Annotated in this window: 202 protein-coding genes, 3 tRNA genes, 4 pseudogenes and 1 riboswitch (2 of these 210 cut by a window edge); of the genes and pseudogenes, 81 read left to right on the top strand and 128 right to left on the bottom strand. The window is 72.6% G+C overall.

Going from position 1 to position 226,101, the window contains the following annotated elements; genetic code table 11:
* A protein-coding gene (locus tag KBY32_RS02165; protein WP_210978608.1) for a fumarate reductase/succinate dehydrogenase flavoprotein subunit crosses the window boundary here: on the bottom strand, window positions 1-144 show its 5' portion. It extends 1,803 nt beyond the left edge of the window; 144 of the gene's 1,947 nt are visible here — the first part of the coding sequence; the start codon lies at window positions 142-144; its stop codon lies beyond the left edge, outside the window.
* A 2-nt stretch (window positions 145-146) separates the two neighbouring features.
* Entirely contained in the window at window positions 147-854 is a 708-nt protein-coding gene (locus KBY32_RS02160; protein ID WP_210978607.1) for a succinate dehydrogenase, read from the bottom strand.
* 83 nt (window positions 855-937) lie between these two features.
* Here KBY32_RS02160 and KBY32_RS02155 point away from each other — a divergent pair, with 83 nt between their 5' ends.
* Entirely contained in the window at window positions 938-1,825 is an 888-nt protein-coding gene (locus KBY32_RS02155; RefSeq protein WP_210978606.1) for a LysR family transcriptional regulator, read from the top strand.
* 22 nt (window positions 1,826-1,847) lie between these two features.
* On the opposite strand, the gene KBY32_RS02150 is transcribed toward KBY32_RS02155, so the two are convergent.
* The 9 genes from KBY32_RS02150 to KBY32_RS02110 all read right to left on the bottom strand — a co-directional run bounded on the left by KBY32_RS02150 (window position 1,848) and on the right by KBY32_RS02110 (window position 13,769).
* Complete coding sequence (locus KBY32_RS02150) at window positions 1,848-2,627, bottom strand: SDR family NAD(P)-dependent oxidoreductase (RefSeq protein ID WP_210978605.1); 780 nt, start codon at window positions 2,625-2,627, stop codon at window positions 1,848-1,850.
* Window positions 2,628-2,712: 85 nt separating this feature from the next.
* On the bottom strand, window positions 2,713-3,537 hold the full coding sequence (locus KBY32_RS02145) for an alpha/beta hydrolase (RefSeq protein WP_210978604.1): 825 nt from the start codon (window positions 3,535-3,537) through the stop codon (window positions 2,713-2,715).
* A 124-nt stretch (window positions 3,538-3,661) separates the two neighbouring features.
* Window positions 3,662-6,349 (bottom strand): AAA family ATPase, encoded by a 2,688-nt coding sequence (locus tag KBY32_RS02140; protein ID WP_210978603.1) that lies wholly within the window; start codon window positions 6,347-6,349, stop codon window positions 3,662-3,664.
* A 65-nt stretch (window positions 6,350-6,414) separates the two neighbouring features.
* A complete protein-coding gene (locus tag KBY32_RS02135) occupies window positions 6,415-7,293 on the bottom strand; it encodes an SDR family oxidoreductase (RefSeq protein WP_055618966.1) in 879 nt (292 codons plus the stop codon).
* A 27-nt stretch (window positions 7,294-7,320) separates the two neighbouring features.
* Complete coding sequence (locus KBY32_RS02130; protein WP_055618967.1) at window positions 7,321-8,328, bottom strand: alcohol dehydrogenase catalytic domain-containing protein; 1,008 nt, start codon at window positions 8,326-8,328, stop codon at window positions 7,321-7,323.
* 218 nt (window positions 8,329-8,546) lie between these two features.
* Window positions 8,547-9,449 (bottom strand): LysR family transcriptional regulator, encoded by a 903-nt coding sequence (locus KBY32_RS02125; RefSeq protein ID WP_247688876.1) that lies wholly within the window; start codon window positions 9,447-9,449, stop codon window positions 8,547-8,549.
* A gap of 146 nt (window positions 9,450-9,595) precedes the next feature.
* A complete protein-coding gene (locus tag KBY32_RS02120) occupies window positions 9,596-11,731 on the bottom strand; it encodes a bifunctional diguanylate cyclase/phosphodiesterase (protein WP_055619521.1) in 2,136 nt (711 codons plus the stop codon).
* Window positions 11,728-12,540 (bottom strand): SAM-dependent methyltransferase, encoded by an 813-nt coding sequence (locus KBY32_RS02115; protein ID WP_210978602.1) that lies wholly within the window; start codon window positions 12,538-12,540, stop codon window positions 11,728-11,730. Before KBY32_RS02115 ends, KBY32_RS02120 begins: the two co-directional genes overlap by 4 nt.
* A 248-nt stretch (window positions 12,541-12,788) precedes the next feature.
* Window positions 12,789-13,769, bottom strand: a complete 981-nt coding sequence (locus tag KBY32_RS02110; RefSeq protein WP_210978601.1) for an SCO0930 family lipoprotein — start codon at window positions 13,767-13,769, stop codon at window positions 12,789-12,791.
* Window positions 13,770-14,030: 261 nt separating this feature from the next.
* Between KBY32_RS02110 and KBY32_RS02105 the strand changes: the two genes are divergently transcribed.
* The 3 genes from KBY32_RS02105 to KBY32_RS02095 all read left to right on the top strand — a co-directional run bounded on the left by KBY32_RS02105 (window position 14,031) and on the right by KBY32_RS02095 (window position 16,085).
* The gene (locus tag KBY32_RS02105; protein WP_308293646.1) at window positions 14,031-14,576 is read left to right on the top strand and encodes a hypothetical protein; all 546 of its coding nucleotides are present in this window, start codon (window positions 14,031-14,033) and stop codon (window positions 14,574-14,576) included.
* A gap of 16 nt (window positions 14,577-14,592) precedes the next feature.
* The gene (locus tag KBY32_RS02100) at window positions 14,593-15,357 is read left to right on the top strand and encodes a DUF4239 domain-containing protein (protein ID WP_108709760.1); all 765 of its coding nucleotides are present in this window, start codon (window positions 14,593-14,595) and stop codon (window positions 15,355-15,357) included.
* A gap of 197 nt (window positions 15,358-15,554) precedes the next feature.
* The gene (locus KBY32_RS02095; protein WP_210978599.1) at window positions 15,555-16,085 is read left to right on the top strand and encodes a hypothetical protein; all 531 of its coding nucleotides are present in this window, start codon (window positions 15,555-15,557) and stop codon (window positions 16,083-16,085) included.
* A 98-nt stretch (window positions 16,086-16,183) separates the two neighbouring features.
* Here the strand turns inward: KBY32_RS02095 and KBY32_RS02090 are convergent, their stop codons facing one another.
* Window positions 16,184-16,672 (bottom strand): hypothetical protein, encoded by a 489-nt coding sequence (locus KBY32_RS02090; protein WP_055618973.1) that lies wholly within the window; start codon window positions 16,670-16,672, stop codon window positions 16,184-16,186.
* Window positions 16,673-17,004: 332 nt separating this feature from the next.
* Between KBY32_RS02090 and KBY32_RS02085 the strand changes: the two genes are divergently transcribed.
* A complete protein-coding gene (locus KBY32_RS02085; protein WP_210978598.1) occupies window positions 17,005-17,664 on the top strand; it encodes a class F sortase in 660 nt (219 codons plus the stop codon).
* Window positions 17,665-17,701: 37 nt separating this feature from the next.
* On the opposite strand, the gene KBY32_RS02080 is transcribed toward KBY32_RS02085, so the two are convergent.
* Together KBY32_RS02080 and lysX are read right to left on the bottom strand one after the other, a co-directional pair.
* Window positions 17,702-18,553, bottom strand: a complete 852-nt coding sequence (locus KBY32_RS02080; protein ID WP_210978597.1) for a polysaccharide deacetylase family protein — start codon at window positions 18,551-18,553, stop codon at window positions 17,702-17,704.
* Window positions 18,554-18,662: 109 nt separating this feature from the next.
* The gene (gene lysX / locus KBY32_RS02075) at window positions 18,663-21,944 is read right to left on the bottom strand and encodes a bifunctional lysylphosphatidylglycerol synthetase/lysine--tRNA ligase LysX (RefSeq protein ID WP_210978596.1); all 3,282 of its coding nucleotides are present in this window, start codon (window positions 21,942-21,944) and stop codon (window positions 18,663-18,665) included.
* An 88-nt stretch (window positions 21,945-22,032) separates the two neighbouring features.
* Here lysX and KBY32_RS02070 point away from each other — a divergent pair, with 88 nt between their 5' ends.
* Complete coding sequence (locus KBY32_RS02070; RefSeq protein ID WP_055618977.1) at window positions 22,033-22,494, top strand: universal stress protein; 462 nt, start codon at window positions 22,033-22,035, stop codon at window positions 22,492-22,494.
* Window positions 22,495-22,539: 45 nt separating this feature from the next.
* Here KBY32_RS02070 and KBY32_RS02065 read toward each other — a convergent pair whose 3' ends face one another.
* Window positions 22,540-23,355 (bottom strand): alpha/beta fold hydrolase, encoded by an 816-nt coding sequence (locus tag KBY32_RS02065; protein ID WP_210978595.1) that lies wholly within the window; start codon window positions 23,353-23,355, stop codon window positions 22,540-22,542.
* Window positions 23,356-23,412: 57 nt separating this feature from the next.
* Here KBY32_RS02065 and KBY32_RS02060 point away from each other — a divergent pair, with 57 nt between their 5' ends.
* Entirely contained in the window at window positions 23,413-23,886 is a 474-nt protein-coding gene (locus KBY32_RS02060) for a MarR family winged helix-turn-helix transcriptional regulator (RefSeq protein WP_210978594.1), read from the top strand.
* Window positions 23,887-23,971: 85 nt separating this feature from the next.
* Here KBY32_RS02060 and KBY32_RS02055 read toward each other — a convergent pair whose 3' ends face one another.
* Window positions 23,972-25,117: a CapA family protein gene (locus tag KBY32_RS02055; protein ID WP_055618980.1), complete on the bottom strand. Its 1,146-nt coding sequence runs from the start codon at window positions 25,115-25,117 to the stop codon at window positions 23,972-23,974.
* A gap of 212 nt (window positions 25,118-25,329) precedes the next feature.
* Here KBY32_RS02055 and KBY32_RS02050 point away from each other — a divergent pair, with 212 nt between their 5' ends.
* From KBY32_RS02050 to KBY32_RS02030, 5 genes are all read left to right on the top strand, one after another.
* Window positions 25,330-25,875 (top strand): sigma-70 family RNA polymerase sigma factor, encoded by a 546-nt coding sequence (locus KBY32_RS02050; protein WP_210978593.1) that lies wholly within the window; start codon window positions 25,330-25,332, stop codon window positions 25,873-25,875.
* Between the two features lie 146 nt (window positions 25,876-26,021).
* Window positions 26,022-26,537, top strand: a complete 516-nt coding sequence (locus tag KBY32_RS02045; RefSeq protein WP_210978592.1) for a hypothetical protein — start codon at window positions 26,022-26,024, stop codon at window positions 26,535-26,537.
* 151 nt (window positions 26,538-26,688) lie between these two features.
* Complete coding sequence (locus KBY32_RS02040) at window positions 26,689-27,342, top strand: zf-HC2 domain-containing protein (RefSeq protein WP_055618983.1); 654 nt, start codon at window positions 26,689-26,691, stop codon at window positions 27,340-27,342.
* A gap of 133 nt (window positions 27,343-27,475) precedes the next feature.
* Entirely contained in the window at window positions 27,476-27,886 is a 411-nt protein-coding gene (locus tag KBY32_RS02035) for a hypothetical protein (RefSeq protein ID WP_210978591.1), read from the top strand.
* The gene (locus KBY32_RS02030) at window positions 27,883-30,039 is read left to right on the top strand and encodes a caspase family protein (protein ID WP_210978590.1); all 2,157 of its coding nucleotides are present in this window, start codon (window positions 27,883-27,885) and stop codon (window positions 30,037-30,039) included. The genes KBY32_RS02035 and KBY32_RS02030 overlap by 4 nt, the downstream gene beginning before the upstream one ends.
* 8 nt (window positions 30,040-30,047) lie before the next feature.
* Here KBY32_RS02030 and KBY32_RS02025 read toward each other — a convergent pair whose 3' ends face one another.
* Window positions 30,048-30,911 carry an Fpg/Nei family DNA glycosylase gene (locus tag KBY32_RS02025; protein WP_210978589.1) on the bottom strand — a complete coding sequence of 288 codons (864 nt, stop codon included), beginning with the start codon at window positions 30,909-30,911 and terminating at the stop codon, window positions 30,048-30,050.
* A 34-nt stretch (window positions 30,912-30,945) separates the two neighbouring features.
* Window positions 30,946-33,036 carry a SpoIIE family protein phosphatase gene (locus KBY32_RS02020; protein ID WP_210978588.1) on the bottom strand — a complete coding sequence of 697 codons (2,091 nt, stop codon included), beginning with the start codon at window positions 33,034-33,036 and terminating at the stop codon, window positions 30,946-30,948.
* Between the two features lie 167 nt (window positions 33,037-33,203).
* Between KBY32_RS02020 and KBY32_RS02015 the strand changes: the two genes are divergently transcribed.
* Complete coding sequence (locus KBY32_RS02015) at window positions 33,204-34,625, top strand: lipase maturation factor family protein (RefSeq protein ID WP_210978587.1); 1,422 nt, start codon at window positions 33,204-33,206, stop codon at window positions 34,623-34,625.
* Here the strand turns inward: KBY32_RS02015 and KBY32_RS02010 are convergent.
* From KBY32_RS02010 to KBY32_RS01975, 8 genes are read right to left on the bottom strand one after another with little or no spacing between them, the layout of a single operon-like run.
* Complete coding sequence (locus tag KBY32_RS02010; protein WP_210978586.1) at window positions 34,613-35,446, bottom strand: amidohydrolase; 834 nt, start codon at window positions 35,444-35,446, stop codon at window positions 34,613-34,615. The genes KBY32_RS02015 and KBY32_RS02010 overlap by 13 nt on opposite strands.
* The gene (locus KBY32_RS02005; protein ID WP_210978585.1) at window positions 35,443-35,757 is read right to left on the bottom strand and encodes an L-rhamnose mutarotase; all 315 of its coding nucleotides are present in this window, start codon (window positions 35,755-35,757) and stop codon (window positions 35,443-35,445) included. Before KBY32_RS02005 ends, KBY32_RS02010 begins: the two co-directional genes overlap by 4 nt.
* A complete protein-coding gene (locus tag KBY32_RS02000) occupies window positions 35,754-36,725 on the bottom strand; it encodes an aldo/keto reductase (protein WP_210978584.1) in 972 nt (323 codons plus the stop codon). Before KBY32_RS02000 ends, KBY32_RS02005 begins: the two co-directional genes overlap by 4 nt.
* Window positions 36,722-37,477 carry an SDR family NAD(P)-dependent oxidoreductase gene (locus KBY32_RS01995; protein WP_210978583.1) on the bottom strand — a complete coding sequence of 252 codons (756 nt, stop codon included), beginning with the start codon at window positions 37,475-37,477 and terminating at the stop codon, window positions 36,722-36,724. The genes KBY32_RS02000 and KBY32_RS01995 overlap by 4 nt, the downstream gene beginning before the upstream one ends.
* Entirely contained in the window at window positions 37,474-38,826 is a 1,353-nt protein-coding gene (locus KBY32_RS01990) for an L-fuconate dehydratase (protein WP_210978582.1), read from the bottom strand. The genes KBY32_RS01995 and KBY32_RS01990 overlap by 4 nt, the downstream gene beginning before the upstream one ends.
* A 40-nt stretch (window positions 38,827-38,866) precedes the next feature.
* Entirely contained in the window at window positions 38,867-39,892 is a 1,026-nt protein-coding gene (locus KBY32_RS01985; protein WP_210978581.1) for an ABC transporter permease, read from the bottom strand.
* Entirely contained in the window at window positions 39,885-41,387 is a 1,503-nt protein-coding gene (locus KBY32_RS01980) for a sugar ABC transporter ATP-binding protein (protein WP_210978580.1), read from the bottom strand. The genes KBY32_RS01985 and KBY32_RS01980 overlap by 8 nt, the downstream gene beginning before the upstream one ends.
* Complete coding sequence (locus KBY32_RS01975; RefSeq protein ID WP_210978579.1) at window positions 41,384-42,454, bottom strand: sugar ABC transporter substrate-binding protein; 1,071 nt, start codon at window positions 42,452-42,454, stop codon at window positions 41,384-41,386. The genes KBY32_RS01980 and KBY32_RS01975 overlap by 4 nt, the downstream gene beginning before the upstream one ends.
* A gap of 198 nt (window positions 42,455-42,652) precedes the next feature.
* Between KBY32_RS01975 and KBY32_RS01970 the strand changes: the two genes are divergently transcribed.
* Together KBY32_RS01970 and KBY32_RS35210 are read left to right on the top strand one after the other, a co-directional pair.
* Entirely contained in the window at window positions 42,653-43,369 is a 717-nt protein-coding gene (locus KBY32_RS01970) for a FadR/GntR family transcriptional regulator (RefSeq protein ID WP_210978578.1), read from the top strand.
* A gap of 86 nt (window positions 43,370-43,455) precedes the next feature.
* Window positions 43,456-43,705: pseudogene (locus tag KBY32_RS35210) on the top strand (5,10-methylene tetrahydromethanopterin reductase); the annotation flags it as partial.
* Between the two features lie 21 nt (window positions 43,706-43,726).
* Here KBY32_RS35210 and KBY32_RS01965 read toward each other — a convergent pair.
* From KBY32_RS01965 to KBY32_RS01940, 6 genes are read right to left on the bottom strand one after another with little or no spacing between them, the layout of a single operon-like run.
* On the bottom strand, window positions 43,727-46,735 hold the full coding sequence (locus KBY32_RS01965) for a glycoside hydrolase family 38 C-terminal domain-containing protein (protein WP_210978577.1): 3,009 nt from the start codon (window positions 46,733-46,735) through the stop codon (window positions 43,727-43,729).
* Between the two features lie 36 nt (window positions 46,736-46,771).
* Window positions 46,772-48,772: an endo-beta-N-acetylglucosaminidase gene (locus tag KBY32_RS01960; RefSeq protein WP_210978576.1), complete on the bottom strand. Its 2,001-nt coding sequence runs from the start codon at window positions 48,770-48,772 to the stop codon at window positions 46,772-46,774.
* Window positions 48,769-50,025 (bottom strand): cellulase family glycosylhydrolase, encoded by a 1,257-nt coding sequence (locus tag KBY32_RS01955; protein WP_210978575.1) that lies wholly within the window; start codon window positions 50,023-50,025, stop codon window positions 48,769-48,771. Before KBY32_RS01955 ends, KBY32_RS01960 begins: the two co-directional genes overlap by 4 nt.
* A 37-nt stretch (window positions 50,026-50,062) precedes the next feature.
* On the bottom strand, window positions 50,063-50,971 hold the full coding sequence (locus KBY32_RS01950) for a carbohydrate ABC transporter permease (RefSeq protein WP_210978574.1): 909 nt from the start codon (window positions 50,969-50,971) through the stop codon (window positions 50,063-50,065).
* Window positions 50,968-51,861 carry a carbohydrate ABC transporter permease gene (locus tag KBY32_RS01945; RefSeq protein ID WP_210978573.1) on the bottom strand — a complete coding sequence of 298 codons (894 nt, stop codon included), beginning with the start codon at window positions 51,859-51,861 and terminating at the stop codon, window positions 50,968-50,970. Before KBY32_RS01945 ends, KBY32_RS01950 begins: the two co-directional genes overlap by 4 nt.
* 6 nt (window positions 51,862-51,867) lie before the next feature.
* Window positions 51,868-53,160, bottom strand: a complete 1,293-nt coding sequence (locus tag KBY32_RS01940) for an ABC transporter substrate-binding protein (protein WP_210978572.1) — start codon at window positions 53,158-53,160, stop codon at window positions 51,868-51,870.
* 223 nt (window positions 53,161-53,383) lie between these two features.
* On the opposite strand from KBY32_RS01940, the gene KBY32_RS01935 reads away from it, so the two are divergent.
* Window positions 53,384-54,439, top strand: a complete 1,056-nt coding sequence (locus tag KBY32_RS01935) for a LacI family DNA-binding transcriptional regulator (protein ID WP_366899089.1) — start codon at window positions 53,384-53,386, stop codon at window positions 54,437-54,439.
* A 1-nt stretch (window position 54,440) separates the two neighbouring features.
* On the opposite strand, the gene KBY32_RS01930 is transcribed toward KBY32_RS01935, so the two are convergent.
* Complete coding sequence (locus KBY32_RS01930) at window positions 54,441-55,547, bottom strand: serine hydrolase (protein WP_210978571.1); 1,107 nt, start codon at window positions 55,545-55,547, stop codon at window positions 54,441-54,443.
* 60 nt (window positions 55,548-55,607) lie between these two features.
* Window positions 55,608-56,285 (bottom strand): metalloregulator ArsR/SmtB family transcription factor, encoded by a 678-nt coding sequence (locus tag KBY32_RS01925; protein ID WP_210978570.1) that lies wholly within the window; start codon window positions 56,283-56,285, stop codon window positions 55,608-55,610.
* 83 nt (window positions 56,286-56,368) lie between these two features.
* On the opposite strand from KBY32_RS01925, the gene KBY32_RS01920 reads away from it, so the two are divergent.
* Window positions 56,369-56,821: a DoxX family membrane protein gene (locus KBY32_RS01920; RefSeq protein ID WP_210978569.1), complete on the top strand. Its 453-nt coding sequence runs from the start codon at window positions 56,369-56,371 to the stop codon at window positions 56,819-56,821.
* A gap of 60 nt (window positions 56,822-56,881) precedes the next feature.
* On the opposite strand, the gene KBY32_RS01915 is transcribed toward KBY32_RS01920, so the two are convergent.
* Window positions 56,882-57,505, bottom strand: coding sequence for a TetR/AcrR family transcriptional regulator (locus tag KBY32_RS01915; protein ID WP_210978568.1), 624 nt, complete (start codon window positions 57,503-57,505; stop codon window positions 56,882-56,884).
* 96 nt (window positions 57,506-57,601) lie between these two features.
* Between KBY32_RS01915 and KBY32_RS01910 the strand changes: the two genes are divergently transcribed.
* Window positions 57,602-58,339: an SDR family NAD(P)-dependent oxidoreductase gene (locus KBY32_RS01910; protein WP_210978567.1), complete on the top strand. Its 738-nt coding sequence runs from the start codon at window positions 57,602-57,604 to the stop codon at window positions 58,337-58,339.
* A gap of 7 nt (window positions 58,340-58,346) precedes the next feature.
* Here the strand turns inward: KBY32_RS01910 and KBY32_RS01905 are convergent, their stop codons facing one another.
* Window positions 58,347-59,864 (bottom strand): alpha-L-fucosidase, encoded by a 1,518-nt coding sequence (locus tag KBY32_RS01905; RefSeq protein WP_210978566.1) that lies wholly within the window; start codon window positions 59,862-59,864, stop codon window positions 58,347-58,349.
* A gap of 99 nt (window positions 59,865-59,963) precedes the next feature.
* The gene (locus tag KBY32_RS35205; RefSeq protein WP_247688874.1) at window positions 59,964-60,065 is read right to left on the bottom strand and encodes a glycoside hydrolase family 20 zincin-like fold domain-containing protein; all 102 of its coding nucleotides are present in this window, start codon (window positions 60,063-60,065) and stop codon (window positions 59,964-59,966) included.
* Window positions 60,066-60,314: 249 nt separating this feature from the next.
* Here KBY32_RS35205 and KBY32_RS01900 point away from each other — a divergent pair, with 249 nt between their 5' ends.
* Window positions 60,315-61,673: an amidase gene (locus tag KBY32_RS01900; RefSeq protein ID WP_210978565.1), complete on the top strand. Its 1,359-nt coding sequence runs from the start codon at window positions 60,315-60,317 to the stop codon at window positions 61,671-61,673.
* Window positions 61,674-61,679: 6 nt separating this feature from the next.
* Here the strand turns inward: KBY32_RS01900 and KBY32_RS01895 are convergent, their stop codons facing one another.
* The 8 genes from KBY32_RS01895 to KBY32_RS01860 form a co-directional block, all read right to left on the bottom strand.
* The gene (locus tag KBY32_RS01895; RefSeq protein ID WP_210978564.1) at window positions 61,680-62,861 is read right to left on the bottom strand and encodes a GDSL-type esterase/lipase family protein; all 1,182 of its coding nucleotides are present in this window, start codon (window positions 62,859-62,861) and stop codon (window positions 61,680-61,682) included.
* Window positions 62,862-62,877: 16 nt separating this feature from the next.
* A complete protein-coding gene (locus KBY32_RS01890) occupies window positions 62,878-63,456 on the bottom strand; it encodes a TetR/AcrR family transcriptional regulator (protein ID WP_055619014.1) in 579 nt (192 codons plus the stop codon).
* Window positions 63,457-63,624: 168 nt separating this feature from the next.
* Window positions 63,625-63,798 carry a hypothetical protein gene (locus tag KBY32_RS01885; RefSeq protein WP_181890361.1) on the bottom strand — a complete coding sequence of 58 codons (174 nt, stop codon included), beginning with the start codon at window positions 63,796-63,798 and terminating at the stop codon, window positions 63,625-63,627.
* Between the two features lie 449 nt (window positions 63,799-64,247).
* Window positions 64,248-65,768, bottom strand: coding sequence for an SDR family NAD(P)-dependent oxidoreductase (locus tag KBY32_RS01880; RefSeq protein ID WP_210978563.1), 1,521 nt, complete (start codon window positions 65,766-65,768; stop codon window positions 64,248-64,250).
* A 140-nt stretch (window positions 65,769-65,908) separates the two neighbouring features.
* Entirely contained in the window at window positions 65,909-67,249 is a 1,341-nt protein-coding gene (locus KBY32_RS01875) for a wax ester/triacylglycerol synthase family O-acyltransferase (protein ID WP_210978562.1), read from the bottom strand.
* 408 nt (window positions 67,250-67,657) lie between these two features.
* A complete protein-coding gene (gene glgC / locus KBY32_RS01870) occupies window positions 67,658-68,878 on the bottom strand; it encodes a glucose-1-phosphate adenylyltransferase (protein ID WP_055619017.1) in 1,221 nt (406 codons plus the stop codon).
* A 51-nt stretch (window positions 68,879-68,929) separates the two neighbouring features.
* Window positions 68,930-70,081: a glycogen synthase gene (glgA, locus tag KBY32_RS01865; RefSeq protein WP_055619018.1), complete on the bottom strand. Its 1,152-nt coding sequence runs from the start codon at window positions 70,079-70,081 to the stop codon at window positions 68,930-68,932.
* Window positions 70,082-70,119: 38 nt separating this feature from the next.
* Entirely contained in the window at window positions 70,120-70,857 is a 738-nt protein-coding gene (locus KBY32_RS01860; protein WP_247688873.1) for a (2Fe-2S)-binding protein, read from the bottom strand.
* Between the two features lie 221 nt (window positions 70,858-71,078).
* Here KBY32_RS01860 and KBY32_RS01855 point away from each other — a divergent pair, with 221 nt between their 5' ends.
* Window positions 71,079-72,107 carry a DMT family transporter gene (locus KBY32_RS01855; protein WP_210978561.1) on the top strand — a complete coding sequence of 343 codons (1,029 nt, stop codon included), beginning with the start codon at window positions 71,079-71,081 and terminating at the stop codon, window positions 72,105-72,107.
* Here the strand turns inward: KBY32_RS01855 and KBY32_RS01850 are convergent.
* Window positions 72,097-73,290: a peptidoglycan DD-metalloendopeptidase family protein gene (locus tag KBY32_RS01850; protein WP_210978560.1), complete on the bottom strand. Its 1,194-nt coding sequence runs from the start codon at window positions 73,288-73,290 to the stop codon at window positions 72,097-72,099. The genes KBY32_RS01855 and KBY32_RS01850 overlap by 11 nt on opposite strands.
* A 290-nt stretch (window positions 73,291-73,580) precedes the next feature.
* Here KBY32_RS01850 and gndA point away from each other — a divergent pair, with 290 nt between their 5' ends.
* The 3 genes from gndA to KBY32_RS01835 all read left to right on the top strand — a co-directional run bounded on the left by gndA (window position 73,581) and on the right by KBY32_RS01835 (window position 78,589).
* Complete coding sequence (gene gndA, locus KBY32_RS01845) at window positions 73,581-75,020, top strand: NADP-dependent phosphogluconate dehydrogenase (protein WP_210978559.1); 1,440 nt, start codon at window positions 73,581-73,583, stop codon at window positions 75,018-75,020.
* Between the two features lie 408 nt (window positions 75,021-75,428).
* Window positions 75,429-77,021 carry an alpha/beta fold hydrolase gene (locus tag KBY32_RS01840; RefSeq protein ID WP_210978558.1) on the top strand — a complete coding sequence of 531 codons (1,593 nt, stop codon included), beginning with the start codon at window positions 75,429-75,431 and terminating at the stop codon, window positions 77,019-77,021.
* Window positions 77,018-78,589: an alpha/beta fold hydrolase gene (locus KBY32_RS01835; RefSeq protein ID WP_210978557.1), complete on the top strand. Its 1,572-nt coding sequence runs from the start codon at window positions 77,018-77,020 to the stop codon at window positions 78,587-78,589. Before KBY32_RS01840 ends, KBY32_RS01835 begins: the two co-directional genes overlap by 4 nt.
* Window positions 78,590-79,022: 433 nt before the next feature.
* Here KBY32_RS01835 and KBY32_RS01830 read toward each other — a convergent pair.
* The 4 genes and pseudogenes from KBY32_RS01830 to KBY32_RS01815 form a co-directional block, all read right to left on the bottom strand.
* Window positions 79,023-79,373 (bottom strand): annotated as a pseudogene (locus KBY32_RS01830) (GNAT family N-acetyltransferase); the annotation flags it as partial.
* Window positions 79,374-79,383: 10 nt separating this feature from the next.
* Entirely contained in the window at window positions 79,384-79,806 is a 423-nt protein-coding gene (gene panD, locus KBY32_RS01825) for an aspartate 1-decarboxylase (RefSeq protein WP_055619025.1), read from the bottom strand.
* A 143-nt stretch (window positions 79,807-79,949) separates the two neighbouring features.
* Window positions 79,950-80,386: pseudogene (locus KBY32_RS01820) on the bottom strand (thioredoxin family protein); the annotation flags it as partial.
* A gap of 445 nt (window positions 80,387-80,831) precedes the next feature.
* Window positions 80,832-81,398, bottom strand: a complete 567-nt coding sequence (locus KBY32_RS01815) for a type 1 glutamine amidotransferase domain-containing protein (RefSeq protein WP_210978556.1) — start codon at window positions 81,396-81,398, stop codon at window positions 80,832-80,834.
* Between the two features lie 597 nt (window positions 81,399-81,995).
* Here KBY32_RS01815 and KBY32_RS01810 point away from each other — a divergent pair.
* Window positions 81,996-82,376 (top strand): DUF2267 domain-containing protein, encoded by a 381-nt coding sequence (locus KBY32_RS01810; RefSeq protein WP_210978555.1) that lies wholly within the window; start codon window positions 81,996-81,998, stop codon window positions 82,374-82,376.
* A 405-nt stretch (window positions 82,377-82,781) separates the two neighbouring features.
* Here the strand turns inward: KBY32_RS01810 and KBY32_RS01805 are convergent, their stop codons facing one another.
* The gene (locus tag KBY32_RS01805) at window positions 82,782-83,627 is read right to left on the bottom strand and encodes an aldo/keto reductase (RefSeq protein ID WP_210978554.1); all 846 of its coding nucleotides are present in this window, start codon (window positions 83,625-83,627) and stop codon (window positions 82,782-82,784) included.
* Between the two features lie 308 nt (window positions 83,628-83,935).
* The gene (locus KBY32_RS01800) at window positions 83,936-84,316 is read right to left on the bottom strand and encodes a DUF2267 domain-containing protein (protein WP_210978553.1); all 381 of its coding nucleotides are present in this window, start codon (window positions 84,314-84,316) and stop codon (window positions 83,936-83,938) included.
* Between the two features lie 193 nt (window positions 84,317-84,509).
* Between KBY32_RS01800 and KBY32_RS01795 the strand changes: the two genes are divergently transcribed.
* Entirely contained in the window at window positions 84,510-85,934 is a 1,425-nt protein-coding gene (locus KBY32_RS01795; protein WP_210978552.1) for an NAD-dependent succinate-semialdehyde dehydrogenase, read from the top strand.
* A 161-nt stretch (window positions 85,935-86,095) separates the two neighbouring features.
* On the opposite strand, the gene uvrA is transcribed toward KBY32_RS01795, so the two are convergent.
* Entirely contained in the window at window positions 86,096-88,564 is a 2,469-nt protein-coding gene (uvrA, locus tag KBY32_RS01790) for an excinuclease ABC subunit UvrA (RefSeq protein WP_210978551.1), read from the bottom strand.
* 216 nt (window positions 88,565-88,780) lie between these two features.
* Between uvrA and KBY32_RS01785 the strand changes: the two genes are divergently transcribed.
* Together KBY32_RS01785 and KBY32_RS01780 are read left to right on the top strand one after the other, a co-directional pair.
* Entirely contained in the window at window positions 88,781-89,902 is a 1,122-nt protein-coding gene (locus KBY32_RS01785) for a hypothetical protein (RefSeq protein WP_210978550.1), read from the top strand.
* A 228-nt stretch (window positions 89,903-90,130) separates the two neighbouring features.
* Entirely contained in the window at window positions 90,131-92,308 is a 2,178-nt protein-coding gene (locus KBY32_RS01780; protein WP_210978870.1) for an FUSC family protein, read from the top strand.
* 113 nt (window positions 92,309-92,421) lie between these two features.
* Here KBY32_RS01780 and KBY32_RS01775 read toward each other — a convergent pair whose 3' ends face one another.
* A complete protein-coding gene (locus KBY32_RS01775; RefSeq protein ID WP_055619031.1) occupies window positions 92,422-93,852 on the bottom strand; it encodes an endo-1,4-beta-xylanase in 1,431 nt (476 codons plus the stop codon).
* Window positions 93,853-94,496: 644 nt separating this feature from the next.
* Between KBY32_RS01775 and KBY32_RS01770 the strand changes: the two genes are divergently transcribed.
* Window positions 94,497-95,984: a non-reducing end alpha-L-arabinofuranosidase family hydrolase gene (locus tag KBY32_RS01770; RefSeq protein ID WP_210978549.1), complete on the top strand. Its 1,488-nt coding sequence runs from the start codon at window positions 94,497-94,499 to the stop codon at window positions 95,982-95,984.
* 184 nt (window positions 95,985-96,168) lie between these two features.
* Here KBY32_RS01770 and KBY32_RS01765 read toward each other — a convergent pair whose 3' ends face one another.
* Window positions 96,169-96,456, bottom strand: a complete 288-nt coding sequence (locus tag KBY32_RS01765; RefSeq protein WP_210978548.1) for a hypothetical protein — start codon at window positions 96,454-96,456, stop codon at window positions 96,169-96,171.
* Here KBY32_RS01765 and KBY32_RS01760 point away from each other — a divergent pair.
* Complete coding sequence (locus tag KBY32_RS01760) at window positions 96,455-97,267, top strand: SAM-dependent methyltransferase (protein ID WP_210978547.1); 813 nt, start codon at window positions 96,455-96,457, stop codon at window positions 97,265-97,267. The genes KBY32_RS01765 and KBY32_RS01760 overlap by 2 nt on opposite strands.
* An 81-nt stretch (window positions 97,268-97,348) precedes the next feature.
* Here the strand turns inward: KBY32_RS01760 and KBY32_RS01755 are convergent, their stop codons facing one another.
* Entirely contained in the window at window positions 97,349-97,591 is a 243-nt protein-coding gene (locus KBY32_RS01755) for a DUF5302 domain-containing protein (protein WP_210978546.1), read from the bottom strand.
* A gap of 38 nt (window positions 97,592-97,629) precedes the next feature.
* Here KBY32_RS01755 and KBY32_RS35625 point away from each other — a divergent pair, with 38 nt between their 5' ends.
* Window positions 97,630-98,322 carry an SDR family oxidoreductase gene (locus tag KBY32_RS35625; protein WP_282107968.1) on the top strand — a complete coding sequence of 231 codons (693 nt, stop codon included), beginning with the start codon at window positions 97,630-97,632 and terminating at the stop codon, window positions 98,320-98,322.
* A gap of 28 nt (window positions 98,323-98,350) precedes the next feature.
* Here the strand turns inward: KBY32_RS35625 and KBY32_RS01745 are convergent, their stop codons facing one another.
* On the bottom strand, window positions 98,351-98,695 hold the full coding sequence (locus KBY32_RS01745) for a hypothetical protein (protein WP_055619036.1): 345 nt from the start codon (window positions 98,693-98,695) through the stop codon (window positions 98,351-98,353).
* 441 nt (window positions 98,696-99,136) lie between these two features.
* Here KBY32_RS01745 and KBY32_RS01740 point away from each other — a divergent pair, with 441 nt between their 5' ends.
* Window positions 99,137-102,115 (top strand): carbohydrate binding domain-containing protein, encoded by a 2,979-nt coding sequence (locus KBY32_RS01740; protein ID WP_210978545.1) that lies wholly within the window; start codon window positions 99,137-99,139, stop codon window positions 102,113-102,115.
* A gap of 42 nt (window positions 102,116-102,157) precedes the next feature.
* On the opposite strand, the gene KBY32_RS01735 is transcribed toward KBY32_RS01740, so the two are convergent.
* Together KBY32_RS01735 and KBY32_RS01730 are read right to left on the bottom strand one after the other, a co-directional pair.
* Window positions 102,158-106,072, bottom strand: coding sequence for a glycoside hydrolase family 2 TIM barrel-domain containing protein (locus tag KBY32_RS01735; protein ID WP_210978544.1), 3,915 nt, complete (start codon window positions 106,070-106,072; stop codon window positions 102,158-102,160).
* A 94-nt stretch (window positions 106,073-106,166) separates the two neighbouring features.
* Window positions 106,167-108,104: an ABC transporter ATP-binding protein gene (locus KBY32_RS01730; protein WP_247688944.1), complete on the bottom strand. Its 1,938-nt coding sequence runs from the start codon at window positions 108,102-108,104 to the stop codon at window positions 106,167-106,169.
* Window positions 108,105-108,253: 149 nt separating this feature from the next.
* On the opposite strand from KBY32_RS01730, the gene KBY32_RS01725 reads away from it, so the two are divergent.
* Together KBY32_RS01725 and KBY32_RS01720 are read left to right on the top strand one after the other, a co-directional pair.
* Window positions 108,254-109,018, top strand: a complete 765-nt coding sequence (locus KBY32_RS01725) for a crotonase/enoyl-CoA hydratase family protein (RefSeq protein ID WP_210978543.1) — start codon at window positions 108,254-108,256, stop codon at window positions 109,016-109,018.
* Window positions 109,019-109,308: 290 nt separating this feature from the next.
* The gene (locus KBY32_RS01720) at window positions 109,309-110,403 is read left to right on the top strand and encodes a mechanosensitive ion channel family protein (RefSeq protein ID WP_055619041.1); all 1,095 of its coding nucleotides are present in this window, start codon (window positions 109,309-109,311) and stop codon (window positions 110,401-110,403) included.
* A gap of 11 nt (window positions 110,404-110,414) precedes the next feature.
* Here KBY32_RS01720 and KBY32_RS01715 read toward each other — a convergent pair whose 3' ends face one another.
* Window positions 110,415-111,980: a M1 family metallopeptidase gene (locus KBY32_RS01715; RefSeq protein WP_055619042.1), complete on the bottom strand. Its 1,566-nt coding sequence runs from the start codon at window positions 111,978-111,980 to the stop codon at window positions 110,415-110,417.
* Between the two features lie 245 nt (window positions 111,981-112,225).
* Between KBY32_RS01715 and KBY32_RS01710 the strand changes: the two genes are divergently transcribed.
* Complete coding sequence (locus KBY32_RS01710) at window positions 112,226-114,445, top strand: NADP-dependent isocitrate dehydrogenase (RefSeq protein WP_210978542.1); 2,220 nt, start codon at window positions 112,226-112,228, stop codon at window positions 114,443-114,445.
* 171 nt (window positions 114,446-114,616) lie between these two features.
* Window positions 114,617-115,414 carry an N-formylglutamate amidohydrolase gene (locus KBY32_RS01705; protein WP_210978541.1) on the top strand — a complete coding sequence of 266 codons (798 nt, stop codon included), beginning with the start codon at window positions 114,617-114,619 and terminating at the stop codon, window positions 115,412-115,414.
* Between the two features lie 9 nt (window positions 115,415-115,423).
* Here the strand turns inward: KBY32_RS01705 and KBY32_RS01700 are convergent, their stop codons facing one another.
* From KBY32_RS01700 to KBY32_RS01690, 3 genes are read right to left on the bottom strand one after another with little or no spacing between them, the layout of a single operon-like run.
* Window positions 115,424-115,927: a hypothetical protein gene (locus KBY32_RS01700; RefSeq protein WP_055619045.1), complete on the bottom strand. Its 504-nt coding sequence runs from the start codon at window positions 115,925-115,927 to the stop codon at window positions 115,424-115,426.
* The gene (locus KBY32_RS01695; RefSeq protein WP_115507231.1) at window positions 115,924-116,562 is read right to left on the bottom strand and encodes an RNA polymerase sigma factor; all 639 of its coding nucleotides are present in this window, start codon (window positions 116,560-116,562) and stop codon (window positions 115,924-115,926) included. Before KBY32_RS01695 ends, KBY32_RS01700 begins: the two co-directional genes overlap by 4 nt.
* Window positions 116,559-117,989: a S8/S53 family peptidase gene (locus tag KBY32_RS01690; protein ID WP_210978540.1), complete on the bottom strand. Its 1,431-nt coding sequence runs from the start codon at window positions 117,987-117,989 to the stop codon at window positions 116,559-116,561. Before KBY32_RS01690 ends, KBY32_RS01695 begins: the two co-directional genes overlap by 4 nt.
* Before the next feature lie 145 nt (window positions 117,990-118,134).
* On the opposite strand from KBY32_RS01690, the gene KBY32_RS01685 reads away from it, so the two are divergent.
* A complete protein-coding gene (locus KBY32_RS01685; RefSeq protein ID WP_055619048.1) occupies window positions 118,135-120,702 on the top strand; it encodes a CHAT domain-containing protein in 2,568 nt (855 codons plus the stop codon).
* Between the two features lie 13 nt (window positions 120,703-120,715).
* On the opposite strand, the pseudogene KBY32_RS01680 reads toward KBY32_RS01685, so the two are convergent.
* Window positions 120,716-122,523, bottom strand: a pseudogene (locus KBY32_RS01680) (LuxR C-terminal-related transcriptional regulator).
* A 96-nt stretch (window positions 122,524-122,619) separates the two neighbouring features.
* Between KBY32_RS01680 and KBY32_RS01675 the strand changes: the two are divergent.
* On the top strand, window positions 122,620-123,705 hold the full coding sequence (locus tag KBY32_RS01675) for a M12 family metallopeptidase (protein ID WP_210978539.1): 1,086 nt from the start codon (window positions 122,620-122,622) through the stop codon (window positions 123,703-123,705).
* Between the two features lie 97 nt (window positions 123,706-123,802).
* Here KBY32_RS01675 and KBY32_RS01670 read toward each other — a convergent pair whose 3' ends face one another.
* The 8 genes from KBY32_RS01670 to KBY32_RS35920 form a co-directional block, all read right to left on the bottom strand.
* Entirely contained in the window at window positions 123,803-125,203 is a 1,401-nt protein-coding gene (locus KBY32_RS01670; RefSeq protein WP_210978538.1) for an NtaA/DmoA family FMN-dependent monooxygenase, read from the bottom strand.
* 17 nt (window positions 125,204-125,220) lie between these two features.
* On the bottom strand, window positions 125,221-126,408 hold the full coding sequence (locus KBY32_RS01665; RefSeq protein ID WP_210978537.1) for an LLM class flavin-dependent oxidoreductase: 1,188 nt from the start codon (window positions 126,406-126,408) through the stop codon (window positions 125,221-125,223).
* 87 nt (window positions 126,409-126,495) lie between these two features.
* Window positions 126,496-127,518 carry an ABC transporter substrate-binding protein gene (locus KBY32_RS01660; RefSeq protein WP_210978536.1) on the bottom strand — a complete coding sequence of 341 codons (1,023 nt, stop codon included), beginning with the start codon at window positions 127,516-127,518 and terminating at the stop codon, window positions 126,496-126,498.
* Window positions 127,519-127,555: 37 nt separating this feature from the next.
* Window positions 127,556-128,341 carry an amino acid ABC transporter ATP-binding protein gene (locus tag KBY32_RS01655; RefSeq protein WP_055619054.1) on the bottom strand — a complete coding sequence of 262 codons (786 nt, stop codon included), beginning with the start codon at window positions 128,339-128,341 and terminating at the stop codon, window positions 127,556-127,558.
* A complete protein-coding gene (locus KBY32_RS01650; protein ID WP_055619524.1) occupies window positions 128,338-129,321 on the bottom strand; it encodes an amino acid ABC transporter permease in 984 nt (327 codons plus the stop codon). Before KBY32_RS01650 ends, KBY32_RS01655 begins: the two co-directional genes overlap by 4 nt.
* 174 nt (window positions 129,322-129,495) lie before the next feature.
* Window positions 129,496-129,645: a hypothetical protein gene (locus KBY32_RS01645; RefSeq protein WP_159039029.1), complete on the bottom strand. Its 150-nt coding sequence runs from the start codon at window positions 129,643-129,645 to the stop codon at window positions 129,496-129,498.
* Window positions 129,646-129,675: 30 nt separating this feature from the next.
* Window positions 129,676-129,783, bottom strand: a riboswitch (SAM riboswitch).
* 38 nt (window positions 129,784-129,821) lie between these two features.
* On the bottom strand, window positions 129,822-130,721 hold the full coding sequence (locus KBY32_RS01640) for a glutathione S-transferase C-terminal domain-containing protein (protein ID WP_055619055.1): 900 nt from the start codon (window positions 130,719-130,721) through the stop codon (window positions 129,822-129,824).
* Between the two features lie 169 nt (window positions 130,722-130,890).
* Window positions 130,891-130,989, bottom strand: a complete 99-nt coding sequence (locus KBY32_RS35920) for a putative leader peptide (protein ID WP_333755522.1) — start codon at window positions 130,987-130,989, stop codon at window positions 130,891-130,893.
* Between the two features lie 152 nt (window positions 130,990-131,141).
* Between KBY32_RS35920 and KBY32_RS01635 the strand changes: the two genes are divergently transcribed.
* The gene (locus tag KBY32_RS01635) at window positions 131,142-131,882 is read left to right on the top strand and encodes a class I SAM-dependent methyltransferase (protein WP_055619525.1); all 741 of its coding nucleotides are present in this window, start codon (window positions 131,142-131,144) and stop codon (window positions 131,880-131,882) included.
* Between the two features lies 1 nt (window position 131,883).
* Here KBY32_RS01635 and KBY32_RS01630 read toward each other — a convergent pair whose 3' ends face one another.
* The 9 genes from KBY32_RS01630 to KBY32_RS01590 all read right to left on the bottom strand — a co-directional run bounded on the left by KBY32_RS01630 (window position 131,884) and on the right by KBY32_RS01590 (window position 140,422).
* Window positions 131,884-132,342: an Rrf2 family transcriptional regulator gene (locus KBY32_RS01630; RefSeq protein ID WP_055619056.1), complete on the bottom strand. Its 459-nt coding sequence runs from the start codon at window positions 132,340-132,342 to the stop codon at window positions 131,884-131,886.
* 72 nt (window positions 132,343-132,414) lie between these two features.
* A complete protein-coding gene (locus tag KBY32_RS01625; RefSeq protein ID WP_210978535.1) occupies window positions 132,415-133,671 on the bottom strand; it encodes an acyl-CoA dehydrogenase family protein in 1,257 nt (418 codons plus the stop codon).
* A gap of 113 nt (window positions 133,672-133,784) precedes the next feature.
* Window positions 133,785-134,951: an LLM class flavin-dependent oxidoreductase gene (locus KBY32_RS01620; protein WP_247688870.1), complete on the bottom strand. Its 1,167-nt coding sequence runs from the start codon at window positions 134,949-134,951 to the stop codon at window positions 133,785-133,787.
* A 118-nt stretch (window positions 134,952-135,069) separates the two neighbouring features.
* Window positions 135,070-135,627 carry an NADPH-dependent FMN reductase gene (gene ssuE, locus KBY32_RS01615; RefSeq protein WP_210978534.1) on the bottom strand — a complete coding sequence of 186 codons (558 nt, stop codon included), beginning with the start codon at window positions 135,625-135,627 and terminating at the stop codon, window positions 135,070-135,072.
* A gap of 73 nt (window positions 135,628-135,700) precedes the next feature.
* Window positions 135,701-136,984: a sulfite oxidase gene (locus KBY32_RS01610; RefSeq protein ID WP_210978533.1), complete on the bottom strand. Its 1,284-nt coding sequence runs from the start codon at window positions 136,982-136,984 to the stop codon at window positions 135,701-135,703.
* A 35-nt stretch (window positions 136,985-137,019) separates the two neighbouring features.
* Window positions 137,020-137,784 (bottom strand): amino acid ABC transporter ATP-binding protein, encoded by a 765-nt coding sequence (locus KBY32_RS01605; RefSeq protein WP_282107967.1) that lies wholly within the window; start codon window positions 137,782-137,784, stop codon window positions 137,020-137,022.
* A gap of 27 nt (window positions 137,785-137,811) precedes the next feature.
* Window positions 137,812-138,762 (bottom strand): ABC transporter substrate-binding protein, encoded by a 951-nt coding sequence (locus tag KBY32_RS01600; protein ID WP_308293645.1) that lies wholly within the window; start codon window positions 138,760-138,762, stop codon window positions 137,812-137,814.
* Window positions 138,759-139,298, bottom strand: coding sequence for a GNAT family N-acetyltransferase (locus tag KBY32_RS01595; RefSeq protein WP_210978532.1), 540 nt, complete (start codon window positions 139,296-139,298; stop codon window positions 138,759-138,761). The genes KBY32_RS01600 and KBY32_RS01595 overlap by 4 nt, the downstream gene beginning before the upstream one ends.
* Window positions 139,295-140,422 (bottom strand): LLM class flavin-dependent oxidoreductase, encoded by a 1,128-nt coding sequence (locus tag KBY32_RS01590; RefSeq protein WP_115507245.1) that lies wholly within the window; start codon window positions 140,420-140,422, stop codon window positions 139,295-139,297. The genes KBY32_RS01595 and KBY32_RS01590 overlap by 4 nt, the downstream gene beginning before the upstream one ends.
* 560 nt (window positions 140,423-140,982) lie before the next feature.
* Here KBY32_RS01590 and KBY32_RS01585 point away from each other — a divergent pair.
* The 6 genes from KBY32_RS01585 to KBY32_RS01565 all read left to right on the top strand — a co-directional run bounded on the left by KBY32_RS01585 (window position 140,983) and on the right by KBY32_RS01565 (window position 147,139).
* Complete coding sequence (locus KBY32_RS01585) at window positions 140,983-141,987, top strand: amino acid ABC transporter permease (RefSeq protein WP_055619064.1); 1,005 nt, start codon at window positions 140,983-140,985, stop codon at window positions 141,985-141,987.
* Complete coding sequence (locus KBY32_RS01580) at window positions 141,984-143,972, top strand: FAD/NAD(P)-binding domain-containing protein (protein WP_210978531.1); 1,989 nt, start codon at window positions 141,984-141,986, stop codon at window positions 143,970-143,972. The genes KBY32_RS01585 and KBY32_RS01580 overlap by 4 nt, the downstream gene beginning before the upstream one ends.
* A gap of 85 nt (window positions 143,973-144,057) precedes the next feature.
* On the top strand, window positions 144,058-144,159 hold the full coding sequence (locus tag KBY32_RS35915; RefSeq protein WP_309544710.1) for a putative leader peptide: 102 nt from the start codon (window positions 144,058-144,060) through the stop codon (window positions 144,157-144,159).
* Window positions 144,160-144,291: 132 nt separating this feature from the next.
* The gene (locus KBY32_RS01575) at window positions 144,292-145,401 is read left to right on the top strand and encodes an ABC transporter substrate-binding protein (protein WP_210978530.1); all 1,110 of its coding nucleotides are present in this window, start codon (window positions 144,292-144,294) and stop codon (window positions 145,399-145,401) included.
* A gap of 42 nt (window positions 145,402-145,443) precedes the next feature.
* Window positions 145,444-146,241 (top strand): ABC transporter ATP-binding protein, encoded by a 798-nt coding sequence (locus KBY32_RS01570; protein WP_210978529.1) that lies wholly within the window; start codon window positions 145,444-145,446, stop codon window positions 146,239-146,241.
* The gene (locus KBY32_RS01565) at window positions 146,228-147,139 is read left to right on the top strand and encodes an ABC transporter permease (protein ID WP_210978528.1); all 912 of its coding nucleotides are present in this window, start codon (window positions 146,228-146,230) and stop codon (window positions 147,137-147,139) included. The genes KBY32_RS01570 and KBY32_RS01565 overlap by 14 nt, the downstream gene beginning before the upstream one ends.
* Here the strand turns inward: KBY32_RS01565 and glpK are convergent.
* Window positions 147,129-148,670: a glycerol kinase GlpK gene (gene glpK / locus KBY32_RS01560; protein WP_055619069.1), complete on the bottom strand. Its 1,542-nt coding sequence runs from the start codon at window positions 148,668-148,670 to the stop codon at window positions 147,129-147,131. The genes KBY32_RS01565 and glpK overlap by 11 nt on opposite strands.
* A gap of 38 nt (window positions 148,671-148,708) precedes the next feature.
* Complete coding sequence (locus KBY32_RS01555; protein ID WP_055619070.1) at window positions 148,709-149,476, bottom strand: IclR family transcriptional regulator; 768 nt, start codon at window positions 149,474-149,476, stop codon at window positions 148,709-148,711.
* A 145-nt stretch (window positions 149,477-149,621) separates the two neighbouring features.
* On the opposite strand from KBY32_RS01555, the gene KBY32_RS01550 reads away from it, so the two are divergent.
* Window positions 149,622-150,044, top strand: coding sequence for an ATP-binding protein (locus KBY32_RS01550; protein ID WP_055619071.1), 423 nt, complete (start codon window positions 149,622-149,624; stop codon window positions 150,042-150,044).
* Window positions 150,045-150,105: 61 nt separating this feature from the next.
* On the opposite strand, the gene KBY32_RS01545 is transcribed toward KBY32_RS01550, so the two are convergent.
* The 7 genes from KBY32_RS01545 to KBY32_RS01515 all read right to left on the bottom strand — a co-directional run bounded on the left by KBY32_RS01545 (window position 150,106) and on the right by KBY32_RS01515 (window position 154,812).
* Window positions 150,106-150,179 (bottom strand) — tRNA-Pro (locus tag KBY32_RS01545).
* Window positions 150,180-150,221: 42 nt separating this feature from the next.
* The gene (locus KBY32_RS01540; RefSeq protein ID WP_055619072.1) at window positions 150,222-150,473 is read right to left on the bottom strand and encodes a hypothetical protein; all 252 of its coding nucleotides are present in this window, start codon (window positions 150,471-150,473) and stop codon (window positions 150,222-150,224) included.
* Window positions 150,474-150,613: 140 nt separating this feature from the next.
* The gene (locus tag KBY32_RS01535; protein ID WP_210978527.1) at window positions 150,614-151,564 is read right to left on the bottom strand and encodes a catechol 2,3-dioxygenase; all 951 of its coding nucleotides are present in this window, start codon (window positions 151,562-151,564) and stop codon (window positions 150,614-150,616) included.
* Window positions 151,561-152,616 (bottom strand): 4-oxalomesaconate tautomerase, encoded by a 1,056-nt coding sequence (locus tag KBY32_RS01530; protein ID WP_210978866.1) that lies wholly within the window; start codon window positions 152,614-152,616, stop codon window positions 151,561-151,563. Before KBY32_RS01530 ends, KBY32_RS01535 begins: the two co-directional genes overlap by 4 nt.
* A 23-nt stretch (window positions 152,617-152,639) precedes the next feature.
* A complete protein-coding gene (locus KBY32_RS01525; protein ID WP_210978526.1) occupies window positions 152,640-153,344 on the bottom strand; it encodes a 4-carboxy-4-hydroxy-2-oxoadipate aldolase/oxaloacetate decarboxylase in 705 nt (234 codons plus the stop codon).
* The gene (locus KBY32_RS01520; protein ID WP_210978525.1) at window positions 153,341-154,090 is read right to left on the bottom strand and encodes a PIG-L deacetylase family protein; all 750 of its coding nucleotides are present in this window, start codon (window positions 154,088-154,090) and stop codon (window positions 153,341-153,343) included. Before KBY32_RS01520 ends, KBY32_RS01525 begins: the two co-directional genes overlap by 4 nt.
* A 71-nt stretch (window positions 154,091-154,161) precedes the next feature.
* A complete protein-coding gene (locus tag KBY32_RS01515) occupies window positions 154,162-154,812 on the bottom strand; it encodes a GntR family transcriptional regulator (RefSeq protein ID WP_115507256.1) in 651 nt (216 codons plus the stop codon).
* Window positions 154,813-155,002: 190 nt separating this feature from the next.
* Here KBY32_RS01515 and KBY32_RS01510 point away from each other — a divergent pair, with 190 nt between their 5' ends.
* Window positions 155,003-155,347: a cupin domain-containing protein gene (locus KBY32_RS01510; RefSeq protein ID WP_210978524.1), complete on the top strand. Its 345-nt coding sequence runs from the start codon at window positions 155,003-155,005 to the stop codon at window positions 155,345-155,347.
* Here KBY32_RS01510 and KBY32_RS01505 read toward each other — a convergent pair.
* Window positions 155,337-156,341, bottom strand: coding sequence for a LacI family DNA-binding transcriptional regulator (locus tag KBY32_RS01505; RefSeq protein ID WP_210978523.1), 1,005 nt, complete (start codon window positions 156,339-156,341; stop codon window positions 155,337-155,339). The two genes, KBY32_RS01510 and KBY32_RS01505, sit on opposite strands and share 11 nt — an antisense overlap.
* 133 nt (window positions 156,342-156,474) lie before the next feature.
* Between KBY32_RS01505 and KBY32_RS01500 the strand changes: the two genes are divergently transcribed.
* Entirely contained in the window at window positions 156,475-157,635 is a 1,161-nt protein-coding gene (locus KBY32_RS01500) for a Gfo/Idh/MocA family protein (RefSeq protein WP_210978522.1), read from the top strand.
* A 10-nt stretch (window positions 157,636-157,645) separates the two neighbouring features.
* Here the strand turns inward: KBY32_RS01500 and KBY32_RS01495 are convergent, their stop codons facing one another.
* Together KBY32_RS01495 and KBY32_RS01490 are read right to left on the bottom strand one after the other, a co-directional pair.
* A complete protein-coding gene (locus tag KBY32_RS01495) occupies window positions 157,646-158,257 on the bottom strand; it encodes a TMEM175 family protein (protein WP_210978521.1) in 612 nt (203 codons plus the stop codon).
* A gap of 231 nt (window positions 158,258-158,488) precedes the next feature.
* Window positions 158,489-159,517: a LacI family DNA-binding transcriptional regulator gene (locus KBY32_RS01490; protein ID WP_055619079.1), complete on the bottom strand. Its 1,029-nt coding sequence runs from the start codon at window positions 159,515-159,517 to the stop codon at window positions 158,489-158,491.
* Window positions 159,518-159,623: 106 nt separating this feature from the next.
* Here KBY32_RS01490 and KBY32_RS01485 point away from each other — a divergent pair, with 106 nt between their 5' ends.
* Genes KBY32_RS01485 through KBY32_RS01470 form a run of 4 tightly spaced genes read left to right on the top strand, consistent with a single transcriptional unit; the run spans window position 159,624 to window position 163,635 of the window.
* Window positions 159,624-160,790 carry a phytanoyl-CoA dioxygenase family protein gene (locus KBY32_RS01485; RefSeq protein WP_210978520.1) on the top strand — a complete coding sequence of 389 codons (1,167 nt, stop codon included), beginning with the start codon at window positions 159,624-159,626 and terminating at the stop codon, window positions 160,788-160,790.
* 25 nt (window positions 160,791-160,815) lie between these two features.
* Entirely contained in the window at window positions 160,816-161,592 is a 777-nt protein-coding gene (locus KBY32_RS01480; protein WP_210978519.1) for an SDR family oxidoreductase, read from the top strand.
* A gap of 58 nt (window positions 161,593-161,650) precedes the next feature.
* Window positions 161,651-162,655 carry a Gfo/Idh/MocA family oxidoreductase gene (locus tag KBY32_RS01475; protein ID WP_210978518.1) on the top strand — a complete coding sequence of 335 codons (1,005 nt, stop codon included), beginning with the start codon at window positions 161,651-161,653 and terminating at the stop codon, window positions 162,653-162,655.
* Window positions 162,652-163,635 carry a Gfo/Idh/MocA family oxidoreductase gene (locus KBY32_RS01470; RefSeq protein WP_308293643.1) on the top strand — a complete coding sequence of 328 codons (984 nt, stop codon included), beginning with the start codon at window positions 162,652-162,654 and terminating at the stop codon, window positions 163,633-163,635. Before KBY32_RS01475 ends, KBY32_RS01470 begins: the two co-directional genes overlap by 4 nt.
* 32 nt (window positions 163,636-163,667) lie before the next feature.
* Here KBY32_RS01470 and KBY32_RS01465 read toward each other — a convergent pair whose 3' ends face one another.
* Genes KBY32_RS01465 through KBY32_RS01445 form a run of 5 tightly spaced genes read right to left on the bottom strand, consistent with a single transcriptional unit; the run spans window position 163,668 to window position 168,629 of the window.
* On the bottom strand, window positions 163,668-164,693 hold the full coding sequence (locus KBY32_RS01465) for a Gfo/Idh/MocA family protein (protein WP_210978517.1): 1,026 nt from the start codon (window positions 164,691-164,693) through the stop codon (window positions 163,668-163,670).
* A gap of 25 nt (window positions 164,694-164,718) precedes the next feature.
* Window positions 164,719-165,621 (bottom strand): sugar phosphate isomerase/epimerase, encoded by a 903-nt coding sequence (locus KBY32_RS01460; protein ID WP_210978516.1) that lies wholly within the window; start codon window positions 165,619-165,621, stop codon window positions 164,719-164,721.
* Window position 165,622: 1 nt separating this feature from the next.
* The gene (locus KBY32_RS01455) at window positions 165,623-166,528 is read right to left on the bottom strand and encodes an ATP-binding cassette domain-containing protein (RefSeq protein ID WP_055619085.1); all 906 of its coding nucleotides are present in this window, start codon (window positions 166,526-166,528) and stop codon (window positions 165,623-165,625) included.
* A 5-nt stretch (window positions 166,529-166,533) separates the two neighbouring features.
* On the bottom strand, window positions 166,534-167,613 hold the full coding sequence (locus KBY32_RS01450; protein ID WP_210978515.1) for an ABC transporter permease: 1,080 nt from the start codon (window positions 167,611-167,613) through the stop codon (window positions 166,534-166,536).
* Window positions 167,613-168,629 (bottom strand): sugar ABC transporter substrate-binding protein, encoded by a 1,017-nt coding sequence (locus KBY32_RS01445; protein WP_055619087.1) that lies wholly within the window; start codon window positions 168,627-168,629, stop codon window positions 167,613-167,615. Before KBY32_RS01445 ends, KBY32_RS01450 begins: the two co-directional genes overlap by 1 nt.
* A gap of 296 nt (window positions 168,630-168,925) precedes the next feature.
* Between KBY32_RS01445 and iolC the strand changes: the two genes are divergently transcribed.
* The 11 genes from iolC to KBY32_RS01390 all read left to right on the top strand — a co-directional run bounded on the left by iolC (window position 168,926) and on the right by KBY32_RS01390 (window position 181,422).
* Complete coding sequence (iolC, locus tag KBY32_RS01440; protein ID WP_210978514.1) at window positions 168,926-169,885, top strand: 5-dehydro-2-deoxygluconokinase; 960 nt, start codon at window positions 168,926-168,928, stop codon at window positions 169,883-169,885.
* A gap of 34 nt (window positions 169,886-169,919) precedes the next feature.
* Window positions 169,920-170,798 (top strand): hypothetical protein, encoded by an 879-nt coding sequence (locus KBY32_RS01435; RefSeq protein WP_055619089.1) that lies wholly within the window; start codon window positions 169,920-169,922, stop codon window positions 170,796-170,798.
* 27 nt (window positions 170,799-170,825) lie between these two features.
* A complete protein-coding gene (iolB, locus tag KBY32_RS01430) occupies window positions 170,826-171,731 on the top strand; it encodes a 5-deoxy-glucuronate isomerase (RefSeq protein WP_210978513.1) in 906 nt (301 codons plus the stop codon).
* Window positions 171,732-171,739: 8 nt separating this feature from the next.
* Window positions 171,740-173,617, top strand: a complete 1,878-nt coding sequence (gene iolD, locus KBY32_RS01425) for a 3D-(3,5/4)-trihydroxycyclohexane-1,2-dione acylhydrolase (decyclizing) (RefSeq protein WP_210978512.1) — start codon at window positions 171,740-171,742, stop codon at window positions 173,615-173,617.
* Window positions 173,618-173,657: 40 nt separating this feature from the next.
* Complete coding sequence (locus tag KBY32_RS01420) at window positions 173,658-175,196, top strand: CoA-acylating methylmalonate-semialdehyde dehydrogenase (RefSeq protein ID WP_210978511.1); 1,539 nt, start codon at window positions 173,658-173,660, stop codon at window positions 175,194-175,196.
* A gap of 36 nt (window positions 175,197-175,232) precedes the next feature.
* Complete coding sequence (locus KBY32_RS01415; RefSeq protein WP_210978510.1) at window positions 175,233-176,018, top strand: GntR family transcriptional regulator; 786 nt, start codon at window positions 175,233-175,235, stop codon at window positions 176,016-176,018.
* A gap of 198 nt (window positions 176,019-176,216) precedes the next feature.
* A complete protein-coding gene (locus KBY32_RS01410; protein ID WP_210978509.1) occupies window positions 176,217-177,017 on the top strand; it encodes a glycosyltransferase family 2 protein in 801 nt (266 codons plus the stop codon).
* Window positions 177,014-178,300 carry a glycosyltransferase family 2 protein gene (locus KBY32_RS01405; RefSeq protein WP_210978508.1) on the top strand — a complete coding sequence of 429 codons (1,287 nt, stop codon included), beginning with the start codon at window positions 177,014-177,016 and terminating at the stop codon, window positions 178,298-178,300. Before KBY32_RS01410 ends, KBY32_RS01405 begins: the two co-directional genes overlap by 4 nt.
* 9 nt (window positions 178,301-178,309) lie before the next feature.
* The gene (locus tag KBY32_RS35780) at window positions 178,310-179,674 is read left to right on the top strand and encodes a lipopolysaccharide biosynthesis protein (protein WP_055619095.1); all 1,365 of its coding nucleotides are present in this window, start codon (window positions 178,310-178,312) and stop codon (window positions 179,672-179,674) included.
* Window positions 179,671-180,597 (top strand): glycosyltransferase family 2 protein, encoded by a 927-nt coding sequence (locus KBY32_RS01395; RefSeq protein WP_210978507.1) that lies wholly within the window; start codon window positions 179,671-179,673, stop codon window positions 180,595-180,597. The genes KBY32_RS35780 and KBY32_RS01395 overlap by 4 nt, the downstream gene beginning before the upstream one ends.
* 6 nt (window positions 180,598-180,603) lie before the next feature.
* Window positions 180,604-181,422: a polysaccharide deacetylase family protein gene (locus KBY32_RS01390; protein WP_055619097.1), complete on the top strand. Its 819-nt coding sequence runs from the start codon at window positions 180,604-180,606 to the stop codon at window positions 181,420-181,422.
* A gap of 10 nt (window positions 181,423-181,432) precedes the next feature.
* Here KBY32_RS01390 and KBY32_RS01385 read toward each other — a convergent pair whose 3' ends face one another.
* Genes KBY32_RS01385 through KBY32_RS01375 form a run of 3 tightly spaced genes read right to left on the bottom strand, consistent with a single transcriptional unit; the run spans window position 181,433 to window position 184,458 of the window.
* Window positions 181,433-182,245, bottom strand: a complete 813-nt coding sequence (locus tag KBY32_RS01385; RefSeq protein WP_210978506.1) for a family 16 glycosylhydrolase — start codon at window positions 182,243-182,245, stop codon at window positions 181,433-181,435.
* Window positions 182,246-182,248: 3 nt separating this feature from the next.
* Entirely contained in the window at window positions 182,249-182,632 is a 384-nt protein-coding gene (locus KBY32_RS01380) for a hypothetical protein (protein ID WP_055619099.1), read from the bottom strand.
* A complete protein-coding gene (locus KBY32_RS01375; RefSeq protein ID WP_210978505.1) occupies window positions 182,629-184,458 on the bottom strand; it encodes a glycosyltransferase in 1,830 nt (609 codons plus the stop codon). Before KBY32_RS01375 ends, KBY32_RS01380 begins: the two co-directional genes overlap by 4 nt.
* A 165-nt stretch (window positions 184,459-184,623) precedes the next feature.
* On the opposite strand from KBY32_RS01375, the gene KBY32_RS01370 reads away from it, so the two are divergent.
* Window positions 184,624-185,508, top strand: coding sequence for an alkaline phosphatase family protein (locus tag KBY32_RS01370; protein ID WP_308293642.1), 885 nt, complete (start codon window positions 184,624-184,626; stop codon window positions 185,506-185,508).
* 26 nt (window positions 185,509-185,534) lie between these two features.
* On the opposite strand, the gene KBY32_RS35195 is transcribed toward KBY32_RS01370, so the two are convergent.
* The 5 genes from KBY32_RS35195 to KBY32_RS01345 all read right to left on the bottom strand — a co-directional run bounded on the left by KBY32_RS35195 (window position 185,535) and on the right by KBY32_RS01345 (window position 189,469).
* Window positions 185,535-186,602: a GNAT family N-acetyltransferase gene (locus tag KBY32_RS35195; RefSeq protein ID WP_210978504.1), complete on the bottom strand. Its 1,068-nt coding sequence runs from the start codon at window positions 186,600-186,602 to the stop codon at window positions 185,535-185,537.
* 23 nt (window positions 186,603-186,625) lie between these two features.
* Window positions 186,626-187,657: a phosphotransferase family protein gene (locus tag KBY32_RS01360; RefSeq protein ID WP_210978503.1), complete on the bottom strand. Its 1,032-nt coding sequence runs from the start codon at window positions 187,655-187,657 to the stop codon at window positions 186,626-186,628.
* A gap of 34 nt (window positions 187,658-187,691) precedes the next feature.
* Window positions 187,692-188,507 carry a DUF427 domain-containing protein gene (locus KBY32_RS01355; protein WP_210978502.1) on the bottom strand — a complete coding sequence of 272 codons (816 nt, stop codon included), beginning with the start codon at window positions 188,505-188,507 and terminating at the stop codon, window positions 187,692-187,694.
* Between the two features lie 83 nt (window positions 188,508-188,590).
* A complete protein-coding gene (locus KBY32_RS01350; protein ID WP_115507282.1) occupies window positions 188,591-189,253 on the bottom strand; it encodes an NUDIX domain-containing protein in 663 nt (220 codons plus the stop codon).
* Window positions 189,254-189,395: 142 nt separating this feature from the next.
* A tRNA-Pro gene (locus tag KBY32_RS01345) sits at window positions 189,396-189,469 on the bottom strand.
* A gap of 112 nt (window positions 189,470-189,581) precedes the next feature.
* On the opposite strand from KBY32_RS01345, the gene KBY32_RS01340 reads away from it, so the two are divergent.
* The 3 genes from KBY32_RS01340 to KBY32_RS01330 all read left to right on the top strand — a co-directional run bounded on the left by KBY32_RS01340 (window position 189,582) and on the right by KBY32_RS01330 (window position 191,425).
* The gene (locus KBY32_RS01340) at window positions 189,582-190,106 is read left to right on the top strand and encodes a DUF309 domain-containing protein (RefSeq protein ID WP_210978501.1); all 525 of its coding nucleotides are present in this window, start codon (window positions 189,582-189,584) and stop codon (window positions 190,104-190,106) included.
* A gap of 75 nt (window positions 190,107-190,181) precedes the next feature.
* Entirely contained in the window at window positions 190,182-190,955 is a 774-nt protein-coding gene (gene cobF / locus KBY32_RS01335) for a precorrin-6A synthase (deacetylating) (protein ID WP_055619107.1), read from the top strand.
* A 47-nt stretch (window positions 190,956-191,002) separates the two neighbouring features.
* Window positions 191,003-191,425, top strand: a complete 423-nt coding sequence (locus KBY32_RS01330) for a hypothetical protein (RefSeq protein ID WP_210978500.1) — start codon at window positions 191,003-191,005, stop codon at window positions 191,423-191,425.
* Window positions 191,426-191,428: 3 nt separating this feature from the next.
* On the opposite strand, the gene KBY32_RS01325 is transcribed toward KBY32_RS01330, so the two are convergent.
* Window positions 191,429-192,184 (bottom strand): cobalt-precorrin-6A reductase, encoded by a 756-nt coding sequence (locus tag KBY32_RS01325; protein WP_210978499.1) that lies wholly within the window; start codon window positions 192,182-192,184, stop codon window positions 191,429-191,431.
* Between the two features lie 211 nt (window positions 192,185-192,395).
* On the opposite strand from KBY32_RS01325, the gene KBY32_RS01320 reads away from it, so the two are divergent.
* Window positions 192,396-193,844: a hypothetical protein gene (locus KBY32_RS01320; protein ID WP_210978863.1), complete on the top strand. Its 1,449-nt coding sequence runs from the start codon at window positions 192,396-192,398 to the stop codon at window positions 193,842-193,844.
* 34 nt (window positions 193,845-193,878) lie between these two features.
* Here the strand turns inward: KBY32_RS01320 and KBY32_RS01315 are convergent, their stop codons facing one another.
* Together KBY32_RS01315 and KBY32_RS01310 are read right to left on the bottom strand one after the other, a co-directional pair.
* Complete coding sequence (locus tag KBY32_RS01315) at window positions 193,879-194,652, bottom strand: sulfite exporter TauE/SafE family protein (RefSeq protein ID WP_210978498.1); 774 nt, start codon at window positions 194,650-194,652, stop codon at window positions 193,879-193,881.
* Between the two features lie 102 nt (window positions 194,653-194,754).
* Window positions 194,755-195,942: a thiolase family protein gene (locus KBY32_RS01310; RefSeq protein ID WP_055619112.1), complete on the bottom strand. Its 1,188-nt coding sequence runs from the start codon at window positions 195,940-195,942 to the stop codon at window positions 194,755-194,757.
* A 298-nt stretch (window positions 195,943-196,240) separates the two neighbouring features.
* On the opposite strand from KBY32_RS01310, the gene KBY32_RS01305 reads away from it, so the two are divergent.
* From KBY32_RS01305 to galE, 9 genes are all read left to right on the top strand, one after another.
* Window positions 196,241-196,723 carry a Dps family protein gene (locus KBY32_RS01305; RefSeq protein ID WP_055619531.1) on the top strand — a complete coding sequence of 161 codons (483 nt, stop codon included), beginning with the start codon at window positions 196,241-196,243 and terminating at the stop codon, window positions 196,721-196,723.
* Window positions 196,724-196,771: 48 nt separating this feature from the next.
* Window positions 196,772-197,104, top strand: a complete 333-nt coding sequence (locus KBY32_RS01300; protein ID WP_210978497.1) for a DUF3140 domain-containing protein — start codon at window positions 196,772-196,774, stop codon at window positions 197,102-197,104.
* 153 nt (window positions 197,105-197,257) lie between these two features.
* A complete protein-coding gene (locus tag KBY32_RS01295; RefSeq protein ID WP_308293641.1) occupies window positions 197,258-197,893 on the top strand; it encodes a hypothetical protein in 636 nt (211 codons plus the stop codon).
* Window positions 197,820-198,119: a hypothetical protein gene (locus KBY32_RS35775; RefSeq protein ID WP_308293640.1), complete on the top strand. Its 300-nt coding sequence runs from the start codon at window positions 197,820-197,822 to the stop codon at window positions 198,117-198,119. The genes KBY32_RS01295 and KBY32_RS35775 overlap by 74 nt, the downstream gene beginning before the upstream one ends.
* A 132-nt stretch (window positions 198,120-198,251) precedes the next feature.
* A complete protein-coding gene (locus KBY32_RS01290; RefSeq protein WP_108709629.1) occupies window positions 198,252-199,061 on the top strand; it encodes an SAM-dependent methyltransferase in 810 nt (269 codons plus the stop codon).
* A gap of 52 nt (window positions 199,062-199,113) precedes the next feature.
* Window positions 199,114-200,517, top strand: coding sequence for a glutamine synthetase family protein (locus tag KBY32_RS01285; RefSeq protein ID WP_210978496.1), 1,404 nt, complete (start codon window positions 199,114-199,116; stop codon window positions 200,515-200,517).
* Window positions 200,518-200,557: 40 nt separating this feature from the next.
* A complete protein-coding gene (locus KBY32_RS01280; RefSeq protein ID WP_210978862.1) occupies window positions 200,558-201,703 on the top strand; it encodes an amidohydrolase family protein in 1,146 nt (381 codons plus the stop codon).
* Window positions 201,704-201,719: 16 nt separating this feature from the next.
* Entirely contained in the window at window positions 201,720-202,247 is a 528-nt protein-coding gene (locus KBY32_RS01275; protein WP_055619117.1) for an NUDIX hydrolase family protein, read from the top strand.
* A 123-nt stretch (window positions 202,248-202,370) separates the two neighbouring features.
* Window positions 202,371-203,453 carry a UDP-glucose 4-epimerase GalE gene (gene galE, locus KBY32_RS01270; protein ID WP_210978495.1) on the top strand — a complete coding sequence of 361 codons (1,083 nt, stop codon included), beginning with the start codon at window positions 202,371-202,373 and terminating at the stop codon, window positions 203,451-203,453.
* Here the strand turns inward: galE and KBY32_RS01265 are convergent.
* Window positions 203,392-205,182 (bottom strand): glycoside hydrolase family 15 protein, encoded by a 1,791-nt coding sequence (locus KBY32_RS01265; RefSeq protein ID WP_210978494.1) that lies wholly within the window; start codon window positions 205,180-205,182, stop codon window positions 203,392-203,394. The two genes, galE and KBY32_RS01265, sit on opposite strands and share 62 nt — an antisense overlap.
* A gap of 158 nt (window positions 205,183-205,340) precedes the next feature.
* On the opposite strand from KBY32_RS01265, the gene KBY32_RS01260 reads away from it, so the two are divergent.
* The 3 genes from KBY32_RS01260 to KBY32_RS01250 all read left to right on the top strand — a co-directional run bounded on the left by KBY32_RS01260 (window position 205,341) and on the right by KBY32_RS01250 (window position 209,777).
* Window positions 205,341-206,048, top strand: coding sequence for a TetR/AcrR family transcriptional regulator (locus tag KBY32_RS01260; RefSeq protein WP_055619119.1), 708 nt, complete (start codon window positions 205,341-205,343; stop codon window positions 206,046-206,048).
* A 322-nt stretch (window positions 206,049-206,370) separates the two neighbouring features.
* Window positions 206,371-208,575, top strand: coding sequence for an RICIN domain-containing protein (locus KBY32_RS01255; RefSeq protein WP_210978861.1), 2,205 nt, complete (start codon window positions 206,371-206,373; stop codon window positions 208,573-208,575).
* A gap of 80 nt (window positions 208,576-208,655) precedes the next feature.
* Window positions 208,656-209,777, top strand: coding sequence for a chitinase (locus KBY32_RS01250; RefSeq protein ID WP_210978493.1), 1,122 nt, complete (start codon window positions 208,656-208,658; stop codon window positions 209,775-209,777).
* Between the two features lie 58 nt (window positions 209,778-209,835).
* Here the strand turns inward: KBY32_RS01250 and KBY32_RS01245 are convergent.
* The 11 genes from KBY32_RS01245 to KBY32_RS01195 form a co-directional block, all read right to left on the bottom strand.
* Window positions 209,836-209,909, bottom strand: a tRNA-Pro gene (locus KBY32_RS01245).
* A gap of 81 nt (window positions 209,910-209,990) precedes the next feature.
* The gene (locus tag KBY32_RS01240; RefSeq protein WP_210978492.1) at window positions 209,991-211,322 is read right to left on the bottom strand and encodes an MFS transporter; all 1,332 of its coding nucleotides are present in this window, start codon (window positions 211,320-211,322) and stop codon (window positions 209,991-209,993) included.
* 81 nt (window positions 211,323-211,403) lie between these two features.
* Window positions 211,404-211,763, bottom strand: coding sequence for an MmcQ/YjbR family DNA-binding protein (locus tag KBY32_RS01235; RefSeq protein WP_181890276.1), 360 nt, complete (start codon window positions 211,761-211,763; stop codon window positions 211,404-211,406).
* Window positions 211,764-211,793: 30 nt separating this feature from the next.
* Window positions 211,794-212,327 carry a GNAT family N-acetyltransferase gene (locus tag KBY32_RS01230; RefSeq protein WP_210978491.1) on the bottom strand — a complete coding sequence of 178 codons (534 nt, stop codon included), beginning with the start codon at window positions 212,325-212,327 and terminating at the stop codon, window positions 211,794-211,796.
* Window positions 212,324-212,902 (bottom strand): helix-turn-helix domain-containing protein, encoded by a 579-nt coding sequence (locus tag KBY32_RS01225; RefSeq protein WP_210978490.1) that lies wholly within the window; start codon window positions 212,900-212,902, stop codon window positions 212,324-212,326. The genes KBY32_RS01230 and KBY32_RS01225 overlap by 4 nt, the downstream gene beginning before the upstream one ends.
* 46 nt (window positions 212,903-212,948) lie before the next feature.
* Window positions 212,949-213,848: a LysR family transcriptional regulator gene (locus KBY32_RS01220; protein ID WP_210978489.1), complete on the bottom strand. Its 900-nt coding sequence runs from the start codon at window positions 213,846-213,848 to the stop codon at window positions 212,949-212,951.
* A gap of 71 nt (window positions 213,849-213,919) precedes the next feature.
* The gene (locus tag KBY32_RS01215; protein WP_210978488.1) at window positions 213,920-215,113 is read right to left on the bottom strand and encodes a glycine C-acetyltransferase; all 1,194 of its coding nucleotides are present in this window, start codon (window positions 215,111-215,113) and stop codon (window positions 213,920-213,922) included.
* 20 nt (window positions 215,114-215,133) lie between these two features.
* Window positions 215,134-216,162, bottom strand: coding sequence for an L-threonine 3-dehydrogenase (gene tdh / locus KBY32_RS01210; RefSeq protein ID WP_055619124.1), 1,029 nt, complete (start codon window positions 216,160-216,162; stop codon window positions 215,134-215,136).
* A gap of 170 nt (window positions 216,163-216,332) precedes the next feature.
* Window positions 216,333-216,707 (bottom strand): SgcJ/EcaC family oxidoreductase, encoded by a 375-nt coding sequence (locus KBY32_RS01205; RefSeq protein WP_210978487.1) that lies wholly within the window; start codon window positions 216,705-216,707, stop codon window positions 216,333-216,335.
* 33 nt (window positions 216,708-216,740) lie between these two features.
* Complete coding sequence (locus KBY32_RS01200) at window positions 216,741-217,454, bottom strand: SDR family NAD(P)-dependent oxidoreductase (protein ID WP_210978486.1); 714 nt, start codon at window positions 217,452-217,454, stop codon at window positions 216,741-216,743.
* Window positions 217,455-217,596: 142 nt separating this feature from the next.
* The gene (locus KBY32_RS01195) at window positions 217,597-218,544 is read right to left on the bottom strand and encodes a LysR family transcriptional regulator (protein ID WP_210978485.1); all 948 of its coding nucleotides are present in this window, start codon (window positions 218,542-218,544) and stop codon (window positions 217,597-217,599) included.
* Window positions 218,545-218,775: 231 nt separating this feature from the next.
* Between KBY32_RS01195 and KBY32_RS01190 the strand changes: the two genes are divergently transcribed.
* A complete protein-coding gene (locus KBY32_RS01190; RefSeq protein WP_210978484.1) occupies window positions 218,776-219,405 on the top strand; it encodes a GPP34 family phosphoprotein in 630 nt (209 codons plus the stop codon).
* Window positions 219,406-219,596: 191 nt separating this feature from the next.
* Here KBY32_RS01190 and KBY32_RS01185 read toward each other — a convergent pair whose 3' ends face one another.
* The 6 genes from KBY32_RS01185 to KBY32_RS01160 all read right to left on the bottom strand — a co-directional run bounded on the left by KBY32_RS01185 (window position 219,597) and on the right by KBY32_RS01160 (window position 224,654).
* Window positions 219,597-220,196 carry a TetR/AcrR family transcriptional regulator gene (locus tag KBY32_RS01185; RefSeq protein ID WP_210978483.1) on the bottom strand — a complete coding sequence of 200 codons (600 nt, stop codon included), beginning with the start codon at window positions 220,194-220,196 and terminating at the stop codon, window positions 219,597-219,599.
* 57 nt (window positions 220,197-220,253) lie between these two features.
* Window positions 220,254-220,832, bottom strand: a complete 579-nt coding sequence (locus KBY32_RS01180) for a GAF domain-containing protein (RefSeq protein ID WP_210978482.1) — start codon at window positions 220,830-220,832, stop codon at window positions 220,254-220,256.
* Window positions 220,833-220,893: 61 nt separating this feature from the next.
* Window positions 220,894-221,493 carry an ATP/GTP-binding protein gene (locus tag KBY32_RS01175; protein WP_210978481.1) on the bottom strand — a complete coding sequence of 200 codons (600 nt, stop codon included), beginning with the start codon at window positions 221,491-221,493 and terminating at the stop codon, window positions 220,894-220,896.
* Complete coding sequence (locus tag KBY32_RS01170; protein WP_055619132.1) at window positions 221,471-221,842, bottom strand: DUF742 domain-containing protein; 372 nt, start codon at window positions 221,840-221,842, stop codon at window positions 221,471-221,473. The genes KBY32_RS01175 and KBY32_RS01170 overlap by 23 nt, the downstream gene beginning before the upstream one ends.
* Before the next feature lie 2 nt (window positions 221,843-221,844).
* A complete protein-coding gene (locus tag KBY32_RS01165) occupies window positions 221,845-222,279 on the bottom strand; it encodes a roadblock/LC7 domain-containing protein (RefSeq protein ID WP_055619133.1) in 435 nt (144 codons plus the stop codon).
* A 92-nt stretch (window positions 222,280-222,371) separates the two neighbouring features.
* Entirely contained in the window at window positions 222,372-224,654 is a 2,283-nt protein-coding gene (locus KBY32_RS01160) for an ATP-binding protein (protein ID WP_210978480.1), read from the bottom strand.
* 602 nt (window positions 224,655-225,256) lie between these two features.
* On the opposite strand from KBY32_RS01160, the gene KBY32_RS01155 reads away from it, so the two are divergent.
* Window positions 225,257-225,946: a DUF1275 family protein gene (locus KBY32_RS01155; protein WP_308293638.1), complete on the top strand. Its 690-nt coding sequence runs from the start codon at window positions 225,257-225,259 to the stop codon at window positions 225,944-225,946.
* Between the two features lie 47 nt (window positions 225,947-225,993).
* Here KBY32_RS01155 and KBY32_RS01150 read toward each other — a convergent pair whose 3' ends face one another.
* On the bottom strand, window positions 225,994-226,101 hold the end of the coding sequence (locus tag KBY32_RS01150; protein WP_210978479.1) for an MBL fold metallo-hydrolase. 1,086 nt of this gene lie beyond the right edge of the window; the window shows 108 of its 1,194 coding nt (coding positions 1,087-1,194); its start codon lies off the right edge, out of view; the stop codon is at window positions 225,994-225,996.

Here is a 226,101-nt window from a genome sequence, read left to right as displayed (position 1 = left end):
GACGATGACGGTGTGCTTGCGCCGGTTGGCGGGGTTGACCAGCCTGGCCTCGAAACGGCGCTTGTCCCAGCGCTCGTTGACCGGACCGGCCGGGGCCTTGGTGTCGGCGACGGGCTCGCCGGTCGCGTAGTCGGTGTAGGTCATTCTCAGCTCACCACTCCGGTCATGACGCCCACGGGTACGGCGATGAAGCCGGCCGTGAGCAGCAGCGCGAGGACGTTGGCCGTGGCCTTCAGGGCGCGGTCGCGGGTGCGGCTGCCGGCGCCGAGGGTCTGGGCGGCGCTCCAGAAGCCGTGCCGGACGTGCAGTCCGACGGCGAGCATCGCCACGATGTAGATGACGTTGCCGTACCAGGTGGAGAAGGTGTCCACGACGTTCTGGTACGGGCGGCCCTCCTGGAAACCGCCGGAGTGCACGGAGCCGGTCGTCAGGTCCAGGAGGTGCCAGACGATGAACAGCGCGAGGATGACGCCGCCCCAGCGCATGGTGCGGGTGGCGTAGGAGGCGCGCGGCTTCCTGTGCACATAGCGGGTGGGGCGGGCCTTGATGTCGCGGCGGCTGAGCTGGTACGCCGAGACCGCGTGGGCGACGACGGCGACGACCAGGACCACGCGGACGAGCCAGAGCGTCCACTCGTAGTGCATGAACGGCTCGCCGACGGTGCGCAGCCAGTGCGCGTAGTGGTTGAAGTCGCCGGCGCCGAAGAAGATCTTCAGATTGCCGATCATATGGACGACCAGGTAGAGCAGCATGATCAGTCCGCTGACCGCCATCACGGTCTTCTTGCCGACGGTCGAGTCCCACACCGTGCGCGCGAAGGACGGCCGTCGGTCCGTCCGCGTTGCCAGAGCCATGCCTAGGACGCTAGGGCCGAACGGCCCGATCGGTCCAAGACATGGTGCGCCTCGTTTCGATAGCCGTCACCTATGATGACTGGATGCAGTTCCAGCAGCTCCAGTACTTCGTGGCGGTCGCCGAGACCCGGCACTTCACCCGCGCCGCCGATCTCGTGCACGTGGCGCAGCCCTCGCTGTCGCAGCAGATCAAGGCGCTGGAGCGGGAGCTGGGCGCGGACCTGTTCCTGCGGGCGCGGGGCAACATCACGCTGACGGACGCCGGGGAGGCCCTGCTGCCGCTGGCCCGGCGCATCCTGGCCGACGCCGACACCGCCCGGCACGAGGTGCAGGAGCTGGTGCAGCTGCGCGGCGGCCGGGTCAGGCTCGGGGCCACGCCGAGCCTGTGCACGGGTCTGCTCCCGGACGTGCTGCGCGCCTTCCACGACCGCTACCCCGGCATCCGGCTGCTGATCGAGGAGGGCGGTTCGCACGACCTGGTGCGCGAGCTGGCGCGCGGCACCCTCGACCTCGCCCTCGTCGTGCTGCCCCTGCCGACCCCCTCCCCCGCGCTGACGACGGTGGAGCTGCTCCGCGAGGACCTGGTGGTGGTGTCCTCACCGGAGGCGCCCGCCCCCGGCGGCCCCGGCCGGCGCACGGTACGCATCGCCGACCTGGAGGGCGAACGGCTCGTGATGTTCCGGCACGGCTACGACCTGCGCGAGCTGACGGTGGCCGCGTGCCGCGCCGAGGGCTTCGAACCGGACTTCGCGGTCGAGGGCGGCGAGATGGACGCCGTCCTGGGCTTCGTCCGGGCGGGGCTGGGCCTCGCCGTCGTCCCGCGCATGGTGGCGGCGCGCTCGGGCCGGGGCCTACGGGTCACCCCACTGGCCCGGCCCGGCCTGCACCGCACGATCGCCCTGGCCCACCGCAGCGACGTGGCCCCGCCCCGGGCCGCACGCGAACTGCAGCGGATGCTGCTGGAGCGCTGAGCGACCCGCACCCGCCCGCCCCTCACCACGTGGGGATGTAGCCTCCGTCGATGATCAGATCGCTGCCGGTGATGTTGCGGGAGCGGTCGCCGGCGAGGAAGACCACGAGGTCGGCGATCTCCGCGGGCTGGGAGAAGCGGCCGGTGACCGTGGACTTCGAGGCCTGGGCGACCACGTCGTCCGGGGTGATGCCCGCGGCGTCCGAGACCGTCTGCGCCACTCCCCCGCCGCCCAGCCACAGCTCCGTCTCGACCGGGCCCGGGCTGACGGTGTTGACGCGGACGCCCTTCGGGCCGACCTCCTTCGACAGCGCCTTGGAGAACGCCACCAGGGCGGCCTTGCCCGCGCTGTAGTCGATGACCAGCGGCTCCGGGAGAGTGGCGTTGACGGAGCCGACCGTGATCACCGAGCCGTCGCCGGCGTCCAGCATCACGGGCAGCGCGGCCCGGGTGACCCGTACGGCCGCCAGCAGGTTGAGGTCGATCGTGCGCCGCCACTCCTCGTCGCCGACCGACAGGAAGCCGCCGGTGCGGGCGGGTGCCGTGCCGACGTTGTTGACCAGGACGTCGACGCGTCCGCCCGCCGCGGCGACGAGTTCCCCGGCCGCCTCCGGCTCGGCGAGGTCGACCGGCACCCAGGTGACCGAGCCCTCCTCGGCCAGGGTCTTCAGCCGTTCCGAGGTCGTACGCGACCCCGCCACGACGTGGGCGCCGGCCTGGACGAGTGCCTCCACGATCGCCAGTCCGATGCCCTTGCTGGCACCCGTGACGACGGCGGTCCTGCCGTTCAGTTCGCTGCTCATGCTGTCCAACTCCTGTGCTGCGAATGCGAAGTCGCCGTGAATGCGAAGTCGCGGGAGGGGGTGCGATGTCGCTGGGGACATGAGGTCAGGCGTGTGCGGTGTCGTGGCCCTGGATGCCCTGCCGGTCCAGCCAGTCCAGCGCGTACTCGGCGACGGCCCGCCAGCCGTGGTCCACGGTGAGCGAGTGGCCGCGGTCGGGGAACTGCTTGAGTTCGGTGACGGCCGGCGAGTCGCCGTAGAGCTTGTAGGCGGAGCGGGTCACCACGTCCGGGACGGTGTGGTCGGCCTGTCCGGAGATCAGCAGCAGCGGGCCCCGGTCGGGGTTACGGGTGGCGACCTCGGCGGGTGAGTGCCGGGTGAAGGCCGCGAAGGCGGCTTCGAAAAGGGGGCGCCCCGGCGAGGGGATGGTGAACCGCTCGTGCAGGGCGTCGGACTCGGCCGGCTCCAGCGCGTTGCCGAAGCCGAAGCGGAACTGCGCCGGGGTCAGGGACACCGAGCGCTTGCGGTTCGCCGGGTTGCCCAGTACCGGGAAGCCGGCCCGCAGCTGGGCCGGGGGAAGCGCCCTGACGCCCTTGATCTGCGCCGGGTCGACGGCGACCGCGGCCCGGGCCAGGCCCTTCCCGAGCAGCTTCTGCGCGATCAGCCCGCCGAAGGAGTGGCCGATCAGCACGGGCGAGGCGTCGAGGGAGCGGATGATCCCGGCGTAATGGTCCGTGACGTCGTCGATGCCGAGCCCGGCGACGGCCTCGGGGTGCCGGCGCGCCTCCGCGACGGTGGCCGCCTCGCCCGGCCAGCCGGGGGCCAGCGGCGCGTACCCGCGTCCGGTCGCGAGGTCGGCCCAGGGCTGCCAGGACGAGGCATGCAGCCACAGTCCGTGGATGAGGACGAGGGGGATGCGCGAGGTGGCCATGACCGGCTCCTGGGACGTCGGAACCGCCGGGGGCGGTGCGTTGTCTCCACCGTGCCGCGACGGTCACCCGGACCGATTGAGTCGAATGACTGTCGTCGGTGACCGCGGCCCGGCGCGCACGGGGTCAGGTCCCTTCGAGGGCGTCCCGCAGGGAGGCGCGGGAGGAGATGCCGAGCTTGGGGAAGACCCGGTAGAGATGGGCGCCGACCGTGCGCGGGGAGAGGTAGAGCCGGGCGCCTATCTGCTTGTTGCTCAAGCCGCTCGCCGCGAGTTCGGCGATCTGCCGCTCCTGGGGGGTGAGGGCCGCGCCGGTGGCGGCGCTCCCGCCGGGCAGCCCGGCGGCGCGCAGCTCGGCCCGGGCGCGGTGCAGCCAGGGGGTGGCACCGAGCCGTTCGAAGGTGTCGGCGGCCAGGCCGAGAGCCGTCCGGGCCGCCACGCGTTCGCGGGCGCGGCGCAGCCACATGCCCTGCTCCAGCCGGATCCGGGCCAGCTCGAAGGGGAAGTCGGCCCCGCCCGGATGGGTGACCGCCCGCTCGAACAGCGGTCCGGCGTCGGAGTCGTCGCCCGTCATCGCCAGCGCCGCGGTGGTCACGAGGTCCAGGCGCGGGGAGACGGCCGGGAGGCCCTGGTCGCGGGCGGCGAGGGCGTGCCGGCGGGCCTGGTCGTGGCGTCCGCTGTGCACGGCGGCCTCCACCAGGTCCAGCAGGGTGCGCAGGGCCTGCTGGGAGTACGGGGTGAAGGTGCCGGGGACGGTGAGGCCGCTCGCGTAGGTGTACGCGCTCTCGTAGTCGCCGGTGGACAGGCCCAGGGCCGCGCCGATCGCCTCGGCGAGCTGGGTGAGGTGGCCGACGCCGCGCGGGCGGGCCCAGCGGTCGACGCGGTCGAGGGCCGCGCGGGCGGTGCCGCCGTCCCCGCGCCAGGCCGCGAGCAGACCGAGGAAGCCGTGGTACTGGTGCTCGAACAGCCGGTAGCCGTGGGTGACGGTGAGGGCGAGCCCGCGGCGGCCGGTCTCCTCGGCGGCGTCCCACTCGCCGCTGGAGATCTGGTCGAGCATGACGAGCTGCAGCAGCGTCATCGCGTTGGTGACGGCGCCGCTGCCCGTCTCGCGTTCGGCGACCCGGCGTACCAGCGTCCGGTGGTCGGCGAGCGCGTCCAGATAGTACGCGGCCACGCCGTGCCGCATCACGTCCCACGGCTGGCCGTCGCCGAGCTCGCCGAACGCGGCCAGCACCCGCTCGCGCGCCCCGGCCCCCGTGCGGGCCACGTCGCCCCAGGCGTCCCGGTAGAGCGGGGTGGCTCCGCCGACGCGGTCCCCGTCCCGGTCCGTCAGCGCGTCGCTCACCCGCCACAGGGCGGGGTCGGCGGAGAACATGCTGACGCCGAGCAGCAGGTTCAGCAGCCGTGCGCGGATCCCGTCGTCGGCGTCCGGCGGGAGCGCCCTCAGTTCCGCGGCCAGCCTGCGGTGGGCGGAGCGGACGTCGCCGTCCTCGTAGAGCACGCTGTAGGCGTACGTGATCACGGCGGTCGGTGAGGCGTCCGTGCCGGCCAGCTGGTCGGAGGCCGCGCGCAGTTCGCGCGCCTGGTCCAGCAGCGCGGACTGGGCGGCGACGAAGGCGGCCTCGCCGAGGCGGCGGGAACGCTCGGCCACGGTGGGACTGAGCTCGGCGGCCCGGGTCAGCAGGGTGAGGGCGGCCGCCGAGCCGCCGCGCGCGGTGGCGGAACGGGCGGCGCGCTCCAGGACGACGGCGACCGATTCGTCCGGGTCGACGGTGGCCGCCGCGAGGTGGGTGGCGTGGCGTTCGAGTTCCCCGCGGTGCAGCCGGGCCAGGTCGGCGTGGGCGGCCCGGCGTTCGTTGGGCGTGGCGGACTGCAGCAGGGCGGAGCGGACGAGCGGGTGGCGGAAGACCAGGTCGCCGGTACCGGCGTCGGTGGTGAGCAGGCCGAGTGCCACGGCGTCGTCGACGGCGCGCAGCGGGCGGCGGGCCCGGCCCGGCAGTGCGCCGGTGCCGTCGAGCGCGGCCCGCAGCAGCTCCGCGCGCTCGGCCCGGCCGAGGCCGGCGATCCGGTCGCCGTACAGCCGCTCCAGCCGCCGGGACAGCGGAAGTTCGGGCCCGTCGGCGGGGCCCGCGGCGGCGGGCAGCTCCAGCAGGGCGAGGGGGTTGCCGCTGGCCTCGTCGAGGATCCGGCGGCGGACCGGCGCGGTCAGGCCGGGGCTGGTGGTGTCCAGCAGCCGTGCCGAGGCCTCGGCCGACAACGGGGGCACGGTGAGTTCGGGAAGCCCGGCGCCGTCCCACGGTGACGGTGTGTCGGCCCGTGTCCCGACCGCCATGTGCACGGCGTGTCCGGACAGCCGCCGGGCGATGAACCGCGCCACCTCCGCGCTCTGCGGATCCAGCCAGTGCGCGTCGTCGGCCACGAGCAGCAGCGGTACGTCACCGGAGGCCAGGGCCAGCAGATCCAGGACGGCGACGCCCAGGGTCATCACGGACGGCGGCTCACCCGTGCTCCTCCCGAAGACGATGTCGAACGCGGCCCGCGTCGCCGGCTCGAGCGCGCCGGCGTCGGCCAGCAGCGGATGCAGCAGCTGGTGCAGCCCCGCGAACGCCAGTCCGGCCTCGGCCTCCACTCCGGCGGCGCGGACGACGCGCTGCCCCAGGTCGGCCGCCCGCTCCGCCGCCACGTCCAGCAGCGCGCTCTTGCCCACCCCGGGCTCGCCACGCAGCACGAGCGCCCGCCCCTCGGCGGCGGCGACGAACGCCGTCAGCTCGCCGATCTCCCGCTCCCGCCCCACGATCGGACCCGCATGCCCCATGCGCTCATGCTGCCCCTTGTGAGGCCGGGCCGCCGCCCGAACGGCCGCGGCCTTCGCGGTGGGCGTCAGACGCGGGGGGTCAGCAGGTCCGGCATGCCGATGCGGGCGTAGAACTCGGCGCGGACGGTGTCGGCGACGTCGCTGACCCGCTGGGAGCCGTCGTCGGCCGGGTCGATGGTGGTCCGGAACGGCCGCTCGCCCTTGGGTGTGCCGACGATGCGGACGATGGCGCGGGCGACGTCCTGGACGTCGGCGTCGGCCGGGGCCAGTGCGGCGAGAGCCTTGCCGACGTCGTCCATCAGCCCGCCGTACAGGGCGTCGTAGGCCTCGGCCGTGGCCGTGTCCGACGGGTGCATGGCGTGGGCGAAGTGATTGGTTCCGGAGGTGAAGGAACCGGGGACCACGAGGGCCGTGTCGATGCCGAAGCGGCTCAGTTCGACGGCGTAGCTCTTGGCGAGGTGGTCCATGGCGGCCTTGGCGCCGAAGTAGGGGCCGAGGTAGGGCGGGGTCCCGCCGTAGGTGCTGGACGAGCCCACCCACACCAGCAGCCCGTCGCGGCGCTCGCGCATCTGCGGGAGCACGGCCCGGTTGACGCGCTGGGTGGAGACGACGTTGGTGTCGTAGATCTCGGCGATCTGCTCCGGGGTGAAGGACTCCGTCGGGCCGAGGACCATGTGCCCGGCGTTGTGGACGACGACATCGATCCGGCCGGCCTCGGCGACGGCCGCGTCCACGGACTCCTGGCTGGACACGTCGAGTTCGAGGGGGCGCAGGTCGACGCCGTGCTGTGCGGCGTAGGCGCGGGCGTCGGCGACGGCCGGGGCGTTGCGGCCGGTGGTCTGCCGGATCCCGGCATGCACGGTGTGGCCGGCGTCGGCGAGGGCGCGGGCGGTCAGGGCACCGAAACCGCTGGAGGCGCCTGTGACGAGGACGGTGTACGGCATGGCTGACTCCTTGGGACGGGGGGCCGGTCAGGCGAAGGTGATCACGCTGCGGCCGTGGGCGGAGCCGTCGGCCATCGCGTCGAGGACGCCCGGCGCCTGGTCGAGGGTGATCGGGGTGACCTCGGGGAGGATGTCGTGGGCCGCCGAGAACGCCAGGGTGTCGCGCAGATCGTGCGGGGAGCCGGACGGCGAGGCGGCCACGTGCAGCCGGTTGAGGATCATGGGCTGGGTGGGCAGGGTCAGCGGCTCGGGGCCGTAGCCGAGCAGCAGCAGGGTGCCGTCGGGGGCGATGCCGCCGAGGGTCGCGGCGGCCGCCTCCGTGGAGGGGGCGGCGTTGAGGACGACGTCGGCGCCGCCCCACGCCTTCAGGGCGTCCGCCGGGTCGGAGTCGGCGGTGGCGACGAACAGGTCGGCGCCGAGCGCCTTCGCCTGGTCCTCGCCGCGCCGGGACCGGCCGATCACGGCGACGCTCGCGCCCATGGCGACGGCGTAGCGCACGGCGAGGGCGCCCACACCGCCGAGACCGACGACCGCGACCCGCGAGTTCGCGGTGGTCCCGGCCTGCCGCAGCCCGTTGAAGGCGGTGAGGCCGGCGCACATCAGCGGGGCCGCGGCCACCGGGTCGAGGCCGTCCGGCAGCGGGGTGACGAACCCGGCCTTGAGCAGCACGTACTCGGCGTAACCGCCGTCGGCCACCACACCGGTGACCCGCTTGCGCGGGCACAGGATCTGGTCGCCGCGCACGCAGTAGTCGCAGTGGCCGCAGGAGTCGTACAGGAACTGTCCGCCGACGGCCGTGCCGACCTCGGGGAAGGTGACGCCCTCCCCGACGGCGGTGACGACGCCGGTGATCTCGTGCCCGGGCACCACGGGGAACCGGGCGAAGGGGTAGTGGCCGCGCAGCAGGCTCAGATCGGAGAAGCAGACGCCGCAGGCGGTGACCTTGACGAGGACCTCACCGGCGGCGGGGTGCGGGAGGTCGAGGTCGTCCAGGGTGAGGGGGAGATTCGCGCCGGTCGCTACGGCAGCACGCATGGCGGGCTCCAAGGGGGTTCGGGAGGGAGGACGCCGGTGAGGTCCCGGCCCTTCCGAGTCTTGGGGCCCGTCTCCGGGACGTCCAATGCCGGTCCTGACGGGATTGATGCCGAGGTTGCATCGCCGCAGGTCAGGGTGCGTGCCCGGCGGCACGTGCCCGCGATGACCACACCGCACGGCTCGGCGGGATGCCGGCCCGCGACCGCGATGCCGCGGGTCTACGCCGGATGCCGGCCCGCGACGGCGGCGCGGGCCGTCTCCACGAAACCGCTCACCACGGGTGAGCGTCGCCGGGTCGGCCAGGCCAGTGCGACCTGGCCGGGTGGTACGCCGGTGACCGGCACGTAGGCGATGTCGGACCGGGGGAACGCGGCCGCCGCGGACCCGGGGACGAAGGCGATCCCGCGTCCGCCCCGGACGTAGCCCAGCAGTTCCTCCATGTCGTGGAAGGCGGGGCCGTGGTCGGGCCGGGTGCCGTCGGGGCGGGGGTCGGCGTTCCAGACGGCCGACCACGCCTCGCTCGCCTCGGCGTACTCCAGGACCCGTTCGCCGGCGAGGTCCGCGAGGGCGATCTCGCCGTCCCGCGCCCGGGGGTGGCCGGCGGGCAGGACGGCGTTCAGGCGTTCGGTGTAGAGCGGCAGGAGGTCCACGCCGTCGGTCTCCAGCGGCGGCCGGACGAACCCGACGTCGACGCCGCCGTCCAGCAGGGTCCGCGCCTGGCTCCACCAGCGCAGCCGCACCAGTTCGACGGAGACGTGCGGGAAGCGTCCGGAGAACGCGTTGAGCGCCGGGCCGACGTCCGTGCCCAGCATGAAGCCGACGACCAGCGCGTCGGATCCGGCGCCGATCCGGCGGGCCCGTTCCTGGGCGGCCTCGGACGCGGCGAGCAGCGCCTTGGCGTCGTGCAGGAACTGCTCGCCGGCCGGGGTGAGCGCGACCTCGCGGGTGCTGCGGGTGAACAGCTCGACGCGCAGCTCGTGTTCCAGCTGGCGCACCTGGCGGGACAGGGCGGGCTGGGTGACGTGCAGGGCGACGGCCGCCTGCCCGAAGTGCCGGCGCTCGGCCACCGCCACGAAGTAGCGCACCTTGCGCAGGTCCAGATCGATCGGCCTGTCGCGCATGGCCGGACCCGCCTTTCCGGCGGCCTCCTCGGACCCGGCGCCGCCGTCCGCCTCTTCCCGTTCACGCTATACGACGGCGGGATGCCGGGCCGACGGGCGTCCGGCAGCCCCGCGGCGCCAGGAACGGCACCGGCACCGGCGCCGGATCACCCCGTGGCGTCGACCAGCGCCAGTTCGTGCAGCCGGTCCGGCGGGCCCGGGCGGGCGTAGTACCAGCCCTGGGCGGTGTCGCAGCCCAGGATGCGCAGCTGCTCGGCCTGCGCGCCGGTCTCCACGCCCTCCACCGTCACCGCGAGGTCCAGGCTGTGCGCCAAGGACACGATCCCCTCGACGATCTTGAGGTCGACGGGGTCGGCGGGGAAGCGCTGCATGCTCTGGGTGAACGAGCGGTCCAGCTTGAGGACGCTCACCGGCAGCCGGCGCAGATTGGCGAGGTTGGAGTAGCCGGTGCCGAAGTCGTCGAGGGCGATGTCGACGCCCATCTCGGCCAGCCGGCGCAGCGGCTTGAGCAGGGCGTCGTCGGCGCCGATGAGGGCCGACTCGGTGACCTCCAGGCAGAGCGCGTCGGGCTGCACACCCGCGCGCTCCAGGATCTCGACGGTGTCCTGGACCAGTCCGGGGTGGGTGAGCTGGCACGGCGACAGATTGACGTTGATGCGGAGCGGTCCGTCGTCGTGGTACCGCTCCCGCCAGGCGCGTGCCTGACGGACCGACTGCTCCAGCACCCACCGGCCGAGCGGCACGATCAGGCCGGTGTGCTCGGCGAGCGGGATGAACCGGTCCGGGCCGAGGATGCCGTGCTGCGGATGCAGCCAGCGCACCAGGGCCTCCGCGCCGCGCACACTGCCGTCGCCGAGGTGGACCAGCGGCTGGTACTCGATGAAGAACTCGCCCCGGTCCAGGGCCGTCGGCAGCGCCGTGGTCAGCCCGTGCCGGGTGATGGCGCGGGCGTCGGCCTCCGGGTCCGCCAGTTCGAAGCGGTTGCCGCCCGCCGACTTGGCCCGGTACATGGTGATGTCGGCGCTGCGCAGCACCTCCGCCGCGCTGCGCTCCCCGGCCGGGCCCTCGACGATGCCGATGCTGCCGCGCACGGTCAGCTCCCGGCCGTCGACGCTGATCGGCGCGAGCAGGGCGTTCATGATCCGGGCGGCGAGCTCGTCGACCTCGCGTTCGGTGCCGGGGCCGGTCGTGAGCGCCACGAACTCGTCGCCGCCGAGCCGCGCGACCATCTCGCCGGGCGCGGTGGCGCAGGACTGGAGCCGGTCGGCGACCTCGACGAGCAGCCGGTCGCCGGCCGCGTGGCCGAGGCTGTCGTTGACGGTCTTGAAGCCGTCCAGGTCGAGGTAGCACAGGCCGAACCGCTGGCCCTCGCCCGCGGCCAGCGCCTTCTCCAGGCGCTCGAAGAAGAACGTGCGGTTGGGCAGACCGGTCAGGGCGTCGTGGGTGGCCTCGTAGCGCAGCCGCAGATTGAGCAGCCGGCGCTCGGTGGTGTCCTCCATGAGGGCCAGCTGGTACTGGGGCGCGCCGTCCGCGTCTCGCAGCAGCGAGACCGTGAGGTTGGTCCACAGGACGGTGCCGTCGGGGCGGTAGAACGCCTTCTCGAGGTGGTAGTGCTCGCGTTCGCCGCGGACGAGTTCCTCGTAGAGCTTCCAGGTCTGCGGGGCGTCCTCGGGGTGGGTCCAGTCCCGTACCTTGCGGGACTGCATGGACTGCGCGGAGACGCCGAACATCCGCAGCAGCGCGCCGTTCACCTGGAGGATGTTGCCGTCCAGGTCGGCGATGCCGATCCCTATGGCCGCGCCCTCGAAGACCGCGCGGAACCGGGCCTCGGTGGCGTGCAGGGCCTGCGCGACGACGCCCTGGGCCTTGAGGGCGGCCGCGGAGATCGCCTCCTGCTCGGCGAGGGTGCGGGCGCGCAGCGCCTGGGCGTATCCGGCGGCCATGGCGTGCTGGAGCCGTGCCGAGCGGGCCCTGAGGTCCTCCTGGTCGCCGTCGCCGCCGCAGTAGAGCACCAGGTAAGCGTCGACGCAGTCCAGTGAGCGGCTGAGCGCCTCCGGGTCGGTGCAGTGCGCGTCGACCAGGGCGGCGCCGACCGCCTTGCCCTCGTCGGCGTCGAAGGAACGCGCCCGCAGGGCGTCGCTCAACCGCCGCGCGAGCGGCATCAGTTGTTCCTCGAACTCCGGCCGGGTCGACGACGTCGAGGTCACCGGGAAGACGGCCCGGCTCCAGATCGTCGCGAACCGGCGCAGTCTGTCCTCCGGCTCGTCGGCCCCCGCGCTCACGCCGTACGCCCCACGCCGGCGAACCCGGAACGGGCCCATCGGTCGTCGTCCTCCGGTTCGGTGTCCGGGCGCCAGAGCGGCATCGGCACCAGTCCGGGTTCCACCATGTCGTACCCCTCGAAGAACCGCGCGATCCCGTCGCGCGAACGCATGATCAGCGGGTTGCGGATGTCCTCGTACACGTCGACCGTGCCCTTGGCCCGCTCCTGGGACAGCGGGATGTTCTCGTACGAGGCGTGCGTGAGCACCAGCATGCTGCCGGGCGCGAGCGCGTCGCGCAGTTCGGCCACCGCTCCGTACGGATCGTCCTCGTCCTCCACGAAGTGCAGTATGGCAACGAGAAGCAGCGCGACCGGCCGGTTCAGGTCGATCAGTCGCCCGACCTCGGAACTGGACAGGATGTCCTGGGGCTTGCGCAGGTCCGCGGCGACGACTCCGGTGTCGTCGTTGCCGGCCAGGACGGCCTCGCTGTGGGCGACGGCGACCGGGTCGTGGTCGACGTAGACCACGCGGGCTCCGGGACTCGCCGCCTGGGCGACCTCGTGGACGTTGCCGAACGTCGGGATGCCGGAGCCGATGTCGAGGAACTGCGTGATGCCCTCGTCGACGGCGAAGCGCACCGCGCGCCGCATGAACGCCCGGTTGGCCTGCATGATCTTGGGCAGGCCCGGCATGAACTCCATGGCCTTGCGGGCCGCTTCCCGGTCGACCTCGAAGTTGTACGACCCGCCCAGGTAGAAGTCGTAGATGCGCGAGACGCTGGGCACCGTGATGTCGATGCTCCGGGGGGCCCAGGCGGGGCGCTCCATCTTTTCTCCAACACGTAGGCGATCCGGTGTTCGAGCTGAGGCTACTGATCGCCCGCCAATGGAGCGAGCAGAAACGGAAATTGACCATCCGTTCCCGGTCACTGCCGCTGGCACGTGCCGTGCCGGGGCCCCACGCACTTCCCCTGAAAACGACCGAAGCACGGCACACGGGTCCGCCCCCTGAGCGGTGGGCTTCAGGGGGCGGACCGGGGCCGTGCGCGCGGATCAACCCTGGGGAGGTCTGATCCTCACTTCTCCGACGCGCCGACCGGCTTGCCGTCGGGGCGGATGGCGAACCAGGTGCCGCCGACGCCCTGACCGTTGGTGTCGCCGGGCTTCTTGTCGCCGGCGAAGGTGTAGATCGGCACGCAGTCGATGGTCTGCTGCCTGATCCCGTCGGGCCGGTCGAAGACGACGTAGCCCTGGCCGCGCGGACCGGAGCCCTTCAGGTCGATGCCCTTGGTGTCCTTGGCGTCCACCGGCTTGATGACCGGCCACTTCTTCAGGCACTCGCCGGTGCAGGCCGTCTTCATCGGCCAGGGCGAGTCCTTCATGAAGCGGTAGACCGTGTGCCCGTTGCCGTCTATGACGATCTCACCGAGCTTGGGGTCCTTGCGGGTGGACAGGCCCGGCAGATCGCTGGTCTGCGCACCGGCGCCGCCCTGCGCCTTCTTGCCGTCGGGGGCGAGCGCGTACCAGGTGCCGCCGACGCCCTGGCCGTTGACGTCACCGGCGTTGATGTCCTTGGCGAAGCGGTACGCCGGCCAGCCGTCGACGGTGAGCTGCTTGGTGCCGTCGGACCGGGTGACCGAGCCCAGGAGGGCCTTGTCGATGCCGGCGCCGGCCTCGACGTCGTCGGCGGGGACCGGGGGCCACTTCTTGGCGCACTCGCCGTCGCAGTTGGACTTGGCCGGGTCGGCGGTGTCCTTGTCGAACCGGTAGAGGGTCAGACCGCCGCTGTCGGTCAGCACCTTGCCGAGCTCGGCGTTGGTGGACACGGACAGTTCACCGGCGGTGGAGGTCTGCGCGCCGATGCCCTCCTGGCCGGGCGCGCCGGCGTCGGCACCGCCGAGGCCGGTGCCCGCGGAACCGTAACCGCCGCCCGTGGCGGCCGTGGCTCCCACGTTCTGACTCGCCGGCGGGGTGGTCTCCTGGCCGCATGCCGTCGTCAGCGCCAGCAGCGCCACGGCGCTCACCGCGAGCGAGGCGCTCCGCCACGAGGTCTTCATCGTCAACTCCCCAGACTCACAAGGGTGTCGCAGCGCCCTGCTGCGCCGCCGCACGACGAGGAGTACGCAGCGGAACCCCGTCCGTGTTCAACGAGCGGCCGAAATTCTTTCGGGAACCTGTGAAACCCGGTCGGGCCGCCCGTCCCCCGTTCGGGGCAATCCCTCCGTTCCTCGGCGTGTGGCGGTCGACGGCGACTCATGATCTTCGTCGTGCACGGACCCGAACCCAGACAATCCACCCTTGCCGCACGGTTGTTGCCCGTGGTGGCGCTGACCTGGCTGCTGGTGACGGCGCCGGCCGGGACGGCGGTGGCCGACGCCTGCGCCTACGCCGACACCGGGCCCGGCGGCGTCCAGGCGGTGGCGGTCGCCGGAAGCCTCACCTGGCCGACCCCGCCGCAGTGCCCCCCGCCGACACCGACCCCCACTCCGACGCCGACGCCGACACCGACGCCCGAGCCACCGCCCCCGCCTCCTCCGCCCGAGCCGAAACCCGAGCCCAAGCCGAAGCCGACACCCAAGCCGACGCCCAAGCCGGAACCGACGCCCCGGCCCGCGCCCCCGCGGCCGGCGCCCCCACCGACCCCAACGCCCACACCCCCTCCGGCGCCCGCTCCCGCGCCGCCGAAGCCGAAACCGAAACCCCCGCCGCCCGCGCCCGAGCCCAGCCCGACCCGCGTCCACTACCCGCCGCACCGCGCCACCCCGCGACAGCAGGCGGCGAGCGGCGCCACGTCGCCTCTGACCTTCGTCCTGCTCATCGCGGTTCCCGCCATCGCCGCGGTCGCCGCCCTGCGCCCACGCTGACTTCTGGAGGATCCCCTTGCCGGAATGGCTTGTTCTCACCCTCGCGATGCTCGCCGCCTGCGGTGTGGTGGTGATCATCACCCTCGTGCGGCACCGGAGGGCCCCCGAGGACGAGGACCCCTCCGAGACCCCCGACGTCATCGAGTACATGACGATGTGGATCGGCGTCGTCTACGCCATCGTCCTGGGCTTGGCCATCGCGGGCGTCTGGGAGGGCCGCAGCGCCGCCCAGGACCACGTCCAGGCGGAGGCGGTGGCGCTGCACGAGATCTCGGAACGGGTCCGGGTCTACCCGCCCGAGATCCGCGACCGCATTCGGGACGATGTCAACGCCTATGTCGGACACGTCGTCACCACCGAGTGGAAGACCATGGCGGACGACGGCGACCTCACCGACCGCGGCACCGCGCTGCTCCAGCGCCTCCGTGAGGACGTCACCGACTACGAACCGCGGACTGACTTCGAGGCGCAGGCCTACCAGCCGCTGGTCGACCAGGTGACGGCGGCCGACCAGGCGCGGATCGCCCGCGGCGACTCCACCGGCGCGACCATGCCGGGCGTGGTGTGGTTCGGGCTGCTGGCCGGGGCGGTGGTCACCATCGGCATGGTGTTCGCCCTGCAGATCCGGCGCACCCCACGGGAACTGGTGCTCGCCGGGCTGTTCTCCGCGCTGATCGCCTTCCTGCTCTTCCTGATCTGGGACTTCGACTCCCCGTACAACCACGGGGCGGCCGACGCGGCACAGCCGTTCCTCGATCTCTTCCCGGACGCGAGGGACTGACGCGCCCTCGTCCCGCAGCACGCCGGGGGACGCACGCCGCCGCACCGGCAGCGTCGCCCGGCCGCAGCAACGCGTTCCCCTGCCCGGCCCACACGGTTGCCCCATTCGTACGACAGCGATCGCGCGCGTGTGCGCCCGTTCCTAGCGTTCCGGACATCGAGGCGCATGTCCGGCGCCTCGGGGACGGGAGGAACACCATGCGAGCGATACGCGTCGCGTCGGCCGCACTGCTGGGCGTCAGCGCCCTCGTCGCGTCCGCGCCCGCCGCCCACGCGAGCGGCGACAGTTCCGGCTTCTGGGCGAGGGTGGTGCCCGACACGGTGGAGCCCGGCGGGCGGGTGCGGCTGCACGCCAACGGCTGCGACCAGAGCGTGACGGTGTCCTCCGGAGTGTTCGACACGGTCGTGATCCCCCGGTGGCGGACCACCGCCAGGGTCACCGTCGACCGGGACGCGAGGCGGGGCGCGGTGTACGAGGTGTCCTTCTACTGCGGCACGTTCTGGCAGAGCGCGGACCTGCGGATCGCCGGCGGCCGGCCCGATCCTGATCACCGTCCGGACCACCCGGACCACCCGGACCACCCGGACAAGGGGGTCAAGGCCGGTGCGGGCGGGAGCCTCGCCGGGTTCGACCTCAAGGAGATCGGTCTGGGGGCCGCCCTGATCACCGGTGCGATCGGCACCGCGTACCACCTCTCCCGCCGTCGCGCCGACGAGAGCGACGCCTGACCCCGCTCCCCCGTCACGGCCTTCGCCCCGGTCCCCTCTGGTGGGGGGCCGGGGCGAAGGTCTGTGGACGTGCGTACGGCGGTCGAGGGGGTGGCCGGTCAGATCTGCCTCTCCGCCCGGCGCCGCATCCAGAACAGGCCGCCGCCCGCGAGGGCCGCGGCGATCAGCCCGCCGCCGATGGCCATGTCGGTGGGCGTGGCGCCCGTCGACGAGCTGCCGCCGAGACCGCCGCGGACACCGCCGACGACGGTGAAGGCGGCCGGGTTGGTCAGGGTCCGCCCACCGCAGTTGACGGTGATGCTGTGCGAGCCCGGACGGGCCTTGTGGTCGACGGTCGCGGTGCCCCGGGCGGTGCCGCCGCCGGTGGGCGACAGCGTCGTGGGCCGGAACGCGTCCGAGGTCGCGGTGCCGCCGGAGTGGCAGCCGTCGACGGTGATGGTGAGCTGTCCGCCGCGGGCGATGACGCTGGGCAGCGCCCTGATGTTGCTGGGGCCGGGCATGCCGTCCCGCGCGACGGCCGCCGGGGCGGCGACGCCGAGAGCGACGACCGCGGTGGCAGCGGCCGCCAGGGTACGTGTGGTACGCATGTGATCCTCCGCGGAAGACGCCCCGGGTCCCGTCCCCGGTCCGATCGGCGAGAAAGCGCCTCCCAGAAAGACCCTCAGTTGCCGTGCGCAGGGCCGCATTTCGGCGCTGGTCCGTCCTGGTGAGGGGACACGCCGGGCGACAGCCCCGCACAGTGGATCACCGCAGGTCACGCACCGTCAGAATTTTCCGGGGGCCCGCACCCCGTATGGCGCACCGAAAATCGCCGGGCCACCCGTTCGTCTCTGCCCCGTCGCCGGGCGGCCGCGCGGGACTTAGCGTTCCGGTATGCGCGAAGGACGCGGCGACGGCCGGGTCGAGAGGGGTTGTACCGATGTCTGGGTCCGAGCAGCAGGAAGAGGAGGAGCGGCGCAGGACGCGCGCGCCGTGGGGCGTGATAGCGCTGGTGCTGCTGACCGGTCTCGCGCTGATCCGCAACGGGTCCGGGGAGTTCGACGTCGGCCCGCCCCAGCCGGCCTCGGCGGCGGCGGCCGACAACCGGCTGCCCGGCCGGCTCGCGCAGTCCGTGAAGCCGCTGCCGTACGCCATGCCGAACCAGGTGCGGATCCCGGGCATCCGGGTGGACGCGCCGATCATCCCGGTCGGCCTGGACGCGGACGGCTGGGTCGCCGCGCCCCCGCCGGAGGACCCGAACCTGGCGGGCTGGTTCACCGGCTCCGTGACACCGGGCGAGAAGGGCACCGCCGTGGTCGTCGGCCATGTCGACAACACGAAGGGGCCCGCGGTGTTCTACGGGCTGGGCTCGCTGGAGAAGGGCAAGCGCGTCGAGATCGTCCGCGAGGACGGCAAGACGGCCGTGTTCCAGATCTACGGCATCGAGGTGTTCGAGAAGAACGACTTCCCGGGCGACCGGGTGTACGCCTCGAAGGGCACGGCCGAGCTGCGGGTCATCACCTGCGGCGGCGGCTTCTCCAAGCAGACCGGCTACGACGGGAACGTGGTCGTCTTCGCCGGCCTGGTCGGGGTCCGCTGAGCGGTCCCGGCCCGGGCCGGCCGGCGGACCGGCGGTGTCACACGAGCCGCCGGTCGGGGACGGTCAGGTGGTACCCGGAGTCCAGCAGTGCCGGCAGATAGGCGCGCAGGGCGGCGACGCTCTGCGAACGGTCGCCCCCGGCGTCGTGCGAGAGCACCACGACGCCGGGGGCGGCGCCGTCCCGGACCCGGTGGACGATGCGACGGGTGCCCGGCTCGGTCCAGTCGAGGGTGTCCACGGTCCACGCCAGCGGTTCCATGCCCAGGTCGGCGCCGAGCTGGAAGGCGGTGCGGTTCCAGGCGCCGTAGGGGGCGCGGAACCAGGCGGGGCGCTCGCCGCAGGCCTCCTCGACGACATCGCTGGTGCGCTCCATCTCGGCGCGCATCCGGCGGCGGCCGAGCCGGGTGAGCAGGGGGTGCGACCAGGTGTGGTTGCCGACGACATGGCCCTCGTCGGCCATGCGGGCCACGAGGCCCTTGTTGTAGTCGGCCATCTCGCCGCACACGAAGAACGTGGCCCGGACGTCGTAGGCGCGCAGGGTGTCCAGGATGTACGGGGTGTAACGGGGGTCGGGGCCGTCGTCGAAGGTCAGCAGCATGGTGCGGCCGCGTGCCGGCATCCGCAGCAGCGGCGCGCTCCGTACCAGGGGCCGGAGGGGCGCGGCCTGGGGTGCGCCGTAGCCGGTGAGGGGCTGGAGGCGGTAGGAGTTCGGCTTCCGGGCGGGGTGCGCCTGGGGGCCGGCGGCCGGGGCGGCGGCCCGGACGGGGTCGTCGTCGCCCGCGACGGCCGCGAGAACTCCGGCGGTGCCGGCGGCCGAGACGGCGGCGGCGCCGGCGACGAGCAGACGGCGGCGGGTGAGCAGACGCGGGGGCAGCTGATCCTTCGTCATGACTCATGGGTCGCCCGGCCGCGGACCGGCGCACCAGTGCGGCACCGGGACGGCGGCATCGAAGCACCCGGGCGGCGGAGCCCTTTGGGATGAGACACCCCGGACCCGGTCAGCGGCGGCGGACGAGCGGGAAGGGCAGGGTCTCACGGATCGTGAGGCCGGTGAGGAACATGACGAGCCGGTCCACGCCGATGCCGAGCCCTCCGGTGGGCGGCATGGCGTACTCCAGGGCGTCGAGGAACTCCTCGTCGAGCTCCATCGCCTCGGGGTCGCCGCCGGCGGCGAGCAGCGACTGGGCGGTGAGGCGCCGGCGCTGTTCGACGGGGTCGGTGAGTTCGGAGTAGGCGGTGCCGAGTTCGGTGCCGAAGGCGACGAGGTCCCAGCGTTCGGCGAGCCGGGGATCCTCGCGGTGCTGGCGGGTGAGCGGGGAGACGTCGGTCGGGAAGTCCTTGTAGAAGGTGGGCAGCTGTGTCCTCTCCTCGACCAGCCGTTCGTACATCTCCAGGACGACGTCGCCGTGGCCGTCGTCGGCCGTGTAGGGCACGCCGACGCGGTCGCAGTGCCGGTGCAGCCGGAGCAGTTCGGTGCCGGGGGCGATCTCCTCGCCGAGCACCTCGGAGATCGCGCTGTACACCGTCTTGACCGGCCAGCGCCCGGAGATGTCGTACTCCTCGCCGTCCTTGCGGGCGATCTCCGAGCCGAAGGCGGCGCGGGCGCAGCCCTGGATGAGGTCGCGGACGAGGTCGAGCATCACGTCGTAGTCGGCGTACGCCTGGTAGGCCTCCAGGATGGTGAACTCGGGGTTGTGCTTGTAGTCGACGCCCTCGTTGCGGAAGGTGCGGCCCATCTCGAAGACCTTCTCGACGCCGCCGACACAGAGCCGTTTCAGGTACAGCTCGGGCGCGATGCGCAGATAGAGGTCGAGGTCGTAGGCGTTGATGTGGGTGGTGAAGGGGCGGGCGTTGGCGCCGCCGTGGATCTGCTGGAGGACCGGTGTCTCGACCTCCAGATAGCCACGGTCGAGCAGGCCCTGGCGCAGCGCCTGGACGGCGGTGGAGCGGGCGCGGACGGTGTCGCGGGCGGTGGGGCTGGAGACCAGGTCGAGGTAGCGCATCCGGACCTTGGTCTCGGGGTCGGCGAGGCCGCGGCGCTTGTCGGGCAGCGGGCGCAGGCATTTGCCGATGAGCTGCCAGGAGGTGACGAAGACGGTGGGTTCGCCCTTGTCGCTGACGCCGGCCCGGCCGGTGGCGCTGATCAGGTCGCCCATGTCGCAGTCGGCGGTGAAGCGGTCGAGGGCGGCGCCGGACCCGGACCGGGTGAGGGCGAGTTGGTGGTCGCCGGACCAGTCGCGCAGCACGGCGAAGACCAGTCCGCCGAAGTCGCGTACCAGCATGACCCGGCCGGCGACGGTGACCTGCTGGCCGGGCGGGACGTCGGCGAGGGCGTGGGTGCGCTCGGGGATGCCGACGGGGTAGGGGTCGACGCCCGCCGCGCGCAGCCGGTCGAGGGTGCGGTGCCGGACGCGGACCTGTTCGGGGAGTCCGGCGTCGGGCGCGGCCGCGGCGGCCTCGTCCCCTCCTTCGAGACCGAGTGCCGCGAGCGAGGGCAGACCTTCGGTGGTCGCCGGGCGGGGCTCGTGCCGGGGGCGCCCCTTGCGGTGCAGCTTGCGCAGCGACGGTACGGAGACGAAGCCCTCGGCGATCCCGGAGGCCAGGCCGATCCGGGCGAGGGAGGCGGCCTCGCCGTAGCAGAGGAAGCGCGGGTACCACTGGGGGCGGTACTTGGCGTTGGAGCGGTACAGCGCCTCCAGCTGCCACCAGCGGGAGAGGAGCAGCAGCAGGCGCCGCCACATCCGCAGCACGGGTCCGGCGCCGATCCGGGCGCCCTCCTCGAAGACGGAGCGGAAGACGGCGAAGTTCAGGGAGATCCGGCGGATGCCGAGCTTGGGGGCGGCCGCGCACAGCTCGGCGACCATGAACTCCATGACGCCGTTGGGTGCGCGGCGGCGGTCGCGGCGCATGAGGTCCAGGGAGACGCCGTCGCGGCCCCAGGGCACGAAGGAGAGCAGCGCGATCAGGTCGCCGTCCTCGTCGAGGGCCTCCACGAGGAGGCAGTCGCCGTCGGCGGGGTCGCCGAGCCGGTCCAGGGCCATGGAGAAGCCGCGTTCGGTCTCGGTGTCCCGCCAGGCGTCGGCCTTCCCGGTGATGGCGGCCATCTCGGCGGCGCTCAGGGTGGAGTGGCGGCGGACCCGGCAGTGGGCGCCGGTGCGCCGGACGCGGTGGACGGCCTGCCGGGTGACGCGCATGTCGCGGCCGTCGAGGTCGAAGTCCTGGACGCGCAGGACCGCCTCGTCGCCGAGCTGGAGGGCGCCGAGTCCGGCGCGGGCGTAGGCGGTGGCGCCGTCCTCGGAGGCGCCCATGACGGCGGGCGCCCAGGCGTAGCGGCGGGCGAGGTCCTGCCAGGCGGCGATGGCGTGCGGCCAGGCCTCCCGGTCGCCGACCGGGTCCCCGCTGGCGAGGCAGACGCCGGCCTCGACGCGGTAGGTGACGGCGGCCTTGCCGCTGGGCGAGAAGACGACGGCCTTGTCGCGGCGGGTGGCGAAGTAGCCGAGGGAGTCCTGGTCGCCGTAGGCCCGCAGCAGGGCGCGGATGCGTTCCTCCTCGTCGCCGTGCAGGGCGGCCTCCATCCGCTGCGAACGGAACAGGGTGGCGGCGGCGTTGAGGAGGGCGAGCGCGCCGAACAGGCCGAGCACGAAGGACAGGGGGCGGGGCGGCCGGCCGTCGTAGCTGGTGCCGGAGACGAGGCCGCCGCAGACCCGGTCGGCGGCCCAGGCGAGCCGCTGCCCCTGCGGGAGGGTGCCAGGGAACAGCTCGACCAGGCCCCAGCCGATGAGGATGCCGACGGCGAGTCCGGCGACGAGGACGCCGAGGGCGCGGCGGACGGCGGCGCGGCGGGACTCGGCGTAGAACTCCCCGCGGGCGGCGATCAGCAGCGCCAGGGCGAGCGCGCACACGACGAGGGAGGGGACGGAGTCGGCGTAGTCGCCGACGACCGTGCCGATGAGGTCGCTGAGGACGAGCAGGCCCAGATAGACGACGACCAGCCACCAGGCGACCTTCTTGCGGGCGGCGGTGGCGGCGGCGAGCAGGAAGAGGAAGACGGCGTAGGCCAGGTTGGCGCTGACGGGGACGATGTTCTGGTCGAGGGCGCGGACGACGGGGCGGAGCGCGGTGCGCAGCGGCGGGATGAGGGCCAGCAGTACGCAGAACAGGCCGAGGGCGCCGAAGAAGGTCGCGAAGCCTTGCGGGACCTTGCCGAGAACCCGGTGTGCGGGGGGCCTCGTCGAGTCCGTGGCGCCCTTCCCCCGGGCGGTCTCCACGGTGGCAGTCATTCTTCGACTCTAGGAACGCGGCGGGCTCCTCGCCCGTCGAGCGGCCTGCCCGGCGGCCGGAGCGGGGGCTTCCGATAGCCTCCGTGGCGTGACGGAACAGCACGCGCACCAATTCGAGCGGGGCACCGACGGTCCCAAGGTCATCGTGGTCGGCGTGGACGGCTCGGAGTCGTCGCTGCGCGCCGCGGCCTACGCGGCCGGGCTGGCCAGGCGGCAGCGGGCGCTGCTGGCCCTGGTGTACGTGCAGCCGGTGGTGACGGCGGGGGTCGCGCTCGGGGCGCCGGTCGCGGAGACGACGGACGAGATCGCCGAGGAGCTGATCGCCTATCTGCGGGAGGCGACCGAGCGGGTGAAGGGGATATTCGATCTGCGCTGGGAGTTCCACACGTTCCGCGGCGACCCGTACGGCGGCCTGGTGAAGGCGGCGGACGAACTGAAGGCGGACGCCGTGGTGGTGGGCGCCTCGGAGCAGGCCGGGCACCGGATCGTCGGCTCGGTGGCGGTACGGCTGGTCAAGGCCGGGCGCTGGCCGGTGACCGTGGTGCCGTAGCGCCACCCGTGGCCGCCGTGCCGTAGCCGCCGTGCCGGGCCGCTGTCAGGGGGCGCGCAGGAAGTCGAGGACGATCGCGTTGAAGTCGTCCGGCTTCTCCATGTTGAGGTAGTGGCCGACGCCGTCGATGGTGGCGGTGCGGCCGTGCGGGACGGCCCGTGCGAGCCGTTCGGCGGCGTCGAGCATGTCGGCGGGTTCCAGGGAGCCGTTGAGGGCCAGGAGCGGGACGTCGAGCTTCGGCAGCCGGGCCCAGGAGCCGGTGACCGGGACGAGTCGGTCCTTCTCGTCCGGCGTGTGCTTGGAGATCGTGTGCAGGGCCATCTCGCGCAGCCGCCGGGCGATCTCGGGGTCGACGTCGGAGGCGTCGCGGTGTTCGCCGGGGAGCACCCGCAGGAAGGCGGTCAGCCAGCCCTCGATGTCGCCGGCGCCGAGGGTGCGCGCGTACTCGGCCTGGATGCCCCGCGTCCACGGGTCCGTGTAGGTGAAGTCGCCGGTGGCGGCGCCGCAGGTGACCACGGCCCGGACCAGGTCCGGGTGTTCCAGCGCGGTGTCGGTGGCGACGACGCCGCCCATGGAGACGCCGACGAGGACCGCGGGGCCGGTGCCGAGGTGGCGCAGCAGGGCGGCGAGGTCATCGGCCCAGCGGAAGGGCTTGGTGGCGTTGGCGGAGAGGCCGTGGCCGCGTACGTCGGGGGCGATCACCCGGTGGTGGGCGGCGAGTGCCGGTATCTGATCGGCGAAGGCGCGGTGGTCGACGTATCCGGGGTGGATCAGGACGACGGGGTCGCCGGAGCCGGTGTCGAGGTAGGCGAGGTCGCCGTCGGCCGAGGGGAAGAAGCTGGGTTCCACAGCAGCTGTCATGACAACCAAGGTGTCATCTTCTCGCGATTTTGACAACCGAGGTGTCATGATGGGCGGGTGAACGACACCGGCAAGCCCCTTCCCCCCGACGAGCTGGGCCACCGGCTCACCGAGGTCTTCGACCTGGTGGGCCCGCTGTACCGGCTGACCCAGCGCAAGGTCGAGCAGGGCGAGTCCGTCGAGGGCCTGTCCGTCACGGTCCGGGCGGTCCTGGACCTGCTGCACAAACGGGGGCCGCTGACGGTCCCCTCGATGGGCCGCGCCCTGGCGGTGAGCCGCCAGTTCTTGCAGCGCACCGTGAACGAGGCGGCCGCGCAGGGGCTGGTGGAGAGCATCCCCAACCCGGCCCACCAGCGCTCCTCGCTCATCCGGCTCACGGACCCGGGCCGCGAGGCGATCACGGCCGTGCTCGCGCGTGAGCACCGGGCTCTGCGCGAGACCGGCGGCGAGCTGACGGACGCCGAGGTGACGGCGTGCGTACGGGTGCTCGGCGAGCTGCTGCGGCTGATGGAGCGCGCCGACGGCGGCTGACCCGGGCCACTCCGCCATGGCCGGGCCGCCCTCCACCCGACCCGGCCACTTCCCCATCGTCGGACCGTCCCTCGCCGCGCCCCGGCTACTTCCCCATCTCCAGGCCGTCCTCCGCCGCGCCCCGGCTGAGGACGACGTCCCGGATGCGGTCGCGCACCCCCCGCAGGTCCGCGCCGCCCGCGATGGCCCGGTTGAGGTCGACCGTGCGGCCGGCGTCGACGTCGAAGAGCTGCGGGAGGAACTCCGCCTTCGCCACCTCCCAGCGACCGCCCTTCTCCTCGGGCGGCTCGAAGGTGAACCGGCCGAGCGTGGACTCGTTGCCGCGCGGGTCCTGCACGCCCTGGTCGTTGTACATCGGGCCGGCGATCTGGTCGCCCATGCCATAGACCACCCAGGTGCCGTTGACCTTCTCGTAGGCCTGCGGGACATGGGCGTGGGTGCCGAGGATCAGGTCGATGTCGGGGCGGTCGCCGGTGCGCGCGGCGGTGAGGTCGCGGGCCAGGGTCAGCTGCTCCTCGTCGGGGGCGTCCTGCCACTCGGTGCCCCAGTGCAGGGACACCACGACGACGTCGGCGCCGGCCTTCCGGGCGGCGCGGGCGTCCGAGACGACCTTCTCCTTGTCGATCAGGTTCACCGCCCAGGGCTGGCCGGCCGGCAGCGGCAGATCGTTCACCCCGTAGGTGTACGACAGATGCGCGACCCGGGCCGGTCCTGCCCGGAACACGGTCGCGGTGCGGGACTCGCCCTCGGAGCGGGCGGTGCCGGCGTGCTTCACCTTCGCCTCGTCGAGGGCGTTCAGTGTGCGCAGGATGCCGGCGGCGCCGTCGTCCAGGCTGTGGTTGGAGGCCGTGGAGCAGCCGTCGTAGCCGGTGGTGGCGAGAGCGCGGGCGACCTCCGGCGGTGACTTGAACAGGGGGTAGCCGGTGTACTCGCCGTTCTCGCCGTAGACGGTCTCCATGTGACACAGCGCCAGGTCGGCGGCGGAGACGACGGGCTTCACCCCGGCGAGCATCGGACGGAAGTCGTACCCCTTGCCTCCGGCGTCGAAGCGCGCGCGGTCGATGACGGGCGTGTGCGGCAGCACGTCGCCGGTGGCGACGAGCGTGAAGCCGCGGGGACCGGCGGAGGGGCCCGGTCGGCCCGCGACCTCGCGGTTGTGGGCCTGGCAGGCGGCGCCTGCGGCGAGGACGGCTGTGACAGCGATGGCCACAAGCCGACTGCGTGCGATCATCAGCTCACCCCTTGTGGTCGTATATACGCATCAAATAGGTACGAAGCGGGACACCATCGCAAACAATTCGGCCACTCCGATTAGCCCGTCCGCGCATCGGCCGCAGGCGGAAGGGACCGTTCACCGCACCGTTCACCGACGCGATCGACCGTCCGCCGCAGGCCCGTGCGCACGCCCTGTCCCCCGTCGCGGGCCTGCGCTGCGATACGGCCATGACGGCCGGAACGACCCTCACGAACAGGACGACCGCCGAGCACGAGCTCGCCGCACTGCAGCGGGAGCACGGCCGGCCCCTCTTCGCGCTTCTGCTCCGGCTCTGCGACGGAGACCGGCAGCGGGCCGAGGATCTGGTGCAGGAGACGCTGGTGCGCGCCTGGCAGCATCCCGAGGCCCTGCGCGCCGACGACTTCGACTCCGTCCGACCCTGGCTGATGACCGTCGCCCGGCGGCTCGCCATCGACGCGCGACGGGCGCGGCAGGCGCGGCCGGCCGAGGTCGGCGACGCGGTCCTGGAGAACGCCCGCGTCATGTCCGACCACGCCGAGCGGGCCGCCGAGGTGCTCGACGTCCGCGAGGCTGTGAAGACTCTCACTCGCGAGCACCGTGACGTCCTGGTGCTCGTGTACTTCCAGGGGGCGAGTGTGGCGGAAGCGGCGCAAACCCTCGGTATTCCGCCCGGTACGGTGAAGTCGCGCGCCTACTACGCGCTCCGCGCCCTGCGCAGGGTGCTTCCGGGATACGCGCCCGACCTGCGGTGAAACCGAAGGCCGAGTCAAACCTCCGTAAAGCGCCTTGCTGAACACCCCGGTTGAGTAATCGGCTGTCCCCATCCGTGTTCCGGATAGGGCAACGGCCCACGACCCCGGGGTGGGGCGACGCACCCACCGGAGGAAGGCAGGAAGGGATGCTGCACACAGGTCAGGAGAGCACGGACGGCACAGGCGGCGGTGAACTCACCGTCCCCATGGCGTGGTTGTACGCCGAGTACATCGCCGACGAGCTGCTGCGCACCGGTGACCTCATGCCACCGACGTCCTTCGAGTTCCGCGCCGGCCGTGACGCCCTGGCGCTGACCATCTTCCTGTCGGACACCGAGGGCGAGCTGTCCGGCATCCGGGTCGTCACCCAGCTGGAGACCTGGCTCTCCCTGACCGCCTACGACCAGCCGTGGCAGTACTGGGTGCGTGAGCGGATGGCCGAGCTGGCGGCGCAGGCCGCCGAGTCCGGCGCTCCCGCACCCGATCTGCTGCTCGCCGAGGCGGCCTGGCGCTGGCTGCAGGAGACCGAGCTGCTCGCACCCGATCTGAACGCGGTGCCGGGGGGCGGCAGCGTGTCCGGCGAGGACGAGGGACCCAAGGTCTGGACGCCCGCCTGGCAGCTCGGACTGCCCCTGGGACACCTGGCCATCCACCTTTTCTGAGAAGTTCTCCCCCGGGACCAATCCTCGGCGCCGACCGCTCCGAATCCCTTGGTTGCGATTCTGCGTGTGGCTTGAGTGTTTCGGCCGTCCGGTGCGTACCAATGGGCGCACGGAGTAACACACCCCACACCCAACGGCACGAGGATTCGGCATGAGGTCCCTGGAGAGGCATCGCGACGTCGCCGCGTACGCGCTCGGCGTGCTCAGCGAGGCGGAGGCGTTCCGCTTCGAGGACCACCTCATGGAGTGCCCGCAGTGCACGGCACACGTGACCGAGTTCGGGCCCGTCACCCGCCAGTTGATGCTGTACCGGCGGTCGACGCCGCGGTTCGTGCACCCCATGGCGCAGCCCGGCCCGCAGATGCTGAACCGGCTGCTCGACGCGGTGGCCGTCCGGCACCGCGCGGCGCGCCGGCGCACCGTGTACGCGCTGGCCGCCTCGGTGGTGATCGCGCTGGTCGGACCGGGCGTCGCGCTCATGGCGAGCGGCGAGGAGCACACCCGTCAGGTCGTCGAGGCCACCGACGCCCGCTCCGGCGTGTGGGCGCAGGTCAGGACGGAGAACGAGGTCTACGGCACCCAGGTCGAGCTCAAGGTGAAGGACGGCGCCGGCCCGCGCGCCTGCCATCTGATCGCCGTCGGCCGTGACGGCGCGGAGGAGACGGTGACCAGCTGGTCGGCCGCCCACCACGACGCCCGCGAGAACACCATGAAGGGCGCCTCGGCGATGCACGCCGACGAGATCGCGCGCTACGAGGTACGGACGGCGGACGGCGAACACCTGGTGACGCTGAAGGCCGGATGACACCGGTTGAACGGTGAAGTTCCGTCAGCCCGGTGCCCCGCGCGTGCAGTTGCCGCACCCCTGTGAGCAGCGGAAACTGTAAGAAGGACGGGGAGCCACCGTTCGCTGTGAACACCGCGAAGGGGCTGATCCGGTGGAACGCACCGTGCGCATCGACCTCAGCGACGACGAAGCCGATCCCGAGCGGGTGGCGGAGCTGACCGGCTATCTGCGCGAGGAACTGCTCCAGCTCGACGTGGACCGGGTGACGGCCGTCCCCGGCGGACCGGCGCCGCCCGGCGCGCGGGCCGTGGACGCCGCCCAGCTCGGGGCCCTGCTCGTCACCCTCGGCACCTCCGTCACCGCCCTGAACCAGGTGGTCACCGTGCTGCGGGACTGGTTCGGCCGGGTCCGGCGCGGCCCCCGCGCGCAGAGCCGTCCGGCGCTGCGGCTGGTCATGGACGACGACGTCCTGGAGATCTCGGAGGCCTCCGACGAGCAGGTCGCCCAGGCCCTCGAGGCCTTCGTACGGCGCCACTCCGCCACCACGGAGGCCCGGCCATGACGGACACCCGGCACGCGCTGATCATCGCCAACGAGCGGTACGACGACCGGGCCCTGAAGCAGCTCAAGGCGCCCGGACACGACGCCGACGCGCTCGCCGAGGTCCTCGGCGACCCCCAGATCGGCGACTTCGACGTGGACGTCGTCAGCAACCAGCCCTCGTACGTCCTGCGCCGGCGCATCGAGCACTTCTTCTCCGACCGGCGCCGCGACGACACCCTGGTGGTGCACTTCTCCTGCCACGGGATCAAGAGCGAGTCCGGCGAGCTGTACTTCGCCGCCAGCGACACCGAGCCGCTGCTGCTGGAGGCGACCGCGGTGCCCGCGCAGTTCGTACGCCGGTGCATGTCCCGCAGCCGGGCGGGCCGGACCGTGCTGTTCCTGGACTGCTGCTACGGCGGGGCGTTCTCCCGGAGCTCGTCCGGCGTACGGTCCACCGGAGACGTGAACGTCCTGGACTCCTTCGCCACGGACAAGCCGGCCGGGGGGCGGGGCTGGGCCGTCATCACGGCGTCCAGCTCCATGGAGTACGCCGTCGAGGGCGGCGACCTCACCGAGGACACCGCACCGCGGCCCTCGGTGTTCACCGGGGCCGTGGTGCAGGGCCTCGACACCGGCGAGGCGGACCTCGACGCGGACGGCGAGATCTCCCTGGACGACCTGTACGACTACGTCTACGACCGGGTGCGGGGGCAGAACCCGCACCAGACGCCGGGCAAGACCGTCGAGATGCAGGGCGAGCTGCACCTCGCGCACAGCCGGCGTCGGCGCCGGGTCGAGATCGCGCCCGAGCCCATACCGGCGTCCTGGCGGACCGCCCTGCACAGCAAGAACCACTTCACCCGGCTGGGCGCGGTCGCCGAGCTGCGCTACCGCCTGCAGAGCGAGACCCTGCCCGTCGCCGAGGGCGCGCGGCAGGCGCTCCTCGACGTCGCCCACAACGACATGCGCCAGGTCGCGGACACCGCGAGCGCCCATCTGCGGGAGATCCGGCTCCAGCCGTCGACCGGCCGCCTCGACTTCGGCCGGCTGCTCCGGGACGCGCCCGTGCCGCACAAGACGGTGACCCTCGGAGGCCTGCCCCTCGCCCGCGCGTTCGTGGCCCAGCCGACGGAACCCTGGCTGCGGCTCACGGAGACCGACGACGGCCTGGACATCACCGTCGACCCGGCGGCCGAGGGCCGGCTGAGCGCGGACATCCTGCTGAAGGGGGTGGCCGACGAGACGGTGGTCCACGTCGAGGCGGAGCTGGCGGCGGCACCGGACGACGCGGAGGCATCCGGTCAGGGGCACGCCCGGGCGACGGCAGCCCCGGCCCCGGCACCCGCCCATTCGGGGGTGACCCCTGATGAGCGGCGCGTCCCGTCCACCGCCCACGCCCCGCACGAGGCCCCCGCGCACCCGGCCGCCGAGACCCGGGTGATCCCGTCCCCCGATGCGCCGCCCTCCCCACCCGCCGGCCCGGAGGCGGCACACGCACGCGCGGCCGACGAGACACGGCTCGCCCCGTCCCCCGACACCCCGCCCCAGACACGGCCCCGACCGGCCGATGACGCCCCGCACACCCGGCCCCCCGGCAGCACTGATCGTCACAACGCCGAGACGCAGGTCGCCCCGGCCGGCATCCGTCCGCGGCCCGAGGAGGCGCCGCGGAGGCCGGAGGGGGCGCCGCGGAGGCCGGAGGGGGCGCCGCGGAGGCCGGAGGGGGCGCCGCGGAGGCCCGAGGGGGCGCCGCGGAGGCAGGAGAGGGCTCGCGCCCCGGCGCCCTCCCGGCGGGCCGTCGTGGTGGGCGGAGGCGCGTTGGTGGCCGCCCTGGCCGGGGTGGGCACCTTTGTCGCGGCCGCGCTCTCGGGGGTGCGGGCCGTACGGGACTTCGCCGACGCCGGTACCGGGGACTCGCGGTCGCTGGGCTCGTTCGTCGAGGGGACCGGCGCCGTGCCGTTGCTCGTCGCCTCGGTCCTCACCGCCGTCGTCGCGCTCGTCCTGAGCTCCGTCGCACGCCATGACCTGCGGGCCCGGCCGGAGCGGTACACGCAGGGCTCCACCGCGCTCACGAAGGCCCTCACCTCCCTGGCGCGCTGGCTGGCCGTCCCGGCCCTGGTCCTGGCCGTCCTCGCCTTCATCGCATGGCTGGCCACACGCAGCCTGACCTGAGGTGGGGGCTACTTCAGGAGGCGGGACAGGCGGCGGTCCGCCAGGGGTTTTCCGCCGGTCTGGCAGGTCGGGCAGTACTGGAGCGAGGAATCGCTGAAGGACACCTCGCGGATGGTGTCGCCGCACACCGGGCAGGGCTCACCCGTGCGGCCGTGGACGCGCAGGCCGGTCTTCTTCTCCGCCTTCAGCCGTCCGGCCGCGATCCCTCGTGAGCGTTCGACCGCCTCGGAGAGCGTGGTGCGCAGCGCCTCGTACAGGCGGGTGACGTCCTCGGGCGTCAGCGAGGCCGCCAGCTTGAACGGTGACATCTTCGCCGCGTGCAGGATCTCGTCGCTGTAGGCGTTGCCGACCCCGGCGATGAGGCTCTGGTCGCGCAGGGCGCCCTTGATCTGGCGGCGCTCGCCCTCCAGCAGGGCGGCGAAGCGTGCCTCGTCGAAGTCGTCCGCGAGCGGGTCGGGGCCGAGCCGGCTGACGCCGGGCACCTCCTGCGGGTCCCGGACGACGTACACCGCGAGCCGCTTCTGGGTGCCGGCCTCGGTCAGGTCGAACCCGGCGCCGGTCTCCAGCGCGACGCGCAGGGCGAGCGGCCCCTTGCCGGGGCGGGGCACACCGCTGGGCAATGGGTCCTTCCAGTGCAGCCAGCCCGCCCGCGCCAGATGGGTGACGAGACGGGGCCCGCCGTCCGTCTCCAGGTCGAGGAACTTGCCGTACCGGTGCACGGCGGTGACGCGGTGGCCCTGCAGCGCGTCGACGGGCGGGTCGTAGGTCTTCAGGACGCTGATCGCGACGGGCAGCACCCGGACGATCTCATGACCGACCAGGTGCTCGGTGAGGAAGTCCTTGAGCGCTTCCACCTCGGGGAGTTCCGGCATACGTCCAGAGTGCCATCCGCCGCCGACAACACGGTCAGTCCCGCTCCGGCACCACGAACTCGCACCAGACGGCCTTGCCGCCGCCCCGCGCCTCCACGCCCCACACGTCGGTCAGCAGGTCGACCAGGAGCAGGCCCCGGCCGGACACCCCGGACTCCCCCGCCTCGCGGCGCCGGGGCAGCGCGCTGGAGGAGTCCTCGACCTCGACGCGCAGCCGGCGTTCGGTGCCGGCGAGGACCCGCAGGGTGACCACGGCGGCGCCCTCGGTGTGCATGAGGGCGTTGGTGATCAGCTCGTCGGCGACCAGTTCGATCTCGTCGGCGCGGTCCCCGGCGCTCCAGGCGCGCACGGCGGCGCGGATCATGTGCCGGGCGCCGGTGAGGGCCTCGGGGTCGCCGGGGGCGACGTGCTGCTGGAGCCGTCCGCCGGCCTGCGGGGTGTCCAGGACGCGGCGGCGCAGCAGGAGCAGGGCCACGTCGTCGTCGCCGCCGCGTTCCTCGGCCACGTCGATGAGCCGGTCGGCGAGTTCCCGTACGTCGAGCGGTCCGGCGCTGATGAGGCCGGTGAGGGCGTGCATGCCGTCGTCGAGGTCGTCGCCCGGCAGTTCGACCAGGCCGTCGGTGCAGAGCAGGAGGGTGTGGTCGGCGTCGAGCTCCAGGGTGCCGACCGGGTACTCCAGGCTGCCGAACTCGGCGGACAGGCCGAGCGGCAGCCCGCCCTCGATGGCCACGCGCCGGCAGGTGCCGTCGGGGCCGCGCAGCATCGGGTCGATATGGCCGGCGCGGACGACCTGGACGACCCCGGTGGACAGGTCGGCCTCGGCGTACAGGCAGGTCGCGAAGCGGTCGGTGTCGAGTTCGTGCAGGAAGACGGAGGCGCGGGCCATGACAGTGGCCGGGGTGTGGCCCTCGGCGGCGTAGGCGCGCAGCACGATGCGGAGCTGGCCCATGACGGCGGCGGCGTGCGTGTCGTGCCCCTGGACATCGCCGATGACGGCGCCGACCCGGCCGCCGGGCAGCGGGATCAGGTCGTACCAGTCGCCGCCGATGTCCCGGCCGAGGCTGCCGGCGGCGCCGGCCGCGCGGTAGCGGACGGCGACCTCGGCGCCGGGCACGCTGGGGATGGTGCGCGGCAGCATGGCCTGCTGGAGGCCGGTGGCGAGGTCCTTCTCCTGTTCGTAGAGCATGGCCCGCTGGAGGCTCTGCGCGATGCTGCTGCCGAGCGCGACGAGGACGTTGCGGTCCTCGGCGGAGAAGCCCGCCCGGTCGCTGTAGAGGAGGCCGATGGCGCCGATCGGGCGGGCCTGCGCGATGAGCGGCATGTACGCGGCGGAGGTGATGTGCAGATCGGTGATGTGCGGCCAGAGGATCGGGTAGCTCTGGGCGAACTCCTCCGGCGACTCGATGAATCGGGGGCTGAGGGTCCGGACGACCTCGCTCATCGGGTACTGCTCGTCGATCCGGGTGACGAGGGTCCCCGGGACGAAGCTGCCCGACGGGCCCTCGGCGACGAGCCGGATGCGGCTGCCGGCCTCGAGGAGCCCCATGACGAGGCTGGTGGCCCCGAGGTGGGTGAGGCCCTGGGTGTCCTTGAGGATGTCGATGACGTCCTGGACGGTGCGCGCGTGCGCGAGGGCGGCGGTGGTGAGCTGGACGACGTTGGTCTGCTGCCGGCGCGCCTCGTCCGCCGCGGCCTGTTCGCGCCGTTCCTCGCTCTCGGCGAGCTCCTCGGTGGCGTCGCGGACGATGCCGATGATGCGGCGCGGCCGGCCGGTCGCGTCGCGCCGGATGTAGCCCTGGGTGTGGGTCCAGCGGAGCCTGCCGGAGCGGGTGCGGATGCGGAAGTAGGCGCCGTAGTTCTCGCTGCCGTCCTTCAGGGCCTGGGAGACCAGGGTGTCGAGGCGGAAGCCCTCGGTGGGCGGGACGCGGGAGGCGAGGCTCTCGGGGTGGCCGTCGTACTCGTCGGGGCGCAGGTCGAAGACCTCGTGGGCCTGGGCGTCCATGTGGAACAGCCCGTTGTCCAGGTCCCAGTCGAAGCTGCCCATGCGGTTGAGCGCCAGGATCGGTTCCGGGTGGGTGGGCCAGTCGTCCGGGAGTGACAGGGCGCTCGCTCCCCGATCAACCATGCGCCCACCTTGCCAGTATTTGCCCGATTCTTCGACCGGGGCGGCGGGAGGGGGCCGCGGGCGGCTGGCGAAGGAGTGACAGGCGGGGCGGCAGGTGTGGCGCGGGCGCCACCATGGCAGGGCGAGAGCATGGCGGGGCACGGGGACCGGGAGAGGAGGGCGCGGCCGTGGACTGGTTCGTGGCACCGGAGTACGAGACGAGTCGGCTGGTGTTCCAGCGCACCCTGGCCGGGGTGTATCTGGTCGCGTTCCTGACGGCGGCGCTGCAGTTCCGGGCGCTGCTGGGCGAGCGCGGTCTGCTGCCCGTGCCCCGGTTCGTGGCGCGGGTGCCGTTCAGGGCGGCGCCGAGCCTGTTCCAACTGCACTACTCGGACCGTTTCTTCGCCGGCTGCGCCTGGGCGGGGTGCGCGGTGTCGGCGGCGCTGCTCGCCGGTGTGGACTCCCTGGTGCCGCTGTGGGCGGCCCTGCTGCTGTGGCTGGTGCCGTGGCTCCTGTATCTGTCGATCGTGAACGTCGGCCAGACCTGGTACTCCTTCGGCTGGGAGTCCCTGCTCCTGGAGGTCGGCTTCGCGGCGGTCTGGCTGGGCAACGACGAGGTGGCGCCGCCGGTCGTGGTGCTGTTCCTGCTGCGCTGGATCCTGTTCCGCGTCGAGTTCGGCGCGGGGCTGATCAAGATGCGCGGCGACGAGTGCTGGCGGAAGCTGACCTGTCTGGACCACCACCATGAGACCCAGCCGATGCCGGGGCCGCTGAGCTGGTTCTTCCACCATCTGCCGAAGCCGCTGCACCGGGTCGAGGTGGCCGCCAACCACGTCACCCAGCTGGTGGTGCCCTTCCTTCTCTTCACCCCGCAGCCGGTCGCGACGGCCGCGGCGGCCCTGATGATCGTCACCCAGCTGTGGCTGGTGCTGTCCGGGAACTTCGCCTGGCTGAACTGGATCACCATCGTGCTGGCCCTGTCGGCGGTCGCGTTCCCCGCCGATCCGCCGGACCGGCCGGGCGCGCCGCTCTGGTACGAGGTCACGGTCCTCGTGGTGGCCGCCCTGCTGGTCGGCCTCAGCTACCACCCGGTGGCCAACATGATCTCCCGCCGCCAGGTCATGAACCGCTCCTTCGACCCGCTGCACCTGGTCAACACCTACGGCGCCTTCGGCAGTGTCAGCCGGGTCCGCCACGAGGTCGTGATCGAGGGCACCCTCGACGAGACTCCGCGCGAGGACTCGGACTGGCGGGAGTACGAGTTCAAGGGCAAGCCCGGTGATCCGCGCCGCTGGCCCCGCCAGTTCGCCCCCTACCATCTGCGGCTGGACTGGCTGATGTGGTTCGCCGCGCTGTCGCCGTCGTACGCGGGGTCGTGGTTCGGGACGCTGATTGAGCGGCTGCTCGAGAACGACCGCGCCACGCTGCGGCTGCTGCGCCGCTCGCCGTTCCCGCCGGACGAGCCGCCGCGCTTCGTGCGGGCCCGGCTCTTCCGCTATCGCTACACGACGTGGCGGGAGCTGCGGGAGACGGGCGCCTGCTGGGAGCGGACGTTCGTGCGCGAGTACCTGCCGCCGACCCGGCTCGCGGGCAGCGCTCACAGGCCGTAGACGCGGACGGCCGTGCGTTCGAAGATCCGGGTGTGGTCGGCCGGGCCGGTGAGGGCGCGCGCCGCGTCGAGCACCTGCCCGTAGGAAGCCGCCAGGGTGCACACGGGCCAGTCCGAGCCGTACATCAGCCGCGCGGGCCCGAAGGCGTCGAGGACCGTGTCGGCGTACGGGCGCAGGTCCTCGACGGCCCAGCGGGCGTGGTCGGCCTCGGTGACCATGCCGGAAAGCTTGCAGACGGTGTTCGGCAGCGCGGCGAGCGCCCGCACCGCCGACTCCCACGGCTCGCGGGCGCCGGAGGCGATCGGGGGTTTGCCCAGGTGGTCGAGGACGAAGGTCAGGCCGGGGTGGCGGGCGGCCGCCTCGACACAGGCCGGGAGCTGATGGGGCAGGACGACCAGGTCGTGGACCAGCCCGGCCTCCTCCAGGGCGGTGAGGCCGCGCCGGACGTCCGGGCGCAGCAGCCACCCCGGATCGGGTTCGCCCTGCACCTGATGCCGTATCCCCTTCAGATACCGGCCGCCGGGCAGCTCCCGCAGCCGGGCCAGTTCCGCGGCGACGTCCGGCCGGGTGAGGTCGGTCCAGCCGACGACCCCGGCGACCAGCTCGTTCCGCTCGGCGAGCGCGAGCAGCTCGGGGGTCTCCTCGGGGACGGTCACGGTCTGGACGACGACGGTACGGCCGACCCCGGCGGCCCGTGCCTCGGGAAGCAGGTCGCCGACGCCGAAGTCCCGGCGCAGCGGCGCCAGTTCGGGGCCAGTGATCCAGTCCTGGTCGCGTACGGACAGGTCCCAGACGTGGTGGTGGGCGTCGACGATCGTCACGGCAGCTCCCACACCACCGGGAGGCCCGCGCCGGTGCCGTGGCGGGAGTAGTCGTGCACCACGTCGAGGAGTTGGGTCATACGGGCCTGCCAGGCCACGTTGACGGGCAGCTCCTCCAGTTCGGCGAGGAGACGGCCGTAGTCCTCGCACTCCAGGACGTGGAAGAGGTCCTGCCCGCTGCGCCAGATCGTCCAGGAGGTCGCGCCGGCCGCCCGGATGGCGTCCGTCAGCTCCTTCGGGACCTCGCGGTGGGCGGCTTCGTAGGCGTCGACGCGATCGGCGCGGACCCGGGTGTGCAGGGCGACTCTCATGGGGATGCCTCCTCGGACAGCAGACCGGACTCCAGCAGTTCCCGCCAGAAATCCCCCGGCACGGGCGTCGCGAACTGCTCGGCGCAGTCCGCCACTTCGGCGGCGGACCGGGCGCCCACGAGCACGCAGGCGACGGCCGGGTGGGCGGCGCAGAAGGCCAGGGCGGCGGCCCGCACGGTGATGCCGTGGCGCCCGGCGAGTTCCTTGATGCGCAGCGCCCGCTCGACCAGGGGCGGCGGTGCCTGGGCGTAGTCGTAGGTCGCGCCGGGCCTCGGGTCGGCCAGGAGGCCGGAGTTGAACGGGCCGCCGACGACGACGGAGGTACGGCACTCGACGGCCAGCGGCAGCAGGTCGTCCAGGGCGCTCTGGTCCAGCAGCGTGTAGCGGCCGGCGCACAGCACCACGTCGACGTCGGTGTCCATGACGAAGCGGGTCAGCATGGCGGTCTGGTTCATCCCGGCGCCGATCGCGCCCACGACGCCTTCGGAGCGCAGCTTCTCCAGCGCCGGATAGCCCTCGCGGAAGGCCTGTTCGCCGTGGTCGTCGGGGTCGTGGAGGTAGACGACGTCGACCCGGTCGAGGCCGAGCCGTTCCAGACTGGACTCCAGGGTGCGCCGTACGCCGTCGGCGCTGAAGTCCCACACGCGGCGCCGGTCGGCGGGGACGGCGAACCCGTCGGCGAGGTCGTCGCCGGTGGCGCCGGGGACGGGCTCCAGCCGGCGGCCGACCTTGGTCGAGATCGTGTACGCGTCGCGCGGGTACTGCCGCAGGGCGGCGCCGAGACGGCGTTCGGACAGGCCGAGTCCGTAGTGGGGGGCGGTGTCGAAGTAGCGGATGCCCGCGTCCCAGGCGGCGGCCACCGCCTCGTGCGCCTCCCCCTCGCCGACCTCGCGGTAGAGGTTGCCGATGGCGGCCCCGCCGAAGCCGAGGGGGCTGACCCGGACGCCGGTGCGGCCGAGCCGGTTCACCGGGCCACCGGCCTGAGGCGCAGTCCCTGCATGCCGCCGTCGACGGCGAGGGCGGTGCCGGTGGTGGCGCCGGACAGCGGGCTCGCCAGATAGGCGATGGCACCGGCCACCTGGGCGGCGGAGACGAGCCGTCCGGTGGGCTGGCGGGCCTCCAGCGCGGCGCGTTCGGCGGCCGGGTCGGGTGCCGCGTCGAGCAGCCGCCCGACCCACGGGGTGCCCACGGTGCCGGGGTTGACGCAGTTCACGCGGACGCCCTCGCGGACGTGGTCGGCGGCCATGGCGAGGGTGAGGGCGTGCACGGCGCCCTTGGACGCGCTGTAGAGGGCGCGCTGCGGAAGCCCGGCGGTGGCCGCGACGGAGCAGGTGTTGACGATCGCCGCGTGCGCGGAGGCCCGTAGATGCGGGAGCGCGGCGCGGGCCACCCGGACCATGCCGAGGACGTTGACGTCCAGGACCCGGTGCCATTCGGTGTCGTCGTTGTCCTCGACGGTGCCCTGGGCTCCGACGCCCGCGTTGTTGACCAGCACGTCGAGTCCGCCGAGCGCGGCCACGGCGTCCGCGACGGCCGCCTGTACGGAGGTGTCGTCGGTGACGTCGGCGCGGTACGCGAGGAGCGGCTTGTCGACGGAGGACGGGTCGAGGTCGAGGACGGCGACGCGGGCGCCGCGTTCGGCGAGGAGGTCGGCCGTGGCCCGGCCGATGCCGGAGGCGCCTCCCGTCACCAGCGCCGTGAGTCCCTCGAAGTCGCTCATGCCGCGTGCCCCTTCCGCTGCGTCTGGAGGTCGGCGGCCCAGAAGGCGCCGCCCGGGTAGGAGTACCGCGCCAGGGACTCGGGCCGCATGGCCGCGGAGAATCCCGGCGCGGCGGGTGCCGCGTAGTGACCTTCCCTGATCACCACCGGGTCGAGGAAGTGGTCGTGCAGATGGTCGACGTACTCGATGACGCGGTCCTCGGTGGTGCCGCTGACCGCGATGTAGTCGAACATCGACAGATGCTGGACGAGTTCGCACAGTCCGACCCCGCCGGCGTGCGGGCAGACGGGGACGCCGAACTTGGCGGCGAGCAGCAGGATGGCGAGGTTCTCGTTGACGCCGCCGACGCGGGCCGCGTCGATCTGGAGGACGTCGATCGCCCCGGCCTGGAGGAGCTGTTTGAAGACGACCCGGTTCTGGACGTGTTCGCCGGTGGCGACCTTCACCGGGGTGACGCCCTCGCGGATCGCGGCGTGGCCGAGGACGTCGTCGGGGCTGGTGGGCTCCTCGATCCAGTACGGGTCGAACTCGGCGAGCGCCCGGGTCCAGCGGATCGCCTCGGCCACGTCCCAGCGCTGGTTGGCGTCGATGGCCATGCGGACGTCCGGTCCGATCACCGAGCGGGCGACCCGGCAGCGCCGTACGTCGTCGTCCAGGTCGGCGCCGACCTTCAGCTTGATCTGCCGGAAGCCGTCGGCGACGGCCGCGGCGGCGAGCCGGCTCAGCTTGTCGTCGTCGTAGCCGAGCCAGCCGGCGGACGTGGTGTACGCGGGGTAGCCGCGCTCCAGGAGCCGGGCCGTGCGCTCGTCCGCGCCCTGCCGTCCCCGGCGCAGGAGGGCCAGGGCCTCCTCGGGGGCGAGGGCGTCGGTGAGGTAGCGGAAGTCGACCTGCCGGACGATCCACTCCGGTTCGGCGTCGGCGAGGAGCCGCCACAAAGGCTTCCCGGCGCGCTTCGCCGCGAGGTCCCAGACGGCGTTGACGACCGCGCCGATCGCCATGTGCATCACGCCCTTCTCGGGGCCGAGCCAGCGTAGTTGGCTGTCGCCGACCAGGGCCCGGCTGAGGCCGCCCGGGTCGGCGCACAGCTCGTCCACGGACCGGCCCACGACATGTCCGCGCAGGGCGTCGATCGCGGCGACCTGCACCTCGTTGCCCCGCCCGATGGTGAAGGTGAACCCGTGCCCCTCGTGTCCGTCGGCGTCGTCGGTGCGCAGGACGACATAGGCGGCCGAGTAGTCGGGGTCCGGGTTCATGGCGTCGGAGCCGTCGAGCTCGCGCGAGGTGGGGAAGCGGATGTCATGGGTGTCGACCGCGGTGACGCGGGCGGGGGTGCCGGGGGCCTGGGACACGGAAGTCCTTTCCGTCGGGAAGGCAGGGGGTCGGCCGCGGTCAGTCCTGGGCCCGGCCCGTCGTCACACGGGCGATCATGAGCGCGACCAGGATGATGCCGCCGTAGATGGCCTGGATCCAGAACGACGGGACCTGGGCGAGGGTGAGCAGGTTCTGGACGACGCCCAGGAGGAGGACGCCGGTCAGGGCGCCGAACATGGTGCCCCGGCCGCCGTCGAGGCTGATGCCGCCGATGACGGCCGCCGCGAACACCGTGAAGATCATGTTGTTGCCCTGGTTGGCGCTGATGGCGCCGACGTACCCGGTCTGGATGATGCCGCCGGCGGCGGCGAGGGTGCCCGCGACGACGAACACGCCGAGCATGACCCGCTCCACCCGGATTCCGGCCGCCCGGGCGGCCTCGGCGTTGCCTCCGATGGCGTACAGGGCGCGTCCGACCCGGTGGTACTTGAGCATGAAGCCGGTGACGGCGAACGCGGCGGCCGCGAGCCACACCGACATCGGCACGGTCAGAAAGGTGGTCGTGGCCAGCGAGTAGAAGCTGTCGGGCATCCCGAACAGCGTCTTGCCCTTGGTGGCGCCGACGAGCAGTCCGCGCAGCACGATCAGCATCGCGAGCGTCACGATGAACGCGTTGAGCCGGAACTTCACCACGAGGACGCCGTTGAAGGCGCCGACCGCCGCGCCGACCACGAGGACCGCCAACAGGGCCAGGGCGGGAGGGAGTTCGACGCCCCAACCGGACTGGGCGGCGGGCAGCACGAGCAGCGCTCCCACGGCGGGCGCGATCCCGACGACCGACTCCAGGGACAGATCGAACTTGCCGGTGATGAGGACCAGCGACTCGGCGAGTACCACCATGGCCAGCGCGGCGGAGGCGCCGAGGATGGAGATCAGATTGCGTTCGGTGAGGAACGAGTCGTTGACCACCGCGCCGAGGACCAGCAGCAGCACCAGGGCGGGGACCAGGGCGAGTTCACGGGCGCGGCGGAGCAGGACCGTCCGGGCGGAGCGGGCGTCCGGCAGCTTGGCGGGCAGGGCCGGCGCGGCCTTGGTGTCAGCCATGGTGGTCCATTCCTTCGATGGAGGCGATCAGCTCGTGGTCGCGCCAGCCCGCCGGGTGTTCGGCGACGACACGGCCGTGGAACAGGACGAGGACGCGGTCGCAGCGGCGCAGGTCGTCGAGTTCGTCGGAGACGACGAGCACGGCGACGCCGTCCCGGCGGGCGCTGTCGACCCGGGCCAGCAGGGACTCCTTGGACTTCACGTCGACGCCCGCGGTGGGGTTGATCAGGACGAGCAGCCGGGGGTCGGAGGCGAGGGCGCGGGCCATGACGACCTTCTGCGCGTTGCCGCCGGACAGGTCCGACACGGGCTGGTCGGGGCCCTCGGTGTGGATGCCGAGGCGTTCGATCAACGCCGTGGCGACGCCACGTCTGCGGTCGGTGCCGACGAACCCGGAACGGCCGAGCCGGTCCAGGACGCTCAGGGTGGCGTTGTCGCCGACGCTCATACCGGAGACCAGCCCCTGGTCGTGCCGGTCGCGCGGCACACAGGCGACGCCGGCGTCGAGGGCGGCCCGCACATCGCCGAACGGAAGCCGCTCAGCGTCGAGTTGGGCGGTGCCGCCGGTCGGCGTGTGCAGCCCCGCGAAGGACTCCGCGAGTTCGACCTTGCCGCTGCCGCTGATCCCGGCGAGTCCGACGACCTCGCCGCGGCGGACGGTCAGGTCGACGTCCGTGTACGCGGGTGAGGTGAGCCCGCGCGCTTCGAGCAGGACGGGGGCGTCCCGGTCGAACTCGCCGACCGTGACAGCCTGTTCGGACAGGGACTCCAGGGACTCCCCCGCCATCGCCTCCACCAGGGCCCGGCGCGGCAGTTCGGCGACCGGGGCGGTGGTGATCCAGCGGGCGTCGCGCAGGACCGTGACGGTCTGGCAGACCTCGTACACCTCCTGGAGGTGGTGCGAGATGAACAGGAAGGTGACACCGGAGTCCTGCAGGGCCCGCATCCTGGTGAACAGCCGCTCGATCTCCCGCTTGTCGAGCTGTGCGGTGGGCTCGTCGAGGATGATGAAGCGGGCGCCGAAGCTGAGCGCCCGGGCGATCTCCACCATCTGGCGGTCCTCGACCGCGAGGTCGGCGGTGCGGGCGTCGGGGTCGACGCGCACGTCCCAGGTGGCGAGGAGGTCGGCGGCCTCGGCGCGCAGCCGGCGCCAGCTGATGAAGCCGCGCCGCAGGGGCTGCCGGTCGATGAACAGGTTCTCGGCGACGGTGAGTTCGGGGACGACGGTGGGCTTCTGGTAGACGCAGGCCACCTTCCGGCGCCAGGCGTCGCGGTCGGCGAGCGGCGGTGCGGGCTCGCCGTCGAAGCGGACCTCGCCGCCGTCGGCGGCCTGGAGTCCGGTCAGGATGCCGACCAGGGTCGACTTCCCGGCGCCGTTGCGGCCGACGAGGGCGTGGGACTCGCCGGGCAGGACGGTGATCCTGCCGTCGGCGAGGGCGGTGGTGGGGCCGTAGCGCTTGACGATGCCCCGCGCGTCGACGAGTGGTGTCGTCATCCGACCGTGTTTCCCCAGAGCTTGGGGTCGTCGACGTTGTCCTTGGTCACCAGCGGCGCGGGCAGCTGGTCCTCCAGGATGCCGCTGGGCAGCTTGACGATGGTGGAGTCGTGGTCGGTGGGGCCCGGCTCGAAGCTCTTCCCTTCCATCGCGGCCCGGATGTAGTACATGCCGTACTTGGCGTACAGGTCGGCGGGCTGGGAGACGGTCGCGTCGATCTCGCCCTTGCGGATGGCGTCGTACTCCTGCGGGATGCCGTCGTTGGAGACGATCGCGATGTGCCCGTCCCGCCCGGCCTTCTTCAGCATCCCCTTGGACTTGAGGGTCTGCAGGGTGGGGGCGAGGTAGACGCCTCCGGCCTGGAGGTAGATGCCCTTGATGTCGGGGTTGGCGTTCAGGAGGGTGTCCAGCTTGGAGGCCGCGGTGTCGGACTCCCACTTGGCCGGGATCTCCAGCACCTCGAGCTTCGGGAAGTTCTTCTTCACGCAGGCCCGGAACGCCTCGGAGCGGTCGCGGCCGTTGACCGAGGCGAGGTCGCCCATGATCTGCACGACCTTGCCGCTGGTCACGTTCTTGCCCAGGTAGTCGCAGGCCTTCTCGCCGTACGCCACGTTGTCGGCGCGCACCACCATGGCGACCTTGCCCTGCTCGGGGGCCACGTCCACGGCGACGACCGGGACGCCCTTGCGTTCGGCCTGGTCGAGTCCGGCCTCGATGGCGGCGCTGTCCAGCGGGGCGACGACGAGCCCCTTGACCCCTTGGTTCAGCTGGTTGTTGATGTCGGTGATCTGCTGGGAGGGGTCACTGTTGGAGTTGACCGTCTTCAGCGCGTCCACGCCCTCGGACTCGGCCATCTTCGGCACATAGTCGTTGTACGACTGCCAGAACGGCGAGGTGAGCAGGGGCAGGATCACCCCGACCCGGCCGCTCCCGCCGCCGTCGGCGCCCGCCGCGCCGGTGTCCTTCGTACTGCCGCAGGCGGCGAGGAGGAGCGTGGCGCCCGCTACGGCACCCACCGCCCTCGCCGTGCGTGACCTGTTCTGCTTCCGCGCTGGTGTGCCGGGCATCTGGCGGCTCCTCGTCGAGCGTGTTCGAGCACATGGGTCGAGCAGATGTCCGCATATTTATCAGACCACTTCGGCCGCACAACACCCTGCGAACGCGAGTTTCGCATGATCCGCACGGTAGTGGTCGGACCACCTCGATGATTACACTGCCGGACAAGCAGGTGCCCGCAGGTGCCTGGCGGCGACGGGAGGAACGGCGTGGACGACGAGACGGCGCCGCAGAAGGGCACCGTGACCCAGCGGGCCATCGAAGAGATCAAGGCGATGATCGGTGAGGGCCGGCTGGAGCCCGGCCAGCGGCTGCCGACCGAACGCGACCTGGCCGCGAGCCTCGGCATCTCCCGCAGTTCGATGCGCGAGGCGATCCGCGCGCTGACGGTGATGGGGGTGCTGGAGGCCCGGCACGGCTCCGGCATCTACGTCACCCAGCTGGAGGCCGGCGACCTGCTGGAGACGTTCGGGGTGGTCGCCGACCTCTCCCGCGGCCCGCGTCTGGTGGAGCTGCTGGAGGTGCGGCGGGTCCTGGAGTCGACGGCGACGGCCCTGGCGGCGGCGCGCATCACCCCGGACCAACTAGCCGCGGTCGAGAAGCACTTGACCGCGATGAACGCCACCGACGACCCGGAGGAGATCCTCGCCCACGACCTCGCCTTCCACCGCGAGATCGCGGCCGCCGCCGGCAACGACACCATGGCCGCCATCCTGGAAGGGCTGTCGTCCCGCACCTTCCGCGCCCGGGTCTGGCGCGGCTACCAGGAGGAGGGCGCGTTCGAGCGGACCCGGCGCGAACACGCCGCGATCCACCGGGCGCTGGTCGCCCACGACCCGGAGGCGGCCCGCGCCGCCGCGGCGGCGCACGTGGGCGAGGTCGAGCAGTGGCTGCGCTCCCAACTCGGGCCGCCGCAGCGGCCGTAGGGCCTTCCGACGCGCACTGGACACCGGCGGCCGCCTCACCACCCTCGGTAGGCAGGAGTACGACTCGTCCGCGGAACGGTCCCGTCGGTGACCTGGCGCGTGGCATCGAGCTGACCGGCCCGGAGCTCGCCGAGCGCCTCTCCGTCTCCGGCACCCCCGTCGAGTGCCGGGACAAGATCCGGCGGGAGATCGCGCCGAGCGGCGTCAACCACATGATCCGCGCCATCACCGACCGCACCCTCGTCAAGGCCTTCACGGGCCGTGATCTGGACGGCGTGGCCGACGTGGACGCAGCTGCGGCTCATCCACGACGCGATCATGCCCGCCTTCGGCTGACACCTCCCGCCGGAACCGGTGTCACGCCCGCCGCAGCCGCAGCGTCACCAGCTCGAAGGGCCGCAGCCGCAGCGCCACCCGACGGCCCTCGTACGACGGTGACTCGGGCAGCGGGCGTTCCAGCAGGTCCGTCGCCGTCACGCCGGCCACCTCGAAGCCGGCCGTCAGCGTGGCCCGGACCCGGCCGCCGTGCGCCTCGTGGAGCCGGACCACCACGTCCCCGCTGCCGTCGTCGGCCAGCTTGACGGCCGTGAGCACCACGGCGTCCCGGTCGACGGTCACCAGCGGTGCCACCTCCCCGGCTCCGGCGAGGCGCCGCTCGGGCAGGTTGATCCGCCAGCCCTCCCGTACGGCCTCCCCGATCCCGGCCCCCGGGACCAGCGCGTGCCGGAAGCGGTGCACGCCCTGGTCGGTCTCCGGGTCGGGGAAGCGCGGGGCGCGCAGCAGCGAGACCCGGACGGTCGTGGTCGTCCCCAGGTCGCCGTCGGTGCGGACCGTCCGGGTGACGTCGTGGCCGTACGTCGAGTCGTTGACGACGGCCACGCCCCAGCCGGGCTCCTCGACGTGCACGAACCGGTGGTTGCACGCCTCGAACTTGGCGGCCTCCCAGCTGGTGTTGGTGTGGGTGGGCCGGTGGAAGTGCCCGAACTGCGTCTCGGACGCGTAGCGTTCGGCGTGCACGTCGAGCGGGAACGCCAGCTTCAGGAACTTCTCCGTCTCGTGCCAGTCGACCTCGGTGTCGAACAGCACCCGCCGCTCCCCCGGCGCCAGGGTCAGCCGCTGGGTGACGCGGGAGTCGCCGAAGGACCGCACGATCCGCACCCCGCCGTCGACGGCGGTGATCTCGTCCACGTCGGTGAGGTCGGTGACGGTGTGCCGGTAGAACGCGTCGACGTCCCAGGCGTCCCACATGTTGGGGAAGTCGGGGTGGAGCTGGAGGAGTCCGGCGGCCCCGCCCGGCGCGACCGTCTCGCGGTCGGCCTCGACGTCGTACGCGGAGACGACGAGTCCGCGTGGGTCGATCTCCACGCGCAGCAGGCCGTTGTCGAGGACGAACCCGCCGTCAGGGCGCGGAGTGACGGCCGTGCGGCCCTCGGTCGCCGGGGTCCGCGCGCCGCCCGCCGGCACCCCGGCGCGGTCGTGCGGCGCGGCGTTGAAGACGAGGTCGGCCGTGCCCTCTCCGGCGAGCGCGCGCTGGGCGCCGTCGATGATCGCCTCCAGCTCACCGGCGATCCGGGCGTAGGTGGCGCGGGCCTCGCGGTGCACCCAGGCGATGGAGGAGCCGGGCAGGATGTCGTGGAACTGGTGCAGCAGCACCGTCTTCCAGATCCGGTCCAGCTCCTCGTAGGGGTAGGGGAAGCCGGTGCGCACCGCGGCCGTCGCGGCCCACAGCTCCGCCTCGCGCAGCAGGTGCTCGCTGCGCCGGTTGCCCTGCTTCGTCTGCGCCTGGCTGGTGAGGGTGGCCCGGTGCAGCTCCAGGTACAGCTCGCCGACCCAGACCGGGGCGTCCGGGTACTCGGCCTCGGCCTTGCGGAAGAACGCGTCCGGGGTCTCCCAGACGACGGTCGCCGAGCCCTCCAGGTCGCGCAGCCGGGCCGCCTTGGCGATCATCTCGCGGGTCGTGCCGCCGCCTCCGTCGCCCCAGCCGGTCGGGGCCAGCGAGTGCCGGGCGCGGCCCTTGTCCTTGAAGTTGCGGGCCGCGTGGGCGATCTCGCTGCCCTTCATGGAGCAGTTGTAGGTGTCGACGGGCGGGAAGTGCGTGAAGATCCGGGTGCCGTCGATGCCCTCCCACCAGAACGTGTGATGCGGGAACTTGTTGGTCTGACTCCAGGAGATCTTCTGCGTCAGCAGCCACTTGGAGCCCGCCGCCTTGATGATCTGGGGCAGTCCGGCGGCGAAGCCGAAGGTGTCGGGCAGCCACGCCTCGTCGTTCTCGATGCCGAACTCGTCGAGGAAGAACCGCTTCCCGTGCACGAACTGCCGGGCCATCGCCTCGGACCCGGGCATGTTGGTGTCGGACTCCACCCACATCCCGCCCGCCGGTACGAACCGTCCGTCGGCGACGGCCTTCTTCACCCGCGCCCACACCTCGGGCCGGTGCTCCTTCACCCACGCCCACTGCTGCGCCTGGGACATGGCGAAGACGAAGTCGGGTTCGTCCTCGACGAGCGCGGTCATGTTGGAGGTCGTCCGGGCCACCTTGCGCACGGTCTCGCGCAGCGGCCACAGCCACGCCGAGTCGATGTGCGCGTGCCCGACGGCGCTGACGCGGTGGGCGGAGGGCACGGCGGGCGCGGCGAGGACGTCGGTGAGGCGGGCGCGGGCGGCGGCCGCGGTGCCGTTGACGTTCTGGAGGTCCACGGCGTCCAGGGCCCGCTCCACCGCCCGCAGGAGGTCCCAGCGCCGGGCCGAGTCGACCGGCAGCTCGGCCATCAGCTCGCCGAGCACCTCCAGGTCGACGACCAGCTGCCAGACCTCCTCGTCGAGGACGGCGAGGTCCATCCGGGTCAGGGTGTACTGCGGTTCGCCGCCCGCGGTCTCCTTGTCGCCCAACTGGGTGGGCAGGAAGGGGTGGTAGTCGAGGATGACGGGGTTGGAGGCGGCCTCGATGTGCAGGCGGACCTCCTCGCCGCCTTCGGCGGGCGCGGCGACGCGCACCCACTGGTTGCGGGGGTTGAGGCCCTTCACCGGGGTGCCGTCGGGCCGGTACACCAGGCCCTCGCACTGGAAGCCGGGCATGTTCTCGTCGAAGCCGAGGTCCAGCAGAGCCTCGACGGTCCGTCCCGCCCATGCCTCGGGGACGGTGCCGGTGACCCGGAACCAGCTGGTGCCCCAGGGGGCGCCCCAGCGGGAGCCGACCTCGATCGGCTCGGGCGTTGCGGCGAGCCCCTCGGCGACGGGCACCGGCTCGTCCGGCGCGTGCCACACGGCCACGTCCAGCGGCAAGGACTCCGGGTACACGGCGGGGCGGATGCGCTCGTCGAGGACGCGCTTCAGGCGGGCTTCGACCAGGGTGCGGTCGTCATGCATGGGGGATGCTCCATCGGTAGGTCGTCCGGGCGGGTGTCACCAGCGGTGGGTCACGGTCACGGGGGCCGACGTGGTGTACAGCTCCCCTACGGCGCGCAGTTCGAACCGTGCCGCCGTCTCGCCCGGTTCGGGCCGCAGCCCTCCCGCGAAGAAGGCGCGCTGGCAGGTGCCGCCGAGGAAGCGCCGGGTGCCGTCGGGCAGCACGCGGTGCAGGGTGTGGTGGCGCATCTCGCCGGGCCCGGTGTTCCAGGCGAAGCGCAGATCGCCGCCGGACGCCGCGGTGACGCGGAAGCCGGAGGGGGCGGCGGGCGTCGGTGCCGTGTCGTGCACGGCGATGCCGCCGAGCCGCCAGCGCACGGGACCGCCACCGGCCGGGGTGAGCCGCACCCCGAGGGCGTGCAGGGTGCCCTTGAGCCCGGTGAGCCGTACGGTCGTGGTCGTCCAGCCGCCGGCGGTGGGCACGGAGTGGTAGGTGTACGGCGGTGGCGCCCCCGGGGTGGCGGGGTCGGCCGTGGCGACGGCGAGTTCCACGTCGACGCTCCCGGCGTCGGTGCGGTGGGTCAGCTCGACGACCGTGTCCCGGGCCAGCGGCAGCCGGGTCGCGTACAGGTCGAGGACGGCGGGCCGGTCGAGGTCGCCTGCGACGAGCACGCTGGAGCCGCCGTGCCAGGCGTCCTCGAAGTCGAAGGCCACGGTGGGCCGTTGCCCGTCGGTGCGGACGACCCAGCGGCGGGAGGGCAGCCGGTCCTGGAGGCCCAGATGGTTCCAGGGCGCCTCCGAGGTGACCGTTCCCTTGTCGTACCAGCGCAGTCCGTGCCCGGTGTTGAAGACGCTGGCGAACGGCAGCCGGGTCACCGTGGACCGGTCGGCGACGGAGACGGCCGGGGCCCGCCAGCCGTCGGTGGCGTCGGGGCGGGACGGGTCGAGGGAACGCCCGGTCCAGAAGCGGTCGTCGGCGGCGTGGAAGTCGCCGGGCGTCCTGCGGTCGGCGGGCAGGTGGTTGCGGGTCCACTCGGGCCGGTAGAAGCCGAGCGACACGACGTGGGAGCGGTCGCGGGGCACGATGGCGTCCCAGTCGACGGACGTGTTCCAGCCGTTGGACTCGACGTCGACGCCCGCCCACAACTCATGCCGGTCGCGCCCCAGTTGTTCCGCCCGCCGCCCGGACGCGTCGAGCTTGGCGGCGGTCCAGCGGAAGTCGACGAACATGTCGTCGGCGGCCCGGAAGAACGGCTCGTTCTGGGCGTTGAGCGCGCCCTGCCAGCTCACCGAGCCGTTCACGGTCATCGAGTCGTACCAGGTGACCCGCTGTCCCTCGGCGTGGGCCCGGGTCCGCAGCTCCCGCAGGAAGCCGAGCATGTCCGCGCCCAGCGCCGGGTCGCCGCCGCCGGTCTCGGCGTTGACGAACCAGCCGTCGAAGCCGTACGCCTTCGCGACCTCGACGAGCTTCGCGGCCAGGGGGTACCGCCCGGCCGCGTCCTTCTGCACCAGGTCGCGGGTCCACCGCAACTGGCCGCCGTAGGCGACGGGCGGCAGGAAGACGTTGCCGAGGACGGGCACGCCGTGCCGGTGGGCGGCGTCCACGATCGGGGCGTTCGGCGCGAGGATCAGGCCCTCGCCGGAGGAGCCGCCCCAGAACACCAGTTCGTCGATGTACGCCCAGTGCGTGAGGGCGTAGTAGTCCGCGGTGGGCGAACCCTGGGACGGGTTGCTCGCGGTGGGTCCGAAGGACACCAGGGACTGGATGCGGGCCTGGTCGGCGCGGGCGGTCGGGTTGGCCGGGGCCGGGGTGAACCGAGGGGCGAGCGGGACGGTGGAGGCGTTGAAGGCGAGGTCGGCGTCGTCGGCCGGGCGCCAGGACTTCAGGCTGCGCCAGGTGATCCCGGGGCCGGGTGTCCCGGCGGGCAGGGAGTCCGGGTACCAGTAGGACGCGTACGGCGGGCCCGCGGGGGCCTTCCCGGCGGCCTGGGCGGGGAGCGACGGCAGGAGTGCGGCCGCGGCGCCGGCGATGAGGACGGTGCGTCTGGTGGGGTTCACGAGCGGGTGCCTCCTTGGGGGGTGGGGAGTACCTGATCGGGGGCGACGACCTCGGTGATGCCGCGTGCGCCGAGATGGGCGGGGTCGTCCGCGCGGGTGTCGAGGACGGTGGTGGGGCGGGCGCCGTCGGCGGTGAGCTGGAAGAAGGCGTCGAAGACGGGGCCGCCCGGGGCGCAGAGCGAGCGGCGGGCCGGATCGGCGGGGACGATCAGGGCCGTCGTACGGGGCTCGGGTGTGCGGGGCGTCGCGCGGGCCGCGCGCTCCAGCACCCGGGCGGTGTCCTTCGGCGCGCGGTCGTTGGTCAGCAGACCGAGGCCGTACTCGAGGTCGGGGAAGTCGGCGAGATCGCGGGACACGTCGTGGGAGCACCACCAGGTGACGCCCCACAGGCCGGGGCAGTCCAGGGCGTTGGCGACGGTTGCCTCGGTGAACGCGGCGGCGTGCTCGGGCGGCACGAGGGGCGCGGGCGCGCCGACCTCCTGGAGCCACACGGGGCGGTGCGGGTCGTCGGCCCACGCCTTGCTGAGCTCGATCAGATAGGCGGCGTGGTGCTCGGACGGCACGGAGGCGCGGCCGTGCCGCTGGGCGGTGCCGTTGAACACCCAGGAGTGCACGGCGGTGACGGCGCCGTGCCGGGCGGCCTGGCCGGGGGTGAACGGCTGGTCGTCCTGGTACCAGGTGGCGTCGTACTCGGCGTGCAGGTGCAGCCGGCCGGGGGCGCCCTCCTCGCAGGCGGCGAGCATCCGGGTGAGCCAGCGGTCGATGTCGTCCTCGGTGGCCCGGTCGGGGTCGGGGTGAGGGCCCGCGGAGAACTGGTTGACCTCGTTGCCGAGGGTCATGCCGAGGAAGTTCGGCCGGTCGGCGAGGGCGGCGGCGAGGGCGCGCAGGTAGGCGGCCTGGCCGTCGAGGACGTCGGGGTCGGTGAAGAGGTTGCGGCGGTGCCAGGTGCGGGTCCAGGCGGGCAGGAAGTCGAAGCTGCTGAGGTGGCCCTGCAGACCGTCGACGTTGACGTCGAGGCCGCGTTCGGCGGCGGCGTCGACCAGCTGGACCAGATGCTCGACGGCGCGCCCGCGGATCAGGGTGCGGTTGGGCTGGAAGTAGGGCCACAGCGGGAAGACGCGGATGTGGTCCAGGCCGAGCGCGGCGATGGAGTCGAGGTCGGCGCGCACGGAGTCCGGGTCGAAGTCCAGCCAGTGGTGGAACCACCCTTCGCTCGGGGTGTAGTTGACGCCGAAGCGGACGGCAGAAGGCATGCGTGTCCTTGTGACGGAGGTGCGAGGGCGGTCGTGGTCAGCCCTTGACGGCGCCCTCGCCGACCCCGCGGAAGAAGTACCGCTGGAGGCAGGCGAACAGGGCGATCAGCGGGGCGACGGCGATGATCGTGCCGGCGGCGACGAGGCGTTCGTCGTTGGCGAAGGTGCCGTGCAGATAGTTGAGGCCGATGGTCAGGGTGAACTTGGACGGGTCGCTGAGCACGATGAGCGGCCACAGGAAGTCGTCCCATGCGCCCATGAAGGCGAAGATCGCGACGACCGCGAGGGTGCCCTTGACGGACGGCACGGCGACACGCAGGAAGCGCTGCCAGACGTTGGCGCCGTCGACGAAGGCCGCCTCCTCGATCTCGTACGGCAGGTTGAGGAAGGCGTTGCGCATCAGCAGCACGTTGAGGGCGCTGACGCAGCCGGGCAGGACGACCCCGATGAGGGTGTTGTTCAGGCCGAGGTCCCGCATGGTGGTGAACTGGGCGATGATGATGCCCTCCACCGGCACCAGCATCGCGAGGATGAACGCGAGCGTCGCGGCCGTACGGCCCCGGTAGCGCAGCCGGGCCAGCGCGTAGCCGGCGAGGGCCGCGCCGACGCAGTTGGTGACGACGTTGGCGGCGGCGACCTTCAGCGAGTTGAGGGCGTAGTCCCAGACGGGGATGGTGTCGGCGACCCGTTCGTAGTTGTGCAGGGTGGGGTCGGCGGGCAGGAACCGGGGCGGGGAACTGAAGATGTCCTCGGTGGGGCCCTTGAGGGACGTCGACAGCTGCCACAGGAACGGTCCGACGGTGAGCGCGAGCACCCCCAGCAGCAGCAGATAGCGCAGGGCGAGTTCCCAGACGCGGACGCGCCGGCCGTGCTCGTCGGTGATCCGGGGTTCGCGCGGGGCGGCCGGCCGTACGGGGGCGGGGGGCGCCTTGTCGACGACGGTCATGACGCGTCCTTCCGGTCGGCGCGCAGCACGAGCAGCATCAGGGCGACGGTGACGACGAAGACGACGACGGAGATCGCCGAGGCGTAGCCGACCCGGCCGGTCAGACCGGTGCCGGTGCGCTGCACGAGCATCACGAGGGTGGTGTCCTCGCCCGCGGGGCCGCCGCTCGGCCCGGCCATCAGATACACCTCGGAGAACACCTTGAACGCGGCGACCGAGGACAGCGCGCCGACCAGCACCATGGTGGAGCGGACGGCGGGCACGGTGACGGTGACGAAGCGCCGGACGGCACCGGCCCCGTCGACGGCGGCGGCCTCGTGCAGCTCGCGCGGCACGTTGGCGAGCGCGGCCAGGTAGATGATCATGTAGTAGCCGAGGCCCTTCCAGACCGTGACGGCCATGGCGGACAGCAGGAGCAGCCACTGGTCGCTGAGGAAGCCGACCCGGCCCACGCCGACGGCCTCCAGCAGGGAGTTCACCAGGCCGCGTTCGTCGAGCAGCCACACCCAGATCAGTCCCACGACGACGATCGAGGCGACGACCGGGGTGTAGAAGGCGGACCGGAAGAAGGTGATGCCGGGAATGTTCTTCTGTACGAGCAGCGCGAGCAGCAGGGGCAGGACGACGAGGGCGGGGACGACGCCGAGGACGTACAGCGTGCTGTTGCGCAGCCCGATCCAGAACATGTCGTCGTGGAGCAGTTCGCGGAAGTTGGCGAGCCCGACGAACTCCCCCGGGATGAGCGTGCGCCGGTCGGTGAAGGCGTTGACCAGGGTGGAGACGAACGGGTACAGGATGAACGCGCCGATGATCAGCAGGCCCGGGGCGGCGAACAGCCAGGGGCTGGACGGCAGTTGGCGCCGCACCCGGGAGACGGTCGGACCGGTCATGGTCGGCTAGCCCTGCTGCTGGAGGAGCCGGTCGCAGGCCGCGACAGCGTTGTCGAGTGCCTCCTCGGGGCTCTCCTTGCCCTGGAGCGCCTTGGCGACCTCGTTGCGCAGCGCGGTCTTCATCTGCTCGCTGAACAGCACGGGCGTGTAGTTGACCGCGTTCTTCAGGGACTTGGCGGCGGCGACCCGCACCCGGGTCTCGTCGGTGCCGTCCTCCTTGGTGAAGTACGGGTCGTCGAGGGAGCCCGCGGTGCTGGGGAAGATGGCGACCTTCTTGGCGAACGACATCTGGTGCTCGGCGTCGGTGACGTAGTGCGCGAAGGCGACCGCGGCCGGGGTGCGCTTGGTCTGCGCGTTGACCATCACGCCCATCACGTACATGTTGACGTGCCCGGTGCTGGTGATCTGGTCGGTGATGCCGATGTTCTTGTACAGGTTCGGCGCCTGCTTCTTGAAGTTGCCGAGGTCGAGCGCGCTGCCCGGGTTCATGGCGACGGCGCCGGTGAGGAACTTCTTGCCGGACGACTCGGGGGTCGCGGTCAGCGCCTGCGGGTCGAGCGCCTTGGCGTCGTACAGCTCCTTGTACCTGGTGAGGAGCTGTACGCCCTTGGTGTCGTTGAACGCGAAGGCGGTGCCCTCCTTGTTCATCAGCGGGACGCCGTAGCGGCCGAAGTCCTCGATGGTGGGGACGTTGGCGAGGGTGGCGACCTTGCCGTCCGTCTTCTGCGCCATGGTGAGGGCGGCGTCGAAGACCTCGTCGTACGTCTTCGGCGGCTGCTCGGGGTCGAGCCCGGCCTCCTTGAACAGGGTCTTGTTGTAGAACAGCGGGCCGGTGTTGAGGTACCAGGGGAAGGCGTACGTGCCCTTGAGGCCCGGCACCTGGTGGCTGGCCCACGCTCCGTCCAGGTACTCCTTCCGGTACTTCCCGGCGGCCTTGTCCAGGTCGAGGGCGAGGCCCGCCTTGGCGAGCGGGGCGACGAGGTCGGGCGAGACGTTGACGACGTCGGGGAGGGTGCCGCCCGCCGCGTCGGCGCTGATCTTGTCGGCGTAGCCCTCGGCGGGCTGGTCGATCCACTTGACCTCGGTGCCGGGGTACTTCTTCTCGAAGTCGGCGATCAGGCCCTCGAAGTAGTCCTTGAAGTTGGCGCGCAGGTTCCAGGTCTGGAAGGTGATGTTCCCTTCGACCTTGCCGGAGGCGTCGTCGCCGGCGCTGTCGCCCCCTGACGAACCGCAGGCGCTGAGGGGCAGCGCGACACAGACGGCGAATGCGGCAGCGAGGGCTCTACGGGAGAGGGGCACCGTGAACCGGCCTCCTTGATGGGCGGGTTGGTGGGACGAGGCAGACCCTGCACGCCGTCGCGCGGGAGCGTCAATGGCTCTCGCACAGCTAATTGCATTAGTGACTAATGCGCATTAGACGTTCCGAGCTGAACCGCATTAGGATCACCGCACTGAACCGCATTAGTGCCCACGGTCGCGCGAAGTGCGCACTCTGGCGATGGCAATGGATGGGGGGATCACGATGACGGCGACTCCGGGCAGACGGTCACCGGCCCGGCGGCCGACGATGAAGGACATCGCGCGGCATGCCGGGGTCTCGCAGAGCGCCGTCTCCTTCGCGCTGAACGGGCGGCCCGGGGTGGCCGACGACACCCGTGAGCGGGTGCGCCGGGTCGCCGAGGAGCTGGGCTGGCGGCCCAGCACGGCGGCGCGTGCCCTGTCCGGGGAGGGCGCGGCGACGGTCGGCTTCGTGCTGGCGCGCCCCGCCGACAAGCTGGGCGTGGACTCGTTCTTCCTGCATCTGGTCTCGGGTATCCAGGAGGTGCTGGCGGAGCGGCATCTGGGGCTGCTGTTCCAGGTGGTGGAGGACGTCGCCGACGAGTGCGCGGTGTACCGGCGCTGGTGGGCCGAGCACCGGGTCGACGGTGTCCTGGTGGTCGACCCGCGCACCGACGACCCCCGTCCCGGCCTGCTGGACGAACTCGGCCTGCCGGCCGTGGTGATCGGCGGCGCTCCGGACGACCGGCATCCCGGTCTGTCGACGGTGTGGGCGGACGACGCGGCCGCGATGGCGTCCGTGGTGGAGGGGCTGTACGCCCTCGGCCATCGGCGGATCGTGCATATCGCCGGGCTGCCGGGGCTGGCCCACACCGAGCGCCGGATCCGCACACTGCGGGCCGAGGCCGGGCGGCTGGGTCTGTCCGGGGTGCGGTCGGTGACGACGGACTACTCCGACGCCGAGGGCGCGGCCGTCACGCGCCGGGTGCTGGAGGGCCCCACTCCCCCGACGGCGCTCATCTACGACAACGACGTGATGGCCGTGGCGGGCACCGCCGCCGCGGCCGAACTCGGCTTCTCCGTCCCGGCGGACGTCTCGGTGGTGTCGTGGGAGGACTCCGCGCTGTGCCGCATGGTCAAGCCGTGGCTGTCGGCCCTGTCGCGGGACAGCGTCGCGTTCGGCCGTACGGCGGCCCGCGAACTGATCGCCCTGCTGGACGGGGGGTCGGCGCGGGCGGTGGGGGTGCCGGTGCCGCGTCTGATCCCGAGGGAGAGCACAGCGGCGGCGCGGGGCGTGTGACTCAGCGGCGCAGCCCCTGAAGCCCCTCGTACGCCGCCGTCACGATCTCCATCCCCCGGGTGTCCTCGGCGGGTTCCCGCATCTGGTGGGTCACGTAGGCCACGACCAGCCGGCTGTCGGGCTCGATCATCACCAGTGACCCGCCCCAGCCGCCCCACCCGCACGCGTTCCCGAACAGGCCGTACCCGAGTCCCCAGCGCGTCGGCATCCCCAGCACCCGGTCGTCGCCGTCGAACTGCACCTCGCGGGCGCGGTCGCAGCCGGCCCGGGACAGCACCCGTACGCCGTTCACCTCTCCCCCGCAGGCCAGGACCGACTGCACCAGCGCGACCGAGCGGGCGTTGCCGTAGCCGCTCGCGGCGGGGATCTGCGCGCGGCGCCAGGCCGTGCTGTTGCCGTCCCGGACGCGCATGCCGTTCCCCGCCTCGGAGCCCGCCGGATTGCCGGGCGCGCTCGAGGTGTAGTCCTCGTCCCGCCCCGCCGGAGGGATCGCCGGGGCGACCCGGTGGTCGTGCTCGGCGGGGAGGCCGATGTGGAAGTCGGCGCCCAGCGGCCCGGTCACCTCGGCGGCGAGGAACTCCCCCACGCTGCGGCCGGTGATCCGGCGCAGCACCTCGCCGACGAGGAAGCCCTGGGTGAGCGAGTGGTATCCGGCCGCGGTGCCCGGCTCCCACCGGGGCGGACGCGCCGCCAGCCGCGCGGTGACGGCGGGCCAGTCGTAGAGGTCCTCGACCGACCCGTCCCAGTCGGGCAGCCCGGCGGTGTGCGAGAGCAGATGCCGTACGAGCACCTTGTCCTTGCCCGCCGCCGCGAACTCCGGCCAGTACGTGGCCACCGGCGCGTCCGGGTCGAGGGCGCCCCGGTCGATCAGGACGAGGGCGCACAGGGCCGTCATCGTCTTGGTCACCGAGAAGACGTTGACGAGGGTGTCCCGTTCCCAGGGGGCGGTGCGGTCCGCGTCCGCGTATCCGCCCCAGACGTCCACCACCGGTTCGCCGTCCACGAAGACGGCGACGGAGCCGCCCGCGTCACCGGCGTCCAGCATCGCGGCGAGCGCGTTGGGGACGGCGAGGAAGAGACGGTCGTATGTGCCCTGGATGTCGGCCATGCCCTCCATCCACCCGCACGGCACGGCTCCGGTCAACCGGATTTCGGACCGGCCACCTCCTCAGGAAGCGGGCTCCAGCACCACGCAGCAGCGGCCCGGGGCCGGCGCCAGGCACGCCTCGTAGCCGGTGTCGCCGGAGGTGGCGAGCGCCCCGCGCAGCAGATGCAGGTTCATGCCGCACACCGTCTCGACGTGCTTGCGCGCCAGGAGGTGGAAGGGGCAGTTCCCGAGGACGACGGTGTCGCCCTCGCGGCGCGGCTCGAAGCCGTGGCGCTCCAGCAGGTCGACGACACCCGCCGCGGCCTCGGCGCCCAGCCGTTCGCCCAGCTCGGCGGCCTTGCGGAACAGGACCGCGCGGACCGGCTCGCCGGTGCTGTCGGACTCCTCCACCGCGTCGGCCAGCAGTTGTCCGGCCAGCTCGTACTGCCGGGCCGGCACGCTCACGCCGACCTCGCGCTCCGAGCGGCGGTACAGCTTGGCGGGCCGCCCGGCGCCCGGTCCGGTCCGCCCGCTGCGCCGCTCGTAGACGACGTCCAGCAGCCCTTCGGCGGCCAGGCGGTCCAGATGGAACGCGGCGGTCTGCCGGGCGAGCCCCAGCGCCTCGGCGGCCTCGTCCCGGCCGACGGGTCCGGTACCGCGGGCCACGAGTTCGTACAGCCGTCGCCGTGTCGGCTCGTCCAGCGCAGCCACCGCGGAGAGGTCGTCGTGGGGTGCTTCCTTCGAGTGATCCACGAACACCAGTGTAAAACCAATCCCCGTTGACTAAAGAGACAGGGTGCGCTTCTATCGACAAGAGACATTGTTCATAGAAGGAGGGCGTCATGTCGTCCGCACCCGCACCCACCCCTGCCCCCGCTCCCGCCGCGCCCGGCACCGCGCGGCAGGCCCTCACCTCCGACCCCGGCTACCAGGCCTTCTGGATCCTGCGCGTCGGATTCACGGTCGCCCCCGTGCTGTTCGGGCTCGACAAGTTCGCCAACCTGCTCGTCGACTGGCCGGGCTATCTCGCCCCGTGGATCGACGACGTCGTGCCCGGCAGCGCACAGGGCGCCATGTACGCCGTCGGCGTGATCGAGATCGTCGCCGGGCTGGCCGTCGCGGTGGCCCCCCGCTTCGGCGCCTGGCTGGTGGCCGGCTGGCTCGCGGGGATCATCGTCAACCTGCTGACCATTCCCGACTACTACGACATCGCGCTGCGCGACTTCGGCCTGCTGCTCGGCGCGGTCGCCCTGGCCCGCCTCGCCCAGCGCTACCACGGCACCGGGCGGCGCTGACACGCCGAAGGGCGGTCACCTGGGCCGGAGTCCTGGTGACCGCCCTGAACGCCGTGACCTTCAGACGGTGCCCGAATCGCCGTTCGCCGAGGTGGGCCTGGGCAGGACCGCCAGGGCGGTGTCCGCGACACGGCTCAGCGTCCGCGGGTCCAGGCCCGCCTTGCCCACCGCCTCCAGACCGCGGACCACGGTCAGCAGAAGCGCCGCCAACTCGTCCGGTTCCGCCGCACCGTCGATGTCGCCGTGCCGCTGGGCGGCGGCGATCTCCGTGCGCAGCAGCGCCTGCAGCGCCGTCATCGTCTCGGCCGACCGCGCGGCCACCACCGGGTCCTGTCCGGCCAGTTCGGCGACGCTCTTGGCCAGCAGGCACCCGCGCCGCTCGGCGTCGGACGCGGCGTTCTCCGCCATCAGCCGCACATACGCCGACAGCCGGCCCATGGCCTCCGCGTCGGGGCCGCCCGCCAGCACCCCCTCGGCCACCTCGACGACCGCGGCGCACCAGTCCCCGAACACCCGGTGGAACAGCTTGCCCTTGTCGCCGAACGCGCCGTACAGGCTGCCCTTGCCGAGGCCGGTGACCCGGGCGATGTCGTCCATCCGGGTCCCCGCGAAGCCGGTCGCCCAGAACTGCTCCCGGGCCCGCTCCAGGACCTGGCGTTCATCGAAAGCGCGTGGTCTGGCCATGACCCCAGCCTAGCCATTCTTGACCCGATCGTCCATTACCCCCTACGTTGTGGACGATCCATTCCACAACTCATTCCGCAACTGAAGGGGTTCGCCATGCCTGGCGTGCTGCAGGAGAAGGTGGCCGTGATCACCGGGGGGACGAGCGGGATCGGGCTGGCCATCGCCCACCGTTTCGTACGGGAGGGCGCCCGGGTCTTCGTGACCGGCAGGGACGCCGACCGCCTGGAGGCGGCGGTGAAGGAGCTGGGCCCGGCGGCCGTCGGCGTACGGTCCGACGTCTCGGTCCTGGCCGACCTGGACGCGCTCTACGCACGGGTGCGCGAGGACGCCGGACGCGTCGACGTACTGGTGGCCAACGCCGGGATCGTCGCGGACGCCACGCTGGGGAACCACACCGAGGCGAACGTCGACCTGACGCTCGCCGTCAACGTCAAGGGACCGCTGTTCACCGTGCAGAAGGCGCTCCCGCTGCTGGCGGAGAACGCCTCCGTCCTGGTCGTCGGTTCGAGCAACAGCGTGCGGCCGAACGAGCAGCTGGAGGTCTACAGCGCCTCGAAGGCGGCGCTGAGCAACCTCGTGCACAACTGGTCGCGGCAGTCCCGGGCCCGCCGGTTCCGGGTCAATCTGCTGAGCCCGGGACCGACGCGGACCCCCGGTCTGCTCGGCGCCGCGGGCGGGGACGCCGACGGGTTCGCGGAGGCCTTCGTGCCGCTGGGGCGGCTGGCCGACGCCGACGAGATCGCCGAGGCCGCCCTCTTCCTGGCCTCGGACGCCTCGTCGTTCGTCACCGGCGCCGAACTCTTCGCGGACGGCGGCTACACGCGGGCCTGAAGCGGGCTCAGACCCGCGACCGGTACAGGCCGAACTCCGCGAGCCTCGGGGTCGCGCGGGAGGCGGTCACCCGGACCCGCCAGCGCCGTGCCCGCACCGGGGCCGGGAGCAGCAGGATGCGGGAGGCGCCGATCACCCCGGCCCGGGTCACCTGCGTCCAGGTGCCGTCGCGGTGGGCCTCGACGACGAAGCCCTCCACCTGCTGCCCGTGACGGAGGTCCTCGGCCAGCCGGATCCGGTCCACCTCGCGCTCCCGGCCGAGGTCGACGGTGAGGGTGCCCGGGCCGGTGCTCCTGCGGGCGTCACGGCCCAGGTCCGCGGGGAGTTCCCGGTCCACACGTTCGCGGAACTCCCGCAGCCGGGTCACGTCGGCGGCGGGCAGCAGGCCGTCCGTGCCGGGCGGGACGTTGAGCAGCAGCACAGAGTTCCGGCCCACGGAGCGGAAGTAGAGGTCCGTCAACTGCTCCACGCTCTTGGGCTGTTGATCGGCGTGATAGAACCAGCCGTCCCGGATCGACACATCGCACTCGGCCGGCCACCACTGAAGGTGGTCGGCCACCGGCCGGGCCTTCAGCAGAGCGGCACGACTGCCCATGTCGGGCGCGTCGTACGCGAGGGCGTAGTCGGTGCGGCCGTACTCCTTCTCCTGGACCGGTACGACGCTCCACTCGTCCTCGCGGGCCAGTCCGCCCTCGTTGCCGACCCAGCGCACGTCCGGTCCGGACACGGCGATCAGGGCGTCGGGCGCGAGGGAGCGGACGAGGGTGTACCAGCTGTCCCAGTCGTACTGCTCGACCTGGTCCGGCGGGATACGGCCCTGCGCGCCGTCGAACCACACCTCGTCGATCGGCCCGTACTCGGTCAGCACCTCGTACAGCTGGTCGAGCATATGCGCGCCGTAGTCCGTGGCGGGGAGCGTGTATGTGCGCGACGGGGTGCGGTCGTCGCCCTCGACGGGGGTGGGGATCGTCCGGGCGGTGCGGGCGCTGCCGTTGGCGTAGACGCCGTGCAGGTACTGGTTCTCGTCGGCCGGCGAGATGTAGACGCCCACCTTGATGCCGTGCGCGCGCATCGAGTCGGCGAAGGCGCGCAGTACGTCGCCCCGGCCGTCGCGCCAGCTGCTGGAGGCCACGGTGTGGCCGGTGTACCGGGAGGGGTACAGGACGAAGCCGTCGTGGTGCTTGACGGTGAGGATGGCGAGGGTGAACCCGCCGTCGCGCAGGGCGCGGGCCCACTGGTCGGTGGCGAGGCCGGTCGGCTGGAAGACGTCGGGGTCCTCGTCGCCGGTGCCCCACTCCAGCCCGGTGAAGGTGTTCACGCCGAAGTGCAGGAACGCCGTGCGCTCCCGCTTCTGCCAGGCGATCTGCGGGACGGTGGGGCGGACTTGGGACGCCTTGCGGACGAGATCCGCCTCGGTGTCGTCGGGGCTCACGGGGATGCGGTTGCGGGGGTTTCCGGGTGCCGCGAGGGCGGGTGCGGGGGCGCCGGCCGCGCCGGTCACGAACACGCGTCGGGATACGGCCATTCGGGCGCTCCTAAGGTCGGGTGCTCAGGTGCCACAGGGTGGGGGTGCGGCGGTCCGGCGAGTACTGGGCGAGCCGGCCGCCGGCGGTGGCGCTCAGGGTCATCCGAGGAGCTGGAGGATCGTGCGGGTGCCGTAGAAGGCGCCGGTCTCGGTGGCGGCGGTCACCGCGAGGACTTCGGCCGCTCTCCAGCGTCCCCTCATCGGACAACCCCCATTCGTCGGATGTCTGATCCTTGAACCGGGCCCTGGGGCTGTCAATGAGGGTCGGAGGGCGTCGAGTTGACGGATTGGTCGGAGGACAGGCAGGTCAGCGGGGCACCGGCCGCGGGTGCCGCCGCGAAAAGTCCAACAACACCCTCGCGAATATCCAAGCCCGGGACCCTCTCGACGCCGGGCCCGGGGAGGGGCAGAGTTCTCCTGAATACTCGCGAGTAAGCAGGAGGAGCGCCCGTGACCAGCTGGGTCGGCCGGACCGCCGCCGAGATCGCCGCCGCCGTACGCGAGAAGCAGGCCACACCCCGGGAGGTGGTGGCCGAGCATCTGGCCAGGATCGAGCGGCTGGACGGGCGGGTGGGCGCCTTCCGGGTGGTCCGCGCGGAGGCGGCGCTCGCCGAGGCCGACGAGGTGGCCGCCCAGCCCGACCTCGCCGAACTGCCCCTGGCCGGGGTGCCGGTGGCCGTCAAGGACAACCTCGCGGTGCGCGGCGAGTCGCTGCGGGTGGGGTCGGCGGCGACACCGGACACCCCGGCCGGCGAGGACCATGTCACCGTGACCCGGCTGCGCGCCGCCGGCGCGGTGGTGGTGGGTCTGACGAACGTGCCGGAGCTGTGCGTCTTCGGCACCACCGAGGGCGTGCACGGCACGGCCCGCAACCCCTGGGACACCACCCGCACGGCGGGCGGTTCGTCGGGCGGCAGCGCGGCCGCGGTCGCCGCGGGCCTGGTGCCGCTCGCCCTCGGCAACGACGGCATGGGGTCCCTGCGCATCCCGGCGGCCAACTGCGGTCTGGTCACCATCAAGCCCGGCACCGGAGTGGTCCCGGCGGGGATCGGCGACGGCGACTGGTTCGGGATGTCGGAGAACGGCCCGCTCGCCACGACCGTCGAGGACGCCCGGCTGATGCTGTCGGTCCTCGCCGGCCATGAGTCGCCGGCCCCCGAGGCGGCATCTCCCGAGACGCCGGACACGTACCGGATCGCGGTGTCGCTGCGCAGCCCGATCGCCGGGGTCGCGATCAGCAAGCCGTACGCGAGTGCCGCCCGGGAGGCGGCGGCGCTGCTGATGAAGGCCGGCCATCAGGTGCGCCGGGCCGATCCGCCGTACCCGATGTCGCTGGGCGTCACCGCGCTGACGCACTGGACGGCGGGCACGTCCGTGGACGCCCAGGGTCTCGACGCCGGGCTCCTCACCCGCCGGACGCGGGTGCACGCGGCCGTGGGCCGGCGCTTCGTCGGCCGGGCCCGCACCGGCGGGGACCGGGAGCGGCTGCGCACCCGGCTGGAGCCGTTCTTCGCCGAGTACGACGTCCTGCTCACCCCGGCCCTGGCCCGCCGGTCCCCGCGGTCCGTGCCGTGGCACGAGCGGGGCTGGCTGCGCAATGTGCTGGCCAACACGAACTACTCGCCGCTGACCCCGCCGTGGAACCTCACGGGCTGGCCGGCGATGGCCGTGCCGTTCGGCACCCTGCCGTCCGGAGCGCCCACCGCGGTGCAGCTGGTGGGGCGCCCCGGCTCCGAGGCGGCACTGCTGGCGCTCGCGGAGCAGGTGGAGCGGCTGCACCCCTGGCGCAGGACGGCCCCGCTGGACTGAACGGGCTCACACCTCCCGAGCGAACGGCCCGTCGTCGCCGAAGGCCAGCTTCGCGAAGCGCTCGCCGATCCGGCGGTGGGTCGTCGCGTCGGGGTGCAGATCGTCGGGCAGGGGCAGCTCGGCGAAGTCGGCCTCGCCGTACAGCTCACGGCCGTCGAGGTAGTGCAGGTGCGGGTCGTCGGCGGCCCGCTCCCGCACGATCCGGGACAGCTCGTCCCGGATGACGTTCAGCGTCAGCTTGCCGGACGCGCGTTCCGCCGGGTCGCCCATCGCCACGAACCGCAGCCGGCCCTCGCGCAGCCCCTCGACGTCCGGGGCGCAGGGCCCGGGCGTGTCCTCGTGGATCGGGCACAGGATGGGCGAGACGACCAGCAGCGGTGTCGTCGGGTGCCCTTCGCGCACGGTGTCTAGGAAGCCGTGCACGGCGGGCCCGAAGGCACGCGAGCGCATCAGGTCGAGGTTGACCAGGTTGATGCCGATCTTGAGGCTGATGAAGTCGGCCGGGGTGTCGCGCAGGGCGCGGGCGGTGAACGGGTCGAGCAGGGCGCTCCCGGCCAGCCCCAGGTTGACCAGCTCCACGTCGCCGAGGGCGGCGGCGGTGGCGGGCCAGATCCCGGTGGGGCTCGCGGCGTCGGAGCCGTGGCTGATGGAACTGCCGTGGTGCAGCCACACCTTGCGGCCGGGGTCGCGCGCGGGCTCGACGGGGGCGTCGGTGCGCAGGGCGATCAGTTCGGTGGTCTCGTTGTGCGGGAGCCAGATCTCGACGTCCTTGTCGCCCTCGGGCAGCGGTTCGAAGCGCACGGTGCCGGCCGGTCCCGGCCGGTGCTCGTCGGTGCCCGTGGTCATGTCGACCACCACGACGTTGCCGCCGTCGACACTGCCCTGGGCGGCCAGCCGGCCGTCGACGAGCAGGTCGTACACACCGGCGGGACGCTCGGGCACACCGACGTAGCTGCGCCGGGTGCGCAGGGCGTCGAGTTCGACCCGGGTGGCCCGGGTACGGAAGACGAGCCGTACGCCGGACGGATGCGACTCGGCCATGGCCAGCTGCCCGTCGGTGTTCTGCGCCCGGGCCCGGGCGGGCAGCCGGTGCGGCAGCAGCCCCTGCTCGGTCCGCTCGGTGTCGAGGGCGCCGCGCAGCAGGTCCGCGGTGACGGTGGTGGTGATCCAGTCGTGCTCGGTGGTCATGTCCTCAGCCTGTCGATCAGGAGGTGGGCTCGGTGGGCCAGTTGCGCAGCAAGGAGTCCAGGGCGTCCAGGATCCGGTTCCAGGTCTCCTCGGAGTCGGGCGCGCTGTGCCGGAAGCCGCCCGCCGACTCCAGGCTGGAGTACCCGTGGAAGACGCTTCCGAGCAGCCGGACGGCGTGTGTCGCGTCCGGTTCGGTCAGGTCGTAGCCGCGCAGGATGGCCCGGGTCATCTGGGCGTGCCGGGGGCCGGCGCTCGCGGCGGCCGTCTCGGGGTCCAGCGGCATCCGGGCGGCGGCGGCCCGGCCGGGGTGCTCGCGCTCGTAGTCGCGGTAGACGTTGGCGAAGGCGACCAGGGCGTCCTTGCCGGCGCGTCCGGCGACGGCGTCGGCGGCCCGGTCGGCCATCTCCTCCAGCGCGAACAGGGCGATCCTCGTCCGCAGGTCCTGGGTGTTCCGCACATGCGAGTACAGGCTCGCCACCTTGACGCCGAAGCGCCGTGCCAGTTCCGACGCGGTGACCTGGTCGAAGCCGATCTCGTCGGCCAGCTCGGCGCCGGCGCGGACCAGCCGGTCCGGGGTGAGTCCTACGCGTGCCACAACGATCCCTCCGCTTGCCTTAATCGAGTATGCATCTGCCTAAATCTTTTAGGCAAATGGATGCGCGATGAAGGAAACGGAAGGAGTGGTGAATCGGCGCCGGACATGCCGGAGCCGCGGCCGGTCGTCGGCCGCGGCTCTCCGCGTTCGGTGGGTGGTCCCGCCCCGTCAGTCGACGCTGGGCAGGATGTGGGGTTCGGCGAGGTCGTCCTCGTAGCCCGCCAGCCGGATGGGGGCGGACCGGGCCCACACGTCCAGGCTGCCGATCTCCTTGGTCCCGCGGCCCGCGCGCTCCGCACGTTCCTTCGGGCGCTGTTCGCCGTTCGTCTTCTCAGGTGTCACCGCGCACTCCTTCTGTGTCGGATCACCCTCGGGGGCGGGCCGGACTGACTGCCATCCGGTTCCTGACACCCCTTCGGGTCCAGCTCAACGTCGACTCGGACGCGGTGGCGTCGGTAACTGGTGTGCAAGCAGGCCGTTGTGCACCGGCTTGTCCCGGGACGGACCATGGGTGTGGGTTGGGACCCTGTGGCGCTGTCCGTCCGCTCCAGATTAACCAAATGAGCGCATGCCTGCTCGATGGGGCTGCAAACAACGTGTAAATCTCCGGAGTCGACCGGTAGTCACCCGCCCGGCATCCTCTGTTTCGCTGCCGTACACGGCATTTGCCCGTCACCCGTTCGGCGCAACGCGGCCCCGATCCGGGGCCGCTCGCACCTCGAGCCCGGGGAGGACCCGCCCGGATCAGGCCAACCCGCCCCGAATCACCGCGATTCGATGCGGGGCCGGGATCACCACTTGCCGGGCGCGTAGTCCTTGAGGAAGACGCCGTACACGTCCTCGCCCGCCTCGCCGCGCACGATCGGGTCGTAGACCCGGGCCGCGCCGTCGACCAGGTCGAGCGGGGCGTGGAAGCCGGCCTCGGCGAGCCGCAGCTTGTCGTAGTGCGGGCGCTCGTCGGTGATCCAGCCGGTGTCGACGGAGGTCATGAGGATGCCGTCGGCCTCGAACATCTCGTGCGCGCTGGTGCGGGTCACCATGTTCATCGCGGCCTTGGCGGCGTTGGTGTTGGGGTGCCCTGCGCCCTTGTAGCCACGCCCGAAGACGCCCTCCATCGCGGAGACATTCACCACGTACGCCCGTCCGCTCGACGCCTTCCGCGCCGCCTCGGCCATGCTCGGCCGCAGCGCGCTGATCAGGATGAACGGCGAGGTGTAGTTGCAGAGCTGGGTCTCCAGCAGCTCGACCGGGGAGATCTGGTCGATCGTCTGCACCCAGGTGTTGGAGTCCACGACGTCGGGGACCAGACCGCCGGCGTCGATGGCGGTGCCGTCCAGGTGCCGGGCGACGCTGGCGTTGCCCGCGACCAGGGCGAGGTCGGCGACCTTCTGGGCGTCCAGGCCGCTCACGCCGACCGGCAGCGCGGTGAGACCGTCGACCGCGCCCGAATTGAAGGCGCCGATCACATGGTGGGCGGGCAGCTCGCCGGCGGGCAGCGGGGCGCTCTCGCCCTCGACCAGCGCGGCGTACGCGGAGGGCAGCCGGCGCACGGTCTGGGTGGCGTTGTTCACGAGGATGTCGAGCGGGCCCGCCTCGGCGACCTGCTCGGCGAGGGCCACGGCCTGCGCCGGGTCGCGCAGGTCGATGCCGACGACCTCCAGGCGGTGGATCCAGTCCGCGGAGTCGTCCATCGCCTTGAAGCGGCGGATGGCGTCCTTCGGGAAGCGCGTGGTGATCGTGGTGTGGGCGCCGTCCCGCAGCAGCCGCAGCGCGATGTACATGCCGATCTTGGCGCGGCCGCCGGTGAGCAGGGCGCGCTTGCCGGTGAGGTCGGCCCGCGCGTCCCGCTTCGAGCGGTTCAGCCGGGCGCAGTCCTGGCAGAGCTGGTGGTAGAAGTAGTCGACCTCGACGTACCGGGTCTTGCAGGTGTAGCAGGAGCGCGGGCGCTGGAGTATCCCCGCGATCCGGCCCTCCTCGGTGCGGGAGGACGGCAGCAGGCCCTCGGTCTCGTCGTCGATGCGCTGGGCCGAGCCGGTCGCGGTGGCCTCGGTGACCGCCTTGTCGTGCGCGGTCTTCGCCGCCCGGCGCTCCTGACGGCGGCGCTGCTTGACCGTGCGGTAGAGGCCCGCGGTGGCCCGGCGCACGGCGATCGCGTCGGGGTGGTCGACCTCCAGCTTGTCGAGCTCCTCGAGCACGCCGAGGCAGACCGCCAGCCGCTCCGGGTCGATGCCGGGGCCGTAGACGACGTCGCCGCCGGGCTCCTCCCCGGCCCCGGTCCTGATCGCCGTCGAGCCGTCCTCTGTCACCGTCATCGCCGCTGCCGTTCCCTGATCACCCGCGGCGCTCCGGTCGCGCTCGCTTTCGAACGCGGAATTGTACGGAGCGCCGGGCCCCTCCTCCAAAATTCCGGCCCCTCGACCGGAATCCGGCGAAGCGGGCGGGGTGCGAACGATCAGGGATCGCAGGCGGCGATCAGCCCGGCGACCTCGTCGGACACGGCCCGGGCGAGCACGTCGAGGTCCGGTACGGCCTGCGCGTCGGCGACCAGACCGAAGTGCACACCGCCCCGGTACGTCGAGATCGCGACGGCCAGGGACTGGCCGCGGGCCAGCGGGGCGAAGGGGTAGACCTCGGTGACGGCGTGGCCGCCGAGCTTCAGCGGGATGCCGGGCAGCGGGACGCTGGTGACGAGGATGTCGAACCAGAGCCGGGCGGCCTGGGCGACCAGCGGCCCGCCGAAGCGGTGCCCGAGCGCCGGCACATGGTCGGCGAGCAGGGCGACGGCGCCCGCGCCCCGGTGGGGGCCTGCGTCCTTGTTGCGGTCCATCGCGGTACGGACCGTGGCGAGGCGGCGCAGTGGGTCCGGCTCGTCCACGGGGAGCGGCATCAGATAGCCGGAGAGCCGGTTGCCCTGCGGGTGCGCGGTGCGCGGGCGGCGCCGGGAGACCGGGATGAGGGCGCGGGGCGCGACGCCCTCGCTGCCGTCGCCGCGCTCGTCGAGCCAGCGGCGCAGCGCTCCGGCGACGACGGCGATGAGGACGTCGTTGACGGTGCCGCCGACCGCCTTGCGGACGAGGTGCACATCGTCGATGTCGAGGACCACCCCGGCGGTACGGCGGGTGCCGCTCGGCTCGGCGGTGAACGCGGCCGAGGAGCGGGTGGCGAGGCTGGACACGGCGACGGACGCCCCGATGTCCAGGGCCCGGCCCACGTCGGACACGGCGCCGCGCACCAGGTCGGGCAGCCTGCGCACATCGGGCACCCGGCTGCGCGCGGGCTCCTCGGGGCGGGGCCGGCGTGCGGGCAGATCCATCGGGTCGAGGACGGCGGCGGCGAGCGTCAGCGCCCGCAGCCCGTCGGCGAGGGCGTGGTGGAACTTGAACAGCACGGCGAACGACACCCCGTCCTCGCCGGGCAGCACATGCGCCTCCCAGGGGGGCCGGCCGCGCTCCAGGGGGCGCTCCATCAGCCGTCCGGCCGCCGCCTGGAAGTCGGCGGTCGGGGCGTGCAGCCGGACGTGGTCGAGCGGGTCGAAGTCGGGTGCGGGCTCGCGGGTGGCGCCGCCGAAGGAGAACGGCGCCCGCAGCAGCCCGCTCGGCCGCCAGGCGTCACGGATGCGCATGCGCAGCCCCGGCACGGCGGCGGCCCGAGCGGCGAGCAGGTCGGCCGCGTGGGCGCCCGCGGTCGGCGTGTGCGCCGCGAACACACCGAGCGCCCCCAGGTGCATCGGATGTTCGGCGGACTCGATGTTCCAGAACGCCAGGTCGAGAGGTGCGAGCAGGTCGGAAGTCAATGGCTTGCCTCGCGTCGGCGAAGGGTGGATCTGAAGTCAATCGCTGACTGACGATTACAGTCAAGTACGATCAGGCTACGCACAGTTAACAGCAGATTAAGTCCCGCCTCTCAGGAAGGTGGCGGACAGCACGGAACAGCAGCGGACTCATGGTGCATATGACGTCACTCCACCACAGGGAGCGGCACCGGGCATCCCGTGCGCGTCACCCGGGAGGCGTCATGAGGCGGCCGTCGCGGCCGTCGGCCAGGGTCTTTCGTTTGGATCAGGCCGGATCAGGGAGCGGGGTCCGGCGCCGTGCATCGCAAGGCGGAGGAGGGCGCCATGGCGGAGCCATGGCAACCGACGACAACGCGGCGAGGTGCGGCGCCAGACCCCGCGAGCCCGGCATGATCCAAACGAGAGGCCCTAGGACACCCGCTGGCCCTTGCCGAGCGCGATCACACCGCCCTGCGAGACCGTGTACAGCTCCACGTCCCGGTCCGGGTTGACCCCGATCGTGGCGCCGGGCGGGACGTCGACGTTCTTGTCGAGGACCGCGCCGCGCACCACCGCGCCCCGCCCGATGTGCACGTTGTCGTGCAGCACCGACCCCTGCACGACCGCCCCCGGGTCGACCACCACCCCCGGCGACAGCACCGACCGGGTGACCTGGCCCCGGATGAGGCAGCCCGCGCTGATGATGGACTCGCCGGCGATGCCGCCCGCGTTGAACCGGGCCGGCGACAGCTGGCCCGAGTGGGTGTAGATGGGCCAGCTGCGGTTGTAGAGGTTGAACGCGGGGCGCTCCGCGATCAGGTCCATGTGCGCGTCGTAGTACGCGTCCAGGGTGCCGACGTCCCGCCAGTAGCCGCGGTCGCGGCTGGTCTCGCCCGGGACGTGGTTGGCGCTGAAGTCGTACAGCTGGGCCTCGCCGCGCTCGGTGAGCTGCGGCAGGATCGAGCCGCCCATGTCGTGCACGGAGTGCTCGTCCTCGGCGTCCCGCTGGAGCGCCTCGATGAGGGCCTTCGTGGTGAAGACGTAGTTGCCCATCGAGGCGAAGACCTGCTCGGGGTCGTCCGCGAGGCCCGGCGGGTCGGCCGGCTTCTCCAGGAAGCGGCGCACGGTCTGCCCGTCCGGCCCGGCGCTGATCACCCCGAAGGACGAGGACTGCGCGCGCGGCACCCGGATGCCCGCCACGGTGACGCCCGCGCCGCTCTCCACGTGCTGGGCCAGCATCTGGCGGGGGTCCATGCGGTACACGTGGTCGGCGCCGAAGACGGCGACGTACTCGGGGCGTTCGTCGTGGATCAGGTTCAGCGACTGCAGGATCGCGTCGGCGCTGCCCAGGTACCAGCGCGGGCCGAGCCGCTGCTGCGCGGGGACCGGCGTGACGTAGTTGCCGAGCAGGCTCGACATCCGCCAGGTCGTGGTGATGTGCCGGTCCAGCGAGTGCGACTTGTACTGCGTGAGGACGCAGATGCGCAGGATGCCGGCGTTGACGAGGTTGGACAGGACGAAGTCGACGAGCCGGTAGGTGCCGCCGAAGGTGACCGCCGGTTTCGCGCGGTCCGCGGTCAGGGGCATCAGGCGTTTGCCCTCCCCGCCTGCCAGAACGATGCCGAGTACCGAAGGTCCACCACCACGCATGGCCGCTCCCCTCACCCCTGGTTGATCCCAGCCTGCCCGGAGCCGCGCGCGCTAAGCCTGTTTCAGGATCTCCCCGTACAGCCGGACCGTGCGGCGGGCCACGGCGTCCCAGCCGAACTCCCCCACCGCGCGCTCCCGCCCGGCCTCGCCCATCCGCCGGGCCGCCTCCGGGTCCCCCGCCACGGCGTCCAGGGCCCGTGCGAGCCCCGACTCGAAGTCGTCGTCCAGCGGGACGAGAAGGCCCGTCACCCCGTCCTCGACGACCTCCGGTATGCCGCCGACCCGCGAGGCCACGACCGGCGTCCCGCAGGCCATCGCCTCCAGGTTGACGATGCCCAGCGGCTCGTACACCGAGGGGCAGACGAACACGGTCGCGTGCGTGAGGAGTTGGATGACCTCCGGACGCGGCAGCATCTGCGGGATCCAGTGCACGCCCGCCCGCACCCGGCTCAGCTCCTCGTACAGATCGCGGAACTCCCGGTCGATCTCCGGGGTGTCGGGGGCGCCCGCGCACAGCACGACCTGGACGGCCGGGTCGATGTGCCGGACCGCGCGCAGCAGTTGCGGCACGCCCTTCTGGCGGGTGATACGGCCGACGAACAGCACGTACGGGCGGTCGGCGTCGAGTCCGAAACGGGCCAGGGCGTCGGTGCGCGGGTCGGGCCGGTACAGGGCGGTGTCGATGCCGTTGTGCACGACGTGGACGCGGTCCGGGTCGAGCGCCGGATAGCAGCCGAGGATGTCCTCGCGCATGGCGCCGGAGACGGCGATCACCGCGTCGGCGGACTCGACGGCGGTACGCTCGGCCCAGCTGGACAGGGCGTAGCCGCCGCCCAGTTGCTCGGCCTTCCAGGGCCGCAGCGGCTCCAGGGAGTGCGCGGTCAGCACGTGCGGGATGCCGTACTGCAGCTTGCCGAGGTGACCGGCGAGGTTGGCGTACCAGGTGTGGGAGTGGATGAGTTCACGGCCGTCGAGGGCGGCGGCCATCGCCAGGTCCACGGAGAAGGTGCGCAGCGCGTCGTTGGCGGTGTCGAGCACCGGCCAGGGGCGGTGCCGGCGGACGCCGACCGTGCGGCCCTCGCCCCAGCAGTGCACCTCGAGGTCGACGAGCTCCCGCAACTCACGGGCCAGGAACTCGACATGGACGCCCGCGCCGCCGTACACGTCCGGCGGGTACTCCCGGGTCAGCAGTCCCACTCGCACCCGGAACCCCCTGTCTCAGCGGCTGGTCGTCCCCATGGTCACCCAGATGGGGCGTGCGGGGAAGAGCGCGGGGGCCGGGTGAGGCAGCAGTCGCCGCACAGGCCGCCGCCGGGCACCCGGTAGTAGAGGCAGCAGCTGTGGCGCCGGAAGGAGATCCCGGTGAGGGTGCCGGTGCCGGCGAGGAGGGGGTGTTCGAGGAGCCGGGCGGTCAGGTCGCGGGTCCGGGCGGCGGCGTCGGGGCGGCCGTGGGCGCGGGCCCAGCCGTCGAGCTGCCGGGCGGCGCCCGCGAGAGCCGACCCCGCGTTCCCCCACAGCAGCCCCCGGGCCACCCGGTGCCGCCGGCCCAGCGCGTCCGCCAGGGGCTCCAGATGCCCGTGCAGGACGACGGCGGCGACCGTGTCCGGGTCGGCGGGCCGGGCGCGCACCTCGCCGAGCCACAGGTCGTCGGGGGCGCCCGCCCCGGGGTCCCAGTGCAGCGTCTCGGGGTCGAGGTCGGGGACGGCCCCGTACAGCGCGGCGCAGCCCAGAGCGACCGACCACAGGCGGGCGGCCAGGCCCTGCTGCGCGACGGACGCGGCGACCCGTTCCTCCGGGATGCGCAGGGCGTTCGCGACATGCCGGATCCGCAGGTCCAGGGCGTCGCCGTCGGCGTACGCGCGGGCCAGGGCGGTCCCGGTGCGGGGCGCGGTGGCACGGGTGCGCAGCACGGAGAAACCGCCGAGCGGGCGGAGCGCGGCGAGGCCGGGGTCGAGGTCCACGAGGAGCAGTAGTACCAAGCCCGCCCGGGGTCCCCGGCTCCGGGTGTCTCCGGGTGTCCCTCACACGGACACCCGACCCGAGGATGACTCCGGCCCTCTCGTACTCCATCAGCAGTACGACACAGTGGGTGCTCTGGGACGACGACGGGAAGAGCCGCGCACGGCATCGTGTTGGTCATGATGGCCGACCGTTCGCCGTGCCGGGGTCACGGCCCCCGCCCTCCGCAGAGGAGCTGCCCATGAGCGCCCTCGCGTTGTCCGTGCTGCTCTCCCTGGTCTCGGCCGTCGCCTACGCGGGCGGCGCGATCGTGCAGGAGCGGGTCGCGGTCTCCTCCCCGGGTGAGCAGTTCGCGCCGATGCGCCGGCCGGGCTGGTGGGCCGCGGTCGGGCTGAACGGTCTCGGCGGTCTGCTGCACGTGGTGGCGCTGGCGTTCGGTCCGCTGAGCCTGGTGCAGCCCCTGGGCGCCCTGACGATCGTGTTCGCGCTGCCGATGGCGGCGCTCTTCGTGGGCCGCAGGGCCGGTGCGACGGCCTGGCGGGGCGCCGTGATGGCGACCGTGGGCCTCGCGGGCCTGCTGTCCCTGGTCACCGCCTCCCCCGCGCAGTCGCTGGCGACGGCCGAGCGGGTGGCCGTGGCCCTGGTGACCGGCGGGCTCGTGGTGGCGCTGATGATCGCGGGCCGGGCCGCGCACCGGCACCCGGCGGTGCGCAGCACCCTGCTCGCGACCGGGTCCGGCATCGCGTTCGGCATGTCCTCGGTGTTCACCAAGGTCGTCGCCGTCGACTGGGACGGCGGGGTGTCCTTCGGCGACGTTCCCGCGCTGGCGACCATCGGCGTCTTCGCCACGGCCGGACTGCTGCTGTCGCAGGCCGCCTACCGGGGCGCGGGCCTGGCGGCGCCGCTGGCCACGCTGACCGTGGTGAACCCGGTGGTGGCGGCCGCCGTCGGCCTCACCCTGTTCGGCGAGGCCTTCCGGTACGGCACGACGGGGACCGTGCTCGCGCTCGGCTGCGGTGTGGTCGCCGCGGGCGGCCTGATCCTGCTGACCACCGAACGCCTGACGCACACGCCCGCCGCGGTCCCCTCGCCGGCGCGCGAAGAGGTCGTCGTCCCCGAGGTGCTCGAGGACCTGCTCGTCCCGGCCGAGGCGGCCCGGGCGTCGTACGGCGACGCCGGCGCGCCGCCGGTCTGCCTCTACGGCCTCGTCCACGGCCCCTACGACCCGCCGCCCGGCCTGGAGCGGCAGCGGGTCCGGGTCACATCCTGACGCCGCCCGCGCGCAGATAGGCGACCGGGTCGACGTCCGAGCCCCAGCCGGGCCCCGTGCGCACCTCGAAGTGCAGATGGGGGCCCGTGCTGTTGCCGGTGGACCCCGAGCGCCCGATGCGCTGGCCCGCGGTGACGGACTGCCCGTCCTTGACGGAGATCGCGGAGAGATGGGCGTACTGGGTGTAGCGGCCGTCGCCGTGCCGGATCACCACCTGGTAGCCGAACGAGCCCTCCCAGCCGGCGCTCACCACCGTCCCGGCGCCGACGGACCGCACGGAGGTGCCGGTCGGGACGGGGAAGTCGACGCCCGTGTGGTAGCCCTTCGACCAGGACGAGCCCGCCTTGCGGTAGGGCGTGCCGGTGCTCGCGCCGACGGGGGCGACCATCGAGCCGCCGGTGACGCGTTCCTTGCGGTCGGTGGAGGCCTTGTCCCGGGTGGTGGAGGACTTCTCCCGGTCGGTGGCGGGCTTCTCGCGCTTCTCCCGCTTGTCGCGCGACGGTTCGGCGGCGGGCCCGCGGGCCGGGGCCTTCGGCTTCGGGGCCGCCTTGCCGCGCAGCGCGAGGCGCTGGCCGGGCAGGATCAGGTCGGGGTCCGCGCCGACGGTCTGGCGGTTCGCGGCGTACAGGCCGCGCCAGCCGCCCCGCACCTTCCGCTCCTCCGCGATCCGGGACAGCGTGTCCCCCGGCACCACCGTGTACATCTCCGCCCTGCCCGCGCGGGACTGGGGCGTGGTCTGCGGCTGGACGTCCCGGACGGACGTCCTCTCGGCGGTGGCGGCCGGGCGGACGTCCGGGCTCTCCCCGCCCCGGGTCAGCCCCGCGCGGCCGGAGCACTCCGGCCAGGCGCCGGGCCCCTGTCCGTCGAGCACCTTCTCGGCCACGGCTATCTGCTGGTCCCTGGTGGCCAGATCGGCGCGGGCCGCGTACCGGGTGCCGCCGTACGCCTCCCAGGTGGACTGGGCGAACTGGAGGCCGCCGAAGTAGCCGTTGCCGGTGTTGACGTGCCATCGGCCGGTGGACTCGCAGGCGGCGACCTTGTTCCAGGTGTCCAGGTCGGCGGCCTGGGCGACGCCGGTGCCGATGAGCGGGAGGGCGATCCCCGCGCCGCCCGCGGTGACGGAGAGCGAGGCGCGGTTGATCCTGTTCGGCTGGTACCGGCGGTGCCGGCCGCGTACGGCCATGGAGGAGCCCCCCTCGACGTGCGTCAGGAGGGGCAAAAGTAAGCGCCGCGAACAGGCCATGACAAGACGGCAAATCAGCCGCCTGTTCACGCCAAGTGGCGCGGAAGGGGCGCTCTTTGGGGAACAGGCGGTATGGCTGAGTGCGCCGGGGCGTTCCGTGCGTATGTGCCTGCGACATCGCGCCACCCGGATGTGCGGTCGCCGTACCGGCACGTCAGGATGGACGAGGGGCAATACTGGCGGGCGTGAGTGGCACCGCTGCCATATCGAGATCACTAGGAGCCAACGGCATGAGCACTTCGGCGCAGATCGGCGTCACGGGTCTCGCGGTCATGGGCCGCAACCTCGCCCGCAACTTCGCCCGCAACGGCTACACGGTCGCGGTGCACAACCGTACGCCGGCGCGTACCCGGGCTCTGGTGGACGAGTTCGGCGGCGAGGGCGACTTCATCGCGGCCGAGACCGCCAAGGAGTTCGTGGCGGCGCTGGAGCGCCCGCGGCGGCTCGTCATCATGGTGAAGGCCGGTGAGCCGACCGACGCCGTGATCCAGGAGTTCGCGCCGCTGCTCGAGCCCGGCGACATGATCATCGACGGCGGCAACGCGCACTTCGCGGACACCCGCCGCCGCGAGCGCGACCTGCGCGAGCAGGGCATCCACTTCGTCGGCATGGGCGTCTCCGGCGGTGAGGAGGGCGCTCTCAACGGGCCCAGCATCATGCCGGGCGGCCCGAAGGAGTCGTACGACTCGCTGGGCCCGATGCTGGAGAAGATCTCCGCGAAGGCGAAGGACGGAGCGCCCTGTGTGACGCACGTCGGCCCCGACGGCGCCGGGCACTTCGTGAAGATGGTGCACAACGGCATCGAGTACGCCGACATGCAGCTCATCGGTGAGGCGTACCAGTTGCTGCGGGACGTCGCCGGGTACGAGCCCGCGCAGATCGCGGAGATCTTCCGCACCTGGAACCAGGGCCGCCTGGACTCCTACCTGATCGAGATCACCGCCGAGGTGCTGTCCCACGTGGACGCGGCGACCGGCAAGCCGTTCGTGGACGTCGTCGTCGACCAGGCCGAGCAGAAGGGCACGGGCCGCTGGACCGTGCAGATCGCCCTCGACCTCGGCGTGCCGGTGTCGGGCATCGCCGAGGCCGTCTTCGCCCGGTCGCTGTCCGGGCACGCGGCGCTGCGCGAGGCGTCGCGCGGACTGGCCGGACCGAAGGCCGCCCCGCTGGGCGAGTCGGAGGCCGCCGCGTTCGCCGACCGGGTCGAGCAGGCGCTGTACGCCTCGAAGATCGTGTCGTACACGCAGGGCTTCCACGAGATCGACGCGGCCCGCGACGAGTACGACTGGGACATCGACCTGGGCGCCGTCTCGGCGATCTGGCGCGGCGGCTGCATCATCCGCGCCGCGTTCCTGGACCGTATCCGGGCCGCCTACGACACCCGCCCGGACCTGCCGAGCCTGCTGTCGGACGAGACGTTCGCGCAGGAGATCGCCGACGCGCAGGACGACTGGCGCGAGGTCCTGATCGCCGCGACCCGCCAGGGCGTGCCCACGCCGGGCTTCGCGGCGGCCCTCGCCTACTACGACGCGCTGCGCGCGGAGCGGCTGCCGGCCGCCCTCACCCAGGGGCAGCGGGACTTCTTCGGCGCCCACACCTACCGCCGCGTCGACCGGGACGGCTCCTTCCACACGCTGTGGGGCGGGGACCGCTCGGAGGTGCCGGCCTAGGTCGTGTCCGCAAAGTCGCGTCGTCCGCCCGTAGGGCGGGCCGAGCGGCGTCCGGTGCGTGCTCTCGGCGCGCCGGACGGGCTTCCGCGTACTGGTTGTACGCGGGTGGCCGGCCGGTGCGGCGAGAGTGCGTGCCGGGCGTCGAACGGCAGGCGGGACTTTGCGGACACGACCTAGCCGCGACCGATTCCGTCGCGTCGTCCGCCCCGCCCCCGGTCTCGGCCCGGGGGCGGGGCGGACGGCTGTCCGGGTGAGGCCGACTGCCCCAAGTGGCGTTCCCGGGTGGTGGGCGCCCGGCCGTCCGCCGAGGCTGGCCTACGCCGTGCCCGCCACGATCCATGAGGGCGGACGGCGCCCTCCGGTGTCCTCGACGCCGGTGTGGCCGGGACGTTCCAGAGACGGGATCACATGGCGGAACAGGACTTCGGAACGGGCTGCCCGGCGCCGCGCGGCCGGACCCGGCACCGGGGACGCGCGCGCTCAGGCGCGGCCCTCGTCACGGCGGGACTGGCCTTCCTCGCCGTCCTCGCCCCCACCCCGAGCGCCGCAGGCGGGGGTGAACCCCGGCCGCTGGTGCCGGCGCGCTTCGTGCCCGGCCCCTGCCCCACGACACCGGAGCCGGTGCCCGGCCGGTGCGGGTATCTGGAGGTGCCGGAGAACCGTGCCCGGCGCGGCGGCCGTACCGTCCGGCTGACCGTGGCGATCGTCCCGGCCGCCTCGGGTCGGCCCGCCGCGGACCCGGTGGTCTTCATGACGGGCGGCCCCGGGGCCGACGCGATCAGCGACATCCCGTTCCTGATCGACTCGGGCGTGAACCGGGACCGCGACCTGATCGTCATGGCCCAGCGCGGCACCCTCCACTCCCGGCCGAACCTGGCCTGCCCGGAGGTCGACCGGTTCTACGCCGAGGCGGTCGGGCTGCGCTACGACGCACCCTCGACCGGCCGCCGCCTGGTGCGGGCGACCCGGGCGTGCCGGGACCGCCTCACGGCCTCGGGCGTCGACCTGAGCGCCTACAACACCACCGAGAACGCCGCCGACTTCGCCGATCTGCGCCGGGCGCTGGGCATCGAGCGGTGGAACGTCTACGGCTACTCCTACGGCACCGATCTCGCACTCACCTATCTGCGCCGGCACCCCTGGGGTGTCCGCTCGGTCGCGATCGACTCCGTGGTCCCGCCGCAGGTCGTCAGCCTGCCGTGGACGTGGGACAGCGCCCGCGAGGGCATCACCACGATCTTCGCCGCGTGCGCGGCCCAGCCCCGGTGCGCGCACCGCTACCCCGACCTGCGGCGCACGCTCACCGAGCAGGTCCGGCGACTGGAGGCGCGGCCGCTCACGGTGATGGCGGCACCGCCGTCCGGGGGTGCGCCGGTGCGGGTCGTCCTCGACGGGGGCGCGCTGGTCAATCTGCTCGTCGCCAACGCCGTACCGGCCGTCGACGTGCCCGCGGCCCTGGACGAGCTGGCGCACGGGAACCCGGAGCGGTTCGCGCGGGCCCGCGCGGCGGGCGCCACCCCGGTCGTCGGCGAGTTCGCGCACGGGCTCACGCAGTCGGTGGCCTGCGCCGAGTGGGTCCCCGGGTACTCGCGGGCGGACCTGCTGCGGGCGGGCCGGCGGGCGTTCCCCGGCTGGCCGGACAGCGTGCTGGCGCAGGCACCGCAGCTGCCGTTCGAGCACGACGTGTGCCGCGTGTGGGACGTCCCGGACCGGACCGCCGTCCAGCGGGTCACGACGACGAGCGCGGTACCGGCGCTGGTCCTGTCGGGCACGTTCGACGCGAAGACCGGGGCCCGCTGGGGCGCCTACGCGGCCCGCACCCTGTCCCGCTCGACGACGGTCCGCATCCCCGGCATCGGGCACTGGGTCGTCCCGCAGTCGCCGTGCGCGCAACGCGTCCTCGCGTCCTTCCTGACCCGCCCGACCGGGCCCGACACCCGCTGCGTGTCGGGGCTCGCCCCGAAGCCGTTCACCATCACTCCCCCACCGGAGACCGCATGACCACCACCCGTCCCCACCCCTGGCTGCCGGCCGCCCTCGCCGCCGGCGCCCTCGTCACCGGTCTCGCGGTGCCGCCCGCCCATGCCGGCGGCGACGGGCCGGCCCCGCTCGGCACGGTCGCCCGCACCGCCGGGCACGCCCGCTTCACGCCGGGCCCCTGCCCGAGGACCGCCGACCCGGTGCCCGCCCTGGAAGGCGCCCGCTGCGGCACACTGACGGTGCCGGAGAACCGGTCGCGGCCCGGTGGACGCCGGATCACGCTCGGGGTGGCGATCGTCCCGGCGGTCGAACGGCGGGCGTCCGACCCGATCGTGTGGTTCGCGGGCGGCCCCGGCGACGACGCGGTGTCCGAGGCGCAGCTCGCCGTGAACGGCGGCCTGAACCGCGACCGGGACGTCATCTTCATGTCCCAGCGCGGCACCTACTCCGCCGAACCTGCCCTCACCTGCCCGAACATCGACGAGTTCAACGCCCGCGCGGTCGGCCTCGTCTACAACGCCCCCTCCACCGGCCGGCTGCACGTCCGGGCGACCCGGGAGTGCCGGGACCGGCTGGCCCGCCTCGGAGCCGACCTGCCCGCCTACGACACCTCCGAGAGCGCCGCCGACTACGCGGACCTGCGGGCGGCCCTCGGCCTGCGCTGGTGGAACGTCTTCGGGATCTCCTACGGCACCGACCTCGCGCTCACCTATATGCGCCGGTACCCGCAGGGCCTGCGGTCCGTCGGCATCGACGGCGTCCTGCCGCCGTCCCTGGCCGGCGCGAGCCTCACCTGGAGCGCGGCACGGCAGGGCTTCGACGGCCTGTTCCGCGCCTGCGCCCAGCAGCCGGCCTGCGCCCGCCGCTACCCGAACCTGCAGGCGACGTTCGAGCGTCTCGTACGTCAGTTGGAGGCCCGCCCGATCACCACGACCGTACGGGTCCCGGACCGGCCGTCCCCGGTGAAGGTCGTCCTCGACGGCGGCGTCCTGGTCAACTGGCTGACCTCCGCCACGCACCTGGCGGCGGGCGTACCGCGCTCCATCGACGCGCTGGCCCACGGCGACCCGTCGCGGATCGCCGAGCAGTGGGCTGGCGGCAAGCTCAGCCCGCAGGCCGTCGGACGGCTGGCCCACGGCCTGGCCTACGGCGTCTTCTGCCGGGAGTGGACGCCGTACGAGACGGAGGCCGACGTGATCCGCGCGGGCCGCCAGGCCTTCCCGTCGTTCCCGCGCTCGGTGCTGGCCAACGCGCCCCAGCTGCCGTTCCTGCACGACGACTGCCGTGCCTGGAACGTGCCACCGGCGCCCCCGTCGATCCGGAACGTGACACGCAGCTCCATCCCGACGCTCGTGATGTCGGCCGGTTTCGACGCGCAGACCGGCGCGAGCAACGGCGCGTACGTCGCCCGCACACTGAGCCGGTCCACGGTGGTCACGGTGCCCTACGTCGCCCATGTCGCGTTCGCGGAGTCGCCGTGCGCGCAGTCCATCACCGTGTCGTTCTTCCGGTCCCCGACCGCGGCGGACCGGTCGTGCCTGGCGACCGTACGCCCGCCGCGGTTCGAGATCGCGCCGCTGCCCTCGTAGGGTCGGCGGTCAGCTGAGCGGCGGCCCGGGCTCGGGGTTCGGCACCGGCTCGGGCCCCGGCGGAACGGGCGACGGGGACGGACCCGGCGGAACGGGGTCCGGTGGAGTCGGCGGCCCCGGCGGCACCGGATCGGGTCCCGGCGGCGGGCCCGGCGTGGGCGGAGGCGGCGGCCCGGGGGTCGGGGGCGGCGGCCCAGGTGTGGGGGGCGGCGGCCCGGGCGTGGGCGGCTGGGGAACCGGCGGGGGCTCCGGGGGCGGGACCGGATGGGGCTCGGGGTGCTGGGGCTCCGGGTCCGGCGCCGGTCCGGGGACCGGGTCCGGATGCGGGTTCGTCATGGCGTCCTCCAGGGACTCGACGCACGTCGGCTCTGGACTACTGCCCCGCGTACCCGGGCCCGGCGCGGGCAGTCACCCGCCCGCACCACGCCCGCCCTCAGAACCGCCCGGGATGATCCCGCAGCCAGCGCTTCGCGGCCGCGAGCAGCTGGGGATCGGCGGCCGGGGCCTCGTCCGGGTGCCGCTCGGCCCACTTGACGACGTACGGGCAGAGCGGCGCCACGACGACGCCCTCGCGCTCCGCCGTCCGGTACAGCTCGCGGGCGAGGGAGCCGGCGATGCCCTTGCCCTCGTGGGCGGGCTCCACGACGGTGTGGACGGGGACGAGGGCACGGGCAGGTTCGTCGAGGACGAAGTACTCGACACGGCCGACGACCTCGTCGCCCTGCACGGCCTCCAAGCGGCCCGCCGCCCGGTCGTCGCGGATCTCGATGTCGCTCATCGCACGCTCCTGGGGTTCAGGACACTGGCACGGCTTGCGGGCTGCGCTCCTGGTCGGAGCCCGGCACCGGCTCGGACGGGTCGGCGCCGAGGGCGACGATCCGGTTGGCGCCGTCCACGTGCACGACCCGCGGCTCGAACTCCCGCGCCTCGGCGTCGGTCATCTGAGCGTAACTGATGATGATCACGAGGTCGCCGGGGTGCACGAGATGGGCGGCGGCCCCGTTGATCCCGATGACGCCGGACCCGCGCTCGCCCTCGATGACGTACGTCTCCAGCCGGGCGCCGTTGGTGATGTCGACGATGTGGACGAGCTCACCGGGCAGCAGATCGGCGGCGTCGAGCAGCTCCGCGTCGATGGTCACCGACCCCACGTAGTGCAGGTCGGCCTGGGTGACGGTGGCACGGTGGATCTTGGACTTGAACATGGTGCGCAGCATTTTCAACTCCTGGAAGACGGCTCCCTGCCGGCTTTGTGCAGGTCAAGGGCGGTCTTCACTGTACACGGGCACACGTCTGAGAGGACGGTTGTGAGGAACATCGCCCAGCGGGTGTGACGGGGGGCAAACACTCCGGCCAACACCTTCCGGGTGGTGATCCATTGTTCCCCCCGCCGGCGCAGAACGGGGGCGGGTGCGGCCCCCGCCTGCCGGACGACCGTCTCGCCGTGGTCAAGGATCAGCAGGGTCGGTACGGCCTGGACCTCGAACCGCCGGCCAGGCGTGGGTTCTTGTCGATGTCGACCTTGACGAGTTTGATGCGGCCGGCGAGTTCGGTGGCGACTTTCTCCAGTGCGGGACTGACCATGCGGCAGGGGCCGCACCATACGGCCCACAGGTCGACGACGGGCACGTCGGCCCGCTCGACGACCTCGGCGAAGTCGTCGTCGCCCGCGTCCACCAGCCAGGGCAGGGGTTGTTTGCGGTTGCCGCACTCGGGGCGGCCCTCGGCTGCCACCGGGATCCGGTTGGTGCGCCCGCAGTTGGGGCGCGTCACGGTGATGGCCTGCATCGTGCTCATGCCGCCTGCGCTCCCTTCCCGTCCTCGGGCTGGTCAGCGGCTTGACCGCGGCGCGGGCCTCTCCCATCTCCGGGCCCTGTCCGCCCGGCTTCGAAACTCGTTCAGCCGGCGGACCGGGTGGCCGCCCCCGGGAGGGGGCACCCTCCGTGTTCGCGCCGGCCCCGCGACCAGCCGGACGGCCTCGTCGGCGACGTCCCGGCCACTCGTTCCGCCGTCGGACCTCCGAGCGGTCCCTACAGGCCCCGACGTGGCTGTTCACCGTCATCCCGCCTGCGCCCCGCGGGTCGAAAAGCGGAACCGACGTCGCTCCGCGAGGACAGGAGACGGGTCGCCGACCGGGTTCGCGCCTCGGGGCGGGGCGCCTCAGGGTCGGCCCGGGAACGAGGCGGCGGGGCTCACGCATGTGCTGAGGCACGTGCGCCGGCGCCGTTCCCTGCCCGTCGGTTCAGCCGGGCATGGGGTGGTGCGCCCGGGCGAACTGCTCGACGATGGCGGCGCAGAAGGCAGGCAGGTCGGCCGGGCCGCGGCTGGTGATCAGCTGCCCGTCGACGACCACCTCCTGATCGGTGACGACCTCCGCGCCGGCGTTGCGCAGGTCGGTGCGGATGCTGGGCCAGGACGTCAGGCGGCGGCCGCGCACGGCGTCGGCTTCCACCAGGGTCCAGGGGCCGTGGCAGATCGACGCGACCGGCTTCCCGCTGGCCATGAAGTCCTTGACGAACCGCACCGCGTCGCGGTCCATGCGCAGCTGGTCGGGGTTCATGGTGCCGCCGGGCAGGAGCAGGGCGTGGTAGTCGCCGACGGAGGCGTCGGTGACCAGGCGGTCCACCGGGAAGGTTCCCGCCCCGTTGAGGTCGAACTGGCGGGCCTGGATCTCTCCGGGACGGAGCGAGATGATCTCGGTCTTCGCCCCCGCGCCCTGCAGCGCACCGCGCGGCAGGTCGAGTTCCACGCGCTCGACGCCGTCGGTGGCCAGAATCGCCACCCGCATCCCGTGCAGTTCCTGTGTCATGGTGTGGCTCCGCTCACGATTCGCTGGTGGTACGACAAGAGGGGCAGGGACACCCGGCAGCGCCCACCCGGATCGCTGGTCCGGCGACTTCGGCCCGGACCCCGCAGGCGCCGCCATCGGCTGTTACCGATCGAGATTCGCAGAGCCCACCCGCCGGCCGCCTCCGCACCCCAGGCCGAAGAAGAACTCCCTTTCCTGCCCCGGCAGAACAGCCTGCCCCCGTGGTCCACCGACCTCGGGGGGCTGACGGACATCGCCCGACCGCTCGGGCCGTCGCACGCTCTCGACGCGGAAGGGGCACTACGGGCAGGGCGCCGTGACGCCCGTCCGGCAGAGCGGCGGCGGTGTCCGCGCTGCCGTGGCGGCGGCCGTCCGCACCTGTGCCCGGAGGTCCACGGAGTCCGCCGTATTTCCGCCCGTCGGGAGCAGGCAGGGAGCGGCCCGCGTCCCGAGCATGGAAGTGACCTGTGCTGAGGCGCACGCACCATGACGGGCATCAGCCCGCAGCCACCACGCGCACGACGCACCCCGCGGTGCCTCTCCCGGGTCTTACGCCACGCCGTCGCGGAGCTTCAGACTTCAGAAGGGGAACGGCTCATGGACTACGACACCTTCCTCGACACCGTCACCCGGCGCGCCCCCGTCCCGCCGGAGAAGGCGGAGCCCCTCACCCGTGCCACCCTGGAAACCCTGGCCGAACGGCTCACCCGGGGTGAGGCCGCGGACCTCGCGTCCGAACTGCCCGAGCAGCTGAAGGAACCGATGGTCTCCCCCACTCCGGAGGCCGAGTCCTTCGGACTCGACGAGTTCATCGATCGGGTGAGCAGGCGGGCGAACGTGAGCCCGGACGAGGCCCGCGAGGGCGTACGGGCGGAGCTGAGCACCCTGCGGGACGCGGTCAGTGAGGGCGAGTTCCGCCAGGTGATGTCCCAGTTGCCCCGGGACTTCGAGGCTCTCGTCGGCGCTCCGCGCCAGTGACACGTCCGACGCGCACTCGGACTCCCGGCCTCGCACCCTCACCCGCACCCGTATCCGGACCCGGACTCGGGCTCGGATCCGAGCCCGGACTCGCACTCCGTATGGCATCGCCGGAGATCGCATGACACAGTCGCCAGTTCCCTCAGCCGGCGCATCCGTGGACGTCGAAGGCGGGGCGCAACGGCCGTTCCGACAGGACGTCCGGTGGATCGCCGACAACACGGACCGCGCGCTCGGACGTGTAGAAACGGGAGACGCGGCCGCTTGAGGTCGAGCGTCCGGGTGTAGGCGCCCGCGTCGGCCGCCCCCTCGACGGCCACACGCAGTGCGGTGAGGCTGGTCGACGGGGTGCGCAGCGAACCTCCCAATCCGACGACGAGCGGGCGCGTCGTCCTGTCCACTCCTTCAGAGCATCTCCAGGGGTGTGGCCGCGGTGGGCGGCGGGAACGCCTCGTCGAGGACTTCGAGCGCCTCGGTGGGAAGGCGGAGGTCCACCGCGCCGCGGTTCTCCCGTACGTGGTCGGGCGATCCGGAACGCGGGATCGCCGACACCCCCTGTTCCAGCACCCAGGCCAGTGCCACCTGGGCCGGTGTAGCTCCGAGGGCCCGGGCCACGGCACCCAGTGCCTCGGCCCCCAGGATCCGCCCCTGCTCGATCGGGGAGTAGGCCATGACCGCCACCTCGGCCTCGCGGCACCAGGGGAGCAGATCCCACTCGATGCCGCGCCGGGAGAGGTTGTACAGCACCTGGTCGACGGCCACGGCGTCGCCGCCGGGGAGGGTGGCCAGTTCGGTCATGTCGGCGACGTCCAGATTGCTCACGCCCCAGTACCGGATCTTCCCCGCCTCCATCAGGTCGGTGAATCCCGCCAGGGTCTCCTCGAGGGGCCACCGCCCCCGCCAGTGCAGCAGGTACAGGTCCAGCCGGTCCGTACCGAGCCGCCGCAGGCTGCCCTCGCAGGCGGCGACGGTGCCCTTCCGGTCGGCGTGGCCGGGCAGCACCTTGCTGACGAGGAAGACCTCGTCCCGCCGTCCGCGGAGGGCCTCACCGACGAGTTCCTCGGCCGCTCCGTCGCCGTACATCTCCGCCGTGTCGACGACGGTCATCCCCAGGTCCACGCCCAGCCGCAGCGCGGCGATCTCCTGTTCACGCCGGCCCGGGTCCTCGCCCAGGTACCAGGTGCCCTGTCCTGCAGCGGCGATCTCCTCACCGGAGGGGAGCGCGATCGTTCCGGCCGATTCCGCAGACATCTGGGGCCTCCCGTCTGCCGCGGATCCGTGGCCCGCGCACCCGCACCGGGTGCCCAGCCGCACGCCCCCCAGACAGCCGCGCCGCATACGCCGCGGGGAGGTCAGGAGGGGTGTGCGGACCTCGCCGGGAGCTCGCCCGGACCTGGTGCCCGATCCCGCAACGCGACGACCACCGACACGACGGCGCCGCAGGAGAGGACCGTCGCGAAACCGATCATCGCGTTCTGCACGTCCTCGCCCTGTGACGCCCGGGCCCCGGTGTGCCCCTCACGCCACGACGGCCGCGAGGGACCGACGATCCGCGGATGTCACCCGGCGGATTCGACGGCCTGGGAGAAGTCCGTTCCGAGCTGCGACATCAGGTCGGTGAACTCCTTCTCGCTGATCGCCTCGCGGAGCACGGCCAGGACGGTGCGCACACCCCGGTCGGCCTCCTCCTCCTTGAGCATGGTGCGTTGGGCGACGCGTTGCACGCTGTCGGTGTGCCCGAAGCGCTCGATCCGATCCGTGGTTCCCCGGCGCACCGCGTCTGCGAGGCCCTCGGGGAGTTCGATGACCAGGTCCCTGGCCTCCCCCGGGCTCAGCCGGTGGGCCAGCGTCTCGAGCGTGGCCCGGGTCAGGTCGGCCGCCTCCTCGCGGCCCAGTCCGGTGCGCTCGGCGACGGTACGGACGAATTCCCGCTCATCCATGGGTCGCCCTCCTTCCCTGCTGTGTTGCGACGATCGGCGCGGACCCCTGCAAGCCTGGCACGCCGGCCCGGCCCGCGCCCGCCCACGGACGGCGGTGACCACGACGGCCCGCGCCGGGACATGGGACCGGACCTGCGCGTGTGAGCGGGTCCGGGCGGGGGGACCCGAGGTACCCCGACCCCAGGGAGGCGTCATGGACGCCCACGCCACTGCCCAGGGAAGCCCCATCGCCACGGTCAACCCGTACACCGGTGAAAGGGTCCGTGAGTTCCCGCCGCTGAGCACGGAGGACGTGGCGCGCGCGATCGACGCGGCGCACTCCGGCTATCCGGACTGGCGTGCCCGGTCGACGGCCGACCGGGGAGCCCTCGTGCAGCGCGCCGGCCGGCTGATGAGGGAGCGCAAGGAGGAACTGGCGCACCTCCTGACCCTCGAGGTCGGCAAGCTGATCGACTCGAGCCGTGCGGAGGTCGACCTCGCGTCCGACATCCTCGTCCACTACGGCGAGCACGGCCCCGAGCTGCTGGAGGAACGCCCCCTGCCGGTGACCGGGGGCACGGCCGTCCTGGTGAACGAGCCACTCGGCGTCCTTCTCGGTGTGATGCCGTGGAACTTCCCGCTGTACCAGGTCGTCCGATTCGCGGGTCCGAACCTCGTCCTCGGCAACACGATCCTCCTCAAGCACGCGAGCAGTTGCCCCCAGTCCGCGATGGCGGTCGAGCAGTTGTTCAGGGATGCGGGGGTGCCGCCGGGGGTCTACACGAACCTCTTCGTGCGGGGCAGGGACGTCGGGAAGATCATCGACGACTCGCGGGTGCAGGGAGCGTCGCTGACCGGAAGCGAGCGGGCGGGCGTGAGTCTGGGCGAGATCGCCGGCCGGAACGTCAAGAAGTCCGTCCTCGAGCTGGGTGGCAGTGATCCCTTCGTCGTGCTGGACGGTCACAACCTCGAGCGCACGGTGTACGCCGCGTTCCTCGGCCGGATGGGCAACACCGGGCAGTGCTGCGTGGCGGCCAAGCGCTTCATCGTCCTTGCCGACGTCTACGACGCGTTCGTCGCCGGGCTGCGTGACCGGATGAGCGAGGTGCGACCGGGAGATCCGGCCGACCCCGCCACCACGCTCGGCCCGCTGTCCTCCGAGGCCGCGGCCGACCTGCTGATGGAGCAGGTCCGTGACGCGGTGGACAAGGGAGCCACGGTGGTGCTGGGCGGCGGGCGGCCCGACCTGCCGGGCGCCTTCGTCGAGCCAACCCTTCTCACCGACGTCACACCGGACATGCGGGCCTACCGGGAAGAGCTCTTCGGTCCCGTGGCCACGGTCTACCGGGTCGCCGACGAGGACGAGGCCGTGGCACTGGCCAACACCTCCCCCTACGGCCTGGGAGGCGCGGTCTTCGCCGCCGACCCGGAACGTGCTCGCGGAGTCGCGGACCGGTTGGAGGCGGGCATGGTGTGGATCAACCACCCGACCGCGTCCCGGCCGGAGCTGCCCTTCGGCGGCATCAAGCGCTCCGGCTACGGGCGCGAACTCGGCGACGTGGGCATCGTGGAGTTCGCGAACCGCAAGCTCGTGCGCTCCGTGGACGCCGACGCCCCGATCGAGGAGGTACTGGGCTGATCCGCGAGCCGGTCGACCGGCAAAGCCGCGCCGAATGAACGCCCGGGGGGCGCCACACCTTGACCTGGCGCCCCCTGACTGCGGTGGGTCCGGTCGGTCGAGGGGCGCGGTCGGCTCCCGGAGCCGTCAGCCGTCCAGCTGCCGCAAAGCGCTTCTGGCCGTCAGGAGCGCGTGAGCCGGGCCGCGAGATAGGGCGCGGTGGCGCTGCGGCGGGCTTTCGCCACCTTGGCGGGCGGGCCCGCCGCGACGACCCGGCCGCCCGCGTCGCCGCCGCCCGGGCCGAGGTCGATGACCCAGTCGGCGGTGACGATCGTGTCCAGGTCGTGCTCGACGAGGACGACCGTGTTGCCCGCGTCGACGAGGCGGTGCAGCTGTCGCAGCAGCAGCGCGATGTCAGCGGGGTGCAGCCCCGCCGTCGGCTCGTCCAGCAGGTAGAGCGCGTGCCCGCGGCGGGCCCGCTGCAGTTCGGTGGCCAGTTTGATGCGTTGCGCCTCACCGCCGCTGAGTTCCGTCGCGGGCTGGCCCAGCCGCAGGTACCCCAGCCCCACCTCACGCAGCGTCTCCAGACTGCGGGAGGCGGCCGGGACGGAGGAGAGGAAGGTGGCGGCGGCGTCGACGGACAGCGCCAGCACTTCCGCGATGTTCTTGCCGCGGTAGGTGACTTCCAACGTCTCGGCGTTGTACCGGGCACCCTGGCAGGTCGGGCACGGCGCGTAGGTGCCGGGGAGGAACAGCAGTTCCACGGCGACGAATCCTTCGCCCTGGCAGGTCTCGCAGCGCCCTTCCGGCACGTTGAAGGAGAACCGCCCGGCCGAATACCCGCGCGCCCTGGCCTCGTCCGTCGCCGCGTACAGCTTGCGCACCGCGTCGAACATTCCCGTGTACGTGGCCAGGTTGGACCGGGGAGTCCGGCCGATGGGCCGCTGGTCGACCAGGACCAGCCGGTCGAACGACTCGACCCCCGACGCGTCCTGGACGTCGACCTCCAACTGCGCCTCGTCGGGCTCCTCGGGCACGAGTCCGAGGTGGCCGCGGACGACCTCGGCGAGCACCTGCGTCACCAGCGTCGACTTCCCGGAACCGGACACGCCCGTCACCGCCGTCAGTACGCAGAGCGGTACGTCGACGGACACGTCGCGCAGATTGTGGCGGGAGACGCCGCGCAGGTGCAGCCAGCCGTGCGGTGTGCGCGGGCGGTGATCGACCGGTTGGGCGCGCCCGAACAGGTACTGGCTCGTGGCCGACTCCCCGACCTGCTCGAGACCGGCCACCGGGCCGCTGTACAGCACGCGTCCGCCGCCCTCGCCCGCACCGGGGCCGATGTCGACCACCCAGTCCGCCCGCCGTACGACGTCCATGTCGTGCTCCACGACGAAGAGCGAGTTGCCCGCCGCCTTGAGGCGGTCCAGCACGTCCAGCAGCGGTTCCGCGTCGGCCGGGTGCAGGCCCGCGGAGGGTTCGTCGAGGACGTAGACGACCCCGAACAGCCCCGAGCGCAGCTGGGTGGCGATCCGCAGGCGCTGCGCCTCGCCTGGCGACAGGGTCGTCGAGCGGCGCCCGAGGCTGAGATAGCCGAGGCCCAGGTCGAGCAGTACGTCGATCCGCGCGACCAGGTCGCCGCAGATCCGGACCGCGACCTCGGTCGTCTCCCCGGATCGGGCGGTCGGGGTGGTGGCGTCTGCCTCGGACCGCCCGGCGACGGGCCGCAGCAGCGCCACGACCTCGGTGAGTGGCATCGCGTTGATCTCGGCGATGGAACGTCCGGCGAAGGTCACGGCGAGCGCCTCGGGCCGCAGCCCGCTGCCGTGACACTCGGGGCAGGGCACACTCCTGACGAACCGGAGCGCCCGTTCGCGCATCTTCTCGCTCTTGGAGTCGGCGAGGACGTGCATGACGTGCTTGCGGGCACTCCAGAACTTGCCCTGATAGCCGTAGTCGACGCGGTCCTCCTCCGGCTCGATGTACACGGAGGGCTGCTCGTCCGTGTACAGCAGCCAGTCGCGGTCCTTCTTCCGGAGTCTGCGCCAGGGCCGGTCGATGTCGATTCCCAGGCCGTTCACGACACTGCGCAGGTTGGCGCCCTGCCAGGCGCCCGGCCAGGCGGCGATCGCCCCCTCGCGAATGCTCAGCGAGGGGTCCGGGACGAGCAGGTCCTCGGCGACGTCGTGCACGACGCCCAGACCGTGGCACTGCGGGCAGGCGCCGGCCGCGGTGTTGGGTGAGAACGACTCGGCGTCCAGCCGTGCGGCCCCGGGCGGGTAGGTGCCGGCGCGGGAGTACAGGATGCGCAGCAGATTGGACAGGGTGGTGATGGTGCCCACCGTCGAGCGCGAGCTGGGCGATCCGCGGCGCTGCTGCAGGGCCACGGCCGGGGGCAGTCCGGTGATCTCCTGCACGTGTGGTGCGCCGACCTGCTGCAACAGCCTTCGGGCGTACGGTGCCACGGACTCGAAGTAGCGACGCTGGGCCTCCGCGTAGAGCGTGCCGAACGCGAGCGAGGACTTGCCCGAGCCGGAGACCCCGGTGAAGGCGACCATGGCGTCCCGTGGAACGTCGACGTCGATGTTCCGCAGGTTGTTCTCGCCGGCGCCCCGGACATGCACGTAGGGGTCGGTCGCGTCCTCGTCCACCGTTACTGATTACCTGATCGCGCCGGGAACCGCGCGACAGGCGGCGTCACCGGGCCCGGCTCACCCGCAGGTCCTGCATGGACGAGGACGCGGAGATCTGACCTTGCCGCCTGCGCCTGCCGACAGTGTCAGCGTGTCACGGGGCGGCCGCGTCACCTCGGGGGCGATGCTGTGGGCACGTGCGATCGCGGGGGGGGCAGCCGACGAGAAGGAGTCATGCGGGTGTCGTTCCAGGGCGTTACGGTCGTGGCTCTTCTGGCGGATCCGTACGCGCCGACGGAGATCGCGCAGCGCTTGGCCCGGACGCTTCCTGATCGGCTCGCCGACAAGTCGGGCCAGGCACGACGGTTCGACGTCGAGGTGGTCAGTGAGCCCTTCACCGCAAGAACCGAGGATCCGCCCACCTTGATGCAGCGAATCATGGACCGTGGAAGGGAGGGGAACTGGGACATCGTCGTGGCCCTCACCGACCTTCCGCTGCACTCGCACGGGCGCGAGATCGTGGTGGATCTGAGCCACGAACACGGCTTGGCGCTGGTGTCTCTTCCTCCGCTGGGGGGCTTCCGGCTGCAGACAAGGGCCCAGCAGGCCGTGGAAGAAGCAGTGCTCAGCTTGACGAGCCCACGGGCCACCGGGCCTGAGGGGGCTCCGGGAGGTCAGCCGCTGCGTGGGCCCTTCATCGGTCGTCTCACGCCTATCCATCCGGGTCAGGTCGGTGCGGAGGACATGGCCGATCTGCGGTACGTCGTCAGCGGGCCGCGCGGTTACCTGAGGGTGCTCCTCGGTATGGTCCGCGCCAACCGGCCCTGGCGGTTGGTGCCGGACTTGTCGAAAGCCCTGGCGGCCGCACTCGCCACGGGGGCCATCGCCACCCTGGACTCCACCATCTGGAGCCTGGCCACCTCCCTGGGCACGCCACGCCTGGTGATCGCCATGGTCGGGTCCGTCGCTCTCATGATCGGCTGGCTGATCGTGGACGCGAACCTGTGGCATCGAACGGACGAGGTTTCGCCGGAGGCGAGGAAGACAGCGGTCCTCTACAACACCTCCACGGTCCTGACCGTGGGTATCGGGGTGCTGGTCTGCTACGCGGGTCTGATGGTCATCAACTTGGTGTGGGCGCTGTTCATCCTCACCGATCGTGTGTTCACTTCCGCGACACAGACCCCGCTGCACACCACGGATTACTGGACGCTGACCTGGTTCGTCGCTTCGGTCGCCACGGTGGGCGGCGCGCTGGGATCGGGCCTGGAGAGTGACGAGGCGATCCGGGCAGCGGCCTACTCCAAGCGCGAACAGGAGCGTCGCATCCTGCTGCAGGACGGCCACGGTGACTAGCGGGTGACCTCAGCCAGAGATGTGCCCTCGGTCGGTGGTCGTCCGGGTCCGGAGATTCGCTGATCGGTCGGTGCGTGGTTGTTTCGCCTCGGGCGCACAGGGGGACGCGGACGAACGCCGCCTGAGCGCCGAAGCTCCGCCTGTGTGGGAGGTTTCCATGCACGAGGGCTGCCGCACCTCGACCAGGCCGACGCGACCCGGCAGGGCGTTCCGGCCGGGCGGACACCCGTGACGTGGCTGCGGGCCTTCGGGGAGGTCGTGCGATCCGGGCTCAAGATCGAGGAAACGCGGCTGGAGCCCTTGCTCGCGCTGCGCGCCGCCGCTGGGCTGGCGATCGTCATCGGGGCGACGCTGTGGCTGGCCTCCCCCGCGTATGCCGCGTCCGCCGCCCTCGGCGCCTACTCCGCGGGTGGGGCCACCTTCCAGCGGACCTGGCGCCCGCGCAAGGTGATCGCGCTGGGCACGGGCGCGGCTCTCGCGCTCAGCACCTTCGTGGGTTACCTGGCGGCGGGGCGGCTCGTGACGTTCCTCCCGCTGCTGGCCGTGTGGGCCTTCGCCGCGGGGATGGCGTGGGCCGTCGGCTCGACCGCCGGGATCGTCGCAGCAACGACCGTGGGCAGCATGCTGGTGACCATCACCTTGCCCACGAGCACCGGGCGGGCTCTGGAGCACGCCGGGATCATCGCACTCGGAGGCGTGATCCAGGCCGTGCTAATCCTGCTGTTCCCGATCCGGCGCTGGGGGGCGCATCGTGACGCGCTCGCCGACGCCCTGGCCGCCATGGCGGACTACGCCCGCCGGTTGCGGCACGACCCGACCGCCCCGTTCGACCCGGAGCCGTTGATGACGGCCCGGGACGCGGCTGCCGTGACGCCGTCACAGGCTCGCACCCGTCCCCTCGTCCTGCACGGCCCCCGGGGACTCGCGGAGCGCATTCGGCCGGTGGTCGCGGCGCTCGCCGATCCGGACGTGGGCGCCCCGGCGGAGGGACCCGGGCGGGACCGCGCGCGGGAGTTGCTCGACGCGGCCGCCGACGTCCTGGACGCGGTCGCCCGTTCGATCCGCCGCGGCACTCCCGTCGAGGTGCGGCCCGAGAGCATGGACGTCCTGCGCCTCAACGAGGAGCACGAGGTGCTGGAGGGCCCCGCGCGGCAAGCCGCCGAGCGGCTCGTGGAACTGCTCGGCGAGGCGTTGGAGATCGCCGGGAGCGGCTGCCCGCCCGGGAGGACGCCCACGCCGCCCGGCCTCGCCGGCGACCGGTTCATGGTGCGCCCGACAATGCTCCGGCTGGTCCCGGTCGTCGTCCGGGCGGTCCGCCGCGAACTCCGCCCGGACTCGCCCGTGTTCCGGCACGCCGTCCGCCTGGCGGCGGTGGCCACGGTCGGCTATCTGATCGCCGCCCGGCTGCCCCTGGGGCACGGCTACTGGGCGCCCATCGCCTCGGTGATGGTGATGCGGCCGGACTTCCACCGGACGTACGCGCGTGCTGTGGCCCGTCTCGCCGGGACCCTGGTGGGGGTGGCGCTCGCCACCGGTGTGGTGCGGGCATTGGGCACGGACGCCCACCTGTCCGCCGTGCCGGCGATCGTCTCGGCGGGCCTGTCGTACACGCTGAACCGTACCGGCTACGCCTACTCCCAGTGCTTCACGGCCGCGTACGTCGTCTTCCTGCTCGGCATGGGCGGCCAGGCATGGGAGCAGACCGTCCCGGAGCGGGTGGTGCTCACCCTGCTCGGCGGGGCCCTGGCCATGCTGGCGTACGTGGTGTACCCCGCGTGGGAGACCCCCCGGCTGCCGGGCCGGCTGGCGGACTGGCTCGCCGCCGACGGCCGCTACGCGGCCGCCGTGCTCCGCAGCCACGCCCGACCGACCCGGGAACATCGCGCGGACATGCGCAGGGCGCTGCTGGCGAGCAGGGATGCACAGGCCGCCTGGCAGAAGGCCTATGAACAGGCAAGACGCGAACCGGTCGGCCCCCGCGGCCTGACGTCGCGCGAGGCGGAGGACGCGCAGGAGGCGCTCAAGCGGTTCGGCCGGGCGGCGATGCTCATGGAGAGCCACGTCCCGCGGGCCGACAGCCGTTTCGCCTCGGAGGCGGAGCGGCTCGCCGAGGCCCTGGAGTCGGACACCGAGCAGGCGGCCGAGGATGTGCGCGAGCACAGGAACCCGGACTGGGGGCGCGTGGAGGAGGCGCTCCACGCCTGGCAGGGCAGCGCCCTCGGCACCGGAAGCCCGGTCGTGCGGCGCGAGGCTGAACTTGAGAAACGGGCCTTGGAGGACCTCGCGACAGCCGTGAGCCGCACGCCGCTGGAACGGGACGTCGGCCCGGCTCGAGAGGAGCAGCGGGTGCGGGCGACCCTGGCTGCGGAAGATGACGGACCAGGGCCCGCGCACCGGGGCGGGTGACGGCGCGGCGACGGACAGCGCCCGGGAGTCGGCTCTGTGCGCCGACCGGACCCCTGGACGGGCCGCCGCCCTCACGACGGCGGCCCCGGGCCATGTGGCTGAAGGCCCGTGTCTCAGGTGCGGGTCCAGCGCTGGTTGGAGCCGCCCGAGCAGGCGTAGAGCTGGATCCTGGCGCCGTTGCCGCTGCCGGCCGCGTCCAGGCAGCGGCCCGACTGGACGCCGACGATCGAACCGTCGGAGTTCAGCCGCCACTTCTGGTTGTCGCCGCCCCAGCAGCTGTAGATCTGGACCGAGGCGCCGTTGCCGGTGCCGGCGGCGTCCAGGCACTTGTTGCCGTAGACCCGGATCTCACCGGAGTCGGTCACGGCCCACTGCTGGTTGCTGTTGGAGTGGCAGTCGTACAGCTGGACGCCTGTGCCGTCGGTGGTGGAGGCGTTGGGGACGTCCAGGCAGCGGCCCGAGGCGACGCCCTTGATCTGGCCGCCGTCACCGGTCGGCGGGGGCGTGGTGGTGCCGCCGTTGAGCGCGTTGAGGACGGCGGAGTACGCGGCCTTCTTGCTGCCGTCGTTGTTGAACAGCAGCGGCGTGTCACTGGCGCGCCAGGAGTCGCTGTCGCGGACGCCCCAGACGGTGACGCCGAGGCAGCGGGAGACGGCCAGGCAGTCGTTGACCACGGCGGCGTATGTCGAGGACGAGGCGCCCTGGATGTCGAGCTCGGTGACGGCGACGTCGACGCCGAGGGCCGCGAAGTTCTGCAGCGTGGTGCGGAAGTTGCTGTCGTACGGGCTGCCGCTGTTGAAGTGCGACTGGAAGCCGACGCAGTCGATCGGCACGCCGCGCGACTTGAAGTCCTTGACCATGTTGTACATGGCCTGGGTCTTCGCCCAGTTCCAGTTCTCGACGTTGTAGTCGTTGTAGCAGAGCTTGGCGGACGGGTCGGCGGCGCGCGCGGTGCGGAAGGCGACCTCGATCCAGTCGTTGCCGGTGCGCTGGAGGTTGGAGTCGCGGCGGGCGCCCGAACTGCCGTCGGCGAAGGCCTCGTTCACGACGTCCCACTGGGCGATCTTGCCCTTGTAGTGGTTCATCACGCCGTTGATGTGGTCGATCATGGCCTGGCGCAGCGAGCTGCCGCTGAGGCTCTGCATCCAGCCGGGCTGCTGGGAGTGCCAGGCGAGGGTGTGGCCGCGGACCTCCTTGCCGTTCTGCACGGCCCAGTTGTAGACGCGGTCGGCCGAACTGAAGTTGAACTGGCCCCGGTTCGGCTCGGTGGCGTCGATCTTCATCTCGTTCTCGGCGGTCACCGAGTTGAACTCGCGGTTCGCGATCGAGGTGTACGTCGAGTCGCCGAGCTTGCCCGAGGCGATGGCGACGCCGAAGTAGCGGCCGCTCTGCGCCGCGGCGGCGCCGAGGGTGCTCTCGGCGGCGTCCGCGTTCGTGGGCGGGACGAGTGCGGCCGTCAGCCCGAGGACGCCGGCGGCCAGCGCCAGCAGCGGGGTTCGGAGCTTCTGACGGACGGCGGCTCTGGGAAGGGCTTGGATGCCCATGGGGGGTGCCTCCTTAGCGGTTCTCACGGAACGACCGAAGAGCAGGGGAAACCGAGGAGCGGACGTGCTGGGGGGCGGAGCGGCCTGGGCCGGTCGGCGGGGCGGTCCACGGCGGCTGGTGCGGGGATCCGGTGGTGCGGCTCGGACCTCGGGAACCGAGGTGTTCGATATTTCGCTCCTCGGTCGGTTGCCCAGACAGATCATTGGGGGCTTGACAGTGAATCGTCAACCCATGCGGCATGGATTTTTTCCGACTGTCAAACGAAAGTTTCGCCCCTGACTTTCCGTCGACTATCGCCCTTTCGTACGCGCGGCGAACAGCCCTCGCCCCATGGGCGCCGGGTCGCGACCGGACTCCCCCACCTCCTGGTCAGAGCACCCAACTCCCGCTTCGACACCGGTGATCCGGCGGCCCGGGGGCCGCCTCCGAGCATGGCCGCCCCCGCACCTCCAGACCCACGAACGCGACAGCGTTTTGCAGCCAGATCGGCGAAACACCTTGACCGCGGAGCGTCGCATTCCTAGCTTGTGGCGCCGGAGATCCTGGGAGCGTTCGAAAGTTTCGAATCGTTTGCGCGCTCCCGCACCATGGCTCGGCGGTTCGTCGGCGGCATCCCCACTTCCCCCCTCAAGGAGGCTCTCCGATGTGGTCACGCATCCTGCCCGCGGTGCGCCCGAGACGCCTGCTCGGCGTCCTGGCGCCCTTGTTGCTGCTGACGGCGTTTCTCGGCGCTGAGCCGGCCGCGGCGGCGACCGTCGACACGAACGCCTGGTACGTCCTGGTCAACCGCAACAGCGGCAAGGCGCTCGACGTGTACAACCTGGCCACGAACGACGGCGCCCGGATCACCCAGTGGTCGAGGAACGACCAGAACCAGCAGCAGTGGCGCTTCATCGACTCCGGCAACGGCTCCTACCGCATCGCCTCGCGCCACTCCGGCAAGGTGCTGGACGTCTACAACTGGTCGACCGCGAACGGCGGTTCGATCGTCCAGTGGTCCGACCTGAACGCCGCCAACCAGCAGTGGCGGCTGGCCGACAGCTCGGACGGCTACGTACGCCTCGTCTCGCTCCACAGCGGCAAGGCCCTCGAGGTGCAGGGCGCCTCCACCGCCGACAACGCGAACATCGTCCAGTACGACGACTGGGGCGGGGCCAACCAGCAGTGGCAGCTCGTCAAGGTCGGCTCGGACAGCGGGGGCGGTGATCCCGGCGATCCCGATTCCTGCGACCTGCCGTCCAGCTACCGCTGGAACTCGACCGGCGCACTGGCCCAGCCCCGGCAGGGATGGGTCTCGCTGAAGGACTTCACCGTCGCCCCCTACAACGGCAAGCAGCTCGTCTACGCGACCACGCACGACACCGGGACCCGCTGGGGTTCGATGAACTTCGGTCTGTTCGGGGCCTGGTCGGAGATGGGCTCGGCGAGCCAGAACGCGATGAACAGCTCCACGGTCGCCCCCAGCCTCTTCTACTTCGCGCCGAAGAACATCTGGGTGCTGGCGTACCAGTGGGGCGGCACCGCCTTCTCCTACCGGACGTCGAGCGATCCCACCAACCCCAACGGCTGGTCGTCCGAGCAGGTGCTCTTCTCCGGGAGCATCTCCGGCTCCAACACGGGACCCATCGACCAGACGCTCATCGGTGACGGCACGAACATGTACCTGTTCTTCGCCGGCGACAACGGCAAGATCTACCGGGCGAGCATGCCGATCGGGAACTTCCCCGGCAGCTTCGGCTCGACCTCGACCGTGGTCATGAGCGACACGACGAACAACCTGTTCGAGGCGCCGCAGGTCTACAAGCTCCAGGGCCAGAACCGCTACCTCATGATCGTCGAGGCGATCGGCTCACAGGGCCGGTACTTCCGGTCCTTCACCGCCACCAGTCTCAGCGGCTCCTGGACCCCGCAGGCCGCCACCGAGAGCAACCCCTTCGCCGGCAAGGCCAACAGCGGCGCCACCTGGACGAACGACATCAGCCACGGCGAGCTGCTGCGCACCAGCGCCGACCAGACGATGACCGTCGACCCCTGCCATCTGCAGCTGCTCTACCAGGGCCGCAGCCCGAACTCCGGAGGTGACTACGGCCTGCTGCCCTACCGCCCGGGCCTGCTGACCTTGCAGCGCTGAGAAAGCCCTCTCCGAGAGGGAAGGCGGTGCGGCGGGTCCGGTGTCAGGCCGGGCCCGCCGCACCGTCCTGGGGAGCGAGGCAGCGGCGGACCAGGTCCAGCGTGCGCTCCGTGACCGTGTCGAGGGGAGCGCCGAGGCCGGCCCGGGCACCGACGGCCGCCGGGGCGCCGGCCCGGCGCCCGTGTCAGGACAGCCCGCCGTCGACCATGCGCGTGCCCCGCGGCCGGGCGAAGATCAGCGACTCGAGCGCGTCGGCCGCGAGCCCGGCGTACCGGTCGAAGTCGGTGTCGTCGCCGGCGGCCGCAGCCACGCGGAAGGCGTCGGTGAGCGCCCGGCCCATGACGGCGATGTCGTGCGCGAGTTCCGCCGCCACCTCGTCCGGCACCCCCTGGAGGGAGGAGCGCAATGAAGTCCGGTGCGAATTCTTGTACTTGATCACTTCGATCACCACGGTGTGTGAAGCTTCCCCCATGGAATCCTCGGAATCTTCGCCTGCCGACGTCGTGGCCAGGCTGCAGACCGACCGCCCGCACTCGGCGCGGGTGTGGAACTACCTGCTCGGCGGCAAGGACAACTACCCCGTCGACAGCGAGGTCGGGGACGTCATCCTGTCGACGTTCCCCGAATTCGCCGCCGTCGCCCGGCTGCAACGGCGGTTCCTCGCGCGTGCCGTGCGCTTCCTGGTGCGGGAGGCCGGCGTCCGGCAGTTCCTGGACATCGGGACGGGCCTGCCCACCGCGGACAACACGCACGAGCTGGCCCAGCGCATCGCGCCCGAGAGCCGCATCGTGTACGTGGACAACGACCCGCTCGTCCTGGTGCACGCCGAAGCGCTGCTCACCAGCAGCGAGGAGGGGGCCTGCGCCTACGTCGACGCGGACGTCCGCGACCCCGAGCGGATCCTGGCCCAGGCCGCCAATACGCTCGACTTCAGCCGCCCGGTCGCCCTCACCCTGCTGGGCATCATGGGGCAGATCTCGGACGACGACCGGCCGGGTGACCTGGTGAGCGCCCTGCTGGCGGGGCTGCCCGCGGGCAGCTGGCTGGCGCTGAGCGACGGCACGAACACCAACGAGGCGCTGAACACGGCGGTCGCGGCGTACAACCACCAGTCGGCGAACACCTACCACCTCCGGTCGCCGCAGGAGATCTCCTCCTACTTCGACGGCCTGGACCTGGTCGAGCCAGGGGTCGTCGCCACGGCCTCCTGGCGCCCGGACCCGGACGCGCCCGAGACGGACGCGCCCGATGTCTCCGTCGCCGGGGTCGCGGCCAAGCACTGATCGGACGGACAGCGAGTCCGAAGAAAGAAAGAGGGGCGCCGGCCACAGGCCGACGCCCCTCCGCGCTTCACCTCGGCGGGATCAGCCGCCGCTCTTGCGGCGGAACGACCGCTGGCTCGCGGCCGGGCCGTGGGCCGACCGCACCTTCGACGCGTTCGCGTGCCCGGCGGCCTCGGCCGCGTCGGCCTGCGCACCGTGCTTGCGCGCCAGGGCCTCACGGAACTTGCGCTTCAGGTCGTAGGCGCCGTCGGCGTCCGGCGTCAGGGAGGACTTCTCGGCGTCGGCCGGTTCCGAACCTTCCGTGGCGGGCTGCTCTGCGGTCATGGTGACCTCCTGGGTTCGGGGGGACGGGCGAGCCCAGCTTGTCATGCCGGGACACCCCGAGGTGCGCTCCCCTGGCCGGACGAGGCCATGCCCCGTCATTCCGGCCACACAGCAGGGGCGTTCAGGTCACCGGGCCCCGTAGCGGCCGCCGACGAGCCCGCGCATCACCGCGACGACGTACGAGCGGTGCGGCACCCCGGGCCGTCTCCGGGCTGCGTCCGCCCGGTGACCTGGTCCGGCGGCCGTCCGGGCAGTGCGCCGCCACGTTTCATCTCCGACCCGCCGGGTCACCCGGCGCTGGCGGGCGCCCCGCCCGGGAACTGCGCGAGGCGGGCGCGACCGGCGTCGAGACGTTGGTGGCGGATCTCGCGAACCCTGCCGACCTGGCCCGCGTGGCGGAACGGGCATCCGCCTCCGACGTGGACCTGCTGGTGAACAACGCCGGCATCAACGGCTACGGACCGTTCACCGAGGTCGACGCCGACCTCCTCGACCGCGTACTGGCCGTGAACGTCGTGGCCCTGACGGCGCTGACCCGTGCCGCGGTGCCGGGCATGCCGGCGCGCGGCCGGGGCGCCGTGATCAACGTGGCGTCACTCCTGGCGTTCGCCGGCGATCTGGAGGCGGTGACCCGCCTGGCGACGGCGGAACTGGACCTGCGCCGGGGGTCGGGCGGGCGGGTGGCAGCGCGCTATCGGGAAGCAGGTGCGGAAGCGCGCGAGGCTTCCTAGCCCCAACCTCCCGTGACCACTCGGCCGCTCACGGCTTCCGCCATGGCACCTCATAGCGTACGAGCGCCCGGGCGAAGGGCTCGCCCGTGCGGCGGGCGTACGTCAGGCGCGCGCGTACCTCCCGCAGGGTGCGCGGCCGGTATCCCGGCCCGCCGCAGCAGCTCTTGTGGAAGCCGACGCCCGCGTTGAGCAGAACGCTGAGCACGCGCCACGCGTCACGGTCGCGGCGCGGCGGCGGGGCGAAGGCCGATCCCGCGTGGATCAGCGGCCTGGCGCAGCGCGGGCAGATCCGCTGAGGCCGGTCCCGGTCGTAGGGCTGCTTGTACGAGGCCCTGCAGGGGAGGCATACGAAGGCGGTTTTGCCGTGGGACATGCCGTCAGGGTAGGCGCCTCCACCTGACGTACTCGACAGGTTTTCGGGCCGGCGACCCGCGTCAGGAGGGGAGTCGCCACAACGCTCAACTCCCTTTGACGCGGTGCAAGTTCTTTCATCCGCCTTGCAACGGTGTTACGTTCAACGGCACTTCCGGTCCGGCGGGCCGGAGGGACGGGGCGCCTCCGTACCCTTACGCGCCCGGCCCGCCGGACCGGTTGCCGCGTCGATGACCTCGGCGGGTCAAGGCCCCTGTGCCGGATCCCTTTACGGCGATGTCATGCACAGGTAACCTCCCAGCGCCTGCAAGACGTTGCTGAAGCTTTCAGCGGCCTCACGGCATCTGCAGGTACCCATGCATCGGGATTCCGAGGCGCGTCGGGTCTGCGGTGTGCGTCCACGAGGAGCGGTCACGCTCCCCTGACCTCACTGGAGACGCACATGAGACGACGTCACCGGCCGCACGTCCGCGGCTGGACCGCCGGCGCCCTGTCGGCGGGACTCCTCGCCCTGGCCGCCGTCACCCCTGAACCGGCGGTCACGGCCCTCGCGGAGACGGCCGCCACCGCCGACAACACCGCCACCGTCTTCTACTCCACCAAGACCCGCAACTGGTCCACGACCTACCTCCACTACGCCCCCGACGGCGGTTCCTGGACGACCGTGCCCGGCACCCGTATGGAGGCCGCCTGCGCGGACTGGGTGAAGCTGACCGTCGGCCTCGGTTCCGCCACCGGGCTGCAGGCCACCTTCAACGACGGCTCCGGCACCTGGGACAACAACTCCGGCCGCAACTACGCCCTCGGCACGGGGAACATCACCGTCAAGGACGGTGTGATCGCCCACTCCGACCCCTGCGCCGGCGGCGGGGAGCCGGGTGACGGCAACCAGGCGACCGTCTACTACTCCACCCGCACCCTCGGCTGGACCACCGCCAACCTCCACTACCAGCCGTCCGGCGGCACGTGGACGACCGTTCCCGGCGTCGGTATGCAGGCCGCGTGCACGGGCTGGTGGCGGAAGGACGTCGACCTCGGGACGGCCACCTCCATGAAGGCGGCGTTCAACAACGGCAATGGCGTCTGGGACAACAACGGCGGCGCCGACTACACCCTGCCCACCGGTGTCACCACGGTCGCCGAGAACAAGGTCACCCCGGACGCGGACGACCCCTGTGCCGACGAGGCGCCCGATACGCAGGCCCCGACCGCGCCCACCGGAGTGACCGCCCGTGCCGACGGCGTCTCCGTCGTCCTCACCTGGGAGCCGTCCACCGACGACACGGGGGTCACCGGGTACCAGGTCACCCGTACCGGCGGCACCCGGGGCGAGGTCGTGTCCGACGTCGGGTCCACCGTCTTCTCCGACACAGGGCTCGAGGAGAACACCGCCTACTCCTACACCGTCCGGGCCGCGGACGCCGCCGGCAACGTCTCCGCGGCCTCGCCCGCCGCGAGGGCCACCACCGGCACCAAGCCCTCAACTCCCGCCACCGGCACGCCCCTCGGCACCGACCCGCGCAAGGACCCCATCTACTTCGTCCTCACCGCCCGCTTCAACGACGGCGACCCCGCCAACAACCGCGGCGGCAGCCAGCACGTGAAATCCGGCAACGCGGCCAACGACGACCCGATGTTCCGCGGTGACTTCAAGGGGCTGGTCGAAAAGCTCGACTACATCAAGGGGCTCGGCTTCTCCGCCGTCTGGATCACCCCGGTCGTCCTCAACCGCTCCGACTACGACTACCACGGCTACCACGGCTGGGACTTCTACAAGGTCGACCCGCGCCTTGAGTCCGCCGGGGCCTCCTACCAGGACCTCATCGACGCGGCCCACGCCAAGGGCATGAAGATCTACCAGGACGTCGTCTACAACCACTCCTCCCGCTGGGGCGCCAAGGGCCTCTTCACGCCGACCGTGTACGGGGTGCGGGACGCGCAGTGGAGTTGGTACTACGACGAGAAGCAGGCCGGGTTCGAGTACGACGGGCTCACCGTCGAGCCCAAGAGCGGCAAGTCGTACTACAACGGCGACCTGTGGTCGACGGCCGAGCCGTCCGGCAACACATGCCTCAACTGGGGCGTCCTCACGGGCGGAAAGAGCCCGGAGGGCTACACGCTCTACAACTGCCAGTGGCCCAGCCCGACGTCCGGCATGTTCCCCAAGGCGCTCTACCACCAGTGCTGGATCGGCAACTGGGAGGGCGAGGACTCCCGTTCCTGCTGGCTGCACGAGGACCTGGCCGACTTCAACACGGAGAACGCGCAGGTGCAGAACTACCTCATCGGCGCCTACGACAAGTACATCGACATGGGCGTCGACGGCTTCCGTGTCGACACCGCCGTCCACATCCCGCGCACCACCTGGAACCGCCGCTTCCTGCCCGCCATCCAGGAACGGGTCGCTCAACGACACGGCACCGAAGCCGCCCGCAATTTCTTCGTCTTCGGCGAGGTCGCCGCCTTCGTGAACGACAAGTGGAACCGGGGCTCGGTCAACCACTCCGCGCAGTTCTACACATGGAAGGAGCGCAAGGAGTACAGCGCCGACGACGCGAAGGCGGCGCTGGAGATGTACGACTACGAACAGCAACAGGGCACCGGCAACCAGCCCACATCCACGAACGCGTTCCTGGACGGCAACAGCTACCACGCCCCCGACCACAGCCGCGCCTCCGGCATGAACGTCATCGACATGCGGATGCACATGAACTTCGGCGACGCGAGCAACGCCTTCCACAACGGCAGGGACTCGGACGACAGTTACAACGACGCCACGTACAACGTGGTCTACGTCGACAGCCACGACTACGGACCCAACAAGAGCAGCGAGCGCTACACGGGCGGCACCGACGCCTGGGCCGAGAACATGTCCCTGATGTGGACCTTCCGGGGCATCCCCACCCTCTATTACGGCTCGGAGATCGAGTTCCAGAAGGGGAAGAAGATCGACTGCGGTCCGAGCTGCCCGTTGGCCACGACCGGCCGGGCGTACTACGGCGCCCACCTCGCCGGCGAGGTGAAGGCGTCCGGCTTCTCGCAGATCGAGTCCGCGTCCGGAACAGTCGCCACCACGCTCCAACAGCCCCTGGCCAAGCACGTCCAGCGACTCAACCAGATCCGCCGAGCCGTCCCGGCACTGCAGATGGGCCAGTACTCCACCGCCGGCATCAGCGGCGACATGGCCTTCAAACGCCGGTACACCAGCGGCGGCACCGACAGCTTCGCCCTCGTCACCGTCTCGGGCGGCGCCACCTTCACCGCCATCCCGAACGGCACCTACCGCGACGCGATCACCGGCGACACCCGCACGGTGACCACCGGCACCCTCACGGTGCCCGCCCCGGGCAAGGCCAACCTCCGCGTCTACGTCCTCGACGGCCCGGGCAGGATCGGAGTCGACGGGCCCTACCTGAAGTGAGCCGGGTGGCCGGCGGGGTCTCCCGCCGGCCACACCGCCCCGTCACTCCAGTGCGGTCGGTCGGCGCGCTGCACGCATGGCCTCCGATACGTCCGCCAGCGGGCGCAGGCGGTATGTGTAGGAGTAGTCCCGGTCGGCGAACAGCTTGTACTCGTCGTGGGTGTGGGCGCCCCAGCTGTTGTCGCCGCCGACGCCCATCTGGCGGTGGGCGATGCGCAGGACGACCTCGTCGCGCGGAGTCAGCTGGTAGGCGTGGCGGACGCCGGTCGAGAGGTCCTCGGGGGTGAAGTGCGAGGCGTTGACCTCGACGAGGGGTTCGCCGGTGACGAGGAGGCCCGGGCCGTGGCCGCCGGTGAGGGCGATCCAGCGGACGTCGGTCCGGTTGCCGTTCTCCTGCGGGCGCAGATAGGGGGTGCCCTGGCCGGAGACGGTGCCCGAGTGGAGGCCGACGTCGGTGGCGTGGCTGCGGTCCCAGTGGTTCTCCTCGGGGCCGCGGCCGTAGTACCGCAGCTTCTCCAGCCGGGCGGGCAGGAGAAGCAGGGTGCCGACCTCCGGGATGTACGGCAGGGCGGCCGCGCCCGGGTGCAGGGTGTTGTCGACCTTGATCTCGCCGTTGCCGAAGACCGTGTAGGTGGTCGTGTAGGTCGAGGGCGTTGTCGTGGGCAGGGTGCCGGTCACCTTGATCTGCAGCGCTCGGTCCTGCACCGTGCGCACGGTCACGTCCGTGACCTCGCGGCGGGCGCCCGCGTCGCGCCAGGTCTGGTTGCGGGTGTGCTGGCCGTTGCCGCGGTCGTTGTCGGTGGGGGCGCGCCAGAAGTTCGGGGCGGGGCCGGAGACGATCAGCGGGGCGCCGTCCGCCTCGTAGGAGGTGATGACGCCGGTCGATTTGTCGATGGTGAGTGAGAAGCCGCGGCCCGTGGCCGAGATGGTCTTCTCGTCTTCTGTGTGGCGTACAGCGGGGACCTTCGCCAGCGGGACCGGGGTCACCTCGGGGGCGCCCGCGTCGACCGGGATCTGCTTCTTGGCGATCTCGAAGCCGGGGGCCGCCCATTTCGTGCGTTCCCGGGTCGTGAAGGAGAGGCGCAGGAAGTACTCGGTGCCGGGGGCCGGGGTGCGCGGTACCTCGAAGGGCACGGTGATGCTCTTGCTGGAGAGCGGGGCCACGTCCAGTTGGGACCGGCTCAGGCGGCCGTGCTGGACCACCTCGCCGTCGGCCAGCAGGTCCCAGCGGCCCTCGAAGGCGCGGAGGTTGGTGAACAGGTACTCGTTGGTGAGGGTGAGCGCGGCGCCGGGGGTGAGCGTGTCTCCGTCGGCGGGGGCGGCGTCGATGGCCTGGTAGACCTGCTTGACCTCGGCCGACTTGCCGGTGAGCTGCCGGTCGGCGGTGACGATGCCGTCCCCGGAGAACGCCCCGTCATTGGGGATGTCGCCCCAGTCGCCGCCGTACGCGAGGAACGTCTTCTCGCGGGGCCGGCGTTCGGTGACCTGGACGGTGGCCGCGTCGAACCAGAACCGTACGCCGTCGTCGCCGCTCCCCCTACCCCCATCGGCCAGTTCGGCGGTGCTGAGGGCGCGGGCGTACACGCGGGCCCGGCGTACGGTGCCGCTGAACTCGCGGGTCGGGTTGTCGACGTCGGTGCACAGGGAGAGCGGCGCGGTGTTGTTCGCGGGGCGGCGGGTCGTCGTGCGGGTGGCACGGACCTGTCCGTCTACGTACAGGGTGAGGGTGCCGGCGGTCGCTTCGAAGACGCCCGCGATGTGGTGTTCCCGGCCGGTCCAGTCGTCGGGGAGTGCCCAGTTCACCGTGACCCACTGGCCGTCGGCGTGGAGGAAGAACTCCAGGGTGCGGTCGGTCTGTTTGAGGGCGTACTGGGTGTCGCCCTTGGCGACGACCGGCTGGTGGCCGCCGGTGTGGCGGGGCGTGATCCACGCTTCCAGGGTGAGCGAGCCGGTGAGGTCGAGGCTCGCGTCGCGGGCGAAGACGGTGCCGCCGGAGACGCCCTCGGTGCGCGTGAACGTGCCTGCAGGGGCCATGAGTTGTCCCCGCAGGGCCGTCGGGCCGGATTCCGTGAACAGGGTGCGTACCGGGGTGGGCCAGGTCAGGGCCTGGTCGGCGAAGTCCCAGATCCAGCCGCCCTGCAGGACGTCGTGGCGGCGTACGACGTCCCAGTACTTCTTGAAGTTGCCGTTGGAGTTCCCCATGGCGTGGGAGTACTCGATCATCACGTACGGCCGCCGGTCGGCGGTGTCCGCGGCGCGGGCCTCGACGCGTGCGGGGCTCTCGTACATGGCGGAGCGGATGTCGCTGACGCCGGGCCGGTCGTCGCCCTCGTACTGGATGACGCGGGTGGGGTCGTAGGGGCGGATCCAGTCGTGCATGGCGCGGAAGGTGCTGCCGCCGCCGGCCTCGTTGCCGAGCGACCAGATGACCACGGAGGCGTGGTTCTTGTCGCGGTGGACCATGGCGCGGGCGCGGGCCACGCAGGCCGTCGTCCACTCGGGGTGGTCTCCGGGGTAGCGGTCGCGGATGCCGTGGGTCTCCAGGTTGGTCTCGTCGACGAGGTACAGGCCGTACTCGTCGGCGAGTTCGAGCCACTGGGGGTTGTTGGGGTAGTGCGAGGTGCGGACGCTGTTGATGTTCAGGCGCTTGATGATCTCGATGTCCCTGACCATGTCGGCGCGGGTGAGGGCCGAGCCGTGGACGGGGTGCATCTCGTGGCGGTTGGTGCCGCGGAAGGAGACCGGTCGGCCGTTGACGCGCATCAGGCCGTCCTTCAGCGCGAACTCCCGTACGCCGACTCGGTGGGAGAGGGTCTCGACCACCTTGCCCGCGGGGTCGCGCAGACGGAGCACGGCCGTGTAGAGGTACGGGTCCTCGGCGGACCAGAGGCGCGGGCGGGGTACGGACTTCGCGGCCTCCACGGTCTGTTCTCCGCCTGCGTCGACGGTGACGGTCTGCCGTAGCGGCCGTGTCCACACCGGGTGCCCGTCGGCGTCGTAGAGCTGGGTCTCCACGGTGTGCTCGGCGGCGCCCTGTCCGCCGTAGTCCCGCACGCTCGCGGTGACGGACAGCTCGGCCGCCGTGTAGCCGTCGCTCAGCGGTGTCGTGAGGCGGAAGTCGCGCAGGTGGACGGGCGGGGTGGAGTACAGGTACACGGACCGGAAGATGCCGCTGAGGCGGATCATGTCCTGGTCCTCGAGCCAGTCGCCGTCGGAGTAGCGGTAGACCTCGACGGCGATCTGGTTGGCGCCCGGCTTCAGATACGGCGTGATGTCGTACTCGGCGGGGTCGTAGGAGTCCTCGTGGTAGCCGACGAGCTTGCCGTTGATCCATACGTAGTGGGCGGACTTGACGCCCTCGAAGTGCAGGAACGTACGGCGTCCCGTCCAGTCGCGGGGGACGGTGAAGGTGCGCCGGTACTGGCCCACCGGGTTGTAACGGGTGGGGGCGGCGGGTGGCTGCGCGTCCTCGCCGAGGCCGTTGGGGCCCCACCAGGGGTAGGTGATGTTGACGTAGATCGGCCGGTCGTAGCCGTGCAGTTGCCAGGCCGACGGGACGGGGATCGTGTCCCAGTCGCGGTCGTCGAGGTCGGTGCGGTGGAAGTCGGTGTCCCGGTCCTCGGGCCGCTCGGCGTGGGCGAACTTCCAGGTGCCGTCGAGGCTCAGCCGGTACGGCGACCTGGTGCGGTCGGCGGCGAGGGCCTGCCGGACGTCGGCGTACGGCATGAGCGTGGTGTGCGGGGGCTCGGCGCCGACCTGGAAGAGGCCCATGGCGCCGTTCCACTCCGGTGACTCGGCGTCGGCGCCGCCCCCGTCGGCCGCGTACGCCGCGGCGGAGGAGCCGGAGACGGTGAGCGCGCCGAGCAGGGCTGCGCCGCCCTCCAGCAGTCGGCGGCGGCTGACCGGGACACGGGACAGGGGCGACGGGCCGGCGGGAGTGGGGGGCGTGATCGGCATCGACGGCGGCCTTCCTCTGGACGACGGTGCGGCGCTGCACGGTGGTGAGGGAGCGTCAGATCATGTGCGGTGCTGTGGGGAAACCGAACGCACACTAGGTCGCGGACCCCGTGGAAGCAATGATGCTGTCGATGTCTGTTGGTTCCTGAGGGGTGTGTGCGCCGACCTTGGCCGAAAGCGGTTGCTGGAACTGGGTGCGGTACAGCTCGGCGTAACGCCCGTCGGCCGCCAACAGCTCCTCGTGCGTGCCGCGTTCGGCGATCCGGCCGTCCTCGACGACGAGGATGAGGTCCGCGGTGCGCACGGTGGACAGCCGGTGGGCGATGACGAGGGCCGTGCGTCCCTCCAGCGCCTCGGCGAGGGCCTCCTGGACCGCTGCCTCGGAGGTGTTGTCGAGGTGGGCGGTGGCCTCGTCGAGGACGACGACGCGCTGACCGGCCAGGAGCAGCCGGGCGATCGTCATGCGCTGCCGTTCGCCGCCGGACAGCCGGTAGCCGCGCTCGCCGACGACGGTGTCGAGGCCGTCGGGCAGGGAGCGGACGAGGGCGTCGAGGCGGGCGCGGCGCAGGGCGTCCCAGAGCAGGGTGTCGTCGGCGGAGGGGCGGGCCAGCAGCAGGTTGGCGCGGACGGTGTCGTGGAAGAGGTGGCCGTCCTGGGTGACCATGCCGAGTGTGGCGCGCAGCGACGGGGCGCTGAGGTCGCGCACGTCGACCCCGCCGATGCGCACGGCGCCCTCGTCGACGTCGTACAGACGCGGCAGGAGCTGGGCGATGGTGGATTTGCCGGCGCCGGACGAGCCGACCAGGGCGACGGTCTGGCCGGGTTCGGCGCGGAAGGAGACGCCGTGCAGGACCTCCTCGCCACCACGCGTGTCGAGGGTCGCGACCTCCTCCAGGGAGGCGAGGGAGACCTTGTCGGCGGCGGGGTAGGCGAAGCGCACGTCGTCGAACTCGACCGCGACCGGGCCCTCGGGGACGTCCCGTGCGTCGGGCTTCTCCTCGATGAGCGGCCGCAGGTCGAGCACTTCGAAGACGCGCTCGAAGCTGACGAGGGCGCTCATGACCTCGACCCGGGCGCCGGCGAGCGCGGTCAGCGGCGCGTACATCCGGGTCAGCAGCAGGGCGAGGGAGACGACGGCGCCGGCGTCGAGGGTCCCGCGCAGCGCGAACCAGCCGCCGAGGCCGTAGACGAGGGCGAGGGCCAGGGCGGAGACCAGGGTGAGCGCGGTGATGAACACGGACTGGGCGGTGGCCGTGCGCACGCCGATCTCGGCGACGCGGCGGGCGCGGGCGGCGAACTCCTCCGACTCCTGCTCCGGGCGTCCGAACAGCTTGACCAGGGTGGCGCCGGGCGCCGAGAACCGCTCGGTCATGCGGGTGCCCATGGCGGCGTTGAGCGTGGCGGCCTCCCGCTGCATCCGGGCCATGCGGCGGCCCATGCGCCGGGCCGGGATCACAAAGACGGGGAGGAGGACGAGGGAGAGCAGGGTGATCTGCCAGGACAGGGTGAGCATGACGGCGAGGGTGAGGACCAGGGTGACGAGGTTGCTGACCACGCCGGACAAGGTGTTGCTGAACGCGCGTTGGGCACCGATCACGTCGTTGTTGAGGCGGGAGACGAGCGCTCCGGTGCGGGTGCGGGTGAAGAAGGCGACCGGCATGCGCTGGACGTGGTCGAAGACGGCCGTCCGCAGATCGAGGATGAGGCCCTCCCCCAGCTGTGCCGACAGGCGTCGCCCGAGGATGCCGAGGGCGGCCTCGGCGACCGCGATGAGGGCGATCAGCAGCGCGAGCCGGACGACGGCGGCCTCGTCCCCGCCGCGGACGATGGTGTCGACGACATGCCCGGCGAGGACGGGGGTGGCGACGGCGAGCAGCGCGGTCAGCACCCCGAGGACGACGAAGAGCGCGATCCGGCGGCGGTGCGGGCGGGCGAAGGCGGCGATGCGGCGCAGCGTGACGCGACTGAAGGGGCGGCGTTCCCGTTCGGCGTTCATGACGCTGTGCAGCTGGGTCCAGGCGGTGGTTTCCATGCTCATAACGGGGAACCGTAGGACCTCGACCAATGTTGAGGTCAACGCCGACACAGGACGGGACGGGTGTGCGGGTCCCCGGTGGTAGGCGGCCGGAGGGCTCAGTACCGTACGAGATCCGTTGCCAGGGACAGGGAAAGGACCCCGCCATGCCGGTCCGCGTCGAGCGTCAGGGGCACGTCACCACCGTCGTCCTCTCCCGTCCGGAGGTGCGCAACGCCGTGGACGGGCCCACGGCCGCCGAGCTCGCCGCGGCGTTCCGGGAGTTCGAGGCGGACGACGGGGCGCGGGTGGCGGTGCTGTGGGGTGAGGGCGGCACGTTCTGCGCGGGCGCGGATCTGAAGGCGATGGGCACCGAGCGGGGCAACCGGGTCGCCGAGGACGGCGACGGCCCGATGGGGCCGACCCGGCTCAGGCTGTCGAAGCCGGTGATCGCGGCGATCTCGGGGCACGCCGTGGCGGGCGGGCTCGAACTGGCCCTGTGGTGCGATCTGCGGGTCGCCGAGGAGGACGCGGTGTTCGGGGTGTTCTGCCGCCGCTGGGGCGTCCCGCTGATCGACGGTGGCACGGTACGGCTGCCCCGGCTGATCGGCACGAGCCGCGCGATGGACCTGATCCTGACGGGGCGCCCGGTGCCGGCGGCGGAGGCCCACGCCATCGGACTGGCCAACCGGGTCGTGCCGGTGGGGCGGGCCCGCGCCGAGGCCGAGGAACTGGCCGCCGCGCTCGCCGCGTTCCCGCAGGAGTGCCTGCGGTCCGACCGTGCCTCGGTGCTCGACCAGGAGGGGCTCGACGAGGAGGCCGCGATGCGGGGTGAACTGCGGTACGGCACGGACGTGTTGGCGCGGGGCATGGAGGGCGCGGCCCGCTTCGCGGCGGGCGCCGGGCGGCACGGGTCGTTCACGGAGCACTGACGGGCACGGGCGTCGGGCGCGCGCCCCCGCGTGCCCACTGTGCGAGGGGCGTACCCCCTCGAAGGCGGCGGGCCTTCCGGGGAGAATGCCCGGAAACGGCCGGTGCGACCGCCGCCCGGCGCGAACTGGTGTGCGTGATACGGCAGGATGAGCCCGCGCGCCGGACACGGGGGACGGGGTGGACGGCGCGACGGCACATCGCGGAATCGAGCAGGGGACAACGTGACGACACCTCATATCGCGCCGTCTGGGACGGCGTTCGCCGCAGCCTTTCTCCCCGGGGGTGACCGGTGAACCGCACGCTCACGGTGGACGACCTGGTGATGGGCGGGATCGCGCTCACGGCGGGCCTGCTGGCGGCCCTCGCGCTGCGGGTCCTGTTCCGCTGGCTGCGCAAGCACGCCGACCGCACCCGCTGGAGCGGTGACGACCTGATCGTGGACGTGCTGCGGACCGTGGTGCCGTGGGCGGCGTTCCTCGGCGGCGCGGCCTCCGCGGGAGCGGCGCTGCCGCTCACCCGGACCGTGCAGCGGCACGTCAATCAGTCGCTGACGGTGGTGCTCATCTTCGTGGTGACGCTGGCGGCGGCGCGCGGGATCGCCGGGGTGATGCGGTCGGTCACACAGTCCCGCCCGGGGGTCGCCGGCTCGGCCACGATCTTCGTCAACATCACCCGGGTGCTGGTCCTGGCCATCGGGTTCCTGGTGGTGCTGCAGACGCTGGGCATCTCCATAGCGCCGATGCTGACCGCGCTGGGCGTCGGTGGTCTCGCGGTGGCGCTGGCCCTGCAGGACACCCTGGCCAACCTGTTCGCGGGCATCCACATCCTCGCCTCGAAGACCGTCCAGCCGGGCGACTACATCCGGCTCGCGAGCGGTGAGGAAGGCTATGTCGAGGACATCAACTGGCGCCAGACGACCGTCCGGGCGCTCTCGAACAACCTGATCGTCGTTCCCAACGGGGAGCTCGCCAGGACGAACATGACCAACTTCATGCGTCCCGAGCAGGAGTTGACGATCCTGGTCCAGGTCGGTGTGGCCTACGACAGCGATCTCGACCAGGTCGAGCGGGTGACCGCCGAGGTGGTCGCCGAGGTGATGAAGGACGTCGAGGGCGCGCTGCCGGACCATGAGCCAGTGATCCGCTTCCACACCTTCGGCGACTCGCGGATCGGCTTCACCGTGATCCTGGGCGTCGGCGAGTTCAGCGACCAGTACCGGATCAAGCACGAGTTCATCAAGCGGCTGCACCGGCGCTACCGCCGGGAGGGCATCCGCATCCCGGCGCCCACGCGGACGGTGGCGATCCAGCAGGGCACGGTGTCCATCCCGCAGCAGCGGGTGCCCGGGGAGGCGGACGAGATCGCTCCCGTCCGCCTCGACTGACCGGCGATTACCTACAGGGTGGCGGAGTTGTCGTGGCTCCGGGCCGTCGAGCGGCGGCCCGGGGCGAGCGAGGCGCTCACCGGCGTGACCGTCCAGTCCGGATGGCCGGGCATCCTCGGCGTCTTCGTGCCGTACAGCCAGTCGCGCAGGAAGCCGCTCAGGTCCCTGCCCGCGACCTCGGAGGCGACCGCGATGTAGTCGTCCGTGGACGCCGTGGCGTTGCGGTACCGGTCGAGGAAGGTGCGCTCCAGGGCGTTGAAGGTGTCCTCACCGACGAGGTTGCGCAGCGCGTACAGCACGAGGACGCCGCCGAGGTAGCGCTGGCTGTCGAAGAGATTGGCGGCGTTCGGGGCCGCGACCGGCCCGGAGTCGCGGCGCCACTGGTCGCCCTGGGCGTAGGTGTGCTTCATCCGGGCCTCCAGGGTGGTCAGCCCCAGGGAGTCGGCCCAGCCGCGCTCGTAGCGGTAGAGCAGGCCGTAGAAGTCGGCGTGGCCCTCGTTGATCCAGAGGTCGGCCCAGGTGGCGGGGCTGACGCTGTTGCCGAAGTAGGAGTGGACCAGCTCGTGCATCATGTGCGAGCCGATCTTGGACTCCTCCTGCAGGAGGTAGTTCGGCTTGTAGATCGTGAGGGTCTGGGTCTCCAGGCCGGTGAAGTCGAAGGCGTTCGGGGCGTCGGAGTTGCAGGGCAGCAGCCCGTACGTCTCGAAGGGGTACGCCCCGAGGCGGGCCTCCAGCCACTCGACCAGCCCCGGGGTCAGCGCGAGGGCCGGCTCCAGCGCGGCGGCACGGGCGACCGGGACGACGTCGCGCAGCGGCAGCCCGTGCGGGCCCTGCCGCTCCTTGACCACATAGTCGCCGACCGTGATCTGCACCAGCTCGGTGGCCATGGGCTCGCGCGAGCGGTACGTGTACGCCGTACGGCCGCCGGACAGCGTCTCGGTGCGGACGAGCAGGCCGCTCGCGACGCCGCGCAGACCGGCCGGGACGGTGAGGCGGAAGGTGAAGTCGGCCTTGTCCAGCGGGTGGTCGTTGCAGGGGAAGACGGTGTGGGCCAGGTTGGGCTGGCCGCAGACCGCGAACCCGTCCAGCGTGTCGACCCAGCCGGTGAGCGGCTGCGGGATCCGGCGCGGGTCCGCCGTGTACTCGACGCACACGGTCGTCCAGGTCTTGTCCGGCAGCGGCCGGGCGGGCGTCACACGCAGCTTCTCGGCCACCTGCTCGAACGTGGCCGTACGACCGCCGACGCGGACGGAGCGGATGTCCAGGCCGTGCGAGTCCAGGGAGAGGCGGGACAGCGCCTGGGTGGTGCGGATCCTCAGGGTGGCCTTCGCGTCGACCAGGCGGGTCGCGGCGTCGTAGGAGAAGTCCAGGTCGTACGTGGCGACGCGGTAGCCGTCGTTGCCCAGGGCCGGGTAGACGGGGTCGCCGAGGGTCTCAGGGCCCGGTGTGCCGGTCCTCTTCGTGGCCGCCGGCTCCCCCGCCGTCGGTGCGGCCTGGGCCGAGGGCGCGCCGGCCAGGGCCGCCGCGGTGCCGATGAGGGCGGCCGCGGGGGCCGTCACTCGGGTGCGATATCTCATGGTCCGCCTTCGCTCGGGCGGCCGGGTGGTCAAGACCGGCCGCCGTTCGGTGATCTCCCTACATGACTGCCGGATCATGCGATCGGGTTGCACGGAGCGCATCCGTCCGTTTGCGTGGATCCGGACGGGGACCGCACGGGCCCCGCACCGGCATCCGGCGCCCGTGGCCGGACCCCTGTCGAGGACGGGTCGGTCACGAGATATCTTGATGTCGAGCAATGTTGCAGACGTGGAGCGGAGCACCGGTGACTGACTCGACCATCATCTATACGCACACTGACGAGGCCCCGGCCCTGGCGACGTATTCCTTCCTGCCGGTGGTCCAGGCGTACGCCTCGCAGGCGGGCGTCCCCGTGGAGACGCGGGACATCTCGCTGGCCGGACGCATCATCGCGGTGTTCCCGGAGTACCTGACCGAGGACCAGCGCATCCCGGACGCCCTCGCCGAGCTCGGTGAGCTCGCCAAGACGCCCGCCGCCAACATCATCAAGCTGCCGAACATCTCGGCGTCGATCCCGCAGCTCAAGGCCGCCATCGCCGAGCTCCAGGGCCAGGGCTACGCGCTCCCGAACTACCCGGACGACCCGAAGACCGACGAGGAGCGGGAGATCCAGGCCCGCTACGACAAGGTCAAGGGCTCCGCGGTGAACCCGGTCCTGCGCGAGGGCAACTCCGACCGCCGCGCCCCCGCCTCGGTCAAGAACTACGCCAAGACCCACCCGCACCGCATGGGCGCCTGGACCCCCGAGTCCAAGACCAACGTGGCGACCATGGGCGAGGACGACTTCCGCTCCACCGAGAAGTCCACCGTGATCTCCGAGGCCGGCGCGCTGCGCATCGAGCACGTCACCGAGGACGGCACCACCACCGTCCTGCGCACGTCGGTGCCCGTCCTGGAGGGCGAGGTCGTCGACGCGTCCGTGCTGCACGTGGCCCGGCTGCGCGAGTTCCTCACCGCGCAGATCGCCGAGGCCAAGGCCCAGGGCGTGCTGTTCTCCGTGCACCTGAAGGCCACGATGATGAAGGTCTCCGACCCGATCATCTTCGGTCACGTGGTGCGCGCCTTCTTCCCGAAGACCTTCGAGCGCTATGGCGCCGACCTCGCCGCCGCCGGCCTGTCCCCCAACGACGGCCTGGGCGGCATCTTCAAGGGCCTGGAGTCGCTGGCGAACGGCGCCGAGATCAAGGCGTCCTTCGACGCCGAGCTGGCCGAGGGCCCGGCCCTGGCGATGGTCGACTCCGACAAGGGCATCACCAACCTGCACGTGCCGTCCGACGTCATCGTCGACGCCTCGATGCCGGCCATGATCCGCACGTCCGGCCACATGTGGGGCCCGGACGGCCAGGAGGCCGACACCCTCGCGGTGCTGCCGGACTCGTCGTACGCCGGTGTCTACCAGGCCGTGATCGACGACTGCCGTGCCAACGGCGCCTACGACCCGTCGACGATGGGCTCGGTCCCGAACGTCGGCCTCATGGCGCAGAAGGCCGAGGAGTACGGCTCCCACGACAAGACCTTCGAGGTCAAGGCCGCCGGCACGGTCCGTCTCGTGGACGAGAACGGCAACGTCGTCCTCGAGCAGCCGGTCGCCGAGGGCGACATCTTCCGCGCCTGCCAGACCAAGGACGCGCCGATCCGCGACTGGGTGAAGCTGGCCGTCACCCGCGCCCGCGCCACCGGCGACCCGGCCGTGTTCTGGCTGGACGAGGACCGCGCCCACGACGCGCAGCTGATCGCCAAGGTCCGGGAGTACCTCCAGGAGCACGACACCGAGGGCCTGGACATCCGCATCATGTCCCCGGTCGAGGCGACCAAGCTGTCGGTCGAGCGCATCCGCCGTGGCGAGAACACCATCTCCGTCACCGGCAACGTCCTGCGTGACTACCTGACCGACCTCTTCCCCATCCTGGAGCTGGGCACCAGCGCCAAGATGCTGTCGGTCGTCCCGCTGATGGCGGGCGGCGGCCTGTTCGAGACGGGCGCCGGCGGCTCCGCGCCGAAGCACGTCCAGCAGCTCATCAAGGAGAACTACCTGCGCTGGGACTCCCTCGGTGAGTTCTTCGCGCTGGTGCCGTCCCTGGAGCAGTTCGCGACGGCGACGAACACCCCGAAGGCGAAGGTCCTCGCCGACACCCTGGACCGCGCCACGGCGACCTTCCTCAACGAGGACAAGTCCCCGACCCGTCGCCTCGGCGGCATCGACAACCGCGGCAGCCACTTCTACCTGTCCCTGTACTGGGCGCAGGAGCTGGCGGCCCAGACCGACGACGCCGACCTCGCCAAGGCCTTCGCCCCGCTCGCCGAGACCCTCGCGGCGAACGAGCAGAAGATCGTCGAGGAGCTGAACTCGGTCCAGGGCAAGCCGGTCGACATCGGCGGCTACTACCAGCCCGACCCGGCCAAGGCCGCCGCGGTCATGCGCCCGTCCGCCACGTGGAACGAGGCGCTGGCGTCCCTCAGCTGACGCACCCGCCGTACCGATTCCGCCCCGGCCGGTCCTCCGGCCGGGGCGGAGCCGTGTCCGCAGGCGAAGGGCTCGAAGGGGCCAGGCCGTGACGGGCGCACTGGGGCCGTTGTCAGTGGCGTATGGCACCTTGATCGTCGTACCCACCGACAGCACCTTTGGAGCAAGCGCATGACCGTCGTGCCGCCCGCCTTCGACCACCTCCCCGGCGACCCGGGGTCCCCGGTGATCCTCCATATACCGCACTCGTCCCGGCGGATACCCGCCGACGTGCGGTCCGGGATCGTCCTGGAGGACGCCGCCCTGGAGCGGGAGCTGGACCACATCACCGACTCCCACACCGCGTCGATCGCCGAGGCGGCGGCCGCGGCGGCCGGTGTCACCCCCTGGCGGTTCGTGAACGGGCTGTCCCGGCTGGTCGTCGACCCCGAGAGGTTCCCGGACGACCGGGAGGAGATGCTGGCCGTCGGCATGGGGGCCGTGTACACGCGGACCACGCACCGGGAGCCGCTGCGGCCCGCCGGCACCGACCCCGAGCCGCTGATCGAGCGGTACTTCCGCCCGTACGCGCAGGCGATGACGGAGGCGGTCGCGGGGCGGCTCGCCGCCACCGGGCGGGCCGTGATCATCGACGTGCACTCGTACCCCACCGACCCGCTGCCCTACGAGCTGCACGGCGACGGCCCCCGGCCGCCGGTGTGCCTGGGCACCGACGAGTTCCACACGCCGCCCGAGTTGCTCGCCGCCGCGCGCGAGGCGTTCGCGCCCTGCGGCGAGACCGGGCTGGACAGCCCGTTCGCGGGGACGTACGTGCCGCTGGAGTTCTACGGCAAGGATGCGCGGGTGTCCGCCCTGATGGTGGAGATCCGCCGGGACACGTACATGACGGAGCCGGGCGGTCCGGCGGGTCCCGGACTCACCCGGCTCGCGGGCGCGCTGGCGGCGCTGGTGGACGCCGTGGCGCGCTGATCCGCCGGCTCAGGCCCGCGTCCACTCCGTGACGACGACCTCCGCGCCGGTCCGCAGCCGCAGGGCGAACGGGCCGGTGAGGGGGGTGTCGGCGGCGAAGCGGCCCATGGCGTCGGCGTCGAGCGGTGCGGCCGTCCGCGGGCCGCCCAGCACCTCGATGCGGGCCGGCTGCGGCGGCAGCACCTGGCCCATGAGGCCGTGCGCGGTCACCTCCACGTCGACGGTCACCTCGCCGGCCCGGAAGGTCAGCATCCGTGGTACGTCCGTGGCGCCCCGCACCGGGATGGCGTCGACCACCGAGTCGAACGTCAACTCGGCGATCCGGGCGTCGAGATCGTGCAGCGCGAAGGCCGCGACGGCGATCTCCCGCAGCTGCGCGGGCACGGGGTCGAGGATGGCGGCCGCCTCGCGCAGCTCGGCCTCCAGCGCGCTCTCGTCGAACCCGTCGTCGCCGAACGCGCCGTCCTCGAAGGGCTCGTCGTCCCGCGTCTCGTCGTGCAGGTCGTCGTTCACAGCGCCCCCCGTGCGTCGAGTCGGGCCCGCAGCCGGCGCAGACAGCGCTGGCGCAGCGGTCCGATGCTGCCGACGGCGATGCCCACCGCCGCCGACACCTCCTGATAGCTCGGCGGTGGCGACGCCATCAGCACCCGCAGCAACTGGCGGCAGCGGTCGCCGAGTTTCTCGAACTCCTGCCACATCCGGCGGATCCGCTCGCTCTCGGCGGCCGCCTCCTCCGAGTCGAGGACCGACTGCTCGGGCGTGCGCTCCTCGCTGACCCGGTCGAGCAGCTGGGGATCGCTGGTCACGGTCAGCCGCCGCAAGCTCTTGAGGACCTTCAGGCTCTCGTGCCGCGCGGTGCTGGCGAGCCAGGACCCGGCCTTCTCCGGCTCCCGGATCCGCCCAAGGTTCTGGGCGAACCGGAACCACACCGTCTGGTACACCTCGTGGGCGTCGGCGTCCCCCAGCCGGTGTGCGCGCACCACCGACCACACCAGTGGGCTCAGCCCTTCCACGAGCGCCTTCCAGGCCGCCGCGTCGCCGTCCACGGCGGACCGGACCAACGCGCCGACGTCTGCACGGTCCACAACCCCACCCCTCGTGTACGACACGTCATCGTACGCCGCGGAGGGGGCCGTTCCGACCGTCATGACCGGGCGGCCGGAGGGCCGACGGGCACGGGGCGCCAGGTCGCGGGACGCAGGGCGGGCACGTGCGCCCCCCGCACCTCCGCGTAGCCGGCGGCGGCCGCGAGCATCTTGTACCGGGCGACGCGGGGGTCGTTCTCCGCTTGCGCGGACATGTGCGCGGAGATCATCCCGGCGACGAGCGGTGTGGCGAACGAGGTGCCGCTCCAGTACGCGTGGCCGTCGAACATCACCTGGTCGGGCTTGGCGCCGGGGTCCTGCTCGCTGAGCACGCCGGTGTGGCGGGGCGACTGGCAGGTGCAGGAGTAGCCGAAACCGTAGCGGCAGGCGTCGTAGGTGGAGTGCTGGTAGACGTACGGCACGGGCCGGTCGAAGCCGGTGAGCACGCTGGTGAGGCGCTCGCCGGGCGCGTATGCCTTCACCCAGGCGCCGTGGTTGCTGAAGCAGGCGCCGAACTCGCCGTCGGCGCGCAGCGCTCCGACCGACAGCACCGCGTCCTGGTAGTCGGGCAGGTCGGCGTAGGCGGCGGGCCAGAAGGGCGTGGCGCTGCCGTTGTTGCCGGCGGCGGCGACGAGCAGGGTGCGCTGCTCGCGCAGTTCACGCATGAACGCCTCGATGCCGAGCAGTCCGTCGGTGCGGCCGTTGGAGGTGCCGGCGGAGAGGCTGAGGATGTCGGGCCAGCCGCCCTCGTCGACGGCCTCGAACAGCTTCTCGCCGAACTCGGACTCCAGGATGGCGCCGGCGTCGTTGAGGGTGTTGCGCACGGTGATGGAGGTGTTGGGGGCGACGGCGGCGACGAGTCCGGCGATGAACGTGCCGTGTCCGACGTACTGCTGCAGGACGCCGTCGCCGTCGCACTCCTGGATCTGGAGGTCGCCGTCGGTGTGGGCGAGCAGCGCGGAGGACCGGAAGTCGTTCATGAGCCCGGTGTCGACCACCAGCACCCCGACGGCGCTGTCCCCGTCCCAATTCCCCTCCGCCGGGGCGGGGTTGAGCGCCTCACTGCGATCGACCGGCACGGGTTCGTCGCCCGGGCAGGAGTTGACCGCGATCGACACCAGGTGGTTGCGGCTGACGAGGCGGCGTCCGGCACGGCCCTCGACCTCCCGCAGGGCGCGCAGGGCGTGCGCCACGGGCCGGTCGGCGCCGCGGTCGCCCTCGCCCGGGTCGCCGACCTGGATACGGGTGATGCCGGAGCGGTTGGTGCGCGGGCCCGCGCGGCGCACATGGTCCTGCACCAGCTCGGGTTCGGCGGTGAAGTGCGCGCGCACGGTGTCCTCGACGAGGGCGGCGTCCTCGCCGTCCCGGACCAGCACATAGCCCTTCTCGTAGATGAACTCGGCCGAGTCGTCCGGTCCCATCGCGAGGGGGACGTCGGGCATGGAGCGCTGGATCTGCTCGAACTGCTCGTGGAATCGCTGTGGTGCCATGGATGTCCTCCCGAGGGGCGACGGTCGTCAGTCAGAGCGAAGGGGCGGCTGATTGATACAGCGACAAACCGTGTGGCACGGTTCCGGGGCAACTACCATCCGTGGAGTGACAGCGGGAAGCGACTCGGTTCTCGAACTGCTGCCGATGGTGTTCGCCGCCCCGAACGACGCGCTGGCGAGGGCGGAGGGTGTGCTCGACGCCGATCCGTCGCCGTTGCACGCCTCCGTGGCCCATCAGGTCATCGGTATCTGGCAGCGCGACTGGGGCGACATGCGGATCGCCCTGCACCACCTTCGGCGTGCCCGGGATCTCGCGGCGCGCGCGGAGTCCGCCGAACGCGAGGCCGACGTCCTGGCGGCGCTCGGGGTCGCGTTGGTGCACGCGGGGCGCACTCAGCAGGGGCTGGCCGCGCTGGAGCGCGGGGTGGAGCGTGTCAGCGGGCATCCGCGCGCCCGCGTGCTGTTCCGGCGCGCGTACGCCCGCTGGGTGCTGGGGCACCACCGGGAGGCGCTGGAGGACGTCCGCCGGGCGGTCCCCGTACTGCGGCAGGCCGACGACGTCATCTGGACGGCGCGGGCGCTGACGCTGCGGGCGACGGTGCATCTGGCGCTCGGCGCGGTGGACCGTGCGGACGCCGACTTCACGGCGGCCGAGGCGCTGTGGGACACCACCGGCCAGGAGCACGACAAGGCGGACGCGGTGGAGAGCCGGGGCCTGGCGGCGTTCCGGTCGGGCGACATACCGGCGGCGCTGCGGCTGCTGGACGAGGCCGAGGAGCGCTACGCCAAGCTCGGCACGCCGACGTTCATGCTCAGCATCCGGCGCTGCGAGGTGCTGATGGCGGCCGGTCTTGCGCCGGAGGCCCTCGCCGAGGCGGACGCGGCGATCGCCGTACTCGACGGTATCGGCGGCCAGTCCACCCGCAAGGCCGAACTGCTCCTCGCGGCGGCGACGGCGGCCCGGCTCGCGGGTGACGCGCACACCGCCATCGCCCGCGCCGACATGGCCGTACGGCTGTTCACGGGGCAGCGGCGGCCCTGGTGGGAGGCGCACGCGCGGCTGGTGCTGATCGAGGCGCGGGTGGCCGCCGGACGCAGTTCGGGCCGGCTGGTCGCCGACACGGCGGCGGTCGCCGAGCGGCTGGCCTCGTTCGGGGCGCCCGCCGCCCCGGAGGCGTCGCTGCTCGCGGGCCGGATCGCGCTGGGCCTCGGCTGGCGGGCCGACGCGGAACGGCATCTGGCGCTCGCCGCCCGCAGCCGGCGCAGCGGGCCACCGCTGGCCCGGATGACGGGCTGGGCGGCGCAGGCGCTGCGGGCCCGGGCCGCCGGGTCCGGACGCGGGGTACTCGAAGCGTGCCGGCGGGGGCTGGACGTGCTGGACGCGCACCGGATGACGCTGGGCGCGTCGGAGCTGCGGGCCCGCGCGAGCGCGCAGGGCGCGGAACTCGCGGCGCTGGCGCAGGAGGCCAGCCTGGAGACCGGGGGGCCGCGGCGGCTCCTGGTGTGGAGCGAGCGCTGGCGGGCGACGGCGCTGTCGGCGCCCCCGACCCGACCGCCCGCCGACCCCCAGTTGCAGAGCGACCTGACCGCGTTCCGGGAGATCGCTGCGCGCGCCGAGTCCGCCCGGATGGACGCCCGCCCGATACCGGCGCTGGAACGCGAACAGCGGCGCCTGGAACGGGAGATCCGCGCCCGGACGCTGCACATGCGGGGCGACGCCCCGGGCGACGGGCACCGCTTCGACCCGGGGCGGCTGCTGGACCGGCTCGGCGACGACGTACGGCTGGTGGAGCTGGCCGTACTGGACGGGCGGGTCCAGGTGCTGCTGTGCGGGCAGGGGCGGGTGCGCCGGTTCGAGGCCGGGCTGCTCGCGGAGGCGGAGGTGGAGGCCGAGCACGTCCAGGCCGGGCTGCGCCGGCTCGCGCATCCGGGCGCGGAGGCGCGACTGCCGGTGGTGGAGGCCGCCGGGCGGCGCCTGGAGGAACTGCTGCTGGGGCCCGCCGCGGCCCAGCTCGGCGACGGCCCCGTGGTGGTCGTGCCGCCGGCCCGGCTGCACCGGGTGCCGTGGGCACTGCTGCCGTCACTGCGGGAGCGGGTGGTGAGCGTGTCGCCGTCGGCGACGAGCTGGCTGCGCGCCCGGGAGACCGAACCGCCGCGGCGGGGCCGGCATGTGCTGGTACGCGGGCCGGGACTGGCGACGGGCGGCGCCGAGGTGCCCCACCTGGCCGTCCGCTACGGCGGCGCGGTCGTCCTCGAACACGCGGACGCGCGGGTGCCGCGGGTGCTGGAGGAACTGGACGGGGCGGAGCTGGCGCACATCGCGGCGCACGGCGCCTTCCGGGCCGACAGCCCGCTGTTCTCGTCGCTGCGGATGGCGGACGGCCCGATCGTCGTGCACGACTTCGAGCGGCTGGACCGCAGCCCGTACCGGATCATCCTGTCCTGCTGCGACACCGCCCGCTTCGCGTCGGTCGGCGCGGACGAACTGCTGGGCCTGGTCACGGCGTTGCTGCCGCTCGGCACGGCGGGCGTGGTGGCGTGCAGCGCACCGGTGAACGACGCGGCGGTGGTGCCGCTGATGCTGGCCCTGCACAAGGGCCTGGGCGCCGGACTGTCCTTGGCGGAGGCGCTGCGCGACGCACGGGCGGCACTGCCGGACGACGCGTTGCACCGGGCGACGGGGTGGGCGTTCACGGCGTTCGGGGCGGCGTGAGGGCGGAGCCGGTTCAGGCCGAGCACGCGCCCCGCGCCGACACCAGCCACGGCAGGGCGCCCCGGTCGCCGGCGCCGAGGCGGGCGTAGGCGCTGTAGAGGTGGTTGCCCACCGTGCGGACGGACAGGGTGAGTTTCTCGGCGATCTCGCGGTTGCTGAGACCGACGGCCGCCAGGTCCACGATCTGCCGTTGCCGGGCGGTCAGTTCACCGAGGGCCAGCCCGGACAGCGCCGGTGTCCGGGCGCCCTGGCACCGGCGGGCGAGCGTGACCGCGCGGGTGCGTGCGGTGCGGGCGTCACGGGGATCCCGGTGCAGCCGCGCCGCCTGCGCGTGCGCCTCGGCCGCGAACAGCAGGAAGCCGCGCGCCTCCAACCGCTCGGCCACCCGGTCCAGCGCCTCTCCGTCACCGCGCGCCAGCGCGTCGGCGTGCGCGGCGAAGACCCCGGTGAGACGGCCGGCGGCCCGCCCGGGAGCGCCGAGGCGTACGGCGTCGTACGCGTCGTCCTCGACGGCTCCGGGCGGGCCGGCCGCCGCCGGACGGGTGACCGCCCCACCCCCGTGGGGGCGGCCACCCGCGATCGTGGGCACGGCCGGGACGTCGCCCGACTGTGCCATTGCGAGAGCCAGTTCGCGCCGGCAGGCCGGGGCGTCCCCGGCGCCGCGCAGCCCTTCCCTGGCCCAGGCCGCCGCCTCCCGCAGCTCGCCGCGCAGGCGCGCGTAGCGGGCGCGTACGGCCGCGTATCCGGCCGGCAGCGGCGCGTCCTCCGCGACCAGCCACTCCCCCACCGGGGCGGCGGCGGTCCGGACGTCCGCCCGCTCGATCCGGGCGAGGAGCGCCACGCGCTCGGCCTCCAGGGCGGGGCCCCAGTGGTCCGGCCTACGGGACAGGCGCCGCGCCCTCAGCCGTCCCGCCGTGGCCCGCAGGACGGCACCGTGCAGGGGGTGCGCCAGCCGGACGGCACCGCCGTCGTCCACGTGGGCCAGCCCGTCGGCCTCCAACTGCTCCAGCGTGTGCGGATCGAGGCCGTCCCGCTCCGGGTCGAGCGGCGACGGCTCGGCGAACGCGAGGCGCTCCAGCGTCTCCCGCTCCCCGGGGCACGACCGGTCCAGGACCTTGGCCGCGCGCTCGCGCACGGTCGCGGTGACCGGCAGCGGCCCGCGCCACGCCCAGGTGTCCGTGCCGTCGACCCGGCTGAGCAGACCGCGCTCGCGCAGCGCTTCTAGCAGGTCGCGCAGCAGCCGCAGGTCTCCCTGGCACAGGTGGTGCAGCCGGTTCACGGTGAGCGTTCCAGGTCGGCGCCGCCGGGCACGCCCGCCAGCAGCCGGGCGGTGTCCTCCCGGTGCAGCGGCTCCAGGGTGAGGCGGGGCAGCAGGTCGCCGGTCCACAGCCGGGAGACGGCGGCCGGTGCGGGCGCGCCCTCGGTGGTGACGACGACGAGCCGGGTGCGGCCGTGGACGGCCAGTTGGTGGACGAGGGCGGCGGAGGCGTCGTCCAGCAGATGCGCGTCGTCGACGACGAGCAGCCGTATGCCGGTCAGATGCCGGTGGGCGCCGTGCAGGGAGGCCGTCTCGGGGACGAGGTGTGCGAAGGCGGCGAAGCGCAGATGCCGGGTCGCGGGGGTGCCGGCCACGCGGGCGCACCCGGTTGCGCGGGTGGCCTCGGCGACGAGCCGGGACTTGCCGCAGCCGACCGGGCCGCTGACGACGAGACCGTCCCGGCCGGCACCCAGGGAGGCGCGCACCAGGTCGAGTTCGCTCTCCCGGCCCGTGAACGGCCAGGGCGGATCCAGGGTCCTCGCCGCGCGTTCGTAGCTCGTCACGGTATGAGGAGCACGATGACTCAGGTCTGATACAGGGGTACTTGAGTAGCCCTCGACTCAGGCGCCCGGGGCGCCGCGCCGGGCACTCTGGGGCGCATGACCGCTCGCTACTGCTCCCTCGCGCAGCAGTCGGCGCCCGCCTTCGCACCGGGGCTGGCCGCCGGGCGGCTCCACGCGCTCGTCAACGGGCACCGTATGTGGGTGAACGGCACGGTGCTGCACTACCACTTCTTCGACCGGGACTCCGACACGTCCGTGATCCCGGACCCCGGCACGGGCCGGAACCGGCCGGTGTCGTGGGTGGGCGGCAAGGACCAGCGGGACGTCGTGCGCGAGTGCTTCCAGGAGTGGAGCGACCTCGGGATCGGGCTGTCGTTCGTGGAGGTGGCCGACCGGTCGGAGGCGGAGCTGCGGATCGGGTTCCAGAGCGGCGACGGCTCCTGGTCGACGGTCGGCCGGGACGCGCTGCGGGTCGGTGTCGACGAGCGCACCATGAATTTCGGCTGGGATCTGACGGCGCCCGGGGAACGCGGGACGGCCCTGCACGAGATCGGTCACGCGCTGGGCATGCTGCACGAGCACCAGAGCCCGTTCGCCGGGATCCACTGGGACGACGAGGCGGTCTACACGGATCTGGCGGGGCCGCCGAACTTCTGGAGCCGGGACAAGACGTACTTCAACATCCTGCGCAAGCTGGACGCGAGCGAGGTCAACGGCTCGGTCTGGGACCCGCACTCGATCATGGAGTATCCGTTCTCGGCGGGGCTGATCCTGGAGCCCGAGCAGTTCCGCGCGGGTCTGAACCCGCCGGGGGTGCTGTCGGCCGCCGACAAGGAGTTCGTCCGCCGCTGGTATCCGCCGGCCCGGGTACGCGAGCCCCGTGAGCTGGTGCCGTTCCGCTCGGTCCCGCTCCGGCTCGGGCCCGGCGAGCAGGCCGACTTCACCGTCGAGCCCCCGGAGACCCGCGCGTACACGGTGGGCACCTTCGGGGACGCCGACACGGTCGTCGTCCTGTTCGAGGAACGCGATGGCCGCCCCCGCTATCTCGCGGGCACGGACGATGGTGGCACCCCACACAACGCCACCGTGCGGACCCGTCTGGTCAAGGGCCGCCGCTATGTGGTCCGGGTCCGTATGTACTCGACCTGGGGATCCGGCGGGACAGCCGTCATGTGCTGGTGACCCATAGGTGAACCACCCACAGTCCAGCGCCGGGGGGAACGGGCCGGACGCCGCCTTCGGGGGAGGGCGACGTCCGGTCCGACCGGTGCCGGGCGGGTCAGGACGCCCGGCGTTCCTCCGTCTCCGTGTCCGGGTGGGCGAGGCCCAGGTGGTCGCGGAGGGTCGGGCCCTCGTAGTCGGTGCGGAAGACGCCCTGCTCCTGGAGGAGGGGGACGACCTTGTCGGCGAACTCGTCGAGGCCGGTCGGGGTGAGGTGCGGGACCAGGATGAAGCCGTCGCTCGCGTTGCTCTGGACGTACTCGTTGATCGTGCGGGCCAGTGTGGCCGGGGAGCCCACGAAGTTCTGCCGGTTGCCGGTGTGGATGACCAGGTCGCGGATGGACCAGTTGTTGGCCTCGGCGAGGGCGCGCCACTCGCGGGCGGTGGCTATGGGGTCCCGGTACATACGGACCTGGGCGCGGCCCTGGGCGATGTGGTTCTCGCCGACATCCGGGTCGACGTCGGGCAGGGGACCGTCCGGGTCGTACGCGGAGAGGTCGCGGTTCCAGACGAATTCGAGGTGCTTGAGGGCGGTGGCGCCGCTGACCTGCTGGCGGCGTACCTCTCGGGCGAGTTCCTCCGCCTCGGCGTCCATGTCGGCGAGGGCGAAGGTCGCCGCGGGAAGGATGAGCAACTGGTCCCTGCGGCGGCCGTACTTGGCGAGGCGGGACTTGACGTCGGTGTAGAAGGCGCGGCCCGCCTCCAGGGTGCCGTGCCGGCTGAAGATGGCGTCCGCCTCGGCGGCGGCGAACTCGCGGCCCTCCTCGGAGTCGCCGGCCTGGAAGATGACGGGCCGGCCCTGGGGTGAGCGCGGGACGTTGAACTGCCCATGGATGTCGAAGTGCTGCCCGGTGTGGGTGAACGAGCCGGCCTTGGCGTCCTTGAGGAACGTCCCGGTGTCCTGGTCCGCGATGATCTCGTCGCCGTGCCAGGAGTCGAAGAGCTCCTTGGCGGTGGCGAGGAACTCCTTGGCGCGGGAGTAGCGCTCCTCCTGCGGCAGGAAGCCGCCGCGGCGGAAGTTCTCGCCGGTGAAGGCGTCCCAGGAGGTCACGACGTTCCAGGCGGCGCGTCCGTCGGAGAGATGGTCCAGGCCGGCGAACTGGCGGGCGACCTCGTAGGGCTCGTTGAAGGTGGAGTTGATGGTGCCGGTGAGCCCGATGCGTTCGGTGACGGCGGCGAGCGCGGCCAGCACGGTGAAGGTGTCGGGGCGTCCGACGACGTCGAGGTCGTAGATGTGGCCGCCCTGTTCGCGGAGCCTGAGGCCTTCGGCGAGGAACAGGAAGTCGAACTTGGCGCGTTCGGCGGTCCGGGCGAAGTGCGCGAAGGAGCTGAACTCGATATGGCTGCCGGCCCGGGGGTCGCTCCACACGGTCGTGTTGTTGACGCCGGGGAAGTGGGCCGCCAGATGGATCTGCTTCACCGGGCGCCTAGGCTTCGAGGAGGTGGTGGGGCTGGTCATCGGTGGGTCCTTCCGGCTCAGGCGGCGGCGTAGCGGTTGGCGGGCCGGACGAGCCCGAGCAGGCCGCGCAGCGTGTCGGCCTCGTAGGCGCGGCGGAAGGCGCCCCGGCGCTGGAGTTCGGGCACGAGGCCACGGGTGATCGCAGGGAGGTCGTGGCCGGCGACGGCCGGGCGCAGCCGGAAGCCGGTGAGGCCGGCGGTCTGGAACTCCTGGAGGAGGTCGGCGAGTCCGGCGGGGGTGCCTGCGAAGATCAGGGCGTCGCTGGTGTACGGCTCCCCGGCGAGCGTGTCGAGGCGTTCTTGGCGGGCGCGTGCGGCGGCCGGGTCGTCGTCGAGGAACACGACGAGGTCGCCGAAGATGTGCAGGGGCTCGTCGGCCCGGCCCGCCGCCCGCTGTTCGGCGCGGACCTCGGTGACGATGGCCCGGGCGCCGTCGGTGTCGTGCGGGGTGACATAGCCGATGTCGGCGGAGCGGGCCACGAGCCGGTAGGGCACGGTCTCGTGGGCGAGGGCGCTGACGATCGGCTGGCCCTGGGGCGGGCGCGGGGTGATGGAGGGGCCCTTGACGCTGAAATGGCGGCCCTCGAAGTCGATGTAGTGGAGCTTGTCGCGGTCGATGAAGCGCCCGGTGGCGGTGTCGCGGATCTCGGCGTCGTCCTCCCAGCTGTCCCAGAGACGGCGGACGACCTCGACGTGGTCGGCGGCCTCGTCGAAGAGCTCGTGGACGGCGGGGGTGTCGTACCGGTCGATGCGTCCGAGGGTGCGGCGGCCGAAGTGGGCGGCCTCGTTGGGGCGCGCGGTGATCTGGACGCGCAGGCCGGCCCGGCCGGAGCTCACATAGTCGAGGGTGGCGATGGCTTTGGATATGTGGAACGGCTCTGTGTGGGTGGCCACGACGGTCGGCACCAGACCTATGTGCTGGGTCAGTGGGGCCACACGGGAGGCGATGAGGACGGCGTCGAGCCTCCCGCGTACCTGGTCGGTGCGCCCGTCCGGGTCGAGGAAGTGCGAGGACTGCAGGCCCAGGCCGTCCTCGAGGGTGACGAGGTCGAGCAGGCCCCGTTCGGCCTCGGTGATCAGGTCGGTCCAGTAGGCGGCGGTGAACAGGTCCCGGGGGCGGGACACCGGCTCCCGCCAGGAGGCGGGGTGCCAGCCGGTGCCGTCCAGGGCGACGGCGAGATGCAGGGGTGTGGGGTTCGCGGACACGGTCGGTGCCTTCCTGGTGGTCCGTACGACGGCGCCGGGCCCTCCGCCGCGGAGGAGGGGAGGGCCTGGCGCCCCGGGGATGGGTCGTCAGGAGTTGTCGAGCGGCAGGCCGGGCGGGTTCACCTCCGCCTTCTCCACGGCCTCGCCGGAGAGGTTCCACGCGGCGAGCCACTTCGCGTACTGGCCGTTGTCGATGAGGTGGTTGATCGCCTCGGCGAGGGGCTCGGCGAGGCCGCTGTCCTTCTTCGCGGTCGCGGCGATCAGTCCCTGCAGGGTCGCCCCGGCGCCGGAGAACTGCCCGGCGATCCTGGTCGCCTGCGGCGTGCCGCTGGTCTGGGTGACGTGGTACGAGAGGTTGGGGCTGGGCCCGAAGTAGGCGTCGATCTTGCCGCTGCTCAGGGCCAGGTAGGTGCTGTTGGTCTCCTGGAAGTACTTGACCGTCAGTTTCTTGCCCTCCTTCTCCAGGCGGTTCTTCCACTCCAGCAGGATGCGTTCCTGGTTGGTGCCGGCGCCGACCGAGACGGTTGTGCCGGCGAGCGTCCGGTAGTCGCCGTCGAAGCGGAACTTCGAGTCCTTCGGCGCCTCGAAGGCCAGGTCGTCCTTGCGGTAGGAGGCGAACTCGTACTTGCGCTTGCGCTCCTCGGTGTCGGTGATGTTCGAGAAGCCGACGTCGACCTTGCCGCTGTCGATGCCGACGAAGAGGTTCTCCCAGGTGAACCGCTTGACCTCGGGCTTCAGTCCGAACACGGCGGCGACCAGGCGGGCGAGGTCGATCTCGGAGCCGGTGAGGGTCTTCTGGTCGCTGCCCACGAAGCCCAGGGGCGGCGACCCGGAGGGCAGCGTGCCGGAGCCTATGACGAGTCGTCCGCTCTTTCTCAGGTCTGCGGGGAGCTTGGCGCTGATGGACTTCACCTCCGACACCTTGAGAGTGGTCTCCTTGGCGGCGCCGTTGGAGAGCCGGCCGACGGTGACCGTGCCGGCGGCGTCGGAGGTCGCCGTCGCCGCGTCGCTGTCTCCGCCGCAGGCGGTGAGCCCGGTGGCGAGGGTGGCGGCGGCGGTCGCCGCGGTGATGCCGCGGAGCAGGGCACGACGGGTGACGTGGTGGCGCATGACTGTCCTTACGTGATGGGTGAACAAGGGGCGGGGGTCAGAGGACCTTGCTGAGGAAGTCCCTGGTCCGTTCGTGCCGGGGGGCGTCGAGGACCTCGGAGGGCGGGCCCTGTTCGACGATCCGGCCGCCGTCCATGAAGACGACGCGGTCGGCGATCTCGCGGGCGAAACCGATCTCGTGGGTGACGATGACGAGGGTGGTGCCGCTGGTCGCCAGGTCCTTGATGACGGCGAGCACCTCGCCGACGAGTTCCGGGTCGAGGGCGGAGGTCGGCTCGTCGAAGAGGATGACGCCGGGACGCAGCGCGAGGGCACGGGCGATGGCCACCCGCTGCTGCTGCCCGCCGGACAACTGCCGTGGGTAGGCGCCGGCCTTGTCGGCGAGGCCGACCCGGGCGAGCAGGTCGCGGGCGAGTTCGAGGGCGGCGGGTTTGGCGAGCCGGCGGGTGGCGACGGGGGCGGCGGCCACGTTGTCGAGGACCGTCAGATGCGGGAAGAGGTTGAAGTTCTGGAAGACGAAGCCGATCCGGCCGCGCTGGGCGAGGATGGCCCGCTCGCCGAGTTCCTTGAGGCGAGTGCCGTGCCGGCGGACGCCGATCGGTTCGCCGTTGAGGCTGACGTGCCCGATCTCCGGTTTCTCCAGGTGGTTGATGACCCGCAGGAGGGTGGACTTGCCGGAGCCGGACGGGCCGAGGATCACGGTGACCTCGCCGGGCCGTACGGTCAGGTCGACTCCGTTGAGCACGCGGTGGGCTCCGTACCACTTGTGCACGTCGTGCACCTCGACGGTGGCGGGCGCGTGGTCGTCGACGGCGGTGCTCATACGGCGGCCTCCCGGCGGACGCGAGCCCTCAACTCGGTGGCGGAGGACCGCAGTTTCTGGAGCGGGGTCGGCGGCAGGGAGCGGGTGGCGCCCCGGGCGTAGTACCGCTCGACGTAGAACTGGACGACGGAGACGACGCTGGTCAGGACGAGGTACCAGACGGTGGCGACCATCAGCAGCGGCACGATGTCGCCCGGGTAGGTGGAGCCCATGGACTGCGCGGCGCCGAACAGGTCGAGCAGGGACACGTAGAACACCAGCGAGGTGCCCTTGATGAGGCCGATGAGCTGGTTGACGTAGTTCGGCACGATGGACCGCAGGGCCTGCGGGAACACGATCCGGCGGAACTGGTAGCCCTTGGGCAGCCCGAGCGCGGCGGCGGCCTCGTGCTGGCCCTGGTCGACGGAGAGGATGCCGCCGCGGACGACCTCGGCGGCATACGCGGACTCGTGGAGGCTGATGCCGACGACCGCGATGACGAGGTCGGTGGCGAGCGCCGACTCGTCGAAGGTGAGGAAGGCGGGCCCGAAGGGGACGCCGAGGCTGAGCGTCTTGTAGAGGGCGCTGAAGTTGTACAGGAACAGCAGGACGACGATGAGCGGGATGGAGCGGAACGCCCAGACGTACACCCAGCTGACGGCGCGCAGCACGGGGCTGCGGGAGAGCCGGGCGAGCGCGAGCAGGACGCCGCCGAGAAGGCCCAGTACGGCGCTGTAGGCGGTGACTTCGAGGGTGACGAGGAGGCCGTCGACGATGGTGGGCCGCAGGAACCAGTAGCCGAAGCGGTCCCACTGGTAGAAGGGGTTGGTCACCAGGCCGTGGACGAACTGGGCGGTGAGGACCAGGACGACGGCGGTGGCGATCCAGCGGCCGGGGCGCCTGAGCGGCAGCACGCGCTGGGCGGTGAGCGGTTGGGACGGGGTGGCGGCGGGCCGCGGCGCCTCGGCCAGGGAGACGGCGGCGCCTGGGGGTTCACTCATGGAGGGCTCCGGCAGGAGTCGGAAGGCCCCGGAGGACGCGGACACCTCGGCCACGGGCACGGCCGTTCGACGGCGGGGCCGGGGAGGGGAGGACGCACGGTCACCGGGGACGGGCGGACGACGGCACACCGCCGAAGCGGTGGGTGTCGGGGGTGCGGTGCCGCGGAGGAGAGATCAGCCGCGGCGGCGGGCACAGCCCGGTGCGGTACACAGTGCGCTGTTGACGCGGAGCAGATCGACGGCCCGGTCGGCGGCGAACAGGGTGGCGTACGCGTGGACGCGGCCGCGAAGGCGGCCGGCGGCCGTCCTGGGGGCTGCGTCCATGGCGTCACTCACTCTTCCGGCCGCTGGCGGCCTGCGCGCTTACCGAAGTCATCCGGTCCGGTCGTCACCTGGGGCACCCCACCGCGATGCGAGGGTTGCCGGTCAGCAAGCCAGGGCTTGTCGCTGACGCTCATGACCGATCTGGGCCGTAGTCAATCCAGTTGAACGAGGAAATGTCAACGGCGGTCCACGGAGCGGGACGGCTCCGCGGGGGTCCTGGTCGTGTGGGCCGCCCAGTCCAGGATCTGCACGGCGGCTCCGGCGGCCTCCAGGCCCCGGCAACGGGCGTGGTGACGGCGGGAGATGGCGTCCAGGTCGAGGTGGGCGCCGAACGCCGGGTGGGCGGCGAGCCGGCGGGCGTAGCCCCACAGGGCGGGGTGCGCGGCGATCCGCTCGACGGCGGCGGCGTCCAGATGGTGCCGGTGCACGGTGTCGAGCTGGACGAGCGTCACCCACAACTCGACGTCGGCGGCGGTGATCTGATCCCGGATCATGTAGGTGCGGCCGGTCAGCCAGCGGTCGAGCGCGCCGAGGGAGCGCAGCAGGGTCTCCAGGGCGGCCTCGCGCTCCGCCTGTCCGGCGCCGGCCGTGCCCGCGTTCTGCGCGGCCTCCTCGATGTCCTGCGCGCACATCCGCTCGACCGCGTCGATCTCGGACTCGGCGCCGCACGGGTACAGGCTCGCGCGACAGCCGCCGAAGTGCCGGTCGAGGTCGCGCATGATGTCGGGGGCGTGGGTGCTCACGATGCGCCCGGACCAGTCGTCGCTGAGGACCGGCGCGAGAGCGGGTCCGGGATAGCGGTGGGCGCTGGCCTCGTAGAGCGGGCGCAGCGCGCTGTGCCCGCTGTCGGGGCAGTCGGGGACGGCGGGCAGGAAGGACGCCGGGCAGGTGTCGCCGAGTTCGAGGAGGCTGTGTGCGACGGCGATGCGCAGACCGTCCGGACAGGCGGTGGACAGATGGAGGCGGTAGCGGCGCGGCACGGCGTAGTGGCCGCTGCGCGCGTCGCTGCCGATACGGCCGCGGAAGGCGGGGGCGGTCCGCGTGGACGGGTGTGCGGCCGACGGTGCGACGGTCATGGCTCTCCCCTGGGCAGGCGTGTGGGCATACGGCTGGGCCGGCGGGTGGCGTCCTGCGGGCGTGGACGTCCGGCGGGCGTGGGCATGCGGACCGACGGTCGGGACGGGAGGTGCGGGCCGGTCTGCGGACCGATGCGGGGCGACGGTGGCTCGGGGCCGCGCTCAGAGGTCAGATCGCGCTGCAGACGCGCTGCAGATCGATGTGGCGGCGGGAGGTGAGAAGGGGCGTGCGGGTCACTCGACCGGTGACCGTCCTGGCGCGCCCCATGCTTCCCTACCTATTCACTAGGAAACCTATGGTGAGTGTCGGTCCGCGCGTGGCCGGCGTCAAGAGGGCGTCCGCGGATCGGTCGTCCGGCTTCCCTCCCCCGCGGAAAAACCGAGTGCCCCGCGAGGACCGCCGGCAGTACGGTGCGCGGCGTGACCGATGACGACGGATACTTCGGAGAGCCCATCGCGGCCCGCTACGACGACCCTTCGGACGACATGTTCCAGCCGGAGGCCGTGGACCCCGCGGTCGACCTGCTGGCCGAACTGGCCGGTGACGGCGCGGCGCTGGAACTCGGCGTCGGCACCGGCCGGATCGCCCTGCCGCTCTCGGCACGGGGCGTGCCCGTGCACGGCATCGATATGTCGCGGGCGATGGTGGCGCGGCTGCGCGCCAAGCCCGGCGGCGACGCAGTGGACGTGACGATCGGGGACTTCGCGACGACCCGGGTGGCGGGCGAGTTCGCCGCCGCCTATCTGGTCTACAACACGATCAACAATCTGACGACACAGGACGCCCAGGTCGACTGCTTCGTGAACGCGGCCGCGCATCTGCGTCCGGGCGGCTGCTTCGTCGTCGAGGTGGGGGTGCCCGAGCTGCGGCTGCTGCCGCCGGGGCAGACGGCGGTGCCGTTCCGGATCAGCGACACCGGCTGGGCGTTCGACACCTACGACACGGCCACGCAGGCCTTCAGCTCGAACTACGTGACGATCGTCGACGGCCGTGCGGAGCACCGCGCCATCCCGTTCCGGTACGTGTGGCCGGCGGAGCTGGATCTGATGGCGCGGCTCGCCGGTCTGCGGCTGCGGGACCGGTGGGAGGACTGGAAGCGGACGCCGTTCACCGGCGAGAGCCGGCAGCACGTGTCCGTGTGGGAGAAGCCGGCCCGCTGAGCTACGGGTTGGTCCACGCCTCCGGGTCGTCCGCGAGGCGCAGGACGTCGTCGGGGAGCTTCGCCGCGGCCACGTCGGCCAGGGTGACCTCGCCGAGGATCTTGCGGACGTTCGCACGCACGGCGATCCACAGCGGCAGGAGCGATTCGGCGGGGCCGATGTAGGACAGGTCGGGCGGGCGGACGCCGCGCACCGAGACCAGGGGGCCGTCGGCCACCCGGATGACCTCGGCGATGGCGATGGCGTCCGCGGGCCGGGCGAGCCGGTAGCCGCCCTTGCCGCCGCGCTGGCTGACCACGAGGCCGCCGCGGCGCATGTCGCCCAGGATGCCCTCGAGGAACTTGTGCGGGATGCCCTGGGCGTCGGCGATGGCCTCGGCCTTCAGTGAGGTGTCGTCGCCGGCCGCGGCCAGCTCCAGTGCCGCCCGCACCGCATAGTCCGCCCTGGCCGAGATCCGCATGCGGTGATTATCCCTCACGGGTCCCCCGCCCTCATCAGCCGGGCCGGGGCTCCGGTACCGGCGGTCGGGAGGTCAGGCCGGCAGGGTGAACGGCGGGTGCGCGCCGTTGAGGAAGTAGTCCCCGATCTCGCGCATCCGGTGGGCGACCGGCTCGCGCAGGGTGTGGGTGCGGGTGTCCCGCCAGAACCGGTCGAGGCCGTGCCGGGTGAGCGCGGCGGCCGCCCCGATCGCCTCCAGTGCGCGGCTGGTGATCTCCTGCGCGGCCCGGGAGGCCGCGGCCTCGGCGGCGCTGGCGAGGACGGCGATCTCCGCGCACTCCTCGTCGTCGAGGGCCTCCCCCCGGTCGAGCCCCTGGATCAGGGCGTCCACGGCCTGGTCGGCGAGGGCGGACGCCGCCCGCGCGGCGACCGCGAGCTCGCCGTACGCGGTGAGCGCGTACGGGTCCTGGGCCGGGCCGCCCGGCCAGGGCTGCGCGGAGAACGGCTGCCAGGGGGCCCGTACGACCCGTCCGTGCTCCCGGACCTCGCCGAGCAGCCCCTCGGCGACGCCGAGACAGAAGTGGGCGGAGACCAGGCGGGCGGCCGGCGCGGACAGCCCGGCGAACGGCGACAGCGCGCCGTCGTCGGCGGAGAGCGAGCCGAGCACGTCGTCCGCCGCGACGGGGACCCCGTCGAAGCCGACGCCGCCGCCCGCCGCGAGCCGCTGCCCGAACGTGTCGCCTGCGCCCGCGCCGAGGACGCCGGGATGCGCGGGGTCGACCAGGACGGCGACGGGTTCGCCGGTGCCGGGGACGGCGGCGCGGACGACGAGCCGGTCGGCGACGCCCACTCCGGTGTCGTACCGCTGGTGGCCGTCGAGGAGATACCCGTGGGCCGTCGGGGTGAGCATGAGCGGGGGTTCCTGGGAGGCGATGCCTCCGCCCCAGCACCAGTGCCCGGCCGCGGAGGCCCGCTCGATGCGGGCGGCCCGCTCGGGTCCGCCGAAGAACCGGGCGGTGGAGGAGAGGAAGTAGTGGTTGCCGAGGAGCCGGCCGATGGCGCCGTCGGCGGCGGACACGGTCCGTACGACGGCGTAGGCCGTGCGCCAGTCCGCTCCCCCGCCGCCGTGCGCGGCCGGGACGAGCAGGGTCAGCAGCCCCGACTCGCGCAGCCGGGCCACCTCGTCGTGCGGCGGTTTGGCGGCCTGCTCGCGCTCGACGGCGTCGGTGGCGAGGTCGTCCGCCAGTTCGCGGGCTATGTGGGGCCAGCCGGCGGGTGCCGGCGCCGGTGCGGAGAGGTCCCGCCCGGCGCTGCCGGACACGGAGGCCGGGTCCGGTGGGGCGATCGTCATGGCGTCATCCTCACTCGCTCCGCGGACCAGGGTCAACACTTCCCTAGTAATTCGATAGGAATTCTAGGGAACGTGTCCGGATCCGGCCGCACGGCGTCTCACCATGCGGCCGCTCACCGTCCCGCGAACGGCACTTGAGGGGCCGGCGCCGCCGCCGGAGCGCCCCGGAACGGATGCGTCCACAGCCCCCGCGACGCCAGCCGCGGCAGCACGTTCTCCCCGAACCAGTACGCCTCCTCCAGATGCGGATAGCCGGACAGTACGAACTCGTCGATGCCGAGCGCGTGGTACTCCTCGATGCGCTCGGCGACCTCGTCGTGGCTGCCCACCAGCGCGGTGCCGGCGCCGCCCCGCACCAGCCCGATGCCCGCCCACAGATTGGGGTGGATCTCCAGGTCGTCGGCGCGGCCGCCGTGCAGGGCGAGCATCCGGCGCTGTCCCTCGGACTCGCTGCGGGCCAGCCCGGCCTGCACGGCCCGGACCGTCTCCGTGTCGAAGCCGTCGAGGAGCCGGCGCGCCTCGGCCCACGCCTGCCCTGCGGTGTCCCGGGTGATGACGTGCAGCCGGATACCGAAGCGCAGTTCGCGGCCCAGTTCGCGGCCCTGCTTCCCGGCCAGATCCCGCACCCAGGCGATCTTCTCGGCGACGGCGGCCGGCGGTTCGCCCCAGGTGAGATAGACGTCGGCGTGCCGGGCGGCGATCTCCCCGGCGAGGGGCGAGGAGCCGCCGAAGTACACGTCGGGGACCGGGTCGGGCACCCGGGCGAGCCTCGCGTCCTCGACCTGGAGGTGCTCGCCGACCAGGTCGACGCTCTTGCCCTCCCACAACCCCCGGACTATCTGCAGGAATTCGCCGGTACGGCGGTAGCGGTCGTCCTTGTCGAGGAAGTCGCCGTAGGCGCGCTGCTCCTGGCTCTCGCCGCCGGTCACCACGTTGAGCAGCAGCCGTCCGCCGGTGTGCCGCTGGAAGGTGGACGCCATCTGCGCGGCGAGGGTCGGGGAGACGGCGCCGGGCCGGAACGCGACGAGGAACTTCAGGCGTTCGGTGCGCTGACTGACCATCGCGGTCGTCAGCCAGGCGTCCTCGCACCAGGCGCCCGTCGGGGTGAGGGCGCCGGTGAAGCCGAGGTCCTCGGCGGCGCCGGCGATCCGGCTCAGATAGGCGACGGACGGCGGCCGGTCCTGTCCGGACGCGGTGGCGGGGCTGCCGTGGCCGCCACCGACGACATGGCGGCTGTCGCCGTTGGTGGGCAGGAACCAGTGGAAGGTCAGGGGCGGCAAGGGGGTTCTCCGATCGTGGTGGGGTCGCGGCGGGCGGACCTGCGCTCAGCCCGCGGCCGGCGGTGGGCGGACCTGCGTTGCGTTCAGCCGGCGGCCGAGCGGTGGGCGGGACCGGTGCTCAGCCCGCGGCCGCCAGCAGGGCGGGGCGTCCGCCGAGCGCGAGTGAGAACTGGTCGGTGACCTGGGCCAGGGCCTCGGCGGAGGCCGGCGCGACCGTGAGCGTGCCGTCGTCGCCGGCGGTGATGTCCTTGTCGAGGGTGAACCAGCCCGGGGTGATGTGGGCGGGCCCCATGGAGTTGAGGACGGGGCGCAGGGCGTAGTCGATCGCCAGCACATGTGCGGTGGTGCCACCGGTGGCGAGCGGGAGGACGGTCTTGCCCGCGAGGGCGTACTGCGGCAGCAGGTCGAGCAGGGCCTTCAGCGCACCGGAGTAGGCGGCCTTGTAGACGGGGGTGCCGATGACGACCCCCTCCGCGCGCTCGAACAGCTGGGTGGCCTCGACGATCGCCGGGTGGGCGAAGTCGGCGTGCAGCAGGGCCTCGGCCGGCAGGGTGCGGACGTCGAGGGGTATCACCTCGTGGCCCTGGGCTCGCAGCCGTTCGTCGAGCAGGCGCAGCAGCCGGGCGGTGCGGGAGGTGGCGGACGGGCTTCCGGAGACGGACAGGACGGTGGCCATGACGGACCTTTCGAAGGTGGGGCGGGGAGGATCGGCGGTCCCGGGCGGGCGGAGCGGCCCGGGACCGGGGCGGTCAGATCACGGTCACCGGGTGGCGGACCACCGCGTCGAAGAGATAGCCCTGGGTGTTGGGCACGGACACGTCGGGCTGGCGCCGTCCGGCGGTGTCGGTGGCGCGGGCCAGCAGGTGCGTGGCGCCGCGGCCGGTGGGCCGCCAGGGCACAGACCAGCGGGTCCAGGTGCCGGCGCGGGGCCGGTCGTGGAGGTTGGCGCGCCGCCAGGTGGTGCCACCGTCGGTGCTGACGTCGACGCGGGCCACGCCGCCCGCGCCCGACCAGGACCGGCCGTGCAGCACATGGCCGCGGCCCGCCGCGAAGGTGGCGCCGTCGGCCAGTTCGAAGGCGCTCTTGAGGGTCTGCCGGGTGAGCGGGGCGCTGCCCTCCGGCGGGTGGGCGGGCCCGAACAGCCGGTAGAACTGGGTGTTCCAGGGTGAGAACAGCGGCTGCGCGGACACCTGGATGTCGCCGACCCATTTGATGGACGCGATCCCCACCCAGGAGGGCACGAGGACCCGTACCGGATACCCGTGGTCGTACGGCAGGGGCTCGCCGTTCATCTCGTAGGCGAGCAGGACGTCGTCGAGGGCCTTGGCGAGCGGCAGCGGCCGGCGGACCCGGCCGAGGCTCTCGCCCCCGCTGACGTACTCGGCGTCCAGACCGCGCGGCTGCACGTCCACGGCGTGCCGCGCCAGCCCGGCACGTCGGAGCACGTCGGCGAGGCGGACCCCGCGCCAGCGGGCCACGCCGATCGCGCCGAGCGTCCAGGCGGTGCCGCTCACCGTCTCGCCCTGCTGGGTCGTGTAGTGGCTGCGGCCGTTGCCGGCGCACTCCACGAACGCGGTCCGGGTGACGGACGGCAGTGCGCGCAGGTCGTCGTAGCCGAACTCGACCGGCCGGTCCTCGGCGGGTGTGCCGCGCAGTCCGTCGCCCCACAGCCGCAGCCGCCAGTCGCCGGCGTCCAGGACAGGGGTGGCGGTGTGGTTGCGGACGAAGAACCGGTCGTTGGGGGTGTGGTGGCCGGTGCCGCGCAGCGCCTCCCAGCGGGTCTCGGCGTTGGTGCCGCGCTGGATGAACCACTCGGGCGGCAGCGGTTTGACGATCGGGCCCGCGGCGGCGTGGGCGGTGCGGGGCGCGGGCAGCGTGGTCGCGGCGGCGGTGGCGGCGAGCAGGGTGAGCATACGGCGCCGGCTGACACCGTCGGCTCTGGCGTCCCCGGCCAGCCACTGGCGCAGCCGGCGGCGGTCGTAGGCGGTCTCGTCGGGGCGGGCGGCGGGGCTGGTGGTGCCGGGCGGAGTCATGGCGGGTCCTCCTCGAAGGGGCGGGGACGGAGGGGTCAGAGGACCTTGGACAGGAAGGCGCGGGTGCGTTCCTGCCGGGGCGCGTCGAGGACGGCCGCGGGAGGCCCCTGTTCCACGACGAGTCCGTCGTCCATGAAGACCACCGTGTCGGCGACCTCGCGGGCGAAGCCGATCTCGTGGGTGACGACGACCATCGTGGTGCCCGTGCCGGCGAGGCCCTTGATGACGTCGAGGACCTCGCCGACGAGTTCCGGGTCGAGCGCGGAAGTCGGCTCGTCGAAGAGCAGCACCTTCGGTTCGAGGGCGAGCGCGCGGGCGATGGCCACGCGCTGCTGCTGCCCGCCGGAGAGCTGCCGGGGGTAGGCGTCGGCCTTGTCGGCGAGGCCGACCCGGTCGAGGAGCCGGCGGGCCGTCTCCACCGCCGTGCCGCGTGACACGCGCCGCGCGGAGACGGGGGCCTCGACGAGGTTGTCCAGGACGGTGAGATGCGGGAAGAGGTTGAAGTTCTGGAAGACGAACCCGATGCGGGTGCGCTGCCGCAGGACCTCCTTCTCCTTCCGTTCGTGCAGCTTGTCGCCGACGCGGCGGTAGCCGACAAGTTCGCCGTCGACGCTGATCCAGCCCCGGTCGACCTTCTCCAGGTGGTTGATGGTGCGCAGCAGCGTCGACTTGCCGGAGCCGGACGGGCCGAGGACGACGGTGACCTCGCCCTCCCGGACCCGCAGATCGATCCCGCGCAGGACCTCCAGCGGCCCGAAGCTCTTGTGGACGTTGTGGACGTCGATCATGACGTCGCTCATGGGTCCTCCCCTGTGTCCGCGGGCCGGTCAGGCGTGTTCGGGCGGGTTGATGCGCGAGGCGTCGATCGCGGAGGCCGTGGTGCCCCACTTGGCGAGGATGCGCCGGTAGGTGCCGTCCTCGATGAGGTGGTCGACGGCGGCGCGGAACGCCTTGGTGAGCGGGGAGCCCTTCTTGAAGGCGAAGCCGACGTCGAGGCGGTGGTACTCGCCGAGGAAGCGGGTGTGGGAGGCGGGCTGGGCCGCCTGGTACCGCAGTCCGTTGATGGTCGACATGATGACGTCGATCCGGCCCTGCTGGAGCGCGGTGAGCGTGGCCGCGTTCTCCGAGTAGACCTTCACGTCGTACGGCTTCTTGCCGGCCTTGGCGCACACGTCCTTCTGGGCGGTGAGGGTGGCCTCGAAGGTGGTGCCGGCGCCGGTGCCGATGGTCAGCCCGCACAGCTGCTTCAGGTCGGTGACCTTCTTGACGCTGTCGTTGTCGTCCTTGACGGCGAAGCCCTGGCCGTCGTTGATGTAGGTGACGAAGTCGATCGTCTTCAGGCGTTCGGTCGTGACCCCGAAGTTGCCGGTGCCGACGTCGTACTTGCCGCTGCCGAGGGCGGGCAGGATCGTCTCGAAGGAGGCGTCCTGGCGCTCCAGTTTCAGGCCGAGGACCTTGGCCACGGCGTCGGCGAGGTCGATGTCCTGGCCCGCGGGCGCCTTGTCGGTGCCGTTCGGGTAGTACGCGCCGGGCGGGAAGCCTATGGAGCTGCCGATCTTGAGGGTGCCGGCCTTGCGGACGTCCGCGGGCAGCAGTGCGGCGACGGAGTCCACCTCGCGGACGGCGGCGACCGGGTCGTCGGTGGGCGCGGGCGAGCCCTGGGCGTCCACGGCCGCGCTGCCGGTGTCGCCGGAGCCGCAGGCCGTCAGCGTGAGCAGGGGCAGCAGGGCGAGGGCGGCGATGGCACGCAGCGGTGTGCGCGGGGGGCGGTGGGTCACTGGTCCAGGGCCTTTCCGGGGTGTTCCGGCGCGGTGAGGTGCTTCTCGAAGGGCGCGGTGAGGTGCTTCTCGAAGGGCAGCGGGCCGATGGTCTCCGGGTCGGCCCGGGTGTCGAACAGCGGTGTGTAGCCGGTGGCGAGGTAGAGGCCGCGGGCTTCGGGCTGGCGGGGTCCGGTCGTCAGGTAGACGCGCCGGTATCCGCGCTCACCGGCCTCGCGTTCGAGTTCGGCGACGACCCGGCGGGCGAGGCCGCGCCTGCGGTGCGCGGAGTGCGTCCAGATCCGCTTCAGTTCGGCCGTGGACGGGCCGTGGCGGCGGAAGGCGCCGCCCGCGACGGGCTCGCCGCGCTCCAGGAGCAGCAGGAGCAGGCCGCCCCGGGCGGGGGTGAACTCCTCGTCGGGGTACCGGGAGATCTCGGCGTGCGCGTCCTTGCCGTAGCGGGTGGAGTACTCGTGGGCGAGTTCGCTGAGCAGGGGTGCGACCCGCGGGTCCGAGAGGGGGACGTGGACGACGGTCAGTTCGGGGGCGGAGGTCATCCGGTCACCGCCGTCAGGGTGCGGGGGCCGCGGGCGGCGCGCTCGGCGTCGCGCTTGGCGACCTCCTCGCGGACGATCGGGATGACGTACCGGCCGAAGTCGATGGCGTCGTCGAGCAGGTCGTAGCCGCGCGCGGAGAGGATGTCGACGCCGAGGTCGTAGTAGTCGAGGAGGGCCTGCGCGACCGTCTCGGGCGTGCCGACCAGGGCGTTGGAGTTGCCCGCTCCCCCGGTGGCGGCGGCGGTCGGCGTCCACAGGGCGCGGTCGTAGCGCTCGCCGGCCTCGGCGATGGCGATCAGCCGCTGGGAGCCGGTGTTCTCGGGCGTGTCCCCCCGGTGGTGGCGGACGACCCCGGAGGTGCGGCGTTCGCGGATGGCGCCGACCGTGCGGTGTGCCTTCTCCCAGGCCAGTTCCTCGGTGGGGGCGATGATCGGGCGGAAGGCGACCTGGACGCGGGGGACGTCGGTGCGGCCCGCGGCCTTCGCGGCGGCCTTGACGTGCTCGATCTGCTCGGCGGTCTTCGCGAGGGGTTCGCCCCACAGGCAGTAGATGTCGGCCTCGGCACCGCCGGCCGCGTACGCCGCCGGGGACGAGCCGCCGAAGGAGACGCCGGGGCGGGGCTGCTGGACGGGGAAGACGTCGCTGACGAAGTCGTGGAAGCGGTAGTGGTCGCCCTCGTGGTCGAAGGGTTCGCGGGTGGTCCAGATCTTCTTGACGATCCGGATGTACTCGCGGGTGCGGGCGTACCGCTCGTCCTTGGTGAGGGTGTCGCCCTCGCGGCCCTGCTCGTGGTCGTTGCCGCCGGTGATGAAGTGGACGGTGAGCCGGCCCTCGCTGATCTGGTCGAGGGTGGCGAACGTCTTGGCGGCGAAGGTCGGGTAGGAGACGTTGGGCCGGTGGGCGAGGAGGATCTGCAGGCGCTCCAGACGGCTCGCGATGTAGGCGGCGGCGGGCGCGGGGTCGGGCGATCCCGATCCGTAGGCGAACAGCACCCGGTCCCAGCCGTGCTCCTCGTGGGCGCGGGCGAGCCGGAGCGTGTACTCCTTGTCGAACGCGGGGCCGGAGCGCGGCGTGGTTTCGGATCCGTCGTTGGTGGCGGCGATGCCGAGGAACTCCACGGGCATGGATGCGTGCCTTTCAGCGGGGCGGCGGCCTGCGGGCAGGCGGAACTGCCCTGCGGCGGCGCGCGGGTGAGAGACCGTCAGAACGACGGCGGGGTACGGGCGTGACGACGACGGACGTCGGTGGAGAGGGAGCTGCGGCAGCGCGCGTGAGAGGAGAGCTCGGCCCGCGACGGGGTCACCGAGGGAGGGAAGGGCCGGTCAGGCGGCCCGCTGCCGTGTCAGGCGCAACACGCCGCGGACCACACCCGACCGAAGTCGATGTGATCGCGCGTGACCAAGCGCTGCTGGGCAGTCATGGGGACAATTGAGCAGTACATCGTCCGGCCCGTCAAGCAGCGCCCGTATGCCGGACCGGGCCGGACCCCGGGCGTTCCCGGCCTGTTGACAGGGCGATGCCAGGGGCACATACGATCGAACCGGACCGGCTGTGCGCTGTACGGCAGCCTCTCCGGCCGCGTTGAGGGACGCGGCGAGCGTGACGACACCGGACGACCCCGGCACCCCCGTGCGTGCCGGTGGTCACCCACGCCCGCGTTCCCCTCCTCCCGGAGAGCCCTCCCATGGTCACCTCGCCCGAAGTCTCCTCCCGCCCTGCCGCGAAGGGCCCCGCCGCCTCCCCACCACCGGACGCCGACCCGCGGATCGTGCCGCGCCGGCACACCGGCCGGTGGCTGACCGCCGGCCTCGCGCTGCTGCTGTTCGCGATGGTGGTGAACTCCGTCGTCCGCAACGACGCCTTCCAATGGGGCGTGGTGGGCCGGTACTTCACCACGACCGCCGTCCTCGACGGGCTGCTGCTGTCGCTGTGGCTGACGGCCCTGGTGATGGTGCTGGGCTTTCTGCTCGGCACCGTGCTCGCGGTGATGCGGCTGTCGGCGAACCCGGTGCTGCGCACCCTGAGCTGGGGCTATGTGTGGATCTTCCGGTCCACGCCGCTGCTGGTGCAGCTGCTGTTCTGGTTCAACATCGGCGCGCTCTATCCGACGCTCGGCCTCGGCATCCCGTTCGGCCCGCAGTTCCTCACCGTCAAGACGGTCAATCTGCTCGGCCCCACGCTCACCGCCGTCATCGGTCTGACCCTGCACGAGAGCGCGTACGCGGCCGAGGTGGTGCGCGGCGGCATCCTGTCCGTGGACGGCGGGCAGACCGAGGCCGCGCAGGCGCTCGGGCTGAGCCGGGGCCGTACGCTGCGGCGGATCGTCGTCCCGCAGGCGATGCGCTCCATCGTGCCGACCGCCGGGAACATGCTGATCGGCACGCTGAAGGGCACCAGCATCGTCAGTGTGCTCGCCGTGCACGACCTGCTGTACTCGGTGCAGCTGATCTACAACCAGACCTACCAGATCATCCCGCTGCTCATGGTCGCCACGCTGTGGTACATCGCGGTGACGACGGTGCTCAGCGTGGGGCAGTTCTACGTCGAGCGGTACTACGCGCGCGGCAACTCCCGTGCCCTGCCGCCCACTCCGCTGCGACGGGCGCGGGACCAGGTGCGTCTGCTGCGGCGCCGGCTGGGCGCGGCGACCGCGTCCGACGCCCGCCCGGCGATCGGCGGTGACCGGTGAGCGCGTACTCGGCGAGCGGCTCCGACACGGCGGTGCTGGTCGTCGTGGGCGCGGGACCGCGTGCCACGGGGCTGCTGGAGCGCATCGCCGCGAACGCCCCCGAACTCTGGGACGGGCGAGGCCGGTTGCGGATCCATCTGGTCGACCCGCATCCGCCGGGGCCGGGCCGGATCTGGCGTCAGCAGCAGTCCGCGCTGCTGCGGATGAACTCCATGGCGGAAGACGTCACCATGTTCACCGACGAGTCCTCCACCCTCGACGGACCCGTCCGGCCGGGGCCCTCACTGGCCGAGTGGGCCGCCCAGTTCTCCGGCACGGGTCCGCGCCACGCGCCCTACGCCGAGCCCGCCGACCCGGACGTCCTGGCCGAGCTGCGCACCCTCGACGGCTCCGACTTCCCGACCCGGCGGGCCCAGAGCGCCTATCTGGACTGGGTGTTCCGCCGGGTGCTGACCGAACTGCCGCCCGGGATCACGGTCGAGTGGCACCGCACCACGGCGACCGCCGTCACCGGCCCGGCGGACGGGCCGCAGGAGGTGCGTCTGGCCGGCCGGGCGGACCCGCTCGTCGCCGACGCCGTGGTCCTCGCACAGGGGCACCTCGGCTCGACGCCGGCCGACGAGCACCGCGCCCACGCGGAGTTCGCCCGCCGCCACGGTCGTTTCCATCTGCCGCCGGAGTTCTCCTCGGACGCCGACCTGTCCACGCTGCGACCCGGCGAGCACGTCGTCCTGCGCGGCTTCGGGCTGGCCTTCGTCGACCTGATGGCGCTGCTCACCGAGGGCCGCGGCGGCACGTTCCGCACCGAGGCCGACGGCTCGCTCACCTATCTGCCGTCCGGCCGGGAGCCGGTCCTGCACGTCGGCTCGCGGCGCGGGGTGCCGTACCACTCGAAGACGCGCTACCGGCTCCAGGGACCCCGGCCGCCGCTGCCCCGCCACTTCGGACCGGAGGCCGTCGACGCGCTGCTCGCCGAGGGCCGCCCGCTGGAACTGCGGCGCGACGTCTGGCCGTTGATGGCGAAGGAGATCGGCTTCGGCCACTACCACGAGCTGTTCCACGCCCACCCCGGGCGTACGACACTGCCGTGGACGGAGTTCGCCGCCGCCTACGACCGTCTCGGCTGGTACGACGACGCCATGGCCGAGCTCGTGGCACGGGCCGTGCCCGCTCCTGCGGACCGGCTGGACTTCGAGGCGCTGGACCATCCTCTGGACGGTCTGACGTTCCCGACGGCGGAGGCGTTCCAGGAGCATCTGCGCGCCCATGTCGCCGCCGACGTCGCCCGGCGCGAGGACCCGGCGTTCAGCGCCGACCTCGGGGCGTTCCTCGCGCTGCTCTCGGTGTACGGGCAGCTTCCGCGCCTGCTCGCCGCCGGACGGCTGACCGCGCCGTCGGTCGCGGCGGAGCTGGACGGCTGGTGGCACGGGTTCTTCAGCTTCCTGGCGTCCGGGCCGCCCGGCTTCCGGCTGCGGCAGCTGCTGGCCCTCTCGCGCGCCGGGATCGTCCGCTTCCTGGGCGCCGGCGTCCGGGTCGGCACCGACGAGGAGACCGGCACCTTCACCGCGTCCAGTCCCACGGTGCCCGGGCACACCGTCCACGCGACCGCCCTGATCGAGGCGTATCTGCCGGGCCCCAGCCTGGAGCGCACCGAGGACCCGCTGCTGCGCGGGCTGCACCGGGCCGGCGCGCTGACCGAGGAGGTCGTCGCCGACGCCGGGCACCGGCACCGCTCGGGGCTGCTGGCCGTCGTGCCCACGGACGGGCATGTCCTCGACCCGTCCCTCGGCGGCCCGCACCCGCGCCGGATCGCGCTCGGCGCTCCGACGAACAGCCGTGCCGTCGCCGCGTTCGCCCGTCCCCGCACCGACGCGCCCGGTTTCCGGCAGAACGACGCCGTGGCACGCGCTCTTCTGCGCGCCCTTCGCGCCGCCCCCGTGACCAGCACAATCTCAGATGATGAGAAGGAAGTGTCCATCATATGAAAAGCCTCTTGGGGTAGCGCCCACCTTCTGCCACGATCCCCATCAACCAGGTAGGAAAACTATGGATCTGCGGGGTGGGGTGGCCATGAGTGCGCACGACCACGCAGACCTGTGCCGTCTGCTGCTGACCTCGCGCCGGCACATCGACTTCGCCCGCACGTCCAGCGCCATCTGTCGGAAGCGCTGACGCCCCGCGCGGGACCAGTCCGCACCGTTCCTGGGTCACCCCCGCCGCCCCGTCCGGGCCGGCGCTCCCCGCGGCGCCCGATGTACGCGCCGCCGTTCTTTCCTGCTCACTCATCCCTGAGAGGACACCTCCGTGTCTGCCGCACGCCCGCTCACCACCCTGCGCACCGTCGCCGTCATCGCGGCGCTCCCCCTGCTGCTGACCGCCTGCGGCTACGGCGCCGAATCCTCCGACGACAGCGGCAAGCAGGCCGAGGTCGCGGCGGACGCCAAGAAGCTCTCCGCCGACACGGTGAAGATCGGCTACTTCCCGAACCTCACCCACGCCACCGCCCTGGTGGGCGTCCAGGAGGGCCTGCTCCAGAAGGAGCTCGGCGGCACCAAGATCAAGCCGTCGACCTTCAACGCCGGCCCGTCCGAGATCGAGGCGCTCAACTCCGGCTCCATCGACATCGGCTGGATCGGCCCCTCCCCCTCCATCAACGGCTACACCAAGGCGCAGGGCAAGAACCTGCGGATCATCTCCGGTTCGGCCTCCGGCGGCGTGAAGCTCGTCGTCAACCCGAAGAAGATCAAGTCCCTGAAGGACGTCAAGGGCAAGAAGATCGCCACCCCGCAGCTGGGCAACACCCAGGACGTGGCGCTGCTCAACTGGATCTCCGAGCAGGGCTGGAAGGTCGACGCCGAGAGCGGCAAGGGCGACGTCTCGGTCGTCCGCACCGACAACAAGATCACCCCGGACGCCTACAAGTCCGGTTCCATCGACGGCGCCTGGGTGCCCGAGCCGACCGCCTCCAAGCTGGTCGCCGACGGCGCGAAGGTGCTCCTCGACGAGTCCGACCTGTGGCCCGACAAGAAGTTCGTGATCACGAACATCATCGTGTCGCAGAGCTTCCTGAAGGAGCACCCGGACGTCGTCGAGGCGGTGCTGCGCGGCTCGGTGAAGACCAACGAGTGGATCAACGCCAACCCGGACCAGGCGAAGGCGTCCGCGAACAAGGCGCTGGAGAGCCTGTCCGGCAAGGCCCTGCCCGCGAAGGTGCTCGACCCGGCGTGGAAGTCGATCGCCTTCCTGGACGACCCGCTGGCCGCGACCCTCGACACCCAGGCGGAGCACTCGGTGGCGTCCGGCCTCCTGGACGAGACCGACCTGAAGGGCATCTACGACCTCCGTCCGCTGAACAAGGTCCTGAAGGCCGAGGGCAAGGACGCGGTCGACGACGCCGGTCTCGGCGTCAAGTAACCGCACCACCGCATCCGTTCAGTCCCCCAGGAGGTGACGACCATGGCCACCACGACGGCCACGACCGAGAAGGTCGCCGAGGACGTCCCGGCGGCGCCCCGAGCCGCCCGGATCGAGCATGTCTCGAAGTCCTTCGCCGGCCCGGCCGGGCAGCAGCTCGTCCTCGACGACATCACCCTCGACGTCGCCCCCGGCGAGTTCGTCACCCTCCTGGGGGCTTCCGGCTGCGGCAAGTCCACCCTGCTCAACCTGGTCGCCGGCCTCGACCGGCCCAGCGCGGGCACCATCAGCACCGACGGCCGCCCCGCCCTGATGTTCCAGGAACACGCCCTGTTCCCCTGGCTCACGGCCGGGAAGAACATCGAACTCGCCCTGAAGCTGCGGGGCGTGGCGAAGGCCGAGCGGCGCGAGCGCGCCGAGGAACTGCTCGAACTGGTCCGGCTGAAGGGCGCGTACGGCAAGCGGGTGCACGAGCTGTCCGGCGGCATGCGCCAGCGCGTCGCCCTGGCGCGGGCGCTCGCGCAGGAGAGCCGGCTGCTGCTGATGGACGAGCCGTTCGCGGCGCTGGACGCCATCACCCGGGACGTCCTGCACGACGAACTCACCCGCATCTGGCGGGAGACCGGCGTCTCGGTCCTGTTCGTGACGCACAACGTCCGCGAGGCGGTGAAGCTGGCCCAGCGGGTCGTGCTGCTGTCGTCGCGGCCGGGGCGGGTGGCGCGGGAGTGGAGCGTCGGCATCCCGCAGCCCCGCCGGATCGAGGACACCGCGGTGGCCGAACTGTCCGCCGAGATCACCGAAGAACTGCGTGGGGAGATCCGCCGCCATGGCCGGCACTGACAACGGCGTCGACACCAAGGTCGACACCAGCAAGAGCGGCACCGAGGACCTGGCCGGGCTGGAGGCCGGGCTCGACGCCCTGGACTCGGTGCAGGTCCGGCGCACCCCGCTGCGCGAGACCCTGGTCCGCAAGGTGCTGCCGCCGGTCACGGCGGTGGCGCTGGTCCTGGCGGTGTGGCAGGTGCTCGTCTGGGCGGAGGTCGTCCCCGCCTACAAGCTGCCCTCGCCGTCCGAGGTGTGGGGCGAGCTGCGGGACGCCTGGCTCCAGGGCACGCTGCTCGACTACATCTGGACGTCGGTCTCGCGCGGTCTGCTCGGCTTCCTGCTGGCGCTCGCGATCGGCACCCCGCTCGGGCTGATCGTCGCCCGGGTGCGGTTCGTGCGTGCGGCGATCGGCCCGATCCTGTCCGGGCTTCAGTCCCTGCCGTCGGTGGCCTGGGTGCCGCCGGCCGTGCTGTGGCTGGGCCTGAACAACTCGATGATGTACGCGGTCATCCTGCTGGGCGCGGTGCCGTCGATCGCCAACGGTCTCGTCGCGGGCATCGACCAGATCCCGCCGCTGTTCCTGCGGGCCGGGCGCACGCTGGGCGCCACGGGGCTGCGCGAGGCCCGGCACGTGGTGATGCCGGCGGCGCTGCCCGGCTATCTCGCCGGACTGAAGCAGGGCTGGGCGTTCTCCTGGCGCTCGCTCATGGCCGCCGAGATCATCGCCTCCTCCCCCGACCTGGGCGTGGGCCTCGGCCAGCTCCTGGAGAACGGGCGGAACAACAGCAGCATGTCCCAGGTCTTCCTGGCGATCTTCCTGATCCTGCTCGTCGGCATCGCCATCGACCTGCTGATCTTCAGCCCGCTGGAGCGCCGGGTGCTGCGCGGCCGGGGCCTGCTGGTCACTCGGTGACGGAGGGCCCGCGGCTCTGCGGGCGCGGGGGAGTACGGACCCAGCCGAGCGAACGCTCGACGGCACGCTGCCAGGACTCGTACTCCCACTCCCGCCGTTCGGCGTCCATGTCGGGCAGCCACTGAGCGGCGCGGTGCCAGTTGCGCCGCAGGACCGCCAGGTCCGGCCAGTACCCGGCGGCGAGCCCGGCGGCGTAGGCGGCGCCCAGCGACACCGTCTCGGCGACCAGCGGCCGTACGACGGGCACGTCGAGGACGTCGGCGAGGATCTGCATGAGCAGATGGTCGGAGGTCATGCCGCCGTCCACCTTGAGCTGTTTCAGGGCGAGCGCGGAGTCGGCGTTCATCGCGTCCACCACCTCGCGGGTCTGCCAGCCGGTGGCCTCCAGGACCGCCCGCGCGAGATGCCCCTTGGTGATGTACGAGGTGAGACCGACGATCACGCCCCGGGCGTCGCTGCGCCAGTGCGGCGCGAACAGGCCGGAGAACGCGGGGACGATGTAGCAGCCGCCGTTGTCCTCGACGGTGCGGGCCAGCGTCTCGATCTCGGGAGCGCTGTGGATCAGGCCGAGCCGGTCGCGGAACCACTGCACGAGGGAGCCGGTGACGGCGATCGGGCCCTCCAGCGCGTACACCGTGGGCTGCTCGTCGATCTTGTACGCGACCGTGGTGAGCAGCCCGTGCTCGGAGCGCACCAGGTCGGTGCCGGTGTTCATCACCAGGAAGCTCCCGGTCCCGTACGTGCACTTCGCCTCCCCCGGTGAGAAGCACGTCTGCCCGAACAGGGCCGCCTGCTGGTCGCCGAGGGCGGCGGTGATCGGGACGCCGGGAAGTACGGCGCGGGCCTCTCCGTAGCGCTCGGCGGAGGAGCGGATCTCCGGCAGCATCGCGCGCGGCACCCCGAAGAAGTCCATGAGCGCCGGGTCCCAGGTGAGGGTGCGGATGTCCATGAGCATCGTGCGGCTGGCGTTGGTGGCGTCCGTGATGTGCAGTCCGCCGTCCTTGCCGCCGGTGAGGTTCCAGATCAGCCAGCTCTCGATGGTGCCGAAGAGCACCTCGCCGTCCTGGGCGCGCCGCTCCAGCCCGTCGACATGGTCGAACAGCCAGCGGATGCGGGGCGCGGAGAAGTAGGTCGACGGCGGCAGCAGGCAGTGGTCGAGGAAGAAGTCGTCGCCGGGGTCCCGGCGCAGCTCCTCGACGTAGGGGGCGGTGCGGGTGTCCTGCCAGACGATCGCGCGGCCCAGCGGGACGCCGGTGCGCGGATCCCACAGCACGGTCGTCTCACGCTGGTTGGCGATCCCGACGGCGGCGATCTGGTCGGGCGTGACCTGGGCGTTCGCCAGGGCCTCCGGAACGACGCGCTGGAGGTTGCGCCAGATCTCGACGGCGTCGTGCTCGACCCAGCCGGGCTGCGGGAAGAACTGCTGGTGCTCGCGCTGGGCGACGGAGACCAGCCGGCCGCCGTGGTCGAACAGGATGCACCGGGTGGAGGTGGTGCCCTGGTCGATGGACATCACGTACCGCTCCACCATGATCGGCCCTCCTTCCGCCGTGTCGTGGGTGCCCGGCCCTACCAGCGGGCCGCGCCGAGATCCCTGGAGATGGCGCGCGCCGCCTCCCGCAGCACGGTGATCAGGGCCGGCTGAGGCCGGCCTTTGGTGTCGCAGATCCGCTCGACGGCGCCGGACACGCCGATCGCTCCCACGACGAGGCCTCCCTGTCCCCGGATCGGGGCGGCGATCCCGGCCTCCCCCATGCTCATCTCCTGCACCTCGGCGCCCCAGCCGAGGTCCCGTATCTCGGCGAGCGCCCGGTGCAGGTCGGAGAAGTGGACGAGGGTGTGCCGGGTGTAGGCCTCGGGCTCGGTCTCCAGCAGCGGCTCGACGGGGGCCGCGCCGAAGGCCAGCAGGACCTTGCCGAGCGAGGAGGCGTGCAGCGGGAGCAGCGCGCCGACGTCGAGGGTCTGGAGGGTGTCGTCGGGCCGGAAGACATGGTGGATGACGAGCACCCTGCCCTCCAGGGGCGTGCCGAGCCGTACGGCCTCACCGCTGCGGGCGGCGAGGGCGTCGGCCCAGTTGATCGAGCGGGACCGCAGTTCGTTGACGTCGAGATAGCTGGTGCCGAGGTGCAGCAGGGCCGCCCCGAGCTGGTACTTGCCGGTCGCCGGGTCCTGTTCGACGAAGTCGACGTGCTGCAGGGTGCGCAGGATGCCGTGGGCGGTGCCCTTCGCGAGACCCAGGGAGGAGGCGACCTCGCCGAGGCCGAGCCGGCGGGAGCCCCCGGCGAGCAGTCGGAGGATCGCCGCGGCCCGCTCGATGGACTGGACGGGGCCCGCCATGCATCGAGCGTAGTCCGATTTATCCCTTGAGGGACTCTCGTTCGGTAATGCCGACCCGGGTTCGTTGACCGGGTTGCTTCGCCTTTCTACCGTTTCACATCACGCCCGCTTTCCGTCCGGCAGGCTTCCCCGAGGAGGAGGACCGATGATCACTGCGCAGCTGTGTGCCGCGCCTTCGGGGGAAGTCGAGCACCTGTTCAGCCTGCCGCACACGCCGGGAGCGGTGGGCGGCGTACGGCGCCGGGTCCGCGATGTCCTGGCCGACTGGAATCTGCCGGCGGACGCCGCCGCGGACGTCCTGCTGGTGGTCTCGGAACTGATCACGAACGCGGTCGTGCACGCCCTGCCGCCCGCGACGCTGCGGGTCTCCCGCGATCAGGGGGACACCTGTGCGGCGGTCCGCGTCGAGGTGACCGACACCGGCCCCGCGGCCCAGCCGTCCGCGGTCGACCCCGACGAGCACGGCCGGGGCCTGGACATCGTCAGCACACTGTCCGAGCGGTGCGGGGTACGGGTGCAGGCCGGCGGGACGTGCCGATGGGCGGAGCTGCGGGTGACGGAGGGCTGACAGAGCCCGCGTATGCGAAAGGGCCTCCGCGGACTCTCGCCCGCGAAGGCCCCGTACACCGTCGGGACGACAGGATTTGAACCTGCGACCCCTTGACCCCCAGTCAAGTGCGCTACCAAGCTGCGCCACGTCCCGGTGCCCGTCACACGGTGAACCGTGTGATCACGCAGGTCAACCCTACCTCATGGGCGGAGCCGCGCCGACGGGCGGCTCCTCCGGGCACACGGGCGCATCCGGGTCGGCCATGGGGTGCGCGGGTCGGCCGGCCGGACCCCGGGCGGCGATGCCGCGCGGGGTCCGGTTCGGGCTCCAGGACATGCCCCCGACGAACCCCGCCATCAGTACGGTCACCAGTGCGACCACCCACCAGGGCAGGCCCGCCTTCGCCATATAGGCGACGACCGCCACCAGCGCGAGAAGTGCCACCACGTCCGCTCCCCCTTCAGACATACCTCATAGGCCCCCGTGGTCCCGGGAGCTGCCACACGTCACGGCGGGCATATGACGCAACAATACGCGATACCGTCGTACAACCCACTTCGGACCATCTGTACATATGACGGACCAGTTCATATGACAGGCGGGGTCCCGTGGGTGTGGAAGGATTCGATGGTCTTCAGGCCCCAGGCCTGGCCCTTCTTCCGCTCCTCCTCGGTCCAGGTGATCAGCGGCCAGTCCGGGGCGAGGACGAGGCGGGTCAGCGGGTTGCACAGCTCGATCCGGTTGCCGCCGGGCTCGTACACGTACAGGAAGAACGTCTGCTGGATGGCGTGCTTGTGCGGGCCGGTCTCGATGAACACCCCGGTGTCGATGGCGAGATCGGCGGCGCGCAGCACGTCCTCGCGGGTGTCCGTCGCGAAGGCGATGTGGTGCAGCCGTCCGGAAGTGCCCGTCCAGTCCTCGGTGTAGACCACGTCGTACGACTTGTCGGTGAAGGTCAGCCAGCGGGCGGCGGTCCGGCCGGAGTCGAGTTGGATCTGCTCGGTGGGCCGGGCCCCGAGCACGTGTTCCTGGAACCCGGCACTGGCGAGCACGTCGGCGGCGAGGAAGTTGACGTGGTCCAGGCGCCGGACGCCGACACCGCGGTTCGGCTTGGCCTGGGGCTGGTTCTTCAGAGCGGGGCGCAGAGGCGCGGGCGCCCGGTAGTGCTCGCTCTCCCAGTACAGGGCGTGCTCGTGGCCGTCGGGGTCGGTGGTGACGTAGAGCCTGCCGAGCCCGGGCTCGTCCTCCACCCAGGTGCCGGTGCCGCCGGTCTCCTCGACGGCCTTCACCCGGCGGTCGAGCGCCTCCTCGCTGGAGGTGCGCAGGGCGAGCCGGCCGATCCCGGGGCGGTCGCGGGCGGTGAGGACCAGGCTGTGGTGCTCGTAGTCGTCGAAGGTCCGCAGATACACCGTGCCGCCGTCCTCGCCGTTCACGGTGAGGCCGAGGTAGTCGGTGAAGAAGGTGACGCTGGCGTCCAGGTCGGGCGTGAACAGCTGGGCGTGGCCGAGGTGGGCGATGTCGCCCAGCGGCGGGGTCATCGGGGGCCTCCGGGGATCGGGGCGGGGCGGGGGAAGACGGTGCCGTCGAAGATCTTGCGGGCGGTGCGGACGACGGCCGTGCGGCGGGCCGTGGGACGGCCGGCGGCGTCCGTGCCGAGGCCGCACTCGAGGTCGAGGTGGCCCGTGGGGTGCTCGACACGGACGTGGTCGCCCGTGACGGGGAGCCGGGCCAGGTCCGCGCCGACCGCGCCGTCGAGCCGCAGTCCGGCGGCGACGCTCGCGGCGCCGAGCACACCGATCGAGGGGTGGCAGCGGACGGGGATGAAGGTGCGGGTGCTGACGGCGCCGCCGTGCCGGGGTGGCGCGAGGAGCGTGAGCTTGGGGACGGTCGCCGTGGACACGTCGCCGAGGCCCATCCGTACGGCGGCCTCGCGGCGCACGGCGCGCAGGCGCTCGGCGAGCGCGGTGTCCTCCTCCAGCTCCCGGGGTGTCTCGTAGCCGGTGACGCCCAGGGAGGCGGCGGCGATGAGCACGGTCGGCATGCCGTTGTCGACGCAGGTGACGGGGACACCGGCGGCGCGGTCGCGGACGTTCCCCGTGGGCAGCAGCGGACCCTCGCCGGGCGGGAACTCGATCACCACGGGGGCGGCCGTGCCCGGCACTCCGGAGATCTCGGCGTCGCCGGTGTACCGCACCCGGCCGCCCGGCGTCGGGAAGGTGGCCGTGGCCAGGTCGCCGGAGTTGACCATGCGGATCCGGACGGAGGTCTCCCGCTCCCCCGCCGGGACGAGTCCGCGCTCCACGGCGAACGGGCCGACCCCGGCGAGGAGGTTCCCGCAGTTCTGACGGTCACTCACCTCTGGCAGGTCCACGGCGACTTGGAGGAAGAGATAGTCCACATCGGCCCGCGGGTCGGCGGAGGGCGACACCACCGCCACCTTGCTGGTGAGCGGGTGCGCGCCGCCCAGGCCGTCGATCTGGCGTCCGTCGGGGCTGCCCATGATCCGCAGCAGCAGGGCGTCCCGGGCCTCGGGGTCGGCGGGGAGGTCTGCGGCCAGGAAGTAGGCGCCCTTGGAGGTGCCGCCCCGCATCAGCAGACAGGGCACGCCCTCGGTCACAGTCGGGCCCCCTCGTACTCCTCGTACGTGCGGTAGACGACGCCGAGGCGGGCCAGGGTCTCGCGCAACCCGTAGCGGTCCAGGCCGAGTTCGCCCTGGAGGAACGCGGCCCTGGTCGCGGCCTCCTTGGCCTCGCGGGCCTCGGCCCGCTCCACCGTCGCGCGGGCGCGCTCGCGCGGGACGACGACCACCCCGTCGTCGTCGGCGAGGATCACGTCGCCGGGGCGGATCACCTGGCCGTCGACGGCGACGGGCACGTTGACCGAGCCGCCGGTCGCCTTGACGGTGCCCTGCGCGGAGACCGCTCGGGACCAGGCGGGGAAGCCCATGTCGCGCAGCGCCTGGGTGTCCCGGATACCGGTGGTGAGGACCACTCCGCGCACGCCGCGCCGCTGGAGCGCGGTGGCGAACAGCTCCCCGAACAGACCGTCCGTGCACGATGAGGTGGTGGTGACGACCAGGAGGTCGCCCGCGCCGCACTGCTCCACGGCGGCGTGGAGCATCAGGTTGTCCCCGGGCCAGCTCAGCACGGTGACGGCGGTGCCTGCGACGCGGACGCCCTGCTGGACCGGCCGGATGTCCGGGCCCAGCAGGCCGGTGCGTCCCATGGCCTCGCTCACCGTCGCCACCCCGAAGCCGGCCAGCGCGTCGACGTCCTCGAGGTCGGCCTTCGGCGGGCCGGTGACGATCACGCCGCTCATGCCAGCTCCTTCGCGATCTGCGGGTAGGGCCGCATGTACGCCTCGGCGAGGGTCCGGTGGGCGAGGCCCAGGTTGGGTCCGGCGTTGCGCCGGAGCTGCACGCCCCGGCGCACGGCGAGGTCGGTGTAGTAGTCCCACAGGTGCCGTTGGGCGGCCAGGCACTCCATGGCCTTGCGTTTGGTCTCCCAGACCTCGGTGATGTCGAGCAGCACCTCGGGCCGGAAGCCGCTCATCTCGGGCTGGTGCGGCTCGAAGTAGAAGACGGGCGGTGCGCCGATGACCTCGCCGTCGGCGGGGTAGCCGATCGCCTGGGCAAGGATCCGGGCCTCGAGGGCCATGCGGTGGGCGGCCGGGTGGTCGCCGTTGTACGGGTCGTCGGCGGGGTGGGTGAGCACCACGTCCGGCTGGGTCTCCCGGTACAAAGCCACGAGCCGGTCGGTGAGTTCGGGGGTGGGGAGCAGCGGGTGGTCGCCGGCGTCGAAGAAGCGGACCTCGGCGCCGAGGGTGGCGGCGGCGCGTTCCGCCTCGTCCCGGCGCAGTGCCTTGATCTGCGCCAGATCCCTCCCTTCGCGCCAGGCGCGGGCGGACTCGCCGCGTTCGCCGAAGGTCAGGCAGGCGATGGTGACCTTCTCGCCCCGTGCGGCGGCCAGCGCGATCGCTCCGCCGGCCCGCCAGACGAAATCGCCGGCGTGCGCGGTGACGACGAGCGTCGAGCGCGGGGTCGTGGGGGCGTGGGCATGCGTCATGACTGCTCCTCCTCCGGTGACAGTGGGTGCGCCCGCCCGCGCGCCGGCTCAGCGCGGCCGTCGGGTGCGGCTCACTCGCGCAGCGCCTCGATGACGCCGGCGAGGTGGGCGCGGACGGCCGCCTCGGCCGCCTGCGGGTCCCGGGCCCTGATCGCCTCGATCATGGCCAGGTGTTCGTCCAGGGAGTGCTGCGGACGTCCCGGTCGCAGCGCCAACTGGAAGCGGTGACGCACCAGTTGGGCGTTGAGCCGCTCCAGGAGCTCCACGGCCGTGCGCTGGCCGGAGAACTCGCGGACCTTGGCGTGCAGTCGCTGGTTCAGCTCGGAGTACGTCATCGGTTCGCCGTCGGCGACGGCCTTGGTCATCGCCCGGCCGAGCTCGTCGAGTTCGTCCAGCTGCGCGTCGCTCGCGGCGACGGCGGCCTTGGCCGCGCAGAGCCCTTCCAGCACCATGCGGCACTCGGTGATGGCGACCGCCTCCTCGACGCTCACCACCCGTACGCGCGAGCCGCGGTTGCGGATCCGCTCGACGAGTCCCTGGGCCTCCAGGTCGATGAGTGCCGCGCGGATGCTGGCCCGGGTGACACCGAACCGCTCGGCGAGTTCGTTCTCCACCAGCCGCTGGGCGGGCGCCATCTCGCCGTGCAGGATCGCCTCCCGCAGCCGTGCGAGCGCATGCTGCTTGGCCTGCTCCCCGGTGCTCGGACGGGCTTCGTTCGGCATGTGCTCCCCCTGGGTGAGTGCCAGTCGAACGTAGATCCAGCCAGACAGGATTGTCAACAATTTTGTACGCGGTCCGTTCGCATGTCCTGCGACCTGCGCTTCGGGCGCGACGGAGTGTCCGCCCCATCCCTCCAACGCCCCACACTGTGTCCGGGCCGGGCGGCCGTTGCCCGGGGTTAGGGTCGGCCGCATGACGCACAGCTTCGCTCTTCACATCCCCGACGCCGAGCTCGAACCCGAGCCGCTGGCGCCCGAGCAGATCGTCTCCGGGACGCCCGAGGTGACCGGGAAGGTGGTGTGGGAGTCCCCCGACGGACGTCAGGTGCGGGGCATCTGGCAGATCACGCCGGGCGTGGTCACCGACACCGAGGCTGACGAACTCTTCGTCGTCGTCAGCGGTTCGGCCACCATCGAGGTCGAGGGCGGACCGACGCTTCAGGTCGGGCCCGGCGACATGGCCGTGCTGCGCGAGGGCGACCGTACGACGTGGACGGTGCACGAGACGCTGCGCAAGGCGTACGCGATCAACTTGTGAGCGGGCGGCCCGTCGTGCCCCGGACCTCCAGCGTGGGCGCGGCGAGCCGGACCCCGCCCGCTCCCCCGGTGCCGGCGAGCCGGTCCAGCAGACAGCGGGCGGCGCGCCGGCCGACCTCGTGGCTGGCGTTGTCGACCGTGGTCAGCCAGACGTGCCGCAGCCGGGCGATGCTGGTGTTGTCGTAGCCGACGACCGACAGGTCGCGCGGCACCCGCAGCCCCGACTCCTCGGCGGCCGACAGCGCGCCGATGGCGCAGATGTCGTTGACGGCGAAGACGGCCGTCGGCCGGTCCGGGCCGCTCAGCAGCCGGACCGTCGCCCGGTAGCCGCCCTCCTCGGTCATGTCCCCGGCCTCGACGAGGGCCCCGTCCGCCAGGCCGTGCGCGCGCATCACCGCCTCGAAGCTGCGCCGGCGCAGCTCGCCGACCGCCCCGTAGCCCGCGATGTGCGCGATCCGCCGGTGGCCGAGGCCGATGAGGTGTTCGGTGACCAGACGGGCGCCGCGCTCGTCGTCGTTGGCGACCACGTCCACGCCCGCGGGGGCCGGTTCGCAGGCCCCGGCGACCACCACGGGCAGGCGTGCGGCGGCCTCGGCGAGCGCCGCCGGGTCGGGCAGCGTGCCGACGACGACCAGTCCGTCGACGCGCAGGTCCAGCAGGGGGCCGGCGGGGTCCTGGCCGGTACGGCGGTTGAGGCGGGCGTCGGCCAGCAGCATGTGCAGACCGTTGTCGTGCAGCAGGGAGTTCAGGCCGTCGAGCAGGTCGACGAACCAGGGGTTGCGCAGGTCGTTCAGCAGGACGCCGACCGTGCGGGTGCGCTGTTCGCTGAGGCTGCGCGCGGCGGCGTTGGGCCGGTAGCCGAGCTCGCGCACGGCCCGCAGGACGGCCTCGCGCCTCTCCGGGCGCACCTGCTCGGAGCCCCGCAGCACCAGCGAGACCAGCGACTTCGAGACGCCGGCGCGGTCGGCGACGTCACGGATGGTCGGCTGTCTCATGGGGATGGACCGTTCCATGCGTTCGGGGCGCTTGTCAAAGGGCGGCGCCACACGGGAGGGGGGTTGACACCGGTCAGCGCGGCGAACCATGGTGGCCCGGACAGAGAATGGACCGGTCCAATGAGGGGCTGCAATGGTGGACACGCTCGGCGTCGCCGTCGTCGGATTCGGCTGGATGGGGCGCGTGCACACACAGGCGTACGCCCGCCTCCCGCACCACTACCCGGACCTGCCGCTGCGCCCGGAGCTGGTCACGGTCGCCGAGGAGGTGCCGGGCCGCGCCGAGGAGGCCGCCGCACGCTTCGGGTTCGCCACGGCGACCCGGGACTGGCGCGAGGTGGCCGCCGACCCGCGCGTCAAGGCGGTCAGCGTCACCGCGCCGAACTTCCTGCACCGGGAGATCGGTGTGGCGATGGCCGAGGCCGGCAAGCACCTCTGGATCGAGAAGCCGGTCGGGCTGACCGCCGCGGACGCCCGGGCCGTGGCCGACGCGGCCGCCCGGGCCGGCGTGCACAGCGCCGTCGGCTTCAACTACCGCAACGCCCCCGCCGTCGAGGCCGCCCGCGACCTCGTCGCGTCCGGCGAGATCGGCACCGTGACACATGTGCGCATCCGCCTGTTCAGCGACTACGCGGCGCATCCGCAGGGTGCGCTGACCTGGCGGTACGAGCGGGAGCGCGGCGGCAGCGGCGTGCTGGGCGACCTCGCCTCGCACGGTGCCGACCTCGCCCGCTTCCTGCTCGGCGACATCGCCGCGCTGACCGCCGACACCGCGGTCTTCGTCCCCGAGCGGGCCCGTCCGACCGGCGCGACCGCCGGGCACACCCTGGCCACCGGCGAGCTCGGCCCGGTCGAGAACGAGGACTACGTCAACTGCCTTCTGCGGTTCGCCTCCGGCGCGCGCGGTGTGCTGGAGGCGTGCCGGGTCTCGGTCGGCGAGCAGAACAACTACGGCTTCGAGGTGCACGGCACCCGGGGCGCGGTGTTCTGGGACTTCCGCCGCATGGGCGAGCTGCGGGTCAGCCGTGGCACCGCCTACCAGGACCAGCCGGTCGCCACCGTCCGTGTCGGGCCGGGCGACGGCGAGTTCGGCGCGTTCCAGCCGGGCGCGGCGAACGCCATGGGCTACGACGACCTCAAGGTGGTCGAGGCGTACCGGTTCCTGCGCTCGATCGCCGAGGACACGCCCTACGGCGCCACGCTGGACGACGCGGTGCGCAGTGCGGCCGTACTGGACGCGATGGTGCGCTCGGCGGACAGCGGCAGTTGGGTGGACGTGACCCCGGAGGGCTGAGGGCCCGCGCTCAGCGCGCCTTCTGTGACCGGCGCCCGATCACCACCTTGATGGGGGCCATGGCCGCCCAGAGCCACATGGCGGCCGGGCCGTACACGAGGGCGAGGGGCACGCTGGCGACGAACACGACCACCGTCACCGCGAGGTCGAGGACGTACAGCCGGAACCCCTCGGGCGGTCCCGCAGGGCCGCGCAGCCAGGGGCGCCGGGCCAGCAGGAGGACCACCGCGAGGTCGGCGGCGCCGAGGGCGGCCACCGTCGCCGCGTACACGGCGACCGACTCGGGCTCCCGGCCGTACTCGGCGAGGAGTTTGGTGGGGAAGGGCAACAGGGCCGCGACGCCCAGGCCGAGGATCGACAGGCCGATCAGCTGCCCGTCGACCTGCCGGACATAGCCGAGGATCCGCCGGTTCTCCCGCCAGTACGCGCCGAGCACCAGCACGCTCAGCGCGTACGCCGCGAGGTTCGGCAGGAGCTCGCGCAGGGCGTCGGCGTACTCGTGGGAGGGCAGGTCCGGTGGGACGGAGAAGTCCAGGACGAGCAGGGTCAGGGCGATGGCGAACACGCCGTCGGCGAGCGCCACCAGCCGCTCCGGGCCGCCGTCCGGGATCGAATTCCACATGCGCCCGACGGTAGGGGCTGGCCCGTAGTTCCCGGTGGATCAGCGCGCGGCGTCGGATGCGGTGCATCGCAAGGCGGAGGGCCGTCCGCATACTGGACGTATGCGGACGACCCGACAACGCGGCGAGGTGCCGTAGCTGACGCCGCGCGCCCGCCGGGAATTACGGGACAGCCCTTAAGGGAGCCGGGGGCCGGCCGCGCGGCGTACACGCCCGGGCCGGTCCTCATGCCGTCACCCGATGGGCGCCGGCATGTTGTACGGCGTCACGACCTGGATGGCCGACGGCACCGTCGGTCCTGCCGGGGGCAGCGCGCCGTGCGCCCGCATCACGACGTGGCACGCCTCGCGCAGGTCGTGCCGCAGGTCGTGGTGGAGCACGACGGACAGGCGGTGTTCGCGCAGCAGCCGGGTGTTGTCCTCGTCGAGGTCGTGGGCGACGAACACCGCGCACTCGCGGCCGAGGTCCTCGAAGGCGCGCAGGGTGGCGATGTTGCCGCCGCCGATGGAGTAGACGGCACGGATGTCCGGGTCGCGGTCCAGCGCGGCCCGCACCAGGTCGTACTGGGTGGCGTCCAGGCCCTGGCCCTCGGCGATCTCCACGAGGGTGCGGTCCGGGTGCAGGCTCCGCATGGCGCTGCGGAAGCCCATCTCGCGTTCCTCCTCGTTGCGGAAGAACCCGCTGCTGAGGCTGGTCAGCACATTGCCGGGCCGGTCCCCCAGCCACTGGCCCATCAGATAGGCGGCGGTGGCGCCCGCGGCGCGGTTGTCGATGCCGACGTAGGCGAGCCGGGCGGTGGCGGGCAGGTCCGTGACCAGGGTGACGACGGGGATGCCGGCGTCCACGAGCCGGGCGACGGCGGCGGTGACCTCGGGGACGTCCGGGGCCTTGAGGATCACGCCCTGCGAGCCGCGCCGGGCGATGCGGTCGAGGGTGCCGGTGAGTTCGGCGACGGGTCCGGTCTCCCGGAAGTGGAAGCGGGAGCGCACGACGGCCGGGTGCAGGGACGGCAGTTCGGCCTCCAGGGCCGCGCGGACGGCCGTGGTGAACCGCTGCGGCGCCTGCACCACCATGTCGACCATGAAGGTACGGCCCTGGAGGCGGACCTGGGTGCGCTGACGGTCCAGGTCGGCGATGGCCTGGTGGACCTCGCGCGCGGTGCTCTCGCGCACCCCTGTGCGACCGTTCAGGACCCGGTCGACCGTGGCCTCGCTCAGACCCGCCTGACGTGCGATCTCCCTGATCGGGAAGGGGTGGCCCATACGACGGCTCCTGAGGGGTTTTTGATGGCTTCCTGCTGGTTGTTCGAGGGGATTGTCAGGACAAGAATGGCATCACCGAGCCGCCCCTGTCATCGAGAGGACGACGATGTCTCTCACTTCCGCGCACCGCCAGTTCTGGCTGTCCGAGCGCGACTGCGATCTCGCGGACCTCCGCGAGCTGGTCGAACGGACCACGGACCGCGCCGACTACCCGCACGCCCGTGCCGTGGAGCAGGGCGTCCTGCTGTACGACAGCGACCGTCTGCGGGCGGCCGGGGACCCGCGGGAGGTGCGCGCCGAGCTGGTGCGCGCGCTCGCGGACGGGCCCGGCATCGTGGTCCTCGAGGGCGCCTTCCCCGACCCGGTGGTCGTGGACCGGCTGACCGCGGTGTTCGACGCGCTCATCGCCGAGCAGCGCGCCTCGGGCACCGCCGCCGGGGACCACTTCGCCAGGCCCGGCGCCAACGACCGGATCTGGAACGCCCTGGAGAAGGCCGCCCTGTACGACCCGGCCGCCTTCGCCGACTACTACGGCAACGACATGCTGGCCCTGGTGTCGAGCGCCTGGCTGGGCCCCGGCTACCAGGTGACCTCGCAGGTGAACGTGGTCAACCCGGGCGGCGCCGCGCAGACCGTGCACCGCGACTACCACCTGGGCTTCCTCTCCAACGAGGTGGCGTCCGCCTATCCGGCGCACGTGCACGCCCTGTCGCCCGTGCTCACCCTCCAGGGCGCGGTCGCGCACTGCGACATGCCGGTGGAGTCCGGGCCGACGATGTACCTGCCCCACTCGCAGCGCTACGAGCCCGGCTATCTCGCCTGGCGGCTGCCCGCGTTCCGGGAGTACTTCGAGGCGCACCACGTGCAGCTCCCGCTCGCCAAGGGCGACGCGGTCTTCTTCAACCCGGCGCTGTTCCACGCCGCCGGCACCAACCGCTCGGCGGACATCCGGCGCACCGCCAACCTGCTGCAGGTGTCGTCGGCGTTCGGGCGGGCCATGGAGACCGTGGACCGCGAGGCCGTGGCGAACGCCGTCTACCCCGTGCTGCTGGCCCGGCTCGCCGAGGGCGCCGGCGCGGACTGGGCGCAGAACGTGATCGCGGCGAGCGCCGAGGGCTACCCGTTCCCCACGAACCTGGACAGCGACCCGCCGGTCGACGGGCTGGCCCCGCCGTCCCAGGCGGACCTCGTCCGGCGGGCGCTCGCCGAGGGCCTGCCGCCCGAGGCGCTGCGCGCGCAGCTGCGGGCCGGCGCCGAGCGGCGCACGAGCTGACCCACCGAAAGGACCCGGAACACCCATGGGACTTCTCGACGACAAGGTCGTCCTCGTCAACGGCGGCAGTCAGGGCGTCGGCGCCGCCGTCGCCCGGGCCGCCGTGCGCGAAGGGGCGGCCGTGGCCGTCACCGGGCGCCGCGCGGAGCCCGGCGAGGCCTTGGTGGCCGAGCTGACGGCCGCCGGCGGCCAGGCGCTGTTCGTGCGTGCCGACCTCGCCGACGCCGAGCGGGCCAGGTCCTCGGTCGCCGAGGTCGTCGCCGCGTACGGCCGGATCGACTGCCTGGTCAACTCGGCGGGGCTGACGTCCCGGGGCACGCTCCTGGACACCACACCCGAGCTGTTCGACCAGCACATCGCCATCAATCTGAAGGCGCCGTTCTTCGCCATGCAGGCCGCCGTGGCCGACATGGTCACGCGCGGGGCGCCCGGCACGATCGTCAACATCATCACGTCCTCCGCGCACGGCGGGCAGCCGTTCCTGGCGCCGTACGTCGCCGCCAAGGCCGGACTGATGGGTCTTACCCGCAACGCCGCGCACGCGCACCGCTGGGACCGCGTCCGGATCAACGGCCTGAACATCGGCTGGACGGCGACCGAGGGCGAGGACGTCACCCAGAAGACGTTCCACGCCGCGTCCGACGACTGGCGGGAGCAGGCCGCCGCGAGGCTGCCGATGGGCAAGCTGGGCCAGCCGGACGAGATCGCCGACTTCGTGGTCTTCCTGCTGTCGGAGCGGTCCGGGGTGGTCACCGGCTCGGTGATCGACTGGGACCAGAACGTCCTCGGCGGCCTCGACTAGCAGCACCCTCCGCTCTCCCCTCTCCTCGTACTCCCCCGCTCGACAAGGAAGTTGAAGCATGCGTATCGGAATCCTCGGCCTCGGCCGTATCGGCGCCTTCCACGCCGAGACCCTCGCCGGACTCGACGTGGTGGACTCCCTCGTCGTCACCGACCCGTTCGCGGACGCCGCCAAGGCCGCCGCGGAGCGGTTCGGCGCCGAGGTCGTGGACTCGCCGCAGGCCCTGCTGTCGGCGGGCGTGGACGGCATCGTCGTCGCCGCCGCGACCGACGCCCACCCCGCGCTGATCCTCGCCGGGGTCGAGGCGGCCATCCCGGTCTTCTGCGAGAAGCCCGTCGCCCGCACCATGAGCGAGGGCGTCCAGGTCCTCAAGGCCGTCCAGGACAAGGACGTGCCGATCCAGATCGGCTACAACCGGCGTTTCGACGCCGGGTTCGTCGCCGCGCGCGCCGCCGTGGAGAGCGGTGAGCTGGGCGCGCTGCACACCGTGCGGTCGACCACGCTGGACCCGGCGCCGCCGCCCGCCGCGTACATCGCCGCCTCCGGCGGCATCTTCCGCGACTGCTCGGTGCACGACTTCGACATCATCCGCTGGGTGACCGGGCGCGAGGTCCGTGAGGTGTACGCCGTCGGCGGCAACAAGGGCGCCGACTACATCGCGGACGCGGGTGACGCCGACACCACCGGCGCGATCCTCACCCTGGACGACGGCACGATCGCGGTCGTGTCCAACTCCCGTCACAACGCGCGGGGTTACGACGTGCGGATGGAGATCCACGGGTTCGAGGACTCCATCGCGGTGGGCCTGGAGGACAAGCTGCCGCTGCGTTCCGTGGAGCCCGGCGTGACCTTCCCCGCGGGCACCCCGCACGACTTCTTCATGGACCGCTTCACCGACGCCTACCGCGCCGAACTCACCGCGTTCACCGAGGTGGTGGCCGGCTCCCGGCCGTCCCCCTGCACCGTGGAGGACGCCCTGGAGGCGGGCTGGATCGCCGACGCGTGCACGCTGTCGCTGCGGGAGCACCGCCCGGTGACGATCGAGGAGGTGCGGCGGGCGTGACCATCGAGTCCGTGCCGGAACCACTGCGGGTCGGCGTGCTGGGCGCGGCGCGCATCACCGAGCGCTCCCTCGTGGGTCCGGCCCGCGACCGGTCCCGAGCCGAGGCGTTCGCCGCCGCGCACGACGTCGAACGGGTGGCCGGCTCGTACGCCGAGCTGCTGGCCGACCCGGACGTCGAGGTCGTCTACAACCCGCTCGCCAACGGGCTGCACGGCCCGTGGAACCTCGCCGCGCTCGCGGCCGGCAAGCACGTCCTGACGGAGAAGCCGTCGGCGAGCGACGCCGAGGAGGCGGCCGAGGTGCGCCGGGCCGCGGCGGCGTCCGGAACGGTCTTCATGGAGGCGTTCCATTATCTGTTCCACCCGGTCACCCGCCGGCTGCACGAAATCCTCGCCGGGGGTGAACTGGGCACGCTGCGGCGGGTGGAGACGCTGGTCGCGATCCCGGCCCCGGACGACAGCGACCCGCGCTGGTCGCTGGCGCTGGCGGGCGGCGCCCTGATGGACCTCGGCTGCTACGGGCTGCACGCGACAAGGATGCTGGCCCCCTGGGCGGGCGGCGCTCCCCGGCTGCTGTCGGCCCGGGCCGGCGAACGCGCCGGGGCGCCCGGCGTCGACGAATGGCTGGACGCGGAACTGGAGTTCCCCGGCGGGGCGCGCGCGTCGGCCCGCTGCCACATGGCGTACGGCACGCTGGAGATGAGCTGCCGGATCGTCGGCTCCCGGGGCGAGGCGTTCGCCCCGAACTTCGTGCTGCCGCACCAGGACGACCGGGTCGTGATCCGCACCCCCGAGGGCGAACGCACGGAACACCTCGGCACCCGCTCGTCGTACACGTACCAACTGGAGGCGCTGGCCGCGCGGCTGCGGCACGGGGCCCCGCTGCCCCTGGACGCGGACGACGCGGTGGAGACGATGACGCTGATCGACGCGTGCTACCGCGCGGCGGGCCTCCCGATCCGGCCGCGGACCACGCTCTAGGGACGGCAGGACGGCGCGGGGGCCCCGCGCCGTCACGTCCCGTACAGCGCCGGCCGTTCCGCCAGTTGCACCGGCACCCGGCCGCCCTCCGTCAGGGCCCGTACGCCCGCCGCCGACACCGCCGCCACGGCGTAGCCGTCCCAGGCGCTCGGGCCCGTCACCTCGCCCCGCCGGGTGGCGTCGACCCAGGCCTGGACCTCGCGGTCGTAGGCGTCGGCGAAGCGCTCCAGGTAGTCCTGGGCGATGGGGCCGCCCCAGTGGCCGGCGGTCTGGGTGACCAGGGCGTGGCCGTCGCCGACGCGGGCGGTGCCGCGTTCGCAGACGACCTCGGCCTGGACCTGGTAGCCGAAGCCGCAGTTGACGAAGATCTCGACGTCGACGACGGCTCCGCCGTCGGTCTCGAAGACCACGAACTGGGGGTCGCGGACCCCGTCCGGGGCGTCGCCGGACGGGGTCGGGGTGTGCACGGTGACGGCCGTGATCTCGTGGCCGAGGAGCCAGCGGGTCACGTCCATCTCGTGGGACACGGAGTCCTCGATCAGCATCGCGGACGTCCAGCCGGGCGGGCTCGCCACATTGCGGTGCCGGTTGTGCAGCAGCAGCGGGCGGCCCAGCCGGCCCGTGTCCAGCAGCGCCTTCAGCCGCGCGTACTCGGCGTCGTAGCGCCGCATGAAGCCGACCTGGATCCGGCGCCGGCCGAGGGAGCACTCGGCCTCGACCACCCGCAGCGCGGCGGCCGGGTCCGGGGTGAGGGGCTTCTCGCACAGCACCGGCAGATCGTGTGCGAACGCCGCCATGAGCGCCGCCTCGTGGGCGGGGCCGGGTGAGGCGACGATGACCGCGTCGACTTCGGGCGAGGCCATCGCGGCGGCGGCGTCGGTGTGGACGGCGCAGCCCTCGATCCGGGACGCGACGGCCTCGGCGCGTCCCCGGTCGACGTCCACCACGGCGGTCACACGGGCCCCGCTGACGGTCTCCTCGATACGGCGCACATGGTCGGCGCCCACCTTCCCGGTGCCGATGACGGCGACGCCCAGGTCGTCCGGACGGTGGGTCATGCGTTCGGCCGTCCTCTCGGGGGCGTCAGGCGCCGCAGGACCTCAGGAACCTGCGGGTGCGGACCGCGATGGGCAGGGGCTTGTCCGGCTCGCAGGGGTACATGTCCTGCTCGACGATCGCGAACAGGTCGACGTCCAGCTTCTGCGCGGCCTGAAGGACCGGGCCGAGCTCCGGCACGCCGGCCGGGGGCTCGCACATGACGCCGCGGGCCACGGCGGGTCCGAACGGGACGCCGTTCTTCACGACGTCCGCGAGGATCTCCGGGTCCACCTGCTTGAGGTGCAGATAGCCGATGCGCTCGCCGTAGGTCTCGATCAGCTTGACGCTGTCGCCGCCGCAGTAGGCGTAGTGCCCGGTGTCCAGGCAGAGGTTGACGAGGTCGGCGTCGGTCGAGTCGAGGAACCGCTCGACGTGGGCCTCGGTGTCGATGTGGGTGTCGGCGTGCGGGTGCACGACGATGTCCAGCCCGAACCGCTCCCGCACCTCGTGGCCGAGCCGCTCCATGCCCTTGGTGAGGTGCCCCCACTGCTCACCGGTGAGCTCGGAGGGCTCCAGGATCTCGGCGGTCTTGTCGTCGCGCCAGAAGGACGGGATGACGACGAGGTGCTTGGCGCCCATGGCCTGGGTGAGCGAGGCGACCTCGCTGACGTGCTCCCAGGTGGAGTCCCAGACGTCGGGGCCCCGGTGCAGTCCGGTGAAGATCGTGCCGGCGGAGACCTTGAGGCCGCGCCGGGTGATCTCGTCGGTCAGCCGGGCCGGGTCGGTGGGCAGATAGCCGTACGGTCCCAGCTCGATCCAGTCGTAGCCGGCCTCGGAGACCTCGTCGAGGAAGCGGTCCCAGGGCACCTGGACGGGGTCGTCGGGGAACCAGACGCCCCAGGAGTCGGGGGCCGAGCCCACCCGGATGCGGTCCAGCGGTGCGGGCATGTCAGGACTTCCCTTCCGAGGAGGCCACGGGTGCGGTGAGGGCGTCGGCTTCCGGCAGCTCCTCCACGTCGACGCCGCGGACCTGCGACAGCTCGTGCTTGAGGGCGGCGAGTTCGGTGCCGCCGGCCATGTGGTTGGTGAGCTCCTCGAGGCTCACCTCGTCCCGGGAGGCGTTGAGCTCCATGGTGCCCAGGCGCAGGACGCTGAAGTGGTCGCCGACCATATAGGCGTGGTGCGGGTTGTGGGTGATGAAGATGACGCCGAGGCCGCGGTCGCGGGCGGCGGCGATGTACTTCAGCACCACACCGGACTGCTTGACGCCGAGGGCGGCGGTGGGCTCGTCCAGGATGAGGACGCGGGCGCCGAAGTAGACGGCGCGGGCGATGGCCACGCACTGGCGCTGGCCGCCGGAGAGCGTGCCGATGGGCTGCTCCAGGTCGTCGAGGACGATGCCCATGTTGCGCAGTTCCTCGTCGGCGGTCCTCTTCATCCGCTCGATGTCGAGGCGGCGCAGGGGCCAGGGGCCCTTGGTCATCTCGGAGCCGAGGAAGAAGTTGCGCCAGACCGGCATCAGCGGGACGACGGCGAGGTCCTGGTAGACGGTGGCGATGCCCCGGTCGAGGGCCTCGCGCGGGGTGGAGAAGCGCACCGGCGCCCCGTCCACGAGGAACTCGCCCTCGGTGTGCTGGTGCAGCCCAGAGATGATCTTGATGAGGGTGGACTTGCCGGCGCCGTTGTCGCCGAGGACGCAGGTGACCTGGCTGGGGAAGACCTTGAGGTCGACGCCGTGCAGGGCGCGGATGTTGCCGTAGGACTTGCCCGCGCCGCGCAGTTCGACGAGCGGGGCGTCCCCCGCGGGGGTCTGGTCCTTCACGGCACTGTGTGTGCCGGTTCCTTCGGTGGTCATGTCGGTCACCTCCTGGTCGCCGTGCGCTGGACCCACTGGTTGATGAGGACGGCGCCGAGGAGCATCACGCCGAGGAACGCCTTGAACCAGTCGGGGTTCCAGCCGGCGTAGACGATGCCCTGCTGGACCATGCCGAACATGAAGGCGCCGAAGACCGGGCCGATGGCCGAGCCGGCTCCGCCGGTGAGGAGGCAGCCGCCGATGACCGCCGCCGCGATGTAGATGAGCTCCTGTCCGACGCCCTCGCCGGACTGCACGGTGTTGAACGAGAACAGCTGGTGCATGCCGACGAACCAGGCTCCGAAGCCGACCAGCATGAACAGCGAGATCTTGGTGAACGTGACGGGGACACCGACGGCCCGCGCGCTGTGCTTGTTGCCGCCGACGGCGAAGATCCAGTTGCCGTACTTGGTGCGGATCAGCACCCACGTGGCGAGGGCCGCGAACACCAGCCACCAGATGACGGTGATCTTCACGTCGACGCCGCCGACCTCGAACGACGAGGCGAAGATCGCCTTGGCCTGGTCGAAGCCGTCCATGTCGCTGATGTCGTCGGTGGCGACGTTGCCGGTGACCAGCTTGGTGACCGCGAGGTTGACGCCCTGGAGGATCAGGAAGGTGCCCAGGGTGACCAGGAAGCTCGGCAGCCCGGTCTTCACCAGCATCCAGCCGTTGAAGAGGCCGACCGCCAGCGAGACGACGAGGGCGACGATCACGCCGACCCAGACGTTCATCGTCAGCTGGTAGCTGACCATGCTCGCGGTCAGGGCGGAGGTGACCACGGCGACGCCGGCCGACAGGTCGAACTCACCGCCGATCATCAGCAGGGCCACGGGCAGCGCCATGATCCCGATGGTCGACGACTGGTACAGGATGTTCGCCATCGAGCTGCCGTCGCGTACGGCCGGCGCCGTGACCAGGAAGAACACCAGCACCGCGACGGCGCCGAGGAAGACGCCGACCTCGGGGCGGGCGAGCAGCCGCAGCGCCAGCGGGCGCCGGGCGGTGCGCCCGTCGGTCTCCTTGCCCGGGCCGGGGGCCGGCGGTGTGGCCACCGCCGGCTCAGCCTGTCGGGTCATGCTCATCACCGGGTGCCCTTCGCGGCGAACTTGTCGATGGTCTCGACGTTCGTCTTGTCGACGAACGCCGGGCCGGTCAGCACCGGCGCCTCGCCGCCGCCCATGTAGTTGCCGTTGTTCTTGTACAGCCACAGGGAGTCGATGGCCAGGTAGCCCTGGAGGTAGGGCTGCTGGTCGACCGCGAACTCGATGTCGCCCTTGCTGATCGACTTGGTCAGGTCCTTGTTGAGGTCGAAGGTCGCGACCTTCGCCTTGCTGCCGGCCTCGGACACCGACTGCACCGACGTCAGCGCGAACGGGGCGCCGAGCGCGACGACGTAGTCGATGTCGCTGTCCGTCTTCAGTTTGGCGGTGATCGTGGACTTCACGCTCGGCATGTCCGTGCCGTTGACGTTCAGGGTCTCCAGGGAGCCCTCGAACGTCTTCTTCACACCGTCGCAGCGCTGGGTGAGGCCGATGTTGCCCTGCTCCTGGATGACACAGACGGCCTTCTTGGCGCCGGACTCGTTGAGCCGCTTGCCGAGGGCCTCGCCGGCCACCGTCTCGTCCTGCCCGAAGAACTCCGTCAGGCCGAGCTTCTGCCACTCGCTGACGCCGGAGTTCAGGCCGACGACGGGGATGTTCTGCGCCTTGGCCTTGTTCACGACGTCCCGCAGGGCGTCCGGCTTGGCCAGGGTGATCGCGATGCCGTCGACCTTCTGGTCGATGGCGTTCTGCACCAGGTTGGCCTGGCTGCCGGCGTTGGGGTCGGCGGAGTAGATGAGCTTGATGTTGTCCTTGGCGGCGGCCGCCTCGGCGCCCTTGCGGACGATGTCCCAGAAGGTGTCGCCGGGCGACTGGTGCGTCACGAGGGCGACCGTCATTCGGGGCGTGTCGGCCTTGCCCGCAGAGGCGTTCGCCCCGCCCTCCTCGGACTCCTTGCCGCCGGAGCTGCTGGAGCAGCCCGCGAGGGTGAGCGCGGCCGCGGCGGCCACGGCCACGACGGAGGCCAGCTTGCGCGAGCGGGGGTAAGAGCGGTCCATCTTTCCAGCACCTCACTGTGCGACGGGTGTGCGACGGGGGGAAAGGGTGATCACCGGGTTACACGGTCCGGACCTTCCCTGGGCCGGGCAGTGTGCCGTGGAACACGACGGTTGCGCTGGGACGGGATCAAATCCCTAGATGCGCTCGCTGTCAATACTTTGTTAAGACATCATTTCACGCTCAGGTCCGAATGTAAGTACAAACTATTGACAGCGTCGGCCTCCGCGTCCTACACCTGGGAGGCGGCAGGCCCCTCGGGACCCGCACCCCCTGTCCAGCTCTAGGAGCGTCACGCATGGCCGAGACAGCCAAGCCCTTCGACTTGATCACGATGGGAAGAATAGGAGTCGACCTCTACCCCCTGCAGTCCGGCCTCCCTCTGGAGCGGGTGGAGACGTTCGGCAAGTTCCTCGGCGGATCGGCCGCGAACGTCGCCGTCGCCGCCGCCCGGCTGGGCCGCGAGACCGCCGTGATCACGCGCACCGGCGCCGACCCGTTCGGCGCGTACCTGCACGAGGCGCTGAAGGACTTCGGCGTGGACGACCGCTGGGTGACCCCGGTCACCGCCCACCCGACCCCCGTGACGTTCTGCGAGATCTTCCCGCCCGACGACTTCCCGCTGTACTTCTACCGGCAGCCCAAGGCCCCCGACCTGGAGATCCGAACCGACGAGCTGGACCTCGACGCGATCCGCGCGGCCCGGGTCTTCTGGATCACCGGCACCGGCCTCAGCGAGGAGCCCAGCCGTACGGCGACCCTCGCGGCCCTCGCCCACCGGGCCAAGGCCGGCACCACGGTCTTCGACCTCGACTGGCGCCCCATGTTCTGGCGCGATCCCGACCAGGCCCGCCCGTACTACGCCGAGGCGCTGCGGCACGCCACGGTCGCCGTCGGCAACCTCGACGAGTGCGAGGTCGCCACCGGCGTCCGCGAGCCCGAGGCGTGCGCCCAGGCACTGCTCGCGGCCGGCGTGGAGCTGGCGGTCGTCAAGCAGGGCCCCAAGGGCGTGCTGGCGGTCCACCGCGACGGCACCCGGGCCGAGGTGCCGCCGGTCCCGGTCGAGGTCGTCAACGGGCTGGGCGCGGGCGACGCCTTCGGCGGCTCCCTCGTCCACGGCCTGCTGTCCGGCTGGGAGCTGGAGAAGGTCATGCGGCACGCCAACGCCGCCGGCGCCCTCGTCGCCTCCCGCCTCGCCTGCTCCTCCGCCATGCCCACCGGGTCCGAGGTCCAGGACCTCCTCGCCCGGGCGTCATGAGCGCCCGCCGAGCCACCCCTGAACGGAGCTTTCGTTGAGTCTCTCCATCCCCGACCTCACCGCGGTCAGAGCCCGGCACCCCGAGGCGATCGCGGAGGCCGCCGCCCGGCGGGTGCGCCGCCCGCTGATCGGCGCGAGCGGGCGCCTGATGATCGTGGCCGCCGACCACCCGGCCCGCGGCGCCCTCGGCGTCGGCGACCGGCGCCTCGCCATGGCCAACCGGGCCGATCTCCTGGAACGCCTGTGCGTGGCGCTGTCCCGGCCCGGCGTCGACGGGGTCCTGGCCACCGCGGACATACTCGAGGACCTGCTGCTCCTCGGTGTTCTGGACGGCAAGGTCGTCATGGGCTCCATGAACCGCGGCGGTCTGGCCGGGGCGTCCTTCGAGATGGACGACCGCTTCACCGGGCACCGCGCCGAGGACATCGAGCGGATGCGGTTCGACGCGGGCAAGCTGCTGGTCCGTATCGACCTCTCCGATCCCGGCTCGCTGACCACCCTGGAGTCGTCGGCCCGCGCCGTCGACGCGATGGCCGCCCGCCGGCTGCCGCTGTTCGTCGAGCCCTTCATGTCCCGGCGGATCGACGGCAAGGTGCGCAACGACCTCTCCGCCGAAGCCGTCATCCGGTCCATCGCGATCGCCTCGGGCCTGGGCGGCACCTCCGCCTACACCTGGCTCAAGCTGCCGGTCACCGAGAACCCCGACCACATGGCCGAGGTCCTCGAGACCTCCACGCTGCCCGTGGTCCTGCTCGGCGGCGAGGTCGGCGGCGACCAGGAGGGGGCGTACGAGCGCTGGCGCAAGGCGCTGCGGCTGCCGACGGTCCAGGGCATGGTCGTCGGCCGCTCGCTGCTCTACCCGGCCGAGGGCACTGTGGAGACGGCCGTGGACACGGCCGTCGGCCTGTTGTGACACGCACTGCGACGTGGAGGAACGACTGTGACGCTCGATGACGCGACGACGTACCACCTCCCCGCGGGAAAGGCGCTCGGCGGCCCGTACGTCGTCGACGTCACCCCGGAGAAGGCCCGCTGGGGGTACTCGAGCCTGCGGGTCCTGGAGCTGCCGCCCGGCGGCACGCACACCTTCGAGACCGGCGACAGCGAGTGGATCGTGCTGCCGCTGTCCGGGGGCTGCACGGTGACGGCCACCGACGACTTCGGTCACGACACGTTCACGCTCACCGGCCGCGGCAGCGTGTTCGCGGCCGTCACCGACTTCGCCTATGTGCCGCGCGACGCCCGGGCGGCCGTCACCTCGCCGGGCGGTGGACGGTTCGCGCTGACCGGCGCCCGCTGCACCCGGCGGCTGCCCGCCCGCTACGGACCGGCCTCGTCGGTGCCGGTGGAGCTGCGCGGCACCGGGAACTCCTCCCGCCAGGTGAACAACTTCGGCGCGGCCGGGGTCTTCGAGTGCGACCGGCTCATCGCGGTCGAGGTGATCACGCCCGGCGGCAACTGGTCGTCGTTCCCGCCGCACAAGCACGACGAGCACCGGCCCGGCGAGGAGTCGGTCCTCGAGGAGATCTACTACTTCGAGTTCGCCGGTCACGACGGCATCCCCGGCCTCGGCTACCAGCGCGTCTCGCCGTCCGGCCACGGCCGCGGCACCGACGTCCTCGCGGAGGTGCGCGACGGCGACGTCGTGCTGATCCCCGACGGCTGGCACGGGCCGTCGATGGCGGTGCCGGGCCACCACATGTACTACCTGAACGTCATGGCGGGCCCCGAGGAGGAGCGCGCCTGGCTGATCTGCGACCACCCCGACCACGCCTGGATCCGCGGCACCTGGCCGGACCAGCCCGTCGACCCCCGTCTGCCCCTCTACACCGCCCCGTCCCAGTGAGGTCACCGATGAGCTCATCCACCGTCCGACTGACCGTCGCCCAGGCGCTGGTGCGGTTCCTGTCCGTGCAGTACACCGAGCGCGACGGCGTCCGGCACCGGCTGATCGCCGGCACCTGGGGCATCTTCGGGCACGGCAACGTGGCCGGCGTGGGCCAGGCGCTGCTGGAGGCGGGCGAGGAGACCATGCCGTTCCACCAGGGACGCAACGAGCAGTCCATGGTGCACGCGGCCGTCGGCCACGCCCGTCAGCTCAACCGGCTCTCCGCGCAGGCGGTGACGACGTCGATCGGCCCCGGCGCCACCAACCTGGTCACCGGCGCGGCCCTCGCCACCATCAACCGCCTGCCGGTCCTGCTGCTGCCCGGCGACTACTTCGCCTCGCACGCCCCGGACCCGCTGCTCCAGCAGCTGGAGCACCCGGTCGAGGCGGACGTGTCGGTCAACGACACACTGCGCCCGGTCTCCCGTTACTTCGACCGGGTCACCCGCCCCGAGGCGCTGATCCCGTCCGCGCTGCACGCCATGCGGGTGCTCGCCGACCCCGCCGAGACCGGCGCGGTGACGCTGGCCCTCCCCCAGGACGTCCAGGCGGAGGCGTACGACTGGCCGGAGGAGTTCCTCGCCGAGCGCGTGTGGCCCGTACGGCGTCCCGCGCCGGACCCGGCCGAGCTGGCGGCGGCCGTGCAGGCGATCCGCTCCGCGCGGCGCCCGCTGCTCCTCGCGGGCGGCGGGGTGCACCACAGCGAGGCCGAGGACGCGCTGCGGGCGTTCGTGGAGGCGACCGGCGTCCCCGTGGCCTCCACACAGGCCGGCAAGGGCTCGCTGCGCTTCGACCACCCCGCCGACCTCGGCGGCATCGGCCACACCGGCACCTCCGCGAGCGACGACCTGGCCCGCACCGCGGACCTGGTGATCGGCGTCGGCACCCGGTACACCGACTTCACGACGGCGTCCGGCACGCTCTTCCAGAACCCGGACGTACGGTTCCTGAACCTCAACATCACCGGCTTCGACGCGCACAAGCTGTCCGCGCGGACGCTGGTCTGCGACGCCCGCTCCGGGCTCACCCTTCTCACCGAGGCGCTCGCCGGGCACCGGGTGGACGCCGCGTACGAGGCCGAGTACCGGGCCGGCCGGGAGCGCTGGGACGCGGTCGTCGAGGCCGCCTACCGCGCCGCCGACGACACGGCCGTGCCGACACAGACCCAGGTGCTGGGCGCGCTGGACGCGGTCGTCGGCGACGACGACGTGGTGATCAACGCGGCCGGTTCGCTCCCCGGCGACCTGCACAAGCTGTGGCGCGCCCGCTCGCCGCGCCAGTACCACCTGGAGTACGGCTACTCCTGCATGGGCTACGAGATCCCGGCCGCGATCGGCGTCCAGCAGGCGGCGCCGGGCACCCCGGTGTGGGCGCTGGTCGGCGACGGCACGTATCTGATGATGCCGACGGAGATCGTGACCGCCGTGCAGGAGGGCCTGCCGGTCAACGTCGTCCTCCTCCAGAACCACGGCTACGCCTCCATCGGCGGTCTGTCCGCGGAGACCGGCGGCGAGCGGTTCGGCACCGCCTACCGCTACCGGGCGGCCGACGGCAGCTTCACCGGCGCCCCGCTGCCCGTGGACCTCGCCGCGAACGCGGCCAGCCTCGGCATGGAGGTGCTGCGCGCCAAGACCGTGGGCGAGCTGCGCGAGGCGCTGGCCGCGGCCCGCGCCTCGGACCGCCCGACCTGCGTGTACGTCGAGACGGACACCACCCGGGCGACCTCGCCGGGCGCCGAGGCGTGGTGGGACGTACCCGTCGCCGAGGTCGCCGGACGCGAGGCCGCCGTGGAGGCCCGCGAACGCTACGACCGGCAGGTCACGGCCCGCCGCCACCACCTCTGAACCTTCCTCCCCCGCCCCACCCCCGAAAGGCCCGCACCTCATGACGACCTCCGCGTCCCCGAAGTCCCCGGACACCCCGACGGTTCCGACGACCTTGTCCCACTGGATCGACGGCAAGCCCGTCGAGAGCACCTCCGGCCGCTACGGTCCCGTCCACAACCCGGCCACCGGCGCCCAGGAGAAGCAGGTCGGCTTCGCGACCGTGGCCGAGGTGGACGCGGCGGTCGCCTCGGCGCGGACGGCGTTCGAGAGCTGGGGCCAGTCGTCCCTGGCCCGGCGCACCGCGATCCTGTTCAAGTACCGCGAGCTGCTGGACGCGCACCGCGACGAGCTGGCCCGGCTGATCACCGCCGAGCACGGCAAGGTGCACTCCGACGCGCTCGGCGAGGTCGCGCGCGGCATGGAGATCGTCGAGCTGGCCTGCGGGATCTCCGTGCAGCTGAAGGGCGAGCTGTCGACGCAGGTGTCGACCCGGGTGGACGTGGCCTCGATCCGGCAGCCGCTGGGCGTGGTCGCTGGCATCACGCCGTTCAACTTCCCGGCGATGGTGCCGATGTGGATGTTCCCGCTGGCCATCGCGTGCGGCAACACCTTCGTGCTGAAGCCGTCCGAGAAGGACCCGTCGGCGTCCCTGCTGCTGGCCCGGCTGGCCTCCGAGGCGGGGCTGCCGGAGGGGGTGCTGAACGTCGTGCAGGGCGACAAGGTGGCCGTGGACCGGCTTCTCGAGCACCCGGACGTCGAGGCGGTGTCGTTCGTCGGCTCGACGCCGATCGCGCGGTACATCCAGCTGAAGGCCGTCGAGCACGGCAAGCGGGTGCAGGCCCTCGGCGGCGCCAAGAACCACATGCTGGTGCTGCCGGACGCCGATCTGGACCTCGCGGCCGACCAGGCGATCAACGCCGCGTACGGCTCGGCCGGCGAGCGCTGCATGGCCGTGTCGGTCGTGGTCGCGGTCGGCGGCACCGGGGACGAGCTGGTCGCGAAGATCGCCGACCGCGCCCGGAACCTGCGGGTCGGCCCGGGCGACGACCCGGCCTCCGAGATGGGCCCGCTGATCACCCGTGAACACCGCGACAAGGTGGCGTCGTACGTGGTGTCGGCCGCCGCGCAGGGCGCGGAGGTCGTCGTGGACGGCACCGGCCACACGGTCGAGGGCCATGAGGACGGCTTCTTCCTCGGCGTCTCGCTGCTGGACCGGGTGCCGCTGACGGCGGACGCGTACCGGGACGAGATCTTCGGCCCGGTGCTGTGCGTGGTGCGCGCGGAGACGTACGAGGAGGCGCTGAAGCTCATCAACGACTCCCGCTGGGGCAACGGCACGGCGATCTTCACCCGCGACGGCGGCGCCGCCCGCCGCTTCCAGCTGGAGGTGAAGGCGGGCATGGTCGGCGTGAACGTCCCGATCCCGGTGCCCGTCGGCTACCACTCCTTCGGCGGCTGGAAGGACTCCCTCTTCGGCGACCTGCACGTGTACGGCGGCGACGGGATCGCCTTCTACACCCAGGGCAAGGTGATCACCACCCGCTGGCCGGACCCGTCCGACGGCGGCATCAACCTCGGTTTCCCCAGCAACTCGTAACCCGGCAGTTCCCGACCCGACAGGGAGGTTCGTCCCATGGCGAGGACCCGCGGCGCCGCCCGTGCCGGATCCGTCTCCGCGCTGGACCCGCTGGGCTTCGCCCTGGACCGGGGCAGTCCGGTGCCGCTGTACCACCAGCTCGCGCAGCAGCTGGAGGCGGCGATCGCGGACGGGTCGCTCGCGCCGGGCGACCTCCTGGGCAACGAGGTCGACCTGTCGGTGCGGCTGGGTCTGTCCCGGCCCACCGTCCGGCAGGCCATCCAGTCCCTGGTCGACAAGGGGCTGCTGGTCCGGCGGCGCGGGGTGGGCACCCAGGTGGTGCACAGCCAGGTCAAACGCCCCCTGGAGCTGAGCAGCCTCTACGACGACCTGGAGGCGGCCGGGCAGGGCCCGACGACCCGGGTCGTCCGCAACGAACGCGTCCCGGCCCCGGCCGACGTGGCCGCCGCGCTCGGCGTCGCGGAGGGCGCCGAGGTCACGGTCCTGGAGCGGCTGCGCAGCACGCACGGCCAGCCGGTGGCGATCCTGTGCAACTACCTGCCGGCGGACCTGCTCGACCTGGACACGGCCCGGCTCGAGGCGACCGGCCTGTACCGGATGATGCGGGCGGTCGGCATCACCCTGCACAGCGCCCACCAGACGGTCGGCGCCCGCCGCGCCACCGCCGGGGAGGGCACCCGCCTCGACGAACGGGAGGGCGCGGCCCTGCTGACGATGCAGCGCACGGCGTACGACGACACGGGGCGGGCGGTGGAGTACGGGACGCACATCTACCGGGCTTCGCGGTACGCGTTCGACTTCCAGTTGATGGTCAGGAGCTGATCCGGCCACCCTGTCCCGTGTTCTCCGGCCCCGTCGCCCCCGGCGGCGGGGCCGTCCGGCTGTCCGGCGACTCCCCCGCTTGACCATTTGTCCGATAAGAGCAGAATATTCACGTAGCAGATGTATACGACGTAAGCGTATGGCGTCGACGTACACCCCTCCGGGCATCCGCCGCAGCACCTCCGCGGAGACGGCATCATGAACACGAACAGCTCCCGCCTCGACCACCGGACCGCTCTTCTGACGCGGCCGGACGACCACCCACTGCGCCGGGCGGAGGACCGACCGCCGCCGCGCGCCACCGTGAGCCTGGTGGTGCCCGCCCTGAACGAGGCGCGCAACATCCCCTGGGTCTTCTCCCAGATCCCGGACTGTGTGGACGAGGTGATCCTCGTCGACGGCTCCTCGGTCGACGCGACCCTGCACATGGCCCAGGACTGTCTGCCCACCGTGCGCAGCGTCCCGCAGCGGGGCCCCGGCAAGGGCAACGCGCTGCGCACCGGCTTCGACGCCGCGACCGGCGACCACATCGTCATGATCGACGCCGACGGCAGCATGTCCCCCGGCGAGATCCCGCACTTCCTGCACTTCCTGGACCACGGGTACGACTTCGTGAAGGGGTCCCGGTTCATCGCGGGCGGCGGCTCCCTGGACATCACCCGCTTCCGGCAGTTCGGCAACCGCGTCCTGCTGGCGGCCGTGAACCGCCTGTACGACACGTCGCTCACCGACCTCTGCTACGGCTTCTGCGCCTTCCGCCGCAGCTTCCTGGACGACCTCGACCTGCACTCCTCCGGCTTCGAGATCGAGACCGAGATGATCACGCACGCCCTGTGCTCCGGGCTGCGTATCGCGGAGGTCCCGAGCCTCGAACTGCCGCGCCGCAGCGGCCGGTCCAATCTGCACGCCATCTCCGACGGCCGGCGGGTCCTGCGCACCCTGCTCGCCGAGCGGCCGGCGGCCTGGAAGGCGGCGCGGGCGGAGCGGGGCGCGGCATGAGCGTCACCCGGCTGCCCCGACCGGTCCCGTCCCGGCACACCGCGGCGGGCGCCCGGCGCCCCGAGGCCCCGTACACCCCGGTCGACGTCGTCGACATGGATCTGGCGCGGCCGCACGAGTTCCGTCCCCCCGGCGGCCAGGGCTCGATCCGTCCCCGTGCGCCGGTCCTGGCGCTGGTGCGGCTGCGGGGCCATCCGCTCGGGCTGGTCAGCGCGACCGGCGGCCCCGACAGCCCGACCGAACTGTGGCTCACCCTGGCCGAGGCCGCGACCCGGCAGCCGCACACCGCGGCGGCCGGGTCCCGGACCGGCACCCCCTCCTTCGCGACACCGCCCGCCAGCGTCATCGTCGCCACGCACAACCGCCCGGAGATGCTGCGGCAGTGCCTCGACGCGCTGCTGCGCACCGAGTACCCGTGGTTCGAAGTGATCGTCGTGGACAACGCCCCGGCCGACGACGCCACCGCACGGCTCGTCCTCGGCGCGTACCGGCACCGGCTGCGCTATCTCAGGGAGCCGCGGCCCGGTCTGGCCCACGCCCACAACAAGGGTCTCGCGGCGGCCCGCGGCCACATCGCCGCGTTCACCGACGACGACACCCTGGTCGACCCGCACTGGCTGCCCGCCCTCGTGGAGGGCTTCGCGCACGACCCGGCGACGACCTGTGTCACCGGCCTGATCGTCCCGGCCGAGCTGCGCACGCCCGCCCAGAACGCCCTGGAGCGGCACGGGCAGTTCGCGAAGGGGTACGAGTTCCGCACCTTCTCGCTGAGCCGTCCGCCGGACGACCCGCTGTTCCCGTTCACCGCCGGACGCTTCGGCTCCGGCACCAACATGGCCTTCCGGGTGGACGCGTTGCGTGCCCTCGGCGGCTTCGACCCGGCGACGGGCGTGGGCACACCGGCCCACGGCGGGGACGACCTGCTGGCCTTCTTCCGGGTCCTGGCGGCCGGTCAGACCCTCGCCTACCAGCCCGACGCGGTCGTCTGGCACCGCCATCGGCGCACGCACGACGCCCTGGACCGCCAGGCGTTCGGCTACGGCGCCGGGCTCGGCGCCTATCTGACGGCCGCCCTGCTCCACGAGCCCCGTATGCTGCCCGCCCTGCTGCGCGCGCTGCCCCGAGGCGTCCTGCTCGCCCTGACCCGGACGCACGACCGGATGACCGAGGACACCGCCTGGTCCCGGCGGCTCGCCCTGCTGGAGCTGCGCGGACTGCTGTACGGGCCCTTCGGCTATCTGCGCAGCCGCCGGCTCAACGGCGCGGACGCCGCACCGGACTGAGGAGCGGCCGTGTACGCCTCACGCGACGTCAGGGAGGCCGAGCGCGCCGGCGCCCCGGCCGGCACCCCCGCGACCGGTGGCCGCCGCTCCGCGGTGACGGCGGTGCGGGCCGGGGTGGCACGGGTGCTGCCCAGCGAGCCGCTGGTGCGCAACGGCCATCTGCTGGCGATCGGTTCACTGGTCAACGCCGGAGTCGGCTCCATCTTCTGGCTGTTCGCCACCCACTGGTACGACGACGAGGACGTCGGGCTCAGCTATTCGGCGCTCTCCGCCTCCCTGCTGCTGGCCAACATCGGCCAGCTGAACCTGAACGACTTCCTGATCCGCTTCCTGCCGTGCTCGGGCCGGCACACCCGCAAGCTGCTGCTCGCCAGTTACGCCGTGAGCGCCGCGTGGAGCGCCCTGGTCGCCGTCGTCTTCGTCGCCCTCGTCCCGGTCCTCGCCCCCGACCTGGACTTCCTGCGCCATCCGGCGCTGGGCGCCTGCTTCGTCGCGGCGACCGCCGCCTACACGATCTTCGTCCTCCAGGACGGCGCCCTCACCGCGCTGCGCCGGCCCGGCTGGGTGATCGCCGAGAACATGGTCTTCGCGGCGGCCAAGATCCTGCTGCTGGCCGGTGGGGCCCTGCTTGCGGTGCGCTCCGGCATCCTGGTGTCGTGGGCGGGCGCCCTGTTCGTGTCGCTGCTGGTCGCCAACTATCTGCTCCTGCGGCGGGCGGTGCCGAGCCATGAACGGGACAACCCCGAGTCGGCGCGCCCGCCACGGCTGCTGAGCTACGCCGCCGCCGACTACGCCGGTTCGCTGTTCCGGATGGCCGCGTACACCCTGGTGCCGCTGCTCGTGCTGAACTCGCTGGGCCCGGATCAGAGCGCCTGGTTCTCGCTCGCCTGGATCATCGGCTACGTGCTGTTCCTGGTCGTGCGCAACATGGGCAGCTCCCTCGTCGTCGAGGTGGTGCGCCGGCCCGAGCGGCTGGTCGACCACGGGCTGCGGGTGCTGCGCCACTCCGGGACGCTGCTGGCCGCCGGGGTCTTCGTCATCGTGGTCGGCGCCCCCTGGATCCTCGCCCTGTTCGGACCGGGCTACGCCGAGCACGCCACCACCGTGCTGCGGCTGCTGGCCCTGGCCGCGCTGCCCAACCTGCTGTTCAGCGTGGCCGTGGACGTGCTGCGGGCGCGCCGGCGCATGCGTCTCGTCGTCGGCCTCCAGGTCGCGCTGTGCGTCCTGGTCCTCGGGCTGTCCTGGCTGCTGCTGCCGGTGCTCGGCGTCACGGGCGCCGGGGTCGCGTGGCTGCTCGCCGAGTGCATCGTCGCGGCGCCGCTGCTGATCTGGCGGTCCCGCTGGCTGGTGCCCACCTCCGGGAGTACCTCATGAACACCGCACCGAGCCTCTCCGTCGTCGTGTGCGCGTACACGCTCGACCGCTGGGACGATCTCCGGGCCGCCATCGCCTCGTTGGAGTCCCAGCGGCACCCCCCGGACGAGATCGTGCTGGTCGTCGACCACTGCCCCGCCCTCCACCGGCGCGCGGCCGAGCGGCTGACGGCGGCCCGGGTCGTCGCCAACCGGGAACGCAGAGGGCTGTCCGGGGCCCGCAACACCGGGGTGCGGACCGCCGTGGCGGAGGTGGTGGCCTTCCTGGACGACGACGCGGTCGCCGAACCCTCGTGGACGGAGCGCCTGCTGAGCCGGTACGCCGACCCCCGGGTGGCCGGTGTGGGCGGGCTCGTCGTGCCGTGGTGGCAGTCCGGGCGCCCCGACTGGTTCCCGCCCGAGTTCGACTGGGTGGTCGGCTGCTCGTACCGGGGGCTGCCCGAGGAGCCGTCCCCGGTGCGCAACTTCATCGGGGCCAACATGTCCTTCCGCAGGGCGCGGCTGCTCGCCGCCGGCGGTTTCCGCACCGACCTCGGCCGGGTGGGCACCCGGCCGCTGGGCTGCGAGGAGACGGAGCTGTGCCTGCGGATCACGGCCCGCGACCCCGACGCGGTACTGCTCTACGACCCCTCGGCGGCCGTCCGCCACAAGGTGCCCGCCGGACGCGCCAGTTGGTCGTACTACCGGTCGCGCTGCTACGCGGAGGGGCTGTCCAAGGCCGCGGTGGCCCGGCACAGCGCGGGTGTCACCGCGCTGTCCAGCGAGCGGGCCTATCTGCGCTCGACCATCCCGCGTGCCGTCCGCGACGCCCTGCGCTCGGGGCGGACCGCGCCCGCCCGGACCGTGGCCGCGCTCTCGCTGGGCGTCGGCGCCACCGCCGCGGGGTACGCCGTGGGGTCCGTGCGGGCACCCCTGGCGAGGTGATCCGGCGTGCCGTGCCACCCCGTCCCCGTCTTCGTGTACCACTCGGTCTGCGCCGACCCCCCTTCCTGGATCGCGCCGTTCACCGTGCGGCCCGGGGACTTCGCCGACCAGTTGCGGCTGCTCACGGACGCCGGGCTGACCGTCGTCCCGCTGCGCAGCCTCGTGTCGGCGCTGCGGGGCGGCCCGCCGCTGCCGCCCCGCCCCGCCGTGCTCACCTTCGACGACGGGTTCGCCGACTTCCGCTCCGTCGTCGCGCCGCTGCTCGACGCGCGCGGACTGCCCGCGACCCTGTACGTCGTCACCGACGCCCTCGGCGCGGCACGCGCGGGCGCGTTCCCGCCCGCCGCCATGCTGACCTGGCGGGACGTCGCCGAACTGGACGCGGCCGGCGTCGAGATCGGCGGGCACACCCGTACCCATCCGCAGCTGGACGTGCTGCCCCGGCACCGGGCCCGGGCCGAGATCGAGGAGTGCAAGGCCCGCCTCCAGGACGAACTGGGGCATGACGTGGACGCGTTCGCCTATCCGCACGGGTACTCCAGCCGCCCCGTCCGGGACCTCGTACGGGAGGCGGGCTGGACGTCGGCCACCGCCGTCCGGCACGGCTTCAGCTCGGTCGCGGACGAACCCCTGCGCATCGCCCGGCTGATGGTGCGCGCCGACACCGGCCCGGAGCGGTTCCGGTCCTGGGCGCGGGGTGCGGGAGCGCCGGTCGCGCCGTTCCCGGAGCGGCCCCGCACCCGGGCCTGGCGTGCCTACCGGCGGCTGCGGGCCGGTGTGGGCCGCCCCTACCCGGCGCTGCCGCGCCCCGCCGCGCCGCCCTGAGCGCTCGCGGTCACGGCTTCCAGACCCGCACCCAGTCCACGGCCATCCGGGCCGAATCCACCGAGGCGGGCGGCGAGTCGGGGACGCCGACGGCCAGGTTGAGCAGCATCTCCATGGGGACGTGCGGGATCCGCTCCGGTTCGGTGACCCGGAACCGCCGCACCCCGTCGACGTACCAGCTCAGCTCGTCGGAGGTCCACAGCAGCCCGAACTCGTGGTAGCCGGCCGGGAAGTCGACGGGGCCGAAGGAGCCTCTGGCGCGCTCGTCGGCCTCCGGGCCCTTCCAGTGCGCGTACATGGAGACCTCCTGGGTGGTGCCGAGGAACTCCATGATGTCCAGTTCGGGGGGTGTGAACCGGGACGCGGGCATCAGCCAGAACGCCGGGAACATGCCCGCCTCCCGCGGGATGCGGATGGCGGCCTCGAAGTAGCCGTAGGTGAAGGTCTCGCGGGGGTCGCCGTACCAGTCGTCGCGGCCGGTCGAGATCATCCCGGACCGCCAGGGGTACGTCGTGCCGTCGCTGCCCCGGGTGGCGCGCCGCTCCGCGCTCAGGGTCAGGGCGCCCCGACCCACGCTCACCTGCCCGGGCAGGTACCACTGCTCCTCGTCGTTGCCCGCGTTGGTGCAGCCGTCGCGGTTCCAGTCGTAGCAGGTGGCCCAGCGCTCCGTGTCGAGGCGCCCGCCGTCGAACTCCTCGCGGAACGCGACCTCCCAGCCGTTCGGTACGGGCGTTTCCGCCGCCGGTGCCCCCTCGCTCGCGCAGGCCACCGCGAAGAGCAGTCCCAGGGCGGCCAGTGCGGTCCACAGCCGGCGCGGTCGCATGCCCTACCGCCGATCCCCGGGCAGCAGCGCCAGGAGGGAGGTGACGGCGGCCAGGGCGATCAGCGCCCGGATCATGGTGAACACACCGATGAGATACAGGGCCACGGTGACGACGACGGTCAGGCACGCGCTGAGCACGAGGGTCAGCAGACAGGTCTCCAGGAGCGCGGGCCAGCCCGCGTCGGACCGCGACGCGAGCCGGGTCCAGCGCACGGCCGCGGCACCGGGGCCCAGGAACAGGAACGCCGTGGTGACGAAGACCCGTATCACGGACCCGTCCGGCGCTGCGGCGGCCACGGCCAGGGCGACCCACCCGGAGAGCGCGAGACCGAGCCGCACCCACCGTCCCTCGACGCTCCGCGCCACCCGCGCACGCAACACCGTCATGGCTGTTCCCAGTTGTCCGGGTTCTGGTAGCGGTAGACCACGGCGTCCTCGTTGCGGTACACGGGCACGAAGCCCCAGGTCTCCGACATCTGTCGGGAGAGCCGCCGCATCGTGTCGGCGGGCAGGGTCCCGTTGAGGTACAGCTCGGCCTCCTGGGCGCGGCTCAGCAGGATGTACGCCGGTTCGAGCACGGTGGCGCCCTCGATGAACGGCTCCAGACCGCGCAGCGGGTTCTCGGCCACCTCTCTCAGGTCGTCGGTGTCCTGCTCGTTCAGCTGGATACGGGGGTGGAGGTCGTAGTTCGTGTCCAGGCCGGGGACGTCCGAGGTCAGCGTGACGATCAGCGATCCGGGCGGGGTGGTCGCCGTGATGAAGTGGGCCGCCGCCACCTCGTCCTTCGTGAAGCTGTTCGCCGACTCCTTGCCGTAGTAGCCGAACAGCAGTCCCCCGAGCATGGCGAGCAGCACCGGCCAGACGGCCAGCGCCCGCAGACGGGGCCGGCGGTCCCAGCGGAACAGCAGGGCGGCCACCATGAACGCCGCGGCGGGCAGCGCGAACAGATAGGCGCGGAAGATCATCTCGCCGCCGTAGGCGTTGGCCGCGAGGACGGGCAGCGGGGCCAGGACGAGCAGCGGCATACCGGTGCGCCGGGTCCAGGGGCGGGCCACGAAGGCGACGGCCGCCAGCAGGAAGACGGCGGCGGACAGCCCGCGGTCGATCCAGGACACCAGGATCTGCCCCGGCGCGGCGTCGCCCAGGGCGGCGAGGCCGGAGGCCACGTTGGAGTCCGGCTCGGTCAGCGCGTTCACGAACTCACCGAGATGGCCGAACACATACGGCCGCGCGACGGTGGTGTCCCACAGGACGGTGAGCAGGACGGCCGAACCCAGCACGGGGACCGCCACCCGCCGGTTGCGGCGCGGGATCGACAGCGCCACGAGCGCGGTGACCATCATGAGAGGGGTCAGTGGGTGGGAGCAGACGATCGCGGCCTGGATCAGCACGACGGCCGCGAGCCGGCCGAGTGGCCAGCCCGCGGCGGCGGGTTGCGCGGAGCGGTCCGCCGCCGACGGCAGCTGCCGCAGGACCAGCGCGATCATCGTCACGAAGAGCAGGAAGGCGAACGCCTGGGGCGCGAAGTAGTCCTGCCCCACCCAGGAACACGAGTAGTAGACCCAGACGGCCCCCCAGATCAGCCTCCGGTCCCGCGTCACCGCGCGATAGGCCAGCAGCAGGGGCGCGAGCATCAGGGCGTTGAGGACCGGCGGGGCCCACACGGCGTACCCGAGGGCGGACTCCAGTCCCGTCGCCTGCACCACCAGGGCGTTGAGGTGGAAGAAGCCCGGCCACTGGTCGTAGACGTCGAGTTGCTCGGCGCCGGGCACCCGGCCGTCGTTGCGGATCATCGCGTCGACGACGGCGACGTGTTTCCACGCCCAGCCGTACCGGAGCGTGGGATACAGCAGACAGGGCGTGGCGTGCAGGACGGCGATGAGCCCCAGCACATAGGCCGCGAACCAGCCCCCCGGTGTGCGCCGGTCGGACAGGGCGACGCAGAAGCCCGTGACGAGCAGGCCCAAAGCGACCCAGAACAGCACGGGCAGCACCTGGAGCAGCCCCAGGTCGTCCATCCGGTCCAGCCGCACCCCGCGCAGGGAGAGCAGCCACAGCAGAAGGGCGACGGGCAGGGGGACGCGGGCCGCCCAGTGCAGCGTCTTGGAGCGCGGAGAGACTGTTCGGGCGGCCGTTGAGCCACCGGACAGACGCGCCGCGACGCTGGAGTGCGGCGCCGTCCGGTCGTTCGTCAGCGTCGAACGCCTGCCCATCGGGACGCCTCCCGCACAGCGACTCACGCCGCCTCTTTGAGGCATTAGTGCTAGAAATCAGGATAGTTCCGTTTGATGTACCCGGCAGCGTGCGACGGCTGAGAGGTGGGGACGCGCGCACCGGCCGTCTCCCATCGCAGCCGTCCCCCGTCCGGAAGGAGCGCTGTGAGACCACGAGTGAGGCCGTCCGTCCGGCCGGGCGGCCGTACCAGGACCCTCGTCGCCGGGTCCGCCGCGCTGGCCGTGCTGGCCGCGGGCTGCGGCGGCTCCGACGACGACAGCGGCGGTGTCCCCCGGCCGGACCACGTGGTGGTGGTCATCGAGGAGAACCGCAGCTACGAGAGCATCATCGGCTCCGCGCAGGCGCCGTACCTCAACCAACTGGCCCGTGAGGGAGCCAACCTCACCCAGTTCTTCGCCATGACCTATCCGAGCCAGCCGAACTACATCGCCCTGTTCTCGGGCTCGACGCAGGGCGTCAAGAACAACGACTGCCCGCACGACTTCCCGGGCCGCAGCCTCGGCTCGGAGCTGCTCCAGGCGGACCTGACCTTCACGGGCTACGCGGAGGACCTGCCGGAGGTGGGCTACCGCGGCTGCACCAGCGGCGCGTACGTACGCCGGCACAACCCCTGGGTGAACTTCACCAGCCTGCCCGCGTCCGTCAACCGGCCCTTCACGGACTTCCCGACGGACTACTCCAAGCTGCCGACGGTGTCCTTCGTGGTGCCGAACCTCGACAACGACATGCACGACGGGAGCGTCCGCCGGGCCGACACCTGGCTGCGGGACAACCTCGGCGACTACGCCCGCTGGGCGAAGACCCACAACAGCCTTCTCGTGGTCACCTGGGACGAGGACGAGGGCGGCGGCGACGAGGACAACCAGATCCCGACCGTCGTGGTCGGCGAGCAGGTCGAGCCGGGCGACCACGACCAGCCGAACAACCTGTACGGCCTGTTGCGGACGATCCTGGACGCGTACGGCCTCGACCCGCTCGGGCACAGCGCCGACGCCAAGCCCCTCGACATCTGGAAGGACGCGGACTGAGCAGCCGGGACGCGGGCCGAGCGGCCTCAGGCGTCCTGGAAGCGGATGACCCGTTTCACCGTCTCCCGCAGCGCGTGCTCGGCGGCGGACAGCGGCAGCCGCTCCCGCAGGCACCGGGGGCTGCTCAGGCTCGCCGCCCCGAAGTTCGCCTTGTAGTGGGCGAGCGAGGACCCGGGGGCGGAGTCCCCCATGTCGTACCGGTCGCAGCCCGCCGCGCACGCGTCCTCGATGGCGAGGTGGTGCAGCAGGGCGTTGGCCCGGCAGGGGTGGGCGAGCTCGCGGTCCATGGCGCCACGCCAGTACTTGGCGTGGCGCGCGTGCCGCAGGACGACGATCGACGCGCAGGGCATCCCCTGGTACCAGGCCACCCAGATGGCGCAGGACTCCCCCAGCCGTTCCGCCACCGTGGCGAGCCGGCTTTCGGGGAAGTCCCGTCGTCTGCGCAACCGGGCCAGCGCCAGCGGCTCGTGCTGCCGGCCGGCCCAGCGTTCGATCGACTTCTCGTACAACCCGTGGAAGACGGGTGCGAGTCGGCCGGTGCGGTCCACCTCCACCTCGACGTCCATCCGTTCGGCCCGGCGGACGTCCCGGCGCACCTGGCTGTGGTAGCCCCGCCGTACGGCGTCGATGCCGCCGGTGAGGTCCACGACCTGGGTGGTGTGCGGTCGGGTGCGGAACGCGGCGGGGGCCGCCGCCGCCCATATGTCACCGTCGCCGGGGCGCAGGCGCAGGCCCACCCGGAACGCGGGCTCGCGGAGGAGGTCGGCGTAGACCGCCCGTGCCGTGCCGGGCCCGGCGTCGCCCTGGACCACGGGCCCCCCGATCCCCCAGCCGCCCGGCCAGGACTCCAGGGCGTCGAGCGGCCCGGGCCGGTGGGTGCCGGTCAGCGGGAGGACGACCCGGGTGCCGTCGTCGAACTCGTAGAGCCGGCCGGCGTCCCGGTGGTGGCCCTCGGCGCACAGGCAGTCGAGCCAGGTGGGTGTCTGGGTGACGCGGCAGTCCGGGTCCCCGGCCGCCACCTCCCACCACAGGTCCCGAGGGACGGGGGTGGTGACACGGGCCGGGCCGGTTTGGACACCGGAGCGGGTGTGCACGTCGGCCTCCTCTCGGACGGACGTCAGGGCGTGGCGCGGGCGGCCACCTCGTCGAGCACGGGCACCACGTTGTCGGCGACCCAGCGCCGGCTGCGGCCGTAGCGGGCCGACTTGCGCGCGTTGCCCGCGACGTGCCAGAGCCAGGTCAGCAGGGTGAGCGCGACCTGTCCGCGCGGATCCGGACCGAGCGCGCCGGCCTCGGCGAGCAGTGTCCGGTCCCCGGGCGGCAGGCATCCCGCGCGGACGACGTCGGCGACGACGTGCCCGAACTGCCGGCGCTCCCGCTGGTGCCGCAGGGTCAGGACGAAGGTGTGGCAGTCGAGCACGCACGGCCCGTCGGGGACGGCGCCCGCCCAGTCGATGAGCCCGCACACCGTCCCGCGCCGGTCCGTCAGCACGTTCCCGGGGTGGAAGTCGCCGTGGGTCCAGCCGACGAGCAGACGGCGGCCGGCGAGGTCGTGGGCCAGGCGGTCCCGCAGGGCGCCGAGGGCGTCGGCGCCCCGGCCCCGGCCGCACCAGGGGATCTCGTCGGCGAGCACGGCCACCCGGCTGTCGACCCAGTCGGCGAACCGGTCCGTGGCCTGCCCGGCGTGTCCGGTCACCCGGTGCAGCCGGCGGATCTCCTCGAGCGCGGACAGTGCGACCGGGCGGGCCAGCCACGGTGAGCGCCGCAGCAGGGTGTCGGCCGCGACGCCGGGCAGGCGGCTCTCCACCACGAGCGAGGGACGCGGCCCGTCCAGCCGGCACAGGTGCAACGCGGGCAGCAGCCGCCGCCAGTCGCCGAGGCGCTCGTCCGCGGCCAGGCTCCGGACGGTGGCGCACTCGTCCGTGAGCGAGTCCGTCGCCCGTGCACTGCGCGGGTGTTTCACCAGGGCGGGCGGATCGCCGTCGAGCTCGAACACGAGCAGGTCGGAGAAGGTCCGGCGGGCGGCGCGGGCCCCGTCGGCGCCGAGCGAGTCCGCCAGGGCCAGCGCCCGCCGGGTGTCGGCGGGGCGGGTCAGCAGTCCCGCGGGGCGCAGGGGCAGCACGCCCCGCAGCGTCCGGGTGAGCGTCATCCGGCCCCCTCTCGGCCGGCCGGCGGGGCCTCTCCTAGCGGGTCCGGGACGGGGTCAGCGTGTCGCTGAACGGCGTCCGGGGCCGCTGGAGGCGTTCGCCGTCCAGGGTGATGTCGACCGCTTCGTTGTAGAACGCCAGCAGCCCCTTCACGGCGGCCGCGGGGGCCAGCGGGTCGGGGTAGCTCCACAGGATGTTCCGGGGGACCTCGCCCTCGCCGCGCCAGGTCCAGTACTCGGCCGTGCCCTTGTACGGGCATCCGGTGCTGTGGTCGGTCGGTTCGAAGAGGTCGAGGCGGACGTCCTCGCGCGGCAGGTAGTAGCGCGTGGGCAGCCCGGTCTCGAAGAGCAGCACCGGGCGCCGGGTGTCGGCGACTACCGTCCCGTCGATCTCGACCCGGACATGGCGGCTGCTGGGGAGGGCGTCCACGCGTTTGTGCGGGTCGCGCGGGTGGATGAAGATCTCTTCCTCCTCCTCGTACCAGTGGTCGAGTCCGCTGCCCCGGCGCCAGAACCACTCGAAGGAGATGTGCCCGGCGAGGTCGGCGGCGGGGAACGTCCAGGCCGCGTTCTCCAGGACTTCGCCGCCGGTCAGGAGGTCGTAGAAGATCTGCGACCCGGTGTGGCGGCCGGGGGTGGGGTTGCGGGCCGGCTGCAGGAGGTCGGTGCGGACCTCCTCGCGCGGGAAGCTGTAGCACGGGACGGGGACGTCCGGCTCCCAGACCAGGACCGGGTGCCTGCTGTCGACGACCGTGACCTCGCCCTTGCGGCCGCGGACCCAGCGGTCACTGGGCTCCCACAGGAGACCTTCCGGGGTCGTCCGCACAGACCCCTCGGTCGGGAACAAAGGCATGCCACTCTCCTTCGGCTCCTCTTCGGAGCGTACCCCCGGCCCGGCCGGTCAGCAGGGCGGGCCGGGACGCGGGGGCCGGGTGGTCACTTCGCGAACGGCCCCTCCAGGGCCGCCCATTGCAGCAGCATGATCGTCTTGGCGTCGGCGATCTCCCCGGTGCGGATCATCTCCAGGGCACGCCGGAAGGGCAGTTCGACGATCTCGATGTCCTCGCCCTCCTCCTCCAGGCCGCCGCCCTCGTGGGTGCGGGTCGACGGGCCGTACTCGGCGGCGTAGAAGCTGACGCGTTCGGTGACCGAGCCGGGGCTCATGTACACGTCGAAGACATGCTGGACGGCGCCGATGGTGTGCCCGGTCTCCTCGACCACCTCGCGGCGCACGGCGATCTCCGGGTGCTCGTCGTCCTCGTCGAGCAAGCCGCCGGGGGTCTCGACCAGCATGCCGTCCGGGTGGCCGTTGACGTAGACGGGGAAGCGGAACTGGCGAGTGAGGAGGACGGTTTCGCGCGCGGCGTCGTACAGCAGCATCGTGGCCCCGTTGCCCCGGTCGTGGGTCTCGCGCTGCTGGGTGGTCCAGGTGCCGTCGGCGTGCTGGAAGTCGAAGGTGGTGGTGCGCTCGACGTACCAGTGGCTGGACAGCAGCTGCACATCGCGGACCCGGACCCGGGGATTGCCGGTGAGGTCCCGGCCGGCCCGGTCGAGCCCGGTGCGGCCGCGGCGGTCGGGGGTGTCGATGCCGGCGGTCATCGGGCACCGGCCGGGGGACTGAGCGAGTTGGTCATGGGGCGATTCCACCATCCCGGCCCGGCCCGCGCCGCCACACCGCTCATGCCGCCGGAACGCGATCAGCGGGCCCGCCGCGTACGGCGAGACCCGCTGATCGAAACCGTCGGGACGACAGGATTTGAACCTGCGACCCCTTGACCCCCAGTCAAGTGCGCTACCAAGCTGCGCCACGTCCCGGTGCCTGCCGCACGGCGTACCGCGCGATCGGGCGGACAGCACTTTACCCCACTCCGTCCCGACGCCGAAGCGGGCGTCCGTGTCGTACGGGCGGGGAGGGACAATCGGGTGCATGGGCAGCACATCGTCGGAACGAGGACAGGCCGGGGAACGGGATCGGGACCCTGAGGGGCGGGCGCGCAACGCCCGGCCACGGGACGGGCTGGGGCGGCCGCTGCCGTACGGCGCGGACGGGGTCGACCGGCAGCCCGAGGGGGTCGTGCGCACCCCGGCGGAGACCGTCGCCGAGGCGCAGGAGCTGCTGGACGCGGGGAAGCCGTTCCACGCCCACGAGGTGTTCGAGGACGCCTGGAAGTCGGGCCCCGAGGAGGAGCGGGCCCTGTGGCGGGGGCTGGCCCAGCTCGCGGTGGGCCTCACGCACACGGCACGCGGCAACACCACCGGCGGCGCCCGTCTGCTGCGGCGCGGCGCCGGCGCCGTGGAGGAGTGGACGGCGGTGACCGGGGAGCCCCGGCCGTACGGCATGGACCCGGGCGCCCTGACGGCGTGGGCCCGGCAGCTGGCGGACGAGGTGGAACGGGACGGCGGGCCCGTGGACGCGGGGGCGCGGGCGCCTCGGTTGCGGGGGTCCGTGTAGGGCGGGACAGCACACCGATCGGGCCGCCTGGGACGCGGTGTCCGGGCCCTCGGACAGGTGCGGCAGACTCGGGGCGTGCGAACCATTCATGTGATCGGCATCGGCGCGGGCGACCCGGAGCAGCTGACGCTGCAGGCGGTCCGGGCGCTCCGCGATACGGACGTGTTCTTCATCCTCGACAAGGGCGAGGTGAAGTCGGACCTCACGGGGTTGCGCCGGGACATGCTGGACGCGCACGTGCCGGAGGGGACGTACCGGATCGTCGAGGCGCGGGACCCCGACCGGGACCGCTCAGCCGGGGGCGCCGCCTACTCCCCCGCGGTCGGCGACTGGCGTAGCGCGCGGGCCGGGATCTACGCACGGCTCATCGCCGAGGAGCTGGGCGAGGACGAGACGGGCGCCTTCCTGGTGTGGGGCGACCCCGCGCTGTACGACAGCACGCTCGCGATCCTGGAGGAGGTGCTGGCGTCCGGGACGGTCGCCTTCGCCTACGACGTCATCCCCGGCATCAGCAGCGTCTCCTCGCTGGCCGCCCGCCACCGCACCGGCCTGAACCGGGTCGCGCGGCCCGTGCAGATCACCACGGGGCGGCGGCTGGCCGAGGGGTTCCCGGACGGGGTGGACGACGTGGTCGTCATGCTCGACGCGCATCAGCGCTTCCGGCAGTACGCCGACGAGGACCTCGACATCTACTGGGGCGCGTACCTGGGGACGCCCGACGAAATCCTGGTCTCGGGCCCGATCGCCGAGGCGGCGCCCCGTATCGAGCGGCTGCGGGCGGAGGCCCGGGAGCGCAAGGGGTGGATCATGGACACCTATCTGCTGCGCAGGAACCCGCGGGAGCGGTAGCGCGGGGCGGCCGGCGCGATCCGGTCGGATCGGGTCGAGTGGGGGGCATGTACATGGAGCACGGTGGCGTGCGCGGCGGACGGATCGTGCGAAGGGTCGCGGGGGCGGTCGTGGTCGCCGCGCTGGTGAGCGGCTGCTCGTCGGACGGCTCCGACGGCTTCGGCGACTCCGGAGACTCTGGTGCCTCAGAGATGGACCGGGCGTGGCAGGAGAACTACTGCAGGGAGCTGGGCTCCTGGCAGCGCGCCAGGAACTCCGCCACCGAGGAGGGCGCCGAGTCCGATGCCGTCCCGGACGGGGATGCGGTCGTCAGCGCCGCGCGGCAGTTGCCCAGTGCCGCGTACGAGGGCGCCGGTGACGACGGGAGCATGCTCGACGTCACCGTCATGGCGGTCCGCGGCGACACGCACGCCGAGGGCGAGGCCGTCGCCTACTGTGCCGCCGCGGGCTTCGAGACGCTGACCAGGTGACGGTCACACGGTCCGGTCGGCCAGGCCGAGCCGTTCCAGGACGCCCCTCACGGCCGGTACCGCCTCCACTCCCTCCGGGAGCGCGGGGCGGCGTACGACCACCACGGGGAGGCCCAGCCGGCGGGCGGCCGTGAGTTTGGGCGCGGTCGCCGCGCCGCCGCTGTCCTTGGTGACGAGTACGTCGATGCGGTGGTCGCGCAGCAGCTCCGTCTCACCGGACACCGTGAACGGGCCGCGTGCCAGCAGCACTTCGGTGTGCGGGGGCATGGGCGGCTCGGGCGGTTCGACGCAGCGGACGACGAACCGCTGACCGTCGAGGTGGGCGAAGGCGGCCAGGCCGATGCGGCCGGTCGTCAGCAGGACCCGGTGCCCGAGACCCGGCAGAAGCGCGGCGGCCTCGGCGAGTGAGGCGGCCTCGCGCCAGCGGTCGCCGGGCTCGGGGCGCCAGCCGGGGCGGCGCAGGACGACGGCCGGGACGCCCGTGGCCCGCGCGGCGCGGACCGCGTTCGCGGTGATCGACGCGGCGAAGGGGTGCGTGGCGTCGACCACCGTGTCCACCTCCTCGGCGCGCAGCCACGCCGCCAGGCCCTCTGCGCCGCCGAAGCCCCCGACGCGTACGTCCCCCGCGACCGCGCCGGGGCGGGACACGCGTCCGGCGAGCGAGGTGGTGACGCGCACGCCGGGGTGCGCCGCGAGCACCGCGGCGAGTTCACGCGCCTCGGTGGTGCCGCCGAGGAGAAGGATGTGGCGCGGGGACATGTGGCGAGCGTACGAGGTGGGCGTCCAAGGTGTGTCGGCGCCCTGACGTCGGACGAACACTATGAACACAACGGCCGGACCGTGGTGGGCGCGTCCTCCCGCTCCCTAGCATCGCCGCGCACGGCTCGACGACGCGTCAGCGTGGCCGAGGACAAGGGCGAACGCGAAGGCGAGGAGCAGCGTCTTGGACTGGACGACGAGAACGCAGGCAGTGATCCGCAGATCGGTCCCGGTCCCGGTGACGGCCGCCCGGCGCACCACGCTGGCCGCCGTACTGGCGGGGACGCTCGCCGCCGGGCTGCTGGCCGGGGCCTCCCAGGCGCGCGGGGAGACCGCCGCGCCGGTGCGCGCCGCCTGCCCGGACCAACTCGCCGGGCGGGCCGACTGCTACACCGGCCGGGACGCGAACGGCGCCTACTACGCCCTCGCGGTGCCCACCGACTGGAACGGCTCGCTGGTGGTGCACGCGCACGGCGGCCCCGACCTCGGCGCGGAGTCCGACCCGGCGCGCAGCCTGGACGACCTGGGCCGCTGGTCGGTGATGGTGAAGGAGGGGTACGCCTGGGCGGGCTCGTCGTACCGGCGGGGCGGGTACGGGACGCGGATGGCGGCCGCCGACACGGAGAGCGTGAGGAAGGTGTTCGTCGGGGAGTTCGGGCGGCCCCGGCGCACCTTCGTGCACGGCCAGTCGTGGGGTGGCGACGTCGCCGCGAAGGTCGTGGAGACGTACGGCCGCCGGGGCGGTGCCTACGACGGGGCGCTCCTCACCAACGGCGTCCTCGGCGGCGGGTCGCGCGGCTACGACTACCGGGTCGACCTGCGCGTCGTCTACCAGTACTACTGCGGCAACCACCCACGCCCGACCGAGCCGCAGTACCCGCTGTGGCAGGGGCTGCGGGCCGGGTCGACCATGACGTCGGCGGGGCTGCGCGCCCGGCTCCAGGAGTGCACCGGCTACGCCTCCGCGCCGGCCGAGCGCAGCGCGCTCCAGCAGCGCAACCTCGACGACATCCTCGCGGTCACCGGCGTCCCGGAGCGCACGCTGGAGTCCCATCTGCGGTTCGCGACCTTCACGTTCCGCGACATCGTGCACGAGCGCCTCGGCGGCCGTAACCCGTTCGGGAACCAGGGGGTGCGGTACTCCGGTTCGCACGACGACGCGGCGCTGAACGCCGGCGTGGAGCGCTTCTCCCCCGACCCGACGGCCGTACGCGATCTGTCGTACGACAGCGATCTGACCGGGCGGGTCGGGGTGCCGGTGCTGACGATGCACGCGATCGACGACCCGACGGCGTTCGTGGAGCACGAGGCGGCGTACCGGGACACGCTGCGAGGCGCCGGACGGGACCGGTGGCTGGTGCAGTCGTTCACGCGGGAGCACGAGCACAGCGCGCTCAGCGACGCCGAGTACGCCACCTCGGTCACGGCGCTGGACACCTGGGTGCGTACGGGGCACCGGCCGACGCCCCGGTCCCTGGCGGCGTCGTGCGCGGCGTTCGACCGGACGTACGGCACGGGCTGCTTCTACGATCCGGCGTTCCGCCCCGGGCCGTACGCCTCGCGGGTGGAGCCGCGTCCGGGCGGTCTGCGGTGGCCGGCCATGACGGCCGCTCAGGAGCGGGCCTGGAGCAGGGTCGAAGGGGTCGGGATCGCGCCCTGAGCCTCCTGTCCCCTGGGCGCGAGGGCGGCGGGCGTCAGCGCAGCAGCAGTTGGAGCCCGCCCACGACCGTCGCCGCGATCACCAGCTGTTCGAACAGCCGCTGGTTGATCCGGCCGACGGCCCAGGTGCCGAGCAGCGCGCCGGGGACGACGAACAGCACCAGCGCGGCGTCGAGCAGCAGCGAGGAGCCGTCGATCAGGCCGAGCCCGGCACTGAACGGCACCTTGGAGGTGTTGACGATCAGGAAGAAGAAGGCGGAGGTGCCGAGGAAGCCGAGCTTGCGGAAGCCGGCCGACAGCAGATACATCGACATCACCGGGCCGCCCGCGTTGGCGACCATCGTGGTGAAGCCGCCGAGGACACCGTAGGAGCGGGCCTTGAGGCGACCGGAGCGGGTGATGACGGCGTCCGGGTCGGCCTCCCGCTCGGCCGCTCGGCGGCGCCACACGGTCACGGCCGCCATCATCAGCAGGATCGCGCCGATCGAGGTGCGGACGGCGCCGTCGTCGGCCCACACCAGGAACAGCGTGCCGCACACGACGCCGGCCGCGACCGCCGGGAACAGGCGCCACAGCGTGGGCCAGTGGGCGTGCCGCCGATAGGTGAGGACGGCGAGCACGTCACCGGCGATCAGGATCGGCAGCAGGACCCCGGTGGAGGCGCGGGCGGGCAGTACGGCGGCGAAGATCGCCAGACTGACCGTGTTGGCGCCGCTCACGGCGGTCTTGGAGAAGCCGACCAGGAGGGCCGCGCCGGCGAGGGCGGCGAACTCCCAGCCGGTGATGTGCCACAGCGTCATCGTGTCCATGCGGGGACCGATGGTATGTGCGGACATCAGGTCCTGGTAGTCCGTCTCGCCTGCTGGGAGACCGCCGGCGGGGAGATCACCGGCGGGGCGCGCCGGGCCGGCTCAGTGCCGTTCGACCAGTACCGCGCTGCCCTGGCCGACGCCGACGCACATCGTGGCGAGGCCGCGTTCGGCGCCGGTGCGGCGCATCCGGTGCAGGAGGGTGGTCAGGATCCGGGCGCCGGAGCAGCCCAGCGGGTGCCCGAGGGCGATGGCGCCGCCGCTCGCGTTGACCAGGTCGGGGTCGATGCCGAGGGCGTCGACGCTGGCCAGGGCCTGTGCGGCGAACGCCTCGTTGAACTCGGCCTCCTGGACGTCGGCGACGGTCCAGCCGGCCCGGTCGAGGACCTTGCGGGTGGCGGGGACCGGGCCGATGCCCATGACGTCGGGGTGGACGCCGGCCGAGCCGCCCGCGACATAGCGGCCGAGGGACTCCAGGCCGAGGTCGTTCAGCGCCTCCTCGCTGACCAGGAGGAGTCCGGCGGCCCCGTCGTTCATCGGGGAGGCGTTGCCGGCGGTGACCGTGCCGTCCGCGCGGAAGACGGGCTTGAGCCGGGACAGCTTCTCGTAGGAGGTGTCCTCGCGGATGCACTCGTCGCTGTCGACGACCACGCCGTCGGGGCGCTCCACGGGCAGGATCTCGTCGTCGAAGTGCCCGTTCTTACGGGCCTCGGCGGCCCGCTGGTGGCTGCGGAGCGCGAACTCGTCCTGGCGCTCGCGGGAGACGCCGTGGCGCCGGGCGACCTCCTCGGCGGTCTCGCCCATGGACAGCAGGCCGTGCAGGTCCTTCATGGCCGGGTTGACCAGCCGCCAGCCGAGGCGGGTGTCGACGGTCTCGATGCGGTGGGGCAGCGCCTCGTCGGGGCGGGGCAGGACGAAGGGGGCGCGGCTCATGGACTCGGAGCCGCCGGCGAGCACGATGTCGGCCTCGCCCGCCGCGATGGTCCGGGCGGCCGTCGTGACCGCCTCGAGGCCGGACGCGCACAGACGGTTCACGGTGGCGCCGGGCACCGAGTCGGGCAGTCCGGCCAGCAGGGCCGCCATCCGGGCCACGTTGCGGTTGTCCTCGCCGGCCTGGTTGGCGGCGCCCCAGTAGACGTCGTCGACGCGCGCGGGGTCCAGCGCGGGGACGTCGGCGACGATGCCCCGGATCACGGCGGCGGCGAGGTCGTCGGGGCGGACGGACGACAGGGCTCCGCGCAGTTTGCCGATGGGGGTGCGGCGGGCGGCCGCGAAGTGGACGGGACGCACGACTGGACTCCTGACCGGGCGGGTGGCAGCGGCACCCCGTTAATTAGCACCGCTAGTTTCGGACTATAGACCGACTGTCGCCCCGCTGGGAAGATACGCCGCCCCGGGGCCGTACGACCACGGTGGGCGGCCCGCGCGGCCACCGGGCCGCCGTACGTTTTGCACCGGTTCGCTCGGGGCACCCGCGCACGCAGGAGTGGTCGCGGCATCGCTGTGACGGAAGGTGCCGCACCGCTCCGCCGGCCGCACCGCTCCGCCGGCCTCGACCACGCTCGACCACGCCAGAGAGGGGCTCGACATGGCCATGGTCACCAGCACCCTTCCGGAGGCGGCCCGCAAGGTCGCCGGGGACGCTCTCCAGGACACCCTCGTCGATCTTCTCGGGCTCTCCCTGATCGGGAAGCAGGCGCACTGGGCCATCGTCGGCCCGCGCTTCCGCTCCATCCACCTCCAGCTCGACGAGGTGGTGACGCTGGCCCGGACACACGCCGACACGGTCGCGGAGCGCTGCGCCGCGATCGGGGTGGCGCCCGACGGCCGCCCGGAGACCATCGCCGGCGCCTTCGCGCTGCCCGGTCCCGAGGCGGGCTGGCTGCGGGACACCCGGGTCGTGCAGCTGGTCGTGGACGCCCTCGGCTCGGCCGTCACGCGGCTGCGCGAGCGCGTCGCGGCGACCGCCGAGCCGGACCCGGTGACCCAGGACCTGCTCATCACCATCACCAGCGACCTGGAGAAGCAGCGCTGGATGTTCGACGCCGAGAACTGGCCGAGCGACGGCTGAGACGGGCGACTCAAGGAGACACGTGACTCGAGGAGAAAGGAACACCCCGTGACGGACGCCCTCGAACTCGACGCGCTGTGGGAGGACTTCCACCGCGTCGTGAACATGACCTCGCAGGAACTCGCCGCCTGGCTGCGGGTCAGCGACGCGGACGAGACGGCCGAGCCGCTGCCGGACCAAGCGGGCAACCCCACCGGGCAGCATGTCCTCGCGATCCTCCAGAAGCGCCGGACCGATCTCACGGACGACGACATCCAGGTGATGTACGACGTCGTGGACACCGTGTCCGAGCGCGCCGACCTGGAGAACGAACCCGAGCCGCAGCAGACCCGGCACCGACACGAGCTCATGACCATCGGGCACGACCCACTGAAGCCCTAGTCCCATCGATCACGAGCGTTGTCGAAGCCGCGAAGACCCTGATCACGGCCCGTCCGGGTGCTCTCACCCGAACGGGCCGTGGCCGATGGTGGGCGTGCGGGGCCGGTGATGGGCTGAACGGGACACGCGTCCCGACTTCAGGAGGCACTCCCGATGACCCGTCGTACCGTCCGACTCGCCCACGTCCTGTCGTCCACGGCCCTGGCGGCGGGCGCCCTGTTCGCCACGGCCGCCTGTGCCCAGGAGGACGGCCGGGAGGCGGGGGCCGCGGGAATCAGCGCGTCGCCCGCCGCCGCCCGGCAGCAGACGGAGTCACCGACCGGATCTCCGACGGGCTCGCCGTCCGGTTCGCCGACGGGCACCCTCACCGAGTCCGGCGCCGAGACCGCGCTGATCACGGCGGCGGACATCGAGGACGACTGGACGCAGGTGAAGGACACGGAGGCGGAGAACTGGCACGACGGGCTGCTGATCGGCAAGGTCGACGTCTCCGACTTCCTGTCCGCCAAGACGGACGCCGCCGACTGCCAGCGGCTGATGGACTCGCTGTTCGACGACGACCTGCTGGGCAGGCCGTCCGGCGCCAACGCGCTGCGCGGCTTCACCGAGGGCGACTCGCGGCTGCTGTACCAGGTCGCCGCCTACGACCGGACGGACGTCCAGGACTCCCTGGACTGGATGGCCGAACTGCCGCACCGAATGCGACCAGTTCACCATGACCGAGAACGGCGAGAAGCGGACCGTCCAGGTCACCGAGAGCTCCCTGCCCTCGGTGGGCGACGCCCGTGAGGGCCTCAGGGTCACGGTGCGCGGCCCGGTCGACGGCACGGAGGCCACACTGACCCTGGACGTGGCGGCGGTCCGGGTGGGCGACAACGCGATCACGGTCACGGCGGGCGGCACCGACGGCGACGAGGACGACTCGGTGCGGTCGGCGGTGCAGCTGGGCACACAGCGGCTCCAGGACGTCCTGGCCGGCAAGTCCCCGGCGGCCTCGCCCAGCCAGTTCGACTGACGCGCCGACGGCGCCCCGCCCGCACGCCGACGACGTACCGGCTGTGCCGATTCCCGGGACAACGTGATCAACGGAGCGGCACAATGGCGGTGATGGCCGGTTTCGGTCGTGCGTGCGAGGAGAGGACGAGTCGTGAGCGATGGCCACACCCCGTCGGGCGGGTCGGCGAGGCTGAACACCGGTGTGGCGCACAACGCGCGTGTGTGGAACTACTGGATCGGCGGCAAGGACAACTACGAGGTCGACCAGCAGGTGGGCGAGCAGGTGGCCGGGATGTTCCCGATCATCCGTGACATCGCGCGCGCGGACCGCGAGTTCCTCGGCCGGGCGGTCGCCCACGTGGCCGGGGAACGCGGCGTACGGCAGTTCCTCGACATCGGCACCGGGCTGCCGACGGCCGACAACACGCATGAGATCGCCCAGCGGATCGCCCCCGAGTCCCGGATCGTGTACGTCGACAACGACCCGATCGTGCTGGTGCACGCCCGGACCCTGCTGACCGGCACCCGGGACGGCGTCACCGCGTACATCGACGCCGACGTGCACGACGCGGACGCCATCGTGGAACGGGCGGGCGAGACGCTGGACTTCACCGAGCCGGTCGCCGTGATGATGCTGGGCATCCTCAACTTCGTGCTGGACTACGACCGGGCCCGGGACATCGTGCGGCGCGTCATGGCCGCCGTCCCCTCCGGCAGCCTGCTGGTGCTGACGCACCCCACGTTCGACGCGGAGCTCGGCGGCGAGGGCCAGATCCCGGCGATGAAGTTCTGGAACGAGAACGCCACCCCGCCGATCACGGCCCGCAGCGGCGAGGACATCGCCGCCTTCTTCGAGGGACTGGAGCTGCTGGAGCCGGGCATGGTCTCCTGCGCCCAGTGGCGGGCCGACGGCTCCCCCGCCCCGGTGCCGCAGTACGGCGCGGTGGCCGTGAAGCCCTGACCCGCCCCACCGCACCGCCCGCCCCGGCGGCCGAGCTCGTCGAGGAGACCGTATGACCACCCTTGCCGACCCCGTCCCGGGAGGGCGTCCCGGGGACGTCGAACGGGCCACCGCGCTGAGCGGCGAGCTGGCGGGCCGGGGTGTGCACGGGGTCGTGCTGGCGTACGTGGACACGGCGGGGATCGGCCGGGTGAAGACGGTCCCGACGGCCAAGCTGCCCTCGGCGGCGGCCTGGGGCGTCGGGATGTCGCCCGTCTTCGACACGTTCCTCGCGGACGACTCCATCGTGACCACGGACGTTCTCGGCTCCCCGGACGGCGATCTGCGCCTGTACCCGGATCTCACCGCGCTGGTCGAGCTGGCCGCGCAGCCCGGCTGGGCCTGGGCTCCGGTCGACCGGATCACCCAGGAGGGCGAGCCGCATCCGGCGTGCGCCCGTACGTTTCTGCGGCGGACGGTCCGGGAGGCCGCCGAGCGGCACGGGGTGACGTTCCGGGCGAGCATCGAGATCGAGTGGGTCTTCGCCCGTCCGCCGGGTCCCGACGGGGCCTTCGTGCCCGCGGTCACGGCTCCCGCGTACGGCGTCGCCCGGCAGGTGGAGCTGAGCGACTGCGCCGCGGAGCTGCTGGCGGCGCTGGCCCGGCAGGGGGTCGAGACCGAGCAGTTCCATCCCGAGTACGCGGCCGGGCAGTTCGAGCTGTCGGTGGCCGCACTGGACCCGGTCGCGGCGGCCGACCGGAGTGTGCTGGTGCGGCAGACGATCCGTGCGGTGGCGCGGCGCCACGGACTCGCGGTGTCGTTCGCGCCCGCGCTGCTCGGGCGGGGCGTCGGCAACGGCGGTCACGTCCATCTGTCCGTCTGGCGCGAGGGCGTCAATCTGCACGCGGGTGGCGACCGCCGCCACGGGATGCGCCCCGAGGCCGAGTCGTTCGCCGCCGGCGTGCTGGGCCGGCTGCCGGCGCTGACCGCGGTGACCGCGCCGAGCCCGGCGAGCTATCTGCGGCTGCGGCCCTCGCAGTGGGCGGGCGCGTTCACGGCGTGGGGCAGGGAGACCCGGGAGGCCGGGCTGCGCCTGGTGACCGGCACCGTGGGCCGGCGCGAGCAGACCGCGAACATCGAGGTCAAGCCGGTCGACCTGGCCGCCAACCCGTATCTCGCGCTGGGCTGTCTGATCGCCGCCGGCCTCGACGGCATGACGGCGGACGCGCGGCTGCCCGAGGAGATCACCGGCGATCCCGCGCACCTGGACGCCCGGGAGGCAGCGGCGCTCGGGGTGCGTCGGCTGCCCGTCTCGCTGGGCGAGGCCGTCGGGGAGTTCCGTACCGACGGGGTGCTGCGCGGAGCACTCGGGCCGGTCCTCGCCGACGCCGTGACGGCCGTACGGGAGGGCGAGATCGCGCGGGTCGACGGGCTGGACGACGACGGGGTCGCGGCGGCCTACCGGTGGGTGTACTGACGTGGGCGGCACCGGACCGGTCCACGAGGCGCTCGCGGCCATGCCGCTGGTCGACCACCACTGCCACGGGGTGGTCACCGGGGACCTGGACCGCGCCGGCTTCGACGCCCTGCTCACCGAGGGCGAGCCGGGGCCCCACGGCTCCGCCTTCGACACCCCGGTGGGGCTGTCCGTACGCCGGGACTGCGCTCCCCTGCTCGATCTGCCCCGGCACGCCCCCGCCGACGCCTACCTGACCCGGCGCGCCGAGCTGGGCACGGCGGAGGTGAACCGGCGGTTCCTGCGGGCGGCGGGTGTGGCGGCGCTCTGTGTGGACACCGGCTATACACCGGTGCCGCTCACCACACCCGGGCAGCTCGCGGAGGCGGCCGGGGCCACCCCCCATGTGGTGGTCCGCCTGGAGGCCGTCGCCGAGTCGGTCGCGGCCTCGGGGGTCGGGCCCGACGAGTACGCCGACGCCTTCCACGCGGCCCTCGAGGACGCCGTCCGCCGTCCCGAGGTGGTGGCAGTGAAGTCGGTGGCGGCGTACCGCACCGGCCTCGACCTGGAGCCGGCGCGTCCCACCGGCGCCCTGGTCACCGCCTCGGCCCGGCAGTGGCTGAGGGACGGCGGACGCCTGTCCGACCCGGTCCTGACCCGGCATCTGCTGTGGACGGCGGTCGACCTCGGCCTGCCCCTGCAGCTGCACACCGGGTTCGGTGACGCCGATCTGCGGCTGCAGCGGGCGAATCCGGTCCTGCTGACCGACTGGCTGCACCTCATGAGGGGCGCGATCCCGGTGCTGTTCCTGCACTGCTGGCCGTACCAGCGTGAGGCCGCCTATCTGGCGGCCGTCCTCGACCATGTGTATCTGGACGTGGGGCTCGCCCTGCACCATGTCGGCCCGGCCCGGGCGCGGGCCGTGCTCGCGGAGGCACTGGAGATCACGCCGTTCCGCAAACTGCTCTACAGCTCCGACGCCTACGGCCTGGCCGAGTTCCACACCCTGGGGGCCCTGGCGTTCCGCCGCGGCCTGGGTGAGCTGCTCCAGGACCGGGTGGACAGCGACGACCTGAGCCTGCCGGACGCGCTGCGCATCGCCGCGTGGACGGCCGGCGACAACGCCCGCCGCCTGTACGGTCTCTCCTCCGCCGAACCGTCCGCCGACCCGACCACGACCGAGCGTCCGCACTCCCGGAAAGTATGATCAAGCAATGTCTGACATGACCGAAACCACGCCCGGCTGGCTGTCCACGGACGACCTGGAGCAGGCACGCGCCCGCATGCCGATCCTGTACGTCGAGGCGGTGCCCGTGCGCGTCGACGACAGCGGCGAGGTCACCAGCATCGGCCTGCTGCTGCGCATCGGACCCGACGGAACGGTCAGCCGGACCCTGGTCTCCGGCCGCGTACTGCACCACGAGCGGGTCCGGGACGCGCTGCTGCGCCACCTGGAGAAGGACCTCGGACCGGTGGCGCTGCCCCGGGTGCCGACCGCGCTCCAGCCGTTCACCGTGGCCGAGTACTTCCCCACGCAGGGCATCACGCCGTACCACGACCCCCGTCAGCACGCGGTGTCCCTCGCGTACATCGTCCCGGTCAGCGGCGACTGCCGGCCCCGGCAGGACGCCCTCGACCTGGTCTGGTTCAGCCCCCAGGAGGCGCTGTCACCGGCGGTGCAGAGCGAGATGCCGGGCGGGCACGGCGTGCTGCTGAAGCAGGCGCTGGCGCACGTGGGCTGCGTGGTCTGACGGGCGGGACGGCGGCCGCCGGGCGCGGTCGCCGGTTCGTTTGACGCTGCCGGAGGCGAGGCGCATAGTCGAGGTATACGTCGTAAATGTACGACGTTGTGAGCGATCCGGGAGCGGCTGCCCATGACGCGCGGCGAGCCGGTGAGTAAACCGTCGACGGTCCTCGTCACCGGCGGTGCGGGGTTCCTCGGCAGCCACGCCTGCGTCGATCTGCTCGACCACGGCTACGAGGTGATCGTGGTCGACGACTACTCCCACAGCAGCCCGCGGGTGCTCCAGCGGCTGGAGCGGATCGCCGGGCGGTTCGTCGGCGCCGTGTACGAGCTGGACGTCCGGGACCGCCGGGCGCTGTCGGCCGTCTTCGACCGGCACGCCGTGGACGCCGTGGTGCACTGCGCCGGACTGCGCTCGGTGAGCGCGTCCACGCGCATGCCCGTCGAGTACTACGACAGCAACGTCGGCGCCACCACCTCCCTGCTGCAGGCCATGGACGAGCACGGGGTGCGCCGCCTGATCTTCTCGTCGTCGTGCGCGGTCTACGGCGACGCCGGCCACGGTCCGCTCGACGAGTCGACGCCGGTGCGGCCGATGAGCCCGTACGCCGCGTCGAAGTGGGCGTGCGAGCAGATCCTGGCCGACGTGTGCCGCAGGCGGCCGGACTACACGGTGCTGTGCCTGCGGTACGCCAATCCGGCGGGCGCCCACCCCAGCGGTCTGCTGGGCCCCGATCCGCCCGGTGAGCCCGACAATCTGCTGCCGTCGCTCGCGCGGGTCGCCGGCGGCCGGCGGGAGCTGCTGCGGGTGTTCGGCGACGACTATCCGACGCGTGACGGGACGACGGTCCGCGACTATCTGCACATCATGGACGCGGTCGGCGCGTACCGGCTGGCGCTGGACCACCTCGGCGACGCGGCGGGCATGCACGTGTTCAACCTGGGCCTGGGCGAGGGCCGTTCCGTCCTGGAGGTCGTCGCCGCGTTCTCGCGGGCGACCGGCTGGCGGGTGCCGTACGAGGTCGGGCCCCGGCGCCCCGGCGATGTGGCCGAACTGGTCGCGGACGCGGGCGCGGTGGCGCGTGCCTGGGGCTGGCGGCCGACCCGCGGCCTGGACGACATGTGCCGGGACGCCTGGCGGTTCCAGCAGCTCAATCCGTACGGGTACGGGGAGTCAGAGCGGACGCCGTCTCCACCAGGGCGATGTGACTGAACGCCTGGGGCGCGTTGCCGAGTTGGCGGCCGGCGTCCGGGTCCCACTGCTCGGCGAGCAGACCGACGTCGTTGCGGATGGCGAGGACCCGCTCGAACGCCTCGCGGGCCTGCCCGGTCCGGCCGGTCGCGGCGAGGGCGTCGGCGTACCAGAGCGAACAGGCCACGAAGGCGCCCTCAGGGCCGTCCTCGGGGCCGTCCTCGGCGCCCCGGCCGGGCGTGTAGCGGCGTACGAAGCCACGGTGGCCGAGGGTGCGCATCGCGGAGACCGTGCCGCGCACCCGTGGGTCCTCGGGCGGCAGGAAGCCGAGCCGGGGGATCAGCAGCGCGGAGGCGTCCAGCGTGGCGGAGCCGTAGGACTGGGTGAAGGCACGGCGGGCGGGGTCCCAGCCCTCGCGGCAGACCTCGCGGTGGATCTGGTCGCGCATGGCCCGCCACCGTTCGCGGGCCCCGTCGCGGCCGAGCATCCGGCCCATCCGCAGCCCCCGGTCGGCGGCGACCCAGGCCATCACCTTGGAGTGGGTGAACTGCCGTCGTGACCCGCGCAGTTGCCACAGTCCCTGGTCGGGTTCGCGCCAGTGCCGCAGCAGATGCCCCATCAGGGCCTCGACGAGGCTCCACACATGGCCGGGCAGGTCGATGCCGGCCCGCAGGGACAGGCACAGGGCGTCCAGGACCTCGCCGTAGACGTCCAACTGGTACTGACCGGCAGCGGAGTTGCCGAAGCGGACGGGCTGGGAGCCCTCGTAGCCGGGCAGCCAGGGCGCCTCGGTCTCGGGGAGCAGCCGCTGACCCCCGACGCCGTACACGGTCTGGAGGTCGGCGGGGTCGCCCGCGACGGCGCGCACCAGCCAGTCGACCCAGGCCGTGGCCTCCTCGCGGTAGCCGTTGCGCAGCAGGCAGGACAGGGTCATGGCGGAGTCCCGCAGCCAGCAGTACCGGTAGTCCCAGTTGAGGTCGCCGCCGATCCGGCCGGGCAGGGACGTGGTGGGGGCGGCGACGACCCCGCCGGTGGGCGCGTAGATGAGCGCCTTCAGCGTGATCAGGGACCGTACGACCGCGTCCCGCCAGGGGCCGTCGTAGCGGCACTGGGCGGTCCAGCGCCGCCAGAAGTCGGCGGTCTCCTTGAGCATCGTCTCGGCGGGGACGGCCAGTGGCGCGGGCGGTCCGGGCCGGTGGGACGGCGACCAGACCAGGGTGAGCGCGACGCGCCGGCCGGCCGTGACGGTGAAGTCGTGAACCGTACGGTCGTCGGCGCCGGACCGCTCGACGGGGCCTTCGGTGCCGAGCCAGACGGCGTCCGGTCCGGCGATCGCCACCGAGCAGCCCTCGACGGCGCGGATCCAGGGCACGACCCGGCCCTGGTGGAACCGCAGCCGCAGCTCGCTGCGCAGGGAGACGGTCCCGGACACCCCTTCGACGAGGCGGACGACGCAGGGCAGCCCGGTGCGAGGCGGCATGAAGTCGGTGACCCGCACGGTGCCGGTGGGTGTCGTCCAGCGCGACTGGAGCAGCAGGGTGTCGTGCCGGTAGCGCCGGTCGGTGCAGCGGCCGGCGCCGAGCGGGGCGAGCCGCCAGGTGCCGTTGTCCCGGGTGCCCAGCAGGGCGGCCAGGGAGGCCGGCGAGTCGAACCGGGGCAGGCACAGCCAGTCGACCGAGCCGTCCCGGCCGACCAGGGCCGCTGTCTCCAGATCACTGATGAGGGCGTAGTCCTCGATGGGTGCGCTCATGACGGTCACTCGCCCATGTGTTTACGACACCCGTTTACGGCGTATATGTACATGTTACGCGGCCGTTCGGGCCCGGCAACCGGGCCGGACGGCCCCGGATCGCGTACGTTGACGGCGTAACCGTACGGTCGCGCGGGGTGACGGCGAGGAGGTCGGCGATGGCGAAGGAGCCCGGACCGGGACCGGCGCGGCGCGCCAGCGACCGGGGCCGCTACGGCCGGCTGAACCGCGAGCGCGTCCTCGGCGCGGCCCTGCGCCTGGTCGACCGGGAAGGCCTGTCGGCCCTGAGCATGCGCCGGCTCGGCGCCGAACTGGGCGTCGAGGCAATGGCCCTGTACCGCTACGCCTCCTCGAAGGACGCCCTGCTGGACGGCCTGGTGGAGGCCCTGCACGCGGAGCTGGAGGGCCGGCTGAGCGCCGGGGAGGCGGCCGACGGCTGGCGGGCCGAGCTGCGCCGGGTGGCGCTGGCGACGTACGACATCTGCCTGGACCATCCGCAGGTCGTGCCGCTGCTCTCCACGCGAATGCTGGCCGTGCCGCTCGCCCGGCGCCCGGCGGCGACACTGCGGCATCACGAGCGGGTGCTGACACTGTTCGAGCAGGCCGGGTTCGACACGGCCCGCTCGGCGCGGCTCTTCCGCGCCTTCACGGGGTGGGTGCTCGGCTATGTGTCGGTGGAGCTGCAGGCCATGGTGGACAACCCGCAGGAGCCGGAGTCCGGGTTCCGGCTGGGGCTGCACCACATGGATCCGCGGGAGCTGCCACGCCTGCGCGCCACCGCTCCCGCGCTCGCCGAGCGGGCCGGGCGGGCGGATCTGACGGACGGCCTGGACGCGCTGATGGACCGGTTCGCGGGACCGAGCTGAGCGGGTATCACCCCTTCCGCGCCCCCACTCCCTCCCGCCTGCCTCAACTCCCCCGCACACCTGCTTACTTCATGTCTTGACGAAAGTGGTCCATACCTTTAGGTTCACGGGTCAGCCAGACCGGCGCGTGCCGCGTTCACCGTTCACGGCATGAACGCGGCCATGGCCGCACACCCCCCACGGAGGGCCACCCGCATGCCCGGAATCCCTGACCCCCGCACCGGCTGAGCCGCCTTTCCACCTGCGTCGGAACCACCCGGACCCCCGGCCCGGGACCCCCCAACCCGCCTTCGCCCGGCAAGGAGAGCCCGTGCACACCTTGATGCCCCGCGCCCTGCGACGCCTGCGCAGATCCGGCGCGGCCACGCTCGTCACCGTGGCCGCCGCCTCGCTGCTCGGTTCGGCGCCCGCGCCCGCGGGCGCGGCGGCCGGCGCCGCCGCCGCGCTGCCCACCCAGTTCGCCACCGTGATGAACGCCGCGAGCGGCCGGTGCCTGGACGCCCGGGCGGCCGCCACCGCCAACGGCACCGCCGTGCAGCAGTACGCGTGCAACAACACCACGGCCCAGCAGTGGAGTTTCACGACCACCAGCGACGGCTACGTCCGCATCAACAACCGCAACAACACCGCGCAGGTCGTGGACGTCGCCGACGTCTCCACCGCCGACGGCGCGCCCGTGCATCTGTGGGCCTACGGCGGCGGCGCCAACCAGCAGTGGCTGCCGGTCGAACTGGGCGGCGGCGCCTACCGGTTCGTCAACCGGCACAGCGGCAAGTGCCTGGACGACCCGGGCGCCTCGCTCGCCGACAGCGTGCAGTTCGTGCAGTACACGTGCAACGGCAGCGCCGCCCAGCGTTTCCAGGTGGTGCCCGTGAACCAGTCGACGGCGGCCCCGGACCTCGGCCCGAACGTCGCCGTGTTCGACCCGTCGATGTCCGCGTCGGCCATCCAGAGCAAGCTCAACTCGATCTTCCAGCAGCAGGAGACCAACCAGTTCGGCACCCAGCGGCACGCGGTGCTGTTCAAGCCGGGCTCCTACGACGCCGACGTCAACGTCGGCTTCTACACCCAGGTCGCCGGTCTGGGCCTCAGCCCGGACGCGGTCAACGTCAACGGCGCGGTGCATGTCGAGGCCGACTGGTTCCCGCCGCAGAACGCCACCCAGAACTTCTGGCGCGGCGCCGAGAACCTGTCCGTGAACCCGGCCGGCGGCCGTGACCGCTGGGCGGTCTCGCAGGCGGCCCCGTACCGCCGGATGCATCTGCGCGGCGACCTGGCGCTGGACGACGGCGGCTGGGCCAGCGGCGGCCTGTTCGCCGACACCAAGGTCGACGGGCAGGTCGACTCCGGCAGCCAGCAGCAGTGGCTGACCCGCAACTCCCAGCTGGGCAGCTGGACCGGCTCCAACTGGAACATGGTCTTCGTCGGCAGCCAGGGCGTACCGAACACCTCGTTCCCCAGGCCCCCGTACACCACGGTCGCGCAGTCCCCGGTGACCCGCGAGAAGCCCTTCCTGTACGTCGACGGCGACAACGCCTACAAGGTGTTCGTGCCGTCGGTCCGGTCCAACTCCTCCGGTGTGAGCTGGGCGAACGGGGCGCCGTCCGGCACCACGCTGTCGCTGGACACCTTCCACATCGTCAAGCCGGGCGCGAGCGCCTCCTCCATCAACGCCGCGCTGGCCGCGGGCAAGAACCTGCTCGTCACGCCGGGCGTCTACCACCTCGACCAGACGCTCCAGGTGAACCGGCCCGGCACGGTCGTCCTCGGCCTGGGCCTCGCCACGTTCATCCCGGACAACGGCGTCACCGCGATGAAGGTCGCCGACGTCGACGGCGTGAAGGTCGCGGGCATCCTCTTCGACGCGGGCACCGCCAACTCCCCCACCCTCATGGAGGTCGGCCCGGCCAACTCCTCGGCGTCACACGACGCCGACCCGACCTCGCTGCACGACGTGTACTTCCGGGTCGGCGGCGCCGCCGTCGGCAAGGCGACCACCAGCCTCGTCATCAACAGCGACGACGTCATCGGCGACCACATGTGGATCTGGCGCGGCGACCACGGCAACGGCATCGGATGGAACAGCAACACCGGTGACACGGGCCTCATCGTCAACGGCGACGACGTCACGACGTACGGCCTGTTCGTCGAGCACTACCAGAAGCACCAGACCATCTGGAACGGCAACGGCGGCCGGACGTACTTCTACCAGAACGAGATGCCGTACGACCCGCCCAACCAGGCGGCCTGGATGAACGGTTCGACCCAGGGCTACGCCGCCTACAAGGTCGCCGACTCGGTCACCAGCCACCAGGCGTGGGGCCTCGGCAGCTACTGCTTCTTCAACGTCAACCCGAGCGTGACCGCCGAGCGGGCCATCGAGGCGCCGAACCGGGCGGGCGTGCGCTTCACCAGCATGGTGACGGTCTCCCTCGGCGGCACCGGCACCATCCGGCATGTCGTCAACGGCACGGGCGGCCCGTCCAACTCCACGACGAACGTGGCGAATCTGCCCAGCTACCCGTAAGGCGTATTCCGAGACTCCGGCCGCCCCTCGTCCGAGGGGCGGCCGGTCCACCCCCCGACACCCGAGGAGTGTGCTCACCCATGTCCTCTTCCGTGCACAGACCCCGTCTCGCCGTCCTCACGGTGCTCGCCGCCGTGCTGGCCGCCCTGCTCACCGCGGCGCCCGAGGCCCGGGCCGCCGCGGGCTCGATCACCGGCCTCGCCGGGAAGTGCGTCGACGTGGCCGGCGCCAACAGCGCCAACGGCACGCCCGTCCAGCTCTACGACTGCAACGGCACCAACGCCCAGATCTGGTCCAACTCCGGTGACGGCACCCTGCGCGCGCTCGGCAAATGTCTGGACGTCTCCAACCGCAGCACCGCGGACGGTGCCGCCGTCCATCTGTGGGACTGCACGGGCGGCGCCAACCAGCAGTGGGTGGTCTCCGGTGCCCGCGACATCGTGAACCCGGCGGCGGACAAGTGCCTGGACGTGAGGGGCAACAACAGCGCCAACGGCACCCCGCTGCAGATCTGGACCTGCACGGGCGCGGCCAACCAGAAGTGGAACGCCCCGGCGAGCGGCGGCGGAGGCGGCAACCCGTCCGGATTCGTGGTCAGCGAGGCCCAGTTCAACCAGATGTTCCCGGGCCGGAACTCCTTCTACACCTACAGCGGCCTGGTCGCGGCGCTCAGCGCCTACCCCGGTTTCGCCAACTCGGGCAGCGACACCGTCAAGAAGCAGGAGGCCGCCGCCTTCCTCGCCAACGTCAACCACGAGACCGGCGGCCTCGTCCACATCGTCGAGCAGAACACCGCCAACTACCCCCACTACTGCGACTGGGGTCAGCCCTACGGCTGCCCGGCGGGCCAGGCCGCGTACTACGGGCGGGGTCCGATCCAGCTGTCGTGGAACTTCAACTACAAGGCCGCCGGCGACGCCCTCGGCATCGACCTGCTCAACAACCCCTGGCGGGTGCAGAACGAGGCGGCCGTCGCCTGGAAGACCGGCCTGTGGTACTGGAACACCCAGACCGGCCCCGGCTCCATGACCCCCCACAACGCCATGGTCAACCAGGCCGGCTTCGGCCAGACCATCCGCTCCATCAACGGCAGCCTGGAATGCGACGGGAAGAACCCCGCCCAGGTCCAGAGCCGCGTCGACGCCTACCAGCGCTTCACCCAGATCCTCGGCGTCACCCCCGGCGGCAACCTCTACTGCTGACCGCACACACAGAGAAGGGCTTCCGTGGGTGTGAACCCGCGGAAGCCCTTTCGCACCGTCGGGACGACAGGATTTGAACCTGCGACCCCTTGACCCCCAGTCAAGTGCGCTACCAAGCTGCGCCACGTCCCGGTGCCCCGCTGACCTGGGGTTTCCCCTGGCCGAACGTGCAGGGAAACTCTACCGCACTCGGGTCGGTGGTCGCGCACCCGTTTACGGCCGCGAGCCCGGGTCCCCGGGGGCGTCCGCCCGGACCAGACCGCGGATCGCGGGTACGCAGAGCAGCGAGGCGGCTACGACGAAGCTCATGCCGCCCGCCGCCAGCAGCACGTGGTCCGGCCCGAACGCCCCGGCGGCCGGACCCGCCAGGGACTGCCCGACCGGCATCATCGCCAGGGAGCCCGCCACGTCGTAGGCGTGGATGCGGTTGAGGACGTCCGCCGGGACCTGCGTCTGCACGCTCGTCGCCCACATCACGCTCCAGAACGCCATGCCCACCCCGGCCACGGCCGCTCCGGCCGCCATGGCGGCGACGGACAGCCCCGCGCCGACCGTCACCGGGAAGGCCGCGAACGCGAAGACGCCGAACGCGCCGGCGCGCAGCATGCGGCGGGGACGCAGCCGCAGGGCGAGGAGGCCACCGACGACGGTGCCCGCGCCGAGCGCGGAGTTGACCAGGCCGTACGAGCGGGCCCCGTGGTCCTGGACGATCTCGGCGGCCACCAGCGGGGTCGTCGGGCCCCATACGGTGATCATGTAGAGGCACCACACGGCGATGACGCCCCACAGCCAGGTACGGGACCGGAACTCGCGCCAGCCCTCGACCAGATCGGCCCGGAAGGCGCGGCCGCCCTTCAGGGCGCGGGCGGCGCCCGTCCGGACCCGCGGGGGCAGCCGCAACAGCAGGAGGCAGACGGCGCTCACCGTGTAGGTGGCGGCGTGGGCCGCGAACACCCCGCCGGGCGAGGCGAATCCGACCAGCACGCCCGCGAGGGCCGGGCCGGCCAGCTGGGCCACGGCCTCGGCGATCCGTATGGCGCCGTTCGCTCCCTGGACGTCGGTGGCGAGACGGGGCACGGTGCCGGCGACGCCGGGCTGGAACACGGCGCCCGCCACACCGTTGACGAAGCCGATCACGCAGATCTGCCAGAGCACGACGTGCCCGGAGAAGAACAGCGCGGCGGCCAGGGACTGGGTGCAGACGCGGACGAGGTCGGCGCCGATCATCAGCCGGCGGGTGTCGAAGCGGTCGGCGACGACCCCGCCGAAGACGATCAGCCCGGCGAAGGCGGCGGACGTCGAGGCCAGGGCGGCACCGACGGCACCGGCTCCGTGTCCGTGCTGGAGCAGCCCGGCCGCGAGGGCCACGGGCAGCATGGTGTCGCCGAGCTGCGCCACGGCCCGGGCGCTGAAGAACAGTGCGAAGTCACGGGACCAGACCGGCCGCTGCCGGCCTCCGCCCGGCTCCTTCCCCGCCCCCGGTGACGGAGTCCGCGTCCCGCCCTTGGCCCCACCCGGCGGTGTCCGCTGCGGCGTCCCGCGCATCCCCTCGATCCCTCCCCGAACCGCTTCCCCGTCCCCTCTCCGGATGATCGCACGCGGGACCGGCGGCGCGGCAGGGCGATCTCACTCCCCCTGCGGCAGTCCCAGCTCCGGGTAGGCGTCGAGGAGCCGCGTCGGGGCGGCCTGGCGCCAGGAGTCGGCGAGGATGGCGCGCAGTTCGTCCTCGTCGTCGAGGGCTGCGATACGGGCCCGTACCCACGCGAACTGGGCCTCGTGGTCGGCGATCCAGAACTTGTCCGGTTCGGCCAGGACCAGTTCGTCGCGCTCCTCCTTGGGGCAGCGCACGGCGAGGGACGTCTCGTCCTCGGGCAGCGTGGCGAACATCTTGCCCGCGACCCGGAACGTGGGCATGCTCCAGGCGATCTTCTCCGTCGTGTCCGGCAGGGACAGGGCGATACGGCGTACGTCGTCGGCGTCCGGCATAGCCCGAACCGTAGCGGCTGCCACTGACACTCAGCTGGTGGGAGCGGGTACGCCCAGTCGCTTGTAGTAGAGGGTGGTCGGCCGTGGCTCTCCGTGCGGGGTGGTCGCGTAGTCGGGGATGACGCCGGCGCGCGTCCAGCCCGCCGAACCGTAGAGGCGCTCGGCGGGGCTGCCGGTCTCGGTGTCCAGGTGGAGCAGGGTGATCCCGGCGTCGGCGGCGGCCGTCTCCGCGGTCGTCAGCAGGGTGCGGCCCAGTCCCCGGCCGCGGGCCCGGCGGTGCACCATCAGCTTGACCACTTCGGCCCGGTGCCGGCTGTTGGGCTTGTCGGCGAAGGCGAGGCCGATGGTTCCGACGACGTACTCGCCGTCGCGGGCCACCCAGACGGCCAGGTCTCCGGCGGCCACGGCGTCCGCGCGGCCCGTCCACCAGGTCCGGGCCGCCGCGAGGTCGAGGGAGGCGAGGAAGCCGACCGAGGCGCCGCCCGCCACGGTGTCCACCAGCAGGGCGGCCAGGTCCCCGGCTTGCTCGCGCAGCCGGTCGGCGTCCAGGCGGGTCACGATCACGGCAGCACCACCGCCAGCAGATAGCGGACCTCGCCGGGGCCGGGGCACCGGAAGCGCGTGGGACCCCACACCCGGGTCCGCAGGCAGTCCCCCGCCTCCAGCCGGTATTCGATCTCTTGCACCGTCACCTCCAGCACGCCGTCCAGCACCCACAGATGCTGCTCAAGGCCCGGTACGGGCGGCCGGTCGTAGGCGATGTCGGCGCCCGGGCCGAGCCGTCCCTCCACCAGTTCCGCCCGCAGCCCCATGTGCGGCGGCGACACCGACCGGCGTACGAAGCCGGAGGTGTGGTCGCGCCACATGTGCTGGTCGGCCACCCGTACCACCGGGGCCGGTGCCGACTCGGACTCGACCTCGCCGAGCAGGCGGGACATGGTGCGGCCGTACACCTGGCACAGCCGGTTGAGCTGGGTCGCGGTGGGGCTGGTCTCGCCGCGTTCGGCCCGGGACAGGGTGGAGCGGCTGACTCCGCTGCGGGCCGCCAACTCGTCGAGGGACCAGCCGTGTTCGGCCCGCAGTGCGGCGAGCCGCGCGGCCAGCCGGGTGCCGACCGCGTCTTCGGTCGTCTGTCTCATGGACGGGACGGTATCCCGCGGATGAGACGGCCGTGTTACGGCGGGCTCACTCCCGGGCGGCCGCGCCGAGAGCGTCGAGGACCGGGCTGATCAGGGGGTGTTCCTCCGCGCCACGCCGTACGGCCGCGAAGACCCGGCGGGTGGGCGCGACGCCGTCCACGGAGCGGACGACGACCCCGGTGAGGTCCATGCCGCGCAGTGCCGAGCGCGGGACGAGCGCCACTCCGGCGTCGGCCGAGGCGAGGGCGACGACCGCGCGGAAGTCGTCGGAGGAGTGGTCGAGGCGCGGCTGGAACCCGGCGCTCTCACAGGCCAGCACGACCACGTCGTGGCAGGGGTTGCCGGGATAGGGCCCGATCCAGGTGTCCTTGGCGAGCTCGGCCAGCGGGACGACGTCGGCGCCGGCCAGCCGGTGGGCGACCGGGACGACCGCGTCGAAGGGCTCCGCGTACAGCGGCACATGGGCGAGCCGGGGGTCGTCGGCGGGCGCCCCGCGGTACTCGACGGCGACGGCCACGTCGATCTGCCGGTCCAGCAGCATCGGCAGGCTGGCGTCGCCCTCGGCGTCCAGGACGCGCAGGCGGATGCCGGGGGACGTGCGGGCGAGGTGGGCCACCGCCGGCGCGACGACCAGGGCGATGCCGGTGGCGAAGGAGGCGACGGTGACCGTGCCGGCCGCGCCGGAGCTGTAGGCGGCGAGCTCCGCCTCGGCCCGCTCCAGCTGGGCGAGGACGGCGTTGGTGTGGCTGAGCAGGATCTCCCCTGCCGGGGTCAGTCGTACGCCCTTGGCGCCGCGCTCGACCAGGCGGTGCCCGGTTTCCTGCTCCAGGGCCGTGAGCTGCTGGGACACCGCCGACGGGGTGAGATAGAGCGCGGCGGCCGCCGCCGTCACGGTGCGGTGGTCGGCCACCGCACGGAGGATGTGGAGCCGCCGCGCTTCGATCATGGGATCGATTATCGCAAGATGTCGGACGCGCGCCGGACGCCGGTCTTCCGGCGCGCACCCGCTGTCCGGCCTCAGCCCTCCAGTTCCGCGCGCGCGGAGACGAAGGCGTCGACGGCACGGTTCACGTCGTCCGTCGAGTGCGCGGCGGACAGCTGGACGCGGATCCGGGCCTGCCCCTGGGGCACGACCGGGTACGAGAAGCCGATCACGTAGACACCGCGCTCCAGCAGCAGCTCCGCCAGCCGGCCGGCCTTGGAGGCGTCGCCGATCATCACGGGCGCGATGGCGTGGTCGCCGGGGAGGATCTCGAAGCCCTCCTCGCTCATCCGGCGGCGGAACAGCTCCGTGTTCTCGCGCAGCCGCACCCGCAGGTCGTCCGCCGACTCCAGCAGGTCCAGGACCTTCAGGGAGGCCGCCGCGATCACCGGGGCGAGGGTGTTGGAGAAGAGGTACGGACGCGAGCGCTGGCGCAGCAGGGCGACGATCTCGGCGCGGGCGGCCACATAGCCGCCGGACGCGCCGCCGAGGGCCTTGCCGAGGGTGCCGGTGATGATGTCGACGCGGTCCATGACGCCGTGCAGCTCGGGGGTGCCCCGGCCGCCGGGGCCGACGAAGCCGACCGCGTGCGAGTCGTCGACCATGACCATCGCGTCGTAGCGGTCGGCGAGGTCGCAGATCTCGCGCAGCGGCGCCACATAGCCGTCCATGGAGAACACGCCATCGGTGACGATCAGCCGGCGGCGCGCGTCGGAGGCGTCCTTGAGCTGGGCTTCCAGGTCCGCCATGTCGCGGTTGGCGTAGCGGAAGCGGCGGGCCTTGGAGAGGCGGATGCCGTCGATGATGGAGGCGTGGTTGAGGGCGTCGGAGATCACCGCGTCCTCGGGGCCGAGCAGCGTCTCGAAGACACCACCGTTGGCGTCGAAGCAGGAGGAGTACAGGATCGTGTCCTCCTGGCCGAGGAACGCGGAGAGCCTGCCCTCCAGCTGCTTGTGCACCTCCTGGGTGCCGCAGATGAAGCGGACCGAGGCCATGCCGTAACCCCAGCGGTCCAGCGCCTCGTGGGCGGCGGCGATCACGTCGGGGTGGTCGGCGAGGCCGAGGTAGTTGTTGGCGCAGAAGTTGAGGACCTCGCCGGGGCGGCCGCCCGCGGTGACGTTGACGGTCGCGGACTGCGGGGTGTCGATCACCCGCTCCGGCTTGTGCAGGCCGGCGGCGCGGATCTCGTCGAGGGTGGCGCGCAGGTCGTCGCGCACGGAGTCGAACATGGGACAGGCTCCTAGGGGGGTTACGCGGTCCAGTCGAGGATGACCTTGCCGCCGCGGCCACTGGCGGCGTCGGCGAACGCCGCCTCGTGGTCGCGGTAGCCGTAGCGGCCGGTGATGACGGGGGCGAGGTCGAGGCCGCCCTCCAGCAGCACCGACATCGCGTACCAGGTCTCGAACATCTCCCGGCCGTAGATGCCCTTGATGGTGATCATCGAGGTGACGATGCGGGCCCAGTCGACCGGGAACTCCTCGGCGGGCAGGCCGAGCATGGCGATCCGGCCGCCGTGCGTCATGTTGGCGATCATGTCGCGCATCGCGACGGGGTTGCCGGACATCTCCAGGCCGATGTCGAAGCCCTCGCGCAGGCCGAGGGCGCGCTGGCCGTCGGCGATCGTGGAGCCGGCGACGTTCAGGGCGAGGCTGACGCCGATCTTGCGGGCAAGCTCCAGGCGCTCCTCGCTGACGTCGGTGATCACGACGTTGCGGGCGCCGGCGTGCCGGGCCACCGCCGCCGCCATCAGCCCGATCGGGCCGGCGCCGGTGATGAGGACGTCCTCGCCGACCAGCGGGAAGGACAGCGCGGTGTGCACGGCGTTGCCGAACGGGTCGAAGATCGCGGCGACGTCGAGGTCGACGGGGACGCGGTGCACCCACACGTTGGCGGCGGGCAGGGCGACGTACTCGGCGAAGGCGCCGTCGCGTCCGACGCCGAGACCTATGGTGGCCCGGCACAGATGGCGGCGGCCGGCCAGGCAGTTGCGGCACTTCCCGCACACCAGGTGGCCCTCGCCGCTGACCCGGTCGCCGGGCTTGATGTCGGCGACGTCCCGGCCGGTCTCCACGACCTCGCCGACGAACTCGTGGCCGACGACCAGCGGGGTGCGGATCGACTGCTGCGCCCAGCCGTCCCAGGAGCGGATGTGCAGGTCGGTGCCGCAGATGCCGGTGCGCAGCACCTTGATCAGTACGTCGCCGGGCCCGATGGAGGGCTCCGGGACGTCCGTGAGCCAGAGTCCGGGCTCCGCCTTCTCCTTGACCAGCGCCTTCACGCGACGGCTCCTGAGGGTGAGTCCCGGACGCGGGCATGCCGAGAAGGCCCGGGCCCGGGAAGAGGGGTGGAATCGCGTAGCAATCTGCCGCACCGCGGCGCGCTGGTCCATCGAGGATTTCTTAAGCGGCGCCACAGCTCTTCTTCACACCCCCATGAAATTGGGTCGTCTCACTGCGCCAGGCGGGAGACCTGGTAGTGCGCGAGGTACCAGCCGTCGTCCTGCCGCCGTGCGAGGACGGCGAGCTTGACGGCGACGGGGTCGCGGTCCGTGAACGTGAACTCGACGTCCAGGTATCCGAGCACCAGGTCGTCCGCGAACCGCCGGGTCTCCAGGATCCGGTAGGCGGCGCGCATCCCCAGGGGCTGGGAGGCGTAGTACGCGGTGACCGCGTCCCTGCCCACGCCGTAGGGGTGCAGTCCCTGGAAGATCGCGTCCTCGGTGAAGACGGCGGCCACGTCCTGCGGCCGGTGGGCGTCCACGGCCGTCCGCCAGCGCTCCAGGACGTCGTGCAGGACGGTCTCGTCATCGGTGATGCTTGGCATGGTCCGATCCTTTCCCGGTGTGCCGTCTTCCGCTCAGTGACCGGCGCTCATGCCGCCGTCGACGTGCAGGATCTCGCCGGTGACGAACGGCGCCGACTCCAGGTAGAGCACGGCGTCGACGACGTCGCTCACCTCGCCCATATGGCCGACCGGGTGCAGGGCGGAGAGGAACTCGTGCGTCTCCTCCGGGTGCATCGGCGTCTTGATGGTGCCGGGCGACACGGCGTTGAAACGGATGCCGCGGGTCGCGTACTCCACGGCGAGGGACTTGGTGGCGGCCTGGATGCCGCCCTTGCTCAGCGAGGCCAGGACGGACGGGACGCGGGAGTCGGCGTTGTCGACCAGGCTGGTGGTGATGCTGACGACGTGCCCGCCGCCCTGGGCCAGCAGATGGGGTACGACCCGCTGAGTGAGGTGGAAGACGCCGTCGAGGTTGATGCCGGTCACCGCGATGTAGTCCTCGTCGGTGTAGTCCGTGAACGGCTTGGCGACGAAGATGCCCGCGTTGTTCACCACGGTGTCGATCCGGCCGAACCGCTCCAGGGCGGCCGTCACGACCCGCTCCGCCGTGGCCGGGTCGGCGATGTCGCCCCGTACGGTCACGATGTCGGCGTCGCCGGACGGTTCGATCGTGCGGGAGGTGGCGACGACCGCGTAGCCGAGCTTGCGGTAGCCGTCGACGAGGGCGGCTCCGATGCCCTGCGAGGCGCCGGTGACGATCGCGACCTTCTGGTTGCCTGCGCTCATGATGGGGACCTTCCGGGGTGGTGACCGATCGCTAGCCGACCGGTCGACTATTTGCCTGTGTCTGGAGGGTAGGACGGACGGGCGGCCACGTCAAAGGATCGGAGGGGGTTTCCCGGGACCTGTTCCCTCCCGCCTGGGAGGCTCAGGCTCCCAGTGCAGGCCGGCCGGGGAGCGCGTGCGGATCGTTGCCGGGCAGCCAGGCGTCCGGGGCGTGGACGCCGAGGTCCCCGACCCCCTCGCTCAGGGCGTCCACCACACCCAGGACCCCGGGGCGGACCTCGTTCTCCCGCCACACCAAGGACCACGTCCAGTAGACCTTCGGCCCGACGACCTCACGGCGGACCAGATCGGACGGCAGCGGATCGGTCTGCCCCTTGGGCGAGTTCAGCACCGGCCGGGTGCACCGGCGTACGTGGTCGAAGAAGGCGGGCCCGGTGATCGCCCCGTCCGCGATGCGCACCGCCCGGGCCCCGACCTCTTGCGTCAGCCGCTCGGCGTACGCGTTCCACGAGGCCCAGGACGTGAGGTCGTCGTCGATGAGGACATCGATGTCCCCGGCCGCCACCGCGCCGGTGTCCGTCCCCTTGGCCACGGCGTAGAGCCGGTCGGCGCCGAGGAGCCGGGCCCGCAGCCCCAGCCGTTCGAGGTCCTCGGCCGGCGCCCAGCACACGGCCAGGTCCAGGCTGCCGTCGGCGACCCGGGCCGCCTGGGTGTGCGAGGGCGCCACCCACGCGTCGATGTGCAACCGGGCGACCGGGGCGGTGCGCACGGTCAGGTCCGGCGGGATCCAGTTGACGTACCCGAGCCGCACCGACTCCGAGCCGGACAGCCGCCCGGCCCGGCGCTTCAGCTCGTCGGCGCGCTCCAGCAGGTCGCGGGTCGGCGGCAGCAGCGCGGCACCCGCCGGGGTGAGGGAGACGGAACGCCGGTCCCGGTCGAACAGGCGCACCCCGAGGTCCCGTTCGAGCGCCTTGATCTGCTGGGAGAGGGAGGGCCCCGCGATCAGCAGACGCTCGGCGGCCCGCCCGAAGTTCAGTTCCTCGGCGACGGCGACGAAGTACCGCAGCTGACGCAGCTCCACGCCGGTCATGCTACGCGGGCCGGGCGCTGCAGGGCCTACGAGGCTGTGCCTCCGAATAGCGAGGATGCCGGTAGTGGCGGCGACGCCGGTGAGTGCCCATGCTGGAAACGGCCGGCCCCTCGCACAAGGCCCCGTCATCCCCCGATCCCGGCGACAATCGAACGCAGGACACCCGGATCGCGGTGCCGGGCAGCACGCCCTCGCACCCCGGCCGGCCGACCGACCGACCAGGAGCCGCTCATGAACACCGCACGGGACCTCGCGATCGTCGCCCTGGACCTGGCGCAGGACCAGCGCGTGGAACAGGGCGAGCTGTCCCTGGCGCTGGCGGCGGCCGAGGTGTTCGACCTCCTCGACGCCGGGGCCCTGACCCTCGTCGAGGACCGGATCACCCCGAACGCGCAGGCCCCCACCGGTGACCGGCTGCTGGACGAGGCGGCCACCGCGCTCGTACGGCAGGAACCGTACGAGTCGGTCGAGGACTGGCTGTGGCGCCGGGGGCGTGGTCTGTCCGCCGCCTATGTCGCGGACCTGGAGCAGGCAGGGACCCGCCCCCGAGGCCCCCGTTTCTCGCTGCGCGCCGCGCCGGCGGCGCCCGTCGACGCGGCGGCCCGGCAGCGGGCGGAGGAGCGCTGGACGTCGCACGAGCCGCTGCTCACCGCCCTGGGCGCCGCCGCCGGAGTCGGCCTGGATGAGAAGGACGACACGGAGGACACGGACGGCACGGAGGACGGGTCGGAGGCCCTCACCGACGACACGGCCGCGACGGTGCTGGCCGCGCTCGGCAACGCGGTGATGGAGCTGGAGGCCGTACGCCAGCGGCGGGCGATCGAGGACGCAGCCTTCGACAACGTGTGGCGGGGGTTCTAGGGGGTGTCTGACAATTCCCGCCGTCCGCCCCGGAGGGGCGGGCCTCGCGGTGTCTGGTGCGTGCGGTCGCAAGGCGCCGGAGCGCCCTCGTGGCGGAGTCACGTGGGCGTTTCGGCAACGCGGCGAGCGTGCGTGCCAGACACCGCGAGGCAGGTGGGAATTGTCAGACACCCCCTAGGGCGGGTAGTGCCTTAGACCGACCGTGCTCCCAACATGGCCCGGCAGTTGTCCCACAGGGGGCTCAGCCGGGCCGTGTCGTTGTAGAGCTTCGCGAACATGACCTGGCCCTCCAGCTGGGCCACCACACCACGGGCCGCCACATGGGTGTCCGCCACACTGATGTCGCCGCGCCGTCCGGCCTCGCGGACGACCGTCTCGACCATCTCCACCTGGGCGTCGAAGATCTCCTGGAGCCGGGCGCGTACCGCCTCGGTCTGGTTGCTCAGCTCGAGCGTGAGGTTGCCGAACAGGCACCCGGAGACCGTGCCGCACCCCTCCTGCACCGCCCGCTGCCCGGCCTCGGTCTCCTCGAAGAGCAGCCGCAGCCGCTCCAGCGGCTCGGCGTCGCTCTCCAGGACCCGCGCCCAGGCCCGGCGCTGCGCCGCCCAGTGTTCGTCCACGACGGCGAGGGCCAGGGACTCCTTGGACTCGAAGAAGTAGTAGAAGCTGCCCTTGGGTACCCCTGCGGCCTTGCAGATCTCGGCCACGCCCAGCGCCGAGTAACCGCGCCCCTCGATGAGCGAGCGCGCGGCGGCGAGGATCTTCTGCTTGGCGTCACTGGTGCGTCCCATAGGGGCAGTGTACGGCGATACTAGACCGGTCGGCTAAAATGTGTGCGGCGACCCGTCTCACAGCAGGGGCAGTCCGTCCGCCTGCCGTCGCTCCAGCCGCGTCACCAGGTCCACCGCCGACGCCTTGATGGTCTCCAGCCCGGCCTTCCCCCAGGGCCGCGGATCCATGTCGACGACACACACGGTGCCGAGCACCATGCCCGTGGAGTCGATCAGCGGCGCCCCCAGATAGGAGCGGACTCCGAACTCGTCGACGATCGGGTTCCCGGCGAACCGGGGGTAGTCGCGGACGTCCTCCAGCACCAGTGCCTTGCGGCGCACGACCACATGGGGGCAGAACCCATGGTCGCGCCCCATACTCCGGCCGAGCTGCGGCTTGCTGTCACCGGCCCGCGCGAGACTCACGGCGGGCCGCACATGCAGCCCGGCGAAGAACTGCTGGCTCTCGCCGACGAAGTTCACCATGGCGTACGGCGCCCCGGTGAGCTCGGCCAGATGGCCCGCGAACACGTCCAGGGCCGGATCGGGCTGGTCCCCGAGGCCCATGTGGAGCAGCCGCTGTGCGCGGGCGGGGGCCTCCTTGTCCTCCGGGGTGAGCAGCAGGCGGGCGACCGGGTGTGGTGGGCCGTAGCTCATGGGCGGATTCCGTCGCTGTGGACGCGGGTCATATGCGGCTCCGTGCGGGTGTGTGCGGATGTCACCTGTGGGCGCCGTGGCTCGGTGCGTGGGCCGGCGCGTGGGCGAGGAGGTGCCGGACCAGGGTCAGCAGGGTCTGGACACCCGAACTGGAGATCCGGGCGTCGCAGCGGACGATCGGGATCTCCGGGTCGAGGTCGATGGCGGCCCGGACCTCCTCCGGGTCATAGCGGTAGCCGCCGTCGAACTCGTTGACGGCGACGATGAATCCCAGGCCGCGCTGCTCGAAGAAGTCCACGGCGGCGAAGCAGTCCTCCAGGCGCCGGGTGTCGGCGAGGATGACCGCGCCGAGCGCGCCCTCGGAGAGCTCGTCCCACATGAACCAGAAGCGCTCCTGTCCGGGTGTGCCGAAGAGGTACAGGACGTGTTCGGGGTCGAGGGTGATGCGGCCGAAGTCCATCGCGACCGTCGTCTCGACCTTGTTCTCCACGCCCTCCAGGTTGTCGGTCGCGGCACTGACGGTGGTGAGCAGCTCCTCTGTGCTGAGCGGCGCGATCTCGCTCACCGCGCCGACGAAGGTCGTCTTGCCTGCCCCGAACCCTCCCGCCACCAGGATTTTCAACGCGGTGGGGAACGGATCAGAGCTGTCGTCGTAGTCCATCGAGCACTGCCTCCAGAAGAGCCCGGTCTGTCGGGTTGTGGTGGAACTCGGGGGGCTTGGTGGTGAGCGCCCCGCAGTCGACGAGGTCCGACAGCAGCACCTTGGTGACCGCCGCCGGCAGCTTCAGGTGGGCGGCGACCTCGGCGATCGAGACCGGGGCGCGGCACAGGTCGAGGGCCTGTTCGTGCTCGGGGCCCAGATAGCCGAGGGGGGTCGCCCCGGTGGCCATGACCTGTGACATGAGGTCGAGCGCGACGGTGGGCCGGGTGCGGCCGTTGCTGACCGTGAACGGGCGCACCAGCCGTCCGGCCGCGTCGTCGAGCCAGGGCCCGTCGCCGGCCGCCGTCACGTTCAAGGCCTCAGCGCCGAAGGGTCGACAGCATGCTGTCGGGGTGCGGTGACCAGGTACGGGCGGACGCTCTTGACGAGCATCGCCATCTCGTAGCCCAGGACCGCCGCGTCGGCCTCCCGGCCGGCCAGGACGGCGAGACAGGTGCCGGAGCCGGCCGTGGTGACGAACAGCAGCGCGGAGTCGAGCTCGACGACGACCTGACGCACGTCACCGCCGTCTCCGAAGCGGATGCCGGCGCTGCGGCCGAGGGAGTACAGGCCGGAGGCCAGGGCCGCCATGTGGTCGGCGCTGTCCGGGTCGAGCCCGTGCACCGATTTCACGAGCCCGTCGCAGGACAGCAGCACCGCGCTGGTGGTGTGCGGCACGCGCTGCACGAGGCCGCTCATCAGCCAGTCGAGGTCGGAGACATGGGCGGTCGGCGCTTCGCTCGCCATGATGGATCGACTCCTTGAGGTACGAAGGTCTGCGGGAGCGCTGGGTGCGGGGGTGGGGATCCGGGCGGAGGCCGGGTGGGTCAGGGACGTGGTCATCCGGCCGGTGCGCTCCCGTCGGGCCAAGTGGGCTGGTCGGTTCCGGACGCCTGTCCGGGGCCGGCCTCGGCCGTCGGGGCCGGGCCGGTGGGTGACGTGCCTGTGTCCCTGGAGGACGGGCCGAGGGGCGAGGCACCCATGGGTGGGACGCCCATGGAGGGAACGTCCAGGGACGGGACGTTCAGGGACGGGACGTTCAGGGAGGAGGCGCCGCCCATGGCGAACGCGTCCCTGGGGGACGTCTCTGCGGGGGACGCGTCCGTGGGTGACGCATCCATGGGTGATGACCCCATAGGCGTTGGACCCATAGGTGATGCGCCCAGAGGTGACGCACCCATGGGGGACGCGTCCAGGGACGGCAGGCTGGTCATGTGGCGCACCTCTGTGTGGCGTGCACCTGTGTGGCCTGCACCTGTGTGGTGCGCATCCAGCGGTGCCGGGGCCGGGTCGGCGCCCAAGGCGTCGGCAACCACGTGGTGGCCGGAATCCATGTGACCCGCCGACATGTGGCTGCCGGACGTGTGCGTCGACTCCATGTGCTGCTGGGTCTCCGCGAGTCCGATACCGCGCTGGAACGCCGCCATCAGCCCCGGGTCATGCCCGGCGACCTGGTCGGACTCCTGACGTGCCACCGGACCGTCCCGCAACTGCGGCGCGATGTGCTCCTGGGCGCGGCGCCGGGGCAGTTGGGGCTTGCCCATGGTGCCGCGCACGGCACCGCCGCGCGGGGTGAGCGGGGAGACGCTGTTCTCGGCGAGCTGCCTGCGGTCCTCGGCGCTGATGCCGGGCACCGCCTCCGCCGGGTTGGCCCGCTCCCGGTGTGTGCCGCGCACGGGCAGCGGCGGACCGTCGCCCTTGGCCGGCGCGGGGACCGTGGTCCGTGTCCCGCCCGCGGCCGTGTCCGGAGCGGGCCGCCGGTGCTGCGGTGACCGCTGCGCCGCCCGCAGCCCAGCCTGCTGCGCCGGTACGGGTGCCGGGGTGGCGGTCCCCGCGGGCGGGGTCGGCGGCCCCTGCACCTCCCGCGTCCGGGGCTGGGGTTCCTGGCCCCGGGGCGCGCCCACGGGGCCGCCGGGTTCCGTGCCCAGTAGTCCCTGCGGCACCACGAGGACGGCTTGCACCCCGCCGTAGATGTTGGTCTGCAGCCGCACATGGATGCCGTGCCGCTTGGCGAGCTGCGACACGACGAACAGGCCGATGCGCCCGTCCGACAGCAGGCTGGCGACGTTGACCTGGTCGGGGTCGGCGAGCAGGGCGTTCATCCGGGCCTGTTCGCCGACGGGCATGCCGAGCCCGCGGTCCTCGACCTCGACGGCCAGTCCGGACGTCACCAGGTTGGCGCGCAGCAGCACTTGGGTGTGCGGGGCCGAGAACACCGTGGCGTTCTCGACCAGTTCGGCCAGCAGGTGGATGACGTCGGCGACGGCGTGCCCGCGCAGTGTGCCGTCGATGGGCGGCACGAGTTTGACCCGGGAGTACTGCTCGACCTCGGCGATGGCCGAGCGCAGCACCTCGGTCATCGGAACGGGGTTGCTCCACTGGCGCCGGGAGACGGCGCCGCCGAGCACGGCGAGGTTCTCGGCGTGCCGCCGGATGCGGGTGGCGAGGTGGTCGACGTGGAAGAGCCCCTTGAGCAGGTCGGGGTCCTCCATCTCGTTCTCCAGCTCGTCGAGGATGGAGATCTCCCGGTGCACGAGGGACTGCAGGCGCCGGGCGAGATTGACGAAGACCTCGAGCTTCTGTTCGCTGCCCGCCTGGCTCGACAGCTGGGAGGCCTGGACGACGGCCTGGATCGCCCCGTCGTGGGCGCGGGCGAGATCGGCGGCGAGGAGGTCGAAGTCGTCGGCGTCGTCGGGCGGTCCGCCGCGCGGCTTGCGCTGCGGGGGCCCGTCGCCGCGCCGCAACGCCTCGACGAGGGCGCGCAGTTCGGCCTCGCCCCGGGCGCTGGCGCGGCGCAGGGCGCCGATGCGCCGGCTCACGGTCCGGGCGGCGCGGTCGGCGGCGACGGCCGCGATGACGATGCCCGCCAGGGTCACCGACAGCGCGCCCGCCAGGACGGTCCACAGGACGGGGGTCGGCTGGGCTCCGGTAGAGCGCACGACGAACAGCACGGCGGCACTGGCGCTCAGCGACACCGCCACGGGTGGCAGGACGGCCAGGCGCAGGAGTTGGGGCCGTATCTGGGTCTCGGGCAGCGCGGGTGCGGGACGGGCGGCGGGGCGCCCGTGCCTCCCGCCCTCACGGCGGTCAGCGCGTGTGGCCGGGGCGCGGAGTTGAGACATCGGGGTCCTCGTATAGGTCCGTCGGTCGGGGGCCTGGGGGTGCACGCGGTCTGCGCGGCCCGGGGCATGCGCCTTCTCGGTGCCGGTCGACGGAACCGAGGGAACTCGGCTGCGTGTCGCCCGACGGACACTCACAGTAGTCGCCTCCGCATCATGTGCGGTGGGCAGTTGACAAACTCCCGCAGACGGCGTCCCGCTCTGGTATGAGGGCTCGTACGACAGACCGATAACCGGTCACCGAACTCGCCCTGGTTGCGCCCCCGATCGATCAGACCTGGTCAGAAGCGGTCGTCACCAGCGAAGGCGCACGACAGCCCGCGTCCACGACGTCCCGGCCAAAGTCAGCACCTCCGCACCCACGACGACCTCCCCGGAAGCGTCGAGGCACCCGGCACACCGACCGCGCGCCCCCCAGAGCGTTACCGACCGTAGCGGCGCACACCGTGATCCGAGCGCCCCCGAACACGTTCACGCGCCCGGCGCAATCCTCAGCGGTGCGCCTCTCGCCGCCTCATGCCAACGTGGAGAAAAGCGTCTCGGAAGGGTGATCGATGAGCTTCTCCGACCGACCGACGGCTTCTCCGACGAGAGCAGCCTGACTCGTGCGGTCGACCCCGCCCCCGACGCCGACCGCAGCTCCGACCACCCGTCTGTCCGTCATGGTCGTGCTGCTGTCCTTCGCCACGGGAGCCGCCGACGCGTTCGCGTTCAGCGAGCTCGGGGGCGTGTTCACCGCCAACATGACCGGCAGCGTCATCCTGTCGGGCCTGACGGGCCGGCCGGGATACGGCGCCCTGATCGCGGGGGCGGGCACCGCACTGGGCGCCTTCCTGATCGGCGTGTACCTGGCCTCCAGCGCGACGCCGAAGCGCCCCGGCACAAGCTGGCGCCGGATCAGGTCCGTGCTGCTGGCCGTGGTGGCGCTCGACCTCGTGGTGGTGGTTCTCAGATCGGTGCACTCGACACCGGGCACCACGCTCCGGCTGCTGATGCTCGCGACGGCCGCGGGGGCGATGGGTGCTCAGACCGCCGCAGCCAAACGGTCGGTGCACGGCGCCGGAGTGACCACGACCTATGTCACCGGCACCCTGACCAGCCTGGCCCAGGACGCGGCGGACGGCAGCCGTCGGTATGCGGGCGTTCGCGTGGCCGTGGTGGTGACGCTGGTCCTGGGCGCCATGACGGCGTCCGGTGCCATGGCGATCGACGCCCGCCTGGGCCCGGTCGTGGCGGCGGTCAGCACCGCCGTCGCGATCCTGGCGCTGCCCAGGGCAGGGAGCCCCATGCCCTGACGACCGTCCGCCCACCCCCACCCGGGTCGTGTCGGGTCAGGCCACCGTCAGCGCTCGCCGGCCAGGTCGAGATCGCCCTTCGCCGTCGTGGACCCGCCCTCGGTGCTCCGCGGAGTCTCCCAGGTGCGCGGGACCCGGCCCGACACCGTCCGCCA

The organism is Streptomyces sp. RK62 (genome assembly GCF_018070255.1).
In the GTDB taxonomy this organism is placed as follows: domain Bacteria; phylum Actinomycetota; class Actinomycetes; order Streptomycetales; family Streptomycetaceae; genus Streptomyces; species Streptomyces nigra.
This window is presented reverse-complemented; position numbering and strand designations above follow the sequence as displayed.

Bases quoted from the DNA above. Each gene is read 5' to 3' on its own strand.
- KBY32_RS02160 (WP_210978607.1), bottom strand. From the start codon at position 854: ATGGCTCTGGCAACGCGGACGGACCGACGGCCGTCCTTCGCGCGCACG.
- KBY32_RS02155 (WP_210978606.1), top strand. From the start codon at position 938: ATGCAGTTCCAGCAGCTCCAGTACTTCGTGGCGGTCGCCGAGACCCGG.
- KBY32_RS02150 (WP_210978605.1), bottom strand. From the start codon at position 2,627: ATGAGCAGCGAACTGAACGGCAGGACCGCCGTCGTCACGGGTGCCAGC.
- KBY32_RS02145 (WP_210978604.1), bottom strand. From the start codon at position 3,537: ATGGCCACCTCGCGCATCCCCCTCGTCCTCATCCACGGACTGTGGCTG.
- KBY32_RS02140 (WP_210978603.1), bottom strand. From the start codon at position 6,349: ATGGGGCATGCGGGTCCGATCGTGGGGCGGGAGCGGGAGATCGGCGAG.
- KBY32_RS02135 (WP_055618966.1), bottom strand. From the start codon at position 7,293: ATGCCGTACACCGTCCTCGTCACAGGCGCCTCCAGCGGTTTCGGTGCC.
- KBY32_RS02130 (WP_055618967.1), bottom strand. From the start codon at position 8,328: ATGCGTGCTGCCGTAGCGACCGGCGCGAATCTCCCCCTCACCCTGGAC.
- KBY32_RS02125 (WP_247688876.1), bottom strand. From the start codon at position 9,449: ATGCGCGACAGGCCGATCGATCTGGACCTGCGCAAGGTGCGCTACTTC.
- KBY32_RS02115 (WP_210978602.1), bottom strand. From the start codon at position 12,540: ATGGAGCGCCCCGCCTGGGCCCCCCGGAGCATCGACATCACGGTGCCC.
- KBY32_RS02110 (WP_210978601.1), bottom strand. From the start codon at position 13,769: ATGAAGACCTCGTGGCGGAGCGCCTCGCTCGCGGTGAGCGCCGTGGCG.
- KBY32_RS02095 (WP_210978599.1), top strand. From the start codon at position 15,555: ATGCGAGCGATACGCGTCGCGTCGGCCGCACTGCTGGGCGTCAGCGCC.
- KBY32_RS02090 (WP_055618973.1), bottom strand. From the start codon at position 16,672: ATGCGTACCACACGTACCCTGGCGGCCGCTGCCACCGCGGTCGTCGCT.
- KBY32_RS02085 (WP_210978598.1), top strand. From the start codon at position 17,005: ATGTCTGGGTCCGAGCAGCAGGAAGAGGAGGAGCGGCGCAGGACGCGC.
- KBY32_RS02080 (WP_210978597.1), bottom strand. From the start codon at position 18,553: ATGACGAAGGATCAGCTGCCCCCGCGTCTGCTCACCCGCCGCCGTCTG.
- lysX (WP_210978596.1), bottom strand. From the start codon at position 21,944: ATGACTGCCACCGTGGAGACCGCCCGGGGGAAGGGCGCCACGGACTCG.
- KBY32_RS02065 (WP_210978595.1), bottom strand. From the start codon at position 23,355: ATGACAGCTGCTGTGGAACCCAGCTTCTTCCCCTCGGCCGACGGCGAC.
- KBY32_RS02055 (WP_055618980.1), bottom strand. From the start codon at position 25,117: ATGATCGCACGCAGTCGGCTTGTGGCCATCGCTGTCACAGCCGTCCTC.
- KBY32_RS02050 (WP_210978593.1), top strand. From the start codon at position 25,330: ATGACGGCCGGAACGACCCTCACGAACAGGACGACCGCCGAGCACGAG.
- KBY32_RS02045 (WP_210978592.1), top strand. From the start codon at position 26,022: ATGCTGCACACAGGTCAGGAGAGCACGGACGGCACAGGCGGCGGTGAA.
- KBY32_RS02040 (WP_055618983.1), top strand. From the start codon at position 26,689: ATGAGGTCCCTGGAGAGGCATCGCGACGTCGCCGCGTACGCGCTCGGC.
- KBY32_RS02030 (WP_210978590.1), top strand. From the start codon at position 27,883: ATGACGGACACCCGGCACGCGCTGATCATCGCCAACGAGCGGTACGAC.
- KBY32_RS02025 (WP_210978589.1), bottom strand. From the start codon at position 30,911: ATGCCGGAACTCCCCGAGGTGGAAGCGCTCAAGGACTTCCTCACCGAG.
- KBY32_RS02020 (WP_210978588.1), bottom strand. From the start codon at position 33,036: ATGGTTGATCGGGGAGCGAGCGCCCTGTCACTCCCGGACGACTGGCCC.
- KBY32_RS02005 (WP_210978585.1), bottom strand. From the start codon at position 35,757: ATGAGAGTCGCCCTGCACACCCGGGTCCGCGCCGATCGCGTCGACGCC.
- KBY32_RS01995 (WP_210978583.1), bottom strand. From the start codon at position 37,477: ATGAGCGACTTCGAGGGACTCACGGCGCTGGTGACGGGAGGCGCCTCC.
- KBY32_RS01985 (WP_210978581.1), bottom strand. From the start codon at position 39,892: ATGGCTGACACCAAGGCCGCGCCGGCCCTGCCCGCCAAGCTGCCGGAC.
- KBY32_RS01980 (WP_210978580.1), bottom strand. From the start codon at position 41,387: ATGACGACACCACTCGTCGACGCGCGGGGCATCGTCAAGCGCTACGGC.
- KBY32_RS01975 (WP_210978579.1), bottom strand. From the start codon at position 42,454: ATGCCCGGCACACCAGCGCGGAAGCAGAACAGGTCACGCACGGCGAGG.
- KBY32_RS01965 (WP_210978577.1), bottom strand. From the start codon at position 46,735: ATGCATGACGACCGCACCCTGGTCGAAGCCCGCCTGAAGCGCGTCCTC.
- KBY32_RS01955 (WP_210978575.1), bottom strand. From the start codon at position 50,025: ATGCCTTCTGCCGTCCGCTTCGGCGTCAACTACACCCCGAGCGAAGGG.
- KBY32_RS01950 (WP_210978574.1), bottom strand. From the start codon at position 50,971: ATGACCGTCGTCGACAAGGCGCCCCCCGCCCCCGTACGGCCGGCCGCC.
- KBY32_RS01945 (WP_210978573.1), bottom strand. From the start codon at position 51,861: ATGACCGGTCCGACCGTCTCCCGGGTGCGGCGCCAACTGCCGTCCAGC.
- KBY32_RS01935 (WP_366899089.1), top strand. From the start codon at position 53,384: ATGACGGCGACTCCGGGCAGACGGTCACCGGCCCGGCGGCCGACGATG.
- KBY32_RS01930 (WP_210978571.1), bottom strand. From the start codon at position 55,547: ATGGCCGACATCCAGGGCACATACGACCGTCTCTTCCTCGCCGTCCCC.
- KBY32_RS01920 (WP_210978569.1), top strand. From the start codon at position 56,369: ATGTCGTCCGCACCCGCACCCACCCCTGCCCCCGCTCCCGCCGCGCCC.
- KBY32_RS01915 (WP_210978568.1), bottom strand. From the start codon at position 57,505: ATGGCCAGACCACGCGCTTTCGATGAACGCCAGGTCCTGGAGCGGGCC.
- KBY32_RS01910 (WP_210978567.1), top strand. From the start codon at position 57,602: ATGCCTGGCGTGCTGCAGGAGAAGGTGGCCGTGATCACCGGGGGGACG.
- KBY32_RS01905 (WP_210978566.1), bottom strand. From the start codon at position 59,864: ATGGCCGTATCCCGACGCGTGTTCGTGACCGGCGCGGCCGGCGCCCCC.
- KBY32_RS35205 (WP_247688874.1), bottom strand. From the start codon at position 60,065: ATGAGGGGACGCTGGAGAGCGGCCGAAGTCCTCGCGGTGACCGCCGCC.
- KBY32_RS01895 (WP_210978564.1), bottom strand. From the start codon at position 62,861: ATGACCACCGAGCACGACTGGATCACCACCACCGTCACCGCGGACCTG.
- KBY32_RS01880 (WP_210978563.1), bottom strand. From the start codon at position 65,768: ATGACGGTGACAGAGGACGGCTCGACGGCGATCAGGACCGGGGCCGGG.
- glgC (WP_055619017.1), bottom strand. From the start codon at position 68,878: ATGCGTGGTGGTGGACCTTCGGTACTCGGCATCGTTCTGGCAGGCGGG.
- KBY32_RS01855 (WP_210978561.1), top strand. From the start codon at position 71,079: ATGAGCGCCCTCGCGTTGTCCGTGCTGCTCTCCCTGGTCTCGGCCGTC.
- KBY32_RS01850 (WP_210978560.1), bottom strand. From the start codon at position 73,290: ATGGCCGTACGCGGCCGGCACCGCCGGTACCAGCCGAACAGGATCAAC.
- gndA (WP_210978559.1), top strand. From the start codon at position 73,581: ATGAGCACTTCGGCGCAGATCGGCGTCACGGGTCTCGCGGTCATGGGC.
- KBY32_RS01840 (WP_210978558.1), top strand. From the start codon at position 75,429: ATGGCGGAACAGGACTTCGGAACGGGCTGCCCGGCGCCGCGCGGCCGG.
- KBY32_RS01835 (WP_210978557.1), top strand. From the start codon at position 77,018: ATGACCACCACCCGTCCCCACCCCTGGCTGCCGGCCGCCCTCGCCGCC.
- panD (WP_055619025.1), bottom strand. From the start codon at position 79,806: ATGCTGCGCACCATGTTCAAGTCCAAGATCCACCGTGCCACCGTCACC.
- KBY32_RS01815 (WP_210978556.1), bottom strand. From the start codon at position 81,398: ATGACACAGGAACTGCACGGGATGCGGGTGGCGATTCTGGCCACCGAC.
- KBY32_RS01810 (WP_210978555.1), top strand. From the start codon at position 81,996: ATGGACTACGACACCTTCCTCGACACCGTCACCCGGCGCGCCCCCGTC.
- KBY32_RS01805 (WP_210978554.1), bottom strand. From the start codon at position 83,627: ATGTCTGCGGAATCGGCCGGAACGATCGCGCTCCCCTCCGGTGAGGAG.
- KBY32_RS01800 (WP_210978553.1), bottom strand. From the start codon at position 84,316: ATGGATGAGCGGGAATTCGTCCGTACCGTCGCCGAGCGCACCGGACTG.
- KBY32_RS01795 (WP_210978552.1), top strand. From the start codon at position 84,510: ATGGACGCCCACGCCACTGCCCAGGGAAGCCCCATCGCCACGGTCAAC.
- KBY32_RS01785 (WP_210978550.1), top strand. From the start codon at position 88,781: ATGCGGGTGTCGTTCCAGGGCGTTACGGTCGTGGCTCTTCTGGCGGAT.
- KBY32_RS01775 (WP_055619031.1), bottom strand. From the start codon at position 93,852: ATGGGCATCCAAGCCCTTCCCAGAGCCGCCGTCCGTCAGAAGCTCCGA.
- KBY32_RS01770 (WP_210978549.1), top strand. From the start codon at position 94,497: ATGTGGTCACGCATCCTGCCCGCGGTGCGCCCGAGACGCCTGCTCGGC.
- KBY32_RS01760 (WP_210978547.1), top strand. From the start codon at position 96,455: ATGGAATCCTCGGAATCTTCGCCTGCCGACGTCGTGGCCAGGCTGCAG.
- KBY32_RS01765 (WP_210978548.1), bottom strand. From the start codon at position 96,456: ATGGGGGAAGCTTCACACACCGTGGTGATCGAAGTGATCAAGTACAAG.
- KBY32_RS01755 (WP_210978546.1), bottom strand. From the start codon at position 97,591: ATGACCGCAGAGCAGCCCGCCACGGAAGGTTCGGAACCGGCCGACGCC.
- KBY32_RS01745 (WP_055619036.1), bottom strand. From the start codon at position 98,695: ATGTCCCACGGCAAAACCGCCTTCGTATGCCTCCCCTGCAGGGCCTCG.
- KBY32_RS01740 (WP_210978545.1), top strand. From the start codon at position 99,137: ATGAGACGACGTCACCGGCCGCACGTCCGCGGCTGGACCGCCGGCGCC.
- KBY32_RS01735 (WP_210978544.1), bottom strand. From the start codon at position 106,072: ATGCCGATCACGCCCCCCACTCCCGCCGGCCCGTCGCCCCTGTCCCGT.
- KBY32_RS01730 (WP_247688944.1), bottom strand. From the start codon at position 108,104: ATGGAAACCACCGCCTGGACCCAGCTGCACAGCGTCATGAACGCCGAA.
- KBY32_RS01725 (WP_210978543.1), top strand. From the start codon at position 108,254: ATGCCGGTCCGCGTCGAGCGTCAGGGGCACGTCACCACCGTCGTCCTC.
- KBY32_RS01715 (WP_055619042.1), bottom strand. From the start codon at position 111,980: ATGAGATATCGCACCCGAGTGACGGCCCCCGCGGCCGCCCTCATCGGC.
- KBY32_RS01705 (WP_210978541.1), top strand. From the start codon at position 114,617: ATGACCGTCGTGCCGCCCGCCTTCGACCACCTCCCCGGCGACCCGGGG.
- KBY32_RS01695 (WP_115507231.1), bottom strand. From the start codon at position 116,562: ATGACGGTCGGAACGGCCCCCTCCGCGGCGTACGATGACGTGTCGTAC.
- KBY32_RS01690 (WP_210978540.1), bottom strand. From the start codon at position 117,989: ATGGCACCACAGCGATTCCACGAGCAGTTCGAGCAGATCCAGCGCTCC.
- KBY32_RS01685 (WP_055619048.1), top strand. From the start codon at position 118,135: ATGGTGTTCGCCGCCCCGAACGACGCGCTGGCGAGGGCGGAGGGTGTG.
- KBY32_RS01675 (WP_210978539.1), top strand. From the start codon at position 122,620: ATGACCGCTCGCTACTGCTCCCTCGCGCAGCAGTCGGCGCCCGCCTTC.
- KBY32_RS01670 (WP_210978538.1), bottom strand. From the start codon at position 125,203: ATGACCAGCCCCACCACCTCCTCGAAGCCTAGGCGCCCGGTGAAGCAG.
- KBY32_RS01660 (WP_210978536.1), bottom strand. From the start codon at position 127,518: ATGCGCCACCACGTCACCCGTCGTGCCCTGCTCCGCGGCATCACCGCG.
- KBY32_RS01655 (WP_055619054.1), bottom strand. From the start codon at position 128,341: ATGAGCACCGCCGTCGACGACCACGCGCCCGCCACCGTCGAGGTGCAC.
- KBY32_RS01650 (WP_055619524.1), bottom strand. From the start codon at position 129,321: ATGAGTGAACCCCCAGGCGCCGCCGTCTCCCTGGCCGAGGCGCCGCGG.
- KBY32_RS01645 (WP_159039029.1), bottom strand. From the start codon at position 129,645: ATGGACGCAGCCCCCAGGACGGCCGCCGGCCGCCTTCGCGGCCGCGTC.
- KBY32_RS01640 (WP_055619055.1), bottom strand. From the start codon at position 130,721: ATGACCGTCGCACCGTCGGCCGCACACCCGTCCACGCGGACCGCCCCC.
- KBY32_RS35920 (WP_333755522.1), bottom strand. From the start codon at position 130,989: ATGGGGCGCGCCAGGACGGTCACCGGTCGAGTGACCCGCACGCCCCTT.
- KBY32_RS01630 (WP_055619056.1), bottom strand. From the start codon at position 132,342: ATGCGGATCTCGGCCAGGGCGGACTATGCGGTGCGGGCGGCACTGGAG.
- KBY32_RS01625 (WP_210978535.1), bottom strand. From the start codon at position 133,671: ATGACGATCGCCCCACCGGACCCGGCCTCCGTGTCCGGCAGCGCCGGG.
- ssuE (WP_210978534.1), bottom strand. From the start codon at position 135,627: ATGGCCACCGTCCTGTCCGTCTCCGGAAGCCCGTCCGCCACCTCCCGC.
- KBY32_RS01610 (WP_210978533.1), bottom strand. From the start codon at position 136,984: ATGACTCCGCCCGGCACCACCAGCCCCGCCGCCCGCCCCGACGAGACC.
- KBY32_RS01605 (WP_282107967.1), bottom strand. From the start codon at position 137,784: ATGAGCGACGTCATGATCGACGTCCACAACGTCCACAAGAGCTTCGGG.
- KBY32_RS01595 (WP_210978532.1), bottom strand. From the start codon at position 139,298: ATGACCTCCGCCCCCGAACTGACCGTCGTCCACGTCCCCCTCTCGGAC.
- KBY32_RS01590 (WP_115507245.1), bottom strand. From the start codon at position 140,422: ATGCCCGTGGAGTTCCTCGGCATCGCCGCCACCAACGACGGATCCGAA.
- KBY32_RS01585 (WP_055619064.1), top strand. From the start codon at position 140,983: ATGGTCACCTCGCCCGAAGTCTCCTCCCGCCCTGCCGCGAAGGGCCCC.
- KBY32_RS35915 (WP_309544710.1), top strand. From the start codon at position 144,058: ATGAGTGCGCACGACCACGCAGACCTGTGCCGTCTGCTGCTGACCTCG.
- KBY32_RS01570 (WP_210978529.1), top strand. From the start codon at position 145,444: ATGGCCACCACGACGGCCACGACCGAGAAGGTCGCCGAGGACGTCCCG.
- KBY32_RS01565 (WP_210978528.1), top strand. From the start codon at position 146,228: ATGGCCGGCACTGACAACGGCGTCGACACCAAGGTCGACACCAGCAAG.
- glpK (WP_055619069.1), bottom strand. From the start codon at position 148,670: ATGGTGGAGCGGTACGTGATGTCCATCGACCAGGGCACCACCTCCACC.
- KBY32_RS01555 (WP_055619070.1), bottom strand. From the start codon at position 149,476: ATGGCGGGCCCCGTCCAGTCCATCGAGCGGGCCGCGGCGATCCTCCGA.
- KBY32_RS01550 (WP_055619071.1), top strand. From the start codon at position 149,622: ATGATCACTGCGCAGCTGTGTGCCGCGCCTTCGGGGGAAGTCGAGCAC.
- KBY32_RS01535 (WP_210978527.1), bottom strand. From the start codon at position 151,564: ATGACCCCGCCGCTGGGCGACATCGCCCACCTCGGCCACGCCCAGCTG.
- KBY32_RS01530 (WP_210978866.1), bottom strand. From the start codon at position 152,616: ATGCGGGGCGGCACCTCCAAGGGCGCCTACTTCCTGGCCGCAGACCTC.
- KBY32_RS01525 (WP_210978526.1), bottom strand. From the start codon at position 153,344: ATGAGCGGCGTGATCGTCACCGGCCCGCCGAAGGCCGACCTCGAGGAC.
- KBY32_RS01520 (WP_210978525.1), bottom strand. From the start codon at position 154,090: ATGACGCATGCCCACGCCCCCACGACCCCGCGCTCGACGCTCGTCGTC.
- KBY32_RS01515 (WP_115507256.1), bottom strand. From the start codon at position 154,812: ATGCCGAACGAAGCCCGTCCGAGCACCGGGGAGCAGGCCAAGCAGCAT.
- KBY32_RS01510 (WP_210978524.1), top strand. From the start codon at position 155,003: ATGACGCACAGCTTCGCTCTTCACATCCCCGACGCCGAGCTCGAACCC.
- KBY32_RS01505 (WP_210978523.1), bottom strand. From the start codon at position 156,341: ATGAGACAGCCGACCATCCGTGACGTCGCCGACCGCGCCGGCGTCTCG.
- KBY32_RS01500 (WP_210978522.1), top strand. From the start codon at position 156,475: ATGGTGGACACGCTCGGCGTCGCCGTCGTCGGATTCGGCTGGATGGGG.
- KBY32_RS01495 (WP_210978521.1), bottom strand. From the start codon at position 158,257: ATGTGGAATTCGATCCCGGACGGCGGCCCGGAGCGGCTGGTGGCGCTC.
- KBY32_RS01490 (WP_055619079.1), bottom strand. From the start codon at position 159,517: ATGGGCCACCCCTTCCCGATCAGGGAGATCGCACGTCAGGCGGGTCTG.
- KBY32_RS01485 (WP_210978520.1), top strand. From the start codon at position 159,624: ATGTCTCTCACTTCCGCGCACCGCCAGTTCTGGCTGTCCGAGCGCGAC.
- KBY32_RS01480 (WP_210978519.1), top strand. From the start codon at position 160,816: ATGGGACTTCTCGACGACAAGGTCGTCCTCGTCAACGGCGGCAGTCAG.
- KBY32_RS01475 (WP_210978518.1), top strand. From the start codon at position 161,651: ATGCGTATCGGAATCCTCGGCCTCGGCCGTATCGGCGCCTTCCACGCC.
- KBY32_RS01465 (WP_210978517.1), bottom strand. From the start codon at position 164,693: ATGACCCACCGTCCGGACGACCTGGGCGTCGCCGTCATCGGCACCGGG.
- KBY32_RS01460 (WP_210978516.1), bottom strand. From the start codon at position 165,621: ATGCCCGCACCGCTGGACCGCATCCGGGTGGGCTCGGCCCCCGACTCC.
- KBY32_RS01455 (WP_055619085.1), bottom strand. From the start codon at position 166,528: ATGACCACCGAAGGAACCGGCACACACAGTGCCGTGAAGGACCAGACC.
- KBY32_RS01450 (WP_210978515.1), bottom strand. From the start codon at position 167,613: ATGAGCATGACCCGACAGGCTGAGCCGGCGGTGGCCACACCGCCGGCC.
- KBY32_RS01445 (WP_055619087.1), bottom strand. From the start codon at position 168,629: ATGGACCGCTCTTACCCCCGCTCGCGCAAGCTGGCCTCCGTCGTGGCC.
- iolC (WP_210978514.1), top strand. From the start codon at position 168,926: ATGGCCGAGACAGCCAAGCCCTTCGACTTGATCACGATGGGAAGAATA.
- iolD (WP_210978512.1), top strand. From the start codon at position 171,740: ATGAGCTCATCCACCGTCCGACTGACCGTCGCCCAGGCGCTGGTGCGG.
- KBY32_RS01420 (WP_210978511.1), top strand. From the start codon at position 173,658: ATGACGACCTCCGCGTCCCCGAAGTCCCCGGACACCCCGACGGTTCCG.
- KBY32_RS01415 (WP_210978510.1), top strand. From the start codon at position 175,233: ATGGCGAGGACCCGCGGCGCCGCCCGTGCCGGATCCGTCTCCGCGCTG.
- KBY32_RS01410 (WP_210978509.1), top strand. From the start codon at position 176,217: ATGAACACGAACAGCTCCCGCCTCGACCACCGGACCGCTCTTCTGACG.
- KBY32_RS01405 (WP_210978508.1), top strand. From the start codon at position 177,014: ATGAGCGTCACCCGGCTGCCCCGACCGGTCCCGTCCCGGCACACCGCG.
- KBY32_RS01395 (WP_210978507.1), top strand. From the start codon at position 179,671: ATGAACACCGCACCGAGCCTCTCCGTCGTCGTGTGCGCGTACACGCTC.
- KBY32_RS01385 (WP_210978506.1), bottom strand. From the start codon at position 182,245: ATGCGACCGCGCCGGCTGTGGACCGCACTGGCCGCCCTGGGACTGCTC.
- KBY32_RS01380 (WP_055619099.1), bottom strand. From the start codon at position 182,632: ATGACGGTGTTGCGTGCGCGGGTGGCGCGGAGCGTCGAGGGACGGTGG.
- KBY32_RS01375 (WP_210978505.1), bottom strand. From the start codon at position 184,458: ATGGGCAGGCGTTCGACGCTGACGAACGACCGGACGGCGCCGCACTCC.
- KBY32_RS01360 (WP_210978503.1), bottom strand. From the start codon at position 187,657: ATGACGCTCACCCGGACGCTGCGGGGCGTGCTGCCCCTGCGCCCCGCG.
- KBY32_RS01355 (WP_210978502.1), bottom strand. From the start codon at position 188,507: ATGCCTTTGTTCCCGACCGAGGGGTCTGTGCGGACGACCCCGGAAGGT.
- KBY32_RS01350 (WP_115507282.1), bottom strand. From the start codon at position 189,253: ATGACCGCCGGCATCGACACCCCCGACCGCCGCGGCCGCACCGGGCTC.
- KBY32_RS01340 (WP_210978501.1), top strand. From the start codon at position 189,582: ATGGGCAGCACATCGTCGGAACGAGGACAGGCCGGGGAACGGGATCGG.
- KBY32_RS01330 (WP_210978500.1), top strand. From the start codon at position 191,003: ATGTACATGGAGCACGGTGGCGTGCGCGGCGGACGGATCGTGCGAAGG.
- KBY32_RS01325 (WP_210978499.1), bottom strand. From the start codon at position 192,184: ATGTCCCCGCGCCACATCCTTCTCCTCGGCGGCACCACCGAGGCGCGT.
- KBY32_RS01315 (WP_210978498.1), bottom strand. From the start codon at position 194,652: ATGGACACGATGACGCTGTGGCACATCACCGGCTGGGAGTTCGCCGCC.
- KBY32_RS01305 (WP_055619531.1), top strand. From the start codon at position 196,241: ATGGCCATGGTCACCAGCACCCTTCCGGAGGCGGCCCGCAAGGTCGCC.
- KBY32_RS01295 (WP_308293641.1), top strand. From the start codon at position 197,258: ATGACCCGTCGTACCGTCCGACTCGCCCACGTCCTGTCGTCCACGGCC.
- KBY32_RS35775 (WP_308293640.1), top strand. From the start codon at position 197,820: ATGACCGAGAACGGCGAGAAGCGGACCGTCCAGGTCACCGAGAGCTCC.
- KBY32_RS01285 (WP_210978496.1), top strand. From the start codon at position 199,114: ATGACCACCCTTGCCGACCCCGTCCCGGGAGGGCGTCCCGGGGACGTC.
- KBY32_RS01280 (WP_210978862.1), top strand. From the start codon at position 200,558: ATGCCGCTGGTCGACCACCACTGCCACGGGGTGGTCACCGGGGACCTG.
- KBY32_RS01275 (WP_055619117.1), top strand. From the start codon at position 201,720: ATGACCGAAACCACGCCCGGCTGGCTGTCCACGGACGACCTGGAGCAG.
- galE (WP_210978495.1), top strand. From the start codon at position 202,371: ATGACGCGCGGCGAGCCGGTGAGTAAACCGTCGACGGTCCTCGTCACC.
- KBY32_RS01265 (WP_210978494.1), bottom strand. From the start codon at position 205,182: ATGAGCGCACCCATCGAGGACTACGCCCTCATCAGTGATCTGGAGACA.
- KBY32_RS01260 (WP_055619119.1), top strand. From the start codon at position 205,341: ATGGCGAAGGAGCCCGGACCGGGACCGGCGCGGCGCGCCAGCGACCGG.
- KBY32_RS01255 (WP_210978861.1), top strand. From the start codon at position 206,371: ATGCCCCGCGCCCTGCGACGCCTGCGCAGATCCGGCGCGGCCACGCTC.
- KBY32_RS01250 (WP_210978493.1), top strand. From the start codon at position 208,656: ATGTCCTCTTCCGTGCACAGACCCCGTCTCGCCGTCCTCACGGTGCTC.
- KBY32_RS01240 (WP_210978492.1), bottom strand. From the start codon at position 211,322: ATGCGCGGGACGCCGCAGCGGACACCGCCGGGTGGGGCCAAGGGCGGG.
- KBY32_RS01235 (WP_181890276.1), bottom strand. From the start codon at position 211,763: ATGCCGGACGCCGACGACGTACGCCGTATCGCCCTGTCCCTGCCGGAC.
- KBY32_RS01225 (WP_210978490.1), bottom strand. From the start codon at position 212,902: ATGAGACAGACGACCGAAGACGCGGTCGGCACCCGGCTGGCCGCGCGG.
- KBY32_RS01220 (WP_210978489.1), bottom strand. From the start codon at position 213,848: ATGATCGAAGCGCGGCGGCTCCACATCCTCCGTGCGGTGGCCGACCAC.
- KBY32_RS01215 (WP_210978488.1), bottom strand. From the start codon at position 215,113: ATGTTCGACTCCGTGCGCGACGACCTGCGCGCCACCCTCGACGAGATC.
- KBY32_RS01205 (WP_210978487.1), bottom strand. From the start codon at position 216,707: ATGCCAAGCATCACCGATGACGAGACCGTCCTGCACGACGTCCTGGAG.
- KBY32_RS01200 (WP_210978486.1), bottom strand. From the start codon at position 217,454: ATGAGCGCAGGCAACCAGAAGGTCGCGATCGTCACCGGCGCCTCGCAG.
- KBY32_RS01195 (WP_210978485.1), bottom strand. From the start codon at position 218,544: ATGACCGGCGTGGAGCTGCGTCAGCTGCGGTACTTCGTCGCCGTCGCC.
- KBY32_RS01190 (WP_210978484.1), top strand. From the start codon at position 218,776: ATGAACACCGCACGGGACCTCGCGATCGTCGCCCTGGACCTGGCGCAG.
- KBY32_RS01185 (WP_210978483.1), bottom strand. From the start codon at position 220,196: ATGGGACGCACCAGTGACGCCAAGCAGAAGATCCTCGCCGCCGCGCGC.
- KBY32_RS01180 (WP_210978482.1), bottom strand. From the start codon at position 220,832: ATGAGCTACGGCCCACCACACCCGGTCGCCCGCCTGCTGCTCACCCCG.
- KBY32_RS01175 (WP_210978481.1), bottom strand. From the start codon at position 221,493: ATGGACTACGACGACAGCTCTGATCCGTTCCCCACCGCGTTGAAAATC.
- KBY32_RS01165 (WP_055619133.1), bottom strand. From the start codon at position 222,279: ATGGCGAGCGAAGCGCCGACCGCCCATGTCTCCGACCTCGACTGGCTG.
- KBY32_RS01160 (WP_210978480.1), bottom strand. From the start codon at position 224,654: ATGTCTCAACTCCGCGCCCCGGCCACACGCGCTGACCGCCGTGAGGGC.